The organism is Nostoc sp. MS1 (assembly GCF_019976755.1).
Lineage (GTDB): Bacteria > Cyanobacteriota > Cyanobacteriia > Cyanobacteriales > Nostocaceae > Trichormus.
Map to the genome: position 1 here is coordinate 1384114 of NZ_AP023441.1, position 230686 is coordinate 1614799.

At 40.4% G+C, this 230686-nt stretch carries 185 protein-coding genes, 1 tRNA gene and 3 pseudogenes (2 of these 189 running past the window's edge); 90 read left to right on the plus strand and 99 right to left on the minus strand.

Features of this window, described 5'->3' with window-relative positions:
• The 3 genes from NSMS1_RS06090 to NSMS1_RS06100 all read left to right on the plus strand — a co-directional run.
• On the plus strand, positions 1–1764 hold the 3' portion of the coding sequence (locus NSMS1_RS06090; protein ID WP_224091917.1) for an NACHT domain-containing protein. It extends 567 nt beyond the left edge of the window; 1764 of the gene's 2331 nt are visible here — the last part of the coding sequence; its start codon lies beyond the left edge, outside the window; its stop codon occupies positions 1762–1764.
• A gap of 212 nt (positions 1765–1976) precedes the next feature.
• Positions 1977–2420, plus strand: a complete 444-nt coding sequence (locus tag NSMS1_RS06095; RefSeq protein WP_224091918.1) for an arsenate reductase ArsC — start codon at positions 1977–1979, stop codon at positions 2418–2420.
• Positions 2421–2431: 11 nt separating this feature from the next.
• On the plus strand, positions 2432–4207 hold the full coding sequence (locus NSMS1_RS06100; protein WP_224091919.1) for a PAS domain S-box protein: 1776 nt from the start codon (positions 2432–2434) through the stop codon (positions 4205–4207).
• Between the two features lie 2 nt (positions 4208–4209).
• Here the strand turns inward: NSMS1_RS06100 and NSMS1_RS06105 are convergent, their stop codons facing one another.
• A complete protein-coding gene (locus NSMS1_RS06105) occupies positions 4210–5982 on the minus strand; it encodes an ABC transporter ATP-binding protein (RefSeq protein WP_224091920.1) in 1773 nt (590 codons plus the stop codon).
• 76 nt (positions 5983–6058) lie between these two features.
• The gene (locus tag NSMS1_RS06110) at positions 6059–7849 is read right to left on the minus strand and encodes an ABC transporter ATP-binding protein (protein ID WP_224091921.1); all 1791 of its coding nucleotides are present in this window, start codon (positions 7847–7849) and stop codon (positions 6059–6061) included.
• A gap of 296 nt (positions 7850–8145) precedes the next feature.
• Between NSMS1_RS06110 and NSMS1_RS06115 the strand changes: the two genes are divergently transcribed.
• Complete coding sequence (locus tag NSMS1_RS06115; RefSeq protein WP_224091922.1) at positions 8146–8658, plus strand: DUF3122 domain-containing protein; 513 nt, start codon at positions 8146–8148, stop codon at positions 8656–8658.
• Positions 8659–8730: 72 nt separating this feature from the next.
• Here the strand turns inward: NSMS1_RS06115 and NSMS1_RS06120 are convergent, their stop codons facing one another.
• Complete coding sequence (locus NSMS1_RS06120) at positions 8731–9534, minus strand: Uma2 family endonuclease (protein ID WP_224091924.1); 804 nt, start codon at positions 9532–9534, stop codon at positions 8731–8733.
• A gap of 88 nt (positions 9535–9622) precedes the next feature.
• Here NSMS1_RS06120 and NSMS1_RS06125 point away from each other — a divergent pair, with 88 nt between their 5' ends.
• Positions 9623–10162: an HMA2 domain-containing protein gene (locus NSMS1_RS06125; protein WP_224091925.1), complete on the plus strand. Its 540-nt coding sequence runs from the start codon at positions 9623–9625 to the stop codon at positions 10160–10162.
• A 292-nt stretch (positions 10163–10454) separates the two neighbouring features.
• On the opposite strand, the pseudogene NSMS1_RS06130 reads toward NSMS1_RS06125, so the two are convergent.
• The 5 genes and pseudogenes from NSMS1_RS06130 to NSMS1_RS06150 all read right to left on the minus strand — a co-directional run.
• Positions 10455–10748 (minus strand): annotated as a pseudogene (locus NSMS1_RS06130) (transposase); the annotation flags it as partial.
• A gap of 228 nt (positions 10749–10976) precedes the next feature.
• On the minus strand, positions 10977–12353 hold the full coding sequence (locus NSMS1_RS06135) for a dihydrolipoyl dehydrogenase family protein (protein WP_224091927.1): 1377 nt from the start codon (positions 12351–12353) through the stop codon (positions 10977–10979).
• Positions 12354–12648: 295 nt separating this feature from the next.
• Positions 12649–14106 carry a serine/threonine-protein kinase gene (locus tag NSMS1_RS06140; RefSeq protein ID WP_317986582.1) on the minus strand — a complete coding sequence of 486 codons (1458 nt, stop codon included), beginning with the start codon at positions 14104–14106 and terminating at the stop codon, positions 12649–12651.
• A 166-nt stretch (positions 14107–14272) separates the two neighbouring features.
• Positions 14273–16429, minus strand: a complete 2157-nt coding sequence (locus NSMS1_RS06145; RefSeq protein WP_224091929.1) for a polyribonucleotide nucleotidyltransferase — start codon at positions 16427–16429, stop codon at positions 14273–14275.
• A 133-nt stretch (positions 16430–16562) separates the two neighbouring features.
• The gene (locus NSMS1_RS06150) at positions 16563–17153 is read right to left on the minus strand and encodes a GNAT family N-acetyltransferase (RefSeq protein WP_224091930.1); all 591 of its coding nucleotides are present in this window, start codon (positions 17151–17153) and stop codon (positions 16563–16565) included.
• A gap of 213 nt (positions 17154–17366) precedes the next feature.
• On the opposite strand from NSMS1_RS06150, the gene NSMS1_RS06155 reads away from it, so the two are divergent.
• Positions 17367–20591: a DEAD/DEAH box helicase gene (locus NSMS1_RS06155; RefSeq protein WP_224091931.1), complete on the plus strand. Its 3225-nt coding sequence runs from the start codon at positions 17367–17369 to the stop codon at positions 20589–20591.
• Between the two features lie 70 nt (positions 20592–20661).
• Here the strand turns inward: NSMS1_RS06155 and NSMS1_RS06160 are convergent, their stop codons facing one another.
• On the minus strand, positions 20662–20835 hold the full coding sequence (locus NSMS1_RS06160) for a hypothetical protein (protein WP_224091932.1): 174 nt from the start codon (positions 20833–20835) through the stop codon (positions 20662–20664).
• Between the two features lie 130 nt (positions 20836–20965).
• Between NSMS1_RS06160 and NSMS1_RS06165 the strand changes: the two genes are divergently transcribed.
• Positions 20966–22510: an NAD(P)/FAD-dependent oxidoreductase gene (locus NSMS1_RS06165; RefSeq protein ID WP_224091933.1), complete on the plus strand. Its 1545-nt coding sequence runs from the start codon at positions 20966–20968 to the stop codon at positions 22508–22510.
• A gap of 182 nt (positions 22511–22692) precedes the next feature.
• On the opposite strand, the gene NSMS1_RS06170 is transcribed toward NSMS1_RS06165, so the two are convergent.
• From NSMS1_RS06170 to NSMS1_RS06195, 6 genes are all read right to left on the minus strand, one after another.
• Entirely contained in the window at positions 22693–23100 is a 408-nt protein-coding gene (locus tag NSMS1_RS06170) for a nuclear transport factor 2 family protein (RefSeq protein WP_224091934.1), read from the minus strand.
• Between the two features lie 137 nt (positions 23101–23237).
• Positions 23238–23657, minus strand: a complete 420-nt coding sequence (locus NSMS1_RS35440) for a GFA family protein (protein ID WP_411908668.1) — start codon at positions 23655–23657, stop codon at positions 23238–23240.
• Positions 23658–23924: 267 nt separating this feature from the next.
• Entirely contained in the window at positions 23925–24275 is a 351-nt protein-coding gene (locus tag NSMS1_RS06180; protein WP_224091935.1) for a Rieske (2Fe-2S) protein, read from the minus strand.
• Between the two features lie 191 nt (positions 24276–24466).
• Positions 24467–26857, minus strand: a complete 2391-nt coding sequence (locus NSMS1_RS06185) for a filamentous hemagglutinin N-terminal domain-containing protein (RefSeq protein WP_224091936.1) — start codon at positions 26855–26857, stop codon at positions 24467–24469.
• Between the two features lie 106 nt (positions 26858–26963).
• A complete protein-coding gene (locus tag NSMS1_RS06190) occupies positions 26964–29150 on the minus strand; it encodes a transglycosylase SLT domain-containing protein (RefSeq protein WP_224091937.1) in 2187 nt (728 codons plus the stop codon).
• Positions 29151–29351: 201 nt separating this feature from the next.
• Positions 29352–30977 (minus strand): helicase C-terminal domain-containing protein, encoded by a 1626-nt coding sequence (locus NSMS1_RS06195; RefSeq protein WP_224091938.1) that lies wholly within the window; start codon positions 30975–30977, stop codon positions 29352–29354.
• Positions 30978–31181: 204 nt separating this feature from the next.
• On the opposite strand from NSMS1_RS06195, the gene NSMS1_RS06200 reads away from it, so the two are divergent.
• Positions 31182–32144 (plus strand): M48 family metallopeptidase, encoded by a 963-nt coding sequence (locus NSMS1_RS06200; protein WP_224095137.1) that lies wholly within the window; start codon positions 31182–31184, stop codon positions 32142–32144.
• A gap of 25 nt (positions 32145–32169) precedes the next feature.
• On the opposite strand, the gene NSMS1_RS06205 is transcribed toward NSMS1_RS06200, so the two are convergent.
• Positions 32170–32469 (minus strand): hypothetical protein, encoded by a 300-nt coding sequence (locus NSMS1_RS06205; protein ID WP_224095138.1) that lies wholly within the window; start codon positions 32467–32469, stop codon positions 32170–32172.
• Positions 32470–32991: 522 nt separating this feature from the next.
• Here NSMS1_RS06205 and NSMS1_RS06210 point away from each other — a divergent pair.
• The 3 genes from NSMS1_RS06210 to vapC all read left to right on the plus strand — a co-directional run bounded on the left by NSMS1_RS06210 (position 32992) and on the right by vapC (position 34463).
• Entirely contained in the window at positions 32992–33669 is a 678-nt protein-coding gene (locus NSMS1_RS06210) for a sugar transferase (protein WP_224091939.1), read from the plus strand.
• Positions 33670–33834: 165 nt separating this feature from the next.
• Entirely contained in the window at positions 33835–34065 is a 231-nt protein-coding gene (locus NSMS1_RS06215) for a hypothetical protein (protein ID WP_224091940.1), read from the plus strand.
• Positions 34062–34463: a type II toxin-antitoxin system tRNA(fMet)-specific endonuclease VapC gene (gene vapC, locus NSMS1_RS06220; RefSeq protein ID WP_224091941.1), complete on the plus strand. Its 402-nt coding sequence runs from the start codon at positions 34062–34064 to the stop codon at positions 34461–34463. Before NSMS1_RS06215 ends, vapC begins: the two co-directional genes overlap by 4 nt.
• A gap of 110 nt (positions 34464–34573) precedes the next feature.
• On the opposite strand, the gene NSMS1_RS06225 is transcribed toward vapC, so the two are convergent.
• From NSMS1_RS06225 to NSMS1_RS06235, 3 genes are all read right to left on the minus strand, one after another.
• On the minus strand, positions 34574–35215 hold the full coding sequence (locus tag NSMS1_RS06225; RefSeq protein ID WP_224091942.1) for a HupE/UreJ family protein: 642 nt from the start codon (positions 35213–35215) through the stop codon (positions 34574–34576).
• 89 nt (positions 35216–35304) lie between these two features.
• Positions 35305–37056 (minus strand): ABC transporter ATP-binding protein, encoded by a 1752-nt coding sequence (locus NSMS1_RS06230; RefSeq protein ID WP_224091943.1) that lies wholly within the window; start codon positions 37054–37056, stop codon positions 35305–35307.
• Between the two features lie 195 nt (positions 37057–37251).
• Positions 37252–37920, minus strand: coding sequence for a hypothetical protein (locus NSMS1_RS06235; RefSeq protein ID WP_224091944.1), 669 nt, complete (start codon positions 37918–37920; stop codon positions 37252–37254).
• A 381-nt stretch (positions 37921–38301) separates the two neighbouring features.
• On the opposite strand from NSMS1_RS06235, the gene galE reads away from it, so the two are divergent.
• Complete coding sequence (gene galE / locus NSMS1_RS06240) at positions 38302–39300, plus strand: UDP-glucose 4-epimerase GalE (RefSeq protein WP_224091945.1); 999 nt, start codon at positions 38302–38304, stop codon at positions 39298–39300.
• A gap of 65 nt (positions 39301–39365) precedes the next feature.
• Here the strand turns inward: galE and NSMS1_RS06245 are convergent, their stop codons facing one another.
• The 3 genes from NSMS1_RS06245 to NSMS1_RS06255 all read right to left on the minus strand — a co-directional run bounded on the left by NSMS1_RS06245 (position 39366) and on the right by NSMS1_RS06255 (position 45281).
• A complete protein-coding gene (locus NSMS1_RS06245; RefSeq protein ID WP_224091946.1) occupies positions 39366–39815 on the minus strand; it encodes a hypothetical protein in 450 nt (149 codons plus the stop codon).
• Between the two features lie 81 nt (positions 39816–39896).
• A complete protein-coding gene (gene pgmB, locus NSMS1_RS06250) occupies positions 39897–42839 on the minus strand; it encodes a beta-phosphoglucomutase (protein WP_224091947.1) in 2943 nt (980 codons plus the stop codon).
• 27 nt (positions 42840–42866) lie between these two features.
• Positions 42867–45281 carry a sucrose synthase gene (locus NSMS1_RS06255; RefSeq protein ID WP_224091948.1) on the minus strand — a complete coding sequence of 805 codons (2415 nt, stop codon included), beginning with the start codon at positions 45279–45281 and terminating at the stop codon, positions 42867–42869.
• Positions 45282–45932: 651 nt separating this feature from the next.
• On the opposite strand from NSMS1_RS06255, the gene NSMS1_RS06260 reads away from it, so the two are divergent.
• Positions 45933–46385, plus strand: coding sequence for a hypothetical protein (locus tag NSMS1_RS06260; protein WP_224091949.1), 453 nt, complete (start codon positions 45933–45935; stop codon positions 46383–46385).
• 189 nt (positions 46386–46574) lie between these two features.
• On the opposite strand, the gene NSMS1_RS06265 is transcribed toward NSMS1_RS06260, so the two are convergent.
• Positions 46575–46997, minus strand: a complete 423-nt coding sequence (locus NSMS1_RS06265) for a DUF1036 domain-containing protein (RefSeq protein WP_224091950.1) — start codon at positions 46995–46997, stop codon at positions 46575–46577.
• A gap of 549 nt (positions 46998–47546) precedes the next feature.
• Here NSMS1_RS06265 and tgt point away from each other — a divergent pair.
• A complete protein-coding gene (tgt, locus tag NSMS1_RS06270; protein WP_224091951.1) occupies positions 47547–48689 on the plus strand; it encodes a tRNA guanosine(34) transglycosylase Tgt in 1143 nt (380 codons plus the stop codon).
• Positions 48690–48732: 43 nt separating this feature from the next.
• Here the strand turns inward: tgt and NSMS1_RS06275 are convergent, their stop codons facing one another.
• Entirely contained in the window at positions 48733–49197 is a 465-nt protein-coding gene (locus NSMS1_RS06275; RefSeq protein ID WP_224091952.1) for a response regulator, read from the minus strand.
• Between the two features lie 727 nt (positions 49198–49924).
• Complete coding sequence (locus NSMS1_RS06280; protein ID WP_224091953.1) at positions 49925–51364, minus strand: deoxyribodipyrimidine photo-lyase, 8-HDF type; 1440 nt, start codon at positions 51362–51364, stop codon at positions 49925–49927.
• 248 nt (positions 51365–51612) lie between these two features.
• Between NSMS1_RS06280 and NSMS1_RS06285 the strand changes: the two genes are divergently transcribed.
• Complete coding sequence (locus NSMS1_RS06285) at positions 51613–52170, plus strand: 1,2-dihydroxy-3-keto-5-methylthiopentene dioxygenase (protein WP_224091954.1); 558 nt, start codon at positions 51613–51615, stop codon at positions 52168–52170.
• A gap of 72 nt (positions 52171–52242) precedes the next feature.
• Here NSMS1_RS06285 and NSMS1_RS06290 read toward each other — a convergent pair whose 3' ends face one another.
• The 4 genes from NSMS1_RS06290 to NSMS1_RS06305 form a co-directional block, all read right to left on the minus strand.
• Positions 52243–53559, minus strand: a complete 1317-nt coding sequence (locus NSMS1_RS06290) for an ABC transporter substrate-binding protein (RefSeq protein WP_224091956.1) — start codon at positions 53557–53559, stop codon at positions 52243–52245.
• 165 nt (positions 53560–53724) lie between these two features.
• Positions 53725–55173: a class I SAM-dependent methyltransferase gene (locus tag NSMS1_RS06295; RefSeq protein WP_224091957.1), complete on the minus strand. Its 1449-nt coding sequence runs from the start codon at positions 55171–55173 to the stop codon at positions 53725–53727.
• 37 nt (positions 55174–55210) lie between these two features.
• Positions 55211–56182: a glycosyltransferase gene (locus NSMS1_RS06300; protein WP_224091958.1), complete on the minus strand. Its 972-nt coding sequence runs from the start codon at positions 56180–56182 to the stop codon at positions 55211–55213.
• 513 nt (positions 56183–56695) lie between these two features.
• The gene (locus tag NSMS1_RS06305) at positions 56696–57598 is read right to left on the minus strand and encodes an LD-carboxypeptidase (RefSeq protein WP_224091959.1); all 903 of its coding nucleotides are present in this window, start codon (positions 57596–57598) and stop codon (positions 56696–56698) included.
• 463 nt (positions 57599–58061) lie between these two features.
• Between NSMS1_RS06305 and NSMS1_RS06310 the strand changes: the two genes are divergently transcribed.
• Complete coding sequence (locus NSMS1_RS06310; RefSeq protein ID WP_224091960.1) at positions 58062–59153, plus strand: glycosyltransferase family 4 protein; 1092 nt, start codon at positions 58062–58064, stop codon at positions 59151–59153.
• A gap of 70 nt (positions 59154–59223) precedes the next feature.
• On the opposite strand, the gene NSMS1_RS06315 is transcribed toward NSMS1_RS06310, so the two are convergent.
• Positions 59224–60021: an ester cyclase gene (locus NSMS1_RS06315; RefSeq protein WP_224091961.1), complete on the minus strand. Its 798-nt coding sequence runs from the start codon at positions 60019–60021 to the stop codon at positions 59224–59226.
• A gap of 450 nt (positions 60022–60471) precedes the next feature.
• Here NSMS1_RS06315 and NSMS1_RS06320 point away from each other — a divergent pair, with 450 nt between their 5' ends.
• Complete coding sequence (locus NSMS1_RS06320; protein ID WP_224091962.1) at positions 60472–61029, plus strand: CAP domain-containing protein; 558 nt, start codon at positions 60472–60474, stop codon at positions 61027–61029.
• A gap of 25 nt (positions 61030–61054) precedes the next feature.
• Here NSMS1_RS06320 and hetF read toward each other — a convergent pair whose 3' ends face one another.
• The gene (hetF, locus tag NSMS1_RS06325) at positions 61055–63553 is read right to left on the minus strand and encodes a cell division protein HetF (protein WP_224095139.1); all 2499 of its coding nucleotides are present in this window, start codon (positions 63551–63553) and stop codon (positions 61055–61057) included.
• Between the two features lie 2660 nt (positions 63554–66213).
• Between hetF and NSMS1_RS06330 the strand changes: the two genes are divergently transcribed.
• Positions 66214–66474, plus strand: coding sequence for a hypothetical protein (locus tag NSMS1_RS06330; RefSeq protein ID WP_224091963.1), 261 nt, complete (start codon positions 66214–66216; stop codon positions 66472–66474).
• Between the two features lie 108 nt (positions 66475–66582).
• Here NSMS1_RS06330 and NSMS1_RS06335 read toward each other — a convergent pair whose 3' ends face one another.
• The 5 genes from NSMS1_RS06335 to NSMS1_RS06355 all read right to left on the minus strand — a co-directional run bounded on the left by NSMS1_RS06335 (position 66583) and on the right by NSMS1_RS06355 (position 72033).
• Positions 66583–67704, minus strand: a complete 1122-nt coding sequence (locus NSMS1_RS06335) for a geranylgeranyl reductase family protein (protein WP_224091965.1) — start codon at positions 67702–67704, stop codon at positions 66583–66585.
• Between the two features lie 86 nt (positions 67705–67790).
• Positions 67791–68339, minus strand: coding sequence for a ribosome recycling factor (gene frr / locus NSMS1_RS06340; protein WP_224091966.1), 549 nt, complete (start codon positions 68337–68339; stop codon positions 67791–67793).
• The gene (gene pyrH, locus NSMS1_RS06345) at positions 68326–69054 is read right to left on the minus strand and encodes a UMP kinase (RefSeq protein ID WP_224091967.1); all 729 of its coding nucleotides are present in this window, start codon (positions 69052–69054) and stop codon (positions 68326–68328) included. Before pyrH ends, frr begins: the two co-directional genes overlap by 14 nt.
• A gap of 70 nt (positions 69055–69124) precedes the next feature.
• A complete protein-coding gene (locus NSMS1_RS06350; protein WP_224091968.1) occupies positions 69125–69679 on the minus strand; it encodes a thioredoxin family protein in 555 nt (184 codons plus the stop codon).
• Between the two features lie 428 nt (positions 69680–70107).
• On the minus strand, positions 70108–72033 hold the full coding sequence (locus tag NSMS1_RS06355) for a S9 family peptidase (RefSeq protein ID WP_224091969.1): 1926 nt from the start codon (positions 72031–72033) through the stop codon (positions 70108–70110).
• A 77-nt stretch (positions 72034–72110) separates the two neighbouring features.
• Between NSMS1_RS06355 and NSMS1_RS06360 the strand changes: the two genes are divergently transcribed.
• The gene (locus NSMS1_RS06360) at positions 72111–72911 is read left to right on the plus strand and encodes a DJ-1/PfpI family protein (protein ID WP_224091970.1); all 801 of its coding nucleotides are present in this window, start codon (positions 72111–72113) and stop codon (positions 72909–72911) included.
• 35 nt (positions 72912–72946) lie between these two features.
• Here the strand turns inward: NSMS1_RS06360 and NSMS1_RS06365 are convergent, their stop codons facing one another.
• Together NSMS1_RS06365 and NSMS1_RS06370 are read right to left on the minus strand one after the other, a co-directional pair.
• A complete protein-coding gene (locus tag NSMS1_RS06365) occupies positions 72947–73360 on the minus strand; it encodes an HNH endonuclease (protein WP_224091971.1) in 414 nt (137 codons plus the stop codon).
• Positions 73361–73570 (minus strand): hypothetical protein, encoded by a 210-nt coding sequence (locus NSMS1_RS06370; protein WP_224091973.1) that lies wholly within the window; start codon positions 73568–73570, stop codon positions 73361–73363. It lies immediately after the preceding gene.
• 120 nt (positions 73571–73690) lie between these two features.
• On the opposite strand from NSMS1_RS06370, the gene NSMS1_RS06375 reads away from it, so the two are divergent.
• Positions 73691–74479, plus strand: coding sequence for a hypothetical protein (locus NSMS1_RS06375; RefSeq protein ID WP_224091975.1), 789 nt, complete (start codon positions 73691–73693; stop codon positions 74477–74479).
• Between the two features lie 178 nt (positions 74480–74657).
• Here the strand turns inward: NSMS1_RS06375 and NSMS1_RS06380 are convergent, their stop codons facing one another.
• Together NSMS1_RS06380 and NSMS1_RS06385 are read right to left on the minus strand one after the other, a co-directional pair.
• Positions 74658–76253, minus strand: a complete 1596-nt coding sequence (locus tag NSMS1_RS06380) for a nickel-dependent hydrogenase large subunit (protein ID WP_224095140.1) — start codon at positions 76251–76253, stop codon at positions 74658–74660.
• A 99-nt stretch (positions 76254–76352) separates the two neighbouring features.
• A complete protein-coding gene (locus tag NSMS1_RS06385; RefSeq protein WP_224091977.1) occupies positions 76353–77315 on the minus strand; it encodes a hydrogenase small subunit in 963 nt (320 codons plus the stop codon).
• A gap of 652 nt (positions 77316–77967) precedes the next feature.
• On the opposite strand from NSMS1_RS06385, the gene NSMS1_RS06390 reads away from it, so the two are divergent.
• From NSMS1_RS06390 to hypB, 13 genes are all read left to right on the plus strand, one after another.
• Positions 77968–78207 (plus strand): hypothetical protein, encoded by a 240-nt coding sequence (locus tag NSMS1_RS06390; protein WP_224091979.1) that lies wholly within the window; start codon positions 77968–77970, stop codon positions 78205–78207.
• A gap of 8 nt (positions 78208–78215) precedes the next feature.
• The gene (locus NSMS1_RS06395) at positions 78216–78440 is read left to right on the plus strand and encodes a hypothetical protein (protein WP_224091980.1); all 225 of its coding nucleotides are present in this window, start codon (positions 78216–78218) and stop codon (positions 78438–78440) included.
• A 260-nt stretch (positions 78441–78700) separates the two neighbouring features.
• The gene (locus NSMS1_RS06400) at positions 78701–79681 is read left to right on the plus strand and encodes a hypothetical protein (RefSeq protein WP_224091981.1); all 981 of its coding nucleotides are present in this window, start codon (positions 78701–78703) and stop codon (positions 79679–79681) included.
• A 377-nt stretch (positions 79682–80058) separates the two neighbouring features.
• Positions 80059–80535 carry a NifU family protein gene (locus NSMS1_RS06405; RefSeq protein ID WP_224091982.1) on the plus strand — a complete coding sequence of 159 codons (477 nt, stop codon included), beginning with the start codon at positions 80059–80061 and terminating at the stop codon, positions 80533–80535.
• Positions 80536–80658: 123 nt separating this feature from the next.
• Positions 80659–81207 (plus strand): hypothetical protein, encoded by a 549-nt coding sequence (locus tag NSMS1_RS06410; RefSeq protein WP_224091983.1) that lies wholly within the window; start codon positions 80659–80661, stop codon positions 81205–81207.
• 118 nt (positions 81208–81325) lie between these two features.
• A complete protein-coding gene (locus NSMS1_RS06415; protein ID WP_224091984.1) occupies positions 81326–82501 on the plus strand; it encodes a hypothetical protein in 1176 nt (391 codons plus the stop codon).
• Positions 82502–82553: 52 nt separating this feature from the next.
• Entirely contained in the window at positions 82554–84968 is a 2415-nt protein-coding gene (gene hypF / locus NSMS1_RS06420; RefSeq protein WP_224091985.1) for a carbamoyltransferase HypF, read from the plus strand.
• A 54-nt stretch (positions 84969–85022) separates the two neighbouring features.
• Positions 85023–85271 (plus strand): HypC/HybG/HupF family hydrogenase formation chaperone, encoded by a 249-nt coding sequence (locus NSMS1_RS06425; RefSeq protein ID WP_224091987.1) that lies wholly within the window; start codon positions 85023–85025, stop codon positions 85269–85271.
• Positions 85272–85374: 103 nt separating this feature from the next.
• Positions 85375–86526, plus strand: coding sequence for a hydrogenase formation protein HypD (hypD, locus tag NSMS1_RS06430; protein WP_224091989.1), 1152 nt, complete (start codon positions 85375–85377; stop codon positions 86524–86526).
• A gap of 52 nt (positions 86527–86578) precedes the next feature.
• Positions 86579–86794, plus strand: a complete 216-nt coding sequence (locus NSMS1_RS06435) for a tautomerase family protein (protein WP_011321271.1) — start codon at positions 86579–86581, stop codon at positions 86792–86794.
• Between the two features lie 113 nt (positions 86795–86907).
• Positions 86908–88011: a hydrogenase expression/formation protein HypE gene (gene hypE / locus NSMS1_RS06440; protein WP_224091991.1), complete on the plus strand. Its 1104-nt coding sequence runs from the start codon at positions 86908–86910 to the stop codon at positions 88009–88011.
• A gap of 18 nt (positions 88012–88029) precedes the next feature.
• A complete protein-coding gene (locus tag NSMS1_RS06445; RefSeq protein ID WP_224091993.1) occupies positions 88030–88371 on the plus strand; it encodes a hydrogenase maturation nickel metallochaperone HypA in 342 nt (113 codons plus the stop codon).
• Positions 88362–89210 (plus strand): hydrogenase nickel incorporation protein HypB, encoded by an 849-nt coding sequence (hypB, locus tag NSMS1_RS06450; RefSeq protein ID WP_224091995.1) that lies wholly within the window; start codon positions 88362–88364, stop codon positions 89208–89210. The genes NSMS1_RS06445 and hypB overlap by 10 nt, the downstream gene beginning before the upstream one ends.
• Before the next feature lie 116 nt (positions 89211–89326).
• Here the strand turns inward: hypB and pstB are convergent, their stop codons facing one another.
• The 4 genes from pstB to pstS form a co-directional block, all read right to left on the minus strand.
• Positions 89327–90133, minus strand: coding sequence for a phosphate ABC transporter ATP-binding protein PstB (gene pstB, locus NSMS1_RS06455; protein WP_224091997.1), 807 nt, complete (start codon positions 90131–90133; stop codon positions 89327–89329).
• A gap of 49 nt (positions 90134–90182) precedes the next feature.
• The gene (gene pstA, locus NSMS1_RS06460) at positions 90183–91073 is read right to left on the minus strand and encodes a phosphate ABC transporter permease PstA (protein WP_224091999.1); all 891 of its coding nucleotides are present in this window, start codon (positions 91071–91073) and stop codon (positions 90183–90185) included.
• A 20-nt stretch (positions 91074–91093) separates the two neighbouring features.
• Positions 91094–92044 carry a phosphate ABC transporter permease subunit PstC gene (pstC, locus tag NSMS1_RS06465; protein WP_224092002.1) on the minus strand — a complete coding sequence of 317 codons (951 nt, stop codon included), beginning with the start codon at positions 92042–92044 and terminating at the stop codon, positions 91094–91096.
• A 204-nt stretch (positions 92045–92248) separates the two neighbouring features.
• Positions 92249–93430 (minus strand): phosphate ABC transporter substrate-binding protein PstS, encoded by a 1182-nt coding sequence (gene pstS, locus NSMS1_RS06470; RefSeq protein WP_224092004.1) that lies wholly within the window; start codon positions 93428–93430, stop codon positions 92249–92251.
• 564 nt (positions 93431–93994) lie between these two features.
• Between pstS and NSMS1_RS06475 the strand changes: the two genes are divergently transcribed.
• The gene (locus NSMS1_RS06475; protein WP_224092005.1) at positions 93995–94585 is read left to right on the plus strand and encodes a biotin transporter BioY; all 591 of its coding nucleotides are present in this window, start codon (positions 93995–93997) and stop codon (positions 94583–94585) included.
• Between the two features lie 176 nt (positions 94586–94761).
• A complete protein-coding gene (gene lspA, locus NSMS1_RS06480) occupies positions 94762–95238 on the plus strand; it encodes a signal peptidase II (protein ID WP_224095141.1) in 477 nt (158 codons plus the stop codon).
• Between the two features lie 98 nt (positions 95239–95336).
• Here the strand turns inward: lspA and NSMS1_RS06485 are convergent, their stop codons facing one another.
• On the minus strand, positions 95337–96020 hold the full coding sequence (locus NSMS1_RS06485; RefSeq protein ID WP_224092006.1) for a hypothetical protein: 684 nt from the start codon (positions 96018–96020) through the stop codon (positions 95337–95339).
• A 575-nt stretch (positions 96021–96595) separates the two neighbouring features.
• On the opposite strand from NSMS1_RS06485, the gene NSMS1_RS06490 reads away from it, so the two are divergent.
• Positions 96596–98866: a transglycosylase domain-containing protein gene (locus NSMS1_RS06490; protein WP_224092007.1), complete on the plus strand. Its 2271-nt coding sequence runs from the start codon at positions 96596–96598 to the stop codon at positions 98864–98866.
• A gap of 61 nt (positions 98867–98927) precedes the next feature.
• On the opposite strand, the gene NSMS1_RS06495 is transcribed toward NSMS1_RS06490, so the two are convergent.
• Both NSMS1_RS06495 and NSMS1_RS06500 read right to left on the minus strand, forming a co-directional pair.
• Positions 98928–100394, minus strand: coding sequence for a DUF4335 domain-containing protein (locus NSMS1_RS06495; RefSeq protein ID WP_224092008.1), 1467 nt, complete (start codon positions 100392–100394; stop codon positions 98928–98930).
• Positions 100391–101017 (minus strand): DUF3038 domain-containing protein, encoded by a 627-nt coding sequence (locus NSMS1_RS06500; protein ID WP_224092009.1) that lies wholly within the window; start codon positions 101015–101017, stop codon positions 100391–100393. The genes NSMS1_RS06495 and NSMS1_RS06500 overlap by 4 nt, the downstream gene beginning before the upstream one ends.
• A 527-nt stretch (positions 101018–101544) precedes the next feature.
• Between NSMS1_RS06500 and NSMS1_RS06505 the strand changes: the two genes are divergently transcribed.
• The 8 genes from NSMS1_RS06505 to NSMS1_RS06540 all read left to right on the plus strand — a co-directional run bounded on the left by NSMS1_RS06505 (position 101545) and on the right by NSMS1_RS06540 (position 107034).
• The gene (locus NSMS1_RS06505; protein WP_224092010.1) at positions 101545–102063 is read left to right on the plus strand and encodes an adenine phosphoribosyltransferase; all 519 of its coding nucleotides are present in this window, start codon (positions 101545–101547) and stop codon (positions 102061–102063) included.
• A gap of 80 nt (positions 102064–102143) precedes the next feature.
• On the plus strand, positions 102144–103181 hold the full coding sequence (locus NSMS1_RS06510) for an ABC transporter permease (RefSeq protein ID WP_224092012.1): 1038 nt from the start codon (positions 102144–102146) through the stop codon (positions 103179–103181).
• A gap of 67 nt (positions 103182–103248) precedes the next feature.
• Positions 103249–103530 (plus strand): hypothetical protein, encoded by a 282-nt coding sequence (locus NSMS1_RS06515; protein ID WP_224092013.1) that lies wholly within the window; start codon positions 103249–103251, stop codon positions 103528–103530.
• Positions 103531–103621: 91 nt separating this feature from the next.
• Positions 103622–104263 carry a MotA/TolQ/ExbB proton channel family protein gene (locus NSMS1_RS06520; RefSeq protein WP_224092016.1) on the plus strand — a complete coding sequence of 214 codons (642 nt, stop codon included), beginning with the start codon at positions 103622–103624 and terminating at the stop codon, positions 104261–104263.
• A gap of 195 nt (positions 104264–104458) precedes the next feature.
• Positions 104459–104857 (plus strand): hypothetical protein, encoded by a 399-nt coding sequence (locus NSMS1_RS06525; protein WP_224092018.1) that lies wholly within the window; start codon positions 104459–104461, stop codon positions 104855–104857.
• Between the two features lie 94 nt (positions 104858–104951).
• On the plus strand, positions 104952–105158 hold the full coding sequence (locus tag NSMS1_RS06530; protein ID WP_224092020.1) for a glycogen debranching protein: 207 nt from the start codon (positions 104952–104954) through the stop codon (positions 105156–105158).
• Between the two features lie 255 nt (positions 105159–105413).
• On the plus strand, positions 105414–105995 hold the full coding sequence (locus NSMS1_RS06535; RefSeq protein ID WP_224092022.1) for a methylmalonic aciduria and homocystinuria type D protein: 582 nt from the start codon (positions 105414–105416) through the stop codon (positions 105993–105995).
• 31 nt (positions 105996–106026) lie between these two features.
• Positions 106027–107034 (plus strand): heme-dependent oxidative N-demethylase family protein, encoded by a 1008-nt coding sequence (locus tag NSMS1_RS06540; RefSeq protein WP_224092024.1) that lies wholly within the window; start codon positions 106027–106029, stop codon positions 107032–107034.
• A gap of 206 nt (positions 107035–107240) precedes the next feature.
• Here NSMS1_RS06540 and NSMS1_RS06545 read toward each other — a convergent pair whose 3' ends face one another.
• Positions 107241–108305, minus strand: a complete 1065-nt coding sequence (locus NSMS1_RS06545) for a potassium channel family protein (protein ID WP_317986583.1) — start codon at positions 108303–108305, stop codon at positions 107241–107243.
• A gap of 232 nt (positions 108306–108537) precedes the next feature.
• On the opposite strand from NSMS1_RS06545, the gene NSMS1_RS06550 reads away from it, so the two are divergent.
• Positions 108538–109821, plus strand: a complete 1284-nt coding sequence (locus tag NSMS1_RS06550) for an aspartate aminotransferase family protein (protein WP_224092026.1) — start codon at positions 108538–108540, stop codon at positions 109819–109821.
• Positions 109822–109927: 106 nt separating this feature from the next.
• Here the strand turns inward: NSMS1_RS06550 and NSMS1_RS06555 are convergent, their stop codons facing one another.
• Both NSMS1_RS06555 and tsaB read right to left on the minus strand, forming a co-directional pair.
• Entirely contained in the window at positions 109928–110635 is a 708-nt protein-coding gene (locus NSMS1_RS06555) for a Uma2 family endonuclease (RefSeq protein ID WP_224092028.1), read from the minus strand.
• Positions 110636–110675: 40 nt separating this feature from the next.
• Positions 110676–111329, minus strand: coding sequence for a tRNA (adenosine(37)-N6)-threonylcarbamoyltransferase complex dimerization subunit type 1 TsaB (tsaB, locus tag NSMS1_RS06560; RefSeq protein ID WP_224092030.1), 654 nt, complete (start codon positions 111327–111329; stop codon positions 110676–110678).
• Positions 111330–111740: 411 nt separating this feature from the next.
• Here tsaB and NSMS1_RS06565 point away from each other — a divergent pair, with 411 nt between their 5' ends.
• The 5 genes from NSMS1_RS06565 to NSMS1_RS06585 all read left to right on the plus strand — a co-directional run bounded on the left by NSMS1_RS06565 (position 111741) and on the right by NSMS1_RS06585 (position 124792).
• Positions 111741–117707, plus strand: a complete 5967-nt coding sequence (locus NSMS1_RS06565; protein ID WP_224092032.1) for a hybrid sensor histidine kinase/response regulator — start codon at positions 111741–111743, stop codon at positions 117705–117707.
• A gap of 15 nt (positions 117708–117722) precedes the next feature.
• Positions 117723–119696: a response regulator gene (locus NSMS1_RS06570; RefSeq protein ID WP_224092034.1), complete on the plus strand. Its 1974-nt coding sequence runs from the start codon at positions 117723–117725 to the stop codon at positions 119694–119696.
• A 199-nt stretch (positions 119697–119895) separates the two neighbouring features.
• Complete coding sequence (locus NSMS1_RS06575) at positions 119896–120960, plus strand: hypothetical protein (protein ID WP_224092036.1); 1065 nt, start codon at positions 119896–119898, stop codon at positions 120958–120960.
• Between the two features lie 145 nt (positions 120961–121105).
• Positions 121106–122608: an IS5 family transposase gene (locus tag NSMS1_RS06580; RefSeq protein WP_224085439.1), complete on the plus strand. Its 1503-nt coding sequence runs from the start codon at positions 121106–121108 to the stop codon at positions 122606–122608.
• 426 nt (positions 122609–123034) lie between these two features.
• Positions 123035–124792, plus strand: a complete 1758-nt coding sequence (locus NSMS1_RS06585; RefSeq protein WP_224092038.1) for a diguanylate cyclase — start codon at positions 123035–123037, stop codon at positions 124790–124792.
• 64 nt (positions 124793–124856) lie between these two features.
• Here the strand turns inward: NSMS1_RS06585 and NSMS1_RS06590 are convergent, their stop codons facing one another.
• The 3 genes from NSMS1_RS06590 to topA all read right to left on the minus strand — a co-directional run bounded on the left by NSMS1_RS06590 (position 124857) and on the right by topA (position 128474).
• Positions 124857–125399, minus strand: a complete 543-nt coding sequence (locus NSMS1_RS06590; RefSeq protein WP_224092039.1) for a TM2 domain-containing protein — start codon at positions 125397–125399, stop codon at positions 124857–124859.
• A 106-nt stretch (positions 125400–125505) separates the two neighbouring features.
• Positions 125506–126258 carry a phosphatase PAP2 family protein gene (locus NSMS1_RS06595; protein WP_224092041.1) on the minus strand — a complete coding sequence of 251 codons (753 nt, stop codon included), beginning with the start codon at positions 126256–126258 and terminating at the stop codon, positions 125506–125508.
• A 29-nt stretch (positions 126259–126287) separates the two neighbouring features.
• Positions 126288–128474, minus strand: a complete 2187-nt coding sequence (gene topA, locus NSMS1_RS06600; protein WP_224092043.1) for a type I DNA topoisomerase — start codon at positions 128472–128474, stop codon at positions 126288–126290.
• A gap of 478 nt (positions 128475–128952) precedes the next feature.
• On the opposite strand from topA, the gene NSMS1_RS06605 reads away from it, so the two are divergent.
• From NSMS1_RS06605 to NSMS1_RS06615, 3 genes are all read left to right on the plus strand, one after another.
• Complete coding sequence (locus NSMS1_RS06605) at positions 128953–129315, plus strand: hypothetical protein (protein ID WP_224092045.1); 363 nt, start codon at positions 128953–128955, stop codon at positions 129313–129315.
• A gap of 30 nt (positions 129316–129345) precedes the next feature.
• Complete coding sequence (locus NSMS1_RS06610) at positions 129346–129807, plus strand: cupin domain-containing protein (protein WP_224092047.1); 462 nt, start codon at positions 129346–129348, stop codon at positions 129805–129807.
• Positions 129808–130018: 211 nt separating this feature from the next.
• Positions 130019–130999, plus strand: coding sequence for an aldo/keto reductase (locus NSMS1_RS06615; protein WP_224092048.1), 981 nt, complete (start codon positions 130019–130021; stop codon positions 130997–130999).
• A 168-nt stretch (positions 131000–131167) separates the two neighbouring features.
• On the opposite strand, the gene NSMS1_RS06620 is transcribed toward NSMS1_RS06615, so the two are convergent.
• The 15 genes and pseudogenes from NSMS1_RS06620 to NSMS1_RS06690 form a co-directional block, all read right to left on the minus strand.
• Positions 131168–132868: a hypothetical protein gene (locus NSMS1_RS06620; protein ID WP_224092049.1), complete on the minus strand. Its 1701-nt coding sequence runs from the start codon at positions 132866–132868 to the stop codon at positions 131168–131170.
• 615 nt (positions 132869–133483) lie between these two features.
• Positions 133484–134926: an alpha-L-fucosidase gene (locus tag NSMS1_RS06625; protein ID WP_224092050.1), complete on the minus strand. Its 1443-nt coding sequence runs from the start codon at positions 134924–134926 to the stop codon at positions 133484–133486.
• A gap of 242 nt (positions 134927–135168) precedes the next feature.
• Positions 135169–136116 (minus strand): L-lactate dehydrogenase, encoded by a 948-nt coding sequence (locus NSMS1_RS06630; protein WP_224092051.1) that lies wholly within the window; start codon positions 136114–136116, stop codon positions 135169–135171.
• 74 nt (positions 136117–136190) lie between these two features.
• Positions 136191–136535: a hypothetical protein gene (locus NSMS1_RS06635; RefSeq protein ID WP_224095143.1), complete on the minus strand. Its 345-nt coding sequence runs from the start codon at positions 136533–136535 to the stop codon at positions 136191–136193.
• A 126-nt stretch (positions 136536–136661) separates the two neighbouring features.
• Positions 136662–137585, minus strand: a pseudogene (locus tag NSMS1_RS06640) (FAD-dependent oxidoreductase); the annotation flags it as partial.
• Between the two features lie 159 nt (positions 137586–137744).
• Entirely contained in the window at positions 137745–138122 is a 378-nt protein-coding gene (locus tag NSMS1_RS06645; RefSeq protein ID WP_224092052.1) for a hypothetical protein, read from the minus strand.
• Between the two features lie 168 nt (positions 138123–138290).
• The gene (locus NSMS1_RS06650) at positions 138291–138848 is read right to left on the minus strand and encodes a DUF1348 family protein (RefSeq protein WP_224092053.1); all 558 of its coding nucleotides are present in this window, start codon (positions 138846–138848) and stop codon (positions 138291–138293) included.
• 60 nt (positions 138849–138908) lie between these two features.
• Positions 138909–139109, minus strand: a complete 201-nt coding sequence (locus NSMS1_RS06655) for an alpha/beta hydrolase (RefSeq protein WP_224092054.1) — start codon at positions 139107–139109, stop codon at positions 138909–138911.
• Positions 139110–139112: 3 nt separating this feature from the next.
• Positions 139113–139790 (minus strand): gamma subclass chorismate mutase AroQ, encoded by a 678-nt coding sequence (gene aroQ / locus NSMS1_RS06660; RefSeq protein WP_224092056.1) that lies wholly within the window; start codon positions 139788–139790, stop codon positions 139113–139115.
• Positions 139791–139862: 72 nt separating this feature from the next.
• A complete protein-coding gene (locus NSMS1_RS06665) occupies positions 139863–140888 on the minus strand; it encodes a WD40 repeat domain-containing protein (protein ID WP_224092058.1) in 1026 nt (341 codons plus the stop codon).
• 77 nt (positions 140889–140965) lie between these two features.
• Entirely contained in the window at positions 140966–141532 is a 567-nt protein-coding gene (locus NSMS1_RS06670; RefSeq protein ID WP_224092060.1) for a ferric reductase-like transmembrane domain-containing protein, read from the minus strand.
• Between the two features lie 290 nt (positions 141533–141822).
• On the minus strand, positions 141823–142707 hold the full coding sequence (locus NSMS1_RS06675; protein ID WP_224092062.1) for an alpha/beta fold hydrolase: 885 nt from the start codon (positions 142705–142707) through the stop codon (positions 141823–141825).
• A 57-nt stretch (positions 142708–142764) separates the two neighbouring features.
• On the minus strand, positions 142765–143415 hold the full coding sequence (locus NSMS1_RS06680) for an MOSC domain-containing protein (protein ID WP_224092064.1): 651 nt from the start codon (positions 143413–143415) through the stop codon (positions 142765–142767).
• Between the two features lie 74 nt (positions 143416–143489).
• Positions 143490–143879 (minus strand): DUF302 domain-containing protein, encoded by a 390-nt coding sequence (locus NSMS1_RS06685; RefSeq protein WP_224092065.1) that lies wholly within the window; start codon positions 143877–143879, stop codon positions 143490–143492.
• 47 nt (positions 143880–143926) lie between these two features.
• Entirely contained in the window at positions 143927–144676 is a 750-nt protein-coding gene (locus NSMS1_RS06690; protein WP_224092067.1) for an SDR family oxidoreductase, read from the minus strand.
• Between the two features lie 129 nt (positions 144677–144805).
• Here NSMS1_RS06690 and NSMS1_RS06695 point away from each other — a divergent pair, with 129 nt between their 5' ends.
• Positions 144806–144955, plus strand: a complete 150-nt coding sequence (locus NSMS1_RS06695; RefSeq protein ID WP_224092069.1) for a hypothetical protein — start codon at positions 144806–144808, stop codon at positions 144953–144955.
• Between the two features lie 103 nt (positions 144956–145058).
• Here the strand turns inward: NSMS1_RS06695 and NSMS1_RS06700 are convergent, their stop codons facing one another.
• The 8 genes from NSMS1_RS06700 to NSMS1_RS06735 all read right to left on the minus strand — a co-directional run bounded on the left by NSMS1_RS06700 (position 145059) and on the right by NSMS1_RS06735 (position 157722).
• The gene (locus NSMS1_RS06700; protein ID WP_224092071.1) at positions 145059–145574 is read right to left on the minus strand and encodes an SgcJ/EcaC family oxidoreductase; all 516 of its coding nucleotides are present in this window, start codon (positions 145572–145574) and stop codon (positions 145059–145061) included.
• A 73-nt stretch (positions 145575–145647) separates the two neighbouring features.
• Positions 145648–146559 carry an SDR family NAD(P)-dependent oxidoreductase gene (locus NSMS1_RS06705; RefSeq protein WP_224092073.1) on the minus strand — a complete coding sequence of 304 codons (912 nt, stop codon included), beginning with the start codon at positions 146557–146559 and terminating at the stop codon, positions 145648–145650.
• Between the two features lie 49 nt (positions 146560–146608).
• Positions 146609–148186 (minus strand): GMC family oxidoreductase, encoded by a 1578-nt coding sequence (locus NSMS1_RS06710; protein ID WP_224092075.1) that lies wholly within the window; start codon positions 148184–148186, stop codon positions 146609–146611.
• Positions 148187–148401: 215 nt separating this feature from the next.
• On the minus strand, positions 148402–149295 hold the full coding sequence (locus NSMS1_RS06715) for an alpha/beta fold hydrolase (RefSeq protein ID WP_224092076.1): 894 nt from the start codon (positions 149293–149295) through the stop codon (positions 148402–148404).
• A 33-nt stretch (positions 149296–149328) separates the two neighbouring features.
• Positions 149329–149886: a DsbA family protein gene (locus NSMS1_RS06720; protein WP_224092077.1), complete on the minus strand. Its 558-nt coding sequence runs from the start codon at positions 149884–149886 to the stop codon at positions 149329–149331.
• A gap of 206 nt (positions 149887–150092) precedes the next feature.
• Positions 150093–150722, minus strand: a complete 630-nt coding sequence (locus tag NSMS1_RS06725) for a response regulator (protein ID WP_224092078.1) — start codon at positions 150720–150722, stop codon at positions 150093–150095.
• A 12-nt stretch (positions 150723–150734) separates the two neighbouring features.
• The gene (locus tag NSMS1_RS06730) at positions 150735–156794 is read right to left on the minus strand and encodes an AAA family ATPase (protein ID WP_317986584.1); all 6060 of its coding nucleotides are present in this window, start codon (positions 156792–156794) and stop codon (positions 150735–150737) included.
• A gap of 121 nt (positions 156795–156915) precedes the next feature.
• Positions 156916–157722, minus strand: coding sequence for an ion transporter (locus tag NSMS1_RS06735; protein WP_224092079.1), 807 nt, complete (start codon positions 157720–157722; stop codon positions 156916–156918).
• A 64-nt stretch (positions 157723–157786) separates the two neighbouring features.
• Here NSMS1_RS06735 and NSMS1_RS06740 point away from each other — a divergent pair, with 64 nt between their 5' ends.
• Positions 157787–158227: a nucleoside deaminase gene (locus NSMS1_RS06740; RefSeq protein WP_224092080.1), complete on the plus strand. Its 441-nt coding sequence runs from the start codon at positions 157787–157789 to the stop codon at positions 158225–158227.
• A gap of 16 nt (positions 158228–158243) precedes the next feature.
• On the plus strand, positions 158244–158561 hold the full coding sequence (locus NSMS1_RS06745) for a hypothetical protein (RefSeq protein ID WP_224092081.1): 318 nt from the start codon (positions 158244–158246) through the stop codon (positions 158559–158561).
• Here the strand turns inward: NSMS1_RS06745 and NSMS1_RS06750 are convergent, their stop codons facing one another.
• Positions 158562–159221, minus strand: a complete 660-nt coding sequence (locus NSMS1_RS06750) for a response regulator (protein WP_224092082.1) — start codon at positions 159219–159221, stop codon at positions 158562–158564.
• On the minus strand, positions 159218–160423 hold the full coding sequence (locus NSMS1_RS06755) for a sensor histidine kinase (protein ID WP_224092083.1): 1206 nt from the start codon (positions 160421–160423) through the stop codon (positions 159218–159220). The genes NSMS1_RS06750 and NSMS1_RS06755 overlap by 4 nt, the downstream gene beginning before the upstream one ends.
• Before the next feature lie 427 nt (positions 160424–160850).
• Between NSMS1_RS06755 and NSMS1_RS06760 the strand changes: the two genes are divergently transcribed.
• The 3 genes from NSMS1_RS06760 to NSMS1_RS06770 all read left to right on the plus strand — a co-directional run bounded on the left by NSMS1_RS06760 (position 160851) and on the right by NSMS1_RS06770 (position 162447).
• Positions 160851–161354, plus strand: coding sequence for a Spy/CpxP family protein refolding chaperone (locus NSMS1_RS06760; RefSeq protein WP_224092084.1), 504 nt, complete (start codon positions 160851–160853; stop codon positions 161352–161354).
• 239 nt (positions 161355–161593) lie between these two features.
• Complete coding sequence (gene sipA / locus NSMS1_RS06765; protein ID WP_224092086.1) at positions 161594–161842, plus strand: regulatory protein SipA; 249 nt, start codon at positions 161594–161596, stop codon at positions 161840–161842.
• 56 nt (positions 161843–161898) lie between these two features.
• Positions 161899–162447 carry a peroxiredoxin gene (locus NSMS1_RS06770; RefSeq protein WP_224095145.1) on the plus strand — a complete coding sequence of 183 codons (549 nt, stop codon included), beginning with the start codon at positions 161899–161901 and terminating at the stop codon, positions 162445–162447.
• Positions 162448–162543: 96 nt separating this feature from the next.
• Here the strand turns inward: NSMS1_RS06770 and NSMS1_RS06775 are convergent, their stop codons facing one another.
• Positions 162544–163761, minus strand: coding sequence for a glycosyltransferase family 4 protein (locus NSMS1_RS06775; RefSeq protein ID WP_224092088.1), 1218 nt, complete (start codon positions 163759–163761; stop codon positions 162544–162546).
• Between the two features lie 338 nt (positions 163762–164099).
• Between NSMS1_RS06775 and NSMS1_RS06780 the strand changes: the two genes are divergently transcribed.
• The 6 genes from NSMS1_RS06780 (at position 164100) to NSMS1_RS06805 (ending at position 173615) form a co-directional block, all read left to right on the plus strand.
• Positions 164100–165089, plus strand: a complete 990-nt coding sequence (locus NSMS1_RS06780) for a glycosyltransferase family 2 protein (RefSeq protein ID WP_224092090.1) — start codon at positions 164100–164102, stop codon at positions 165087–165089.
• Between the two features lie 273 nt (positions 165090–165362).
• On the plus strand, positions 165363–166331 hold the full coding sequence (locus tag NSMS1_RS06785) for a glycosyltransferase family A protein (RefSeq protein ID WP_224092091.1): 969 nt from the start codon (positions 165363–165365) through the stop codon (positions 166329–166331).
• A 551-nt stretch (positions 166332–166882) separates the two neighbouring features.
• Entirely contained in the window at positions 166883–167722 is an 840-nt protein-coding gene (locus tag NSMS1_RS06790) for a transcription factor RcaD (protein ID WP_224092092.1), read from the plus strand.
• A gap of 57 nt (positions 167723–167779) precedes the next feature.
• Positions 167780–169921: an ATP-binding protein gene (locus NSMS1_RS06795; RefSeq protein ID WP_224092093.1), complete on the plus strand. Its 2142-nt coding sequence runs from the start codon at positions 167780–167782 to the stop codon at positions 169919–169921.
• Positions 169922–169948: 27 nt separating this feature from the next.
• Positions 169949–172567, plus strand: coding sequence for a DNA translocase FtsK (locus NSMS1_RS06800; protein ID WP_224092094.1), 2619 nt, complete (start codon positions 169949–169951; stop codon positions 172565–172567).
• A gap of 163 nt (positions 172568–172730) precedes the next feature.
• The gene (locus NSMS1_RS06805) at positions 172731–173615 is read left to right on the plus strand and encodes a ParA family protein (RefSeq protein ID WP_224092095.1); all 885 of its coding nucleotides are present in this window, start codon (positions 172731–172733) and stop codon (positions 173613–173615) included.
• A 161-nt stretch (positions 173616–173776) separates the two neighbouring features.
• Here the strand turns inward: NSMS1_RS06805 and NSMS1_RS06810 are convergent, their stop codons facing one another.
• The 3 genes from NSMS1_RS06810 to ileS form a co-directional block, all read right to left on the minus strand.
• Complete coding sequence (locus tag NSMS1_RS06810; protein WP_224092096.1) at positions 173777–177367, minus strand: P-loop NTPase fold protein; 3591 nt, start codon at positions 177365–177367, stop codon at positions 173777–173779.
• Positions 177368–177790: 423 nt separating this feature from the next.
• Entirely contained in the window at positions 177791–178396 is a 606-nt protein-coding gene (locus NSMS1_RS06815; protein WP_224092097.1) for a Uma2 family endonuclease, read from the minus strand.
• Positions 178397–178472: 76 nt separating this feature from the next.
• Complete coding sequence (gene ileS, locus NSMS1_RS06820; protein WP_224092098.1) at positions 178473–181385, minus strand: isoleucine--tRNA ligase; 2913 nt, start codon at positions 181383–181385, stop codon at positions 178473–178475.
• Between the two features lie 139 nt (positions 181386–181524).
• On the opposite strand from ileS, the gene NSMS1_RS06825 reads away from it, so the two are divergent.
• On the plus strand, positions 181525–182652 hold the full coding sequence (locus NSMS1_RS06825) for a three-Cys-motif partner protein TcmP (RefSeq protein WP_224092100.1): 1128 nt from the start codon (positions 181525–181527) through the stop codon (positions 182650–182652).
• Here NSMS1_RS06825 and NSMS1_RS06830 read toward each other — a convergent pair.
• On the minus strand, positions 182642–183418 hold the full coding sequence (locus NSMS1_RS06830) for a DUF5131 family protein (protein ID WP_224092102.1): 777 nt from the start codon (positions 183416–183418) through the stop codon (positions 182642–182644). The genes NSMS1_RS06825 and NSMS1_RS06830 overlap by 11 nt on opposite strands.
• Positions 183419–183669: 251 nt before the next feature.
• Between NSMS1_RS06830 and NSMS1_RS06835 the strand changes: the two genes are divergently transcribed.
• Complete coding sequence (locus NSMS1_RS06835; RefSeq protein WP_224095146.1) at positions 183670–183840, plus strand: DUF4926 domain-containing protein; 171 nt, start codon at positions 183670–183672, stop codon at positions 183838–183840.
• Positions 183841–184030: 190 nt separating this feature from the next.
• A complete protein-coding gene (locus tag NSMS1_RS06840) occupies positions 184031–184411 on the plus strand; it encodes a calcium-binding protein (RefSeq protein ID WP_224092104.1) in 381 nt (126 codons plus the stop codon).
• Here NSMS1_RS06840 and NSMS1_RS06845 read toward each other — a convergent pair.
• Together NSMS1_RS06845 and NSMS1_RS06850 are read right to left on the minus strand one after the other, a co-directional pair.
• A complete protein-coding gene (locus tag NSMS1_RS06845; RefSeq protein WP_224092106.1) occupies positions 184408–184968 on the minus strand; it encodes a sugar O-acetyltransferase in 561 nt (186 codons plus the stop codon). The genes NSMS1_RS06840 and NSMS1_RS06845 overlap by 4 nt on opposite strands.
• Before the next feature lie 162 nt (positions 184969–185130).
• Positions 185131–186429 carry a diguanylate cyclase domain-containing protein gene (locus NSMS1_RS06850; protein ID WP_224092108.1) on the minus strand — a complete coding sequence of 433 codons (1299 nt, stop codon included), beginning with the start codon at positions 186427–186429 and terminating at the stop codon, positions 185131–185133.
• Between the two features lie 477 nt (positions 186430–186906).
• On the opposite strand from NSMS1_RS06850, the gene NSMS1_RS06855 reads away from it, so the two are divergent.
• The 4 genes from NSMS1_RS06855 (at position 186907) to NSMS1_RS06870 (ending at position 193929) form a co-directional block, all read left to right on the plus strand.
• Positions 186907–187638, plus strand: coding sequence for a peptidoglycan-binding protein (locus NSMS1_RS06855; RefSeq protein ID WP_224092109.1), 732 nt, complete (start codon positions 186907–186909; stop codon positions 187636–187638).
• A gap of 93 nt (positions 187639–187731) precedes the next feature.
• The gene (locus NSMS1_RS06860) at positions 187732–188739 is read left to right on the plus strand and encodes an NADP-dependent oxidoreductase (protein WP_224092110.1); all 1008 of its coding nucleotides are present in this window, start codon (positions 187732–187734) and stop codon (positions 188737–188739) included.
• Positions 188740–188933: 194 nt separating this feature from the next.
• Entirely contained in the window at positions 188934–190697 is a 1764-nt protein-coding gene (locus NSMS1_RS06865; RefSeq protein WP_224092111.1) for a ShlB/FhaC/HecB family hemolysin secretion/activation protein, read from the plus strand.
• A gap of 595 nt (positions 190698–191292) precedes the next feature.
• On the plus strand, positions 191293–193929 hold the full coding sequence (locus tag NSMS1_RS06870; RefSeq protein ID WP_224092112.1) for an EAL domain-containing protein: 2637 nt from the start codon (positions 191293–191295) through the stop codon (positions 193927–193929).
• Positions 193930–193994: 65 nt separating this feature from the next.
• Here NSMS1_RS06870 and argS read toward each other — a convergent pair whose 3' ends face one another.
• Entirely contained in the window at positions 193995–195761 is a 1767-nt protein-coding gene (argS, locus tag NSMS1_RS06875; RefSeq protein ID WP_224092113.1) for an arginine--tRNA ligase, read from the minus strand.
• Between the two features lie 110 nt (positions 195762–195871).
• Here argS and NSMS1_RS06880 point away from each other — a divergent pair.
• Positions 195872–195967: pseudogene (locus NSMS1_RS06880) on the plus strand (Uma2 family endonuclease); the annotation flags it as partial.
• Positions 195968–196254: 287 nt separating this feature from the next.
• Here NSMS1_RS06880 and NSMS1_RS06885 read toward each other — a convergent pair.
• The 5 genes from NSMS1_RS06885 to NSMS1_RS06905 all read right to left on the minus strand — a co-directional run bounded on the left by NSMS1_RS06885 (position 196255) and on the right by NSMS1_RS06905 (position 202266).
• Positions 196255–197748 (minus strand): carotenoid oxygenase family protein, encoded by a 1494-nt coding sequence (locus tag NSMS1_RS06885; protein WP_224092114.1) that lies wholly within the window; start codon positions 197746–197748, stop codon positions 196255–196257.
• A gap of 97 nt (positions 197749–197845) precedes the next feature.
• A complete protein-coding gene (locus tag NSMS1_RS06890) occupies positions 197846–199225 on the minus strand; it encodes a folate/biopterin family MFS transporter (protein WP_224092115.1) in 1380 nt (459 codons plus the stop codon).
• Positions 199226–199463: 238 nt separating this feature from the next.
• Entirely contained in the window at positions 199464–200612 is a 1149-nt protein-coding gene (locus NSMS1_RS06895; RefSeq protein WP_224092116.1) for a beta-ketoacyl-ACP synthase, read from the minus strand.
• An 88-nt stretch (positions 200613–200700) separates the two neighbouring features.
• The gene (locus NSMS1_RS06900; protein WP_224092117.1) at positions 200701–201492 is read right to left on the minus strand and encodes a peptidylprolyl isomerase; all 792 of its coding nucleotides are present in this window, start codon (positions 201490–201492) and stop codon (positions 200701–200703) included.
• A gap of 177 nt (positions 201493–201669) precedes the next feature.
• A complete protein-coding gene (locus tag NSMS1_RS06905) occupies positions 201670–202266 on the minus strand; it encodes a photosystem I assembly protein Ycf4 (protein WP_224095148.1) in 597 nt (198 codons plus the stop codon).
• Between the two features lie 541 nt (positions 202267–202807).
• Here NSMS1_RS06905 and psbD point away from each other — a divergent pair.
• Together psbD and psbC are read left to right on the plus strand one after the other, a co-directional pair.
• A complete protein-coding gene (gene psbD, locus NSMS1_RS06910; RefSeq protein ID WP_067765766.1) occupies positions 202808–203863 on the plus strand; it encodes a photosystem II D2 protein (photosystem q(a) protein) in 1056 nt (351 codons plus the stop codon).
• Positions 203847–205226: a photosystem II reaction center protein CP43 gene (psbC, locus tag NSMS1_RS06915; protein ID WP_067765769.1), complete on the plus strand. Its 1380-nt coding sequence runs from the start codon at positions 203847–203849 to the stop codon at positions 205224–205226. Before psbD ends, psbC begins: the two co-directional genes overlap by 17 nt.
• A gap of 252 nt (positions 205227–205478) precedes the next feature.
• Here the strand turns inward: psbC and NSMS1_RS06920 are convergent, their stop codons facing one another.
• The 3 genes from NSMS1_RS06920 to NSMS1_RS06930 all read right to left on the minus strand — a co-directional run bounded on the left by NSMS1_RS06920 (position 205479) and on the right by NSMS1_RS06930 (position 207898).
• A complete protein-coding gene (locus NSMS1_RS06920) occupies positions 205479–205946 on the minus strand; it encodes a tetratricopeptide repeat protein (protein ID WP_224092118.1) in 468 nt (155 codons plus the stop codon).
• Positions 205947–205950: 4 nt separating this feature from the next.
• Positions 205951–206907 carry a homogentisate phytyltransferase gene (locus tag NSMS1_RS06925; protein WP_224092119.1) on the minus strand — a complete coding sequence of 319 codons (957 nt, stop codon included), beginning with the start codon at positions 206905–206907 and terminating at the stop codon, positions 205951–205953.
• 148 nt (positions 206908–207055) lie between these two features.
• On the minus strand, positions 207056–207898 hold the full coding sequence (locus tag NSMS1_RS06930; protein ID WP_224092120.1) for a methyltransferase domain-containing protein: 843 nt from the start codon (positions 207896–207898) through the stop codon (positions 207056–207058).
• A 202-nt stretch (positions 207899–208100) separates the two neighbouring features.
• On the opposite strand from NSMS1_RS06930, the gene NSMS1_RS06935 reads away from it, so the two are divergent.
• Together NSMS1_RS06935 and NSMS1_RS06940 are read left to right on the plus strand one after the other, a co-directional pair.
• Positions 208101–209435, plus strand: coding sequence for a TrkH family potassium uptake protein (locus tag NSMS1_RS06935; protein ID WP_224092121.1), 1335 nt, complete (start codon positions 208101–208103; stop codon positions 209433–209435).
• 127 nt (positions 209436–209562) lie between these two features.
• Positions 209563–210258 (plus strand): potassium channel family protein, encoded by a 696-nt coding sequence (locus NSMS1_RS06940; protein ID WP_224092122.1) that lies wholly within the window; start codon positions 209563–209565, stop codon positions 210256–210258.
• 54 nt (positions 210259–210312) lie between these two features.
• Here NSMS1_RS06940 and NSMS1_RS06945 read toward each other — a convergent pair whose 3' ends face one another.
• Together NSMS1_RS06945 and queA are read right to left on the minus strand one after the other, a co-directional pair.
• Positions 210313–211494 carry a tetratricopeptide repeat protein gene (locus tag NSMS1_RS06945; RefSeq protein ID WP_224092124.1) on the minus strand — a complete coding sequence of 394 codons (1182 nt, stop codon included), beginning with the start codon at positions 211492–211494 and terminating at the stop codon, positions 210313–210315.
• Positions 211495–211687: 193 nt separating this feature from the next.
• A complete protein-coding gene (queA, locus tag NSMS1_RS06950) occupies positions 211688–212899 on the minus strand; it encodes a tRNA preQ1(34) S-adenosylmethionine ribosyltransferase-isomerase QueA (protein ID WP_224092126.1) in 1212 nt (403 codons plus the stop codon).
• Between the two features lie 222 nt (positions 212900–213121).
• On the opposite strand from queA, the gene NSMS1_RS06955 reads away from it, so the two are divergent.
• Positions 213122–213511 (plus strand): hypothetical protein, encoded by a 390-nt coding sequence (locus NSMS1_RS06955; RefSeq protein ID WP_224092128.1) that lies wholly within the window; start codon positions 213122–213124, stop codon positions 213509–213511.
• A gap of 201 nt (positions 213512–213712) precedes the next feature.
• Here the strand turns inward: NSMS1_RS06955 and NSMS1_RS06960 are convergent, their stop codons facing one another.
• Positions 213713–214162, minus strand: coding sequence for a YraN family protein (locus tag NSMS1_RS06960; RefSeq protein ID WP_224092130.1), 450 nt, complete (start codon positions 214160–214162; stop codon positions 213713–213715).
• Between the two features lie 647 nt (positions 214163–214809).
• Here NSMS1_RS06960 and NSMS1_RS06965 point away from each other — a divergent pair.
• The 7 genes from NSMS1_RS06965 (at position 214810) to NSMS1_RS06995 (ending at position 222169) form a co-directional block, all read left to right on the plus strand.
• Positions 214810–216081, plus strand: a complete 1272-nt coding sequence (locus NSMS1_RS06965) for a glycosyltransferase family 4 protein (RefSeq protein ID WP_224092132.1) — start codon at positions 214810–214812, stop codon at positions 216079–216081.
• A 230-nt stretch (positions 216082–216311) separates the two neighbouring features.
• Entirely contained in the window at positions 216312–217814 is a 1503-nt protein-coding gene (locus NSMS1_RS06970) for an IS5 family transposase (protein WP_224085439.1), read from the plus strand.
• 703 nt (positions 217815–218517) lie between these two features.
• A complete protein-coding gene (gene rsfS, locus NSMS1_RS06975; RefSeq protein ID WP_224092134.1) occupies positions 218518–218976 on the plus strand; it encodes a ribosome silencing factor in 459 nt (152 codons plus the stop codon).
• Positions 218973–219473: a CGLD27 family protein gene (locus NSMS1_RS06980; RefSeq protein ID WP_224092135.1), complete on the plus strand. Its 501-nt coding sequence runs from the start codon at positions 218973–218975 to the stop codon at positions 219471–219473. Before rsfS ends, NSMS1_RS06980 begins: the two co-directional genes overlap by 4 nt.
• A gap of 90 nt (positions 219474–219563) precedes the next feature.
• Positions 219564–220517 carry an asparaginase gene (locus NSMS1_RS06985; protein ID WP_224092137.1) on the plus strand — a complete coding sequence of 318 codons (954 nt, stop codon included), beginning with the start codon at positions 219564–219566 and terminating at the stop codon, positions 220515–220517.
• Between the two features lie 47 nt (positions 220518–220564).
• Positions 220565–220641 (plus strand) — tRNA-Met (locus tag NSMS1_RS06990).
• Between the two features lie 100 nt (positions 220642–220741).
• Positions 220742–222169: a DUF697 domain-containing protein gene (locus tag NSMS1_RS06995; RefSeq protein ID WP_224092140.1), complete on the plus strand. Its 1428-nt coding sequence runs from the start codon at positions 220742–220744 to the stop codon at positions 222167–222169.
• A 204-nt stretch (positions 222170–222373) separates the two neighbouring features.
• Here NSMS1_RS06995 and NSMS1_RS07000 read toward each other — a convergent pair whose 3' ends face one another.
• Positions 222374–222832 (minus strand): retroviral-like aspartic protease family protein, encoded by a 459-nt coding sequence (locus tag NSMS1_RS07000; RefSeq protein ID WP_224092141.1) that lies wholly within the window; start codon positions 222830–222832, stop codon positions 222374–222376.
• A 79-nt stretch (positions 222833–222911) separates the two neighbouring features.
• On the opposite strand from NSMS1_RS07000, the gene NSMS1_RS07005 reads away from it, so the two are divergent.
• The 5 genes from NSMS1_RS07005 (at position 222912) to NSMS1_RS07025 (ending at position 229049) form a co-directional block, all read left to right on the plus strand.
• Positions 222912–224075 carry a DNA cytosine methyltransferase gene (locus tag NSMS1_RS07005; RefSeq protein WP_224092142.1) on the plus strand — a complete coding sequence of 388 codons (1164 nt, stop codon included), beginning with the start codon at positions 222912–222914 and terminating at the stop codon, positions 224073–224075.
• Between the two features lie 158 nt (positions 224076–224233).
• On the plus strand, positions 224234–224914 hold the full coding sequence (gene deoC / locus NSMS1_RS07010; RefSeq protein ID WP_224092143.1) for a deoxyribose-phosphate aldolase: 681 nt from the start codon (positions 224234–224236) through the stop codon (positions 224912–224914).
• Positions 224915–225080: 166 nt separating this feature from the next.
• Positions 225081–225986 (plus strand): DNA repair protein RecO, encoded by a 906-nt coding sequence (gene recO / locus NSMS1_RS07015; protein ID WP_224092144.1) that lies wholly within the window; start codon positions 225081–225083, stop codon positions 225984–225986.
• On the plus strand, positions 225970–227598 hold the full coding sequence (locus NSMS1_RS07020; protein WP_411908669.1) for an MFS transporter: 1629 nt from the start codon (positions 225970–225972) through the stop codon (positions 227596–227598). The genes recO and NSMS1_RS07020 overlap by 17 nt, the downstream gene beginning before the upstream one ends.
• 302 nt (positions 227599–227900) lie before the next feature.
• Positions 227901–229049, plus strand: coding sequence for a glycosyltransferase family 4 protein (locus NSMS1_RS07025; protein ID WP_224092145.1), 1149 nt, complete (start codon positions 227901–227903; stop codon positions 229047–229049).
• Positions 229050–229171: 122 nt separating this feature from the next.
• Here the strand turns inward: NSMS1_RS07025 and NSMS1_RS07030 are convergent, their stop codons facing one another.
• A protein-coding gene (locus NSMS1_RS07030; protein ID WP_224092146.1) for a DUF262 domain-containing protein crosses the window boundary here: on the minus strand, positions 229172–230686 show its 3' portion. It continues 264 nt past the right edge of the window; the window shows 1515 of its 1779 coding nt (coding positions 265–1779); its start codon lies beyond the right edge, outside the window; it ends in the stop codon at positions 229172–229174.

The window sequence follows — 230686 nt, forward strand, 5'->3', positions numbered from 1 at the left end:
TTTTTACAGTATCTCGCAATTGAATGTAGCGATGACCTACGGTCGGTCGGAAACCATCGCAAATTTTTGGCTAATCAAGTACCAATTTTTATCAAATTAAAAGAATTTGCTGAGGATGCTCAAAGCGAGAATGAGTTAAGTTTATTAAAATACATCATTCAAGAGTGTCGTTATGAAGGAATTGAGAAAGAATCAACTTTAGCAATACTAACTGGAGGTAAGGCATTAATTTTAATAGATGGTTTAGATGAAGTCCCAACAGCTTTTTTTGATAAAATTATTAGAGAAATCCGTAAATTCGTCCAAATTTTTTATAAAAACAAATTTGTAATTACTTCTCGAACTTCTACATATAAATACAGATTTACAGGATTTACTGAAGTTGAAATTGCAGATTTTTACGAAGAACAAGTAGCAGCCTTCGTCCAAAAATGGTTTTTAGTAATTGGTGGAAAAAATAATATTGATAGTGTATCTTTCGGGAATTTATTTATTCAACAACTAAACTTACCAGAGAATCAAAGAATCTGTGAATTAGCTACCACACCACTTTTATTACATCTTTTGTGTATAGTATTTAGAAACAAGATGCAGTTTCCTGTTTCATTAGAAAAATTATATGAACAGTTATTGCATGTCTTATTAGCTAAATGGGATAAAATCAGGGGTATTAAGAGAGATATTTTTTTTAGTGATTTTACCTTAGTTGCAAAAAGACAGATACTTTCTCATATTGCTATTAATACTTTTCTGAAAAAACAATATTTTTTTGCTCAGGAGACAATTAAAGAATTAGTATGTGAATATTTGTTTATTCATGCGAAAGCAAATCAATCCGAGCAAGATGGAGCAGTATTTATTCAAGAAGTTGCTACACAAGATAGTTTTTTAGTAGAACGAGCGAGAAACATTTATTCTTTTTCTCATTTAGGATTTCAAGAATATTTGATAGCAAAATATATTATTGATGGTTATCAAGATAAGGCTTGGCGCTTGTTAATAGACAATATTAGTGATAAACGCTGGCATAAAATATTTTTGTTAACTGTGAGTATGTTGAAAAATCCTGATGAGTTATTAAGTTTAATGAAGCATAAAGTTGATGAGCTTGTAGCTAATGATCCAAAAATTCAAACTTATCTGATGTGGCTGTATCAAAAAAGCAATAAAGTTTGTCATACACAACAAGCAGCTCAGGTTCGTGCTTTCTATATGCTTTGTGACGATGCTATTGCTCACAGTCCTAACTACGCTCTAGACTGGGATTTTCTTACTAATTTAGCTGCTAATCAGGAAATTATTCTTGATCAGTTACTTTTAACTACTTTAACCTGCGCTATTGAACTAGAAATTTCTTTTGAGCAAAATATTAATAATACTCATGCTTTCAATCATATCCATGCGCTCAATATTAATTTTGATGAGGCTATCGATATAGTTAAAAATTCTGAGTTTGAAAAGGATTTACAAAAACTTAGAAAAAAACTACCTAGTACAGAAAGTAATTTTGAAAAATTACGCTCTTGGTGGCAAGATAATGGTAAAAATTGGAATAATCAATTAAAGATTAATCTTATTAAATACAGACATATTGGTCAAGATTGGCAATTTAATGAAAAACAAAGTGAATTAATTAAACAATATTTTACAGTCAATGAGGTTATTATAAATTGCCTAAAATATTGTGTAGATAGTAAATTAAAACAAAAGATAGAAAGTCAATTATTTCTACCAATTCAGCAAATTAACCAGCAGGCAGAATAGAATTTCTTATTTATAATATTTTACAAATTTATCAATATGCTAATTGAGAAGATAAATCTTTAAATAAAAATAAATAAAGCTATTTTTCAAGATTAAGATTAGGTTAATAAAGATCATGTGAAAACTGATTATAGTATTTTCCCTGAAGCTTGCTGATTTTTTCAGAGCTAGAGTTTTGATAAATATTATGTTTTTATCTAGAAACCTTCAGTATGGAAAAACCACTGCTTTTAATTCTTTGTACGGGTAATTCTTGCCGGAGTCAAATGGCAGAAGGGTTTTTAAAAGAGTTAGCTGATGACTTATTAACAGCACAGAGTGCAGGAATGAACCCAGCAGCACAAGTTCATCCTTTGGCTATTAAAGTTATGGAAGAAATCGGGATAGATATTTCTCAAAACTCTTGTAAGCACCTGAATCTATATTTAGATAAAAAAATTGATACTGTTATTACAGTATGTGATCATGCAGATCAGAGTTGTCCTTCCTTACCTTCCGCCGTCAAACGCCATCACTTCAGCTTTCCTGATCCAGCAGAAGCAACAGGAACTGAAGCAGAAAAGTTACAAATATTTCGACGGGTTCGTGATGATATTAGCAAGCTAATATTAGCATACATAGCTGGAAGACGCGATGCCCTTCAATACTCTAAATAGGAGTTATGGGTATGTTAGCCGACTCATCGAATTTGCCATTAACAATGTTTACAGCCTTGGCAGAACGTAAAGATTTATTAATGGCATTGACAGATAGAATGGGACGTATTGAGTGGGTTAATCAAGCCTTTGCTGAACGTACAGGTTTACCTTTTGATGAGCTAACAGGGCAAAAATTCTTTGCTGTACTTGGTTCTAACTCGCAGTTGAATGTTCAACAAACTTACATTCGTGAACAACTATTGAAGGGAGAAAGTTTTAAGTTTGAGCTTTCTTTTCAAACACATGATTTAAGAGAATGTTGGCTTTTAGTAGATGGACAGCCGATACAAGATGCAGAAGGATTAACCATCAAGTACGCTGTCATGTCTACTGATATTACGCTACGTAAGCTAACAGAAAAAGACTTAGAACAAACACGACAACGGCTCAAACGGTTAGTAGAAAGTGTCAAATTAGTACCTTGGGAAGCTATTGGTGCCACTCGCCAATTTACTTATGTAGGGCCACAAGCGGCTGAGTTATTTGGTTATGATTTAGCCAATTGGTATGAACCAAAATTTTGGTATTCGCACATTCATCCAGAAGATTTACCCCAAGTAATAACACATCATCAGACTGTTGCCGAGGAAGATGATTATATAGTTGAGTATCGGTTTCTCACTGCTGATGGTAGATGGGTATGGTTAAGAGATATTGTCAATGTTATGAAGTCTTCAGAGCATGATACGCAATTACTTGGTTTTTTGATAGATATTACTGAACGTAAACAAACAGAACTCTCTTTACAAGAAGTGCTACTTAGACTCGAACAAACAAATCAGCAATTAGAAGTTCGGGTAGAGCAACGTACTATTGCTTTAACTCAAGAAAAAGAAAAATTAGAACAAACTTTAGAGCAGTTACAAAAGGCGCAACTGCGATTAATCCAAAGCGAGAAAATGTCTAGTCTGGGTCAGCTTGTGGCTGGTGTGGCTCATGAAATTAATAATCCTGTGAACTTTATCTATGGTAATTTGATTCCGGCGAGGGAATATACTCAAGACTTATTACACTTGTTAGAATGCTATCAGCATCATTATCCAGATCCCCATCCGCAACTCAAAGCAGAAATTAAGGCGGTAGACCTAGATTTTATAGTGGAAGATTTGCCTAAGTTGTTAGCTTCCATGAATGTTGGTGCTGATAGAATTAGAGAAATTGTCTTGTCTTTGCGTAACTTCTCTCGTCTAGATGAAGCTGAATTTAAGGAAGTCGATATTCATGGGGGTATTGATAGCACTCTCATGATTTTACAAAGCCGCCTCAAATTTAAGCCTGATTGTCCAGAAATTCGAGTTATTAAAGAATATGGTCAATTACCACTGGTGGAATGCTACGCTGGTCAATTGAATCAAGTATTTATGAATATTATCGCCAATGCAATTGATGCTTTAGAAGAGTCAGTGGCAACAGAACGCCATTTAGTAATTCATGGTCAAGCAGCTAACAATGGACAACTGACGATTAGCTCTCCTACGATTCGCATTTCTACTGAATACACACAAGAGCAGCAAGTCCTGATTCGCATCGCCGATAATGGCCTTGGTATCCGTGAGGACATCAGAAAGCATCTTTTTGATCCTTTTTTCACTACTAAAGCTGTTGGTAAAGGAACTGGTTTAGGATTATCTATTAGTTATCAAATTGTGGTGGAAAAACATCAAGGTCAAATTGAATGTCATTCCCAACTAGGTAAAGGTACAGAATTTATCATTTCTCTTCCTGCTAAACAAAAACGAAGCTAGAATTATCCAACTTCCACTGTTGCTGCTGCACCCAGTTGGAGAGCGTAAAGGTTAGCATAAACACCTTGTTGCTCAATTAGTTGGGTATGAGTACCCTGTTCGACAATTTGACCTTGCTCCATAACTAAAACTTGATCAGCTTGGGTGACGGTGCTGAGGCGGTGGGCAATGACAAAGCTAGTACGACCTTGCAATAAACGAGCGATCGCATCTTGTACAAGTGCTTCTGTACGAGTGTCTATACTACTAGTTGCTTCATCTAGAATCAAGATGCGGGGATTGATTAACACGGCACGAGCAATACTAATTAATTGTTTCTGTCCTTGGCTGAGAGGCGCACCGCGTTCACCCAACTGAGTTGTATAACCCTGTGGTAGAGAAGTAATAAACTCATGGACATTCGCCATTTGTGCCGCAGTTTCAATCTCGGCTTGAGTGGCATAAGGCGCACCAAAAGCAATATTTTCAGCTACAGTACCACTAAACAAAATATTATCCTGTAAGACAATGCCAATTTGGCGGCGGAGACTAGCTTGAGTCACACTACGCACATCAATTCCATCAATTTTTACTGCCCCACCGGAGACATCATAAAAACGCAATATCAAGTTAATAATAGTCGTTTTGCCTGAGCCAGTATGCCCTACTAATGCCACCATCTGTCCTGGTTGAGCGTGTAAATTTACGCCTTTGAGAACAAGTTTTTCTGAGTTATAGCCAAACTTCACATCCTCAAATATCACCTCACCTTGGATAGAAGGCATTTGGGTAGCATCAGGCGCATCTTGGAGTTGGGCTGGTTCATCCAACAACAGAAAAATTCGCTCTAACCCAGCAAAAGCAGATTGAGCTTGGGTGTAAAACTGACTGAGAATTTGGATAGGACGAAAAAACTGCTGCACATAAAGTAAAAAAGATACCACCACACCTGCTGTAGCGCCTCCTGTGACGGCGAGATAGCCACCATAAGCTAGTACACCTGCTGTAGCTACAGTGTTGAGGAAATCAATTGATGGTAAAAACGCAGAAGTAATGGCTACTGCTTCAACGTTAGCATCACGATTAGCAGCGTTAAGCTGGTCAAATTCTGCAATATTAAGGTTGACTCGATTAAATGCCTGTGCTTCTCGCACACTACCAATATCTTCTTCTAATTTGGCAGAAAGTTCACCAATTGTTTTTCGTGTCACACGGAACTTACTCCTCGCCCACCGTGAAAATATGCTAGTAGTAAAAATCATCACTGGTATAACTAAGTTACTTAAGAGTCCCAGTTGTAAGTTAATGGAAAGCATAGCAATTACAATGCCCACCAAACTCAAAACACTACCTAATATTTGGGCAACAGTTTGTCCAAAAGCCTGATTTACAGTATTAACATCATTTAATAGCCGACTCATTAAATCGCCAGCTTCACTGCGATCAAAAAAGCTCAGTGGTAGACTCTGGATTTTTAGAAAGATATCTTGTCTCAGTTGAGCCAGCAACCGTTGCATAATCGAACCGACGCGAAGAATTTGACCGCGAGTTGCCGAGATCCCAATGCAGTAAATTAAACCTAGTAGCCCTAATAGCCAGAATAACCCCTGTAAATTCCCTTTTGCTATCAGATTATCAACTGACCAGCCAAGTAAAAATGGCCCGATCGCCTGAGTCGAAGCACCAATTACTACTAACATTAAGGCAATGGGAATTTCTTTGCGAAAGGCGCGAAAGTATTCTAGAAAACGCCGGATAGTTGAGGTTTGTTGAATTTTCTCTGGCGCAGATAGCATGTGATTTTATCTTGAGGAGTGGGAGGAGATGAGGGATATGTAGCTTGCTTCCCGCAGGGTAGGAGAATAACAACTGTCAACTGTTAACTGTCAACTGCCTTTTCTTCATCACTTGAGATTCTAAAATCGCCCCATAGAGCGGACTGGTTTGCATTAGTTCCTCATGAGTTCCTTGGGCTACCAATCTTCCTTTATCTATGAGTAAAATACGGTCAGCATTTTTAACAGTACTGATACGTTGGGCTACTACAAAAGTTACACAAGCTTTTTGGCGCATCATGTCATCTAATGCGGCTTGAATTTCAGCAGCCGTCTTTGCGTCTACGGCTGAGGTGCTGTCATCAAGAATCAAAATACTGTAATCGGTAAGTAAAGTCCGGGCGATCGCAATTCTTTGTTTTTGTCCCCCAGATAAACCAACGCCACGTTCACCGACAATTGTTTCGTAGCCATCAGGCAAACTAGCAATAAAGTCATGGATTTGGGCTGTTTTTGCTACCTCAATCACTTCATCTAGGGGTGCATTGGGTTTGGCGTAGGCGATATTCTCACGGATAGTTCCAGAGAATAATGTAGTTTCTTGAAAGACAATACCGATGTGTCTGCGTAAACTTTTGAGGGTAAAATCGCGCACATCTCGCCCATCAATCCGAATCGCTCCCTTTGTAACATCATAAAAGCGCGGAATCAGGTTCATAATTGTACTTTTGCCCGAACCTGTCATCCCTAAAACTGCTATTAGTTCTTTGGGCTTAGTTTCAAAAGATACATTTTTCAATGCTTCCGTAGTTGCGCCAGGATAACGAAAAGTGACATTCTCAAAGGTGATTCTACCGCCACAAGTATCAAAGGCGATCGCATTGGGACGTTCTTGAATATCAATTGTGGCATCTACTACTTCGTAAACTCGTGTCGCAGAAGCCGCAGCTTGAGCGATCGCAGGTGCAGCAAAGCCAATCAGCAAAATCGGCTGGAAAATCAATATTAGGTAGGAATTAAATGCTATTAATTCGCCAATGGAAAACTTATTCCCGACAACTTGCGCTCCTCCATAGGCAAACACCGCCAGCGTTACCAGATTACTCAATAAAAAGATAAACGGGAATGTATTACTGATGCTATGAATTGTCTTCATGTTAGCCGCAACTAATTCATTATTGAGGCTGGTGTAACGAGACTTCTCCACTGATTCCCGCACAAAGGCTTTAACTACCCTAATACCAAGCAAATTCTCTTGCAATACAGCATTGAGATTACTTAGTTTTTCTTGTACTTGCCGGAAAAGTTGATTATTACGCCTAACAAATCGCGTCATCAACCAAGCTGTGATCGGCACTGACGTTAAAGAAATCATAGCTAGTTGCCAATTCATTACCAGTAAAAGTATCGCAATAGCTACTAATGTCACGACTGCACCGATAACTTGAATCAAGTTAGTCCCGACAAAAGTACGAATCTGCTCAATATCACTGGTGACACGGGTGAGTAGTTGCGAAGTCTGTGATTGATCGTGATAACTAAAACTCAGATTTTGAATCTTACTAAAAATATTATTGCGTAAATCGTAAGCAACGCCTTGAGAAGCTGATTCAGCTAAATAACTTTGACTAAAGCTAAACACACCACGAGCGATCGCGGCAACTATCATCCATGCAGCACTATATATAACTATCTGTAAATCTTGTTTGACAATGCCCTGATCTATTGCCCAGCGAAATAATTGGGGAGTAATAGTATTTGCAACTGTCAACACTAATAAACTAATCAAAGCCCCCAGCGAAGCCCATCTGTAGTTTCTCAAACTCCCCAGTACACGCCAGATTGCTTGTAGTGACGCATTTTTCCGGGGTTCTGATGTTAAAACCACTGGAATTTCTCCCTGATGTGTCTTAAAAATTATCTCTACAAAGGAGTATGAAAGCTAAACGGGTAATAAACAATAGGCAATAAGTAGTAAGTATTAGCTAAAATCGCCCATTTTTGACGTATAAACAAGTATCTGCTGTATGTGTGACAGCTATGCGATATTATCCACATAATTAGGGAACAAGCGTTTTCAGCAATTACAGCAGATTTTGGGTAGATGAGGTACAAGCATAAAATCCAAAACCATGTAGAGACTTTACATGTAACGTCTCTAGTGCTATATGTTCTAATTAGTATATGAAACTCAACTTTTACAGATATTTGTGGCGTTGCGTCCTAGTTCTGCTGCTAGCGTTGAGCTTGAGCGGTTGGGATGTAAAATCAGCAATTGCCCTCCTACGCCAACATCACGATTCCCCAGGAATTTTGCGTTACCATTCACAAGTGTCAATCAAAGATGAATCTGGATATGCTTGGCAGGTGCTACTGTTCAAACAAAATTACAATTATCCAGTTCCAGATTTAAGGTTACGCTTAGTAGCTTTTCCGGGTGTAGTGGAAATTACTCACCCCCAACCGTTAGAAATCGAGGCAACCGAGGGAAAATTATTGTTGGCTTCAGATGCTTATGCCTTAACTGCACCTGCTGCTAATGTTGGTGAATATGAATTAAATGAGGTTTTAGCTAAACTACCAACAACTAATGCACTCAAACTATATGTACCAGTTAAAAGCCAAAAGCCATTGGTTCTGAATATACCCGAATCTGTAGTCACTGAATGGCAGTGGTTAGTAACAGAAATTAAATAACGATATTGAAATAGTTAAACTAAGCGATCGTAAATTTACCAGTTAAGCGATCGCTATATTATTGAGTTTACTTTAGGCGAGAGTGTCAGGGTCAACACCCAAAGCACGCAAACGTTCCCGCAACCGCGCATTCTCTAATTCTACGGCTTCCGCACGCTGGCGTTCAGCTTCCGCACGTTGACGTTCAGCTTCCGCACGTTGACGTTCAAATTCTACAGATTGACGTTCGAGTTCCGCACGTTCATCACCAGTTAACAGTAAATTACCTTGTTCATCCCACCACCGTAACCAAGGTATTTCTGCATCTAATATAAAGCGGCCTTGCCAGATCCCCAATTCCACACCCATAGGCTCAATTGGATAATGCCCCCTATTATTAGCAGCTAATTTTTGGTAACGACTACCAACTAATTGATAAACCTCAACAGATGCTTTTTTAACTTCATAAATACCATAGTAAGCAGGACGGATCACATTTTCATAAATCCAAAATTTTCCTTTGTAGGGAGTTTTATCTCGTTCCTCCTCTCCATTTCCCGACACAAATTCCAAAACAATCAATGGTGCGATTAATTCTTGCCAAAATACATAAGAACGGCGGAGTTCACCATTAAGAGTTGGCGGAACATTCGGTACATAAAACCAATCTGGTGCTTCTGCGCCTTTTTCTGGTGGGTCTGTTAACCGCCAGTAGATACCAGAATCTTGACCAATGCAATAATAGCCATCAGGATGAATTTCTTGTAATCGCGGCAAGATAGAATCAGTTAGTAAAATGCTTTGAGGATGTTCTTGAAAATTTTTCACAAATGTACCATCAGACTCTGGTAGCTGAGTGTGGTCTGGTAGAGTGAGATGCTGGGCTAGGATGACCATTGTGTTACCTCACCGAAATCATAAGAGCGCTGATAGTAATTATAGCGATCGCCCGTAATTCCCTTAAGCTGATCTTTGTGGCATATTTATGAAACAACCTGCTTTTTCTCAACTTCCCGATCCTATAGAACTACAAATAGTTAGTAATACACCTGGACGTTTACGATTAAAAGTCCCTAGCAAATTTCAGCAACATCAAGAAATTAACCAAATCGCTAATAATTTAGAATATATTTTTCCGCAAATTGAGAAAATAAAGACAAATTTAGATTCAGGTAGTATTACAATTTACTACAATGGTGGCAATAAAACCTTAAAAGATGCTTTAAGCAAATTACAAGCTTCAAGAATAAATCTTGTAGATGCCCCTGCCAAAAAAATACAACCTGTAACAATAACTAAGACAATATTGGGCTTGAATGAGCAAATCAAACAAGCTACAAAAGAAACAGTAGATGTGCGATCGCTTTTAACATTTAGTATTTTTGCATTTGTAATTAAACGTTTACTTCCTCAACTAGCTCGTTGGCAATCAACAATTTTATATTTATTGCTGTGGTATGCCGTGGAGAGTTTAGTGAAGATGAGCGACAATCAGCAACAGGCAGATAATATCAATAACAAGTAAAACTTATACTTGTAAAAGATTGTCTTGCATAAGTTCATGGGTTTGCTAATGCAATACACATATTCAATTAGCTGTGCTGTTAAAAATAAAATATTTAAGTATTCAAATATTTAAGTAGGGCTTGCTGAAAAAGTCATTTCAAAGGAAGAGAAAAATTGATTAAGTAGTCAGTCCAGAAAAAAGATAAGTTTTTGTTGTTTAAGGTTTAATGAAATATCAGTTTCGATAATAGAAGAAGTAAAAAAAGACTCAGTTTTGAAAAATAGGCAAAAAAATACACAAAAAAGCCGTAATAGCAGAGTAGAAAGATGTATTGCAGATACGGGTTCTCCCGAATTTGTTCTACTGTCTCTCTGTCACTTATTCCTAATTTTTCTTTAATTATTAATGCTCCCAACGCCATTCTAAATGTTTTGGCTGGCGCTCCCATTCTTGCTGAAAATATTTCTGCGTACTCTGCTTCAAATTTTGACCAAGGTATCATGTTCGCCATGATTACCCATCGGTTATCTGACGCTAGTTTTCCCCCAAAGGGTAGTTCAAAGTTTTCTGCTGCTTTTTCTTGCTTTTGCGCTCTTCGATACATTTTAACGCAACTTGCTACAAGGATTTTTACTTATCTTACCCTTTTTCTTTTCACCTTATTTTTCTTTCCTGACCCTGAAACTCTTCATTCTGCTATCTTTCGCCCTTATTCAGCCAGCCCTAAGTACTTAAAAACTTGAATACGCAAGAAATTAGGGAAGTCCAGAAAATAAATTATCCCAATTTTTAAACTCAACGCAACTGTTTCTTCCCCCTGCTCCCTGCCTTATTACATATTGGGACAGGTTGGCATATCATCTCCAACAAGTAGCCTTGCCAGACTGGGTAAAGCCTCACCGTAAGTTGGGTGAATGTGAACCGATTGTTCAAGTATCTGCCACGTTGCTTTAGCTTCCATCAGCGACAAAAAGACATGTACGAGTTCAGCCGTTTCGTACCCAACTAGTGTTGCTCCTAAAATTAAATTCGTGTGGGTGTCGATAACCATGCGATAGAAACCTAGATCATGCCCCCACTCAATGCTACGGGCGATGTGAGCCATCGGCAGGGTGACTTCGCGTGCAGCAATATCCTGTTTGTGAGCCTGTTCTAATGTCATCCCCACCCGGCCCACTTGCGGCTCTGTGTAAACGGCATAGCCTAAGACGCGATCGCTGCGTGTCCTCTGTTCGCCACATAGAATGGCTTTCAAGCGACGATAATCTTCCCAAGAAACATGAGTAAAAGCAGGTTGCTTGGCAACATCTGCGATCGCATAAATCCCAGGACAAGTAGTTTGGAACTGCTCGTCAATTTTAATAAACCCTTGTGCATCTAATTCAACGCTCGTCAGCGCAGAATTTAATGCACCAGTATTCGGTTTGCGCCCAGTTGCAATTAGCAATGCTTCTCCATCAAGGACTTTCCCATTGTTTAGGGTGAGGGTAAACACACCGTTAGAGTAAGCAACCTGCTGAACCGTCGCCTTGAAATGCAGTCCTATCCCATCTTGCTCAAAGGCATCAGCCAGCACAGCACTAACATCAGATTCTTCTTGAGCCAGCAAGCGATCGCCCCTGACAATTAATTCGGTCTGACTTCCTAAACGCGCCATTCCCTGCCCTAACTCCAGGGCAATATAGCCACCGCCGACCACGAGCAACCGGGGCGGAATTTGCTGCAAATCAAAGAAATTTCGGTTAGTTAGATAAGGAGTTCCAGCTAAACCAGGAATCTGTGGAATAGTAGAGGATGTTCCTGTGTTGATGACAATGATCGGAGCCTGCACAGTCACACCTCCTCCGCTCACAGTTCGCTCTCCAGTGAAAGCGGCTTCAGCGTAGACAATTCTCACCCCTGCACTCTCTAATCGCTGCTTAATACCTTGATTAAACTGGCTGCGAATACTACGCACACGCTCCATCACTGTAGAAAAATCGACTTCAAGGAGTGCGTGTATGCCTAGCTTTGCAGCTTGTCGAGTGCGACCTGCCGCATGAGCGGCAGCTAAAAAGGCTTTGGAAGGAGTACAGCCATAGTTGATGCAACTCCCGCCTAACGCATCGCGCTCAAATAGAACGACATTTCGACCTGCTTTGGCAAAGTCAACCGCAAGTGGAATACCGCCCTGACCGCTTCCAATCACAATTACATCTGCTGTTTCCATTATTACCTCTGTTGATATTTGGTACTTGGTCATTACAGTTTGTCAAGTAAGACTGGCTTTAAATCACCTGCTTTCTCGCCAATCACGAAGGTTGGTGCGTTCGTTTTGCCTGTCGTCAGCGTTGGCGGCATGGACGACCGACTTCGCAAAGGTAAGTAAGTCGGTGCAATAAAACCAAACCATGCAAAGAAAAGTAAATAAGGCTCAAACTCTTTCTCCCCCTGCCCCCTGCCTTATATCCCACTCTTTTAGTTAATCATTTCAGTAATAATTTATTAGCACATATATTGATTTTTTATGGAATTTCAAATGACTGAATCATTTTTTTCGCAACTTCTACAAAATCATCATAATTATCTGTTTTAGCTGTATAAGTAATTATGTAAGCTTTGCCATTTTTTAAAGTAAATAATTGTAAGTTCTTTAAACTATTTTTTCCATCTTTATTAAGGTAGATTAATTCTTGCCCTTGTTTATTTGCCACTACTTGTTCACTTGTATTGATCACCTTTGCCTCTACAAGATGATTATTGATATCCTTAATAGAGGTTTGAGTAAATTCCTGTAATGTTCCAGGAAAATCTTCAGTAGTAATAGTTAATTTTTCTTGAAAATCATCGGCATCATTCTGTTTAGGAGAAATGAATGTTACCAGTTCTCCTGTAATGCGATTATTTATATCTTGTCTATTCCAGCTTTGGGGATATTTGATCTTCAGCTTCTCACTGCTATTTTCATAGGTTAAGAATGTTTCTGTTTTTGAAGAGATAAATTTTGTGATAGGAGTTATAAATATAGAGAAAATCAAAATTATGCCTGCAATTACAGCTAAACTTAACTTGGGTAGATAATTATTGGGCGACGATGGCAATGTAGGAGAAGATGTTGAAGGCACAGTTAAAGGCTGTGCAGGTGTTATTTGAGTAGGTGTTAACGCCCGGAAAGATTGTAAAGCTTCTTCGGCTGACTGGAAGCGTTCACGAAAGTAATAACGCACCATTTTGTCTAAAATATCTGCTAGTTCTTGGCTTACCTGTGCTTGATTTCGCCAAATAATTTCACCTGTACTAGCATCTTTTGGTAATTGCTCTGGTTTGCTTCCCGTCAGAGCTTGAATACCAATTATTCCCACTGCATAAATATCGCTGGTAAAATTTGGTTGACCATTAGATTGTTCGCTAGGCATATAGCCCATTGTACCAATTACAACAGTTCTAGGTTTTTGCTCCTGGGAACTAACTATTTGAGTGCCAATTTGTTTGACTGAACCAAAGTCAATCAACACAATTTTGCCATCTTGCCTGCGTATGATATTTGATGGTTTGATATCACGATGAACTACACCATTTTGATGAACGAATATCAAAATTTCTAGAATATCTTGTAAAAGTTTCAAAACATAAGCTTCACTCAGCTTTTTACCTGGGACTAGTTCTTTGCTTAAGTCGTGACCTTCAATGTATTCTTGAACTAGATAAAATTCTTGATTGTCTTCAAAATGAGCTAAAAGACGAGGGATGTTGGCATGATTTCCTAATGTTTCGAGAATCTCTGCTTCTTTGTTAAACAAACGTCTAGCTTGTTCTAAAACATAGGGGTTATTAGATATTGGTTGCAACTGTTTAACAACACACTCAGGATTTCCTGGACGCTGCATATCTTCGGCTAAGAAAGTAACACCAAATCCCCCTGTGCCAATTTGTTTGAGAATTTGGTAGCGTCCACTCAGCTTTTGACCCACAATGGTGTTCATCTTACATCCTGCAAGGTCTAACTCATTGAACTAATGCGTTGATGTTATCTTGACATAAACCGTGACTTTCAATGTTGAGCTTATTCAATTTAGTGAAAAACTTTACGGCGATGCCTCGCAAAGTAGGCATCGCGGATTTTAGATAATATCTAAAATCCCAATCGATTTAACGATTCACCGCCGCAGCTTCCCGCGCCGCAGCTGCTTGGTCTGGGTGTATACCTAAGCGGGTGAGATTAATTCGTCCTTTATTGTCAATTTCGCGCACTTTGACAATAACTTCATCTCCAACCGCTACTTCATCCTCAACTTTACCAACACGATAATCAGCTAGTTGAGAAATGTGGATCATCCCTTCCTTCCCTGGAAGAAATTCCACAAAAGCACCGATGGGTATAATCCGCGTCACACGTCCCGCGTAAACGTCGCCTTCGTTCAGTTTGCGAGTCATGCCTTGAACAATATTCCTGGCTCTCTTCGCCTTGTTTTCATCAACCGCAGAAATGGTAACTGTGCCATCATCTTCGATGTCAATTTTCGCACCAGTTTCTTCAGTGATACCCTTAATTGTCTTACCACCAGGCCCAATGACTAAACCAATCATGTCTGGGTCAATCTTGATGGTCAACAAGCGAGGTGCATAGGGCGAGGTTTCGGTGCGTGGGGTGTCGATAGTTTGGAGCATTTTGTCCAAAATATGCAGCCTAGCAGACTTGGCTTGATTGATTGCTTGAGCTATCACCTCTATGGGCAAACCAGAGATTTTCATGTCCATTTGCAAAGCGGTAATACCTGCATCCGTTCCTGCAACTTTAAAGTCCATGTCACCCAAGAAGTCTTCAATGCCTTGAATGTCTGTTAAGACTCGGACTTCATCACCTTCTTTAATCAAACCCATCGCTGCACCACTCACGGGTTTAATAATTGGCACACCTGCATCCATTAAGGCCAAGGTGGAACCGCAAACTGAACCCATTGAGGTGGAACCGTTGGAAGAAAGCACTTCCGAAACGACACGAATCACATAAGGGAATTGCTCTTTGGGTGGCAGTACAGGTAAGATGGCTCTCTCTGCTAATGCACCGTGACCAACTTCTCGTCTACCAGGAGCGCGTAATGGCTTGGTTTCGCCAACGGAGAAGGGTGGGAAATTGTAGTGATGTAAGTAGCGTTTGGATTGGTCTGTTTGCAGGTCATCGTTGAGGTTTTGGGCATCGCCTGGAGTACCCAAGGTACAAGCGGATAAGACCTGAGTTAATCCCCGGTTAAATAAGCCGCTACCGTGGACGCGCTTGGGTAAAACGCCAACTTGGCAAGAGACTGGACGCACTTCATCGAGTTTACGACCATCCACGCGCACGTTATCTTCAACGATTTGACGGCGCATGAAGTATTTTGTAATGTCTTTAAAAGTATTGCTCAGGGCTTTGCCGTCTGCGGTGGCAGCTACCTTAATTGGGTCTTCGTCTGGGAGTTCGGCGATCGCTGTGGCAATATTATCTTTAACAACGTCCAACGCGGCATCGCGTTCGGGTTTGGTGAGTTCAAACTGAGCCAGAATTTTCTTAATTTCGTCGCTCGCGCGATCGCGGATATAATTTTCCAGAGTTTGGTCTACCTCTGGTCGTGCTTCCTGCACAATTTCCAGACCGAGTTCGGCTACTAAGTCTTGCTGCGCTTTGATTAAGTCGCGCACAGCTTCATAACCAAAATCAATTGCCTCAATAATATCTCGCTCTGGTAATTGATTTGCCCCAGCTTCCACCATGATTACACCATCAGGTGAACCTGCGACAATCAGATCCAATTCCCCAGCTTCGATTTCCGCATAGGTGGGGTTAATAATGAAGTCATCACCTACTAAACCAACCCTCACGGCTGCCATTGGCCCGTTAAAGGGGATTTGTGCTATTAAAGTGGCAATGGAAGCGCCTGTTACTGCTAATACGTCCGGTGGTACTTGTTCATCCATCGACATTGTAAAAGCGATGACTTGTAAGTCATCCCGCAACCATGAAGGAAACAAGGGACGCAGAGGACGATCTATCAAACGACTGGTGAGAATGGCTTTTTCTGGCGGACGACCTTCTCGGCGCATAATCCCACCAGGGATTCTTCCCGCCGCATACAATCTTTCTTCGTAATCTACTGTCAGGGGAAGAAAATCAATGCCTTCTCTGGCTTGCGATCGCGTAGCTGTCACTAGAACAGTTGTATCCCCCGATTCAATCAAAACCGACCCACCCGCTTGGGGTGCTAGTAGGCCTACTTTCAGTCGAATATCCCTTCCATCGAAGGATATTGACTTCTCAAATTCTGCCATTCAGCTTTTTTTCCTTCTATGCACGCTATTCTCTCTCTGTGGCAATCCTAACATTTATGCCCTGTAACTGGCTCCTGTTACACACAAACAGCAATATGAAATTAGTCATTGGTCATTAGTCCATAGTCCATAGTCAACAGTTGTTCTCCCTTGTCTTCTCCTCCTCATCTCCCACATCTTCCCCCACTTTCCTATACATCATCAGTGCCTTGACTACTTGCCCATCTTTTAACTTGGCGGCGTTGGGAATGCTGCCAATGATATCAAAACCTAAAGACTGCCATAGACTAATTGAAGGTATATTAGTTTCAAAGACCAAATTAAACATAACTGCTTCGTAGCCTAACTGGGCTGCTACCAAGAGCATGGATTCTCCCATGAATCTACCTATGCCCTGACCCCGCAATCCTGGTTGTACAATAAAACCAGCGTTGCAGATATGACTGCACCGCCCTGGAAAGTTCGGCTTGAGATAAAATGACCCTAATATGGTTTGTGGCTTGTGTATGCCATCCTCACCAGATACCCTAACAACAAAGGCTTCTTTACTCAACCAGTAAGCTGCAAATTCTGGCTGTGATAATTGTTGCTTTTGTGGATAAGTCTTACCTTCATCAATTACATAGTTTAAAAGTGTTCTCACATCTTCATATTCTTGAGGTTTTATATAATCTAGTTCTACAGTTGTCCCGTTTTTTAGCACTTTATATAGAGGAAAGTCCATTACTTATGTTATTTGATATATTTTAATGATTATCTAGATATATTTAGACAAGTATGTACTTAAGTCAATATAGTAGATACATAAAAAATAAAAGAATAAAATTTTTAGCCAATGTTTGATGAATATTAAAAGCTAAATATCATAGCGAAAAATTAAGCCAAAGGCAAAAACGACTGACAACTAAAAAAAGAGTAAAGTTTGAGTATTTAAGAAATGGCAATTTTACACGGTAGTTGGATAACAAAAGAGCAGGATAGTTGTTTATTTATTTGGGGAGAAACTTGGCGATCGCCACAGGTAGATGATGATTTAGAAACGGTAGCAGTTAATCCATTGGCTCTGTCGGCATCAGAGTTAAGTGAGTGGTTGCAGTCTCAACACGAGGCAATTTTTAACTTACTACCGCAACAAATAGAGAAGCGAACTTCAAAAACATCTAGTGCTGTCAAAAAAATAGATTTACCAATATCCTCACAAGTAATTGCTCTGCCAACGACAATTTCTCAACCTAAGAAGAAAGAAAAAATTGTTATTGCCCCTGTACATTCTGCTGCTTTAGAATCTGAGACTAATTCTGACACTTATCTACAACCTTGGCTTGTAGAAGGTTTTTGTCTTTCCTCTAGTGCGGCAATTAAATTTCTCACTTCTTTACCTTTAAATATTACTAGCCCAGAGAATGCTTTTTTAGGTGGAGATTTGCGTTTTTGGTCACAGATTGCCCGTTGGAGTTTAGATTTAATTTCTCGTTCTAAATTTCTGCCTATTATCCAGCGACAGCCAAATAATTCTGTAAATTCTAGATGGCAAGTCCTTTTAGATAGTGCTGCTGATGGAACTCGTTTAGAAAAGTTTGCGGCGAAGATGCCTGTGGTTTGTCGGACTTATCAGGGAGTAGGAAGTGGCAATATATATATAGATTTTCCTGTGCAGGCGCAGGAGTTGATATTGAATTTTCTCAATGGTGTGATTGATACGCAATTACGGGAGATGGTAGGAAATCAGCCTGTGCTAGAAACTCGGTTGATGGCTTCTCTAGCGCCTGCGGTGCGACAGTGGTTGCAAGCTTTAACTGGTACGTCTAATTCAGTTAGTGCGGATGCAGTTGGTTGGGAACGTTTAGAAGCGGCGTTCAAAGCTTGGACTATGCCGCTACAATATCAACTAGTTAGCAAAAATCAATTTCGGACTTGTTTTGAATTACGTTCTCCAGAACCAGGGGAAAACCAATGGACACTGGCATATTTCTTGCAAGCAGCCGATGATCCAGAATTTTTGGTAGATGCGGCGACGATTTGGCAACATCCTGTTGAACAACTAGTTTACCGCGCTCGCTCAATTGAACAACCCCAGGAAACATTTTTGCGGGGTTTGGGGTTAGCTTCTCGATTGTATCCGGCGATCGCACCTACTTTAGATACAGAATCACCCCAATTTTGCCACCTCAACCCCATGCAGTCCTATGAATTTATCAAGTCAGTTGCTTGGCGATTTGAGGATAGCGGTTTAGGGGTAATTTTACCGCCGAGTTTGGCGAACCGTGAAGGCTGGGCAAATCGCTTAGGTTTGAAAATTTCCGCCGAAACACCAAACAAAAAGCAAGGACGTTTGGGTTTGCAGAGTTTGCTGAACTTCCAATGGCAATTAGCGATCGGTGGTCAAACTATTTCTAAAGCAGAATTTGATAAACTGGTGGCATTAAAAAGCCCACTAGTAGAAATTAACGGTGAGTGGGTGGAGTTGCGTCCTCAAGATATCAAGACAGCCGAAGCCTTTTTTGCTGCCCGTAAAGACCAAATGGCTTTATCGTTAGAAGATGCTTTACGTCTTAGCACGGGTGATACTCAAGTCATAGAGAAATTACCAGTAGTCAGTTTTGAAGCCTCTGGCGCATTAGAAGAATTGATAGGGGCGCTGACAAATAATCAAGCCGTTGCACCATTACCCAAGCCGAAAGACTTTCAAGGACAGTTACGTCCTTATCAAGAAAGGGGTGCAGCTTGGTTGGCTTTCTTAGAACGTTGGGGCTTAGGCGCTTGTCTCGCCGACGACATGGGACTGGGTAAAACGATCCAGTTCATTGCTTTCCTGCTGCACCTCAAAGAACAGGATGTTCTAGAAAAACCCACTTTGCTAGTTTGTCCTACTTCTGTTTTAGGTAACTGGGAAAGGGAAGTCAAAAAATTTGCACCAACGCTTAAAGTTCTGCAATATCACGGTGATAAACGTCCCAAAGGTAAAACCTTTCAAGAAGCAGTTAAAAAATATGATTTAGTTATTACCAGTTACTCATTAGTGCATAGAGATGTTAAATCATTACAGGGTGTTTCTTGGCAGATAATTGTTTTAGATGAAGCCCAAAATGTGAAGAATGCTGAAGCCAAACAGTCACAGGCAGTAAGACAATTAGAGACAACATTTAGAATTGCTCTAACGGGTACGCCTGTAGAAAATAGATTACAAGAACTTTGGTCAATTCTAGACTTCCTCAATCCTGGTTATTTAGGTAATAAGCAATTCTTCCAAAGACGCTTCGCCATGCCAATAGAAAAGTATGGTGATGCAGCATCTTTAAATCAATTGCGTGCTTTGGTGCAACCATTTATTCTACGTCGTTTGAAAACAGATAGAGAAATTATTCAAGACTTGCCAGAGAAGCAAGAAATGACAGTATTTTGTGGTTTGAGCGCGGAACAAGCTGCACTTTATCAGCAAACAGTAGAAACATCCTTAGTAGAAATTGAATCAGCAGAAGGATTGCAACGTCGAGGGATGATTTTAGCTTTATTAATTAAACTCAAACAAATTTGTAATCATCCAGCACAATACTTAAAAGCAGCAACTTTGGAAAAATACAGTTCAGGCAAACTACAACGTTTACAAGAAATGTTGGAGGAGGTATTAGCAGAAGGTAATATTTATAGTGTCGCTGGTGGAGAACGCGTTTTAATTTTTACTCAATTTGCAGAGTGGGGTAAGTTACTCAAACCCCATTTAGAAAAACAATTTGGACGAGAAATATTCTTCTTATATGGTAGTACTAGTAAAAAACAACGTGAAGAAATGATTGACCGTTTTCAACACGACCCCCAAGGCCCACCGATTATGATTCTTTCTCTCAAAGCTGGTGGTGTAGGTTTAAATTTAACTAGGGCAAATCATGTATTTCACTTTGATAGATGGTGGAATCCAGCCGTAGAAAATCAAGCCACAGACCGCGTATTTCGGATTGGACAAACGCGGAATGTGCAGGTGCATAAGTTTGTTTGCAATGGCACTTTAGAAGAGAAAATTCACGACATGATTGAGAGTAAAAAACAATTAGCTGAACAAGTTGTTGGTGCGGGTGAGGATTGGTTAACTGAACTTGATACAGACCAACTGCGTAATTTACTGATACTCGATCGCAGTGCTGTAATTGATGAAGATACAGATTAATCTATCTCTGTGCCTCTATGGTTAAAAAATTATTACCACAGAGGCACAGAGACATAGAGAAATTTGAAATTTACAGGTTGGTTTTATTGACAAAAGCAACAATTGTTGATGTTGGATATATTTGGCTGATGGGTGCAGGCTTCATATCCCGGTAGTCTAATATTTGCACAATGATGAGATAGGCGATCGCTAAAAGAATCGAAATAGCCCCTGCAATAATTGCCACAAGTTTTTTACGTTCCATTACTACTTCCTGCCATCTAATTTATTGGTCTTTATCTATATTTACATTGTCACAGTCAATGTAAATATTGGTAAGTCAGGAAAATTATGCACATCTAATTCGCATTAATTACGAATTACAAATTATTACTATGTCTCTAACCGAAGAAATTCTCTCCCAATTACCAGGGGATGTTTTAGGAAATTTACGCCGTGCTGACGCTATCCTTAAATCTATTCGAGAAAACACTGCACCAACACCTGATGTAGTTAAAGAAAGTCAAGACAGTTTAGGTAATGTAGACAGCGATGTAATTATTTGCGGTGGGACATTAGGCATTTTAATCGGTTGCGCCTTAGCGGTACGAGGACTGCGGGTAGTGTTGCTAGAAAGGGGAATTTTGCAAGGTAGGGAACAGGAATGGAATATTTCTCGTAAAGAGTTAGAGGTGTTTGTAGAATTAAATATACTTACCCAGGAGGAACTGGAAAAAGCGATCGCTACCGAATACAATCCAGCCAGAGTTAAATTTAAGGATGGTGGAGAAGTTTGGGTAAAGGATGTCTTAAATATTGGGGTAGATCCAGTTTATTTACTTGCAACTTTAAAACAAAAATTTTTAGAAGCTGGTGGTCAATTATTTGAACATACACCTTTTTCTGAGGTAGTTGTTCATCCAGATGGGGTAATAGTTAATCACCAATTCACAGCCAAATTATTGATAGATGCAATGGGACATCTTTCCCCCATCACCAAACAAGCACGCCAAGGTAAAAAGCCGGATGCACTTTGCTTAGTGGTGGGAAGTTGCGCTCAAGGTTTTGCTGAAAACCATGCAGGCGACTTAATTTTATCCTTCACATCCTTGCAAAACCAATGTCAGTATTTTTGGGAAGCCTTCCCCGCCAGAGATGGGAGGACAACATATTTATTTACCTACATGGATGCTCATCCCCAAAGCTTAAGTTTAGAAGAATTATTTGCAGAATATTTACGCTTATTACCAGAATATCAAGGTGTAGAATTAGAACAGTTAAAATTTCAAAGAGCCTTATTTGGATTTTTTCCTAGCGATCGCCAAAGTCCACTAAAAACTCCCTGGAATCGCATTCTCCCAGTGGGAGATAGTAGCGGAAATCAATCACCCTTGAGTTTTGGCGGTTTTGGGGCAATGGTACGCCACCTCAAGCGTTTAACATTAGGTATACACGAAGCCCTACAAACAGAACAATTATCAGCTAAAGCATTAGCATTGCTGCAACCATATCAACCAAGCCTCAGCGTTACTTGGTTGTTTCAGAAAGCTATGAGTGTTAGTGTAAATCAAAACATTCCTTCAGAGCAAATTAATCAACTGCTTTCGGCTGTTTTTCAAGAAATGCAGCAACTAGGAACACCAGTTTTAAAAGCTTTTTTACAAGATATAGTCCAATTTTCTGCACTAACACAAACACTCTTCAAAACTGGCTTATCTCATCCGGCATTAGTAGCGAAAATAATTCCTCAAGTGGGTTTAATAAATCTCTTAGATTGGCTAGTGCATTACACTAACTTAGGCACTTATACTACCTTATTTGCACTTAGCCCCATGTTAGAAACGTGGACTAAAAATTTACCACCCACACAACAATACTATTGGCATCGCTTAGTAGACGCTTGGAAATTTGGTTCTGGTGCTGATTACACTGGGGAATAGGCACTAGCAAATAAGTTATACAAAATATTACCTCATTGTTGTCGTGGATTTGATTGCGAAAGGGATGCAGAGGCTGGTATTTTTTGTCTCTGCACGCCTCCCCCTCAAATGAATGAATAGTTTGTTTTCGTAAGATGCCGATAACCTACTTGTTAAAAGTCTTGATGAAATAAATTCTGGGTTTAGAACGGTTCAAAACAGTCATAGGTTCTTTGACAGATTATCTTGCCATCCTCAAATTCGATAAACTGTGCAAAATAAGCTTTCATCTTTCCTCCGGCAGGAGTTTGCCCGATTGGAACAGCAATTTCTGCTGTCCATATTGTTTCTAAAATTACTGTGTTACCAGCAACATAAGACTTTTGAATGTCATAATTCTGACTTATCAGAACTGATTTACCTCTTAGAGAAGCTTCCTTTAAATCGTTTAGATTTCTTATTGCTCCTTCAGGAAATAGGTGATTAGGGTATTCTATTTGCTTGACTGACTCAGAATAATAAATAGCAAGTTCATCCCCTGTTTTACCTTCTGCAATATCTTTGAGATAATTTTTCGTAATTTCTAGAATTTGATGATTTTCGGTAGTCATAGCTACTCGTATTCATAAACTACAAAGTTGTTTCAGTATGTCATCAACTTAACAATACTTGCTGTCCTAAATATCAATGGGTGATTTTTACTCACTACAGACATAGGCTAGAACACTTTGTTAGGCAGATTCTTGCTCTACCATGATTCTGGATACTCTGTATGAGTTGGAAGCCCTCCGCTAGCACAGCCCCACGCTGCTCTGGATGCCCAAAAGATATGATCCGTAGGAGTGATAGGCGGTGCTGTATCCAACGAGCCTGCTGGAATAACCATGATCTTGCCGTTGCGCGTTAGTCGTGGAACCGGACACCCGCAATGCCTGCAAAACCATTTGCCGAAGCTCTTTGCCGTGGGAAGGTCATAACGTGTGACGAGTTCCTCTCCGCAAAGCCATCGGAACTGGCTGGGTTCAACGGTTAGATTTGTGGCATGGCCTGTACCCGTGCCTTTGCGACACCGTGAGCAGTGGCAATGAACCATTTTTTGGAACGGCGGGTTCACTTCAAAGTTCACTGTTCCACAAAGGCAACTACCCCGAATGCTAGAGTTGTTCATCTATCTCCTTGTTCAACTTCCGCATACCCAACATGTGCCACTGAATAAGAACCTTTCGCTACCAACAACTCTCAGTGATGAACTCATCGGTAAACTTAAACAGATAAATGTCACCGAAGTCGCTCATCTTGATACCAGAAGATATTAAGGATGAGGTTTGAACCATTAATTGAGCAGTCATTTTACGTTGATAGCGTCTTTGGTTCTATTGTGCCTCAGTTAATTGTCATAGTTTATCCTCAATCCCTAATATTGAGTTATTTTGATTTACACTTCTACCCAGATACTCCCTTCTTCTATACGGGTAGGAAATACAGACAATCCCTTTTCTTTAGAAATCATCCCCATCACTTTGCCAATACCAGGAGGGAAGGGAGTCCAAGTAGTAGGATTACCTGTAGCCAAATCAAATGCACTCCGATGAAACGGACACACGATCGCTCCATCATTGGTGATTTTGCCTTTCTGTAAAGGTAATTTCAAGTGAGGACAAGAATTTTCGATGGCAAAAACTTTGTTGTTATGCTTGAGAAGCAGAATGTTACGTTGTTCCACCTTCACCACTTTACGCCCATTCTCTGGTAATTCATCTTGGGCAATAACTTTAATCCAGTTCATTTAGACCTCACTTCTTAATCGGCTGATAAAATACATCATCTTACAATTTTGTGAGCGTATGTGGAGAATTTGGGAGATGAGGGAGAGGGGGAAGATGGGGGAGACAAGGGAGAAACCCACCCCTAAACCCTCCCAGGAAGGGAACAGCAGCAGGAGAGAATAATTTTGGATTATGGGCTGTTGACTATGGACTAATGACAACTATAAGGCGTGGTGACAGGTACACTAGCAGTTAGAATAACTTCGCCGTGTGGATTTACTGCCCATGCTGTAGCTTCTACTATCTTATTTGGGGTTGGGGTAGATATGGCGTTGATGGTTGTATTTGGTATTGTCCCGACATTATTTATGGAAATCCAATCGGCGAAGACAGTATCAGGGTATATAACTTCATTTGGACTGTTTGGTAAACCACCTCGTCCGGTAATAGTAAAACTGTCGCGCCTACGTCCAGCCAGTCCTTGACAGACTTGAGCTACTCTAGTCTCTACAGGTTGGGTTGGTAAATTAGTTAATCTTTGGTTGGGTTGGACTTCTGGAGTCTTGATTTCGACTGTACCGTTTAGCCCAAACTCAGAACTGGCGGTGATGTCGTTGGTGAGGGAACTTTCTTTTTCTCGAAACTCTATACCAAAAATGCTAAAAGCATTGATGTTAACGTTGCCGCCTTTACCCTCAAAAGCATTAGCTTTGATATCATTATTTTCACCGGGAGCAGCAATAATAAAACCATTAGGAATATTAATATTTATATTGCCGCCATTACCACTACCGCCTGTAGTGCCTGCTGTTGTAGAGATAAAGCTATTATGGCGTAATAGTAATTGATGATCTATTTGTAAATTAATATCACCACCATTACCTGAGTTAGTTGTAGCCGTTATATTTGCGCCGCCATCAAGGTTAATTTCCTGAGCATTAATTTCTATTTTGCCAGCGTTTCCTGTTCCCAAAGCTCCTACTGTGAATAGACCGCGATCGCGCATTGTTAACTTGCCTGTGGTAACGATTATAGAACCTGCATTGCCACTGCCACGACTACGCACAAATAAACCACTAGGAAATTTGCCAATTGGTGAATTGCCACTTATTTCTATGAAATTGCTGGCTTTGATGGTTAAATTTCCCCCATTACCCTGACTATTTGGCTGAGTTCCGGCTGAGATGGCTGCTCCATCTTGAATCAATAAAACCGGAGTATCAATAGTTAAAGAACCAGCATTTCCTGTTCCATTGGTTTGAGAAAATATCCCACTAGGGCGTTCTAGATCATTTTTGGTATTGCCAATCAGTTGAATAAAATCTGATGCGGTTATATTTACTGTTCCACCAGCACCACTACCAGGAGCAGTTCCTCTAGTACTAGCCGTTACATTGCCCCCATCCGCAACAATTAATTTACCTGTGGCAATATTTATGTTTCCTCCAGCACCTTTGCCGAAAGTTAAGGCAAATAATCCACTAGGATTTCCAGGGATTTCTAAACCATTCGGTACTATCCCTATTACTTGTATCGAATCAGTTACCTTGACTGTAACGTTGCCTCCATTACCTGTAGCCTCAGCTTTACTAACAGATGCTGCGGCTTGGGAGCCATCTTTCAACGTTAACTGTTCTCCTTGGATAAAAATTCCCCGACTGTTTTGATTGCCTTCTGTGTCTGAGACTACTATTGATGCACGGTTTAATCCAATTTGTCTACCCTTAATCTCAATGTAACCACCACCCTCACCACTAACATCTACTCGTGCTTGATTGTTGAGGGAAATATTAGCAAGGGCGACATTACTAGGAAAACTTAAAATTTGATTGTCAATATTATTACCTTGCAAATTTAGTCCTACTGTACCTTCTTTTAGTATTCCTCCCAAGGCAATTTGACCGCTTTGGGCGTAGAGAGTTCTACGTCTGATATAGCTTTCATTAATACCATCTAGGGTAATATTGCCACCCACCAGAGCCAAGGTTTTACCCGTGGGAACTGCTAAAGTTCCTTGCACATTGATCTCGCCTCCAGTTCTGCCCAATTGCAGCCCTGTAGGTATACTCATGGTTAGTAATGGTTGGGTGGAAGTGGTGCTAAAAATAGTGCGATCGCTAAATTGAATCCCACTGGCTGTACTCGCCACAAAGGAACCACCTATATTCAGTGAAGCATTCGGCCCGAAAAAGATGCCATTGGGGTTAATGAGAAATAAATTGGCATTTGCACCCTGAGTCTCCAGTTTCCCGAAAATATCCGAGCGGTTGTTACCTGTAACTCTAACTAGGATGTTCTCAATACTACTATTGGGAGCTATAAACAGCGCCGAACGTCCTTCACTAACGTTAAATTCTTGGAAACTGTGGAATAGATTACTACCCCGAACTGCTCCTTTGGCGATCGCTTCGGTAGGATTATTGTTGTAGTTCTGAGTTACTTGCGACTGTTCACTACCTAAAGTTTGGTCAGGAATAATGACACTTTGGGCAAAGGCAGATTGTGCCATCAAAGAAGTGATACTTACGACTATAACACCAAAAGATGTTGGGGAAATTGCTAAGTTCAAGAGCGATGAACTACCTTTGCCGTTTTGAGTCATTGCAGTAGATGGGGGAGTAGAGTTAAAAGCTATGTTTAATCGTACTCAAAGAATAACGATAAAAACAAAGCATGAGACCTCTTGTAGCTCCTCTACACCCCCATTTCTATGGCAATTTTGGGTGTTCTGTAGAATACTTACCTACGATATTGGAAATCTCAGGGTTATATAACCTTAAATAATTCCAGTAGTTACCAAATACTTGACGCACGTAGTCTCTAGTTTCAGTAAAAGGGATGGTTTCAACAAACTCATCTGGGTCTTGCTTGGGTAGAGTTTGTAACCATGTGGCGACGTTACCGGGGCCAGCATTGTAACTGGCGATCGCTAACATGGAATTATTGCCATACTGTTCATGAGTATGGTCTAAATACCATGTTCCCAGCATGATGTTATCGTTAGGGTTTTCTAAATCTAAGGTTTTGCTATCGACTTTGATTTTGTCAGCTATCCATTTTCCTGTATCTGGCATCACCTGCATTAAGCCTGTAGCGCCAGCAACAGATTTAATTTTCGCTTCAAACCGCGATTCTTGCCGCATCAAGGCAGTTACTAACAGAGGATTAAGTTTTCTCTCAGATGACCATTTTTCAATCTCTTTGAGGTAAGGAAACGGGTAACGTGCTTGCCAGTAGGTAATTTGCTGACTCAATGCTTGATACTCAGCTTTTTCCTCTGGTGTTTCCCTATCTTCTAATTTGGAAATCAGGTTAATTCCTGAAAGATATTCTCCCCTAGCTAACCGCATCAGCCCTTCAGTGAATTGTTCGGCTACAGTTGGTTTTTGCTTGTTGAGATATTCTGCTTCCCATTGCAACCAAGCATCACGATCTTGTCCAAGTAAATACAATTCTTGAAAAGTTTTTGAGCCGGCTGGAGGTACAGGACGCTGGTAAGGAACTACTTCTGGGTTAAGTTGACGGACATTATCAAAATTTCCCACATTCAATCCTAACTGGTTAGCCGATCGCCAAGCATAGTAAGAGTAAGGAAACTGGCTAAGAACGTACTCATAAGCCTGTTTAGCTTCTTGTTCTTTTCCTAAAGCAGTTGCCCATTTACCCATCCAAAAACCTGCTCTGGGAGCCAAAATACTGCTAGGGTTGTTGATGACAATCGGTTGCGCCCACTTCCAAGCGTTAACATAATCTCTAGCTTTGGCTTTCTCTAATGCGACTTTCCAGCGATACTCTGCGGCTTCATTAGACTTAGGATACTTAGTGATGAGTTGTTGCCAAGTTTGTTGAGATGCTTTTTGATCATTGAGGGCTGAGAGAATCTCGGCTTGTTTTGCCAACGCCTGACTTGCTTGTTGTGGAAATTTAGCAATTACTTGGTTGAGATAGGGTATGGCATCTTTGCTGGTTCTGGCCATTTCCGCCAAGCGTAATAAGCCTGTACCCGTTTCTTCCGCAGTCGGAAATTGTTGTACTAACTGATTATAAGTGGAGATGGCTTGTTCTCTATTTTTACCGCCTACCTGTAACCCCCGTGCAGTCCGATAGAGATTACGCGCTGTTTTGGGCGCTTTGAGGTAAGCATTCGCCGCTTTGAGGAATTGATTGTTTTCCCAGTAGGCTGTCCCAATAATTTCCCAATCTTGAGGTTTGAGGTTGGGTTGTTGGACTAGCTGGTCTAACACACCTACTATCCCAGGCTGAGTATAGGCATGTTGCGCCAAGATTAATTGTAACTGCGGCTGATTAGGATTTTCTGACAAACGCTTCTGGATAATTTCCCATGTGAGGGGATGGGAGGGAAATTGCGCGATCGCTGTATCCTGTAGCTTGGGTTGGGCAATCAGATATATAGCTTTTACCGTCGCAGCTTCTTTGGGATATTCTTTTACTACCTTTCGTCTGAGGTCAGAAGCTTTGCCATCTTCACCCAGTAAATCCTCGGCTTGTGCTTGTTTCAGTAAGATATAAGGTGCAATAGCCGGATAATTTTTCTCTAAACCAGTAAGTAATTCTAGTGCCTTTTGACCTTGCTTGGTGTCAATATAATCACTAGCTAATAGATATCGCGCTCTTTCTTTGTCTGGCGATCGCCCATTTTGCGCAATTTCTTGTAGTTTAGCTGCTCGTTCTGCTGGGGATTGTGATATCAGGGGAAACACATCTGATTTAACTTTATTTTCCCCTAATAACTGTTCTGGCTGATCCTTTAAATTAAGCCACTGCCCAAAATACTGACCAATTTGCGGTGCTGACACCATCGCCCCTGCTGAAAAGGCAAACAGCGCCGCACCTGCAATTATGGGAATTTGCTTTTTTTGTAATTTCTTCAGCATGGATACTCGCCAAACAGCGCAGATGAATTTTTTTGCAACTCTAGCATTAGTTATTGTGAATGTAATCACCCCAATAGTCAGTTGTCAGTTGACAGTTGACAGTTGACAGTTGTTTTTTCTCCTCTGCTCCCCTGCTTTCCTTAACTTCCCCCACTTCCCCCTCTCCCTCATCTCCCCCCACTCCCCACTCCCACCCACGCGCTAGGCTGAATTTTCTTCCCCACTGGGCGCAAACACACTGGGATCGAGATAGTTGAGACGGGCGAGGGGGCTGAGAGAGTTGAGGATTTGGGAGCCGTAGCTGCGGTTAACTACACGGCTGTCGAGTAGGGCGACAATACCTTGATTTTCGCGTACAGGGGCGACTGCTCGTTGCAGTTCGTTCAAGGCGGTTGGGAGTAAGAATAGACGAAACCAGTCTTGATGCGATCGCTTATAGTGAGCTACTCTACCCGCTACCAGAGGGTCTTCTAAAGATGGTAAGGGTAAAGTGGCAATTACTAACAATTGCGGCGCGGGTAAGACGGCTTGGTGTTCTCGCCAAAACTCCCAGCCGCTCACTAAAATGCCATTGTCATCTAAACAAGTTTTCTCCACCTGCACCCGCGAACCAAACTCAGAAGCCAGAATTGCTCCTACTTGCGCCTTTAATGGCACATCTCCCACAAGTAAAACTGTTAGTCCTGGTGCTGTAGCACTCAGACAAACTAAAGTCCGCACCTTATGAATAAAGGCTGGTTGAAACTCTGGCGTATTAGGCAGAGGCAACTGGTAGGGTATGTATAGTTGAATCGCCTCTGATTGGCTATCGGAAGCAAATTTTAGGCAGGTTAAATCATCTAAGCCCAAACGCTGACGAAATAAGGGAGCCTCGGTTTCTGGCTCTAAAGCACTGCCAATTAAAACTACTGGCTGTCGTTGCCATATAGGGGCGAGAATTTCAGCTAATTCGATTGGTGCATAGTGCAGAGAAAATAAACCTTGGCGACGGGCGATAGTTGCCCAGAGGAGGGGTGGGGGAGATGTAGCTCTAGCTTCTCTTTCAGAGACGCTACCGCGCTCGCGCAGCGTATCCGCAGGATTCACCCGCAGGGTGGGGGAGGGAGTTTGATTGGTGGGTAGTTGCTGCCAGAATTTCTGCCAAACTTCTGGTACGCCTGATACTGATGCTAAAGTTGTTTGCAGTTGCTTTAAAATATCGATTTCTGATTCGGAAATTAAATAGCATTCATAGGGATTAGCGGGGTGCTTGTATAATTCGCTGGTGAGTTGAATCCTGGCTGCGCGAATTGCTTCGGCTTGTTGAGGACAAGCGAGAATAAGTTGCTCCCAATCTTGGGGTTGTATATTTTGAGTAAGCTGATGACGCGCCCAATCTTCTAAATCATCTACCCCATCAATAATTGTGGGTATGCCTGGGGGAAAACTCTCAGCAGATGTTAGCTGTCCTCGTAACCATGCTTGTGGGGAGGTGAGAAGTATTCCTTGGAACTCAGGACTAGGCCAAACGTCACCTGTTCTGATTGATTTGTTAACTTGTAACCATTGCTGTAAACGAGGAATTTCCACTCGCAGCAGTAGTTGTTGGACTGTTTGGGTAGCCACAATAATTACAGGGCCATGCCACATCAAAGCGGAGGCAACAAAGCTAGTGCGATACCGTCCTTGATAGCCACAAACAGCCCCCACTTGAATTAAGGCGCTACGTCCTAGACGCAAGGCGCGTGCTACCAACCGTGCCATCGTTAAATGATGGGGCCAGGAAGGGAAACCCGCCTGCGATCGCAAAAAGTTATGTAATGACAAATGAACTTCTGCCTCAATCACACGCTTTCCATCCCATACAAAATGACTTGAATTGCCAATAGCCCCATTTCTATTATGTTGTCAGAAGTTAATAGTCAACAGTCAACAGTCAACAGTCAATAATTACTTGCTCGTATTTTGACGAATTAAGAATTATAGATTTTTGACCTTAAACTATGGACTATTGACTATGGACTATTGACTAATTATCTATCACCCTCAATTATGCCAACTTACACAGGTATCTCCAGCGAAGCCTTTAGGCATCCCTTAGATCGTCAAGCCGAGCAAGCTTTACGGAATTTACCAGGATTTGATTTAGTTGCTCGTAAATTTGTGGAATTTGTGTACGAACGCCCTCAGTTAGTTTATCTAATGGGTAACACCATCCAAGTCGGGCCACGGCAATATTCCACTATTTACCAGATATTTCGAGAGTGTGTGCGGGATTTGGATATTTATCCAGAGCCTTCACTTTTTGTTACACAAAATCCCCAGGCAAATAGTTACGCATTAGGTCAAGAGAATGCTTACATAGTCATAGATACAGGGATACTAGACTTACTCAACGAATCCGAAATTCGGGCGGTGTTAGCCCATGAATTGGGGCATATTAAATGTGGTCATACTATTCTAATTCAAATGGCGATGTGGGCGATGAGTACTGCTTCGGCTTTGGGAGAATTAACCTTTGGCATTGGCAATTTTGTCTCTGGAGCCTTAATTTACGCTTTTTTTGAATGGCGGCGCAAGGCTGAGTTAACGGCAGACAGAGCCGCCTTGTTAGTAGTAGATGACCTCAATACGGTTCTATCATCCATGATGAAGGTTTCTGGCGGTAGCAACAAATACGCCCATGAATGCAGTTTGCCGGAATTTATCAAGCAGTCGGAAAATTACCAAGCCTTAGACCAAGATGGACTCAATCAAGTGTATAAATTCTTAATGTACAACGGCGCTCAAGGGACAATGTTAAGCCATCCTTTCCCGGTGGAAAGAGTGCAGTACATAAAACAGTGGTCAGTATCGGCAGAATATCAACAAATCCGCCAAGGTAATTATCAGCGATCGCCTGAAGCTGGTTCTGTAGATGTGCCAGCAGCTACGCCAGACTCCGAAGCCGAAAAACTACGCCGTCAAATTGAAGAATTACAACAAAAAATTAATCAAATGAAAAATGGGGAATAGGGTACAAATCTGGAGTTATGCAAATTTATTCGTCTACTCCTTCAATTAAGGAAGTAAGCCTATCTAAAGTTTGTGTTAACTGTGTGAGTTTTTGTAATGAAGCATTTTGAGTTTCAGCAAGGCTTTGTACTGCATCACACAAAGCAAAAATTTGGTATCCTTGTTGCTGTAATTGCTTGCCTTGCGCTTCAACTTGGTCGCTGATGTTTTCCACTCTTTCGGCAAGTCTTTCTATCGCTTCAGTGGTAGATAATACCGCCTCTCCAATTTGCTCAACAATAGATTCTAATCGACTAATTTTTCCTTCGACCCCAGATGCAATCATTCCTTGACCACCCTGATTATAAGAAAACATTGCAGAATCTCTTGATGTAAATAATCCCAGTAATTTAATTCAGGAAATTAAGCTTTATCTAAAAGATGTATTTATAACTATTGATGATTTTGTTGCTGATTACTTCTATCATTCGCTAGAGGCTTTTTGACAACTTCAATAATAGTTACGGTATTTTAGGTAATTTAATTCGCAATTTGTCATCTGCATCAAACTATAAAAAACTTATTTCTTTCTAGTCCTGAGCTTTAATTAGATGGTGTTGAGTGTTTTTATATCACCATTGTTAAATAGCTTTGTGGGCTGCATATTGTTGTTAGTTTCTCATCCCCCCCACGAAATATTTACTTCTCTTTATTTTAAGTTTATAAATCTTTATGATCCCCATTGTATTGATGAAGATTACGTAAATATACCGTAAAAAGCGAAGTTTTTTATGAAGATGAGTTTATATTTTGAGTGAAACTCAGTGTTTTTACCCTTGTTGTTCGGCAGTCGGCTAGAAGATGTACCATGTATCCAACAAAATTAGGCACAGTCTTGCAAGGTACAAGTTATCAGAATTGGGAGTTGGCACTTATGCCTCATCCTTCCGCACAATCCAAATTCAAACGCAGTTTGGATATTCTAGGTAGCTTGATAGGGTTGTTGATTTTAGCGATCGCTTTCGTACCAATTGCGATCGCCATTAAGCTTGATAGTCCAGGGCCAATTTTCTTCTCTCAAGAACGTTATGGTCTGCGGGGTCGTCCCTTCTACATTTGGAAGTTTCGCTCAATGGTGAATGATGCGGAGAAACTGAAAAACTTAGTAGATAACGAAGCAGACGGACTTATCTTTAAAAATAAAAATGATTTCCGTGTAACCAGAGTGGGTCGTTTCTTACGTAGTACCAGCTTAGATGAACTACCCCAGTTCTGGAACGTCTTTATGGGTGACATGAGTTTAGTCGGAACCCGTCCACCCACTGCTGATGAAGTAGCCAAATACAATCAACGCCACTGGCAACGTTTAAATGTTAAACCTGGTTTAACAGGTGAGTGGCAAGTTAACGGTCGTTCTCACGTAAAAGATTTTGAAAAAATAGTAGATTTAGATTTGCAATATCAAAAAAATTGGCATCCGTTATACGATTTGCAATTAATTTGTAAAACAATTTACGTTATTCTTGGCAGAGTCGGAGCATTTTAAGTCAGTAAGGGCGTATATCTTTATGCCTTAACTCTACATAATGTATAAGTAAAATAACAAAACCCCACCCTATTTTGGTAAACGCTGAAACAGGGTGGGTGTTGTTTTAGAGAGTAGCAATAACAAATTAAGTACAATCAAATTATCCTCTACCTCAGCACGGTCATGGTTGTCCCAGAACTCGAACAACAACTACTTCAGCTTTCACCAGACGATAAACTTTACATTATCCAACTTTTAGTACAAAGTCTGACTACACATAATAACAACACTCAGTCTGTGCAAACAAGCAAAATCCCAGAATATCCGCAGCCTCATTTCTACGGATGTATTCAAGATGAGTCATTCTTTCGCCATCCCCAAGGACAACAAGCAGAACGAGAACCAATCCAGTGAAATTCCTCCTTGATACTAATACCTGCATTATCTATATGCGGGGTAAAAATTTCGCTTTAAAACAAAAACTCGAATCCACTATTACTAAAGATATTGCTGTTTGCTCAATCGTCAAAGCTGAACTATTTTATGGTTCTATGAAAAGTATCAATCCACAACGGAATCTTATTTTACAACAACAATTTTTATCCCAATTTATATCCTTACCCTTTGACGATTTAGCCGCGACGACATTTGGCACGATTCGCGCGCAACTAGAAGCATTAGGTACTCCAATTGGAGCGTATGACTTACAAATTGCCGCGATTGCACTAACAAATAACTTAACCCTAATCACACATAACACTAGAGAATTTCAACGTATTAATAACTTGTTGATTGAAGACTGGGAGATATAGCGATCGCTAAAATCACAAATGCAGTCGCACAAACAAAAAATGCGATCTTTTTACCTAAAACGGGTAGTGAGCGATCGCAATTTATGATATTGGTTATGAAAAAATCAAGATTAAGTGGCTAAAAAGACGATACCGATACTAACTAGCACGAAGCCTAAAAGACGAGCAATTTGAGGTAAAGTGTGAAAGTTGAGCTTTCTGGCGCTAGTAGCGACTGTGTACTGAGTTAAAACCATGCCTAATATATAGGCAATTAGAGATATTGTATCAGTCCCAGTTATTGTTTGATTGATAACGTTGCCTTGAAAGAAACCAGCGATGCCTACGGCGGGCTGCGCCAACGCACCTAAAATAACCAGAACCAACCACATTGAGCGGTTGGGTGTCATTAACATAGCACCAAAACTGACGCTAAAAAGCGCGATGGCTATCTCTGCACTTGGTAAATTAAACTGTAATAAATGGCTAAATGAGCCTAAGACTGATGCTAATAAAAAAGTGTTAGTGATAATGCCAGCTTGTACAAAGCCAGCAGAGAAGAAACCAATACTTAAAATACTAACCAAACTATTCAGGTGAAGTATTGGGTCAGCAATTCCCCATAAAAAACCATCCCAGACATTAGAGATAGTATGCTGGAGCGATAATCCACTCCAAGAGCTAAACAGACTAATGAGTATAAGAGTTGCGATCGCTCCCAAATGACGATGCTGTAACTTCCCGACAGCAGCAGGCTTGGAAATAGTTAACATTATTATGCACCATGAGTTTTTGAGGTAATTTATACTTCCCTCGTAATTAGGCAAACTAACAGTGCAAGTAAATACCTAGTTGAAAAATATTAACGTAGTAATTCTTCTACTTGGTGCTGACTCCACAACTTTCTATAAAGACCTTCTTTTTGTACCAGTTCCAAGTGATTACCCATCTGTACAATTTTGCCCTTATCCATAACAAAAATTCGGTCAGCCGCAGCCGCAGCCGAAAGTTGATGCGTGATAAAGACTACTGTTTTACGTTCTGTACCACGAGAAAGATTATTGAGGATTTGGGTAGCTGTTTGATTATCTACACTAGAGAGGGCATCATCTAAAATTAAAACTGAGGCATTGACTAACATTGCTCTAGCTAATGCGCTACGCTGCCTTTGACCGCCAGAGAGGGTGATACCACGTTCACCAACGATTGTTTCATATTGTTGAGGAAAATTAATAATTTCTGGGTGAATTTGCGCCAATTTAGCCACATGCTCTACTTGTTCCTGTTGGCTTGCTGGCTCGCCGTAGCGGATATTATTTTTAATGGTGGTACTAAATAGAAAACTATCTTGAGGGACGTAGGCGATCGCATTACGTAGATCGGCTAAAGTTATCTTAGTAATATCCACCCCGTCTAAGAATAACTGTCCTGGCTCAATTTCCAATAATCTAGGTAAGGCATTAGCTAAAGTCGATTTACCAGAACCAATAGCACCGACAATAGCCACAGTTTCACCTGGGTTAATGGTAAAGTTCACCTTGTTCAAAGCTGGATTTTCAGCCCCAGGATAAGTATAAGTCAGATTTTTCGCTGTTAATTGACCTATTACGTCTGTTAAGGATAAATTGATAGTTTCATCAGTATCTTGAATCTTAGCTTCTACACTCAAAATAGATTCTAAACGGTCTATACTTACCTCACCACGTTGGTAAGTGGAAATCGTAAAGCCCAAAAGCGCCGTAGGGAAAACTAAACGTTCTATATATAATAAAAGTGCCAAGAAGTCGCCAACAGCCAAGGTTCCCGCCGCAATTCGTGATGTTCCCAACCAGATAACTATTAGTGAACTTAAACTAGCTAAACCCCCAATTAGAGGAAACAAAATATTCCGAGTTTTAGCCAGTTCCAAATTAGCTGTTAGTAACTGTTGATTCTGCACGCCGAAAGCACGACGCTCGTTTTCTTCTTGGGCATAAATTTTAATTAAAGCAATACCACTAATATCTTCTTGAATTAGTTCACTAATATGAGAAAGTTGTTCTTGTACTACCCCTTGTTGTTGTTTTAAACGATTACTAAATAAATTTACGAATACAAACATGAACGGATAAATAGCCAAAGATGCCAGTGTTAAATCCACACTAATGGTCAGCATGACTGGCAGAGTTAAAACATAGGCAAATAGAGTATTTGCTAAACTTAAGACTGCAAAACCTAACAACCTTCTGACATTATCTACATCGCTGGTAGCTCTACTAATTAAATCGCCAATGGTATTATTGGCAAAATAAGCAGGCTCTAGCGTCAGTAAATGTTCAAAAATACGTTGCTTCAGGTCAAATTCTACTTGTCTACCTACACCAAATAGCCAAATCCGCGAAGCCATGCGGATGAGTAGCATAGCCGAACTCAGCAGAATTATAATTATTACATAACGTAGTATTTGGTTCCAGCTAAAATTTCTCGAAAGTTCGTCAACACAAGACTTAATTAGCCAAGGAATATAAACACCCAGCCCATTGACAGACAACAAAGCGAGGATGCCTAATGCCGCCTCCCGCCAATGGGGAAGCATATAAGCAGCAAGTTTAGCAATTCGTCGAGTTTGTGCCATGAAAGTTGTCTGTAAGTGGGAATTGTAGGGAGTTTAAGGGGTATAGGGGTCGATGAAAGTATGAAAGATTAAAAACCTAAACTTGTGGAGTGGGGAGTGCTGAGTTCAAATTTGCCTCTGCACCTTTCTTTGCCCCTCTGCTTTTTCTAGCCTCTCATCCCTAACCCCTAGAGATTTTGGAGGATATTTTTATCCTTATGCTTGGCGACCACGCAAGAAAAAGTAAATCTGATTAAGATAATTTTCCCAAAATCTTGTTGTTTGTTGCAGAGTTTCCGCGCTGGGTACAAAGTCACTTAGAGTTAAACCTGTGCGATTTGGTACAGGGGGAGGAGGAGTCTGTAACAGATAGGAGGGAATTTCTGAATTTAAAGGGTTGAGAGCTACTGTTGTCTGCCCTAGTTCTGTTCTGTATAAGATATTATTCCCAACATCAGTTATATTACTGCTTGATTGCTGCAAAGCTACCAGCGTTTGTGATGGCACAGAAACAGATGTCGTGGCTAAGGTTCCTCCTAGCAATTTGTTGATGAATGGCATACTCGACAACAACAGAATTGTCAATGCCCAACCAGCAAGATATCCTCCTGGCTTGTCTATGCCACCACCTTTAATTCTTTGGGCAGCGAAAATCAGTAATAAAATTGATGCCCCTAAAGGTTTGAGGGGAAAGGATACTAAATCCCATAGCGATCGCACAGCTGGTTCATTCGGATTAATGAATGACAAAGCTAGGACGACCAAAACAATAACTAAAATTATTCGCCCAACAAAAGTACTGGAAGGATAAACTCTCTGAAACAGGGAATAGACAATAGTCCCAATCAGTAGCCACAGCAGTACCCGGCTTAACAGTAAAAACATATATTTACTCTCAAATCTCCTTTTGTAGTTAGCCTAGAGGTCTTGCGAAGTGGATTGATTTTAGCGTCAATACTCAAAGACTTACGCATAAAAACGAAAAATCCAGGATTTGGATGTAGGAATTTATTGTGGAAAACATTTGCACATGAACCTCCTTATGGGTTTACACCCCGCCAAAGCCAAGGGTTCCCTTGCATAAATCTTCTTGTAATTGCAGCATTTGACATAAAATATCTCAACCCTCACACCAAAGACCACTGTCGTAGTGATTTTAGTGCAATTTTTCCCCACTGCGTTCAATATTTATAATTTTCGAGATTAGTAATGTGGTACACCATTAAACTAAATTAATTGAGTAGTTGTCACTCAAAAGGAAAAACTATGTCGCCTGGAAAGCCCAGCATTTTAGTAACGGGGGGAGCAGGATATATTGGTTCGCACACCGTACTGGCTCTCAAGCAAGCAGGTTATGACGTGGTAATACTAGATAATTTAGTCTATGGACATCGTGATCTAGTAGAAAAGGTTTTGCAGGTAGAACTCGTAGTTGGTGATACAGGCGATCGCCCTTTGTTAGATGAGTTATTTAAGTCTCGCCATTTTGATGCAGTCATGCACTTTTCCGCTTATGCTTATGTAGGCGAATCCGTGAGTGACCCTGCTAAATACTACCGCAATAATGTTTTAGGCACACTAACACTATTAGAAGCGATGTTAGCGGCTTCAATTAAGAAATTTGTCTTTTCTTCCACTTGTGCCACCTATGGAGTGCCAGAGGTTGTTCCCATCCCTGAAAATCATCCCCAAAACCCCATTAATCCTTACGGTGCGACAAAATTAATGGTAGAGCGAATTTTATCTGATTTTGATGTAGCTTACGGTTTAAAATCAGTCCGTTTCCGTTATTTTAATGCGGCTGGAGCTAACCCTGAAGGTTTGTTAGGTGAAGATCATAACCCGGAAACTCATTTGATTCCCCTGGTTTTACTTACAGCCTTGGGCAAACGTAAATCTATTTCCATTTTTGGCACAGATTACCCTACACCCGATGGCACTTGTATTCGAGATTATATTCACGTTAACGACTTAGCTGATGCGCATATTTTGGGACTGGAATATTTATTAAAAGGTGGGGATAGCGAAGTTTTCAACTTAGGAAATGGTCAAGGCTTCTCAGTTAGGGAAGTAATCGCAGCTGCCGAACAAGTAACAGGATTACCCATAGCCGTGGAAGAAAGCGATCGCCGTCCCGGAGATCCCCCAAGTCTCATCGGTAGTGGAGAGAAAGCCAGAAAAATTCTCGGCTGGCAACCCCAATACCCAGCGATTAAAGATATCGTTACTCATGCTTGGCAGTGGCATCAGAAGCGGCATCAATAAATTGTGATATGGGGAATAGGCAGTGGAGATAAATTTATTCTTTACTATCTATTCCCTTATAATTTTTAATGGAAAGTTGTCAAACTTTCTGAGGAATGATGATTTCTAGATGGTGCTTTCATCCATTGAAAAGCGACCATATTTAATAACAAGCCGATGAGGAATAAAAATACCATTAATGTAATTTGATACCAAATTACTTGAGGCAACAGTAAATCCAAAACTAGATGTAAGAAATTTAAAACACTATAGATTATAGTTAGCCAAAAATGTCCTATTCTATAACGTTTACCCTCAGTGAATACACTGCCTATAATTGCCAGCATCGGCAGTACAAAAAAGCCCAACATCAGCCACATTATCCCTGCTATTTCGTTAATATTATTAGCTTTTTGAGATTCGATTACACTCAATCCGTGGAAGATTGGCATTAATCCTAATAAAGTATGAAATAGCGTTCCCAATAAGAAGACTATCCACAAAGCAGCAATTTTTATTTGATAACTTGTTGTCATATTATTTTAACCTTTTGCTATTAATAGATAGAGAAAATATCAAAAGTCAGTTTATAAACATTCATAATTACGAATTACAAATTACGAATTAGTATTAGCTACTTCTTGAAATTTAAAACGTAAATCTGCCCATCTCACGCCTGCAAGATTGGGAAGAACTATATCAGCTGCACCAACACGTTCAACCGGGCCAAGTCCTATAGCCCACATCCCGCCTGCTTTAGCAGCTTCGATACCTGCGGCTGCATCTTCGACAACTACGCATTGTTGTGGTTCTAGCCCTAACTGATGAGCAGCAAAGAGAAATAAATCCGGTGCTGGCTTGGGTTTTTGGACACTATATCCATCAGCGATCGCATCTACTTTATCAGCAATTCCCAACCGCTCAATTACTGTTTTGGCATTTTTACTGCCTGAACCTATTCCGATTTTAATTCCCGCTTGCCGTAGTTCATCTAAAAGAGCGATCGCACCCGGTAACAAATCCTTAGATGTAATATGTTCTATCAGTTCCACATAGTAGCGATTTTTACGCTCCATCATTTCTTCAATTTGTGCTTCTGAATAATGCCTATCCCCAATAATCAACATCAGAGAAGCACGACGAGATACACCTCGCAAAGCTTCGTTAGCCTTTCTGTTAAAAGGTATACCTTCCTCATCAGCTAATTTTTGCCACGCTTGATAATGGTATTCTGCTGTATCTGTTAATACCCCATCTAGATCGAAAATAAAGCCGCGAATGTTGGTTCGACTACGCTCACCAACCGGGAGTGCTGAATGATAAGTAAGAATCTTTTCCTTGTCCTCCTTGTCTCCCTTGTCTGCTCTAGCCAAATCAAATTGATACCACTCACCGCGCCAATGTAGCTGAAACTTTAGGCGTGTCCAAGTTGGGGGTAAGTGGGGGTTGGCGATGGGGCCTTGTTCGGTGAGTTGGATACCGCCAAAGCCAAAAATTACTGCTTGCCAAATCCCACCAGCACTTGCGCCGTGAATACCATCGTTGGCGTTACCGCGTTTATCTTCTAAATCAACCATGAGCGCCTGCATAAAGCGTTCGTAGGCGGTGGTTGATTTGCCTAAATCTGAGGCTAAAATGGCGTGAATTGCAGGGCCTAGTGAGGAACCATAGGTGATATCTGTGCGGGGTGCGTAATAGTCCCAATTTGTGGCTAAGACTTTTTCGTTGTAGGGAAACTCGGCCGATGGACGCATCAGGTACAGCAGCATTAAGACATCTGGTTGCTTGAGGACTTGGTACTGGTTAGCGCCTTCGATACCCAGGATGGTTTGCATGGAACGCTGGCGCGGTTCGTAGTCTTGTAAGTTGATGTCTTTGAGTTGGAAAAATCCCTCAAATTGTTCGATTAATCCCGTTTTGGAGTCGTAGAAAATGCAGACTTTTTTGATGATATCTTGCCAGTGTATTTCTAAATCAGAAGTCAGTTGCAATTGATTTTCTAACTCTGTAGCTCGTTGGGGGAAAGTACGACGCAACCAGTCATAAACTTTCAGCGCCTTTTCCAGATGCCATTGCACCATGCGGTTGGTGAAGGTATTGTTGTGGACAAACTCGTGGTATTCATCTGCACCAATTACGCCACGGATTTCATAGCGATCGCCACCTGCGTTATACTCAACTCGACTACTCCAAAAAATAGCCGAATCTAGGATAATTTCCGCCCCATAATCACGTATCCATTCATCATCCCCGGTAACTTGCCAGTATTGCCAGACAGCATAAGCAATATCTGCACTATTATGAATTTCGCGATCGCGACACCAAATACGCACATCTTCGCCATAATAATCATCAGGCAAAGCCCAACGCGGTGTCACTTCATCCCCAGTGTCCGCACTTTCCCAAGCGTACATCGCCCCCTTAAAACCGTAATGGCTGGCTTTACGTCGCGCCCCGTTGATGGTGTGATAACGGTAGGTGAGTAAGTTTTTGGCTATATTTGGTTGGGTAAAGGTGAAAAAGGGGAGGATAAAAATTTCCGTATCCCAAAAAATATGTCCTCGATAGCCAAACCCGGAAAGAGTTTTCGCGGGAATACTCACTTTATCATCATGGAATGGGGCTGCAATTAGCAGTTGAAACAGGTTATAGCGGACAGCAAAAGCGGCTGTAGGATCTCCTTCGATGTATATGTCGCTTTTTTGCCATACCTCATCCCAAGCTTGCTTATTAGCTGTGAGTAAGGTTGTGTAGTCGCTTAGTTGGGCGAGTTTTTCCTTAGCGGCTGTAACTGGTTGGTTTATCTCCCGTGATGTATATACCGTCACCAACTTTTCAACTGTAATGGTTTGTTGCGATTTAGCTAAAAAACCCGCGCTAATAGTGGGATATCCAGGAACGATACTTACTTGTAAAGCTGCTTCCGCACCAGATATGGTCATCTTAGCCGCCATCCCAATTTCAATTTGGGTTCCACGGGTACGACTTTGTAACCAAATACCTTGAGCAGTTTTACCTTGATCTAAACCTTCCCAATGATTAAAACCTTGATTTTCTGCATAACCGTTAATACTCGCTTGAATTTCGATTGTGCAATCACTATCATGTGGTGTTAACTGGCAACGCTGCCCTAAAATATGTGGGTCTGCTAAACTAGCGAAGCGTTCAAAATAGATATCGATAACGCTACCACTGGGACTACGCCAACGTAGGGAACGACTTAGCAAACCTTGACTAACATCAAGCTGACGTTTGTATTGTAATACTTCACCCTGATCCATACGGAAGCGATCGCCATTCACCACAATGATCAACGGCAACCAATCAGGACAATTAGCCAGTTCCGTATAAACTACAGGTACATCATCATACACCCCATGAATAAAAGTAGCTGGTAAACCAAGGGCGTGACCTTCCTCTAAGCTACCCCTCGTACCTAAATAACCATTACCAATAGTAAAGACAGTACTTCTAGAGTGCAACTGCTCAAGATTAAACTTGCTTTCAGTTAATATCCAATCTTGATAAATAAAATCACGAGAAGGACATTTTGTATTCATGATAGTTGACAGTTGACAGTTGACAAATTACCAATTCCCCATATGCTTTGCTAAAATTTGCTCTGCTCTGGGTTTATAAATTAGGTGAAATAGACTTTCCATGTACCTAACTCTGGCTTCGGTTTTTTCTGGAGAGACAAAATTCCAGAAGCTATATATTTTGGTTAGTGCTAGTAATTGACTCGTATGTAATTGCCAATTATATTTTTGATGAATGCGTTGACTCATCCATTGAGATACTTCTTGCCAATGTTCGGGGTGAGTATCACAATCTTGAAAGAATGCCAGAATTTTCTTAGCTGTACCTTCTAAGTCTGTAGGATTAATTTTAAATCCATTATCTCTATCCTCAAGAATTTCCAAAGCACCACCAAATTTAGTAGCAAAGGTGGGTAAACCGGAAATCATCGCTTCTAAAATACTGCGTCCAAAGGCTTCAAAAAGAGCAAAGTGGACATAAATCCCACGATAATCAGCTACTAAGCGATAAGCCTCGCCTACTTCTTGGTTAAGCAGTCTTAACCCTAGCCAGCGAATATGCCCATGCAGATGATAATGATTAATAATGTCGTAAAGCTTTTGAATTTCTTGGGCTTCTTCTGGGTTACTTGTCTTATCCAAATGTAACTTACTAGTAAGAAGAATTAAATTGCAGCGTTCCTGTAATTCCTGACTCTTCCCAAAGCATTCAACCAAGCCAGTGAGATTTTTAATTAAGGTAATAGGTGCAACAGCAAAAATCGGCGGTTTACGTGGCTGGTCTAAATGACCAAATATTTGTGAGTCTTGACGGTGAAATAGTAAATCTTGGACTTTGTTAGTTAAATTAGAGTCTCTGTTTGCTTGACTATAGGGAAAGAAAACTTGCTCATTTACCCCTGGCGGAACCATGTTAAATTTAGGATTAAATAAGTCAATCCCATCAACTACATGATAAAGATGGGGCATGGTGAAAAACTTATAAGACTCATACTGTCCTACGCTGTCGGGTGTACCGAAAATTTCTTGGTAGGTTGATGTGATAATAAAATCAGCCGCATTCATCGTAATTATATCGGCGGTAAATTGTACAGAAAAATGATATTTGTCTTCAAATTTTTCCCAATATAAATTACTAAATAAATGTTTCGGTTTTTCTAACGAATGGGCAATATTGCAGTGGGTAACTTTGAGACGACGGGCGAGAAGAAAAGCAACTAAATTCCCATCACTGTAGTTACCGATGATTAAATTAGGTTTGCCTTGGAACTGTGCTAGTAGTTGTTTTTCCGCATCTAAAGCAAAGGTTTCTAAGTAAGGCCAAATCTCAAACTTTGATATCCAATTATCAGTAATTTCTGGATTAAACTCTCCAAACGGAACTCGCAAAATCCAAGCATTATCTGTATCATTTAATTTTTCTAACCGCAGGTTACAATACGTACCTTCGCAGTTAGGAATGAGACGGGTAAGAATAATAATGTGGGGTTGAATACCTAAGACTTCCAGCCCCGCAAGTTTGATTTCTTGCTGTAGTTTATTTTCTAAACTCCGTGCTTGTTCTATAACGTAGATGACTTGACCCAAGGTTTCATCCCGGCCAATGACATCTTCCTGTGCTACCCAACCGTGGATGGACACCAGAACGACACGAAAGACGGCCGGGACACGGGCAACAAAAGCTTCTAAAATAGCAGGCTGGGGACTATCTATCAGCCTATCTAACAAATTGAGGGTTTCTAGAATGCGCCCGGCTGTATTACCCCATCCTGGTTCAAAGCCGAGTTTTTGTAAATCAATGTAAAATTTATCGTAAGGTTCTTCAGGGTGTAGCCCAGAAAGGAATTTAATTGCTTGATGAACTTGTTTGGCTAAATGGATACCTGAAAGAATAACATTCCCAATCATCAAGTTAATGCCATCATACTGTAACCCGTGTAATGCTAAATACAGCATATCGACCCAATACTGGGGGTTAGCCTGCATCTGGTTACATAAATAACGGTTGAGAAAAGCTAAACCCTGACCAACGTTTCTAGAGTCGCTGATACTAGGGGAAGCTTCGTAAAATGAACTGAGGTCAATTTCTAAAATATTAGGTTCGTAGGCATCGATTAGGCGATCGCTCTCATCTAGAAAAGCCTCTGGTGACATAAAATCAAACTGGGCAAAGTCTGCTGTTAGTCGCCAAACTTCTTGGTGGGCAATTTTCGGACGCACCACAAACCATGTGCTATCCTCTGCCAAAATCATTTCGTGGGTATATTGAATCAGTTTGCCAACAGAGGAAGAATAATAAAAATATGTAGGCTTTTGGGCTTGGTGACAGTATTGAGAAAAAGTTTGCAGAATTTCATTTCTCAGGAAGTAACGCTTACCTGAACTATTCAATGCAAATATTAACTGTTGTAAAGCCGCTTTTTCTTCACTGTTAGCCAAAATAGGGTGAAATAGTTCGTGCATGACCACTTCCCTAACTCTAGCTGGGTCATGACCTCATTTACTCTCCTCAACAACTGTGATTCTCAATCTCAATCATCAATGTAGAGGTACATTACCCGTGTTCACATTTGTATACTAGATATCTGTTAATGCTTCTGCCTTCTAGCTACAGGATGAGAGTCAGTTGACAGTTGACAGTTGACACTTATCGATTATCAGGTGATGTTGACTGCTGACTATTGACTGCTGACTATTGACTGCTGACTATTGACTGCTGACTATTGACTGTTGACTATTGACTGTTGACTATTGACTATTGACTGTTGACTATTGACTGTTGACTATTGACTATTGACTGTTGACTATTGACTATTAACTGTCCTCACGTATTTTAAATATTTAGATAACATTAGTCTCAATTAAGGCATAATCCAGCAGTTTTTGTTATGCTGGACTAGACAATTTAGAAATTTTGAGTGTTGATTATATCGCAACACTGCTTAATTTGGCAAGCTAAAATTTCGATACAGTTAGTCTTGTTATCTACCCAAAGATTAATTACGCGATCGCTCTCAAAAGTTGATATTTTTTAAATGTAGAGGGTCAACGAGCTGTGCAACCAATTGTTTGGCTATGTTGGATTACAATTTCGCTTAATTCCAATGTTTATTTATGAGTCATCATCTACCTGACATCAAAATCCCCGCTCCGTGTATTATTAACGCGGGCATCATTGTGAACAAACTCGACATGAAGCGTTTACTGGCTGACTTGGGTCGAGTTCGCTATATCTACACCCACGAAGGCAAGTTACAGAGCGAGGGTGAAGGAGATGTAATAGAAGTATTTGCTAACCCAAAAAGGTCTACCTTAGTAGCCAACAGTTCGCTTTACCTCAATGTTGCCAGCTTTGACTATCTGGAATTGAAACAGTCACCCCAAAAAGAAACCTTCTTTGATTTAATTCAAGAAGGTACTTGTTTACGGTTGATGCCTTTATCTACACCCATTCAAGAACGTCGAGAGCGAACTTGGAATGTAAGCGCGATCGAGGCTATGATGGAGGAAGTGCTTGCAGCCAGATGGGACGCAGAAATTGATGATGACTGTGGCGATGCGTTCTAATAACGAGCCACCCATAGCATTTTAAATTTTGCGGAAAGTTGCGTGGGCGGTTAGCCTCCGGCAAAGCTAAGGTCTAATGCCGACTTGTTCGCGCAGCGTCTCGCAGAGAGCAAAAGTTTCTAGACGGATTGAATTGCCTTTGAGATGTTAGGTTTTATCAATCCATCTTCATGATTTAGAAGCTTTACACTATCTTAGTCTGAGTGTGTAATCGTAGCTATTTGGGGATAAAATTTGGTAAAATGTTTTGGGAATCATTTCTGTAGAACATGTTCCATCAGCATTCTCGATTCGGAAAGGTGCTTGCTTAAGGCAGAATGTAGCTGTTTTCCTCCCTTCTAATTGCCAAGGCCGCCATTCATCGTCAGAAGCATAGACGTAAGCGGAAACATTTCTCATATCACCTTCAAGAATTTTTTCACACTCACCTGGATTAACGTGAGTCCAACCGCTTGCTACCCAATTACCTCCAGAATACCAAGCTTTAGCAACATAAGCTTTATCAGTTGAACGGCTACAAACAATTAAATCGGCTTTAGCTTGTGGTGCTACGCTCACAACCATTGGCAAAGATAGTAATCCAGAAATTAACAGGGAATTGAATACTTTCATTGTTTCTGTTGAAATACTTTTCGGGTTTTTATAAGCAAACAAGAGCAATTAATTACACAAAGTTTTAGATAAATATTAAGCAGCAAAAATCATACCCAAGGGATGCTACACTAACGTCCACAAGAGGAATGTAAATTTTATCAAAACAGAGGTTGCAGGCAACATCTGTAATCAGCAGTTATTTATTGTCTTTTGATGACAATTGAAAGCTGACATTGATAGTTAATTAATTGTTATTTGTTTACTTAACTCATAATTAGATTCACAGTAGTATTTATCGATTACGGAAACCTATTTAATTTTGATCACAGCAGGCGCTAACTTACCTTCAGCCATAGCTTGCACTCGTATAAAACAATTCAGTAGATATTTTATACCGATTTCAAACATCTTTACAACACATTCATTATCTGTATAGACATACATGTGTACGCCCATACCCAAATACCTCTAACATCCTTTTTCAAATAGGTATTATCCTTCCTTTCTTATTCCCGGTTCCCTACCGCCTATATAATTAATCTTGCTTTATCACCTATTACTTTTACCTTGAGTTCTATATTTTCTTTTCAATCTCTAGCTCGTTGTAGTCAAACAAAAGCTAGAGTCGGCGTATTTACTACCCCCCACGGAATTGTAGAAACTCCCCGCTTTATGCCGGTGGGGACGCTGGCGAATGTGAAAACTGTTACCCCAGCCCAGCTTAAGGAAACTGGGGCGCAGATGATTTTATCTAATACATATCACCTTCACCTGCAACCAGGGGAAGCCATTGTGGCTGGTGGTGGTGGACTGCATAAATTTATGGGCTGGAATGGGCCGATACTTACTGACTCAGGTGGGTTTCAGGTTTTCAGCTTGAGCGAGATGCGTAAAATTAGCGAGGAAGGTGTCACTTTCCGTTCCCCGCATGATGGACAAATTATTAAGTTAACGCCAGAACGCTCAATAGAGATTCAAAATACTTTAGGGGCTGATGTCATTATGGCGTTTGATGAGTGTCCCCCTTATCCAGCTACCCGCCAAGAAGTGGAAGCGGCGACAGATAGAACTTACCGTTGGTTAGAACGCTGTATTACCGCCCATCAACGCCAGGATCAGGCTTTGTTTGGCATTGTCCAAGGGGGGGTATATCTAGATTTACGGGCGAAAGCTGCCAATACCTTAAAGGAGTTTGATTTACCTGGTTATGCTATTGGTGGCGTGAGTGTGGGAGAACCACCGCAACTGATGGCGCAAATTGTCCAAGCCACCGCCCCATTATTACCCCCACACAAACCCCGTTACTTGATGGGTGTGGGAACTTACCGAGAGATGGTAATTGCGATCGCCTCTGGTATAGACTTATTTGATTGCGTCATTCCCACCCGTTGGGCTAGACACGGCACAGCAATGGTCAAGGGTGAACGTTGGAACTTAAAAAATGCTAAGTTCCGTGAAGATTTTACGCCAATGGATGAAACTTGTCCTTGTTATGCTTGCCAAAATTTCACTCGTGCTTACATATCTCATTTAGTGCGATCGCAAGAAATTCTAGCCTACACATTATTGAGCATTCATAATATTACTGAACTCATCCGTTTTACCCAGAAAATTCGTGAAGCAATATTAAGCGATCGCTTTCTAGAAGAATTTGGTCACTGGTTAAATTCACCAGAACATGGGGAGTTGGGAGTAAGCAGTGGGGAGTAGAGAGAGACTCACAAAGTGAAACACAGGCTCGAATGTCAACTGACTAATGACTATTAACCCCATTTTCTACTACAGGACTTTCTATAAGTTTGAGGATTTCTTCAGTAAGGAGATTGGGGTCTAATGGTTTATTAACGTAACCTTGAAAACCGGATTTTAAAGCCATGTTGTAATCTTCTTCTGAGCCTAGTGCAGTGAGAGCGATCGCCGGAATATGCTGATTTTCTGTAACTATATTATTTCTAATCTGATTTACTAATGTAAATCCATCCATATCCGGCATAGCAATGTCAAAAATTAATATATCAAACTTCAATGCCTTGACTATCTCCAGTGCTTCGGATGCTGATGTTGCTGTGGTTACTTGAATACCATAACTTTCTAAAACGCAAGTAGTTAAAAATAGACTATCGGCATTATCATCTACTACTAATATATGTAACCCTTCTAAAGAATTATATGAATATGTAGCGTTTTGTGGATGCAGTTGTTCCGAGTTATTTGACACGCTATAGTGGTCTCCTTAGTTGCCCAAATCAATTACGGAGGAAGTCATACTAAACAGTTAGTGGCCGCTAGCTGTTTAGTAAACATCTGTAAATTAAACTATCACAACTTGAAGCTTATATCATGTCTGTTTCAACACTTATAATCTTGCAACTATAGATAATTGGTAGGTTGTATAGCAGTAGCCGCAATTGTTAGGACATTTCTCTGTTCCCTGTTCCCCGTTCCCTATTCCCTTGAGAGCAAAATATGATGTCCTAACCAATATCTCCGTTGCTATAATAGTAAAATATGATTATCTATTACCAACCAAATTAGATAGTAAGCTATTAACAAACTTCTTTAAATTCTGTATAGATAAAAATACTTTAAGTAAAAAGACCGGATTTATAACCGGAGTATATAAATAAATATGATATGAACCTCTTTTAACCGCTCAGTTAACAAAATTTTGATGCTGGGTGTAATATAACCTGTATGAATAGAACTTCCTTTCTGCCTTTTTATATATAACTTTATCTATCAAAAGTCATAAATACCCTAGTACTAGTTAAATTAGCAAGCAGAAGGGTAAGCGAGAGGGAGAAGGGTAATATTTAGATGGAATATAGATTTTTCCTTTTTAAAGCCCTTACCTACGAGAAGCTACGCTTTAGCACTAGCATCTCATAGAGAAGTTGTAGGCTATTACGAATTGATACAACCCCTATTTTTTAAATAGCAAAAAACTAAATACTAGGAACTTTTTGCTGTTGATAAAGTTGTTTAAATTGCTGTTGCTGTTTTTTATGATCAACAATTGGGTCAGGATAATTAACAGCACGACGCTCTAAAGGTGTAATTTTTCCAGTTACTAAATATTCCGTATCTATTGACCTTAATTCAGGTAGCCAGCGCCGGATATACTCGGCATCAGGATCAAATTTTTGAGATTGGCTGGCAGGGTTAAAAATCCGCACAGGTTTAGGGTCCATACCGCTAGAAGCACTCCATTGCCAACCGCCATTGTTGGCAGATAAATCACCATCAATCAGCTTTTGCATAAAATATTTTTCGCCCAGTTGGGGATTAATTAATAAGTCTTTAGTTAAGAAACTGGCAACAATCATTCGACAACGGTTGTGCATCCAACCGCTTTCATTCATTTGGCGCATGGCTGCATCAACTATGGGATAACCTGTTTTGCCCTCACACCAAGCCTGAAAATGTTCTTCATTAGTTTCCCAAGGGAAACTTTTAAAAGCTTCACGGTAAGCCCCATCAGCTAATTCAGGAAAGTTATACATTGCGTGTTGATAAAATTCCCGCCATGCTATTTCTTGTTGCCATGTGCGAATATTAGCGCTAGTTTCTTCGCTGCGGCTATTTTCTAACGCTTCTAATGTGGCTTGCCAAACTGTGCGAATGCCAATTACACCAAATTTTAATGCTGCACTCAGTTGTGATGTACCGTCAACAGCCGGGAAATTACGCTGTTCTTGATATTCGGTGATGGCTTTGGCGGTAAATTCTGCTAACTTGGCTTGGGCGGCTGCTTCTCCTGGGGCAATTACTAAGTCTGCATCCCAAAAAAGTCCTAAATCTTTGGCGCTAGGTAAGGGTTTAACTCCAGCTTTTTGGGCAATTTCTTGTTCTGTATCTGTCAGTCCCTCAACGTTTTGTAGGGTTTCTAATGGTTTAGCTTTGGGTTTGCTACTCCAATTTTTCCAAAAGGGGCTATAGACAGTGTAGGGGGTGTTGCTACCTGAACGAATTTCGTCTGGCGAGTGGAGTATTTGATCCCAGTTATGGGTTAAGAATTGGATGCCTTTAGTTTTGAGACTATCAATAATAGTGCGATCGCGTATCTGCGAATATGGTTCTACATCCCAATTCCAAAAAACAGCTTTAGCATTTAGTGCCTGGGCTAAATTAGGGATAGCTTGCACTGGGTCATCGTGTAGTATTAATAATTGGCTCCCCGCTTCTCGATATCGCTCTTGCAATGCCTGCAAACTTCCAATCATATAAGTCACTCTAGCCGGAGCAACATTATCTCTTTCTAAAATATTCGGGTCTAAACAAAATACACCCACTACCTTAGAGCTTTGCCCTCTAGCCGCAGCCAGTCCGATATTATCAGCAATACGTAAATCGCGGCGATGCCAAAATAAAACTAAGTCAGACATTGGTAATTTTTTATAGTTCGCTTGTACTAGCTTAAACTCTAGTAGTAGCATTGAACATCATTCTGCTGGCAAATTTTTTAGAAGTGGAGAGTAGAGAGTGCTGAGTAGAAGAAAAAAATTCTCAATCGTCAACTGTCAACTGTCAATTTTCCAATAACCACAGTATGTCTATCGGAAAAAGTGGATTTTTGATTTAAGATGGGTTAAAGTTAAGTATACTCTTCTTAACAGTTATTTAGTTATTTGTCATGGCGACCTTGTTACTGGAAGACGGCACAATCGAAAGCAATTTAGATGAGATAGTCCGTGAACTTGCCCCGCTTGGTATTCACTTAAAGCACTATGATCCAGGTACAGCGCTATTATTCCCTCATCTGTTAACACAAGATGTCTTAACAGACAGCGAGAAGCGCCACATCGTAGATTTGCACAATAGTGTCTTTGAATTTATCCAGCAGGAAAACGGCTATCTTTGGTGTGATTTGCTGAATGTGCATCCAGGTTCGCCTAATATCCAAACTTTAATGGCTACCTACAGCCAGTATCATACTCACACTGCACCTGAACCATTGTACTTATTGGCAGGTGAGATGATTTTTGGCTTTGTCAAACCTGATGGTAGCCAAGTACAACTTTTAGTCCAGTCCCAAGATTATCTTCACATTCCAGCCGGAGTAGAACATTGGTGTAGCCTCACTGCATCTTTAACATTCAAAGCAGTACGCTATTTCACCGCAGCAGATGGCTGGGTTCCCAACTATACAGGTACTCAGTTGAATGATAGTAACCGGGAACTGGAGCGATGAAGAAGATGGGGGAGTAGGGGGAGATGAGGGAGGATAACTATGGACTATGGACTATGGACTATGGACTAATGACTAATTACCATCCCAAATTAGTTCTAGACGCTCCTGCGCTGCTTTGAGAGCTTTTTCGGGTGACTCACCTAACAATGTCGCTTCAATTGCTCGACCAAGGCTATCAGATAGGCGAGTATATCCAGCAATAATTGGTCGATAACCAGCACTAGGCATTTGTTCCATGAACACTTTTAATACTGGTTGCTTGCTCATAAATTGCTGATAAGCTTCACTCTCAAGAGATTTTCTATTAACTGGTAAAAAACCTGTTCCGATACTCCATTCTGTTTGGAATTGTTCACTCAAAACATACTCTAGAAATTTACGTGCAGCTTTTTCTCTAACAGGTGTGGTTTTCATCAAATACATAACTCCCGTAGCTGAGACTGAAGCCTGCTTAACCTTAGCGGGCATGGGAAATACATCATAGTCAACATTAGACTTCATAATATAAGTCCAAGGCCCTGTGATTTGCATCGCCACTCGACCTGAGACAAAAGCATCTTCTTCGTAACCCCTTTCTGGTGCAGAAAGAGTGGCTGAACCATCTTTCATCAAGTTTTTCCAGAACTGTAAAGCATCAATTGCCGCTTGATCCATTAAGTTTGGTCGATTATCTTTTACAATATCGCCTCCATTACTTAGTAGAAAAGGGAACCAACTAAAGACAGTCCATTCTTGCTTGCCTAAAGGTAGTAACATTCCATACTGTTCAGGTCTTTTATCACCATTGCGGTCAATAGTTAACTTTTTAGCTACTTCCCTTAATTCGTCCCAGGTTTTAGGTGTTTGTGTAATTCCCGCAGCTTGAAAAAGTTTTGGCCGGTAAAAAATACCCAAATTAGCAGTGTATAGCGGTATTGACCAGATATGATTATTTAAACGTAACTCCTCAAATAAATTAGGAAGTACTTCAGACTTCAAAGGTAATTTTTCTAGCCAATCATCTAACGGTTGAATCGCGCCTAACTCTGCAAACTGACCTGTATTTTGTGCATCGTAAGCCAAAATATCTGGCGGTACATTTCCGACAACTGCTGTCAGAATTTTTGGTAATTGTGGTTGACCTATAAAGATAGATTCCACCTGAATATCAGAATGCGTTTGGTTAAATTTATTGACTAATTTATTAAATACGTCTCGGTTGACAGGAGGATTAATTGATTGCCATAAGTTTAGATGAATTATTTTGTTATTTCTAGTGACTTCTTCCTGACAACCAGATAAAAATATTAAACATATACTCAGTAAAATTAGTAAAAGTGAAATCTGCCATGCAGATTTTCTTAAGTTGTAATAATTATGAATGTGAGATTGTAAAAAGGTAAAACTCATGAGTAGTAATTAACCAACTGCATCAACTTAAATCGAATTAATGTAAGTTACCAGTTATTCAATTAATAACTGGTAATGAGTAATAAGTTTTCATCTATTACCCATTACTCCTTACCAATCCCAAAGGCTATAGTGAAATAATTTGCAACTGAAGTTAAGTAATAGTTATCTAAGGCTACCCTTTTTAAACCACACCGCAGTGTAATCAATTTGATTTAAGATAAATTGCTCTCCTCTCAAACTTTCAAAATCATGTAAGGCTTTTCTACAACCATCCCAATAACCATAGTCATCAACTTGAACCCTAGCATTAGGAACAATATTATCATAGAGGTTATTGAAGATATCCATTGTTGATTTGTACCAATCTCCATCAGCATGGAGAAAGGCAATATTACCTATTTCTGCTTGATATTTCGGCAATGTCTCAGCAAATAAACCCTTAATAGGTTTAACAATATCTGTGACATTTAATATTTGAGAAATCAATTGAATATTTTCTGTGATTGGAGCTTTTAAAGTACCAACTCCAAACCCTGTATCATTTGCTGGTGTGCCATCATGTATGTCTACTTCTGTTGGTTCTGGCATTCCTTCAAAAGTATCAAAGGCATAAACTAGGCGAGGGCGGCGGCTGTATCGTTTAACTACTGCACCTAATAGTGCGGCTGATCCTCCTTTACAACTTCCACATTCAACAAAGTTACCAGGAATATCTTCTAAACAAACTTTCTTTGCTAAATTGTAGAGTGAAAACAAACGTGCTTCACCTAACAAAGTATAAGGTCTGATAATACTAACTAGTTCTTGAAATTCATTGAAGACATCAGTTGATAATTCACTTATGGTATAGTTTTGTAAATGTTCTGGTAAATGCCAATCAATTTTAGGGTCTGGCTGATGTTGTACTGGTTCAATATTTCCTCGCCAAGCAACTCCCATAATCTGCATTGTTTGATAAATCATTGTATTCCAACCCTGCTGTTTTAAATAATCTAAACCTTGGGTAACATCAGGGGAGTTTAAATCATGGAATAAAATTAAAGCATCTTTCTCAGCAAATTTTTCGCATATTTTAGCATCGTTTAATGGGCAGGGAGCATCATGAGAACCATCAATGAAGAATAATGCCCATTTACGTTGTAATTCTTCTGCTAATTCTTCCACTTTTTGCGGGCTATAACCACTAACTAAATTAACTGTTTCCAAAACCCCCGCATTTTGCAAAGAATTAGTGACGCTTGCATATATATCTTCTTGCGCCAACAAAGGATCAATCACATCTAAATCTACACCTGCCAAGGCTATATGGCAAGCAGACCAACCATACCAGCAACCAATCTCTAGTGCTTTTTTCCCTCTAAACTTTAAAGCAGTATTATAGAGAATATTTGCTTCATCTCGGCTGAGAAACCCTACATAAGTTTGTCTTTTGTCTACATACCAGTTATGGGGTATTTCCCGCCTGAGATAAGGCCAATCGGAAACGCTGGTATCCTCTATAATCATGTAAGGGAAGCATTTGTCAGGCTTAATTATCTCTAATCCAGGGGAGACATAATCTTTATTGGGTAATAGTTCCCTATTAATAAATTCTACCGTTTCTTTATTCATGGTTGATGCCCTGAGAAAGTTTAAATTTGATAACTAACTAGGAATAATAAAAACTAGTAAATTCGTCAATAACTTGAATATAGTTCTTAAGCAAACAACCATAATCAAAGTTAGTCTTAGTGTATTCTACAATTTCTTGACGATAGTATTGATTTTTTTCAATCATCTGTAAAATTGTTTCACTAATAATTTGTTGATTCTCTGGAGTGCTATTACTTAAAATGTTATCTGGCAGAACTTTGATAAATTCTTTGGTATGTAAGTTGGCACTAGCTGATTCAGAAATCACAACACATAAACCTGCGGCTAAGGCTTCAAGGACTACTAGAGGTGCGACTTCACCATCACTAATTAAAACTAAACAATTATACTCTGTCAGGTTGGCATAAACCTCTTGTAAGCTCCAGATGCCTAGATATTTTGTGGTAGTACCTTCATGGAAGTCAGGATCATCTAAGGGGCCTACAAAATCTAGAGGTACTTTTCCATCTATACTTTCTGCTAATAATCGTTGCTGTTTTCTTGGCTGAATCCAACCTAAACAAATGGCTTTATTATTTCCTGTTGCTTGAACACGAATTTTATTAGTATTCACGCCGTTAGGTTGAACCCGAAGAAATCCAGAGTATCCTTTTTTGATAAAAAAATCTTTTGTAGGATGAGAAATTGCAATTATACCGGGTGCATCTATATAAGATTTAAATGCTTCTTTAAAATCTGGTTCCCATTTGTTTTCTTTTAATAAATAACCATGATGGCTGGTAAAACAATATTTCTGTTTGAGTTTTTTATTAAATTCTTCAACAAAGTGATATGCGTGTAGATGCACAAAGTCATAATTACTGTTGTTTATATAATCTATACTTTTATCAACATCTTTTTCATTTAAAACATCTACTTCATAACCAAGCTTGTTTAAACAAAGTTGGTAATCATATATTAAAGTATAGATAGAATTCGATAGGGGTGGTTTAGGTGTATATCCCCAAGCAACAATCGCAATTTTCATAGTAGTAATTCTGAATTGAAAAATTTTCGCCCACAATAACACTAATTTATTTGTATGGCAATTTTTCTACGATTAGTATTAATTAAGTGCCAATATAGCAGCAGAAATTATTAGAAATGTTTGCAGTAAAAAGTATTAGAAAATCAGCAACTATAATGAACCATGATTTCTAGAAAAATTAAATGTAATTTGCTCTTTTTCTACTAGAATGAATGAATTACATATAGTACCAATCTTTTATTAATGAAAATCATTATTTGGAAATTTGATGATTTTGTAAAATGAGCAATGTCTACTACCTTTTTATTGAGAGGTGTAAGTTATTAGATAACAAATAAAAGAGTTTTTTAGGAACACTTCAGAGTATACCGTAAAAAGCTGGTTATATTGCATTAACCTATTCTTAAGGAGATTCTCTGAACGTGTAATATATTTTTATCTCTGAATAAGCAATTTTATAACATCAAGCGGTATTACAACTTATGTCAGGAATTATTAACAGCCTAGAAAAAATTATGATGTTTGCGTAAATGTTGTTAATGTACCCTGGTCTGCATCTAAAGTAACGACTACACCAACAGGTAAGGCTGCATTAGGATTATCATGACCAAAGGGTAAATTGGAAACAATGGGAATCCCTAAATCACTCAGGCGATCGCGCAAAACTTCTTCTACAGTAAAACTAGGGATATTGGCTGGTGCTTCGCATTTGGTAAAGCCACCCAAAGCAATACCTTTAACTTTTGTGAGTAAACCGCTCAACCGCCATTGTGTCAGCATTCTGTCGATGCGGTATGGAGCTTCTGTTACATCTTCTAGAGCTAAAATTACGCCATCCAAGTTAGGTAAAATTGGCGTACTTAAAAGATGAGTAGCCACCGTCAAATTACCTGCAAGTAAAATACCACTAGCTACACCACCACCCCAACCACAACCTTTGAGGGGTGCAAGCTGTCTTCCTTCCACCAAATCGAACAGACGCGCTATTGACCATTCTGGCTCGTCAGCCAAGGTAGTCAACACAGGGCCGTGAACGCCAGATATACCTGCGTTATAAAGACTCCACAACAAAGCTGTAATATCAGAAAAGCCAATCAACCATTTTGGCGTATTATTTGACCAATGCCAATTTTCTAAGATGCGGGTGCTACCAAAACCACCTCTAACGCAAAGAATACCGCGACACTCAGGGTCTTGCCAAGCCGAGGCTAACTGATGGCGGCGAATTTCATCTTTGTTAGCTAAGTATCCCCAACGCTGATCAATATCAGGACTAATTTCTACACGATAATCGCGCGATCGCCAAATTTCTACACTCTGCTGCAAAGCTGCAAATTCTCGTAAAGCACCGCTAGGCGCAATAACTCGCAGTAAATCTCCTCTTTTGAGCGGTTCAGGTAAGATTGCCGATTTCATCAATATGTTGTTGCAAAAGTCAAAATTTAGGATAGCCCATAGATAAGGTTTATACCAGCTTTTGATGGGAATAAGGTTGGGGAGATGAGGGAGCAGAGGAGAAAAAACAACTGACAACTGTTATAGGATATACTGCGAGGAGCTTTTTACCGAGCTTATACGAGCGATCGCCTACAGCATACGAAAAGCTATAGCAGAGTAGAGAATAAACGAACTTTTATGAGTACAATATCAGCCCCATCTTTCCTTAAACCTTATTTGGATGATTCATTTAATTTAAAACAACATCTACAAGGATTTCATTTCTAGATGCAGCTTTTAGAAGTTTTTCACCCCTACTTCATTACAGCTCGTTGTTATCGGAAATGGGTTTGAATATAGTCATTAGTCATTAGTCCATAGTCAAAAATTATTCTCTGCTCCTCTGCTATAATTTGGAATTTTGAATGGGGAGCATAGCAAAATGATTACAGACCAAAGCAACTTGCTTAAGTTGCTGATGTTATCTACGCCTGTGGGTGCAATTGGTTCGGGTGTTGGGGGAGGGGTTGAACTTACTCTTAACAATATTGCTCAGGAAATGGTGCGGCGTGGGCATCATGTGACAATTGTTGCTCCTCAAGGGTCGATAGTCAAAGGTATACCCGTTGTAGAAATTGCTGGTGAAGTGCAAACACCAGCTCAAACTCAAACCCGTAATGAACCGATTGTTTTGCCGAAAAACTCTGTGTTAGCCAATATGTGGGATTATGCTCGGCAAGTGCAGTCCGATTATGATGTAATTGTCAACTATGCCTATGATTGGCTGCCTCTATATTTAACGCCATTTTTTAGCACTGCGATCGCGCATTTAATCAGCATGGGTTCGTTGACTGATGCAATGGACTCGATAATTGAGCAAGTTGCTACTAATTTTCCTCAAACTATTGGTGTACATACCCTCTCTCAAGCACAGACATTTACCTTTGCAGATAAATGTCGTTGTCTGGCTAACGGTATGGACTTATCCATATATCAATTTTGCGCCCAACCAAGTGATTTTTTAGCTTGGGTGGGGAGAATAGCTCCAGAAAAAGCTTTAGAGGATGCAGTTGCAGCCGCGAAAATTACAGGTATTCATTTAAAAATTTTCGGTTTTAAGCAAAATGAACAATATTGGCAAGACATTTTGCAAAAATACCCTGATGCACCCATTATCTATCGGGGTTTCTTACCAACAGAACAACTACAACAAGAATTAGGCCAATGTCGGGCGTTGTTAGTTACGCCACGCTGGGTAGAAGCCTTTGGGAATGTGGCAATTGAAGCTTTAGCCTGCGGTGTACCCGTGATAGCTTATCGTCGTGGTGGGTTAACGGAAATTGTCAAAGATGGTGAAACAGGCTTTTTAGTAGAACCAGATAGTGTGGATGGGTTAGTTAATGCGATTAAACGCTTAGACGAAATTGATCGCTATGCTTGTCGCCAACAAGCCCAAACAGAATATTCTCAACAAGCAATGGGCGATCGCGTAGAGCAGTGGTTGAGGGATATATTGAGAAAGAAGGGGAGATGAGGAAGCAGAGGAGAAAAACTGTTGACTGTTGACTATGGACTATGGACTATGGACTGATGACAACAGTCCCTCACTTCACCACAGCAAAAGGACAACGACTAGCTTGTATATTTGCACTAGTAGGTTTTTCTTCGCGTCGCCAAAGTTTGCTAATGAAATTCCATAACTTGCGCCAAATAGAAGTGGATTTTTTTTGTTGGTTTTCCGGTGTTTTGGCTAATTTACCACCAGATGTCAGCTTTGCTAGGAAGTTGGTGTTGTCGTAATAGTGTTCCAAAGAAAGGATTTTTAAATCATCGGTGACACGAACAAAGCTAGTACCAATGACTTCTATAGTCTCGCCTGTAGGTGCGTAGTCTTTGTATGGGCCTGTAAATTGTCCCCAGTGTCGCCATTTAAAAACAATATTTGGTGGCCCAGAATAAACTTCTAGCACTTCCCACAAGAAACCATCGGGAAAGGCTGTATAAAATAGATTAGTTGAAGTGACAAAATTTTCCTCACTGGCTTTGTAATTTTTGGTATTCCCAATCATTAATTTATAAGTACCTGAGTTAATCAAGTCAGTGATGGTATAACGAGAACCACCGTTAGTACTCATGCGGAATTGATCGGGAACAACAGATAGCCACTGATTAGGATTTGTCTTGAAGTTGGCTTCAATATCAAAGGTGCGGACTAGGTTTTGTACCAGTGTTTCTAATGAATTGGCTGGGTGATTACGGGTACTTTCTTGAGCAAATTTTTCATTAGAATGGGTATAGTCTGGTTTTTCACCATAACGCCACTCTACATGAGTGCTGTATTTTAACACAGTATCTCTGTCTTGTACCCAAAGATGAAGTTTGCCGATGTCGATTTGGCTCATAAACCCCTCTGCGAAATTAAGGTAAAAAACAACAATTACGACAATTCCGCAGTTAACTCCCCTCATTTTTTGCAGTTAAATATACAGATTATCTAACGTTTACTTTATTTCAACCGTCTGTATTTACTGCTTTCATTATTATGCCAGTTAGCTAAATTAAGGTTGTTAATTTAGAAGCTATTAGCTGCTTTAGTCTGTTAAAAATTACCAAATTAGTTGATAAGTAGAAGGACTAAATTCAACTTAACTTGATAGCGCCGGGTTTCGACTGCGCTCAACCCTCTTCTAATAAGGTTAACGAGCATTGAGCGTAGTGGTCACTGAGCTTGTCGTTCGCGGAGCGTCTCGCAGAGAAGTGTCGAAATGCGTCTTCTAAATAATTGTGTCCACCTACTTAACTGATAAATAAATAAGAACATCAAAGTGAATCTACGTTACAACTCTCAAAATATGTTACGAAAAAAGATATGGATAATGTGGGGAGCTATCGCTCTATTATCCACTGGCTGCGAACAAATCATCGAATCTTTACCACCTCTGCCAGTAGTCGGATTACAATCAAATCAGCCACCAAGACCACAAATTCCTGCCGAATCTGCCACAACTGCCCAAATTGAAGCAGCCGTGCGTCAAGGTATCAACCAAGTTAGGCAAAAAAACGGGCTGCAACCCCTCAAAAATAACGTCCAGTTAGCGCAAGTAGCCCGGAATTACAGCCGACAAATGGCGGAAAAGAAATTTTTTAGTCATACTGGCGCAGATGGTAGCACCCTAGTAGATAGAGTTAGGGCTGGTGGCATTTATTATTGGGTAGTGGGTGAAAATCTCTATACCAGTACAAATATTCCTTATCCTGTACCATCAGCTATTGAAGGGTGGATGAACAGCCCAGGACACCGAGAAAATATTCTCCGTTCCGTATATGCAGAGACAGGTGTAGGCGTGTGGCGAGTAGGCAACACCTACTATATTACTCAGTTGTTCCTACGGCGATCGCCTCTTGGCTGACCTTAGATGGAGAATTGGCAAAGTTTCATTGGGACGGTCTACTCTTTTTGGGATTATATTGTAGGAGCGATCGCCAGTCTTTTAAAATTGGTTCTGTCCAGAGCCAATTTTTGCTTAATTCGTCTAGCTGATAATTTACCGGGTCTTTTTCTAGAACAGCTTGGCGTAATTTGATAACTTCATTCATATATTGTGCTTGTTTATCTGGGGGTAAATCACGAGCAGATTTATACATCCCCAAAGCCAACCCAGCATAGGCTGGTAATGCTTCAAGTGGCACATCTGATCTGGGGGGTATTTCTGCGGATAAAGTTGTACTTCCTTGTTTAAGTGCTAAATTTAATGCTTGGAACCAAGTGTCATTTGCTCGGTTAATATTACCTTCAGCGTAATAAGCAAATCCTAAAGCATTGGTATATTTGAATGAATTTGGGTTAGCTTTCACCGCAGTTTCCCAATATCGACGGGCATCATCAATACTGTATTGTTTATCTCCTGTTTGGATAGCCTGCCAAGCTAATCGTCCTTTGAGGAAGTTGACAGCAGCTTGCTTATTTTGGTCTGATGGTACTAAACTCAATGCAGCTTGGGCAGGTTTTAAAGCGTTGCGATTAAGTAATTCTTCTACAGCTGCTAACCCCCCTTTTAAATCGCCTTGATTGAATTTTGTAGTAGCTGTAGCTGTTACCATTCCTGTAGGCATTTGCCTTAAATCCATTGGTTGGGGAGGAGTTTCCACTACGGATGGTGCGGGAATTGGGGGTAAATCACGGACTAATGATATGCGGCGAGTTTGCCACCACCAAGTAAAAATCAGTATAGCGGCGATCGCACCTGCGCCAATTATCCCAGCAAATTGCCAACGCTTGCGCCGGACACGATCTCTGGCTGCCAACAGACGGAATTTTTCTAACTCTTGACTCAGGTTTTGGGCAGTTTGATGATTTGCTGGTGGGACGATACTTGCGTAATCTTCCCTTGGTGCAGGAGAAATCTGCCGTTCTAAATGACTATCTACTAAAGGTTGCCCCATTTCTGGAGGTAAATCAGGTTCTTCATCCCTGATACCTTGCTGATCTAGTTGACGAAATATATCCGAAACAAAAGCCGAATCCTCTGCATAAGTGGGATCATCGTACTCAATTTCATCGACGAGATCGCCCCAAGTTTCTTCACCCAACCAGTCCAACCCAGAGTCACGCGCCAACCCAGAGGAAATCATCTCTTCTATAGGCAAACCCATATCCGCATCGTCTAGTACACCAGAGTAAGCGGCTGTGGTATTAGCTGGCAGAGGTGAACTATATTCGTTTAATGAATCTACATTAGTAGCAGTGGCAATTTTGGCACTCAGGAAGCCATCAAACCCCGGCTGGAAATATAAGATTGGTAACGCCCAATATAGCTGATGGGAACCGTAAGCAGAAATTAATCCTTGACGTACCCGACTCACACATAAATCCACCGGGTATCCTTGACTCAAGTTACGGTAAAACAATTGTGTTAAAGTCAGCGCCACCTCATCAGGAATGCGTTCTGACATCGCCAACACACTTTGAATACCACGCTTGACTAAACTATCTGTAAGGTTGCGTTCACCTGAGTCGTTGTTATCTAAGGTAGCTGTGTATGCACCCCAACAGGAGTTAAACACTGCCATCTGAATATTATTATTCACCAACAAACCCGCTAAATCATCACCAGTGAGGGTTTCTGTTAAGCCAGTGCGACTACTTACTAAATAAATTTCCCCACCATTCGGCCCTAAGTTGCTGTGACCGGAGTAGTGTAAAACATGGTATCTGCCTTGTTCTAGGGCTTGGGTTAATTCTTCTCTACCTGGTTGGTTAAGTAAAGTCAGATCAATTTCTGGCAGATAATTACCGCCTTCGATGGTTCTGGGTAGTTGACGATGGAGTTCGGCTTGTAGCCTAATAGATTCTTGTTTGAGTAAATCCAAACTCGTCTTATCGGCAGGTGATGAGAGTACCATTAAAACTCTGACAACACCATCATCTGAAAGCTTGAGTCTATTTGTTGAAGGTAAACGGGAACCAGGAGAAATGCCACTTTGATAACGAGAGAAAGCAATGTAGGGGCCAGTTGCCAAAGGGCGATCGCCTGCGTGCATAACTTCCCAAGGCAAACGTGCTAACCTAATATCCTTCAGCCCTAGTCGTAAACGCAATACTTGTTGATGATTTTGGGCAATTCCTTGGGCAGTAATCCAGCTATCTCTGAGAGTGCCTTGAAACAGTGCATTATATAGTTGTTGACCCAGTGCTACTAAGTTAACCGAATTTCTAGCGATCGCACTTTCCCGCCCATTAGAGAGAAACATATCTCCCTGTAATACAGACTTTAATGGGTCATTCATTAAATGCCCAGCCGCCGCCAACCAGTCAGCCACAGGCCAAGTCACCAGTTCTTCCGCCAAAGGAACCCCAGGCGCGACTTTCTCAGTCCGCACCAAATAATCATCTTTTCCTACTGGGGTTACAGAAATGTGAAATTCCTGGGACACAACTTCTCCTGCTTGCCTCCTCAATCTATCTTGAAACGCCAAAGTTTCAATTCGATTTGCCACTCCCTCTGTTAGTTGAGATCCAACAAACCAAGAATGTTACATTACTCGGTTTTGCTGGTACATTTACAACTTTATCCGGATTAGCTGGCATCCGCCCAGAACATTTTGATGGTAGATGCACCTTGATCTTCAACTCCTCTAGTTGGATAGTACCGACTAGGGGTTTTTTCTATAACTAACACATACTGAGATTATTGTACTGTCTTGGGTAGGGAAAGTTCATCAATTCCTTATGGCTGACCTTTAGGGGTGTAGGGGTGTGAGGGAAGAATATAGACTCTACATCTTAGTTTTATATCCTTATACAAACTTAAAGCGTAAACTCTAATCCAGCAAATACCATCATAATTTAGACAAAATTATCCGGGACGGGTAGGAAATAGGTAGAACAATTAATTGGTAGATGCACCCTGATAACTAACTCCCCTAGCTGGCTGCCACCACTAGGGGCTTTTTTTGCCTAATTGAGAAATTCATCCTGAACAGGTAGGGAATAGATAGAACAATTAATTGGTAGATGCACCCTGATAACTAACTCCCCTTGTTGGCTTACACTGACTAGGGGCTTTTTTTTGCCTAATTTTTAGAAATTCATCCTGAACAGGTAGGGAATAGATAGAACAATTAATTGGTAGATGCACCCTGATAACTAACTCCCCTTGTTGGCTTACACTGACTAGGGGCTTTTTTTTGCCTAATTGAGAAATTCATCCTGAACAGGTAGGGAATAGATAGAACAATTAATTGGTAGATGCACCCTGATAACTAACTCCCCTTGTTGGCTTACACTGACTAGGGGCTTTTTTTTGCCTAATTGAGAAATTCATCCTGAACAGGTAGGGAATAGATAGAACAATTAATTGGTAGATGCACCCTGATAACTAACTCCCCTTGTTGGCTTACACTGACTAGGGGCTTTTTTTTGCCTAATTGAGAAATTCATCCTGAACAGGTAGGGAATAGATAGAACAATTAATTGGTAGATGCACCCTGATAACTAACTCCCCTTGTTGGCTTACACTGACTAGGGGCTTTTTTTTGCCTAATTGAGAAATTCATCCTGAACAGGTAGGGAATAGATAGAACAATTAATTGGTAGATGCACCCTGATAACTAACTCCCCTTGTTGGCTTACACTGACTAGGGGCTTTTTTTTGCCTAATTTTTAGAAATTCATCCTGAACAGGTAGGGAATAGATAGAACAATTAATTGGTAGATGCACCCTGATAACTAACTCCCCTTGTTGGCTTACACTAACTGGGGGCTTTTTTTTGCCTAATTGAGAAATTCATCCTGAACAGGTAGGGAATAGATAGAACAATTAATTGGTAGATGCACCCTGATAACTAACTCCCCTTGTTGGCTTACACTAACTGGGGGCTTTTTTTGCCTAATTTTAGAAATTTATCCGGGACAGGTAGGGAATAGGTAGAACAATTAATTGGTAGATGCACCCTGATAACTAACTCCCCTGGTTGGCTTACACTGACTAGGGGCTTTTTTTGTTTAGCAATCAGTAAATCCATTAATCCTCAGATTGCAGGAAATATACTGATTGCCTATGAATACACTAATTACTTTAATGAACTTACCCTAATAAATAACTCTCCCTAGTGGCTGCCACTTTAAGAGCTTTTTTTGTGGAAAAAGCAACTTCATTTGTGACATTTTCATCCGGAATATCCTGTTGAATTGTAGAACAGTTAATTGGTAGATGCACCCTGATAACTAACTCCCCTAGCTGGCTGCCACCACTAGGGGTTTTCTATTAGAATTGAAGCACAGACGACCTTTCAATGAATTTATCCGGAAGACTGTAACTAAAAATAGAACAATTAATTGGTAGATGCACCAGGATAACTAACTCCCTAGTTTGGTTAATACTAACCGATGATTGGTAGATGCACCAGGATAACTAACTCCCCTGTTGAATTTGGTAGAAGCCAGGGGCTTTTCGCTAGAAACCTTTGATCACAACCTGCCCTGTAAGATTGGTAGTTGCTTAGGGCTACATTCTAGCTCAAGATTGGAGTTTTATTCTAGCGCGGATGATGAACTATTGCTAGGAATGTCACCATCTTCTGACTAAAACTTCTTGAGTTCTAGGAATTATAACTTAACTTCTGCCATTTTCCAATTAATTCAGCAATCTGAAAAATCTTACCCTTCAGATGACTTATTTTGTACTGGCATTGCTTCAGAATTTGGTAGAAAATACCCTCTTTGAATGATGCGTCGGTATTCCTTACCATCAATCCTGTTGATTTCTATATGTTAGTTCAGCAGTAGTTATAATTTTTGTGCAGAGAGAGCATATCTAGACGCTCATGCCTCAATTATTTGCAAACTTTAATATAGGAGGTAGTTGTGGTTAGTAGGGTGGGCAATGCCAGCCCTTTCAAAGCGAACAAATGAACTAGTCTATTCAAAACTGAAACCCAGTCGCCGTATGGAATATGAGGTAGGACTTCAATGTAAGTAGCTCAGTGTTAAAAATTATCGCTATGGCAAGGCAGGAGGCAGAAGGCAGAGAGCAGTGCGGTCTTGGGCTTTGCCCAAGTGGAGCAACTGCGGAGAAGGGAAGAGGATTATAGCCTTGTTTACCTTTCTTAACTTAGCTTTGTTTTTCCCACCGACTTACTTAAAACGCGGATTATTTCGTACTGCAAACAATTGGTATATAAATGCTGATGCCAATGGTGCAGCAAATATACTTTCCAAAGTAGCGGCAACATTGGGGATTAACCTCAATGGAGTCAGTAGAGGCGCATTGACTACGCCATTACGAGTTCATCTGTGGACTCTTAAGAATCCCCCGACTTTTTGTTTAAATGAGCGTTCGCGTAGCGTGTCGTAAGACAAGCGAAATTTAAACAGTCGGGGAAGTGTCAAAAATCAGTTCATGGGGCGTATAGAGCCAGAGCCACAAACTTAATAGTCAGTACCACAGCACTATGAATAAATTTTAACCCCTAAAACCTGGAATTAAACGCTTGAGGGCGCGTCCAGCAACACTGCTGTAGGACATTTCACCACAGAGGATTTTCCCCATAACTTTGGGTGCAGTGGGACGCTTAACACCCACTTGATAACCAACGCTAGGAAAGCGATAAAATGCACCTGCTAATTTTTGCGCCCAAGCCATTTCCGCACCCCAAGTTTCATGGATGATTTTGGTATATTCTTCTAAAGCGTTGATATCACCACAAAGGGCTTTGTCAACTGCGGCTGCGGCGTGAACACCACTATAAATTGAGGGACGAATACCTTCTGCGGTCATGGGGTCAACTACACAAGCTGCTTCTCCCGCCAAGATAGCGTTTTGTGTATGTAACTTCTGATTACCATCCCATAAGGCGATAGGATGACCATATTGCTTACTGGTCTGGACATCTATATTAAATAATTTAGAGTATTCAACCAAAATTTTCTTAAAATCTTGGGGTTGTCCACCGATAAAGGTTCCTACACCAATTGAATAACCATTTTCTTTAGGAAAGTTCCAAATATAGCCGTTTTTGACTAAACCGAACTCGAAGTGAATTGTCGATTTATCTTCAACATCGGCGGGAACTTCTGCTTCTAATGCACCAGCTAAACGGCGTTTACGGTCTTTGAAGCCTAGCCATTTTGCCATCGGGCCTTTAGCACCATCAGCCGCGATTAAATAGCGTCCAGTAACGGGGCCATTTGCTGTGTTAACTTGCCAGCGATCGCTACTAAATTCAACTCCTGTTACTTCTGTATTATCTCGCAGTTCTGCGCCTTGCTTTTGCGCTTGCTGTACTAAAAAATGGTCAAAAACTTCCCGGCGCACCATCCACACTGGTTCTTTCGTACCAATTTCCGCCTCTACAGGGTCGCCTAAGTTCCAGGTAAAACGAAACGAGTCTACCTTCAGAGAAATTGCGGGGCTAAAGTCAAAGTCAAACCATTCGGCAACTATTGGTGACACTCCCCCACCACATGGTTTATATCTAGGTAAGGATTCTTTTTCTAAAATTAATACTGAATGCCCTTTTTTGGCCAAATGATATGCTGCTGCGCCACCCGCAGGCCCAGCACCGACAATAATAACGTCGTACATAATTCCCAATGTTGACTGTTGACTATGGACTGTTGACTGTTGATAAAAAGGCTGAAGAACCTAATGTCCTCCAGCCAGGAAATAAATTAGACTGTGGAGATGTCTTTTTCTTTTTCAGCCAATAATTCGTCAACTCTGGCGGTGTACTTATTGGTGAGTTTTTGCAGTTTGTCTTGTAGGTCTTTAGATTCGTCTTCGGAAACTTCGGCGTTTTTCTCTTGTTTGCGAATTGAGTCTATCGCGTCACGGCGGATGTTACGAATAGCAACACGACCTTCTTCTGCGTACTTAGCAGCAAGTTTGACTAGTTCTTTACGGCGATCGCTTGTTAAAGGTGGTATATTCAAGCGCACTGTAGAACCGTCGTTACTAGGTGTTAAACCCACATCTGATAGAGAAATAGCCTTTTCGATAATATTTAGACTGCCTTTATCGTATGGCTGAATCAGTATTGTGGTAGCATCCGGTGTGCTAATGTTTGCCAAGGATTTTAAGGGTGTAGGTGTACCATAGTATTCTACAGATACCTTATCTAGTAGACTGGCATTGGCTCGGCCAGTCCTAATTGTATTAAATGACCGTTGAGTAGCCTCAACAGTATGTTGCATTTTACTTTCAGCTTCAGCTAATTTCACAAGAACCTCCCACAAGGGTACCGATGGATTCTCCTAAAACAGCGCGGCGGATATTTCCTCGCGTTGTTAGGTCAAATACAAGAATAGGGATATTATTTTCTTTACAAAGGGCGATCGCCGTACTATCCATTACGCGCAAGTCTTGATTTAAGACATGGGCGTAGGTGAGACTGTTATAACGTTTGGCGTTAGGATAGATTTCGGGGTCTGCATCATACACCCCATCTACCTTAGTCGCTTTAAATATTACTTCTGCGTCTATTTCTGCTGCTCTTAATGCTGCTGTTGTATCTGTGGTAAAAAATGGATTACCGGAACCCGCACCAAAAATAACCACCCGTCCCTTTTCTAGATGACGGATGGCTCGACGGCGGATATATGGTTCAGCTAATTCCTGCATAGCGATCGCAGTTTGTACCCGCGTCTGGACTCCTATGCGTTCTAGTGAATCTTGTAGTGTCATGGCGTTCATGACCGTGGCGATCATACCAATATAATCGGCTGTGGCTCTATCCATCCCCGCCGAAGCGGCTTTAACGCCACGAAAAATGTTACCACCGCCAACGACGATGGCAATCTGAACGCCAGTGGCTATCACCTCTGCTATTTCTTGGGCTATTTCTTTGACCACTTCTGGATCAATACCATAACCCATGTTGCCCATTAAGGCTTCACCGCTCAGTTTGAGTAAAACCCGTCGGTAATTCGTTCCCATGAAGTTCCGCTTTATCAAAAAAGTTGCAAGTGCCTCCAATTTAAGATAGCAGTACAATGACTGTCTATGTCTATATACGCCAGATCAATGAAGTGCCTACTGGTTCCGTTTCAGGTACTGGTATTTTTTCGCCTTTTAACAGAGCAGCGATCGCATTTCGCAGATAGTCTTCACCTATAGATGATGGCTTGTGAGGATGATTGTCAATCTGCCCTCTATATCGCAATATACCATGAGTGTCGATCAAGAAGGCCATCGGTGTTGTTGTTGCGCCAAAAGTGCGGCTAACTTCTTGGGTAGAATCCCATAGGTAAGGGAAATTTAATTGGTGCTGCTGGGCAAAGGCTTTCATACTTGCTAGGCTTGTCCAACTTCCTTCGGTAATATCACTAGCATTGATGGCAATTAAAATCAAACCCTCTGCCGCAAATTCTGCCTGAATATTTTTAATTCTATCTAAATATAGATTTACATAAGGACAGTAATTACATAAAGAAATCACGCCAACTGCCCGAAAACTTTCCAAGTAACGGCTAAGATGGTGGACTTGATTGTCAATCCCTGGTAATTCAAAATCTGGTGCGTAGCCACCAACCGGAGTGTTACTTGTCTCTAGTAGAGTCATTTTCTTTAGCCAGCCTGCACGAGAAACAATAGTTTTAGGTGAAGTTCAGCCTCGCTGTTGAGGAGTGAATCACCTATTAGTAGATGCTGAATATACAGTAAATTTTATGTACGGTCTTTGCTCACGTAAATTGTAGAACTACTGAATTTCTGTATCCATTCATTAGGAGTTTGTAAAGTTATCATCTCGCTGCTAAAAAATCCAGATTTAATAAGTAGAAGGACTAAATTAAACCTAACTTGAGGTCGCCGGGTTTCGACTACGCTCGATTACCGCGTAGTCGAAACTCAACCCTCTTCTAATCAGGTAAACGAGCATTGAGCGCAGTCGAAATGCGTCTTCTAAGTAATTGTATCCACCTACTTATATGATGCTCAATAACAATGTGTTAACTGCCTTATGGATATTGCGCTGGATATTAAGAGAAATCAAGCATTTTCAATAATTATCGATTCAATAGTTTCTGACAGTTCAAAAGAGAAGATACGTGAATAAAAGTAGAGTTCGGCTTCTAGGGATTTTTTGATATTTTCTGCTTTACGGAAGCCATGCTGTTCACCCGCAAACGGAACATAAGCAACTGGCACACCTTTAACTAGTAATGCTTTATACATTGCTTCTGTTTGGTTGGGTGGAACTACTTGATCTTCTAGTCCTTGGAAAAAAATTACCGGACAGGCAAGATTCTCAACCCAATTGATGGGAGAGCGTTGTTGATAAAGCTGTCGCTGTTGTGGATAAGCACCAATTAAACCTTCTAAATACCGCGATTCAAATTTGTGTGTATCCCTTGCTAAAGCTTCTAAGTCACTGACTCCAAAGTAACTAGCACCAGCTTTGAAGGTATCACGGAAAGTCAAAGCACAAAGCGTTGTATATCCACCCGCACTACCACCAGAAATAGCCAAGCGATCGCCGTCAACTAATCCTTGTTCTACTAGATAACGTGCGCCAAAGACACAATCATCTACATCGACAATTCCCCACTGACCATCTAATCTTTGACGATACTCCCGTCCATAACCTGTACTACCACCATAATTGACATCTAAAACAGCTATACCCCGGCTAGTCCAGTATTGAATACTAAAGCTCAGACTACTAGAAGCTGCTGCGGTTGGGCCGCCGTGGCTTTTGACAATCAGAGGGGGTTTTTCCGTTTCTGGGGCAGTGTAATCACGGTTTTGGGGTGGATAAAATATGGCATAGGCGGTTTGACCGTTGGTGGTTGGGTACTCAATTGGTTGAGGAAGGGAAAGATAACCAGGGTCAATAGTTACATCACTAGAGCGCCGTAATACTTCTAGTTTTTCCGTAGATAAATCAAGTTGCACAATAGCCGTTGATTCAGTTGGAGAACTTGCTAAGAAAACTGCTCGTCCTGCGCTTGCTTTAATTCCGCTAATTTCTGTATATGGTGTTGGTAGTGGTTGCAACTGGTTTGTTGTTGTATCAAGACTAGCTAAGTACCAAATACCTTGTTGAGTATATGTGCAGATAATACGGTTAGCGGACTCGAAAGCATAAGTAGACATCCCCAAAAGCCATTGAGGACGACCAAATTCTGCTTCCATTTGTGTCAACGCTTGTATCTGTCCATCTTGCCAACGATATAGATTCCACCAACCAGTGCGGTCACTAATAAAGTACAGTGTGCCATCGCTAGACCACTCTGGTTGAAATATGGATTCATTTACACCACCAGCAATTTGTTGAGTATTACCTAAACTACCATCTGCGAGAAATTCCCCCACCCAAAGTTGAGTACCATCCCACGGCATATTAGGATGGTTCCAAGTCAGCCAAGCCAAGCGAGAACCGTCAGGACTCAACCGAGGTGAGGAGTAAAAGTCATTTCCAGAGGCTAAAGGTTTAATATCTCCTGCTAATCTCAAGCTCACCAGAGTATTGATAGGCTCACTGTTAGCAATGCTGTGATCCTCGGATACACATATAATTCGCTGGCGTTGACCGTCAAAAATTCCGTCTGCATAGCGCACAGCAACTATGGGTGTAATAGCTTGCGGTTCAGTATTAATATCTTGACGATAAAGGCGTTGGTCTGCAAAGTTGCTAAAGTAAGCAGTGCCATCAAAGATGAAATAAGAGCTACCACCATATTCATGAACACGGGTACGCACATTAAACCCAGCCGGAGTAACATCTTGAATTTGGTTATTTCCACTCCGACGCACTACAACTGTTCTGCCTTGCTCTGAAGGCCGTAACTCGCTCCAATAAGTGTCTTCACCATCAAGAGTAATTTGTCCCAACCCAATGGTACGTGCAGTAATTAAGTCTGTTGTGATGGGGGAACTCCAAGAACCGTAAGATGCTACCTGTGGTTTAATCACGCGCTATCAGCTTCCTAATATCAGTAACTAATGTCATTATCGAGCTTCTGATTACCAATTACCATTAAACTAGCTTGATGTTGAAGTCCTCAAGCCTACTTAGCCACTCTGGCAAAGTAAGCGGTAATACTGAGAAAATTATCTTATTTAACGTGCCAATTATGAGTAGTACAGAAATAACTCATTCCGTATCAATAGGAATTGTCCTGTTTCCTAGCGTGACACAACTAGACTTCACCGGGCCTTATGAAGTATTTACAAGGTTTCCCAAGACAAATTTATACTTGCTTTCAGAAACATTAGAACCGATTAAGAGCGATCGCGGTTTAACTTTTCTCCCAGATACAACTTTTGCCGAAGCGCCTAATTTAGATGTGTTGTGTGTCCCTGGCGGCCCAGGAATTAATGCCAAACTGGAAGACAAAAACTTTTTAGAGTTTCTCAAAACCCAAGGGGAACAAGCGCGTTACGTGACATCTGTATGTACTGGTTCTTTACTTTTGGCTGCGGCTGGTTTACTTACAGGCTATCGTGCTACTACTCATTGGCTATCGTTGAATTTATTAGAAATGTTGGGTGTAGAAGCAGTTAAACAAAGAATAGTGATTGATCGCAATCGGATTACAGGCGGAGGTGTAACCGCAGGGATTGATTTTGCATTGGCGATCGCCGCAGAATTATTTGGCGAAACTCTGGCACAGGAAATTCAGCTACAAATAGAATATAATCCCCAACCGCCATTTAATAGTGGTTCTCCTGATACTGCTTCTGCGGATGTACTGAAGCGCGTTCGAGCAGCTAGTCAAGGTTTTCAGGAAAGTAGACAACAGATTGTCCAACGAGTGATGAGTGGAAATTCAACAAGCGATCAGCTGTAGTAGTTTTTTTAACCAACTGCCACCATACTAGATTATTAGGAGGGTGGATGGCGACCTAAAAGTTCTTCTTCTGCTCGAATCGCTAGTATAATTGGACGATTCATCTTGAGCGCGTTAATAGTCGCTCGTCCTGTAGCTGTTAATCCAACAACTTGTACACCATCCCACTGAAAATGTTCTGTCCATACTTGTTGGCGAGGGTTGAAGATGGGTACTTTTTCGCCTGTTTCTGGGTCTTCGACGATTTGTCGAGCAGCCTTGTAAAGTGAACAGGATACACAAGCCAAAGCCAAGTTATTTTCTGTTGTTGTACCACCTGCTATTACAGGAGTAATGTGATCTATATGGAATGTTGCTGCTTGACCTGCTTGGGATAAACCGCAATACTCACAGCGATCAGATGCTCTTTGAATAACTAATCGACGTAAAGCAACTGGAATTGTTACCATTTATCCATGCTGCATGACACGCTGCGAACGCAAATGTAGTAAAGATAAAAATTCTGCTAACTCAATTAGCCCTTCGGCTTCCCTTCGTTCTGCTTGGGTAAGAGTTTCGCCTGTATCTTGACGATCAAGCAAAAATTGAAGACGTTCTTGGACGGCTTCGGGAAGTTTAAAATGAGTTAGATCAACTGGTATCTCGATAATTTCAGGCATACAAAATATGTCAATTAATATTGCAATTTCTAATATTATTATACGCTAGTCAATTAGCTGTATATTTAATTATATATGTCGAGGAAATATTACTTCCTTTAAAATTAATAACTTAAGACTATGCTCAGTAAAGAAAGGACTATTGAAAAGTTTAATCAGCAGATTGAAGCAATTCCTAAACTAAAGCAACAGAAATCTTTCTCTCCAGAGTTTACGAAGTGGCAAAGAGATACCCAAGTATTAATTGAGAAAATCTTTGGAGAAAGAACTCGCCATATTAAAGATTTTGATAAGATTAACTTCAGTGTAGTAGTAGCATCAAACCTAACACCACCTTCTGCATTTCAAGAAGCGTACCGTGATGGGCTAGATCAAGCTCAATCAATTCTTCAGTCATTTATAGATGAAGTTGTTGATTACTGGGATGATAGTGTTGCGGCTAATAGTAGAGATTGTTTATCAATTATTGAGCAGATATGTAATCGCTTCCACCGGGTCGTAAAACAATTACGTTCCCGACATGAGAATCGAGAAACGCTTGATGTAAAGGATGAATACGATGTGCAAGACCTTCTTCACTCATTATTGCTACTAGAATTTGATGATGTCAGACCAGAAGAATGGACACCAAATCGTGCTGGTAGTAATTCACGCATGGATTTCCTCTTAAAAAAAGAGCAAACAGTGATTGAAGTCAAAAAAGCTCGTAATCGTCTTGGAGCTAAAGAGGTAGGTGAGCAATTAATAATTGATATTGAACGTTACCGTACTCATCCTGATTGCAAAATATTAATTTGTTTTGTTTACGATCCAGAAGGGCAAATAGCCAATCCACGAGGGCTTGAAAATGATTTAAGTGGTAACAAAGACGGCCTTACTGTTAAAGTGATTATTTCACCTATATTTTAAGCAGTAACCAAGACAGAATTATATAATCATATCATTCTTATACGGATGACTAAGAAATCATACTAAATGAGCTAATGACTAAATAAAAACTAGCCATTAGCCATCCTACTCATAACAAACTCTCCGCGTACCTCTGCGCCAACCTCCGCGCCCCTCCGCGTTTAAATCTCCACCTCAACTACGCAGTGCGAAAACGCGCCAACTCCTCACCGGTCTTCGCATCGTGGGCGTGAACAGTACACACCAAACAAGAGTCAAACGATCGCGCGACGTGTCCCACTTCCACAGGATCAGTTGGATCTGCGATCGGTGTACCTACTAAAGCTTCCTCAATCGGGCCTTTAACCCCTTCACTATCACGGGGGCCGACATTCCAAGTCGTAGGTGCAATTACTTGATAGTTCTTAATCTTGCCATCTTCTACTTCCACCCAGTGACACAAAGAACCACGCGCAGCTTCTGTTGCACCCCAACCGCGTCCATCTTTCTCTTTGGGTTTAATATACCAGGGGTCGTTTAAGACGAACTCACGCAGACAGCGTTCAGCTTCGCGGTATAGTTTGACCTGTTCGTGAACCCGTGCTAATTGGCGCACATGAATGTTAGCGCCGCCGAAGTGCTTGAACACATCAAGGATAAAACCATCGTAATGCTGCCAAGATTCACCATGCTTACCACCAGCCACTAATTGTCTAGCTAAAGCACCAGCTTCTAAACGTCCAAAGTCTTGGTGTTTAACTGCACTAGACCAAGAATAGGCGTTATTAAAGTCTTTGGTGTTCTTTTGGATGGGGTTAGTAGTCCGGTCAAAGGGATGGATATCTGCTGTGCCTTCATCATACCAAGCATGAGTTGTATTCTCACGGGCAAAGGTATGATCCATCAAAGTGTGAGTGTCTGTGAAGCTGTCATACACACCACTTTTCATAATCATGGCTGCATTGCGGCTTTCAATTGTCGGCTTTTGGTATCTATCCTCATGGGGTAAATAGCCCCAAGTGACATATTTACCAACACCAGCACCATATCTATCCAAGCCGATATCTAGACCCATGCGCCAGTAAAAGCCCAAGTCTGATTCACGGTGTTTGATGTCTTCGTCTAACCACGCCATGAAGTCATCGTAAGTTTGAATTTCTTCGTAGCGTTCTAAAGAACAGCCCAACCATACAGGTTCTAACCAGTTGGTGCGGAAATATTCGAGAATTGCCCAAGCGCGGGTAATGTCGGTGAGGGTGGGGGCGCACATCACACCGCCAGGAACCATGTAGCTAGAATGAGGCCATTGACCACCTAATAGTGCGTAGATTTCTACAGGTTTTGCAGATATGGTTACACCGAGTTCGTAGGATTTACCTGTGAAGGCGGCGAAGCGGCGGACTGCATCATCATAGAAGCGACTGCTACGATATTTTTTGTTGGTTAAGTCAATGGCGAACAATCCATAAAAGTAGCGGGGGATGCTTTGGATTGTTTCGACAATTTGACCAAGATTTCTTGCCAAAATTGCGTTGCGGGGAACTTCCGTACCCCAGGCTGTATCTAACGCCCAGGATGCACAAGTCAGGTGAGAACCACCGCAGATACCGCAGATACGAGGCGTAACAATTAATCCGGCTTGGGGGTCTTTGCCGCGTAAGATTACTTCAAAGCCGCGAAATAGTTCGGCGTGTGTCCAAGCATTAACAACTTGTCCATCAGCAATTTCTACCCGAACGTCTAAATCACCCTCGACTCTGCCGACGGGCGAAATGTCTAATGTTTGTCTTCCCATAATTATTTGTCCATAGTCAATGGTCAACAGTCAACAGTCAACAGTCAACAGTCAACAGCCAAAAATCTGGACTATGAACTAATGACTAATGACTAATGACTAAACAGTAAAAAAGTCTTCTTCTGCCCAATCTGGTGCTGCATCTTTGGCGACCATTGTAAGAAGGGCGTAGTCTTTCTTCTTAACTCCTGGTGGTAGTTCTTTGGGAACTCCCATGACTGTTTGTGTTTTAAATACAGTTCCGGGTTTGAGGTCAAAGAAGGGAAACTCTGGTTCTGTGCAACCTAAGCAGGGCATCCCGGCGCGGGTTTTGGAAGAAACCTTATTCCAGAGGATGCGGTTACAAGAGGAATGAGTCATGGGGCCACGACAACCCAAGTCGTAGAATAAGCAGCCTTTACGTTGTCCAAATTCCGCCGTAGAGGCTTTGTAGGCGAAGTGGACGTTACGGGTACAACCTGTTTGGGTGAAGGTGTTGAAGAAGGTTTGCGGACGGTTGAGGTCGTCGAGGGCGATGTCGGCTATGCGTCCGGTAGCGATCGCAACTAATATCTGCGTAATCCAATCAGGGTGTGCTGGACAACCGGGAATATTAATCACTGGTAAGCCAGCTTTAGACCGATAGTCTTTACCTAAGAAGCCGCCTTCTTTACGCTTGAGGAATTGCAACCCTTCGGATTCGCTGGGGTTTGGTTCCATTGCGGGGATTCCGCCCCAGGTGGCGCAGTCGCCCACAGCGACGACGAAATTCGCTGCTTTGGCGAGGTCGGTTAACCAAGCTTTCATGGGGCGATCGGCAAATCGATTCCATTCGCCTGTGCCGTTGGGTGCATTTACGACACTACCTTCAAATACTAAAATATCTAAAGGTGTTTTGCCTAAGATGCAGTCCCAAAGTAAGGTTTGTAAGCGATCGCCTAGTTCCAATCCCAAAGAGGGATGCCACAGTACGTTAATGCCAAAATCAGCAATTAAATCACAGACTGTCGGCTCTTCGGCATTAAGAAAAGACATGGTGTTGCCCGAACAAGCTCCACCTTGCAGCCAGAGTACGTTAGTCATTGGCTATGTGTTTGATGATTGTTTATCAGGTATGACGCAGGTGTTTACGTTTGTGGAGTCGCACCTGTTTAAGGAGATTTACTTTCCACAATAAGGTTCTTTTTTACTCATTTTTATTTTATTAAATAAAAATTAATATTTGGTAGAAAATAAAATAAAAGTTATATTTAATTGTTTAGTTATTTTGTAAACAATTTCTATATAAAAATATGTTTATTTGATATCTCTCTATAAGTAAAAATACAGCATTTTTTCTAAAATCTTTTATTTCCAAGAATTTTAGCAATAATAATAGAAGTAACTGTTTAAAAGCAGGTTTTCACATATATATATTTGATGTAATGCTTATAAATTAATTGTGTGACATATTGATACAGAAAAATCAGCAGTTTGAGTATTCAATACATACACATATACTGAAGAATTTTGTAGACAAATTGTTATATATTAAGTTTATTAAAATAGTGCGGAGAAATTGGTAACTGAGTATTAAGTAAAAATCCCCACTATTAGGTATGGGAATTGTCATCAAGTTTGGTTTATCTATATCGCCGATCAAGAATAGGAAATTCTCATAACACTACATACAGGCGAATAGAAAATAATTTTTTTATGACAAATCACCCGTTACACATCACAAGGAACAGGGAAAATGGATGAATTTCTCAACAATATGGTATTTGGTGACATAACTTTAGTAACCGGATTATTGTGGTTACTGATAGCTACAGTTATATCGATGGTTGGTGGTGCTATTGGTGGCATGATTTTAGCTGGCAAAGATATCGGTTATTCTTTCTCAGCTATGTTAGGCGCTTTATTTGCACCCGCAGGTACAATTCCTGCCTTAATTTTAGGTTTTTTTGCCTTGAACTTTTTGAGTAGTTTTTAGGAGAAAATATGTTGGAATTAGGTTGGTACTCTGTTAAGTTATTTTTCAAAGGTAAGCTAATCCGCGATCCGTTACATTTCCTACAGCAAACCTTAATTGGTATTACTGTCGGTTTGTTAATATTTGTTCTGCTGGCACAGGCAGCAATCCCTTTGTGTATCCCAGTAACTTTGTCTAGTTTGGTAACAGGGTTAATGATGCCCTTTCTCCTCAAAGACTTCAAAATGAAGTGATTAAACCTCTGCGTTCCTCTGTGGTTGGAAATACTTATTTATAACCACGGAGGCACGGAGGCACAGAGGAACGAGAATATCAAGTAACTTGGAAATGGGCTAGTTATTTACATTTTTGGTTAAAATTGCCTCACTATCTGAAAAATCAGCGAGTTAAACTACTTCTAATTTAAGTTGATAGCGAAAAACAGCAGCTAAGTTATCTGACTGCATCTAAGTGTATCAACGTTTCATTAGTTCATAACAACTTATAACCTTAGATGACACCCAGCATTACAGATTCAACAGTCAAAGCTGCAATGGCAGCCATTGCATCGGAATCAGCAACAACTGAAGAAAAAATTCAGATGTTGATCGAATTGGCGCAAGGTTTGCAGAAAAAACCAAAAACTCCCGATGATTTGTGGAATGCTGTTGAGTTATATCAACAAGCAATTAAAATGTGCGGTACAGACTATTCTCTATGGAAAGCGCGATCGCAAGCTGGGATGGCTGGAGCGTTAAAATCAATTCCTGAAGCGGGTGCAGAATTGCTTTTACAAGCTAAGGCTGGTTATGAGGAGGCTTTGCCAATTCTCCAACAATTAGCTGTACCAGAAGAAATCGCCGAAGCACAGATGAATTTAGGACTGGTGTTACAGTCTCTCGTTGCTTTTAATGCGGCAAGGATAACCGATAGTATCGCAGCTTATCAGGAAGCGATGCGCGTATTTACGAGCGAGAAGTATCCTCAAGAATACGCGATTTTATCTAATAATATTGCGATCGCCTATCTTTCGATGTCGGGCGGTGCAGAACAGCAAAACCTCTATGAAGGCTTGGCTGTACAGACATTTGAATCAGCACTCAAGTATATTAATTTGATTGAACATCCCAGAGAATATGCAATGTTGCAAAACAACCTGGGTAACGCCTTGCAATATTTACAAAGTTCCCATCCTATCGAAAATAATTTACGAGCGATCGCTGCTTATAATGAAGCCTTAAAAGTGCGTAACTCTCAAGATACCCCTTTAGAGTATGCTAACACAATCGCCAACAAAGCAAACGCCTTATTTAATTTACCTGATAACCCGGAAAAGCCAGAATTAGGTAATTCTAGAAATCTTTTACAAGCCAGAGATTACTATCAACAAGCTTGGGAAATATTCAGCCAATATCAACAAACAGAACAGGCGGAAGCAGTAGCCCAGGCTTTGCAGGAAGTGGGGGCAGAAATTAGGGTGAGTATGAGTAATTAGTTTGAGAGGAAAATCTCGTGTCTGATTTGATGGCGAATTTAGTAGCGGGTGAGATTAATTTTACCACTGGGTTATTTTGGGTAAGTAGAAGGACTAAATTAAACTTAACTTGATAGCACCGGGTTTCGACTGCGCGGGAGTTGAATCTCGACTACGCTCGATTACCGCGTAGTCGAAACTCAACCCTCTTCTAATCAGGTTAACGAGCATTGAGCGTAGTCGAAATGCGTCTTATAAATAATTGTGTCCACCTACTTAAAGGATGAAGTGAAAAACTGTTGACGGTTAACTGTTGACCTTTACAGGTTCGATAGTTGCTTTCCGACGCAAGGCGACAGGAACGCAATATCTCACTGTTGACTATGGACTTTTGATTAATGACTAACCTAGAAGAATTAGTAACAGAAATTAGCCGCTATGAGGCTATTATCTCCGAATGGGATGAAACTCAGCGTGGTGTGGTGGTTGGGTTGAAAAGGGCTATTGAGGATTTACATAAGGAAGCTTTGACGCGATTAATTAAAAGTGTGAAGCAGGAGTCTTTACCAGCTTTACAAAATGCGGTAAAAGATGAAGTAGTGTATGGGGTTTTGCTTTATCACGAGTTGGTGAAACCTCCCAAGCCACCGCTTTTACAACGTGTGCAAGCAGCCCTTGATGAAGTGCGTCCGGGGTTGAAAAGTCATAATGGGGATGTGGAGTTAGTCGCAATTAAAGCACCGGATACTGTAGAGGTGCGGTTGATAGGTACTTGTAGTAGTTGTCCAGCTTCTAATTTGACGTTATCGCAAGGGGTGGAACAGGCGATTAAATCGGTGTGTCCAGAAATTATGACAGTAATTGCTGTGAAGTGATGAATGGCGATAGCGTAGTAAATTCAACTATAAATTATATTGTTTAAAATTCCGAAAAGCTGTCAATACCACTTGTAACCCAATAGTAACCTGATTATAGATTCATAACTAAGGGTACATAGCATGAGTGATAACAGCCAAAATACCAGTTTCTGGAGTAGTATGCCCGGTATTCTTACAGGAATAGCAGGCGTATTAACAGGAATATTAGCAATTGTTCAAGTTGTTAAGCCTTTATCGCCTTCTTCAGGAACATCACAGCCTAATCCAACTAATACAGTAGCCCAATCCAACCAAACTGTTACAGTTGACTCTACATCTGAGCAAGGTAATCCATTTAAAAATCCTGAAAATAAACCTATACAAGTAAGTTTTCATGCTGAAGGAAAATGGAGTTTGATTCCTAAAAATGTGACTGGAGATGATTTACCAAAAGGATATATTTCACCCGATGGTGACGGCAATTTTGCTGCTAATCCAAAGAAACTATGTCCAGGTTATCCATTAGGCGCTTTAATTGTGAAAACACAACAGGGTCAGTGTATTGTTGTAGGTGCAAATGGTAGTTTTGAATTAAGAACTGGTGAAATCATTTATTTTGCAGCTAATGATGTAAAGGGTCTTTATGAAGATAATGATGGTTCTGTTAATGTTGTTTTAAATTGGAAATAAATCTGTCAAAATCAATTGATAACTGCAACTACTTATACAGGCAAATGCACGCTAGTAATTTTAAATAATATCAGCGTGCATCTCATTATTTATAAAAAACTATTTTTAATATAATTTAATGTCGAACTTACCACCGGAAGTAACCATTTCTCAAATACCCTTATCACCTCAAGGCGCACAGGTAATTTTAGGTGATATTCTCAACCCTGAATTATTAGCAATTCCCCTAGCGCCAACTCCGACAACGATGTTTGGCCCGCGTGGTGCTTGTTTGGTATCCCAAACAGGGCCGTTATGGGTATCAGATACAGGACATCATCGGTTATTGGGTTGGCGGAAGTTACCCACGACAGATAGCCAAGCGGCGGACTGGGTAATTGGACAACCAGACTTTTATCATGAAGGACAAAATGCTAAAGGTATGCCAGGAAGGGCTACGGTTAGTGTACCAACGGGTATTTGTGTCTGTGATTCAGGTTTAGCTGTCGCGGATGCTTGGAATCATCGTGTTTTAATTTGGCATAAGTTGCCAGAGGATAGCAATGTTCCCGCAGATTTGGTGTTAGGACAAGCTAATTTTACTGATAACGAATCAAACCGAGGTAAACAATTACCAGATGCTAATACTATGCACTGGCCTTATGGGGTTTTCTATCATCAAGGCAAGTTATTTGTGGCTGATACTGGTAATAGAAGGCTATTAATTTGGCAGCAATTACCAACAGAAAACGGACAACCCGCCGATATAGTTTTGGGACAGCCGGATATGATTTCTCGTAATGAGAACGGCGGCGGTTCTCCCACGGCTGCGAGTATGCGCTGGTGTCATGATATTGCCATTTGGGATGATAATTTAGTTGTCACCGATGCGGGTAATAATCGGGTGATGATTTGGCAAGGGATACCCACAGAAAATAATGCGCCTTGTGCGGTGGTGTTGGGACAAAAAAGTTTTGATTTTGTGGAGATGAACCAAGGGGTTTATTTTCCTAGTGCGGGTAGTTTAAGTATGCCCTATGGGGTGGCGGTGGATGGAGATTGGTTATTGGTGGCGGATACTGCTAACTCCCGGTTGTTAGGATGGAGGAAGCGAGAGTCAATATTATTATTGCAGGGTGCGGTGGCGGATGCGATCGCTGGACAAAACACTTTCCAAAGTAAAAGCGAAAACCGCAACTTCGGGCAAGCAACACGCGATAGCTTAAATTGGTGTTACGGAGTCAAGATTTGTGGCAGCACGGCAGTAATATCTGACTCTGGAAATAACCGAATCTTGCTGTGGCAATTTCAATAAATACTGTCTTAATTACGTTAGCGAAGCGGGGCGTAGCCCATTACGAATTATTATGGCTGCTGAGGAAATCAGAGTTTGTGGTACTGTCCAAGGTGTAGGGTTTCGTCCTACTGTGTATCGTTTGGCCAAAGCCTGCGGTTTACGGGGGGATGTTTGTAATGATGGACAGGGTGTGTTAATTCGCGTCTCTGGTAGTGAAGCAGCTTTAACACAATTCGTTTCTAGATTACAGCAAGAATGTCCACCACTAGCGAAAATTAACGAACTCATCAGAACACCATACGAGGGTGAATTAAACTTTGATGATTTTGTGATTTCTCCTAGTGTAAATAGTACCGCCAGAACAGAAATTCCCCCAGATGCGGCTACTTGTCCCGAATGTCAGCGAGAAATATTTGACCCCTTTAGCCGCTTTTATCGTTATCCCTTTACTAACTGTACCCATTGCGGCCCCCGTTTAAGCATCATTCGCGCCATTCCCTATGACAGATGCAACACCAGTATGTCTGCATTTGTTATGTGTCCAGAATGTGAGAAGGAATACCACAATGTTGAAAACCGCCGCTTTCACGCCCAACCCGTAGCCTGTCACACCTGCGGCCCCAAAGCTTGGCTAGAACGCGCTGATGGTAAACCCGTAACCGCTTCCATGTTCTCAATGTTGGATGATGTGGATGCTGTTTGTACCTTGTTGCAGAAAGGTGAAATCGTCGCCATTAAAGGCATAGGCGGTATCCATCTGGCCTGTGATGCAACGCAAGAGACGGCTGTACAGAAATTGCGCCAGCGTAAAAAAAGATATGCTAAACCCTTCGCATTAATGGCGCGGGACATTGGCATTATTAAACAGTATTGTCTAGTTAATGATAGAGAAAAAGAACTATTAGCCAGTCCAGCCGCACCAATTGTTTTATTGGAGAAAAGGCAACTGAGGATTGATAACTGGGAAAATAAGCTAAATAATTCTCCCTCCACTCCCCACTCACCACTCCCCACTCCCCACCCCATCGTCCCATCTGTCGCCCCAGGAGAAAATACGTTGGGCTTCATGCTACCTTACACGCCGTTACATCATTTAATTCTCAAGCGAATGAACCGCCCAATTGTATTAACAAGTGGGAATCTTTCTGATGAACCGCAATGTATAGATAATGATGAGGCTAAGGAAAAGTTAGGGAAAATAGCTGATTATTTCTTACTACATAATCGGGAAATTGTTAACCGAGTCGATGATTCTATTGTGCGGGTGGTTGAAGATAAAATTCAAATCATTCGTCGCGCTAGGGGTTATGCACCTGCACCGATTAAATTACCGCCAGGATTTGATAATGTTTCCCAGATTTTAGCAATGGGTAGTGAGTTAAAAAATACCTTTTGTTTATTACGAGAAGGCGAAGCAATTATATCTCAACATGTGGGTGATTTAGAAAATGCTGCCGCATTTAATGCTTATCAAAATACACTCAATTTATACTTAAATCTATTTCAACATAAACCGCAAGCGATCGCCATTGATTTACACCCCGAATATTTATCAACTAAGCTCGGCAAAGAATTAGCAGCAGCTAACACAATCCCCCTGCATTCTATCCAACATCATCACGCCCATATTGCCGCTTGTATGGCAGAAAATAGCATACCCATAGATACAAATCCAGTTTTAGGTATTGCCTTTGACGGTTTAGGTTATGGTGCGGATGGTACAATTTGGGGTGGAGAATTTCTTTTAGCTGACTATCGTCAATTTCAACGCCTAGCTACATTTAAGACAGTGGCAATGATAGGCGGTGAACAGGCAATTTACCAACCTTGGCGCAATACCTACGCCCACTTATTAAATGCCAATCTTTGGGATAATTGTTGCCAAGAATACAGCGAGTTAGAGATTATCAAACTTTTACAGCAAAAGCCGATAAGTTTACTCAATCAACTTGTAGAAAAAGGTATTAATACCCCTCTAGCTTCTTCAGTAGGACGGCTGTTTGATGCTGTAGCTGCGGCTATTGGCATTTGTCCAGAACAATGCAGCTATGAAGGACAGGCGGCGATCGCACTAGAAGCCATAGCGGATGTCACTACATTAAATCATCCTAAAGAAATAGGAATATATCCCTTTCATTTTATCTTTTCGGATAATATTTATTGTATAGACCCCAGCCCCATGTGGCAATTATTGCTTGATGACTTAAAACAGCAAACTCCACAACAAGTTATAGCTGCTAAATTTCATCTAAGTTTAGCTAATGTCATCTTGGAGACAGTCAAAAAACTCCGTCAACAAAACTCATTTAATCAAGTCGTTCTGACAGGGGGAGTATTTCAAAATAAACTCTTATTACAACTAGTAACCGAGCAACTAAAAAAATTAGAAATTAATACCCTCACCCATAGCCAAATTCCCACAAACGACGGCGGAATCTCACTAGGACAATCAGTAATAACAGCCGCACAAATTTTAAATAATTAACTCTCTGTGTCTCTGTACCTCTGTGGTTCACACCTCTACAAAAGGTCTATAAAAATGTGTTTAGGAATCCCCGGACAAATAGTCGAAATCACCGACATCAACAATAAACTAGCCATAGTTGATGTCGGCGGAGTCAAACGCCAAGTAAACATCGCCTGCATCGTAGATGAACAACATCCCCCCGAAGCATGTTTAGGAGATTGGGTATTAGTTCACGTCGGCTTCGCCATGAATAGAATTAACGAACAAGAAGCAGCAGAAACCCTAAAACTATTAGAAGAAATTGCTTCAGTTATGAGTTAGTCATTAGTCATTAGTTATTCTCCCCTACCTCCCCCTACTTCCTCATCTCCCTCATCTCCCCCTACTCCCAACTCCCAACTCCCCACTCCCCACTCCCCAATTTATGAAATACGTCGATGAATTTCGGGAACCAGAAAAAGCAGAAGCCTTACGCCGGGAAATTGAAAAACTCAGCCAGCAAATAAATAAACATATAAAAATTATGGAAGTATGCGGTGGGCATACTCACTCTATTTTCAAATATGGTATTGAAGAAATATTACCAGCCAATGTCGAACTAATTCATGGCCCAGGTTGCCCAGTGTGCGTTATGCCAAAGGGTAGGTTAGATGATGCGATCGCAATTTCTCAAAACCCCAACGTCATCTTAGCAACCTTTGGCGACACCATGCGCGTTCCCGGTTCCAAAACCAGCTTGCTGCAAGCCAAAGCTACAGGCGCAGATATCCGCATGGTTTACTCCCCCCTAGATAGCCTGCAAATTGCCAAAAATAATCCAGATAAAGAAGTTGTATTTTTTGCTTTAGGCTTTGAAACCACAGCCCCCAGCACGGCCTTTACCATCCTTCAAGCTGCGGCGGAAAACATCACTAATTTTAGTATGTTTTGCAATCACGTTCTGGTAATTCCCGCCCTGCAAGCCTTATTAAATAACCCTAATTTACAACTAGATGGATTTGTCGGCCCTGGCCATGTGAGTATGGTAATTGGCACAGATCCTTATGAATTTATTGCCCAAAAATATCATAAACCTATAGTTGTTTCCGGCTTTGAACCATTAGATATTTTGCAATCTATTTGGATGCTGCTACAACAAATAGTAGAAAATCGCTGTGAAGTAGAAAATCAATATAATAGATTAGTCCAAAAATCTGGTAATCAAATAGCTCTAGAAGCCATGAACAAAGTGTTTGCAGTCCGCGACACATTTGCATGGCGGGGCTTAGATGAAATCCCCTATTCTGGCTTAAAAATTAGAGATGAATATGCTCAATTTGATGCCGAATTAAAATTTATCATTCCTAATCGTAAAGTTGCCGATCATAAAGCTTGTCAGTGTGGCGAAATACTCAAAGGAGTCCTCAAACCTTGGCAGTGTAAAGTATTTGGTACAGCTTGTACACCAGAAACACCAATAGGTACTTGTATGGTGTCATCAGAAGGAGCTTGTGCAGCATACTATAAATATGGCAGATTCTCGAAAACTTTGCAAAAACAAACAACCGAGAAGCCTAAAGTGACTATCTCTTCATAACCTCCACAAAAGCAGCGACACTCTACAAAACCACACTGCGAGGAAAATTAGTATGCCATTTGTCACCGTCAAAATTGCCAGAGGACATTCCATCGAAAAAAAACGGCATTTAGTAGAAGCAATTACTAACGCCTTAGTCACAGCTTTGGATACTAAACCAGAATGGATAACTGTTCATATTGATGAATTTGAACGCGAAAACTGGGCTGTAAATGGTATTTTACATTGTGATAGACATCGTGGCAGACACGACGAAACAGGTAGATAGAACTACGGTGTAAATAGTAAGATGCGTTACGTCATTGGTAAGGCATCTTACAAAGAATTAAAAATCAAGAAATTAATTACGAATTACGAATTACGAATTACGAATTATTAAAAATGGATTTCTCCACTGATAACATTCCCCAAAATTCTCTATTTCAAAAAATCGAACAAGCCCGCCGTCGCCAAGCTAAAGTTAAAGATACACATATCACACTGGCACATGGTAGTGGCGGTAAAGCCATGCGCGATTTAATTGATGATATCTTTGTTAGTAATTTTGATAATCCCATACTCTCCCAATTAGAAGACCAAGCCACTTTCAATTTATCTAGTCTTTTACAACAGGGAGATAGACTGGCTTTTACTACAGATTCTTATGTGGTAGATCCTCTATTTTTCCCTGGTAGTGATATAGGAGAATTAGCTATAAATGGCACAGTTAATGATTTAGCTGTCAGTGGTGCTAAACCTTTATATCTCACCTGTAGCGTAATTTTAGAAGAAGGACTGCCAACCCAAACCTTAAGACGTATCGCCACGAGCATGAAAGCAGCCGCACAAAAAGCTGGAGTGCAAATTGTCACAGGTGATACCAAAGTCGTCCATCGTGGCTGTGCAGATAAGCTTTTTATTAACACTGCTGGTATTGGTATTATCCCAGCCGGAATTAATATTTCTGCACACAATATTCAACCTGGAGATGCCATAATTGTTAATGGTGAACTGGGTAATCATGGGGCAGCAATTTTAATTGCTCGTGGGGAATTAGCCTTAGAAAGTAATATAGAAAGTGATTGTCAACCATTACATGATTTAGTAGCAACTATTCTCAATGTTTGCCCCCAAATTCATGCCATGAGAGATGCTACACGGGGCGGTTTAGCCACAGTCTTAAATGAATTTTCTAATAGTTCTAATGTAGGAATACGTATACACGAAGAATTTATTCCAGTGCGGGAAGAAGTTAAAGGAATTTGCGAAATTTTGGGTTTAGACCCATTATATTTAGCCAATGAAGGGAAATTAGTAATAGTAGTTAAGAGTGAACAAGCACAAACCGTCCTAGCCGCAATGAAATCTCATCCATTAGGACAAAATGCGTGTATTATTGGTGAGGTTATTGCTTCTCCTCCAGGGGTGGTATTGTTAAAAACTGCTTTCGGCACAGAACGGATTGTTGATATGCTAGTTGGCGACCAACTACCACGAATTTGTTAATTTTAAGTAGAGCGTTTCATGCACGAACTAGGAATTACCCAAAACATTGTCGCTATTGTTAATGAATATGCTCAAGGCTCAAAAGTACAGCGAGTTTTAGTAGAAATTGGCAAACTTTCCGCTATCATGCCAGATGCTATCCGATTTTGTTTTGATATTTGTAGTCAAGGTACAGCATTAGAAGGCGCAGTATTAGAAATTTTGGAAATTCCTGGTTTGGCTAAATGTCGTCAATGTGGTACAGAAATTGCTCTAGAAAAACCATTTGGCCTTTGTGGCTGTGGTAGTGTGCATTTAGATTTAATTACGGGTGAAGAACTCAAAATTAAGGAGATAGAGGTCGAAGAAGTATGTGTGTAAGCTGCGGTTGTTCTGATGATGCTGAAGGTACAGTTACTAATTTAGAAACAGGTGAAATGGAACACAACCATCATCATAGCCACACTTTACCAGATGGTACTGTTATCACTCATACACACACTCAATACCATCACCGTGAGCATGACCCTTCACAACTTCATGCTAAAATTCATGGCACAACTATATCTTTAGAACAAGAGATTTTAGGTAAAAATAATCTATTAGCAGCCCAAAATCGGGGATGGTTTAAAGGGCGAAATATTCTCGCTTTAAATTTAATGAGTTCCCCTGGTGCGGGTAAAACAACTCTCTTAACTCGTACTATCAATGACCTCAAGCAGCAATTACCTATAAGCGTCATTGAAGGCGACCAAGAAACAATTAATGATGCTAAAAGAATCAAGGAAACAGGCTGTAAAGTTGTGCAAATTAACACAGGTACAGGCTGTCATTTGGATGCTTCGATGATTGAAAGGGGTTTACAACAATTAAACCCGCCGATGAACTCAGTATTGATGATTGAAAATGTTGGTAATTTAGTTTGTCCTGCTTTGTTTGATTTAGGAGAACAGGCAAAAGTTGTAATTTTGTCAGTGACGGAAGGAGAGGATAAACCCATTAAGTATCCCCATATGTTCCGCGCTAGTGAAGTGATGATTCTTACGAAAATAGATTTATTGCCTTATGTGCAGTTCGATGTGCAGCGTTGTATAGAATATGCACAACAAGTAAATCCTAACATACAAATTTTTCAAGTTTCTGCAACCACAGGCGCAGGCTTAGATATTTGGTACAAATGGCTAACTGAGAAAGTAACTAATTCATTACAACCAGTTTAAAATTCAAAATATCCTACAGGTTCGCCCCGCATAGCTGATAACGACATTCTCATAAAAAAATAAAATTAGGTGTGCATAGCATACCTAATTCTCAGAATTAAGTTGAGGAAAAATGTTTAACCGAATCTGCCGCTAACGTAATCTCTAGTATCTTCTTGCTGGGGATTATTGAAAATTGATTCGGTAGCATCAAATTCTACCAAATAGCCGCTACGACCACCTCCATCTGTTGACTTAACGTTAAAAAAGGCTGTCATGTCAGATACCCGCGCTGCTTGCTGCATATTGTGGGTAACGATGACGATGGTGTATTGTTCTTTGAGTTCGTGGATGAGTTCTTCTACACGTAGGGTAGAGATGGGGTCTAACGCAGAGCAAGGTTCATCCATAAGTATAATCTCTGGTTGAACTGCGATCGCTCTAGCAATACATAAACGCTGTTGTTGTCCACCAGATAAAGATGAGCCACTTTGGCGCAGTTTATCCTTGACTTCATCCCACAATGCTGCTTTGCGTAAGCTACTTTCTACCAACTCATCCATATTACCTTTGTAGCCATTAATCTTGGCTCCATAGGTGATATTGTCATAAATTGATTTAGGAAATGGATTTGGTCTTTGAAACACCATTCCAATCCGGCGACGGACTTCTACTGGATCAATATCTTGAGCGTACAAGTTCTTGTCGTAGTATAAAATCTTACCTTCAGCCCGGAAAGATTCAATTAGGTCATTGAGGCGGTTATAACACCGCAACAAGGTACTTTTACCGCAACCAGAAGGGCCAATAAAGGCTGTGACCTTATTTTTGGGAATATCTAGCCAAATATTTTGTAAAGCCAGGAATTTACCGTAGTAAATGTTAAGATTTTCAGCTTTGAGAACTGTTTCTGTGCTATTGAGAGTGCTAGTATTTGTAGCCATAAATGGTCTAGTTTAAGTGTTAAGGATGGCAGACGACTTTGATTAAGTTTTAAGCTTTTTGACGAGTCGCCCAGCGAGCAATAATACTGGTGATGAGAACCATCAACACCAAAATTAAAGATGCAGCCCAAGCTAATGACTGCCAATTTTTAAACGGAGAAATGGCAAAGTTGTAAACCAGAACAGCCAGAGAAGCTGTCGGTTGGAATAGAGGATTACGCCAATCAATCCAAAATGATGAAAATAACGCAGTAAACAACAGAGGGGCAGTTTCGCCAGCCGCACGGGCAATTGACAATGTTGATCCTGTAACAATTGCCGGGAGGGCAGCTGGCAAGACAACTTGTGTTACTGTCTGGAAATTAGTGGCTCCTAATCCTACGGATGCTTGTCGTAAATCTTGTGAAACTAGTTGTAAAGCTTCATCTGTAGTTCTCACAATAATTGGCAACATTAAGATTGCCAATGCAAATCCTCCACCTAGAGCTGAATATGAACCTAAATTCAGCTTTACTAATGTGAGAACTACAACCCCATAAGCAAATACCCCAGCAATGATGGAGGGAACACCACTGAGAACATTAGTCGCAAATCTGATCCACCTAGATATTTTACCAGAACTAAATTCTGTTAGATAGATTGCTGCTATCACACCTAATGGAATACTAATTAATGCACCAATTCCTACCATTAGAATTGTACCTAATATAGCATTACCAAAACCACCTCCTTGTCTTAAAGGAGCGGGAGGTAGTTCAGTAAATATGCTCAAATTCAGGCTGCTAAAACCTTTGATAATTACATAAGATAACACTGCCAACAAGGGTAGAAGTGCTAAAGCTCCGCATAAAAACGCTATCCCTGTCATCGCCGTATTAAACAGCGTCCGTCCAGACATGGGAGCGCGACTTAAACTCCTTTCAGGAAAATCAGTATTCATAGATTCAACTCCCCACAAAGCTAAATTCGCTTGACTCGGATAACTATTAATTCAGCCAGAATATTTACAATTAAAGTCAGAATAAATAAAACTAAAGCCGCATACATCAATGCCGCAACTTGCAAACCACTCGCTTCCGAAAATTGGTTTGCCAGTAGAGAAGAAATGGTATTGGCTGGTGCTAACAGGGAGGCGCTGAGATTGTTGGAGTTACCAATCAACATGGTGACAGCCATCGTTTCGCCCATTGCTCTACCTAGTGCCAGCATCACAGCACTGACAATACCAGAAAATGCTGAGGGAATAAGCACTTGAAAAATTGTTTCCCAGCGCGTCGCTCCTAATCCTAATGATGCTTGGCGCAAACTTGGTGGCACAGAAATTAAAGCATCACGGGAGATAGCAGTAATAATAGGCAAAGTCATAATTGCCAAAATGACCCCCGCAGGTAACATTCCTGGGCCTGTGGGAGCGGTGCTAAAAATTGGCAACCAACCCAACGTGCTGTTGAGCCACCTGCCGAGATTACTTAAAATTGGTACTAATACAAAAATACCCCAGACTCCATAAACAACACTGGGAATAGCCGCCAGCAACTCTACTAAAAACACTAATACAGTACGTACCTTGACGGGTAGGAAGTCTTCACTCAATAATACAGCTGTTCCTACGCCGATAGGTACTGCTAGCAATAACCCGATAAATGAGCTAACAATAGTTCCGTAAACTGGGGCTAATACGCCATAATCATCATTAACTGGATTCCAGGTACGTTTAGTTAAAAAACCAGCCCCGAATTGCTGTATCGCTGGCCAAGCGGCAATAGTGACTTGTACCGCTATCCATAATAAAATGCCGGCGATCGCCAAAGCAAAAATCCGAGTCAGCCAAATAAAGCCTCGATCTATAGATTTTTCAGCTTCAGAACGACTTTTGATAGCTGATGGCAAATTTTGAGAGTTTGTAGCCATGAATACTGACTTTTAATATTAAATCAGAGGAATATGTGAGAAGCAAGCTAATCTATTACATTGTGGCTTCACTTTAATTTAAGTACCAGCCACATCAATCAAGAAAACGTTAATGCCTGTAAACCAAAAATCAATTACTGAGTAAAAATGTCCTATCTTATTAGGTAAAGATAGTCTTATAACTCAGTACCCAGCACATCTAAGTTACTTGCTAGCGCTGGTATTGCCAGCCACAGAAATTTTATACTCTGGGCTAATTTGATCGGCGGCAGCTGCCACTTTAGTTACGACACTCTGAGGTAAGGGTACATATCCTAATTCTGATGAGAGCTTTTGCCCTTCTGTCAAGCCATACTCAATTGCCGCTTCCACAGCTTTAGCTTTTGCTGGATCAGCATATTTTTTATAAGCCAGAAGCCAAGTATAGGTGACTATGGGATAAGAATCTGCACCTTCAGGATCAGCAATAAAAGCACGCAAGTTTGCGGGTAAGGGTACAGATGCCAAAGTTTTAGATGCTGATTCTTCTGAAGGTGTAACAAATTTTCCAGCTTTATTTTCCAGTTCGGCAAACTTAAGTCCGTTTTGTTTAGCGTAGCCGTATTCTACGTAACCGATAGCACCTTGAGTTTGTTGAATTTGTGCTGTTACACCTTCATTGCCTTTTGCACCAACACCCACAGGCCAGTTAACAGTTTTCCCCTCACCAACTTTGCTTTTCCAGGTTGGGCTGATAGCGCTGAGGTGTTTTGTAAATACGCCTGTAGTACCACTACCGTCTGAACGGTGTACAACTGTAATAGGTTGATTGGGAAGGTTAACACCTGGGTTGGCATCAGCAATTTTTTTATCGTTCCAGGTTTTAATATTTCCTAGTAAGATGTCCGCATAGACTGCTCTTGGTAGCTTCAATTCGGCAACATCAGGCAGATTGTAAGCCATGACAATGCTACCAGCCGTCATTGGTAGTAACAAAACACCTTTGTCTTGTGGTACTTTTTGAATTTCTTCATCCTTCATGGCCACATCACTGGCCCCAAAATCTACAGTACCTTTAATAAATTGTTCAACTCCAGCGCCGCTACCAACTGACTGATAGTTGACTTGTAGATTGGGGTACTTTTTGTTTAATTCTGTAAACCAACTTGAATATAGTGGTGCGGGGAAAGATGCACCAGCACCACTCAATGTTACATTACCACCCAAATCCAATTTTGATGGATTGGAAGCTGTAGCATTTTTAGCAGTGCCGGATGAGGTATCAGGATTTGTAGAAGTGTCTGAGCCTTGTTGACCGCCACAAGCAGCCAAACTCATTGCCAGTGTTAATACGGTAATTGTCACTGGAATGCGGTTACTTTTATTTCTCTTTAAATTGGAGAGCATCGCTGTCTGTTTTGGAAAATTTTTAGAGGGCTGTTTCTAAGCTACCTTCTATAGATAGGTGTCAAGGTTAAGAACAGGTTAAGAAAAAGGAAAAAATATATATTTTTTAGATATTATGCCAAAGTTCCTTCTATGATACTGAGAAATATTTTATACTTAATTTGTATAAAATTTTTATAAAGAATTATTTGGTAGCCGATGTAAATTAGATTCAAGCGTCATGTGCAGCAGCGATAAGTTGTCCTCGTTTTTAGCGATGGCGTTCCGCCCAGCGTAGCTGATCGCCCACTCCAAATAGCAGCCCTATTAATCAAATACAACAGAGGAATTACATAAATTGAGTATGAACTTGCTGTAGAAAAAGTCCGTCAAAAACGGAGACAGAATATTTATTCCGGTTAATTTATGAATTTTCAGTACTTAATTAGTAACCGTAACCTCAACTAATTACATAAGTAATCTAATAAACATGAGATGACCGACAAAAAAATCAGTACGAGTTTCACTTACATAATTAATGCCTATACTGGTTGCTGTTGCTTTCATATTTTTTGTGCCTAATAAATGATTGCCGCCTCGAATCAACTACTTTGGTCTATGATTGGCTTACTCCTAACAATAGGTGGTACGTTCTTAGAAGCCTATGGTATTACCTTACCTTGGAATTGGAGTCAGTACGGAATTAAAACTTTTTCTTTAGGTGTCAGCTATCAAGTTGGTGCAGTGCTTTTAGTAGGTTGTTTAGGGGGCAAAAATGCGGGTGCGCTCTCACAAATTGCCTATTTAGTTATGGGTTTGACTCTGCACCCAGTTTTTTCCGATGGTGGCGGTAATATAGGTTATGTGAGAGCATCACAGTTTGGTTATCTACTAGGCTTCATTCCTGGCGCTTGGATTTGTGGTTTGTTAGCCTTTAAAGCTAGACCGAAAATAGAAACTCTCACCTTTAGTTGTATCTGTGGCTTAATCAGCGTCCACCTATGCGGTATTACCTATCTACTAATTAGGTCTTTTTTTAATTGGCAAGGCACAGACAGCATATCCTTAATGCAATCCATACTCATATACTCTTGGTGGGCAATTCCCGGACAATTAGCTGTAGTATGTGCTGTGTCTGTAGTAGCATATGTGTTGCGACACTTAATGTTTTATTAGTCATTGGTCATTAGTCATTAGTCATTAGTCCATAGTCGAAATTCATTCTTTGACTGTGGACTGTTGACTGTTGACTGTGGACTGTTGACCCTTCGGGTTCGCCAGTTCCCTACGGCTGGAAACCCGCCTTCAGGACTGGACTCACTGTGGACTGTTGACTATTGACTAAACCTACCATGCGTTTCAAAAATCGCCTTTTCTGGATAGCTGCTTTTATTGCTTTTTTTGTAGACCAAGTGACCAAATACTGGATAGTGCAATCTTTCAGTTTGGGAGAGACATTACCACTGCTACCGGGTATCTTTCACTTTACCTATGTCACAAATACAGGTGCAGCTTTTAGTCTGTTTAGTGGCAAGGTAGAATGGCTACGCTGGCTGTCTTTAGGTGTGAGTTTACTATTAATCGGTGTGGGATTGTTTGGCCCAGTTCTACATCGTTGGGATCAACTGGGATACGGTTTGATCCTTGGTGGTGCTATGGGTAATGGTATTGATCGGTTTGCTTTAGGATATGTAGTCGATTTTCTAGATTTTCGCTTGATTAACTTTGCTGTTTTTAATATGGCAGACTCATTTATTAGTATTGGTATTGTTTGCCTACTAATTGCTTCCTTTCAAAAACCGCCTACTCCTAATATGCGGTCTAGATAAAGAAAAAGGCTGGGGAAGTTACCCTAGCCTTTTTCTCTTGTATGTTGTTGTTATAAGGCTTTTATCAGAGTTTTCTAATAAAAGCAACAGGTAAAACCCTAATTACCAGTGGTAGGAGTTTTTAAGACACCAGAATTAGGAGCTTTGGTAGGAGAATTGCTATTTGATTCTGGGGTTATGCTACCAGGATTATCTGATTTTGGTGTTGTGGTTGCTGGTGGTTCGGTAGGTACAGTAAGATTGCTGCTACCTGGTGCGGGTGTTGTGGTTGCTGGTGGTTCGGTAGGTGCAGTAAGATTGTTGCCACCTGGTGCGGGTGTTGTGGTTGCTGGTGGTTCGGTAGGTGCAGGGAGATTAGTATTTCCTGGCGCTGGTGTTGTTTCTGGAGTCGCTCCAGGTGCGGGTAGAGTATTTCCAGGTGCAGGGGTTGTGGTTTCTGGGTTATCGCTAGGTGCAGGGGTTGTACTACCTGCTGCGGGTGTTGTAGTTTCTGGAGTAACTGTTGTAGATGGGGTTGTGCTTTCAGTAGGCTGAGTTTCTACAGTGGTATTGCTAGAACCACCAGATGTATTGGCGCTATTGCCTGGGCAACGGGAATTAAGAGGGAAACGCTCACACAGAATTTTAAATCCTTCTGGTGATAGCTTGATTTCCGTTGGTGAACTGCTGGATGAGTCACTAGCTTGGGCAATTTGGGATTTACTAGATTGAGCAACAGCAATATTACTTGTAAGGGCTAAAGTCAAAGCTGTACCAATCAAAGTCAGAGATTTTCCCTTCATTCTGAACTTAACCTCAACGGAAACGGAACACTTCGCACCATTAAACCAAACAATTGAATTTTAGAAAATATTCATTTAGGAAGATGTTCGGCGTTATGCTCTGGTGAATAGCTATGCTGAAGCGGTAAAATTTAGATTGGTAATTTATAGTTGAGAGGTTCTTAAAATTACAAACATAAAAATGTTAAATATTGTGTTTTGCTCTTTAGCATTAGGTAAAACAGGCATTATCAATTAGCTATCAAATCTTTCCTGTGTATACATGAAGTAATCATATCAACCAAGTAAATGTACGGTCTAGATATAATGTTGAGATAATATTCAATCATTCACAATACCGTATAGCTAAATTACTTTTGCTTAAGAGTAAAATAGTGATGACAGACCAATGTTGAGATTGGTCTGTAGCTGCATCTGAAGCTCATAAAAAACTCTACCTGTAAAAAGGATAGAGTTTTATCAGTGGTCGGTGGTTACTAATTAGTGACAGATATATGTAAAGATGACTCACAACTGACCACGGACAAATAACAACTAACACGCACTCGCGTAATCAATTGTGATATGGATAGCCGATGAACTCCCCCCAACCTCCCCAAAAGCCACAAACGTTACTTGGTAAAGTGACTCAAGCAGTCAATACAATTCAAGCTAGGGTTGATTTTTCCAAGCTAGCGCTCAAACCTAATGCCAAAGTGCCGGAACTCTGGGTGCAGGATGCAGGGGCTGATAAAGCTGAGGTGTATCCGCTACTGGGCGATCGCTATGTTCTCGGTCGCAGTTCCAAATCCAGTGATATAGTTGTCCGTAACCCAGTAGTTAGCCAAATTCACCTTTCATTATCACGGGATTCTAGTCAGCGTACCGCAGTTTTCATTATCAAGGATGAAAACTCGACTAATGGTATCTACCGAGGTAAAAGGCGAGTTAACACCCTAGAACTACGTCACGGTGATATCCTCACCTTGGGGCCGCCAGAATTAGCAGCGTCTGTGCGCCTACAATATGTCGATCCACCACCTTGGTATGTAAAAACTGCCACTTGGGCAGGCTATGGTGTTGGTGGTGTCAGTGCTTTGTTAGCATTAGTTATCGGCGTAGAATGGCTAAAGTTTCCTGTTAGACCCTTACCTACAGCCAGTCGCGCTCCTGTAGTAGTTTATGCCCGTGATGGAAGTACACCCTTACGTGAGCCTCGGACAGTCTCTCACGTAGATATGAAGCGCTTAGATGATTTTGGCCCCTATTTAGCAAAGGCAGTAGTAGCATCTGAGGATAGTCGCTACAATTGGCACTTTGGGGTAGACCCTCTAGGTATATTAAGGGCTGTTTTAATTAATACTCGCAGTGGTGATGTCCAACAGGGAGCTAGTACCATCACCCAACAAGTCGCCCGGAGTTTGTTCCGTGAGTATGTGGGTAGACAGGACTCCTTGGGGCGGAAATTGCGCGAGGCGATCGTTTCTCTCAAACTAGAAGCCTTTTACAGCAAAGATGACATTTTGCTGATGTATCTAAACAGGGTATTTTTGGGTGCAGATACCTCTGGCTTTGAAGATGCGGCAAAATATTACTTTGATAAGCCAGCCAAGCAATTAACCTTGGCCGAAGCAGCCACTTTAGTAGGGATTTTACCTGCGCCTAATGCCTTTGATTTTTGTGGAAGCGGGCCGAATAAACTAGAAGCCGCCGACTACCGCAACCGTGTAATTAAGCGGATGTTGGAAATGGGGCAAATTACCCCAGAAGAAGCGAACCGAGCCAGAAGATCCACGGTGCAAGTAAGTCCCAAGGTTTGTGAACAACAAGCCAAGACAATTGCCCCTTATTTTTATAACTATGTTTTCCAAGAGTTGGAATCAATTTTAGGAGAAGGTTCGGCGAGAGAGGGGAATTACATCATTGAAACCCAGCTTGATCCAACCATGCAGACTCAAGCGGAAGCATCTTTGCGAAATTCAGTTAGCACGGCTGGTTCCAACTTTCGCTTTTCCCAAGGAGCAATGGTCACACTGGACACCAGAACAGGTGGTATTTTGGCAATGGTAGGCGGAACTGATTACAAAAGTAGTCAGTTTAATCGGGCGGTGCAAGCCCAAAGACAACCCGGTTCCACCTTTAAAATTTTTGCTTATACCCAGGCTATATTGCAGGGCATACCAGCATCTAAAACCTATTCTTGCGCCCCTTTGACATGGCAGGGGTTTACTTACAAACCTTGCCGTTCTGGCCCTGATGGGAGTTATGATATTGCCACAGGATTAGCTTTGTCGGAAAACCCTATCGCTTTGAGAGTAGCTAAAGAGATTGGGCTAGATAAAGTAGTATCGATGGCACAGCGTTTAGGGATAAAGTCTCAACTTGATCCAGTACCGGGTTTAGTTTTGGGTCAAAGTGTAGTTAATGTATTGGAAATGACAGGGGCTTTTGCGGCAATTGGTAATGATGGCTTGTGGAATCCTCCTCATGCTATTAGTCGGATTTTAGATAGTAGTGATTGTAGCGATCGCAATGATTTAAAAACCTGTCGTGTCATATATTCTTTTGATAACAACCGGGAAGCAAATAAAAGAGTTTTACCACAACCTGTAGCTGACGAAATGACTGATTTAATGCAGGGTGTAATTACTAGAGGTACAGGACGTAGTGCAGCCCTTGGCTTAGGGGAAGCTGGAAAAACTGGTACAACCAACAACAACGTTGACTTGTGGTTTATTGGTTTTATTCCCAACCGCAGGTTAGCTACTGGTATTTGGTTGGGAAACGACAACAATTCCCCCACCTCTGGTAGCAGCGCCCAAGCCGCGCAGTTGTGGGGAAATTATATGCGGAAAATTACTAGGTGAACAGTTGACAGTTGACAGTTGACAGGTTATTTGCCCTGTCCACTGTCCATTGTCCACTGATTTATTTATATCCCTGCCAAGGAGTTACTTCTAACTTACCACTGGGTTCAAATACTACCTGGAAGTGGGCTAGGGGTTCTTTGTTGTTGGGTGCGGCTGAGTTGGAACCGTAAACCGATTGAAACATTTGGGGTAAGGGTGTTTCCCGGAAATTGTCAAAGGCTACTTGATTTAGGGGTTCATAGTCAGCAATTGTACCGTCCTTATTGACGGCGACGCGGTACTTCAAATCTTTAGTAAAGGTGGGAGTACCAGCCCAATTTTGCCGGACTGTATCGTAAAGTTTTTGGTTTAAGGATTTGATGGTGTTAGTATCGGTAATTTTTGCACCAATTACTTCTGGTGTTCTCACATATCCGCGCCAAGGGCTAACTTCTAATACACCATTGTTATTAAAGACTACTTTAAATTGAGCGATGGGTTCATTACCACTGGGACGACGGCCAGCAATATTGTAAAGGAGGTTAGGCAGAGGTGTTGATTCAATGCCTTCGTTAGCTCCTTGATTAACTGCTTTGTAACCCACAATTGCGCCATCCGCCGCGACACCAACACGATAAATCAAATTCTGCTTGATTGCAGAACGATTATTCCACGCTGGCTCGATTTGGTTCCAAACTTGCCGATTTAAAGCTCTTAATTGGGAAGGATCGGTGATTTCTGGAACTTTATTTAACAGTGCTTCTAAATCTTGAACTGTCGGTTGGGTGGTGGCGGCTGGTGTGGCGGTGGGGCTAGCCTCTGCTATGGGTGCGGCTGTGGTGCTAGGGGTAGCCTCTGGTGTGGCTGCGGTTGCTGATGCAGGGCTAGGATTAGTTGTGGGAGTGGCGGAATTACTTTGCTGCTGTGGTTTTGGTTCTGGTACACGTATTTGTGGTGCAGGAATAAAGCTAAAGGCGATCGCCGCCACAGCTAAACTAGAAACACCAACAGTTGCTGGTACTGCTTGTTTGAGGATGGCTTGACTAGCACCACCATAACGTCTAGTAACCGGTTGTAATTCTAGTGATAACTCTGGTAAAGTTTGCGTATCAGCAAAAAACTGATCTACAGCTTCTACTAAATCAAACAACTGTACTGTATTTAAATCTACTTCTATTGGTTGATTATTATAGTTAGCGTTTGTATTAAATTCTTCTGGTGCATTCTCGGAATGTACAATTAATTTATGACGATTAGTGTCAATTTTTTGAATTTCTACTAATTCTGAATCTTGATTGTGTGCTTGGGGGTTCGGCACATTACTCAAAAACTCTTGAGCATAGCCACTAACTGCTCTCACTAAGCTTTCAAAAAATTCTCGTCCCCCAGCTAAGGGTTGATTATACCCAGATATATAACATTCGGCGTTGACTAAAATTGATAATTCAGGACGTAGTTCCTGAAAACCTACGCCTCTACTTGCATCACTTAATCCCTCTAAGAGTAACGTACAATTAGGTAGACTATACTTTCGTTGAATGTTCATTCCACTTCACCGTCAAATAGACTGATCCAAAATCGCTGCATTCCAGCAGTACCAGTACAAAATAGTAATTGTCCTAACAGATTTATTGCTAGTTCGTCCAATTTTTCATCAGAATTTAATGCTAATGCTCCAAAACGACGGGCATTCATTCTACTCTTAAAATGCGCTCTAAATCTTTCTAAATAATTAGATAGACGTAAATTCTGTTCTAAGGGAATTTGCTTATCATTGAGTTGTTGACAAATCATCAGCATTTGGCGAATCACCACCGTCAAACGCCGCGCAATGTAACAAGCAATGACGACTAAAGCCTTTGCTTCCATAATGGTTAAAGGGCGGCGCATATGGGCGCGGCGAATAGGGTTGGAGGAACGCATCCGCCACAAATTTACCCGATCTTTAACAATTCCCTTTAAGTCCAACTCTTCCGCAAACGCCAATATCGCTTCAGAACCACCCAGTTCTAATGCTTCAATTGCCAATAAAATTAAATCAATTTGCAACCTGGTTCTAGCGGGACATCCCTGTCCAGCGATCGCGGGATCTGGTAAAGTGTCCAAAATCATCGGCAATGATGGGGGTGTTGGACTATTAAACGGCGTTAAGCTAGCAGAAGCATTCATTACTCTAAAATACCTTGTGCAGTTCCAATAAACTAGTACCGCTTCGCGGAGTTAAAAATTTAAAACTTGTCTCCCCAAACCGGGAAAGATTCTGTGTCAAACAACCAGATTAAACGGGCGGCCGTAGCCGAGTTATTTGATATATACATTACTTAACTTGTTTTATGCAGAAATTGACTTATTAAGTATAGATGTGTTTTTAAAGCATAAATAATTTTACTCTCCTGGTTTACGAGTATAAATCCACCTATAAGCTTGATGTAGATTCTCCGTATCGTCAATGGATTAGGAGCAATGGATCAGGAGACAGTAGCCTTAATCCCAAGCGTATGACATTATAGTGTACATTTTTCAGGTGTAAGGGGCGGGGAACGGGAGATAGGGGAGATGGGGAAGTAGGGGAAGATGGGGGAGTAAGCATAGAACTATATACTTACTTTGTCTCCCTCATCTCCCTCATCTCCCTCATCTCCCTCATCTCCCTCATCTCCCTCATCTCCCTCATCCCTAATACCCAATCCCAACATATGGATCTAAAATCTCTCATTCGTGACATCCCTGATTTTCCTAAGCCTGGAATTTTATTTCGAGATATCACTACTCTACTGCGCGATCGCCAAGGATTGCGATATACTATTGACTTATTTGCTGAAAAATGCTTAGAAGCAAATTTCCAGATAGATTACGTGCTTGGTATGGAATCACGGGGGTTTATTTTCGGCACTCCCCTAGCTTATAAATTGAGTGCTGGTTTTATTCCTGTCCGTAAAAAAGGTAAGTTACCAGCAGCAGTACACTCGGTTGAATATGAACTAGAGTACGGCACTGACTGTTTAGAACTACATCAAGATGCTTTAAATCAAAACAGCAGAGTTTTAATTGTAGACGATTTAATTGCCACAGGTGGCACAGCCAGCGCCACAGCTAAGTTAGTACAGCAGATTGGCTGTGAATTAGTAGGATTTGGGTTTATTATCGAGCTACGGGATTTACAGGGGCGAAAACTTCTGCCTGATGTACCTATTATTTCCTTAGTGGAGTATTAGGTAATAGTCCAACGATGTTAACGGTTGACTGCTAACCGTTGACTGTTGACTAATGACCAATGACTAATGACTAAACAACTATGACATCTACAAAAATTAGCTGGGAAAATCGTTGGGATTGGCTGATTCGGCTTGTCACCAGCGAAACATTTATTTACATAGTTAAGAGAATATTACAAGCGCTGTTGACGTTGTTTTTAGCTTCGGCGCTGTCGTTCTTTATTATGAAATTGTCTCCTGGAGATTATATAGATACATTACGGCAAAATCCGAAAATTTCACCAGAACGGATAGAAGAACTAAAAAGACAGTTTGGTTTAGATAAATCTTGGGTGGAACAGTATTGGCTGTGGCTGTGGCGTATTCTCACCAAAGGAGATTTCGGTACAAGTTTCGTTTATCAACGCTCAGTATCATCCTTATTGTGGGAGAGAATACCTGCAACATTGATACTAGCGATCGCTTCTTTGATTATGACATGGGCGATCGCCATTCCTTTGGGTATAGTGGCGGCTGTCAAACAAAACCGAGCCACCGACCGAATTTTACAAGTGATTAGCTACACAGGACAAGGATTTCCCAGCTTTATCACTGTACTGATTCTACTCGTATTTGCGCAAGTCACCTCACCCTTATTTCCAGTAGGTGGAATGACCAGTATTGATCACGGCGATTTATCTTGGTTTGGGAAAATTATTGATGTCGGCTGGCACATGATTTTACCCACCATCGCTTTGAGTATCACCAGTTTTGCCGGCTTACAACGCATCACTCGCGGCGAATTACTAGACGTACTGCGACAAGATTACATCCAAACCGCACGCGCCAAAGGACTACCAGAGAATAAAGTTATTTACGTTCATGCGCTACGTAACGCCGTAAACCCTTTAATTACCCTTTTAGGTTTTGAATTAGCAGGCTTATTAGGTGGTGCATTTATCGCCGAACAATTCTTCAACTGGCCAGGTTTAGGCAGATTAACCTTACAAGCTGTAATTGCCAAAGACCAGTATTTAGTCATGGCCAGTCTAGTCATGAGTGCCGTTTTATTAAACGTTGGTAACTTACTAGCTGACCTATTACTCAAAGTAGTCGATCCACGTATCCGGTTAGAGTAATTAGTAATTAGTAATTAGTCATTAGTAATTAGTCATTAGTCCATAGCTATTTTCCCCCTTCCCCCTCATGCTCTCCGAAGTTCATTACCTAATACGCTCAAAAGCTGATGGTCGTTATTTGACGGCTCGTCCTAGTGAAGATGCTTCAGGTTATTTGCTGTTGTTTCGAGAAAATTTTGATGCGTTAAGCTATCTCAACACCCATGCAGGAGATTTGGCAAGCCGCTTTACTGTCGAATCTATTCCTGGTACACAGTTGGGAAGCTTGCTAAAACGCTGGGGTTTTACAGGTGTTGCAGTTGTTAGCGATCCTTTATTACCTAAAGTTGAGTTTTTACAGCACAGCTAGAGAATTTTAAACTGACTTTGGATGCACTGTTGACTATTAACTATGGACTGTGGACTAATGACTAATGACTAATGACCAATGACAATGACTAATGACTATTACTAATCTATTTACAGCCGGAGGCGTGGTTATATGGCCACTGCTGGCATTTTCTCTATTAGCGGTGGCTCTAATTATAGAACGTGTAATTTTTTGGGTAAAAGTTACAGGTAAGCAAAACCGTGTAGCCCAAGGAGTTATCAAACTTTATCGCTTAGATGATGTGGTTAGTGCTTTAGAGCTATTACGACGAAATGCAGATTTACCCATCGCGCGGATTTTTTTGGCTGCTTTGGAATTGGAGGAAGCAACACCAGAAGAATTTCGTTTAGCTTTAGAAACTGAGGCTCAAGCTGAAATACCTGTCCTCAAACGCTTCCAAAATATTTTTGATACTATCATCGGTCTATCACCCTTATTAGGTTTGTTAGGTACTGTTTTGGGGTTAATTACTTCTTTTGCCTCTTTAAATATTGGTGATGTAGGAGGTACTAAAACGGCCGGTGTGACTGCTGGTATTAGTGAAGCTTTGGTTTCTACCGCCACTGGCTTAATTGTTGCTATTTTTACTCTATTTTTTGCTAATAGTTTTCGAGGATTATACCAGCGTCAGATTGCCTGGATTCAGGAATATGGCGGACAGTTAGAATTACTCTACCGCCGTCGTTATGAGCGGAAGGGTAAACAGGGATAATATCAATTCAAAATTACCCTTTCGGTGCATTATGAGTCTAGCCACATAGAGCGCCGACATTTTTAAAACTTGAATGCTAGGAATAGTCAGATTTTCCCTTATAGCGATCGCATATCACCCCTGAAAATTTTTTGCTTCAGTGTGAAGTAGTCTCATAGATTTATGGAAAGATACTGAAAAATACTTAAACGCACTATGCCAGAAACATCACCAAGCAGCATTTGGATAGTCACCGACGACACACCAGAAATTTCCTTACCTGACGGGACAAAAGGCGGAGTGAATAATAAACGCGGTTGGCGGGAAGACGTACCCACGGATACCACCAGCAGAGGTGTAGGCGATGCAGTCAAAGTCAGCGCCGAAACATTAGAACAAAACATGACTAACTTTTTACAAGTGGTAGGACGCTTGTTTAGTCGTGCGGAAAAACAAGCAGATACAAACTCTGGCTTAAAGCTAGAAGAAATCGAACTATCAATAGAAATTAGTGGTGAAGGAGAAGTCAAATTAATTGGTAACGGTGCGAAAGCTGGCGGTAAAGGAGCGATTAAACTAACGTTTAAGCGACAAGAACTAAAGTCAGATGGCTAGGGTGAGTGATAGCACGGGTGGAGTGTATTTCATGTGCTTGGGAATTGCTATATTAGCTTTGTTAACGACTCAACCGTTTCTCTAAGGTTATTTTATGACTATTTGGGTAAATGAGCAGATTGATCCATCGGGAATGATTCATGCCTGCATTGCCTGTTGTAACGAGTCTCAGGCGAAAGATTGTCATGAGTCTTTTGAGAAAAACTTGACCGATAATCAAAAAGCATCTGGTTGGGTAGCACGTTTGCGCACAGTTGATTCTTGGGATGAAGTGCCTGTTAATGCTTTAAAACTCAATTAGTTAAAAGTATATGGCGAGTAAAGCCGACTGTGTAGATAATCCTTTAGTTATTATCATGTGTAAGTTTTAGTAGAGGGGTGGGCAATGCTCACCACTTCTAGGGTTAATATTGGATGAGGTTAATGAACGATAAAAATCAGATTAAAAATTAACAATTTATCGTTTTTTGCGGAAAGTTTTATAAGTTTTTGGAAGTATTAAGAGTTATCATCAATTTTAAAGAAGAAATTAAAAACTTGCGAACACCGAATAAATGTGGTGAACTATCCCAGAGTATATACTGTGGAACAAAGCTGTCCCATTAATTTGGTTGGCAAAAAGGGGCAAGCGGTTCAGATTTCCATTCATAAACCTAGTCCGTATATCTGTGCCAACCGCGAACGGATATTACCAGACTGGCAAAAAGAACCTTTGTTTTGGGTAGTGATTTTTTTACAAAAATCACAGTATCCTTTGGTAAAAAGTACGGCAGAAATTGAACGGGAGAAGGAAAATTTACGAGAAAAGTTTATGAGGTTTGGCTGCGATTTAGCTTTTAATTTACGCGATCGCGGTTATTTCGCAGACCTGATAGACCCCCGCACAGGCTACCCTCTGCTTTCTCGTCCTGGGGTAATTCCCCATAATGATACAGCCGTAGTCAAAGCTTTACTTAATTACCCAGTCTTAAAAAATAAGTGTTGTGTCATAGTTCATCCTACTTGGGGAACTGCTGTTTATCCCAGTATTTTTCTCTCCGCCGCACCACCCATGATTGTGGAATGGGAAGTTAAAAGCATTGCATCTATGCACGGCTGGCAAGAAGTTGAGGAAGGGTCAGTAATTAGTAGCCAGTAATATAAAAATAGTCACTTCTGCTAACTAGTTCATGGAAGTTCAGACAGTTGAAAACTATGATGGTGCTGCTATTTATTTTCCTCTGATGAATGGCAGGTATGAAGTTAAGCCAGGGATGCTACCTTTTGGTTCAAATTTGGGCAATGGTCAGGCTGATAAACATGTATTTCAAATTGATAATAATTTTCATTATTACAGGCAAGCCAAACTTTTAGCCCGTAGGGAAAGGTTAAGCAAGTATTACCAGACTTATAATTATACTCAGACTGTAGCAGGAGCGATCGCTCGTTTAATCATTGAGCGTCTTATAGCAGAACACCCCCAACATTTTGAGTGGGAACAAACAGCTAATACTGGGAAATTCCATAGTTATTTAACTCAAGAAACTTTATACCTCAATTCAGGTGGGGATTTGCAACAGGTTTTAACTCCCAAGAGTCCTGTATTCCCCGGTTATGCCTCAACTCTTGATGCTTTAGCTGCACAGATACAAGAAGATTTAAGTGTAATTTGTCGTCGCGCTGATGGTATTAATTGGCTGAGTGCAGTGCATTTGTGTTATCCCAACCATTGGTCAGCCGAGGAGAAAATAGGCAGAGATTTTGCGGCAATTCATGCACCTGTGGCTGGGATGGAAAAAATTAATCGCCGATCTGAGGCGATCGTTAATACAATGATTGCTAGAAAACCCACAGTGCGCTTTGCTTGGGGTTTAAGTACAGACACACGCCTTAACCATCATCCTGAACCCCCGCCTCATATATCGCCTAGTCAGTGGCAAGGTAGAAAGTTTGATTTGCAATCACCTAAACTTTATCTACGAATTGAACGTCAAGTTATTTGGGGTTTACCAGAATGGGAAACTGCACTATTTACCATTCGTACTTACTTTCGGGATTGTAGTTTAATTAAGCAAGACTCAGTTTTACGTTCTAAGCTGTATGCTGCTCTTGAATCTATGACAGCAGAGTCACTTGTATACAAAGGTTTGGCAGAGAGTCGGAATAATATTTTGCAGTGGCTAATCAGTAATTCGTAATTCGTAGTTCGTAATTTTGAAAATAAGTAGCTCAGTGTTAAAAATTATCGATTATGGCAAGGCAGGAGGCAGAGAGCAGTGCGGTCTTGGGCTTTGCCCAAGTGGAGCAACTGCGGAGAAGGGAAGAGGGTTATAGCTTTGTTTACCTTTCTTAACTTAGTTTTGTTTTTTCCCACCGACTTACTTATACCCTAGTTCCTCTGTGTTTAACTGTTCTTAGGTTTACGCAACTGCTGAGAACCGATGGGGCCGAGGAGTTGGTTGAGGTTTTGCAGTTGTTCGGCTGTTCCCATACAAATGAGGGTATCTCCTGGCATTAATACTGTGTCGCCTGTGGGGCCGCCGATAAGAGTACCATCAAGGCGGCGAATGGCGAGGACTAATGCACCAGTTTGCGATCGCAAACTCGCTCTTTGTAATGTTTGACCGACGAAAGGACAAAATGCGGGGTCAAGTAAAAATTCTTCCATGTACAGTTGACGATCTGCACCTGTGAGAATCCCGTCTACAAAGTCTAAAACCTGTGGTCTAAGGGCTGCTGCCGCCATACGTTTACCGCCAGTGATATAAGGGGAAATGACAGCATCAGCACCGCCACGTTGTAATTTTTGCAACGCTTCTTCTGTACTGGCTCTGGCGATCGCTCTAATTTTAGGATTCAGCGTTTTTGCTGATAAAACAGTGTATAAATTCTCAGCATCAGAAGGGAGGGCAGCAACTAAACAAATAGCCCGTTCAATGCCAACCTTCAGCAAGGTATCATCGAGAGTTGCGTCACCTTGAAAGACAACGTAACCTTCATTCTGCGCCCTTTCTACTGAGTCTGTTTCTGAATCAATCACAACAAATGGTACACCTTCTGCCCGAAATTCCTTAGCAATTTGACGACCAGTTCGACTAAATCCACAGATTATATAATGTTCTGATAAGGATGCCATTAATCGCCTCTGTTGCCTTAAGCGTATACCTTGTTGAAAGTAGCCCTGAATAACTGCTTCTGTAAATCTGTTGACAATGTAACTAATATTAACTACACCCAACAAAATTAGAGCAATAGTAAACAAACGTCCTCGACTACCAAGGGGGTGGGTTTCGCCATATCCCACAGTGGCTAAGGTGATAACGGTCATGTAAGCTGCATCTTCCCATGACCAACCTTCTATCAACCTGTACCACAAAGTACCGAGGATGAGTACGCCACAAAGTGCGATCGCCCCGCCCATTAACTCTTTTTGGATGCGTTCGTATTTTTGCTCAAAAGTTGAATACAAGGTTATCTTCCACCACTAAGTATAATCACAGCTTACGCAACAAGAGTCTCTGCTTTGGCAGGCTGTAAAGGTATAAGAACTTTGAACCCTCCAACCCTCATACCCCTAGATAACCCTAATAATGTTAAGCTCAAAAGGAAGTTGGAAACATAATCAATAAAAAGTTATTTTTAAGAAAGTCTAGGAAACTAGTAAGTAAGTATACAATTATTAATTTGCAGGAGGAGCATTAGTGAGCCTACCAACTCTACTTGAGCAAGTCACGAACTCCCCAGAGTCAGGTGCTGCCGCATCTAACCCTTTTAGTACAGATAGCTTTGACGCATCTGTAATGTCTACCTATGCCCGGTTTCCCCTAGCCCTAGAACGGGGTGCAGGCTGCCGTGTGTGGGATACTCAAGGCAGAGAGTACCTAGACTTTGTAGCGGGGATTGCCACTTGTACGTTAGGACACGCCCATCCAGCTATGGTAGAAGCGGTGAACCGCCAAATCCAAAAGCTGCACCATGTTTCTAATTTGTTTTATATTCCCGAACAGGGTGAATTAGCCCAATGGATTATTCAACATTCTTGTGCAGACCGCGTATTTTTCTGTAACTCTGGCGCGGAAGCCAACGAAGCAGCTATCAAACTAGCGCGTAAATATGCTCATACAGTTCTAGACATAGACAAGCCTATTATTTTAACAGCCAATGCTAGTTTCCACGGTCGGACATTGGCAACCATTACCGCAACTGGGCAAGCAAAATACCAAAAATATTTTGACCCCCTAGTACCCGGATTTCACTATGTAGATTACAACGATATTGGCGCGATAGAAACAGCCATCAGCGAGTTAGATGAGGGGGATTATCGCGTCGCTGCCATTCTTATCGAACCACTACAAGGGGAAGGTGGCGTTCGTCCTGGTGATGTGGAATACTTCCAAAAGCTGCGACAAATTTGTAATGAAACTGGTATTTTGTTGATTTTCGACGAAGTGCAAGTTGGCATGGGACGCAGTGGAAAGTTATGGGGTTATGAACATCTGGGTGTAGAACCAGATATTTTCACCAGCGCCAAGGGTTTGGGTGGTGGTATCCCCATCGGTGCAATGATGAGTAAGAAATTCTGTGATGTGTTCCAGCCAGGAGAACACGCCAGCACCTTTGGCGGAAATCCCTTTGCTTGTGGGGTGGCGTTGGCTGTGTGTCAAACCCTGGAGAAAGAGAATATTTTGGAGAATGTGCAACATAGAGGGGAACAGTTGAGAAGTGGGTTAAGAGCGATCGCCGCTAAATATCCTCATCATCTGACTGAAGTACGCGGCTGGGGTTTAATCAACGGTTTGGAATTAAAAGCAGATATCCAGTTAACTGCTGCTGAGGTGGTGAAAGCCGCTATTAGTGAAGGCTTATTGTTAGTGCCAGCCGGGCCGAAAGTTGTCCGCTTTGTGCCGCCGTTAATTGTGACAGAGGCAGAAGTAAATCTTGCCTTACAAACCCTAGAAAAAGCTTTAGCAACTGTGACAGCGTAAGTCATAGATTAATCATAACCGCCGATATACGCCGATATTTATCTGTGTGTATCGGCGGTTGGCTTTGTATAGCCGTCTGGGTGGATTAGCTTTTTCCCGTTTTCTTTCACTTGTTACCTGCTACAGATGAGATTTTTTCCACAAAACTCTGATGTTCTGCACTAGCTAAACCCTGCTGTAAGACTTCTAGAACCTTTGCTAAATTTCCCTCTATTAAAGCCGACTTATCTAACCATAAACCCGGAAATACTTGAGAACAGACTACACCATCAGCATTAGGTTCTATCTGCACATACTCCCCTTCGCGTAACTTGAACCAGTCAAATTGACCGTCATAAACTCGCCAGACTAAATACTCTTGTACTTGATTGCGACGGTAAACTTTTAATTTCTCATGCAAGTCAATTGACACACTACTCGCCGCAACTTCTACAATTAACTCAGGCGCACCTTCGATGTAATCATCATCGCTGACAGTAGTTTGTCCGCCATTAGCAATTCTCAAACACGCATCTGGTTGAGGTTCATTATCTGCATCTAGACGTACAGTAGCATTATCAGCAAGTTTAACTCCGGGTGTAGCAACTTTATAAACTCCTAACCAAATCATTACATCAGCATGGGGTTCACCATGACCTGTCACTCGTAAGGGAGATGCCATAAAAACAATTCCTTCAATCAGTTCTGCTTTTTTCACCTGTGGCATAGCATCGTAACGACGTTCAAATTCAGGGCGTGTGAGTTTATCGCCGTTTTCTAAAGGTGGAAGGGTTGATAGGAGAGTAATAGGCGCATTAAGTTTTATGGTTTTCATGGTCTTACCTCAGCAATTTCACCATTAATCACATTGTGAATTAAATATCTACAGGATGCTGCCCATAATAAGGTAAAGCCTCAGACCAATTGGGACGCTTTCCTTGTTGCCATTCTAAATAAGCAAGTTGCAAAACATTTGTCACCGTCGCCGCTAACCCAGATTTAGCTTCCACTAACTGATATTCACTCTGCCAGTTAGCTAGAGTTTCTTGCCATGCTTGGGGTGTAAATACAGCATCAGGCAACAAAGTTATTAATTCAGCACCATCAGCCGAAAGCTGGTAAATACCGCCAAATATCTGTCCTCTTTGGGCTGGCATTTCTACAGCAATAGCTTTTGTGTTTTGAGATTTACTTATTTCCTGCCAAGCCACAGCCGCCATTGTCGAAATCCCAAACACAGGAATATTTAACTGCTGTCCTAAAGTCCGGGCAATAACAACACCGATACGAGTCCCCGTGTAACCTCCAGGCCCTTTGGCAACTGCAATAAAAGCCAAGTCTGACCATGTTTGAGGGGCGACAAACTCCAGCAAATATTGATGTATGTAAGAAGATAAATCACGCCCTAAATTCCAAACTTGAGAACGAGTTTCACCAGCAAAATTACTTATTGATAAACCCAATTCTGGAGTAGTCGTGTGCAGCGATAAAGCGTATATTTGCGTTTTTCTTGCCAATTGCGTAGTCAAAGTTAATTAATTTTTATACAGGTTACACAATTTATTTATTCAACCACACAATAGCAAATTTGGCACTATCCAACCAATAATAAGACCAGATAATTACTTACGATATGCTTGCTTTGGTCGGTAATAGATAATTGTTCTCTCCCATCACCTATTACCTATTACCAATCCCCACTATATGATAAGTGTTTAAGCGGACATAATATCATACATTTCTCTGTGACTCTGTGACTTTGTGGTTAAGTAATCACTTCAAGATAATTGAATTTTAGTTACATAATTTTATTTTCAATTAAATACTTGGTTAAATCCCCAAATCTATGTAGACAATTGATAAGACTGCCAAAGTCAAACAGAGCTAAAATTATAACAATTGCTCAACAAAAAGCTTTATTTTATACCAGTGAGAGAAAAATGGGTATTACCATCTTCGGTTACACTCCTACTGAACTTCTTTATGAGGGGGTAAATACCTGTATCTATCGTGCTAACAAACAACTAGAGCAGATTTCAGTAATTATAAAAACGCTAAAAACCGATTATCCGAATATAGAAGAGATTGCTCAACTAATACATCAATATAAAATATTGCAAAATTTAGAAATAGAAGGAGTCATTAAACCGCTTGCATTGGAAAGCTATCAAAATGGATTAGCTGTAATTTTTGCTGATTTTGAAGGAGAGAGTTTAATAAAAATTATTAAAACTCAAAAATTAGATATCAAAAAAAGTTTGAGGATCGCTATTGAAATTTGCACGACACTAGAACAACTACATAAAAATCATATTATTCATACAGGGATTAATTCCCAAAATATTTTAGTAGATTTAAGTACGTATAAAGCCAAATTTATAGAGTTTAACCTTGCAAGTTATTTGGTAAAAGACAACTTTCATGTTGATAACCGGAATTTTTGGGAAGGTAATATCCCCTACATATCTCCAGAACAAACAGGGAGAATGAATCGAGCTATTGACTATCGTAGTGATTTTTATTCCTTGGGTGTGACATTTTATGAAATGTTTACAGGACAACTACCATTCATAACTACTGAGCCTTTAGAGTTAATTCATTGTCATATTGCTAAAACTTCATTATCACCCAAAGAAGTCAATTTAGAAATTTCTCAAGCCGTTTCTGATATTGTGATGAAGCTTTTAGCTAAAACACCTGAAGATAGGTATCAGAATGCTTTAGGAATTAAGGCAGATTTAGAAAAGTGTTTAGCAGAAATAGAATTGACCAATACTATACCTAATTTCTGTATTGGTGAAATGGATTTATGTAGTCAACTATTAATACCACAAAAATTATATGGTCGTGAGGCAGAAGTTAAAGCACTCAAGAATACCTTTGAACGGGTTAGCCTTGGGTCTGTAGAATTAACTTTAGTTAGTGGTTACTCAGGTATTGGCAAATCTTCTTTAGTGCATGAACTTCACAAATCTATAACTGCTAGGCATGGTTATTTTATTGCTGGTAAATTTGACCAATTTAAACGGAATATTCCTTGTACAACTTTTATTGAAGCTTTTCAAGAGTTAATTCAAAAATTATTAACAGAATCTACCGAAAATATAGCAAATTGGCGAGAGAAGATATTGACAGCAATCGGTGTAAATGGTCAAATTATTATTGATGTAATCCCCGAATTAGCACAAATTATTGGTAATCAACCGCCTGTTGCTCAGTTAGGCATAAATGAATCTCAAAACAGATTTCAAAGGATATTTCAACAATTTATTCATGTATTCTGTCAGCCAGAGCATCCCTTAATACTATTTCTAGATGATTTACAATGGGCAGATTTAGATTCTCTCAAGTTGATTCAAATATTATTAAATAACTCAAATAGCCAATATCTATTAGTTATAGGAGCATATCGAGATAATGAAGTGAGTGCTACTCATCCATTGATGTTGACTTTAGATGAGATGCAAAAATCTGGCGCGATCCCTAACCATATCATACTCCAACCTTTACAAATTGACCATGTTAATCAATTAATCAGTGATACTATCTACACCAGCAAAGATAATTCCCGACCCTTAGCAGATTTGTTATTTGCTAAAACTCAAGGTAATCCATTTTTCGTTACGCAATTAATTAAGTCACTTTACCAAGAAAATCTATTAACTTTTAATTTCGACCAAGCTTGCTGGCAATGGGATATTACAAAAATTCAAAATATCAACATTACTGACAATGTTGTGGATTTGATGATTAATCAAATTCAAAAGTTACCTATAACAACACAAAATGTTTTAAAGTTAGCTGCATGTATTGGTAATAAATTTAATTTAGATATTTTAAGTATTGTTAATCAGAAAAGTTTTTCAGAAACAGCAACAGAACTTTGGTTAGCTTTACAGGCTGGTTTAGTTTTTCCGCTAGATAGTTCTCATAACCTTCCTCTAGTTATTGATGAATCACATAACCAGAAATTTATTGCTTACCAATTTTTACATGACCGTGTACAACAAGCTGCATATGCACTAATTCCTAACTCGCAAAAGCAAAAGACACATTTTTTCATTGGTAAGCTACTACTAGAAAATACTCAATCTGAAGAACGCAACGAAAATATTTTTGCCTTAGTTAATCATCTAAATTATGGCGTAGATTTAATCACATCAGATTCGGAAAAGAACGAGCTAGCTGAACTAAATCTGATAGCTGGACAAAAAGCCAAAGCTGCAACAGCCTATGAGTCTGCTATGAAGTATCTCCAGGTAGGTTTGGCATTATTAACCGCTAATAGTTGGCAGCATCAGTACAATCTTACCTTGGCGTTATATGAGTCAGCCACAGAAACAGCCTATCTCAACGGCGATTTTGCACAGATGGATGAATGGGTTGATGTAGTTCTACAACAAGCAAAAACCCCTATCGACAAAATGAAAATTTATGAGGTGAAAATCCAAGCTTGTATGGCGCAAGTCAGACAACTTGAAGCTGTCAAGATAGGGTTAGAATCATTAGAACTACTGGAATTAAAGTTACCAAATTCACCTAGTGCATGGGATATTGAGCAGACTATCAACCAAACAGCAACAAACTTGGCAAAGAAAAATGTCGAAGATTTGGTTAATTTACCTTTGATGACTGAGGTGGATAAACTAGCAGCTATACGGATGTTAACTAGTTTGGGTTCTCCTACATATCAGTCTGCACCTGCATTGTTTCCATTGGTTGTGTGTGAGCAAGTAAATTTATCTATTGAATATGGTAATTCACCTTTCTCGGCTTATGGTTACGTTTGTTATGGTGTAATTTTAAACGGAATAGTTGAAGATATTGAGTTAGCCTACCAATTTGGCAAGTTGGCTTTAAGCTTAGTCGAACAGTTCAACGCCGTAGACATTAAAACTAATGTACTTTTTGTAGCTGGTTCTTGTACAGTACATGGAAAAGTCCACGTTAGCGAGACATTACCTATTCTCCAAGCTGGTTATTTAAGTGGCTTGGAAAACGGACATTTGGAATATGGTTGTTATGCGATCGCTCAACGTTGTCATCATTTATACTTCATGGGTCAGGAATTGCCAAAACTAGACCAAGAAATAGCAAAAGTTAATGAGGCCCTAGCTCAATTTAAGCAAGAAAACGCTTTAAGTTGGAATCAAATCTATCGTCAATCCATTCTCAATTTACTTCATCCTAGTGAAAATTATTGTCGTTTACTAGGTGAAGTTTATAACGAGGATGAATCTTTAGCAGGTTTACAAGCGGCTAATGCCAGAACTGTACTTTTTTATTTTTACCTCAATAAACTCATCCTTTGTTACTTGTTTGGCGAATACAATCAAGCTGGGGAAAATGCCACTCAAGGTGAACAATATTTAGATGGTGTCAAAGCGTTTCTAGTTGTACCAGTTTTTTACTTCTATGATTCATTAGCACAACTAGCAGTATATTCATCAGGATCAAACTCAAAGCCAGAACATTTGTTAAATCGGGTGAGTAAAAATCAAGAAAAAATGCGTAAATGGGCAGATAATGCCCCGATGAATTTTCAACATAAGTATGAATTGATAGCAGCAGAGAAATTCAGGATATTAGGAAATTATTGGCAAGCTATGGAAAGTTATGATATAGCTATAGCTGGTGCTAAAGAAAATGGATATATACAGGATGAAGCTTTAGCTAATGAATTAGCTGCTAGGTTTTACTTCCAGTGTGGAAAAGAAAAGATAGCCCAAACCTATATAACTGATGCTTATTACGGTTATATTCGTTGGGGGGCAAGAGCAAAAGTTAGAGACTTAGAATTAAAATATCCACAAATATTCTCGCGCATAGCCCAGAAACGAGCAACAATAGCACAAACTTCAGATAATCCGAAAACTTTTGACTTAGCTACAGTGATTAAAGCTTCACAAGCTCTTTCCGGTGAAATAGTTTTGGAAAAATTGTTAGCTAAATTAATGCAGATAGTTTTAGAAAATGCTGGTGCAGAAACCGGATTTTTGCTGTTAGAAAACGCAGGTAAATTATATATAGAAGCATCAGGCAGTTATAGACAACAGGAAATCACTATTAACCAGAAAATTTCGGTAGAATCATTGCAAAATTTACCGATGTCGATCATTAATTATGTGTACCGGACGCAAGAAAATATTCTGATCAACGATGCAACTCATGAGGGAGCCTTTACAACAGATATTTATATAATCAAGCATCAGCCAAAGTCTATTTTATGTACTCCTATAGTTAATCAAGGTAAATTAATTGGGATTCTTTATTTAGAGAATAATCTGACAAAAGGAGCTTTTACCACTGAGCGTGTAGAAATATTACAGCTTTTGTCATCCCAAGCAGCAATTTCTTTAGAAAATGCACGGTTGTATGATGATTTAGAAGAATATAACCGCACCCTAGAAGCCAAGGTGGAAGAACGAACTTTAGAGCTACAAGAAAATAACCTACAATTACAAATAGAAATTCAAGAACGCCAAAGAGCAGAAGAAATTGCTGAGGCTGCTAACCGTGCCAAAAGCGAGTTTTTAGCGAATATGAGTCATGAACTGCGGACTCCGCTTAATGGTATTTTAGGTTACACTCAGATATTCAAAAAAGATCAAACATTAACCGAGCAGCAAAAAAATGGTGTAGCGATTATCCACCAATGCGGGGAACATCTTTTAACACTAATTAATGATATTTTAGATATTTCTAAAATTGAAGCTCGAAAAATGGAGATTTACCCCCAAGAGTTTCATTTTTCCCAATTTTTAGAAGGCATCGTGCAGATGTGCCGTATCCGTGCCGAACAGAAAGGTGTAACGTTAGTCTATCGGCAACTTTCACCGTTACCGAAGATTATTCTGGCTGACGAAAAACGGTTACGCCAAGTGTTAATTAATTTACTTAGTAATGCAGTGAAATTTACTGAAAAAGGTTGCATTACTTTTAAGGTAGGCTATGTATTGACGGCAGAAAATATTCCGAAAATTAGATTTTCTATAGAAGATACAGGTATTGGCATTGCACCACAGCAATTAGAAGAAATATTTCTACCTTTTAAACAGGTGGGTGAAAATAGTCGGAAAACAGAAGGAACAGGCTTAGGTTTAGCAATTAGCCGTCAATTAGTAGAGATGATGGGTGGCGAAATCAAGGTTGAGAGTAAGTTAGGTCAAGGCAGCATTTTTTGGTTAGACTTAGATTTACCAGAGGTAGTATCACCTCATGAGTTTAAAAGTCCCGATGAAGCTAATATTGTCGGTTTTGTCGGTTCGCAACGCAAAATCTTGGTGGTAGATGATAAGTGGGAAAATCGCTCTGTTTTGGTAAATTTGCTGCAACCATTGGGTTTTGATGTCTTAGAAGCTACTGATGGTTTAGATGGGATGAACAAAGCTTGTCAATTCAAACCAGATTTGATTTTCATGGATTTAGTTATGAGTGTGATGGATGGCTTTGAAGCTACTCGTCGCCTGAGAATGTTACCTGAACTTAATAAAACAACAGTAATTGCTATTTCAGCTAGTGTTTTTGATGTTGAAAAACAGCAGAGCCTGGATGTTGGTTGTGATGATTTTCTACCTAAACCAATTCAAGTAAATGATCTTTTAGAAAAATTACAGTTTCATCTAGGATTGCAATGGATTTATCAAGATGGAAGAAACTATAAACAACAACCAGAAGGTGTCCATCTCAAGTACCCAACACAAAATATACAATTAATTGCTCCCTCAACAGATGACTTAGCTATCTTGCTTGATTTGGCGATGCGGGGAAACCTCAGAGGTATTACGCACGTAATTACCAAACTAGAGGAGTTAGATGAAAAGTTAGTGCCTTTTGCAAATCATTTACGTCAACTCGTAAAGGGTTTTAAAGGCAAGCAAATTGTAGAATTTTTGAAAAAATTTTAAAAAACTTTAAAAAATATGAATATGAATACATTAGATCAGGGTGTCATCTTGATTGTGGATGATAATCCGACAAATTTAGAATTGCTGTTTGATTTTTTGGCTAATGCTGGCTATACAGTGTTAGTTGCTGAGGATGGTGAGAGTGCGATCGCCAGAGCTGAATATGCACCACCAGACTTAATATTGTTAGATATTCTCATGCCAGGGATGAACGGCTTTGACACTTGCCAACATCTCAAAAACAATCCCCTCACACAAGATATTCCTGTCATCTTTATGACAGCCCTGACTGACACTGTAGATAAAGTTAAAGGCTTAAATTTAGGCGCTGTAGACTACATTACCAAACCCCTACAACATGAAGAAGTTTTAGCCCGTGTCAAACTTCATCTTAAATTATCTCATCTGACAAAAACTCTCAAAGAACAAAATCAGCTTCTAGAAGCGGAGATTTTGGAACGTCGGCGAGTAGAAGAAAAACTCCGTGAACAAGCTGCATTACTTGACATTACTACCGATGCCATTCTTGTGCGGGACTTAAACAACTGCATCCGTTTTTGGAACCACGGCGCGGAACATTTATATGGATGGCAGGCAAAGGAAATTATTGGTCAGGATGCCAATAAACTTTTATATAAACCACAAACCCTATCGCAACTGCAAGTAGTCAAGAAAAGTTTGGTGGAGTATGGTTACTGGCAAGGGGAATTACAACAAATTACCAAAGATGGTAAAGCCATTATTGTAGCTAGTCGCTGGAATTTAATGTGCGATCAGGATGGACAACCTAGATCAATTTTGACAGTCAATACCGATATTACAGCGAAAAAACAATTAGAAAGCCAATTTCTCCGCGCCCAACGACTGGAAAGTGTAGGAACTCTTGCTGGTGGTATTGCCCACGACTTGAATAATATCCTCACACCCATCCTCACAGCATCTCAACTACTACAACTCAAACTTCCCAACGTTGACGAACGCTCTCAGCAAATGTTTAAAACTATCGAATCTAATACCAAACGTGGGGCTGCTTTGGTTAAACAGGTATTACAATTTACCCGTGGTGTGGAAGGTAAACGAACGATTGTCCAAATTAGCCACTTATTTTCAGAAATTAAGCAAATTATTGAAGAAACATTTCCCAAATCAATTGAATGTGCAACCAACATTGAAACAGAACTTTGGACTGTTATTGGTGATGCCACAAACCTACATCAAGTGTTGATGAATCTTATAGTTAATGCCCGTGATGCTATGCCTAATGGGGGTAATTTGACTATTTCTGCCAAAAATTTATATATTAATGAACACTACGCACGGATGAATATTGATGCTCGTGTTGGCAATTATATAGTAATTTCCGTGAGTGATACGGGGATGGGCATAGAACCAGAAACACTTGAGCGAATCTTTGAACCATTCTTCACCACAAAAGACGTTGGTAAAGGTACAGGGTTAGGACTTTCCACGGTACAAGGCATTGTTAAAAGCCATAATGGTTTTGTGAATGTGTATAGCGAAGTTAGTAGAGGCACAGAGTTTAAAGTATTTATCCCGGCTGTAGAGGCAACGGCTACATCTTTTGCAGAAGACTTAGAACTACTCAAAGGTAACGGAGAGTTGGTTTTAGTCGTGGATGACGAAGCCAAAATTTTAGAAATGACGAGAATTTCTTTAGAGACTTATAACTATCAGGTGCTAACAGCCTCAGATGGAGTAGAGGCGATCGCACTCTACGCCCAGCATAAAGATAAAATTAGCGTAGTCCTCATGGATATGATGATGCCGTCAATGGACGGTATTAGTTCCATCCGCGCCCTACAAAAAATTAATTCTCAAGTCAAAATCATTGCTGTTAGCGGTTTAGTCACTAACCAAAAACTAGCCGCATCTGTAGTAGTGAAAAAATTTCTTGCCAAACCCTACACAACTAAAGAATTACTAGAAACTTTACACAGCGCACTTATACCTGTGGAGGTTAGTCATTAAGTAGGGGAACTTTAGATTTTATATTGGATGCTTCAATCTAAAATTTAAAATCCCAAATCCAAAATTGAAAGGGCAAGAGTTAAGAAAATTACTGTTACTGATATTTACTGCCCCAACAAGCTAAAATTCTCTTAATTTAAACAACGCCAAAACCCACAGTTAGAGCCTAGTTAAATTAGGGGAATTAGCAACATACCTTATGCACATAAGAATTATTGTCTTGGTATTCCTGTTTTTATTATCCTTAACTTCTATAGAAGTAGTAGCACAAACTAAGCATCAAAATACTCGTGACCCTTGGCTACAACCATTCACTTCTAACTCAATTTGGAATACACCAATTGGCTCAAAAGCTAAGTATGTTCCAGCGAACATAAAACCAGCCGCTTGGGTTGCACCTGATACTGAATACTTTTTTAGGTTAAAAGCTACAGATCCAAAACGACCACTTTACACTCCTGGTAGCTGGACTAAGAGATGTCAGGGAAAAAATACAGCTTATATTTCTTTACCTATACCTGATAATTTTATTATTCCAGACGCTACAGTTACACCACGTAATACTCCAAACAATGCTACTGCTTTTTTACTTCCCGATGGTAAAACGCTTGTGCAGGCTAATGCACTAGCACGATGTGTTAAAGGTGGGCCGATTTATGGTTGGAGATACTTTCCCGATGTATCTCTATATAGCGAAGGTAGAGGAGGCGCACATTTTGGCTCTGGATTATCTAGTATTGGTGGCTCTATTCGCAAAGGTGAATTGATTAATAAGAAACCAATTGCTCATGCTTTGAAGATTTTGTTGTGGAGCAAAAAATATCTTTATTACTCTCAAGATAGAAAAGGTTTTCGTTACCCAGCAGATCGCGCTGATTCTTATGCAGCTAATGAATATAAAGGTAATAATCCAGCGTTAACTCAAGGAAGCTTACTAGCTATTCCACCCCAAGTAAATCAAAAAAATCTTCGCTTAAAAACTGTTCCCGGAAAGAAGATATTTCAAGCCCTTCAAAATTATGGTGCTTATGTGGTTGATGATGCAGCTTGGGACGCTCATTATATTGGTATGGAATCTGGAGTTAGTGAAGAAGTTAAGCAAGCTTATGGCTTGAGTATCGCTACAAACAAAGGTGATTTTTTCGATGATGTCAATATATTGTTTAGTCAGCTACAAGTTGTAGATAATAATAGCCCTAGTAGTATTGGTGGTGGGAAACCAAGAAGACCTCTAGCACCACCGCTAACCCAGGATAAGAAGTAATGAATGTTGATGCTGTATCTTTTTAGGGCTGGCTGAATAAGGGCGAAAGATAGCAGAATGAAGAGTTTCAGGGTCAGGAAAGAAAAATAAGGTGAAAAGAAAAAGGGTAAGATAAGTAAAAATCCTTGTAGCAAGTTGCGTTAAAATGTATCGAAGAGCGCAAAAGCAAGAAAAAGCAGCAGAAAACTTTGAACTACCCTTTGGGGGAAAACTAGCGTCAGATAACCGATGGGTAATCATGGCGAACATGATACCTTGGTCAAAATTTGAAGCAGAGTACGCAGAAATATTTTCAGCAAGAATGGGAGCGCCAGCCAAAACATTTAGAATGGCGTTGGGAGCATTAATAATTAAAGAAAAATTAGGAATAAGTGACAGAGAGACAGTAGAACAAATTCGGGAGAACCCGTATCTGCAATACTTTATAGGAATGTCAGCATATAGTAATGAATCTGCATTTGACCCGTCAATGCTAGTTCATTTTAGAGAAAGGATAGATATAGAATTAGTCAATAAAATCAATCAAGAAATAGTCAGGAAGATGTTAGAAAATAAACAGGAGGTAGAAGTAAGAGCAAAAAAGCCAGAGGTCGAGGATTCAAAAAGTAAGCCAGCCAATAGAGGAAAATTAATATTAGATGCTAGTTGTGCGCCAGCAGACATAAGTTATCCGACAGATTTAGGATTATTAAATCAAGCCAGAAAGCAAACAGAAACAATCATAGATACATTATATAAGTCCTTATTAGTAAGAAATATCAACAAACCAAGAACCTACAGAAACAAAGCAAGAAAGGATTATTTAGCAGTAGCCAAGAAAAGAAAACCAACAGTTAAAGAAAGAAGGAAAGCTATCAGAAAGCAACTGCAATATATCAACAGAAATTTAACTCATATTCAGCAGCTAATAAATTTAGGTGCGTCACTATTAAAACTGAGCAACAGTCAATATAAGATGTTGCTAGTAGTAGCAGAAGTTTATCGTCAACAGTTATGGTTATATGAAAATCAAAAAATTAGTATACAAGACCGCATTGTCAGTTTAAACCAACCACACATTCGTCCGATTATCCGAGGTAAAGCCGGGAGAACAGTAGAGTTTGGGGCTAAGTTTTCAGCTAGTTACTATGATGGCTATGTATTTTTAGACCATATTAGTTGGGACAACTTTAACGAATCAGGAGACTTAAAATCACAAGTAGAAGCATACAAAAACTACACCGGATATTATCCTGAATCAGTTCATGTTGATAAGATTTATCGGACGAGGGAGAATCGAGCTTGGTGTCAAGAAAGGGGAATTAGAATTAGTGGCCCACCACTAGGTAGACCCCCCCAAAATGTCAGCCCTGAAAAGAAGAAACAAGCCGCTTATGACGAAAGGATTCGTAATTGTATTGAGGGCAAGTTTGGACAAGGTAAACGAAGATTTAGCCTTGGTAGAGTTATGGCTAAACTTCCTCATACTTCTTTCACCGCTATTGCCATAACTTTTTTAGTTATGAATCTTTCTACTCTGCTATTACGGCTTTTTTGTGTATTTTTTTGCCTATTTTTCAAAACTGAGTCTTTTTTTACTTCTTCTATTATCGAAACTGATATTTCATTAAACCTTAAACAACAAAAACTTATCTTTTTTCTGGACTGACTACTTAATCAATTTTTCTCTTCCTTTGAAATGACTTTTTCAGCAAGCCCTTTTTAGTTGCGTTGCGATCGCAGATAGTATTAACAGACTATAGCAACCGACGATTTTCTCGAATTTAAACTATAAATTTTATTATGTATGGTGTGTTAGGCGTAAGCAATAACCTACAACAAATTTCTTTAAAAAATGCGTATTACATTGATAATAATATATCACTCATCATATACATAAACAAAATTTTAATTTTATACCTATATCTATAGATAGATATGTTGTTATACCAAAGGAATATTTAAAAGATTATTTGGCTAATGCTATTTTATACAGATGCTTAACTATAGCCAAAATTTATAATCATAAATATAGAATAGTCGAATACTTAACAATGTATTTAAACACACCAGACTTGTTCTGATTAATTTACTAATGGAAATTATTTACTGGAATTACAGAATTGCTCATGGCATCACTGCATTTTCATACTTTGGTATTCCTATAGTAATAGCAATTTTATTTGCTAGAACTAAAGCAACTGTGCCTTCTAAATTTTGGTTAGCATTTTTCTTATCAGGCGCATTTATACTATTTTGTGGATTACATCACTTTTTAGCAATTTTTGAGCCTCATAATCCAGTTTCTTGGGTACACTTAAGCGTACTCAACATCATGGCGTTTATTTCTTTGTCTACCTTGTTGTGGTTAATACCTACTCTATATCAAATTATAGAGGTAATTAGCAAATTTCAAAAAAATGCTCTAGAACTGCAACGTAGCCAGCAGATGCAACAATTATTTTTAGATCAAGGCCCATTTGGCGCATATATCAAAGATGAACAATCTAGAGTGCTTTATTACAACCAAGAAATGCAGTCTAAATTTTTGGTAGGGCCTCTTGAATGGTTAGGAAAAACTGATCAAGAATTTTTGCCAGATCCAGAAGAGGGGCGGAAGGTGATGGAAAACGATCAAATCGTTTTGAAAGCTCTACGCCCATTGAAAATAATTGAAGAGGTAAAGATACCAAATAGTGAACAGCCATACTATTGGCTATCGTTTAAATTTCCGTTTAGCGACGACACCACAGGGGAGCGTCGCATCGGCGGAATTAGTATAGATATTACAGAATCTGTAGAAGCACAGCGACACATAGCAGATTTAAGTAAGCAACTAGAACAAAAAAACCTTACATTAGAAGCCAAAAATCAGCAAGTTACATGTCTGTTAGACATGGTTAATATGCTGTATGTTTGCGAGTATGAAGATGAAGTATATCAAGTGGTTAGTTTGACTTGTAATAAGCTTTTTCCTAGTATGAGTTTCTCTATAAATATTATTGCTAACTCCAAAAACTATGTAGAAATGAAAAGCTTTTGGGGAGCGGAAAAACAAAGTAAAGAAATATTTTCAAAATCTGATTGTTGGGCATTGCGGAGAGGGAAATTAAACTTATTATCACCTTCTAATCTAGGGTTGATATGTAACCATTTAGAACACCCTGTTAGTGGTTCACATTTATGTGTGCCATTGTTAGGACAAGCTGAAGTAGTTGGGTTTTTACACATCCATGCTCTTGAAGAAATAGGAGCAGAAGAACAAAAAATTGCTGAGATAATAGCTAGGTATTTAGCCTTTGCACTCAATAATTTGTTGATGAAACAACGTCTAACTTACGATAATTTGCGCGATAGTTTGACAGGACTATTCAATCCTAACTATCTGCAAACCATAACAGAGCAGAGGTTAGCCGAGGCGGAACGCCTGAGACATTCACTTGGTGTAGTTTTTCTTGATATTGATAACTTTAAATTTTATAACTCACGCTATGGACATTTAACTGCGAACATTGCTCTTAAAGCATTAGCAAAGCAACTTTTAAAATCTATTCGTTCCTTTGATATTGCTTGCAGATGGGGTGGAGACGAATTTGTGATTATTATGCCTAATGTAACGATGGAAACTCTCAATGAGCGAGTAGAACAACTCAGGATAGATATTTTTCAAATGCAGCTAAAAGATGGCGAGCAAATTCTTGAAAGTGTTACCGCTTCGTTTGGCATAGCTATATCTGAGCCTGGTATTACAGTTAAGGATTTGTTGGATCGAGCAAATCAAGCGATGCTTGAGGCAAAGCGAACTTTTAAGAATCATGTTGTTGTGTACAGGCAAGCAATTGATAATTCGTAGTAGCCTACGGCAAGGCTAAAAATAAAAGTTCCGAAAATATATTACAGACTCAAGCACTTAAAGGCTAGAGTAATCGGTAAACAACCGCTCCTGTAGTTTCGTGGTTGCAAACTTCCATTACCCCCTCAGCACAAAGGCTTTCAAGCAGAGAACGGACTTCCGGTACAGGCTTGCCTGTTTCAATTATCGCATCAGCAACAGAAATGCTACCACCTTTGCCTTGAGCAAGTTTTAAAATGGTTACTACATCATTTTGTGGAGTTGAGTTAAGTGGGGGAAAGACTGGCTGAGGTTGTAATAAACTAGCATCGCTAACTGTTACTTGTCCAGGTACAGAGCCGCTAACTTGCCCACCCAGGTTGACAACTATTGTCTGAGTATTTGTTTGAGTTTGATTACCTCCGCGCAATGCCAGATATTTCAAATTCTTTTCATCGACCATTGCCGGAATTAACGCCAAATCAACTAACTGTCCCAGCCCAAATAGTCCAAAGGTGAACAACCAGATCAACCCTGACAATGGCTTGCCACAATAGAAACGATGTACGCCAGCAAAACCAAGTAGACAAAAAAGCCACAGTAAATAGGCTGTTCCTTTAGAAGCCATCTTGAAATACCTGTTAGTAACCTTGTAATATTTATATCAATGTTTTTATTTTCTCTCCATATAAAGAAAAGTTTGGTAACAAAATATTATTAAACTTACTCACGGTTCACACCTGCGTTTCTTCGGGTAAGAGAGTTGTTTCTTCTTTCGTTTGGTCGCCTACTACGGTGGGTTTAGTTAAGTTTGGTTTGATAATTATACTCACACCAATTGCCCAAGCGATCGCCACCATCCACCCTGCGAGAATATCACTAGGGAAATGTACACCTAAGTAAAGGCGAGTCCAGCCAATTACTAAAACATATAAGCTACCAACACTCAAAACCAACCAGCGCCAAGAGGTAGCCCAAGTGAGGATTAACAACACAGTTATGAGTGTCATACTCGTCATAGCATGACCGCTAGGAAAGGCAAAATCAAATTCCGGCGCACTGGAAGGCCACAATTGAGGACGGACTCGGTGCATCAACATCTTAGCGCTACGGTTGATGATAGCGCTGCCTAAAGCTGTGGTGAGTAAATAAGCAAGCGATCGCCAGCGTTTTCTCTGCCATAATACAAAAGCGATCACACCAATCATAGGTGCTACAGTCCAAAATGAGCCAAATTTAGTTAAAACCACCGCCACAACATCTAGTGCGGGTTGTGCTGTAGAGTGAACTGCCAAAAGGACAGGTACATCCCAAGGGAAGCCAGCTTCGTACTGCCACAACTTCACCGCTAGTAACTCAAATATCTGCAATGGTAAATATACCCCAATAAATAGGAGTAAAAGCGATCGCCAACGGGCAATTAAGACATTTTGGATGAAGGAAATAGGCGACTGGCGTTGTTGACTAGTTTCTTTCAAATTGGTCATCTTACTTTAGATATTTAGCACTTAAATCATCAACCCTTCAATTCCCCAAACTTGGGACTCCACCAACCCTTAGCCGTACTGAAATAAGCCACATCTTTATGCTTTTTATCAGTGCGAGATTGGGAAGCAGAACAACGCAGCATAGTTTTGGTCTGTCCATCTTTTGTGTAAGTGTACTCTTCCAAAGGTTTTTTACATACTGGGCAAGAGTAGGCGCTTAATTTGGCGGGTGACTTCGCCGAGGAGGGTATAATTTTATCTTCCCCATTCTCGGCAATTTTGTCATCTTTCGTTCGGGGTGGTTGCCAAGTTTTACTAAATTCACTCCAAAAGAGGACAGTATTTTCACAACCACTGGTGCATTTGAGGAAATATTTTTTCTTGAGCTTACTGCTTGGAATCTTGCTGAGGAAGTTGTTGCAGTCAGGACAGCGAGTTCTGCTAGTGTCGTATTTACGTTCAGGAAAACTTTTCGCGGGGTTAGCGCAATTAACAACTAAAGTTTTCGCTTTTGCTAAAGCTGGCGCAAAATAACTCTGATTCCAAGTAGTTAAGTATTGCTGCCAAGGTTGTTTTCCATCGGCGATCGCATCTAGAGCATTTTCCATTTTGGCAGTAAATTCTGCCTCTAGTAAATCTGGTAAAGCTTTTTGTAAGAAAGTATCAACCTCTAACCCTAAATTTGTGGGGTGTAGGTTGTCTTTTGTTAATTCTACATAACCCCGTTTCTTGAGGGTGGCAATCGTTGGAGAATAGGTACTAGGACGACCAATACCTTTACGTTCCATGAGTTGGACTAATTTGGGTTCGCTGTAGCGTGGTGGGGGTTGGGTTTGTTTCTTCTCATGACCAGAATTTTCTAAGGTCAGCATTTGCCCTTGTTGTAAGGTGGGTAGTAGGGAATCTTTGCTGAGGTTAGGCCAGTAACGGGTATAACCGAGAAATTCAACTACTTGTCCTCGTGCTTGCCAAAGAATTTGCCCAGACTGAGTAATTACCAAAGTTTTCCGCAGTTGGGCTGGACGACATTGAGAAGCGATCGCCCGTTTCCAAATCATCACATACAAGTTAAACTCATCGTTTGGTAGTTCTATACGCAACTCAGCCGAAGGTTTAAATACATCCGTGGGACGAATGGCTTCATGTCCTTGCTGCGCTGTTTTACTGCTGCGATGTCTCGCAACTTGCGTGGGTACATTCTGCGGATCATTCTGTTCCAACCACTGACGCGCACTTTCACAAAACTCTGGACTCAACATTACTGAGTCCGTCCGCATATATGTAATCAACCCAGCCTCATACAACTTTTGGGCCAGTTGCATTGTCTTTTCTGGTGCAAACTTCAACTTAGAACCAGCCGCTTGTTGCAAAGTAGAAGTAATAAACGGTGGCGGTGGTTGACGGTTGACAATTTTCCCCTCGTACTGCACAACTTGGTGGGGATGAGTACGTGCTGCTTCTACTAAACGATTAGCTTCCGCTTCCGACAGCACCCTGGTAGACTCTGGGGCAGTGGTGTTATTTCCCCCTGCATCATCATGAACTTCTACTTCCTGTTCTGACGAGTCTGGACGACTGTTGACTGCACCCTTATAAAAAGCGCGGAAACCCTCAGCGTAATCAACCCAAACACTCCAGTAATCTTGAGGTACAAAGGTTTGGATTTCTCGTTCTCGTTGACAAATCAGGTGCAGTGTCGCACTTTGCACCCTGCCTACACTCTTCGCCCCATTATTCAACGCCCATACTAAAGGGCTACCCTTATAACCTACCAACTTATCTAAACAATCTCGACACAACCCCGCACCCACTAAATTGAGGTCTAGCTTCCGGGGATTAGCGATCGCACTGCGTACCGCCGAGGCTGTAATCTCTGTATAGACAACCCTTTTCGGTTCCCTCAACCCCAACACTTCCTTGAGATGCCAAGCAATAGTTTCTCCTTCCCTATCTGGGTCAGTAGCCAACACAACTTCACTCACCTGCTTGGCTGTAGTCTTTAATTGCTGGATAGTTTCTTTAGAACGTTGGTCACGCGCTATGTAGTTGCATTTGACCCTACCATCTTCCATGCTGAATCCCAAAGCATCCTCACCCTCATCACTGAGTTCTCGAATGTGTCCACAAGAAGCACGCACAATCCATTCTGAACCCAAAATTTGACTAAGCTTTTTAACTTTCCCTGGTGATTCAACCACTAGAAGGCGTTTCGGCATAAACGCACCAAACTTTTTTCAACACTTGGAGTCACGTAAATTATACTACTTTTTAGTATTTGTGTACTATACGAAATGTTTCACTTGAATGAGAGGTTATTTATAAAGTAAAAATAAAATTACTGTAGGGTGCGTTAGGCGCACATTTGGAAATGATGTTTCACGAAATGAATAACACAAGCGCCTAACGCACCGCTAAATAATACGGTGCGTTAGGCTAACGCCTTAACACACCCTACTTAAGATTTACTTTATAAATAGTCTCTGAAGAAGAGTAAGAGAGGTGAAAATAACCTTAAACTATGGACTATGGACTGTTGACTAATGACTAATGACTAATAACAAATAACCATAAACTAATAAAAAAGATTTCTTGATTCTTTCTGTAGAAAGTAGCTTAACCTCTGACAAAAGTTTACGATGTGACTACTGACGTAGAAGTCATGTGTAACGTAGAAGGGGATACAGGTGACGGGAAATGAAAAATAATCAACAAATTACCTACCCATTAGCTCAAATAAGTCATAACACAGACGAGTTAAGCATTCTTAGGAATCGCCGTGCTGTTAGACGTTTAAAAATGCAGCAGGATTTTGCTTCACGTTTGTTTACAACTATCACAATCTCCTCTATCGTTAGTAGCATTTTGTTTGGTATGGGTGCGATCGCCTGTTGGAGATATGAGGTAAATAGTCAACCAATTCCTACAGCCAATAACAGACAAGATTGGCAAACAAGAAAGCAAATATGTTTAGGTTGGATGCTCGTTTCATTCTCTAGTTTTCTTGCTAGTGCTTCTTTAGGTAAAAAGTCTCAGCAATTGCCAACAATGGACAATTGATAAATTGCAGACTTTGAGGAGGAATTGAGGATGACATTACCTACTAAAGAAATTATCCTCGCACCAGGGCAAGGTAATCACTTGCGAACTGGTAATAGTGAAATTATATTCAAAGCTGTTGGGGCTGATACACACGGTCACTTGGGTTTATTTGAAAACATCATACCACCAGGTGGAACGTCTCCTGTGCTGCATATTCATCGGCAAATGGAGGAACTATTTTATGTTGTTGAGGGGGAAGTAGAAATTCAGGTAGGAAATCAAAAAGTTCATGGTCAACCAGGGGCTTTTGTATTGGTTCCTCGTGGTACACCTCATACTTTTGCTAACACAGGAACAACTACTGCCAAATTATTAATTATGTTTTGTCCAGGCGGAGAACGGGAAAAGTATTTTGCAGGATTAGCCGAACTGCTCAAAGATGGACACACTCCAGACCGTGAGGCTTTGTTAGAGTTAATGCGACAATTTGACCAAGAGCCTGTTGATTAATTTTAGATTTTAGATTGCCGATTTTAGATTTTTTTAGTTTACAGCCAATATCTAAAATAATTAACTGTTGACTATGGACTAATGACAGCCCATACAAGTCAAATTTATTTATACCTAATTACTACTATTAATAGATGACTTATTCCTCAAGCAAGAGATAATGCAGAAGTGTTTCATTTCTGTCTATTATTCTTGGCTAGGAAATTTTTATATGAAAACTAGAAAGCTGGGTAAACAAGGGCTGGAAGTTTCAGAACTGGGACTTGGCTGCATGGGTATGTCTGAATTTTACAGTGGTCGAGATGAAGCGGAAGCGATCGCCACTATCCATCGCGCCTTGGAACTGGGGTTAAATTTTCTGGATACGGCTGATATGTATGGGCCTTTTACTAATGAAAAATTAGTAGGTAGAGCTATTAGCGATCGCCGAGATCAGGTGATATTAGCAACTAAGTTTGGCAATGTGCGTACCGAAGACGGCGGTTGGAAAGGCGTAAATGGTACACCAGAATATGTTCGTCAAGCTTGCGATGCTTCTCTGCAACGTTTGGGTGTAGATGTTATCGATTTGTACTATCAGCATCGTGTTGACCGCAATGTGCCAATTGAGGATACAGTGGGTGCGATGAAGGAGTTGGTAGAGCAAGGTAAGGTGCGTTATCTAGGTCTGTCAGAAGCTGCTCCAGCGACAATTCGTAGAGCGCAGGCTGTCCACCCAATTACTGCATTACAAACTGAGTATTCCCTATGGACTCGTGACCCAGAAGAGGAGATTCTACCCACTGTTAGAGAATTAGGCATAGGGTTTGTCCCTTACAGTCCCCTTGGTAGAGGATTTTTATCGGGAGCCATTACCCGTCCTGAAGACTTAGCCGCAGATGATTACCGCCGAAATAACCCACGTTTTCAGGGTGAGAATTTCTATAAGAATCTGCAATTAGTCGAAAAGGTCAAAGAAATTGCAGAAGAAAAGGGTGTGACACCTAGCCAGTTAGCTTTGGCTTGGCTACTAGCCCAAGGAGAGGACATTGTACCGATTCCTGGTACAAAGCGACGCACATATCTAGAAGATAATATTGCCGCAGCTGAGATTGTGTTAACTCCAGATGACCTCAATCGCATTGAAGCAGCCGCACCCAAAGGTATTACCGCAGGCGATCGCTATCCAGATATGAGTACCGTTAACCGTTAAGTTTTATCTATCTTGGGGCGATCGCTACCTAATACGGTTCGGTTAAAGGGGAAAGGCGAAGGGGAAAAGGGAAGAAAAAACCTTTAACCCTTACCCTTTAACCTTTTCCCTAAACCAATTATTAGTTCAAAATGCTTATCCGAACCGTATTGGATCGCTACCTTCTTCTCACCACTCCCATCGACCAATATCAGGAGCCGAGCCGGAGTAAGGAAGCCCTACATTAGTGCCTCTATTCACCACAAGACTGAGTGACGAAACTGGCTTGTAGTAGGAGTTCCAACGGTCGCCCGTACTTGTAAATCCTGGATTCCCTTGGATGTTTGTTGCATCAACCGCGAATCCAGTCTGCCAACTTGGCTTTGCCGAGTTTACATTTCTACGAAGATTATTAGTAAAGGCAATGTTTTTGCCTCCTTGTAAATCAGTTCCTTGGGAGTTCAAGAACACATTATTCTTGATTGATATCCCGTCGGCAGAGTTGAGTTGTAAGCTATTCCCCAAGTTATCAAATACGTTGTTGTGAATCTTGATGTTTGAAGCAGGATCGGGAATGAAGACAGCAGCACTATTCCCGAAGCCAAATTGAACTTTACGGGCAATATTGGCGAAGATATTGTTATGGAGGTTGATGTCGTGATTTTCGATACTTCCCCCCCAAGCTTTCCCACCCCAAACGGCGATACCGAAGCCTTTATCCTGAAAGTAGGAGTTGGATATCTCCACTCCACTCAAAGCAACTTCAATTGATTCCTTACCACTCATACCATCACGGTCTATAATTCGGACATTGCGGATATTGAGATTGTTGGGATGTGTAACTGTCGGCTGGTAATCGTTCATTTGTGCATGATTGACCATTGAGAACCACGTATTAGCCGTAACGTTGAAGATTTGGTTTCCATAGCTCAAATTCCAAAGTTCAATCGCAGCATCCTCTCCCCACTGAGAATCAATTTCTGGAACCTGGATATTGCTATCGTGGATTTTCACGTTACGCATATGTCCTACGTGCATGAACTTGATACCATATCCTTGATTCTCGCGGATAGTTATGTTGTAGATGTTTGCACCATCAAGTCCTCCAAGTCTAAGGTTCCCGGTAGATCCTCCCGATATTCCATCTGCGGCGGAGTTAACAAAGGTGCAATTATATATCGTTGTGTTCTTCATCCACATTCCTTCAGGAAGCGGCACGTACCACCACATATTGCCACGAGTAAAAACTGCACCGCTATGCTGAAAATTTTTGAAGGTGACATGATGCACAGTTACATTGTGACGATTTTCCACCCAAACACCAGCTTTGATGATTTTACTATTCCCGTCTAGGGTAAAGCCGCTTAAAGTCTGATTGCCGTTTGTCGCTTCAAGCATCTGTGAAGGAGAACCATACCGAGGACTAGAGCCGGAGTAGCTAGGCGAGACGAGTTGAATAGTGCTGCCATAATACAAAAGGCTCCAATCACTACTATTTGTATCGACTCCCGAAGCTGGAATTGCACCATTACTTGTGATAGTTACGCTTGATTCACCTGCTCCCTTAATATTCACTCCCGGCGGAAGTATTGTCGCTTCCGTTTCTGTATAGACACCTGCGTTCAGGTAAATTGTGTAATTTTGATTTGGTTGAACTCTTTTTGCTGCATACGCCAATGTCCTCCACGGGTTAACTAATGAACCATCGCCTCCGGTGTCACTTCCCGTTGGAGACACGTAAACATACAAACTCTCAGTAGCTTGGGTAATTGCAGTTTTAGCGATCGCCGGGGTCTTATGTATAGTTACCAACTGGGTTGTGACTACAACTACAAGAGTGAAAATGGCTAAAGCTGTGTAGAAAAGAAGGGAACGTATAGTCTTGATCATTAGTTCAAAAGAAGAAAGGAGGAGGACGTAAGGGAGTGGAAATATGCAAAAAGGACAGGCAAGACAATGTAAGGCTCTCAACCGTAAGAATTACTACGACTGGGAACCCTTTCCTGCCTGTGAAAGAGGACGTAATGATACTTAAAAATTTTTGTCTACTACCTATCGATAGATAAGACCTAAAAAATTTAGCATTCAATCATTCATTTGTGTGTTAAGATTTGTCGCTAAATTGACATGTTCTACTTTACTCACAGATGAAGATTGCTGTTTTATTGCTATTTTGTGACTACAGGGCAAGTATAATCAGAAAAAGAACTGAAAACATTAATAACTCTGATGCTTACGCCGTTTAGACAAGCAGTAAGCACAGTGGCATTCATTAATAGCTCATTGTCGCGTTGGTATCACTAATGCAGATATAATTCTTTCGGGTGTTGATTACACGATACCAACGTCTACACGGCAGAAAATAAATCAGTAGATGCGATCGCAATACTGATAAGTATGATATTCAATTGAAAAGTTTAGCTTCAGGAAACATCTTTTAGTAAAAAAGAACCTATAAGCCTTGTTTCTTTTTTGATCAAAGATGGTTCTAACTTCTGAATCAGATTATAGAGGTATACAGCTAATCTCTAATGTGTAAGCTGGTGATTTTTTGACTAAAGACTTGTGCGGTAGTGTTATGGATAAGTTCTGACTGTACTGCTGCCACTCCAGTTTACCTCCAACGCCTAGCATTGTAATATTTGCTTTTTTCGGCAAAATTATTCCTGGAATAGTAACTTTCCCAAACGTTGGCTCATCAAGCAATATCACATATAACTTTCCTTTATTAGTGGTGTAGCGCACTCGAATATGTTCTGGAGTTAAATCTTCTGCTCGTATCCAATAGCGTGAGCCAAAGATTGCTTTACCATTCACATCTAGCCATTTACCCAAGCCTTCTAATCTTTCAAGCTGTACTTCGGATATTGAACCATCAGCCTTTGGCCCAATGTTCAGCAATAAATTTCCATTTTTACTAACAATATCTACAAATAAGTCAACTAGTTCATCTACTGAAATCATGTTCAAATCAGTATCATTTTGGTTATAGCCGAATGAGTAACCTAAACCCCTTGTACTTTCCCATTTTTTTGGTTCTATTTGGGTGAGTTGGCTATACTCAGGTGTGGAAAAGTCAAAGTGTAACCCTAACTGACCACCCAAATCAAAACGGTCATTCACCACACCATCAGGTACGTGATTGTAAAAGTAGGCCATAATTTCATTCGCTTGCCCTATAGGGTAGCCAAGATCATTCCATAATATAGATGGCTGATAGCGGTCAATCAATTCGCGCCAATGAGCATTCGCATAATCTGCATAAGCTTTTTCCTGAATAATTGCTCCCACTAACGTATTGAAGTCTGTGATTGTTGTATCTTTGAAAGACCAATCAAGACCACCAGAGTAATACACACCCATCCGCATACCTTCTTTGCGAACAGCTTGTGTTAGTTCGCCTACAAGATCGCGTGTTGCTGCTCGCCCTGGCTGGTTTATAGTTTTACTAGGCCACAACAAAAAGCCATCATGATGCTTCGTTGTTAATACAACGTACCGCGCACCCACTTTAGAGAATAATTTTGCCCATTTTGAGGGGTTCCAATTTGTTATGGCTGCATTAAATCTGGGAATAAAGTCATCATAGGTAAAGCTTTCACCATAGGTCGTACGATGGTAGTTATAGGTTGGACTGCCCTCAATTTTCATGGAGTTGTAATACCATTCCGAATAAGGGTTGTTCTCAAACCAGTATTCCCAACCACGCTCTGCAACGACTTTGTTCAGTTCTCCAGTTAGTGGTGCATAGCCAGGTACAGAGTATACCCCCCAGTGAATGAAAATTCCGAGTTTTGCATCCTTAAACCAGTCTGGAACTTCATGCTTTGATAGGGATTCAGTTGTTGGTTCATAAGTTCTTTGTGCAAGAACAACAGAAGTGGACAAGTTCAAAAATACAGTTATCCATAATGTAGTAAACAGCGTACGTACTAAAAACTTAATCATTAAAATATTCCTTATTAACAACGTTCTCAAATTTTAGAACGAAAGTATATTTAGCTATTTTTAGTCACTATTTTTATCAACAAGCATTGAATATTAAGTTTCAGCCCCTCAAATAGTGAAACTAAAGTGATTTCCTGAGTAATCTCTACTGATATTTAACTCATGTATTGCCTTGTTCTATTTAATGGCAAAGGTATTGTTGAGGATACTGTATTTTCAACCATAGCCACACCCAATTGATTTTAATTATGCAAAAAATTATAGGCTTCATTGAGTTTGCTAGCTGATTCTTCTAATAAGCGTTGTTCATGAGCATTTCTTGATAACAGCAGTTGGCGCTCAATACCTGTTGAGCCAATGATACATGGAAGTCCAAAAACAACTTCACTGCCAACTCCATACTGAGAATCTGCTCTGGCCGATACTGGAAATATCTGCTTTTCATCTCGCAGGATGGTATCAACTAACTGACAAACTACTGTTGATATACCATAGCTTGTATTCCCTTTGCGTTCAAAAATGTTATGCCCTCGTTTACGAGTTAACTGTGCGTACTCTTGCTGAATTTGTTCTAGTGTTGCTCCTTGTGGTAGGGGAAATTCAGTTAACATAATCCCCCCAATAAATGCGCTAGACCAAACTACAAATTGACTGTCTCCATGCTCTCCAATCACATAAGCATGAATGTCTTGTTTTGCAACATTCAGTCGCTTTCCAAGTTGATATCTCAGTCTAGCAGTATCAAGAACGGTTCCCGAACCGAAAATTAGATTTTCTGGTCTGGTGGAAGTAGCGATCGCAATCCGCGTGAGTACATCCACTGGATTGCTAACGATAATTATGATTGAACTCGGTGCAACTCGATCCAATTCTTTAATTGTCGAACGCATAATCTCTGCATTGTCGCTCAATGTATCTAACCGGGTCTGTCCTTGTTTTGGCTGCACCCCAACAGTCACAACAATGATATCTGAATCAGCTATATCTTCATACTGATTTGATGGTAAAATCTCCATTTCTTTAAGTAGGGGAATGCTGTCTTCAATGTCCCATACTTGCCCTTCAGCTTTTGATAAGGTTCGGTCAAAAAGGACAACCCTTACACATCTACCAAGTAGGACTAAAGCATTTGCAACATTTGCACCTACATTACCTGCACCAATAATACCGACTTTAGATGTTTTACTCATGATGCTATATCTACTTTTTTAAAAGTGAAATGTCGTTTATTTGGTAAGTCCTTGGGTCTGCAATTACTGTCTCCTTAAAACTTGGAAAACAATATATTTAATCCTTCGGTCATCGTGGGATGAGTCAAAATACCATCGCGCAGAACGGTGTAAGGCATCTGAGCCTGCATCACCATCTGCACAGTTGAAATCACTTCACCTGCTTCATGACACAACAGAGAACATCCTAGAATATGACCTGTATCTGCATCCACGATCGCCTTTAAAAGTCCATCAGTTTGACCGAGTGTTCTCGCTCTGGGAACGGCTGACGCATCCACCTTCGCCACGCGGATCGCATATCCTTGTTGCTGTGCTTCAGTTTCAGTTAAACCCACATGAGCCAGTTCTGGATCGATGAACAAACAAGATGGAACCAATCGATCCCGTGTACTACGGTTGCCCCCATCAATTAAATTAGCTTTGACAATGCGATAATCATCGAGCGATATATGAGTGTATTGCGGGCCGCCGTTGATGTCGCCTAACGCCCAAATCCCCGGAATGTTCGTCTCTAAGTGATCGTTGACTTGAATAAATCCGCGTGTATCGGTCGCTACACCAGCAGCAGCTAAATTTCAGCTATCGGTATTGGGTGTACGACCAACAGCGACGAGCAAATGCGACCCTTGGATGGTGATTTCACGATCGCCAACTTGGATTTGCAGGATGGTTTCATTACCAGTGCGCTCAACCCTCAACACCTTCGCCTTCAGCAAAAATTCAATCCCATCTTGTTCCAGCAGTGTTTGCACGGCGATCGCTATATCTGGATCTTGCTGTGACAGGATTTGCTCACTTTGCCCAATAACCGTAACACCAGAGCCAAAGTGCCGAAACATCTGGGCAAACTCCAAGCCAATGTAGCCACTACCGAGAACGATCAAGTGTTCAGGCAGGTATTCTAGCTCCATAATCGACTCACTCGTTAAAAATCCAGCTTCTGTGAGTCCGGGGATGGATGGAATTAATGGTCGTGTACCAGTATTAATAAATAAACGATCGGCGGTAAGTAAGCGATTATTCCCAAGAGTCGTTGTTACTTCGATTGTTTTAGGAGCAACAAACCTTGCTTCACCAATAATTAAGTTGTGATCCAGAGCCGTTTCTAAATTGTGCAAGTTCATTTCACGCGCAGATTGCACAACTGATCTTTTTCGGTGGATTACCTTTGCTAGATCAACTATAGGTATATTAGTTTTAACACCATAAGCGGCACTGTTTCGCACTATGTTTGCCACATTCGCACTCGCCACCATAGTTTTAGTAGGAATGCAGGCAATATTAATGCACCCGCCACCAATCATATTTAAGCTGCGTTCAACCAGAGCGGTTTTACGTCCGTCAGCAACCAGCGCTGGTGCAAGTGTTTTACCCGCTTTGCCGCCGCCGATAATAAGATCGTCATAGTGTTGAATGTCCACTTCCATATCTTTTGAGTTTGTAAGTACGATGTTTATGAGATGTTATAAACTTCAAAAAAGATTAGCTTTGTGAGAAAGTTTTAACGATGATATATTTGGCGAGCGTAACTCAAGATGCTTCCCCTAACTAGATTTAAAAAAAGTGTATAACACCTGCTAGAAAATTCAACTTTTCGTACAAGCTTGCCGCATCAGGATACGGTTGTTTTTATACACCTCTAAAGTTCCAGACTGTGGGTCATCTAATGTGCCATCCCACACCCAATATTCATAATTTCTATTCCGAAACTTATACACTCGGACACCTTCTGTCGCTTGGCTAGTTCCTTTACCCAAACTTAAATTACCGTTACGACTGGTCGCGCGATAAAGCAGTTCACCATTCTTATATTTCTGCCAAATATTGATGTTGTAACCACCCTGGCATTTTGTACTCAAGACGATGCCAGCTGTAGAATCAGCAGAAGCTATTAAGGAACAATTAGTTAATACACTAATTGGCAGAGCAAGTAATAATGCGGATATTTTTAGTAGTATTTTCATTGTGTTCAAGAGTATTGAAAAACTAATTAGACGGTATTGGTGATATATCCAAAATTTATCAGTGCTGCGTTAAGTGCAAGTGCCATCCAATTCTCAAAGATTGAGGTCGGACAATCCGGGATGATCGTCAGGACGACGACCTAAGTAGCTCAGTGTTAAAAATTATCGCTATGGCAAGGCAGGAGGCAGGAGGCAGAAGGCAGGAGGGAAGAGGGTTATAGCCTTGTTTACCTTTCTTAACTTAGCTTTGTTTTTTCCCACCGACTTACTTAGTATCCAGTGGTATTTGCGTTCGCGTAGCGTCTCCTTTGGAGAATCGCTGTGGTGAATGGGCAGGTCGTTGATGCTAGCAACACGCCATCGCATAAATCCATGTTCGTCAAACTCCCAATTCTCATTACCGTAAGAGCGAAACCAATTACCGGAATCATCATGCCATTCGTAAGCAAACCGGACAGCAATGCGGTTGTCTTTAAAAGCCCAAAGCTCTTTGATCAGACGGTAGTCTAATTCTTTAAGCCATTTACGTGTTAAGAACTCGACGATCGCTTCACGACCAGATAGAAATTCTGAGCGGTTACGCCAATTGCTATCCGACGTGTAAGCGAGTGATACTAGTTCAGGGTTTCGTGTGTTCCAAGCATCTTCCGCAATTCGGACTTTTTGGATAGCGGATTCATTATCAAAAGGCGGCAGGGGTGGTCGAGAATTTTCAGAGTTGTTCATAGTATGTAAGCGTCTTTTCCCTTCCCTATAAAACCCTTCCCTATAAAAATCGATCGCATCCTATTGCAGATATTTCTTCAATTGTGCAGCAGCTTGAACAAATAGAGAACGGGTTTCTGGCAACTTTGCTAAACCATTCAGTAGTCCGAAGTCATGAATTATATCGTTGTACTGCACAGTTGTTACCTCGACCCCAGCTTCATCGAGCTTGCGTCCATAGGCTATGCCCTCGTCTGCATTTATATCGCTCTTTGAAACCACAATTCACGCCGGAGGCAAGCCTTTGAGTTGCTCAACCGTCGCCTGTAGGGGTGAAATTGCAATAGACTGCACTTGCTTGACAATACCATCTCCCTGAATAATCACCTGGGAACGTGACTTTATTAATTCTTGTATCTGCGGGCAATCTAGAAATTGAGTCAGTTCTGTTAAAGCAAAAAGAAATTCTGTGTTTAATTTATCTAAAGATGGTCGCAATATCTGGTTTAAGTCTGGCACGTGAGGAAAAGATTTAATTCCTTGCTTTTGCCAGGTTTGAAAATCAACTGCTTGGATAAGTTTTCCTGCTTCTATTTGTGCTTGAAAAAATGCTGCAACCATATCGGGATCTAGGCTATAGATTGTTGCTTGTTGCCTAGCCTTTAATAATAACTCTTGTTCACGCTTTCGATCCTCGATAGGAAGTTTATGATTCCATTTCCACCGGGCTACATCATGTGCCATTAGCAATCGCTGCTGGATCAATTTTAGTAATTTATCTACACGTAATTGTTGCTCTGTACTTGTGATACATTGAGGATTTTCTGATTGTAACAACCCAAAGTTCTTGGCAGTCAAATCTGATTTGAAGCTGCCAGCGACTACTCTACTACTGAAACAAAGCCCTAACAAAATTATCATGATAATTGATTGGACTGCACAAACTGTGCGAGAAGTGGTCATGTGTTTACTCTTTTAAATTCAAACCGTTCAATAGATTCAGAAATACTCGATCTTGTTTCTGAAAGTCTCTTATCAATTTTTAGGAAGAGACCAGAGTTTGATGGTTTTGTCGGCACTGCTGCTAGCTATCATGTCTCCATGCGGACTGAAAACTACTGACCGCACGCCTCGCTCATGCCCTATCAAATCCTCCAAGAGTTTGCCTTCAGGCAACCCCCATAACTTGATAGTGCTATCATTGCTACCACTAGCTAATCTCTTACTATCGGGACTGAAAGCCACTGACCACACAACGCCTGAATGTCCAATTAGGGAGTGCAACAATTGACCAGTGGGCATTTGCCAGAGTTTGATAGTCCTATCAGCACTGCCACTGGCTAAAGTCCGTCCATCAGGGCTAAAAGTTACTGAGCGCACGGCTTGTGAATGAGCATTCAGGGTTTTTAAAACAGCACCATCCATGAGCCGCCAAATTTTGAGTGTACCATCCTCATTGCCACTAGCTAAAGTCTGCCCATCTGGACTAAAAGCAACAGTTCTTACCCACTTTCCATCCGATAACTGATGAACTTGTACGCCAGTCTGTACGTTCCAGATGCGGATGGTTGTGTCAGCACTACCACTGGCTAACCACTTTCCGTTAGGGCTGATGGCAACGGCTTCTACATCATCTGTATGGCCATCTAGGGTACGAAGCAGTTGCCCCGTCTCTAAATTCCAGAGTTTAATCCGGTTATCCCAACTGCCACTAGCGAGTAGCTTGCTATCTGGACTGATGGCAAGGCTTACCACTGCATCACCGTGTCCTTGTAGAGTATATAGTAAGGTGTTACTAAGCAGATCCCAAATTTTAATTTTTTTATCGTAACTGCCACTGGCGAGGAAGCGTCCATCAGGGCTAATTGCGATCGCGTAAACCCAAGTTGAATTTCCTGGGACAGAACGTAAGGGTTGAATGGTTGCAACAGAGGTAGTAGCAACACTAGCGTTTCGGAAGGAAGACAATAGGCTAGCACAACTGCTACTACCAACCAAGATAGTTAGGGTGCTGATTGCCAATGCTGCTGAAGATTTCCTGGTAATTGGTTTCGATCTCATAACAGGACATTCCTTGTGCGAGTGGGAGAATAATCTGGCTTGCACCCACTGCGTAACGGTGTCGGAGACTAGCGGTACTATAGAGTAATTTTTTCTGTAATTTGAGATGAGAACGCTTTTCCTTTCGCTTTTTGTTGTTTATTCCGATGTTCAATCCAGCGTCGCATCAGAAATAAAAGGGTTGTCGTGACAATCCCTACTAGCCCAATCGGGGTTAAATAGCTCCAATGCTCTAACATTTTGTCCCAAACGTGCCAAGTGAGCAGGAACATAGCTAAGTAAGTCAGGGTATGTAATCGCTTCCAATTTTTTTTCAGTCTTTTGACACTCCAGTCATTAGAAGTAATTGCCAATAGGGTAAAAATTATGAAGGTAGATATACCTTGAATATAAATCCAATAGGTATTGGGATCTAAAAAATCAAGGTCTCTCTTTTTCACTAAAAGGAAAGCGTGAAGCAAAGCCAAGCAGAAAGCCAGAATACCGATAAGTCGTCGATATTTTAACAGCCATTTGGGAAGGTTCGTTTGTTTAGTTTGAGGAAAAATGATTCTGAGATTCGTGGGCATTAAGGTGAGAATATAAGCTCCTAAAGCTAGAAATCCCAGGCTGTTTTCTAACGGTGCTGTATCGATTGCTCCCATGACCAATCCTCCTTAATTTTTCAATAAAAACCCTTACAAAAGTAGGTATTTTTTATCTGGTCATTTTTTGACGATTCCAGCCGATCTTTACTACATCAGTCCTCTCTTGTTCATACTCTTTTTGTGGCGAAGGTATTGTTATTCAAATGTTTATATTTGAGCATTAGCCATGCTGGGATAATCTATCATTTCCACCGATCAAGTGATATCATGTTAGGCAAAATAGTTATAAATTAAATCTCACGCAAAGGCGCAAAGCCGCAAAGAAGTCAGCAAAGTTTTTATCGTAACTAATTAGACGAACCTGATATGAGAACAGATTGCAGTCGTGATGTGAGAAATTGCTCGATATAGTTTGCGATCGCATCCCCATCTTCTTCCAAGGCAAAATGTCCGGTATCGAGTAGATGGAAATCAACGTCTTTCAAGTCACGCTGGTAGGGATAAGCACCGTCAGCAGGAAAGATGTAGTCGTTCTTGCCCCAAACAATCAGGGTAGGGGGTTGATACTGGCGGAAATACTCTTGCCATTGGGGATAGAGTGGTGGATTAGTGCCATAGCTATATAGAAGTGCCAGTTGAATCTCACCGTTGCCAGGGCGATCTAGGAAATGTTGATCGATAGTCCAAGTATCGGGGCTGATTGCTTCTAGATTGCGAACACCATTGGTATATTGCCACTTGGTTGCTTCTAGAGTGACCAGATATTTGAGCTTTTCAGCATTCTCAGGCGATCGCTCTTGCCAGTATGCCTTAATTGGTTCCCAAAATTTACGTAGACCTTCCTCGTAAGCATTGCCATTTTGAACAATCAGAGATTGCACGCGCTCTGGATATTTAGCAGCAATCCGATAGCCAATTGGTGCGCCATAATCCATCACATAAAGGCTGTACTTTTTGAGGGCGATCGCGTCAATAAATTTCTCCACAATCTCAGCCAAGCGATCAAACGTGTAGTCAAATTCATTTACAGTTGGCATCGAACTGTTGCCATAACCCGGATAGTCAGGAGCAACGAGATGGAATTTATCAGCGAGGGCTGGTATGAGATTGCGGAACATATGAGAGGAAGTTGGAAAGCCGTGCAGTAACAAAATCGTCGGATGATCACGAGAACCAGCTTCACGGTAGAAAATATCTAACCCATCGATCGAAACTGTGCGATATGTAGTCATGGGATTACTTTTTGTAAGTTATAAAAGTGACATGATGGAGTTTTACGACAAGTCGATCTATCTCACATCCTGACGATGGATCTGCTCTTGAAAGTAGTCCCGCCAGCTTTCGGGTAACGCTTCAAGTTGAGCTGCACGATGCAGTAACTCTGGATTGTTTCGCTCACGAACATAAAGCTGAGTGATATCAGCAACAGTAATATTGTTGGTATCTCGACTGATCAACTCTAAAGTGTCTCCGACTCCAACTTCGCCCTCTTGCAAAACCCGAAAGTAAAATCCGGTGCGACGACTGGCGAGAAATCGTTTCACCATATCTGCTCGCCCAAAGCGAATCCCTAGTTTGTAGCAGGGTAAGCGCGGTTGAGTCACCATTAATTCCACACTGCCGATTTTGAAGCGATCGCCAATGTTAACTTCCTCTTCTTTAAATCCTGTAACTGTGAAATTTTCCCCAAAAATCCCAAATGTTAACTCTATGTCAGGCAATTCGCTTCGCCAGTAATCATAATGCTCAAAAGGATAGACATATACGGCTTTGTCAACTCCGCCATGAACGGTGAGATCCGCTTGGCGATCGCCATCTAAATTGAGTTCACGCACCATCACTCTCGAATTAACTGGCTCTTTGAAAATTCCAGTGCGGACGGGTTTTCCTTTCCAGGTTACTTCACGTGGAAGTCCTACATTGACAGAGATGAGTTTCATCTTTAGCTTCAAAGTTTTAGATTACATTCAATTACGGCAGCCAACATGGGATATCGAAAAAATGAATGAGTTGTTTATTGGAGTGCTTGATTGATTAAAGGTGTAATGATAGCGATGTTTTTGACCAACTTATCACAAAGAGAGAATCGCTGTTTTAAGTAATCAGGATCGTTGTAACTCAGCCACACCTTGCCGTCAGCCGCTTCATGAGCCAGTATTTTCAGGGGTAAATCCAGAGCGATCATCGGTTCTGCCACCATGAGCGGTGTTCCGGCTTCAGGGTTGCCAAATAGCAGTAACTGTGTTGGACGCAGGCTGAGTCCAACTTTTTTGGCTTCAGCTCGTTGATCGATGCGGGCAAAAATGGTGATGCCTTTTGCCTGAAGGATAGCTTCTAAGCGATCAATGGTTTCGGTTACTGAATATGGGCTTGGCTGACTGATGATGCCGTTATTTGCATTCATAGCACCGAACTCCTCAACGGTTTTGGTGTGGATATTTTTAGGACACTTCAAATCTGTGCCATACCGCCATCAACAAACAACTCAATGCCGTTCACAAAGCTGCTATCATCGGAAGCGAGAAAGACAACGGCTTTGGCAATCTCATCGGGTTTGCCGACTCGTCCCAGTGGGATGGTGCTGGCTTGGCTGTCCACAAATTCTTGCAACTGCTGGTCATTCAGCCCCAAATGATCGTAACCAGGAGTCGGAACCACACCAGGGCTAATGGCATTCACGCGGATCTTGCGTTCTTTGAGGTCGAGTATCCAATTGCGAGCAAATGATCTCACGGCGGCTTTGGTGGCGCTGTAAACACTGAAAGCTGGTGTACCTTTTATAGAAGTAATCGAAGCATTCAGGATAATAGAAGCGCCCTCTGGCAACAGTGGCAGTGCCTTTTGTACGGTGAATAGCAAACCTTTGACGTTGACGTTGAATGTTGTGTCAAAGTGTTCCTCAGTGATTGCTCCAAGTGGGGCAATTTGTCCACTGCCAGCATTAGCAAAGATGATATCAAGGTGTTCTTGCTCTTGCTTAATGGTGGCAAACAGGCGATCAAGGTCTGCCAGATTAGAAACATCACTTTGTACAGCCGTAACATTTTTACCAATGGCTTCTACAGCAGCATCCAGTTCAGCTTGGCGACGACCCGTAATGTAGACATAGGCACCTTCAGCAACAAACTGTTTGGCTGTGGCAAGACCGAGACCACTATTGCCACCCGTGACAAGGGCGATTTTCCCTTCCAGTTTTCTCATGATGCTAATCCTTTGATTGTTGGGTTTAAAGCGGTCAGTTACTAATGGAGAGTGGAGTCAGGAGGAAGAATAGTCAAACAATTTTAGATTTTGGATTGACGATTTTGGATTGACTGCACCCACAAGGGGATGCAGCTTGGAGATTTTGGATTGACGAAGCAGCGCGATTTGTTCTGCCACGCCACTTCTCTCAAGTCGGGAAACCCGCCCACGAGAGTGGCTCCACCAGGGGCAGGGCTTGAACCAAAAATAATCCAAAATCCAAAATTTAAAATCTAAAATCTAAAATTAGTACGGTCAAGTCCGTATTGGAGAGCTAGAGCGATCATTTTTTGTATCTTAACAAGCGTACCATTCCTTACATCTTTTTTGATTGATCTGCTTAATGAGGCTGCTTGAAACTTGAAATTAGGTCGGTCACTTGACGTTGAGCCTCTGCGCTCAGTGAGTCAAAGTCGTCTAAGAAGAATTGACGTTCTAGCGTTAACTTCCGGGTATTGAGCAACCCTTCGATCTGCCAACCTTCGTCGCCTTTCGTTACGACGTATAGCGGCAGCGAATCTCGTGACGGTGAAGCTTCAGTTTGTCCAGGCAATATTACCCTGATAACTACGAGCATGAGCGCGAGTTGCGAGTTCACAAAGCGAATAAAATCCACCTCACCCTCCAGGCGTGTTCCTTTGACAACTGTGTCGAACGCTTGTTGATGAAATGCCGCGATTTCTTTTCGGCCCTTGAGATGCGTACCCTCGAACGTGATGAAATCGGCAGTTTCGCTGAACGGAGCAGCGAAGCCTTCGCCGCTACCTCGATTCCAAGCATCAATCATCTGGCGATGGAAAGCACTGATTGCCGACTCGTCAGCAGTAGTGGTGGTTTGAGCTGTTTGTGGATTCATAGTTTTGAGTTTTCCTTTTAAGTAATAGACCAGTTTTCAAGCGGCATTGAGGGTGTTTACTGTTACTGCCAGGTCAAGCGAGCAGGAGCAACGATTCATTCCAGAGCCGATCGGCATTGTCTGGGTTCAGGGCGTAGGGGGCAACTCCGCTCATATAGCCGTTCCCGTTGGTGACGAGAGTGGCTTCATTGCAGTCCTCGAAATAGCGTCCGCCAACGCCCTTGAGTAGCGCAGAGGTTGCCAACAGAACGGAAGTTGCCGCACCCTGCGCTATTGTCTTCTGCCTCTCAGGTGGGGTTCTAAGACCGCCGGTATGACGCTGGAGGTTGGTGGCGATCGCTCCTGGCATCAGGGCATTAGCGGTAATACCATCTTTGAACCAGCGTGCAGTAGCACCCACAGCAAAGAGGATGCTTGCGGTCTTGGACTGTCCATACGCTAACCACGGATCATAAGGACGGAACATGAAGTGAATATCATCGAACACAATGGGCGACATCAGGTGTCCGCTAGAACTAACCACCACGATACGGGCAGCACCCTCGGCAGCGAGAGCGTCGTGTAGTCCGAGCGCTAGGGCAAAGTGTCCGAGATAGTTTGTGGCAAATTGCATCTCCCAGCCTTCGGGTGTGCGCTGTTCAGGCAGTGCCATTACCCCTGCATTATTAACGAGGATGTGCAGTGGCTCACGCCAGGCAGCAATGAACTTGGCAATTGAGTTGCGATCGCTTAAATCAAGCGGAGCAACATGAATATTCCGGTTCCCAGTAGTAGCCATAATGTCAGCCGCTACTTGCGCTCCAGCATCGGTATTACGCACAGCTAGTGTGACGATCGCTCCAGTTTGAGCCAGTGTCCGCGCCGTTTCTACGCCGATGCCCGATGCGGCTCCCGTAACGATCGCCCGCTTGCCAGAAAGATCAATTCCTTCTACGACCTCGGCGGCGGTGGAATGTCGTCCGAATGGTGTTGTAATCAGTGCCATTGTGTATTCCTTCACAGAGGTCGAGTGTTCTATTTGCCATCGCCCGTTTCTAAATAGGTGAATACGCCGGATTTTGGACGTTAGATTTGCTGAGAACCGTTCGTGCTGTGCGACCTGCTTTAATTAAATCTGCTGCCTTCTCACCAATCATGATGGTCGGTGCGTTCGTATTTCCCGTAGTGATCGTGGGCATGATGGAGGCATCAACAACTCGCAATCCCTCAACCCCATGTACCCGCAACTCAGGATCTACCACTGCCATTGAGTCAATGCCCATTTTGCAAGTGCCAACTGGATGCCATACAGTGCTGCAAGTATCCCGAATGTAAGCTTCGAGTGCTGCATCACTTTGAACCTCAGCACCCGGAGCAATTTCTTTGCCACGAAACTGATCAAAGGCACTGGTTTGAAACAATTGACGCATTAACTTAATTCCCTCGACCAGCTTCTGCACATCGGCTTGACTTTGTAGATAATTCATCCGAATGGTTGGTGGATCGTTGAGATTAGATGAACGCAAACTGACACTGCCAATATTTTGCAGATGGGTCAAAGCGACTGCACCCGTAAATCCAAATGCCTCTGGAGCATAGCCAGGGGGTAAGAGCTGAATGGAACCGAAGAGAAACTGTAAATCGGGTGCAACCGATGAATTCCACTTGCTATGCAAAAATAATCCAGCTTCCCCGATACCACTGGTGCTGGCAAAGTGTAAATCCTGAGTTGCTTGGTATACTACAGAAGAGAAAATGTGGTCTTGCAGGTTTTGCCCAACACCTGGCAGATCGACGACAACAGGAATCCCTAATGTTTGTAAGTGTGCTGCATCCCCAATGCCGGAAAGCATTAGCAGCTTGGGCGAATCGAACGCCCCCGCACTTAAAATCACTTCCCGCTCAACCCTGACTTGGTGCAGCATTCCCTCATGCAGATATTCCACCCCAACAGTGCGGGTTCCCTCAAACAACAATCGAGTGACTAATGCCCCAGTCGTTATGGTCAAATTGTGACGCTGGAGAATGGGCATAAGGAACGCAGCAGCAGCACTGTGCCGTTTACCCTCCTTGATAGTTTGCTGATAGAGTCCGGCTCCTTCCTGCTGCGTACCGTTGAAATCAGGATTGTAGTCAAATCCCATTGCCACAGATGCCTCTACAAATCGTTGAGAAGTTACAGTAGGCGCAATGAGGTCGGTAACGCTCAACTCCCCATCAACTCCGTGAAATTCTGATGCGCCTCGTTGCTGATGTTCCGATTTCTTGAAATAGGGCAAGACCCCCTGGTAATTCCAACCAGGATTTCCTAATTCCTGCCAGTGGTCATAATCGTGATGATTGCCCCGGACATACATCATGAAATTAATCGAACTACTGCCCCCCAAGACTTTGCCACGGGAACAAAACATTTTGCGATTATTCAAGAAGGGTTCTGGTTCAGAGAAATAGCTCCAGTCCACCTCTGAGCCTAGTAGATTGACGCACTCTGCTGGGATGAAAATCTCTGGTTTTGTATCTGGATTGCCTGCTTCGAGGAGTAACACAGTTGTCTCATTGTCTTCGGTTAGACGATTGGCAACCACACAACCTGCTGACCCTGCACCAATTACAATGTAGTCATAATTAGTCATAAAGTTCTCTTCCTCTGTTATCTACAATGGATAAATGGAGTCAAGAATGAACTGATTTAAAGAGCGCTGAAATACTGTTAGTTATTTGATTTACAACACCCGATCTGCTGAATTTAACTGCATATCAATGCTGTATCAAATGTTCTGCCAGAAACCAAACTTGCATCTCATTGGTTCGCAGGACTTAGCTCACAAACAAATCATTAAAATTGGGATTACTTCACAGCCGTGCTTGCTGCTTCAATCACCTTGGCAACCTCTTTTGGATGAGAGATAAAAGGAACATGACTAGAGTTAACTTCGGTTGTCTTGGCACGAATCCGTTTCGCCATAAATCGTTGAAGTTCAGGGTTGATGGCGCGATCGCTTTGAGTCACGAGAAACCAGGAAGGAATCGTTTTCCAGGCGATTTCATTCACTGATTGCTCAAACGCTGCGCTGGCGATCGGCTTTTGGGTTGCTGCCATCACTCGCGCCTCAGCCTTCGATACGTCTTGGGCAAAAAATTCGTGAAACTTCCCGCGATCTATATAGAGAAAGTTTTCAGCATCAGATACAATCGCCGTACTAATCGGAGGTGCTGCGTACTTTTTATTCAAATCACTTGTCTTTTCACCGACATCTGGTGCGAAAGCATTAACATAAACTAGAGCTTTCACCTGTGGATTGCCAGCTGCCGCACCTGTAATCACATTTCCACCATAGGAATGTCCGACCACAACAACGGAACCTTTTTGATTATTAATCACCCGCTTCGTCGTTGCTACATCATCAGCAAGCGATGTGAGCGGAATCTGCACAGCCGTCACCCTGTAGCCATCTTGCTCTAACAATGGAATTACATGTTGCCATGATGTACCGTCAGCATAAGCCCCATGAACGAGAACGATCGCAGGTTTAGAGTTGGACGCTTGAGGCGATTCCTTGGAGGTGGCTGGTGTTGGATGGATTGATATTCCAATGACAACACTTAATGCAAATAACCATAGCAACAATTTTTGAACTTTTTTCCATGTAAAAACCATCATGGCGATCGCCTCTGTATTCTTGCTAAATTGCTGAAATCTCTGGTTCTTGTCGTCTGTATAGAAGTTATGAAATACTCCCAACTGAAATACTTGTTGGGATAAGAATCAAAAACCTTAATCATTGGCCACAACAATGGCTGCCATTATCTGCTCAACAGTCCAGCGATCAAGATAGCGAACTCCATTAATAAACAAAGCTGGTGCGGCCTCCACTCCACTTCGCAGTCCACCTTCGATATCCGCATTAATGCGATCGACATACGTTCCTCTGGATAAATCTTGCAAAAATTGAGAAATATCAAGTCCTAAACGATTGGCATACTCTACTAGATAGCCATTCTCTAACTCTTGTTGATGAATGAACAATATCTCATGGATTTGCCAAAACTGCCCTTGAGCCGATGCGGCTTCCGCAGCTTGGGCTGCCCGTTGAGCATGTGGATGAATCTGTATCTGAGGAAAATGACGGAAGATAAAACCTAAATTGTTTTCTCCAAATGAAACCTTCAATTGCTGCTTGGCAACTTTAATCAATCGATAGACGTTGGCACTTTGAAAACATTCATAATCTCCATACATGACGAAGACTACAGCAGCATTCAGTACACCTTGAATATGATCTTGGGTTGAAGGCGGAACGAATAAAGAACGATTATCATGGTCGTAAGTCATGTTTTGGTTTGTATTAAGCAAACTTAAGCCTTACAACCCAACTGCGCTAACGTTGCTATGGATTCAATATAGACAATTGACCCTCTCTTGTCGTCCACTGTGGGTTGGCATTTTTGTACCATCGAGTGATGGATGAAGCCCTCCAGCTCGCAGTGGAAGGTTGTCTCCAACTAAAGTTGGAATTTGGATACTAACTTGAATACACCTTATAAATTGACAATCCCACGCTTAACAGCAGTAATCACGGCTTGCGTGCGATCGCTCACTCCCAGTTTGCTCAAAATGCGATTCACATGCGATTTGACGGTACTTTCACCAATAATCAAAGCAGTCCCAATTTGCTGATTACCCATTCCTTGGGCCATCAAACGCAGCACTTCCAACTCTCGTTCACTCAGTTCTGGATTGCTAATTCGCTGCAATAATTTTGCGCCCACTTCTGGCGGAATGTATTTTTGACCATTATAAATGGCGCGAATCGCATTCAAAAGCTCGCCAAGTTTAGAATCTTTGAGCAGATAGCCTTGAGCGCCCGCCTGTAAACCGCGATAGATATCTTCATCACCATCGTAGGTTGTGAGTACCGCGATCCGAGCCTGCTTAAATTCAGCACAAATCGCCATAATGGCTTCAACACCTCCCATTTTGGGCATTCGTAAATCCATTAGTGTGACATCAGGTTGGTATTCTCGAAACGTGGCGATCGCCTGCTGCCCATCTTCAGCTTGAGCGATCACTGTCATTTCTGGATCGCGGTTAATGATGGTTGCTAGACCCTTTCTGACTATGGCATGGTCGTCAACAATCAGCACCCGAATCGTAGTGGATTGGCTCATTGTAATTCTCACTCAAGGGTTGATAGTGACAATAATTTCTGTTCCTTGACCAGGTTGGCTTTGAATTGTTAGTTGTGCGTTAATGCGCTCTGCTCGTTCGCTCATTCCTAATAAGCCAAACCCACCACTTAAAGGAATGCTACCTACGCCAAAGCCCCCGCCATCGTCTTTAACTCGTAAGATACACTGTGTCTCGCTGTACACTAACTCAACCCGAATTTCGCTGGCAGAAGCGTATTTAATCGCATTGGTTAATGCTTCCTGCCCAATTCTGAGTAAGTTATTCTCCACTTCGGTTGGTAAGGAATAGGCTGTACCCTGAGTTTCGCAAATCAGAGCGGTGTCGGTCGTCGATCGCATTTGAGCCACAATACGATGCAAGGCACTCTCTAAATTACCTTCTTCTAGTAGCCGCGGCCGGAGTGCTGATACAGATCGTCTTGCCCCAGCTAGCCCAGCGCGTGCTAGTTCCTCAATCATGTCTAGATGTACTTGGGTTGCTTCTGGGTCGTCCGCCAACACTTGTGTTGCTGCTCTAACCTGAAGTAAAATACCAGTGAAAGATTGAGCTAGTGTATCATGAATTTCTCGCGCCATTCGGTTGCGTTCTTCCAGAATAGATGCTTGCTCGGCTCGTGTGCGTTCGCGCAGTGCAGCGTTTCGCTGTTCGGTAATGTCAAGAATCACACCCAACATCTGCACAGGCTGTCCAGCTTCGTTATAAATTCCTCGACCTCGACCTACCAACCAATGAATACTGCCATCTGGATGAATGACTCGATATTCAACTTCACAATCAGTGTGGGTTGCCAGAGATGTTGAAACAGCTTGCTCAACCCGATGAATGTCTTCTGGATGAACGCGATCTCGCCATGCTTGAGTTTTATTCTCAACTTTACCCGGTACTAACCCCAGCAATCGAGCGTGGTTATCGTTCCACTCTGTTGTATTCTCAATGATATTCCAGTTCCAACTACCGATGTGCGTGAAGTCCATTGTCAACCTGTGTTGCTCTTCACTTTGTCGCAAGGCATTCTCCACTCGTTGGCGCTCTTCAATCTCCTGCCAAAGGAGCAAAGTACGCTCAGTAATTTGCTGTTCTAACGTTTGGTTGTAGTCGGCGAGAAGTTTCTGGGCTTGTTTGCGCTCAGTGATATCTTGAAAGGCTACAATCGCATAAGCTACCTTGCCCTGTTCGTCAAAGATTGGCGTTCCCCATACCTCAATGGGAATGGTAGTGCTATTTTGACGAATTTCCATGTCATCAACGGTGGTGCGTTCGCCGCTCAATGCCCGGATAGCTGGCAGTTTTTCAGTGGGATAGATTCGATCCGTTCCCGTCACATAAAACTGATAAGCCTCTGAGATTTGCTCCGGCGGCACAGCAGGATCGATCCCTTTACCCATGAGTTGAATGCCCCGTTGATTGGCGTAATAAGGGCGACCCTCTGCATTGACGATGCCAATGCCTACCGGAACTGCTTCTAGAAATTGAGTCATCCTGCTTTCGCTTGCTCGAAGCTTTGCATAGAGTTTGGCATTTTCAATTGCGATCGCTGCTTGGGTAGAAAGTAGGCTGAGAATTTGCGATCGCTCCAGTGTAAATGCCCCAGTTGCCATCTGATTTTCTAGATACAATAAACCGATGAGTTTGCTTTGATTGAGCAGTGGTAAACACAAGACTGATTGAATCTGGTGGTGTTGAATATAGGGATCATTGATAAAATTACCTTCACGAGTAGCATCATTGAGAATAACCGACTCATGAGTCCGAATCACATAATGAATAATCGATTCAGGTAAACGATTGGCGATCAAAATCGATTGCAGTACTTGGGTTGTACAGGTCTGTGCGCCCTCAACCAGTTCACAGGTCGCTTCGATCGTCCATTCTCCTGCGTTTTCTAAAAGCAGACATCCGGTTTGCGCTCCAGCATTTTCAATGAGGATCTGCATTAAGTTGTGCAGCAGTTGTTCCAGTTCAATCTCACTGGAAATCGCTTGGGCTGCTTTCATTATTGTTGCTAAATCGAGAGCAACATGAGAGGTATTAGAGGTAGTTCCAGCCGTAGTGTGGATTGGTAGGGTCACACTTGTTGATTGAGGAAAAAACTGAGGATAATCAGCCTCTAAATTCCTGACCTTTGCGGTTGCGCCCCACCGTTCATAGCAGTAGTGAGCTTCCTTCATATATATCTGGGCAAATTTTTCCAAACCTCGCGCCAGATAATGTTTAGCAGCTAATTCGTAAGCTAACGCTTCTTCCTGAAGATATCCGTTTTCTCTGGCTCCTTGAATCGCTTGTTCATAAAACCCTTCTGCCTCAAGCAACTGACCTAAAACTCGGGCTTTTTCTGCCTCGACTAAATGATATTTATGCAGAAAATTCATCGGCGCATAATGCGCCCATTTGTGCATTTTTTCCTGGTTGCTGCTCACGTTCAGCAAAAATACTTTTTTTTCTGAATCAGGAACAGATGAATAAATTGCTAGTCGCACCAAAGAATCATAAAAGCAGAACAGTGGCATCGTTACTTGCCCTGGCGCACCTTTAAGATATCCCTCAGCCGCATTTGCACTTTCTAACGCTTGAGTAAACTGGCCAAATAGATAGCAGAGGATCAGCTTGTTGATATAGAAATATTGAAATCCCAGAGAATCATTATTTGCTAAATAGCGGTTCAATCCCTGTTGCTCATCGTAAGCAACGCCTTGTAAACAGCAGGGATTATTAACCTGCCCTTGTAAGTTAAGCACTGCCTGCCAAAAGATTTGATGGTAATTTAAGCAAGTTTCCTGCTTCAATTGGGCGATCGCATGGCTGTAATTCTCCATCTCCTGTTCTAATTGAGTCAGTTCTAATCCACTGAAATATAAATACTCACATTTTTGGTAAGCCGCTAAACCTGCAAATCCGAAATCTCCGGTTTCTACTCCGCTAGAGTAACTTTCCTGCAATAGAGATACAATCTCCCTAAAATGAGACTTGCCAAAGCTGATGCCTTCCGCAACAATTAGAAAGGTTTTGCTTTTAAGTTCTTTCGCATTCAGTCGTTTCACAAGGTTGAGGGCGAGTTGACCAAACTGATGAGCTTTCTCTACATCCTGAGTTGCTGCGGTGATCACGACTCCATAACAAGAATAGGCAACCGCAGAAGTGGGTGCATTGCCATATTGAATCGATAACTTGACTTGCTCGCACGCCATCAGCCAAAACAGTGCAGGTGCAGCTTGAAAGGCAGGAGAAGCGATATTTGAAATAATCCGCATAGCTGCCAATCTACTGGCATCTGTCATTAAAGGTAAATGCACTAAATCTGGAATATTCCTTCCTTGCAGAACTTTTGCTGTTTCTTTTAGTGCTTGTTGAATCTGCAATTCTGTGGGCGATTCTGGCAGGTTCAGCCCTAGTTTTGCCAACACTTGCAACCCGACTTTAATCGCGTCTAACTTGTGAGTTTGTGCTACATGGGTTTTGATTGTGACCTCATGAACTTTCACTTGATCTAAAATGGTTCTGGCTGCTTGCAGAACAATAGCAACCCATTGCTCCATCGCCTGAAAGTCACCTGAGAGATAGGCAGTTTCTGCTGCTTCTTCATGGAGAATCAAACTGAGGTCATACTGCTGTTGCCAGCTATCGGTTGCAAGTAACTCGATGCCTGCGATCGCATACTTCAAAGCTGCACTATAGGCAGTAGCCGCTTTGGCTTTTTGGGCTGCCATTAAGTTGAGTCTGGCAATGCTGTTTCGTTCCTGCCCAAAGACGAGAGCGATCGCTAAATTGAGATGATCGACAATTGCAAACAGCCGCTCTGATAACTCCTCTGGTAACGTTTTTTCCAGCAGATTGCGACCGATTTGCAGATGAACCACCTGTTTGTGCGATTCATCGATTAGGGCATAAGCAGCTTGTTGGACGCGATCGTGCAAGAACTTATACTCTTGAATTAATAAGTTTTCATCTAATTCAGATAGTGGTTGAATTAAGCCAAGTTGTATGGCTGCTAGTAAATCTTGAAAAACCGTTTCAGGTGCTTGATCGCAAACGATCGCTAACGTATCTAAATTAAATTCAGCACCGATACAAGCTGCTAACTGGAGAATTTGCTGTGTGTTTTCTGGTAATTTATTTAACTGGATTAGTAGCAACTCCACAACATTATCGGTAATATCCTGGGCTTGAATATCAGCTATGTTCCATTGCCAGCATAAGTGTTCAGCATCAAATGTCAGCAGATTTTCGCTGTACAGCATTCTCAAAAATTCATTGACAAAGAACGGATTGCCCTGGGTTTTACGTAAAACTAACTCAGCTAAGGGACGAACGATGTCTGCATTCCGATGCAGCGTCTCGGCAATTAACTGATTCAACGGCTCAAGCGTTAAAGGTGTTAGGGTAATTTCCTGAAGTACTACCCCTTGTTTTCGCAGTCTCTCTAGCATTAACGCTAATGGATGCGTTGGCTTGACTTCATTATCTCGATAAGCTCCAATCAAAAATAATGATTGGGCTTGCTCATCCAGCAGCATCAACTCAATTAAATTCAGCGTCGCTGAGTCTATCCATTGCAAATCATCTAAGAATATCACTAGGGGATGTTTTTTTGAGCAAAATATCCGCAAAAATTGCCCAAAAATCCGATGAAAGCGATTTTGAGCTTCTGTTGCACCAACTTCTGGTACAGGCGGCTGCTTGCCGATAATTAATTCAACTTCCGGGATGATATCAATGATGATTTGTCCGTTGTTTCCCAAAGCTGTAAGTAACAGCGATCGCCACTGTTGCACTTGTTCGTCTGGTTCACTGAGCAATTGCTGCACCAATTTTTGCAGAGCATCTGCGATCGCACTGTAGGGAATATTGCGCTGAAATTGATCGAATTTACCCCAGATAAAATAGCCACGCTTTTGAGTGATTGGTTTATAAATTTCTTGCACTAACGCTGATTTGCCAATGCCAGCATAGCCAGATACCAACATCATTTCAACTTGGAATTTTGGGTTGTCGGTTTGTTGGGTTTGTAAAGTTGTTTCTGAATGATTTGGTAAAGCAGCAACGGGATTATCTTCTGGACACGCTACGCGAGCAAACGCCGCCAGTAACATTGCAACTTCCTGATCCCGTCCATAAAGTTTTTGGGGAATTTGAAAGCGATCGCAAATGTCTTGAAGTGCCAGTTGAATACTAGAGATTTGACCAGTTTGTTCTAATTGTTCAGCACAGATTTCTAAATCTGCTTTGATGCCCCAGGCACTTTGATAGCGTTCTTCGGCGTTTTTCGCCATCAGTTTGAGAATGATATCTGAAACTGGTTTGGGAATCGTCGTATTTATTTCATGAGGCGCAATTGGATGTTTGGCAATATGACAATGGACTAGCTCCAGCACGTCTTTGGTGGGAAATGGTAGTTGTCCGGTGAGCAGTTCGTAAAATGTCACGCCCAACGAATAGAAATCAGTCCGGTAATCGAGCAAACGGTTCATCCGCCCTGTTTGCTCTGGAGACAGGTAGGCGAGGGTTCCTTCTAAAACATGAGGGTTTTTGAAAGTCGGATTCGTGCGATTAAATTGGGTGGCAATTCCAAAGTCAATAATTTTGATAACGCCAGTATCGAGATTGAGGACTATGTTTCCAGGGTTGATATCTTTATGAATGACATTGGCTGCATGGATTCTGCCTAGAATGTTGGTGAGGGCGATCGCAAAACCTAGAAAAGTCGATAAAGGCATCGGGCAGAAAATATCTGGATGCTTGTGTATGAATTGCTCTAAGGACTCTGCCCCAAAATCTTCTAATATAATTACCAGAGTACGTTGATAGTCTTGCTGGCTATATGCCTTCACCACTCCTTCCAGTGTGAGGGAACGGATAATTTTATATTCTTGTCTGTAACGGGTTAGTTCTTGAGGTGAGGGATAATCTTGCTTGAGTATTTTTGCCACGATCCCTACTCCATCGTTTCTGATGCCTCGATAAACTAGAGAATTAGAACTTTCGTATATCTTGTCTTGAATGGCAATACCAGCTAGAGCAATCATAGAGCAACTCTTGAGAGGATGATCTGGCATAACTCAAACTATACACCAATTACTTGGCTATAACCCCAGAAGTGCGATCGCTATCCTACTGAGATACCATATCAAAGCTGTTTCTAACTCCTGTAGTGCTTTGTGATCGTGTGGCTTGAGTTCAGTTACCGCCAGTCCTTTGGTATGGTTTGCTAGGTAATTTGTTTCCACAGCGTTTACAAAAATCCGCATCTTGATCATGAAATTGCAAACCACAACTTAAGCAAACTGTTTCTACCTGATTTGTGGTTTTTACTAAACGCCTAATTAAATCGCCAACTTGCCAAGGAATTAACCCTACACCAGTCAAAATCATCAACACAGTTAATAATCTACCTACTTCGGAAATAGGTGTTACATCACCAAATCCGACAGTTGTCATGGTGACTACTGAGAAATAAAAGGCATCTAAAAAAGTTTTATAAGCTTGTGTGTTTACAGGATGTTCTACTTGGTAAATTAACCCAGAATAAACGAAGATGATAGTAAATAAAGTAAACAGTATACGAATGAAAATTATTCCATCTTCCGAACTGATACTGCCGAAGAAAAATCTACTATCGATGAATCTGATTAGTCGTAATATTCTAAACCAACGTAATATCCGAATAAAACTAATATCTACCCAACCTATGAAAAATGGCAAAATCGCCATTAAGTCAATAATTGAATAAACGTTAAATATATATTGCAGTTTATTTTCAGCACTCCATAAACGGAGGGCATATTCTACCGCAAAAATTACTAATATAATTTTATCTATTACATCTAACTGCCAACGAATAGAATCAGGTATGTTGTATGTTTGAGCTACAAAAATACCTGATGATAATAAAACCAAGGCAGCGATTATTAGATTAATCGCTTTGCCTAACGGGGTTTCTAGGTCTGTTAAGTAAAATTCAGTTTTCTTTCTACTTAGTAACATATTTAGAGATAACTGGTTAAATATGGTATTTTTACTGTTTAGGTTGCTGAATTATCTAGTTAATATGAATCAAGAATATTTTATGAGCCTAGCATTAGCAGAGGCAAAAAAAGGAGATTCTCCATATGGTGCAGTAATTGTCAAAGATAATCAAGTCGTGGCGATCGCACACAATACTGTTGGTAGGGATAGTGATCCTTCTGCTCATGCAGAAATTAATGTTATTCGTCGTTTAACTAGTAAACTACAAAGCTTTTCTTTAAAAGGTTATACCATATACACTACTGGCGAACCTTGCCCCATGTGTGCAGCAGCTTGTGTGTGGAGTGGAATAGCCGAGATTGTCTATGGTGCTTCAATTGAAGATTTAATTGCAGCGAATCAAGCACAGATTGAAATATCTTGTGAAGAAATAATTGCTAAGTCTTTCCGAAATATCAAAGTGACTAAGGGTATTCTTAAACAGGAATGTTTGAGTTTATTTCAGAAACCTAATAATCCTTAAATTATCAAGGTGGCAAATGTCAAAAATCATAGGTTTAGATGGAATAACGGTAGAGGAATTAAATAAAGAATTAGCTAATGGTGCTAAGTTTGTTGTTTTCCCTTATTGTTTTTCTGTATTGATTTTAACATTTAGACGCAGTTCAGAAATTCATTTAATTAAAGCTAGACAAGGAACTTTCAAAAAGAGCTTAAAGTTTATTTTGATTTCCTTCTTTTTAGGATGGTGGGGAATACCTTGGGGAATTATTTACACAATTCAATCGATTTTTGTTAATTTCCAAGGTGGTAGAGATGTGACTGATCAAGTCATGTCTGCACTCAGGCAAACGTAATTACTCAGATTCATTGAAATAATCTAAATAGGTATTGGCAATAATAGCGGCTTGAGTGCGATCGCGCAAACTCAGCCGATTTAATATATTAGTCACGTGATTTTTGACTGTACCTTCAGAAATATATAGTTGTTGAGCAATTTCGCGGTTACTAGCACCTGTAGCAATTAGTTTTAAAACTTCTTTTTCTCTGGGGGTAAGTTCCGTTAAATTAGGCGGCGCAGGGGGTGTGTGGTTGGGTGTCGCCTGAAACTGGGTTAAGAGTTTTTTGACTATCCCCGGCCCTAGTTGAGTATAGCCCCTATGAACTGCGCGAATTGCCACGGCTAATTCTTCTGAGGGTGTATCTTTGAGTAAATAACCCATCGCCCCATGTTGTAAAGCAGTTTTGACATATTCATCATCATCAAAAGTTGTCAAAACTAAGACTTTAACTCTGGGAAAATTTTGTTGAATTAATTGTGTAGCTGCAACTCCATCCATAATTGGCATTCTGATATCCATCAAGACTACATCTGGATGAAATTGAGCGGTTAAATCAAGGGCGATTTTACCATTTTCTGCTTCGCCAATAATTTCTATATCTGGCTCTAGCTCTAATAATGCTTTTAATCCTTGACGGATGAGATTTTGATCATCTACCAACAAAACTTTAATCATGTCAATCTACTTGAAGGAATATCAACGGTAATTTGACAACCACCACCAATGCTACTATTGATTGCAAATTTACCTCCTAATGCTAAAGTGCGATCGCGCATACTCTGTAAGCCAAAACCTGTGGTATTTTGTTGGATATCAAACCCTCTTCCATTATCTTGAATTATCAACAACAAGCTACCTCTACTTAAAGAAATTTCTATATTAACTCTTGTAGCTCTGGCGTGTTTAGATACATTTGTTAACGATTCCTGGATAATTCGATAGATAGCTGTATTTACTTCCATCGATAATTGATTATTAACATTCAGCACACAAGTTAATACAATTCCGGTATGGTGTTGAAACTCTTGTGCCAGATTATCAATTGCTTCATCTAAAGTTTTTTCTTGCAAAGGATGAGAACGCATAGTAGAAACGGAATTGCGTACATCTTGCAAAGCCTTAGAGCCAAGTTCTTTTGCCTTAGTTAAAAAACTTTGTGCTTTATCGGGATTAGATGGCGCTAATTTTAACGCAGTTTCTAATTGTAAATTCAATGCAGTGAGAGAATGTCCTAATGAGTCGTGAATTTCTCGCGCAATGCGATTCCGTTCTTCTAAAGTTGCTTGATTTTCAATTCTTAGAGCATATTGACGCAATTTTTCATTCGCCACTGCCAATTCTTCTCGGCTTTGTCTTTCAGATAATAAGCTATTCATTAATAGTAAGACGAAAATTAAACTTAGACCGAATATTAATATCAGGCTCAAAGTGAAAAAACGAAACCGCTCTTGTGCTTGTATCGGTAAATTAGCGCGAGGTAATCTATTGATTAAGGTGGATAAAAATAAACTAAAAGAGAAAAAAGTAACAGCTAAACGCCCAGGCAAAGGAAAAATTAAACAACTACGAGTTACTAAAATAATGTAGAGGAAGGGGAACATTCTTGCTGCTCTACCTTCAAATAACCCAGTAATAAAAATCAAAAAGATTTCACAGGCTGTATAAATGACTTTATTTATTTTATTATGTGTAGGCAATCGCAAACCCATTAAGCCAAAAATTATTAGGCTCAATATCGTCAGTTCAGGAAATCTACTAGAAAATTTTGGTGAAGGATAGGGCAAGACAGATGTAACAATAGATATTGCTAGTAATACCCATTCTAAGTAGAGTAAAAAGGGGAAAGGATGATTGTTTAATTTAATGGCTCGACTCATATTTAATATTTAAAGATAGAATAATTTGTCAGTTGTCAGTGCTTGTTAGTTAGTTGTTTTTATAAAAGTTTAATACCTCATCCCCTAGTCACACAATTTTGGATTTTAGATTTTAAATTTTAGATTGAACCTCCGAATTTTAGATAGAAAGAGATTGAGCAAGGGTTATTAACCAATCAATCCCAATCCAAAATCGGCAATCCAAAATCTAAAATTCAGTGAGTGGCCAAAAAATATTTACCACTGACAACCGACCAAGCCTAGTTTTCTATGTTTACTTTAATTAGTAGAGAATCACCAGTTACTTGAATCAGGATGAAACCATGACTTTAGTCATGATTTTATTCATGACTTTCTCCTCATGTGGATAGTTGATCAAAATTCCTAAGATGATTACATTCCACAGGAAAACGAACCAAGGTAATCAATGCAACTCAAGCCGTTATCTCTGCTAGCTGGAGCGATCGCTCTTACTTTAACTACAACTCCCTTCGTTGTTCATGCACAAGCAAATTCTTCTGCTGCGCCAGTAATTGCACAAGGTGCGCGGAAAGGGCCTTGGGAAAGTTTGGGACTAACCGACGACCAGAAGGCCAAAATAAAACAAATTATGGATAACAGCCGCACTCAAATCGAATCAGTTTTTACCCCAGAACAAAAGGCTAAGTTAGAAGCAGCGCGTCAAGCGCGTCAGGCACAGCGTCAACAAGGCCAGCGTCCCCAAGCTGGTAAGCGCGGTAATGTTCTTGCTGACTTGAATTTGACTCAAGACCAAAAAAATAGAATCAAATCAATTCGTCAATCGTCAAAACAACAGATTGAGGCTGTTTTAACTACTGAACAGCGAGCAAAACTACAAGAACTAAAGGCTAGCCGTCGTCAGCGTTGGCAGCAAAGACAGAATAATCAAACTCCACCTCAAAATCAATAATCCAAGCTGTAATGATTTGGCAACCAGATTTGCTTTGACTTTTACTTTGGCTGACTTTAGCGATGGCGTTCCGCCCAGCGTAGCTGATCGCTCACAGTTAACAAGCTTCTTGCAGAAGATTGGAAAGGGGATTAGTTCCTCCCCTTACCTTTACTTACTTTCTCACACAACAGCATATTGAACGCCTGAAAATCCCGGTATCTTGGAGATACTGGGATTTTCGTTTCTTACTAATCTTTATGTCTGAAGAATTTATTGTCGGTAGTAAAGTCCGTGTTGTGGCATTACCGCCTTATATCAAAACAGCAGACCCTATGCCCATGTTACGCCCTCCTGATGTAATTCAATTAGGAGAGGAAGGGACTGTGCTTGATCGCCGTCCTGGCGGGTATTGGGGTGTACGCTTTGCTAGAGGTGCATTCCTCATCGATAGCCAATATATCGAAAGCGTAGATCAACCCCCAAAAAATAGTGATGCACACACATAACATCTCTTGTAGTTAAGAATGTAAACTTGTGTAAAGTTACTATTCTTACTTACATGATGATTTCCCGCCGCCATTTTTTACAAATCTTGCTTGTCAGCTGTTTTGCTGTCATCAGTTGGTTGAATTTTGCCCCTACAGCTTATGCACTTGGGGGCAAACTTCCTACTATCAATCAACCTGCACCAGACTTTACTCTGCCAACTAATACAGGCGATGGTAAGCTTTCTCTAGCTGATTTACGAGGTAAATGGGTAGTGCTTTATTTCTATCCCAAGGACTTTACCGCAGGTTGCACGATTGAAGCGCGTCGTTTTCAGCAAGATTTACCAAAGTATTTAGAAAAAAATGCACAAATTATCGGTGTCAGTGCTGATGATATCGATTCTCACGCTGAATTTTGTGATTCTGAGGGATTAAAATTTCCTTTGCTGGCTGATACTACTGGTGCAGTTAGTAAGGCTTACGGTTCTTGGATCGGTTTTGTATCTATGCGCCATAGTTTCCTGATCGATCCGCAAGGCATTCTCCGCGAAACTTTTGTCAAAGTAAATCCCTCTGTCCACAGTGCGGAAGTTTTAGCCAAACTGGAACAGTTGCAATCTTAGGGAAGGGAAAGATGGGGGAGATGAGGAAGTGGGGGAAGTAGGGGGAGTGGAGGAAGCAGGAAAGAATTTATATCTTCCTCATCCCCCTCATCCCCCTCATCCCTCCTTAGCACCTAAACAAACTTGCTCATAACGCTTACCTGCTATATCCCAGGTAAATTCAGCTTCTACAAGTTTTCTACCATTTTGGGATAATTGCGATCGCAGTTGGGGATTGTCGAATAGTTTACTAATAGCACTAATATATTCTGCTGGTTGATTGGCTCTTAGTGCTGTTAGCGGTGTATCAATAGCTAGTCCTTCTAAACCGCGATCGCTTCCTACTACTGGTACACCTGCCGCCAGTGCTTCTAAAGTTTTATTTTTAATGCCAAAACCTGTCCGCATAGGCACAACACAGACACTTGCTCTATGTAAATAATCTACCATAGAAGGGACACGCCCAGTAACAGTAATTCCTGGTTGATTTTGTAGTGCTAAAACTTCTGGTGTCGGACGAGAACCAACAATATCAAAAGTAGTATCAGGGTAAGATTTTTGCAGTTCTGGCAATACTTGATTAGCAAAATAGCAGACAGCATCAATATTTGCTAAATTATCCATTGCCCCGACAAAAACTATTTTATGCCCTTGTGGATCGGCTGTACGATAAGGAAAAATTACTAAATCTACACCATTAGGAATAATTGCAATATCAGTTTTTGGACAGAATTGTTGTAATTGCTTTTTATCTTCTTCTGTAGTAACTACAATTGTAGAAAACTTAGAGCAGTACTTTTGTTCATAGCGCCGCAAAAGCGGTAAGTTAATTTTATCTCTCCAGACATTATCCGAAACACCTGTTGTTAGTTGATTCAGGCAAGAACCATACACTGAACTATGAACATTAACTATAGTTTTGAGATGTTGCTGGAAATGGGGACGCACATAAATTTCATTTACGCTATGTTCACAAGTAATTACATCATATTTGTGCTCCTCTACAGCTTTGTCAATCCACTCCTGAATCTCGGTTGAGTAACGGTTAAGTACGCTTGGTGGTGTTCCTTGTTGTAAGAATTGACTAAATCGCTGGATTTTCTTAATTAATCCTACATTCGTACCAGTATCTAACGGACGGTCAAATACGACTAAATTATCTACACAATCCCTTAAGCCGGCAATTTCTGCGTCTGTAACATGGCGATCGCGTTGAGTTAGCACGGTAACGGAGTGATTCTTTTGCAGATGCTTGAGTAAATGAAATGTCCTAACTTGCGTTCCTCCCCCTGTAGGTGGGTAGGGAAAGGTGGCAGACAGCATTAATACATTCATAATTCTTTAAGTCACATGACGATAACTATACGATGACCTAATTGCAGAGCAGATGTCATCAGATTTTCCTCGGTTTTTGCCGAAAGATTTACTATAAACTCACAATAAACCCCTTGTTTTTACTGAGAAACATAGGGCAATATATATTTATCGTCAGTAATTTCGTCAGTGAACTAAAATTTAGCAAGATAAAATGAGTCAGTATTTGCACCCTTGTCAGGAATGCAGTATTTGACAAGTTACCTTCTGAAAACGCCTGAAAGTAAGCCTTAACCGAGATATCTCGGTTAAGCTACTGCTGGTTTATGTGTATTTTTTAGCATTTGAGATAAAAACTTATGGTTAAAGTTACTGTCTGTATCCCTACCTATAATCGCGCTCATCTGTTACCTTATGCAGTCAATAGCGTATTAGCTCAAACTTATACGGATTTTGAAATAATTATTTGTGATGATGGTTCTACTGATAATACTCCTCAAATTGTCAGTCAATGGCATGATCCCAGAATCCGTTATATCAGACAACCTGTAAACGGTGGTCGCAGCCGGAATATGCGTTCTGGTTTTGAGGCAGCTTGTGGAAGTTACTTCATCAAATTTGATGATGATGATGCCTTAACTCCCGAATTTTTAGAAAAAACGGTGGCTGTGTTAGATGCAGACTCTAGGGTGGATTTTGTTTGCACAAATCACTGGATTATTAATCAAAATAATGAAAGGGTTGAATCAGCAACCATTGAAAACTCTCGCAAGTGGGGTAAAGATAAACTCCAACGGGGTGTCATTCCTAATTTGATGCGAGAAACCTTTTTGCAGCAAAGTTTACAGGTAGGTTCAACCCTATTTCGTCGAGCTTGTTTACAAGAAGTTGATTACATGCGTCCACAAGCTGACGGCTGCGAGGATTTTGACTTACTAGTAAGATTAGCGATCGCAGGTAAACAAGGTTATTTTATTCCAGAGTTTCTCATGGAATATCGTTTTCATGGGGGACAAACAAGCTTGAAACAAAACCTACATTTTCTGTCAGCCAAAGTTTTTTGTATTAGCAGTTATAAATTCCCTGATGAGGAGTTAGAGAAACTCCGCTTGCGAAAATTAGCAGGTACGCAGCTAGCTTTAGGCTTAAGGCTGATTGAAAAAGGAGATGCTGTGGAGGGAAGAAGACTTTTGCAGCAATCAACTCAGGTATTAGGAAGAGAGCGCAAGCTTATGTTGGGGTTAATTTTATCTTACTTACCAATCAATCTGCGAAAATTCGCTTTAGAAGCTTTTCGCCAACTACGTCCTAAAGATTACACTGAGCAAGTGCGAGAAGCATCTGTTTAATTTTTGTTAATTCTCTAACTATTAATTACAGCAGTTTGCGAGTAAGTGAGGTATAAAAGATTAGATTTAAACTCACGTATCAAGAGTTTAAATCTACTATCTCTTTGCAGTTGCTACAACGGGTAGACAGCCGTGTGGGATGGTTCGTCTACTTGAGCGGACTGCTGTAGTATATCCTTGCAAAGCGCTACTCTCTGCCTCAAAACCTGAAGTTTTGTACTTCATGGAAAAGAAAACTGCTGTATTTATAGTAAATCACTCAAACAAAAACCTATGGATGACAAACCGTTTTTAACAATTGTTACTGCAACACGCGGTGATTTTTCTGAATATTGGTTAGAGCAGTTATTAAAAGTTAAAGGTAATGTGCAGTTTATTTTAGTTTATCCACCTGACGGAACCATTAAAAATATAGATGATTCTAGAGTCAGGAGTTTAAAAAGTCCATATAAAGGTGAAGTGATTCAAAGATTTACAGGATTGCTCAACGCCGAGAGTGATTATGTTCTAGCATTAGATGATGATGATTTTGCTCATCCTGATCTTGTAGATTTCACACAAAAGTATTTCCAACTATTTCCAGAAAGCTGGGTTTTAAGACTAAAAATACAAAATATACCTTATACTGATGAAGCTAGAATTAAACAAGAATGGGAACCAAATCCTGAGCCTGAAAAATTAGAAATATGTAAGAAAACACCTGAAAATCCTTTTCCTTTTCAAAAAGGTAATTATAAAGGTTTGTTAGAAGTTCCCATTGCCCCTTTAGATAAATCAATAGATATTAGACATATATTATTCCCTTGGCATCAAAGAAAAGATCAAAACGGCATTCATTTTGAAAACTTTAATAATAGAATCTGGCAAACTGCGCTAGTTAAGCCAGCATTGTATGAATTATCAAACACCATGAGAATTGCAGGTGCATTAACTTGGCTACCCGCATGGAGTCTAGATAGATTACTAGGTTTATTTGTGCAAGCAAAGTTTTATGAAAAAGATAAAATAATCGGTCATGCTCCACCAAAGCCAGAACAAATTAGATATGTAGTTATGGATGGTAGTTTAAAAGAGCCTAGACAGATTTTATTAGCAGACTTACTATTAGTTAAACGTTATCCCCAATATGGATATTTATGGAATCTGATATTTTGGCAGATTTACACTGTACCAAAGGTATTGGCTAAGTTGGTTAAATTCAAGTTAATCAAAGGGAAACAAACAACTGTTAGCCAAACTTGAATTTATTTGATTTGTGGCAAAGTAGGCGTAGGTTGGTTAATTGAGGCGTTTTGCAGTCTGTTAATAGCAAATATTGTACCAAGAGTCAAAGCTATAGATACGACTGCGATCGCTAATTGTATTTTCTATTCTCAATTGCTTGTGTATTTCCTTCTCAGCCTGGGCTGTTGTCCCTAATCGGTGATAATTATATTAAGATAGATTTAATTTATTTATATTATTTAATCATAAATATTTTGTGAGAGTCATAGTTATTAATCATAGAAAATAATATATTTAATCTATTACTTAGCTGTAAAAGGTATTAATAGTGGAATTTCAGAAAGAGTCTTGCTGTATAGTGAGAAATGTATGTGCTTGAAAAGAAGTGTTTAAGTTCATAATTTGCTTTTTTTAGCAAAAAACTGCGAGATTTATTTAGTGTGGCAGATTTGATCCCTCACTCTATTATAGCCATTGAAAAAAATCAGAGATACTATATAAAAATGTGTGTCATTTATTGCCATTTGAGTTAAAGTAGTTCTGGCGTAGATGCTCTATAAATTACCAGTATGGATACAAATGAATTAAAGTTCCTCCTAAAGTTATTGGGATTTCCCAATTACCGAACAGGACTAAGTGCCTTTAGTAGTTTTAAAGGTAAAGATAAAATTTGCCGAGAATTGGGCGATCGCGAACTGGTAGACTATTCGCGGGAAATTGCCACAGTCAAGATTTTACCTGCTGGTCAAGCCCTGCTGAAACTCCCATCAGGTGAGTTACCCATCACTGACAAAGAACTCAAGCTACTGGAGAAAATCAGTAAAGCTACTGGTAAAATCGCACCCAGCAAAATTACCTCGCTAAAAGCTGCTGAACGAGACGCGATATTAAAAACCCTCAATGAAAGAGGATTGATTGAAACTGAATTGCAACGTAAAAAAAATGGATCTGAGGTTTGGTTAACTGAAAGAGGAATCGAGTTGTTGCGAGATGACTACAACCCAGTAGGTAAAGCAAACATTAGCTTAGATTTGCTAAACAACTATCTCCGGTTTTTACGCAAGACTTTGCCGCTTAAGTCAGAACCAGTATCTCTTGTTTATACTCCTATTTTTGAATCATCAATTGAAACGATTATAAATATCAATGATGAAGAAATTTTACAAACTATTGAGAAATTAGACAAAGAACTGGGTACAGAAAATTATTTACCTATCTTCCATCTAAGAGAAAAATTACAACCACCACTTTCAAGAGATGAATTAGATCAGGCTTTGTATCGTTTGCAAAAGAATGATCTAATTGAACTGAGTACATTGTTAGATCCAACACCATATACACCAGAACAATTAAATACTGGCATTCCTCAAAATATAGGCGGTTCGTTGTTTTTTATCAGTGTTAATTAACGATTATAGTCATAATTTTCACTGAATTTCAGGTTGCTACCTTACCAAAATTTAGATATGACATCAATTAACGACATTATTAAAAAAGAGATTAATCCCTTTGACCTTGTAAACTTAAAATCGGGTAATTTTTGGAGTGAAAATCAAAGCTTTGAGTCTGTGGTTGAGTCAATTCATCAAGAAGCCATAAGTGAGATTGAAGGATTATTAGACTTAGTAGAAAAAGATCATCGTAGCCGTACTGTTTTACTTACAGGTGATTCCGGCTCTGGTAAAAGTTATTTACTTGCTAGACTCAAACTTAAGTTCAATTCTAGAGCTTTTTTTGCCTATATAAGTCCTTGGACTGACAACGATTATATTTGGCGGCATATTTTACGTTACACAGTTGATAGCTTAATTCAAGTACCAAATGGACAACAAGAATCTCAATTAGTATTGTGGCTGAAAAGTTTATCCACTTTTACTAAGCAGAGCCTAAAAAAGCGCATTTTTAATCATAGTTTGTGGGAATTATTACTTAGTGATCGCCAAACTTTTATTAAAGAACTTAAGAAAACGTATAAACAAGTAGGTATCTATAATCCTGACATATTTTTTGGCATACTACATGACCTTACTGAGCCAGAATTATATCCTTTAGCCTGCGAATGGTTACGAGGCGATGACTTAAGTGAAGATTCAAAGGCTGTATTAAAAGTTAAACACTGTATTGATAGTGAAGATGCGGCAAAGAATATTTTAGCCAACTTTGGTAAAATATCTACTGATAATCAACCAATAGTTTTATGCTTTGATCAAGTTGAAAGTCAAGCAAGTTGGGATTCAAATCCTCAACCCATTTTTAATATTAACACTACAATTCATAATGATAATCTCAGAAATTTTCTCATTATCATAAGTATAGTTCAGTCAGAGTGGAGACAAAAGGGTAGCCGAATTTTACAGTCTGATAAAGCTAGAATTGACAAGCAAGTAACACTAAAACCTATAAATTTAACTCAAGCAGAATCGCTTTGGATATATCATCTAAACTCCCTACATCAAAAAGCTAATGTCAATCCTGATTCACCCGTTTTTCCTTTAAATAAGGAATCCTTAGAAAAAAATTTTCCAGGTGGTAAAACCCTGCCGAGAAATACACTTATCTTAGGTCGTTATGAGTATCAAAAATATAAAATTTCCCTGTTAGAAAATGAAGAAATAATTTCACCACATTTTGTTAATAATCCATCCTCGAAACCAGAAATAATAGACACAGGAAAAGTTAATATACCTTTATTTAAAAAGCCTGATGGTACAATAATTATCTCTCCACCTCCTCCACCTCCAGATAATATTGAGCAAGTTCAGGCAGAATTTCATCTGCTGTGGCAGAAAGAATATAAGAAAAATCAGGAGAAATATAGCAAAATTTCATTGTTATCATCACCTGATTTAATAGGGATGTTACAACAAGCATTAATTGCTTTACAAATCCAGGGAATTAAGCTGAAACTATTAAGTGGAAAGTATGCTAGTTATTCTTTGAGTTATCAACAGCCTGTCAAGCAAGAAAGAGCAGGTATAGTATGGACTGAAGATGCAGGCATGGCAACCTTTTTTCATATCATGAATGCTTGCCAAAGAGTTATTCAACAGAATTTATGTCAAACTCTATATTTAATTAGAATCGGAGGAGTAGGAACATCAAAATTAGCTGGTAATCAAATATACCAAGAAATTTTTAATCATACCAACCATCATCACATAAGACCCAACCTGACTTCGGTTCACTACTTAGTAACATACCAAAATTTGGTAAATTCTGTACTGTCTCAAGAATTAGTATTGACGAGTAAACGTAGAGCAATTAACTTACAAGAATTACAATCTTTAATTTGGGAATCAAAAATTTTACACAAGTGTGATTTATTACAGGAGTTGGGAATTATTCCTAAAGAAAAAACTGAACCAGATAAGGGCAATAGAACAAGAAAAGATTTGCACTTAGTAAAAGATTTCTTGTTTAGTTTAGTGAAAACACAGAGCTTTATGGGTGTACCTACTTTAATTAAAAATGTGGTTGATCAGTTTCCTAATGTTCAAGAAAATGATGTCCAACTCTTAATTGAGCTTTTATGCCAAGAGAAGAAAGTGAAAGTTATCAACCCAAAGGGTAATTTTCAAGATAAATTAATTTGCTTGATTGCGTATTAGTCTTTGTTTCTGATCCAATTTTAGTCAATGCACTACCTCAAAGAAGCGCCAGAAATCATCGATGTCATATCCCAATTAGCAACAGCTAAGACACTTTGGTTAGATACAGAAATAGCTCATTGGTATACCTCGTCTCCTAAATTGTCGCTGATTCAGGTATTGGCTAAACCAATAGACACAACAGGCGCAACAGCTTATATTCTTGATGTACTGAATAAACCAGATTTGGCAAAATACTTTATCAACCAAATCATGGTTAATTCTCATATTACAAAAGTTTTTCATAATGCTAGTTTTGATATTAAATATTTAGGTGGACAAATAGCTAAAAATGTTATCTGTACTTTACAACTAGCCAGGAAAATTAGTCGCAAACATCTGCAAACTTCTAACTTAAAATTAAAAACTTTAGCAGTCGAACTATGTAATTTCTCTAACGTAGATATAGAAGAACAATCAAGCGACTGGGGAAAACGACCACTTAGCCAAAAGCAGTTACAATATGCGGCGATGGATACAGTTTATCTAGCAGCTGTGCATCGTCGTTTACTGGAAATATCTAGTCCTCATGCTGTCGATAATATTTTTCTACCAAATAATGATTTAAATCAGCCAACAAAAGAAATGGAAAATCCATCTTTAAGCGTGACTAAAGTAAGAATCGCTTTTGAATGTCCTCGATTATTTTATCTAAATCATCAATTTGGTGATAAGCCAATATTTCTACCACAAAATACCGCTATTGGTATTGGCAATCCATTTCATCAGTTAGCCGATAAATTTGTTAACTTAATTATTGTTGAGCCAGAATTTAAAAATTTATTTAAACCAGCAGTATCACAAATTAATATAGATGAGATTACTTCAGCAGTTCAACAAAAATTTTATCAACTAGAATTTTTTCCCTATTTACAAATAGCAATTCAAAAAGATGGAAACCAAGCGCAAGCACTCCTACAAATCTGGCAGGGGTTACAAGGGCTAATTAAACGCTTTACAGAATTGCTATTACTGAATCGAAAATACTGCTATGCAGACACAGTTATTAGTAATACTTTTTTGTTGACAGAACGCAGCATTGAGCATTATTTTACCTTACCTGATGGAACTCAGCAAAAGATTAGAGGTGAATTTGATTGTTTAGTGTTTAATTTTGAGTTAAATCGGCTGTGTGTAGTGGAGTTTAAAACCTATCAACCTGTAGACCCTTCCGCACAATTGGCGCAGGTTGCACTATACAGTTATATATTGCATCAAAAGAAAAAGGTTCCTGTCGATTCAGCCGTTTACTGTGTATTACCTGAGTTTAAAGAGTATCACTATTCCTGGGAAGACCTAGAAAATACAGTACATCAATTAATCCCTCACAAATTATTACAGATGCAGCAATGGTTGGCTTGGGAATCAGCAAATCCTAACCCACCACCGCGAACAACTCAGCCTCATCTATGTGAAATTTGTCCCCAGCAGCAAAAGTGTCAGACGTTTTTTGATGGTGTTATATCTGATCCCTCCCAACTCCCCTTAGAAAGGGAGGAATTGATTAATATTGATGCTTCTACAAACGATTTAAAGGACACATCTAAAGTAAATATTCAGCCATCACCCAATGCTGAAAAAATAGGGGAAGGTTTAATTAATACCTTGCAATCTTTTGGTGTTGGTGTTGACTATATGGGTGCGGCTGTTGGTCCGAGTTTTATCAGAGTGAAGCTAAAACCTAATTTGGGTGTGAAAGTAAATTCACTGCTGAGATTATCAAATGACTTGCAAGTGCAATTGGGGTTAGCAGACAAACCTTTAATTACTCCACAAGCTGGGTATGTCAGCATTGACTTACCGCGTCCAGATAGACAGGTTGCTAGTTTTAGAGATTACATTCAACCACAAAAGTTACCTGCAACAGCACCGATAAAAATCGCTATTGGGGTAAACCTAGAAGGAGAATTAATAGAGGCTAATTTATCTGATCCTAATACCTGTCACTTTTTAGTGGGTGGGACAACTGGTAGCGGTAAAAGCGAATTTTTGCGATCGCTCCTCCTCAGCTTACTATATCGTTATTCGCCGCAACATCTCAAAATCGCCCTAGTTGACCCCAAACGAGTTACTTTTCCAGAGTTTGAACGTATGGCTTGGTTATATTCACCAGTCGTTAAAGATAGCGATCGCGCTACTGAACTTATGGAAGAATTAGTTATAGAAATGGAATCCCGTTATCAGCAGTTTGAAAAAGCTAGCTGTGCTGATTTAACTGCCTATAATCAGCGTTCCCAAAAACCCTTACCACGCATTGCCTGTATCTTTGATGAATATGCGGACTTTATGGCAGAAAAGGAAGTTCGCAAAGCCTTAGAACAAAGTATCAAACGTTTAGGCGCAATGGCAAGGGCTGCGGGGATTCATTTAATTATTGCTACTCAACGCCCAGAAGCCGGTGTTGTAACTCCCATTATTCGTTCTAACCTACCAGGAAGAGTTGCGTTGCGAACTGCAAGCGAAGCCGACTCAAAAATTGTGCTAGGAGGAACTGAAACATCCGCCGCTTACCTACTAGGCAAAGGTGATTTACTCTACCAAATCGGCCCCCAACTGCATCGCTTACAAAGCTTATTTGCTAAAACTATTCAAATACCATCTATTTAATTTGATGTTGCTAACTTCCTTATGTGCGCTTCTGGATAATGCAAATTCATAAAGTCCGCGCACTGTTATAATTTTACAGCCTCAATCGAGACAATATTGCCATCAAAGATTTAATGGTAACGGGTGTAAGCTATCGGGAGCGCGTCATCAGAGGAAATCACAAATGGGATATGTAATTGCAACAGCAAATATGAAAGGTGGCGTAGGTAAGACTACTCTCACCGTTAACTTAGCCACCTGTTTGGCAAAAAATTATGGTAAACGGGTACTGGTGTTAGATTTAGATACACAAATCAGCGCCACCCTCAGCTTAATGTCGCCTTTAGACTTCGCCAAACGGCGTAAACAACGACTCACATTTAGATATTTAATTGACGATGTAATTAATCCAGACCCCAACGCCAAGCTGACAATCCAAGATATTATTCAACCTAACGTTTGTAATCTCCCAGGATTAAGTTTACTCCCAGGAGATATCGATTTATACGATGAGTTTATCGTCTCAGAAATGCTACATAAGCAAACAGTAGCTTTAGGCGAACAAAATTTTGAAAATGTCTGGAACCGCTTTGAAAGAGTCTTGATTAATAACATCTTAAAGCCAGTACGCGACGAATATGATTTTATTCTTTTAGATTGCGCTCCTGGTTATAATTTAATGACTCGTAGCGCCTTAGCAGCCAGCGATTTTTACCTCTTACCAGCCAAACCAGAACCTTTATCTGTGGTGGGTATTCAACTTTTAGAAAGACGCATTGGGCAGTTAAAAGAAAGTCACGAACAAGAAGCGAAGATAAATATTAAAATGTTGGGAATTGTGTTTAGTATGTGCAACACTAATCTACTTACTGGTAGATATTACAAACAAGTGATGCACCGAGTTGTGGAAGATTTTGGTGTGGAACAAATTTGTAAGGCACAAATTCCAGTTGATATCAACGTTGCTAAAGCGGTAGATAGTTTTATGCCGGCTGTGCTGAATGCACCCCAGTCAGCAGGTTCTAAAGCATTTTTGCAATTAACCCAGGAGTTGTTGCAGAAGTTGTAGTAAATCTTAAGTAGGGTGCGTTATGGCTTCAGCCTAACGCACCGTCTGATCTAGCGGTGCGTTAGGCGCTTTTATCATATTTTTCATGAGAACCTATAGCCAAAGTCTGCGCCTAACACACCCTACAAGAATTTTATTTTTACTTTATAAATAATCTCTTACTAAAAATTGATGTTTTTACCGTTGCCATTATATTGAGGATTGTAATAGTCATCGGGGTCATAGCCAACATCACCTACAAAGCAGAAAGAAGTCGCTAAATTAAAAGTTCTCTTTTCAAATATGAACTCTGTTAATGGTGGCATTTTGATAAAGTCATTTTTAAATCTCTGCCATTCTCTCTGTACGTATATATCAATAAAATAATTTTGTTTTTCTAATTCTTCAATAAAACTATCTTTTTCAAGAATTATTTCCTGTTGATTTTCTGTTTCAAATCGTAAATATATTTCTTCTAATAGTTTTCGCATTTGCACGGGATATCTGCCGGCTAAAGCGAGAAACGCTATTAAGGTTTGCTTGACTTTTTCTTCTGGTTCTTGTTCCCATGTTTGATCGTTGGGTGTTGGTGTCCAGATAATTTTGATGATTTTACAAATATTAATGAGGCGTTTAGCTGTTCTAGGGGTAAGGTCAACGTGTTGACAGCATTCTTTGATCATATCAAATTCTGCTTGAGTAAATTTTTCAACTAATAGTAATGCTTCACGCTGTTGCAATACTTGAGATTGTTCAGGTTGAAAGCTTTGTGTTTCGACTTCATCTTGAATATCATTTTGAATATTTTGCTGGTTTTGAACTTGATTGTCACTATTTAAGTCATAATTTATAGATTCTGGTCTTTCCCGCCTATTATTTTGTTCTGCATCTTCTTCTATTTTGATATCAATTAGCGACTTTAAATATCTTTCTAAAATTGCTTTATCAGCTATGGGTCGCATTTTATAAGGAATCTGGATAATCTTTTCTAAATAGTCAACGCCAGAAGGTGTCCCACCACGTTTTAAAACTCCTTTGTAACAGGTTTCTAAAGCACGGCTAATATAGCGGTCATCTATGGCTAAAATCACAACGAATATTTCTGTATTTAACAGTAATTGTATGGCTTCTAAAACCTGGACTACTGTGTTGGGTGGACAACGGTCTAAGTCATCTATGTAGAGAACTATTCTAGCTGGGCCTCTGGGAAAATATTGTTTAAGAATATTTAATTTATTCTGATTTCCAACTTTGTATGTTAAGTGGTCAGATAAATCTTGTAAATCATCTTGGATTTGGTGCATTATACCCAAGAGTTTTTGATAAGAATCTTCTTCTAAACGTTTGTTGATAAACTCTGATAATGAGGTATATTGAGCAGTTAAACCAGCACGTTGTTTTTGTAACTCTACTTGTGCTTGTAGTTTTTGGATTTCTTTCTCTTTATCAGCTAGTTCTTCTTGTTTTTGATCATAATCTGATTTATTTTTGAGTTGCTGTGCAATTTCTTCTTCTTTCTTCGCAACTAAATTTTGTTGCTCTTGCTCTATATTTGCTTGTGCCGATCGCAAAAAATTTGCTGCTTGTATTTGAAATTTTCTTATTCTTTTAAATACTGTTATTCCTTGATTTATTGCAGGGATTGTAAATAATGCTGTTATCCCAATCTTTACTGTTGATATGAAGTTTGATAGGATTGGTAAATTGGGTATTAAAAAATTAACTATACAAAAGTAGATTACAAATGGTACAGTTAGCCAAAAGATAAATATAATCCATATTTTTTTGTCTTTCTTAATAAATTCAACTAAACCTAATATTTTAGCTGGCTGTGCTTCTAAAAAGTGTTTTACCCTCTGCGCATTATTAATTATAGTATTTATCTGTTCATGTTGATCTTCAATTATCTCTTCGGCTTTATCTATGAGATTACTATTTGTGGATAATTCAGTTAAATTTAAAGATAATCGATTTTCTAAATCTTGCTTGCCTTTAAATCCATAGGAATGTAAAAACTCTTTGAAGATGGAGCTACCAAAATCATCTTTACTAAGTTCTTTTAATTGAGCCAGAAATAGGGTTACTATGGCTGTGGTTCTTCTTTTCTGATTAACTTCTTGCTCAATTTGCTCTTGATATTGTTGTAATTCTTGCTCAATCTGCTCTTTCGCTTTTTGTGCTGTTCGCAACTCCGTTTCTGTCTTTTCTAGTTTTTTTTGTTCTTCACTTCTCACTTCACTGAGAATGTTCCAGAGTTCATTTTCTGAGCTTTTATCTTGAAATTTAGTAAATACTTCTCCCAAGCCAGATTCTAAGATTTCTTTTCTATCACTCTCAACCATCTGATTGAGGACACGCCAAATCTCACCACCTTGGAGTAAATCTTTAAATTCTCCTAACTGCTTCTCTAAGGTTAACTGACGGTCAAGTTGATCAAAAATTGTTTGCATTAAACTTGCCCACAGGTCAGATTTAGCATAACTCCAGGCGTTAAATTCTATTTGGTAAACGTGACCCACAAAAGGGGAAAGATTAGGATTATTAGCATTAATATTCCATGCTTGTTCACTGGTGAGTGGTTGACAGCGAATTTTGTTAATTTGCTGTTTGATGAGGTGCATACCGAAAGATTTACCACTACCCCAACCACCAACAATAGCGACGGCTAAGGGAGGCTGGAGACTCCGCAACATTAAAACATCGGCTATGGCTCGGAGTTCTTTGCCTACATCCAGAGCGTCTTCGCCTGTGGGTTTGTCGTTGCGAAAGGCTTCGGCAATGCGATTAATATACAATTTCTGTGGTTGTAAATCCCAAACTCGCACTGTCTTGTCACGACTGCCACTGACAATCTTTGTGCCATCTGGACTAAAGGCGACTGAATAGACTGAAGATTGATGCCCTCGGAAGGGTGGAGCGATGAGTTGACCTTGCAGATTCCACAACCGCACTGTCTTGTCACGACTGCTACTGACAATCATTGTGCCATCTAGACTGAAGGCAACTGAATAGACCCCATTTTCATGTCCCTGGAATGGTTCACCGATGAGTTGACCTTGCAGATCCCACAGCCGAACTGTCTTGTCTAAACTGGCACTGATAATCTTTGTGCCATCTGGACTAAAGGCGACTGACCTGACCGCATCTTCATGTCCCAGGAAGGGCTGACCGATGGGTTGACCTTGCAGATCCCACAACCGCAGTGAGTTGTCTTTACTGCCACTGACAATCTTTGTACCATCTGGACTAAAGGCGACTGAATTGACCCAACCTTCATGTCCTTGGAAGGGTGGCGCGATGGGTTCACCTTGGAGATTCCACAACCGCACTGTGTAGTCATCACTGCCACTGACAATCATTGTGTCATCTGGACTAAAGGCAACTGAATTGACCCAACCTTTATGTCCCCAAAAAGGTTGGCCGATGGGTTCACCTTGGAGATCCCACAAGCATAGAGAGTTGTCTTTACTGCCACTGACAATCATTGTGCCATTTGAACTAAAGGCAACTGAAAAGACCTCAGACTCATGTCCAGTCCAGCTAACTAATTCGCTACCTATTGGCAAATCCCTGATTTCTATCGTGCCATCTTCTAAACCTACAGCGATGCCATGCCCATTGGGTGAGATGGCTACTGCTCTGACTGGACTATGAAAATTAAAGGTTGTAATTAGCGGTTTTTTTGCTTCTTCTACATCTGCGATCGCTTCTTCTATCTCATCAGTAAATTCTGGTGCTAGGAATACTACTTCTTGTTGTGGGTTTAGTTCCATACCAGTAATGCTACTAATGATGTCATGTTTGCTTGTTATCAGTTTTACTACTTTAATTTTTGGTTGTAAATAGTTTTACAAGTTTTTGACCTCACCCCCAGCCCCTCTACGACGCGGAGAGGGGAGCAGTTTTTTGGCAAAGGTTTAGTCTTGATATGGTGAGGTGAGGGCAATAATAATTGAACGCAGATGCACGCAGCGAAAAGTTCTGTAGGAGGGTTTCCCTCCGTAGGAAACTTTTTAAGACAGATGCACGCAGATAAATTTATACCTTAGCGGACTAGTAAACGCTATATACTTTACAAGTAATCTCTTAAATACAAATATTAACAGTCAAACTCTTATGGAATAAGAAGCTATTTATTTGCAGACATTAAAATCTTAGAACCAGGCTTCATCAAGTTTCTTTATAATATTATCAGCTTACCAAATTTGACTTAAATCTAAAACAAATCCTGGTAATACATCTTCACCACTTAATGTAGAAGGATTATCTAATTCTTTAACAGCTTGATTAGGACGATAAATAAATACTTTACGTTGTTTTCTATCCAGCAACCAACCTAATTCTGTACCATTAGATATATATTCTTCCATTTTTTCTTGTAATGTTTTCAAACTATCTGTTTCTGAACGTAATTCCACTACAAATTCAGGACAAATAGGAGCAAATTTCTTCCTTTGTTCTAAAGGTATTGCTTCCCATCTGGCTTTTTTTATCCAGGCTGCATCAGGAGAACGCACTGCACCGTTAGGTAAGGTAAAACCACCACTAGAACCAAAACCTACACCTGTAGCATCTTGCTTTGTCCAAATACCTAGCTGGACAATTAAATTAAAATTGCGTCCATCTGTTTCTGCGCCTGTAGGGGCCATAATCAATAAATCTCCAAGGTGATTACGTTCAATGCGAAAATCACCGTTTAATTGGCAGAAATCAAAAAACTGATCATCAGTCATCACTATGTTTGGTTGCATTTTCAGCACAATTGGCATGATTTCTGTCGCTACAGGTGATTGGATGTTCATAATCTTTGAAAAAATCAATTCATACATAAACGTAGAGACGTTGATAAAACGTCCCTACATTCATGTTAAACCTGTTTTAAAATTCCCCAGCTAAGGCAGGAACGCAACGTTCACAAAGTAGGGGATGTTCTGCTGATTCTCCCACATGGGTAGAGTAGTTCCAACAGCGATCGCATTTTTCCCCTTCTGCTCTTCCAACCAAAATGTGTTGTTGATCAGGAGGGAAATTTTCAAATGTCAGAAGTAGATCATCGGGCTTAATCAGTTCAACTTGAGAAGCTAAAAATAGATAACGTAATTCATCTACGCCATTACTTTGTTCTATTGAACCATCAAGTTTAGGATTAAGCGCCTCTAAGCTTCGACGAAATTCCTCATCAGGAACATAAAGCTGCACCTTAGCTTCTATGGAAGATCCAATTACCTTTTCACTTCTTTTATCCTCGAAAAACTTGTTAACTTCACTGCGAAGTTGTCGCAGTTTTACCCAAAACTCCGCCAACTCTGGGTTATCCCATTTCTCCTCTACCTTCACCCAACCAGCTTCAAACACTGATTTATACGGGGTTTTGTATGGGAGATATTGCCAAATATCCTCGGCAGTGTGACAGAGTACAGGTGCGATCGCTCGTGCTAAATTTTCTAAAGCAACCTGTATAACTGTTTGACAACTGCGGCGGCGGAAAGAATCTGGTGCGCTGATATATAATCTATCCTTGGCGATGTCCAAGTAGAAGTTAGATAAATCCACTACGCAAAAATTCTGCACAGTTTGGAAGAAGCGGAAGAATTGGAAACTCTCAAAAGCTTCTGTCACTTCCGCAAACACCTCACGGATGCGGTGCAGCATATATTTATCTAACTGCGGTAATTCCTCAAAGGGAACGGTATCTTTTTCTGGGTCGAAATCATGCAAACTACCTAGCAAGAACCGCGCCGTATTGCGAATCTTACCGCGAACATCATTTAACTGCTTGAGGATATTCGTACCAATGGGAACATCTTTGGAATAATCCACAGATGATACCCACAAACGCAGTATGTCGGCTCCATAGGGCGCAAAATTTACCGACTTACCATTAATTTTGATTGTACCTCCCTCAATGATCACATTGGGGTCGATAGAATTACCCTCAGATTTACTCATTTTGCGCCCTTGTTCATCAAGGGTAAATCCGTGAGTCAATACAGTTTTGTAAGGGGCGATACCATTTACTGCCACACTGGTGAGCAAACTCGACTGAAACCAGCCGCGATGTTGATCGGAACCTTCTAAATAAATATCAGCCGGGTAGCGTAACTCAGGACGTTGCTTCAGCACAGCCGCCCAAGAGGAACCAGAATCAAACCATACATCCATCGTGTCTGTACCTCTGCGGTAAGACCGACCATTATTTCTGTAAGATTCTGGTAATAATTCTTCTACAGACAATTCCCACCAAGCATCAGAACCCTTCTCGGCAATGATGGCTTGCACATAGTTGATGGTTTCCTCATTCAGCAGAGGTTCGCCAGTTCCCTCATCGTAGAATACCGGAATTGGCACACCCCAAGAACGCTGACGGGAGATACACCAATCAGAACGTTCTGCAACCATCGGTGTGATCCGGTTTTCACCTTGGGCTGGTATCCATTTTACAGATGCGATCGCCTTTAGCGCCTCTTCCCGAAAACCCTCCACCGAAGCAAACCACTGTTCAGTCGCCCGGAAAATCGTTGGTTTCTTCGTCCGCCAGTCATAAGGATACTTGTGGGCGTAAGCCTCCTCTTTTAACAGCGAACCCGCAGCCAAGAGCGCATCAATTACCGCCTGATTTCCCTCACCCAACACATTCAACCCAGCAAACTGTCCCGCCTCCTGGGTAAAATCGCCACTATCATCTACAGGCGCAAGGATAGGTAAACCATAACGCAGCCCTACAATGTAGTCTTCTTGACCATGACCAGGGGCGGTATGTACCAACCCAGTACCCGATTCTGTTGTGATATAATCGCCACCGACAACCACCGGACTTTCGCGGTTATATAGAGGATGACGGTAAGTAGTATGTTCCAACTCCTTACCCTTAAAAGTAGCCTTCACTGTCAACTGTGCCGAGATAGTAGTAGCCAAACGCTCCACCAAATCAGCCGCGACAATAAGATACTTAAACCCTGTTTCCGTTTCTGCGCCTTTGTGTGAGATTTCAACTACAGCGTAGTTAAGATCCCCATTCACCGCCACAGCCAAATTTCCCGGAATTGTCCAAGGCGTAGTAGTCCAGATAGCCACACCCAAATCAGGCAAATACTCACCCAACACAGGTTTCACCGCCTCAGCCAGACTAGTCACAGGGAAAGCTGCGTAGATACTGCGGGAAGTGTGACCTTCAGGATATTCCAATTCCGCCTCAGCCAAAGCTGTGCGCGAACTCGGACTCCAGTGGACAGGCTTCAACCCACGATAAATGTATCCTTTTAATACCATCTGCCCAAACACACCAATCTGCGCCGCCTCATATTCCGGCTTCAGCGTCAGATAGGGGTTATCCCAGTCGCCCCAAACACCGTAACGTTTAAAGTTTTTGCGTTGGTCGTCAACAGCAGCCAAAGCAAATTCCTTAGCCTTTTGTCGCAATTGCAGAGGTGTGAGATTTTGCCGTTCTGCTGACTTGAGATTCTGCAAAACCTTCAATTCAATTGGTAAGCCGTGACAGTCCCAACCAGGGACATAACGTACCTTACGGCCTTTCAATAATTGGTAACGATTAATAATATCTTTGAGAATCTTATTTAAGGCATGACCAATATGAAGTGAGCCGTTGGCGTAGGGAGGCCCATCGTGCAGTATAAATAATTCACCTGGATTATTTTGCGACAGGCGTTCAAAAATTTTATTGTCTTCCCAGAACTTTTGAATTTCGGGTTCCCGCTTGATGGCGTTCGCCCGCATATCAAAACTAGTCTTGGGTAGATTTACAGTATCTTTGTAGCTTCCAGTTTCTGTCACAGTTTCATGCCTAAGATTATGTATGCAGGTTCTATCAATTATAGAAGATGGGATGAAGCCTACAACTCTGGGATTTGAGTTCTAGACATTAACTAATCTCAAATTTACTATATTAATACGATACATATAGCAATTACGTATGAACAACCCTTCTTTCTTTGATGAACAAAAAGAACAATCCTTAATCAAAGCCCGAATTGTTGAAAAATATTTTTGGGCTTGGGCAAAGGTAATTATACCATCTGCTAAAAACGCGGGATGTCCAATTGCCTATATAGACCTTTTTGCTGGCCCTGGTAGATACAAAGATGGTTCAAAATCAACACCAATCAAAGTTTTAGAGACAGCAATTGCTGATCTAGATATGCGAAGTATGCTCAAAACATTATTTAATGATGCTAATTCTGAACATACTAATTCCTTACAACAAGCTATAGATGCAATTCCAGGAATTGAACAGTTAAAGTATAAGCCTGACGTAATGAATTTTGAAGTAGGAGATAATATTGTTCAGGCTTTTTCTCAACTCAACTTAGTTCCCACATTATTTTTCGTAGACCCCTGGGGATACAAAGGATTATCATTACAACTTATCAACTCAGTTGTAAAAAACTGGGGCTGTGATTGTATTTTCTTCTTCAATTATAATCGGATCAACATGGGTCTAAGTAATGCAGCAGTTGAAGAACATATAAATGCGTTATTTGGAGAAACAAGAGCAGATAAATTACGAGAAAAGCTGCAACCACTTAAAGCACAAGCAAGAGAGTTAACCATAATAGAAGCACTTTGCGAATCTCTGCAAGAAATGGGTGGAAAGTATGTTTTACCTTTTCGCTTTAAACATGAAAATGGCAACCGTACTAGCCATCACCTGATTTTTGTCAGTAAGCACTTCAAAGGCTATAAGATTATGAAGGAGATAATGGCAAAAGAAAGCTCCGAGCAAAATCAAGGTGTACCATCTTTTGAGTATAGTCCAGCGACTAATATGCAACCCTTGCTGTTTGAGCTTTACCGTCCTCTTGATGAATTAGAAGGAATGCTACTAGATACATTTGCTGGTCAAACAATAACGATGCAAGAGATTTATATGCAGCATAATGTTGGTAGACGTTACATTGATAAAAATTACAAAGCTGCTCTTAACAGTCTGGAAGCTAAGGGAAAAATTAAAGCCGAACCACCAGCTAACAAGAGACCAAAAAGGAAAGGAGAAATTACATTCGCAGATTCAGTTACAGTAACCTTTCCACTTAAGCCGTAAGTTCTAAATTTCCTCTTCTAAATGAGCGTTGTTGAGTAAATTTACTCCATAGATTTTGATGTTTCTGCCAAGCTGGAGGCATTTCATCCCATATTTGTCCATCTAATAATCTACCTCCAGCTTTAGAAGTTCTACCACCAATCTGCTTAAAGAAAAATGCTACTCTTGCTTGTTGGCATTGGTGACGAATATCTTCCGCCCATTCCATCTTTATGGGACGATGTTTTTGTCCAGATTCTCCACCAACAATGACCCAATCAATATTTGTTAAATCAAGATTTAATGAACCTAACAGTGGTTCACATGAAAGAAAACGTACCTTGGCAGGAACTCGACGAAGATAATCAACACGATGGATATAGTTTTGATTCTCAACAGACACACCCATCCAAATATTTTCATTAAATTCTAGATTAGGTGCTAACTCAATAAGTCTTTCAGGTCTTTTTGTTAATATTTGATATATGTGCCAAGGCGTAGCATGAATCACTTTAAAAACATTCTGAATAAAATCAAGAGGTACTTCTTCGTGAAACAGATCACTCATTGAGTTCACAAATATTCTACTGGGACTACGCCATTTTAAAGGTTCTGTTAACCTTTCTGGATGTAAAGTTAGCTTAAAACCATTCTTAAAATTATTAGGAAAACGTTTAGTAAGGGCTTCTGCATAGCAATTTAAACAACCTGGACTAACTTTATTACAACCAGTTGTAGGATTCCAAGTTTTATCCGTCCACTCAATACCTGTATGAGTACTAGACATAATTTTTTGACCTAAATGATTATTGAGTTTGCTTATTTTTGATTTTTATAATTCATTTGTACTATTATACAATAATATTGCTGACAAATCCACTATTGTAACCATTTCTAAAATGACAGGACATTATTCGGTTTCTTGTTTTAGTAAGGTAAATCAATGTTGAGTTTAACAGCTAATTATTTTTAATTACTCCAGCCAAACGATAAAACTGCAGTTCTAACTGAACAAGACTTATGATTAGAAAACAGAAAATGAGTATAAATGCACCTAAGTTGCTGGATATAGTAGCACTCACAGTTGACTTACCAGAGTATAATTTACTGCGTGGTCAAGTTGGTACAATCGTAGAAATATTGGCTGATGGTGCTGGGTTTGAACTAGAGTTTAGCGATCGCAACGGACAAACTTTTGAATTTCTGTAAAAGTTTTTTGGGGTAACGCTTTTGCTATAGTCGTAGTCACATAAATTTAGGACATTTTCCAAGCTTAAATACTTAAAATAGTAGGACTTTACCTCCTGCCTTCTGCTATAAATATTTAGTAGTGGCTTATCGACAGATATAACTCAACAAGTTACCATATCAAACTGTATATTGAGCAAGTCTGTGTGTTATGGCTAGTGTTGAACGCGACGAAACAAGAGAGCATCGGATCGAAACAGAGATTATTGCTGATGCTGAAGATAAAGAAGATAGAGCGATGGGGTGGTACTACTACCTTGACGATATGTTGGAATTTCCCTTTATGGGTAAATGGAAGAAGAAATCACGCAAAACTTCAACCATTGACGAAAAACCTGTGGAAGTACTAGGTATGGCTCCAGAGGATGATTGTTTGAGAGATATGTATGTGGAAGTTGCATATCTTGGGGGTAAGGAAGATGATATACATACTGCCAAGCTGTCGGAAATAGAGCCTATTGATGTGGATGAGGACACCCAAGAAGCGATCGCTGATTGGTTATATTGGTTAGGTAGAGGATACAAATTTTAAGATAAATACCGAATTACTCGGCAAGGATTCCCTACTGCTACAACATTAGCAGGTATATCTTGTACGACTACGCTCCCTGCACCGATAGTAGTGTTGTCCCCAATTGTTACTCCTGGACAAATAATTGCATTACCACCAATCCAGACATTATTACCTATTTTAATTGGGGCAGCTAATTCTTTTCCAGATAGACGAATTTCTGGATCTGTGGGATGGTAAGCAGTATAAATCTGCACATAAGGAGCGAATAAGACATTTTCACCAATTTCTACTTGATTACAATCTAAAATGACGCAACCATAGTTCATATATAAGTTATTACCAGCGTAGATATTACTACCATAGTCACAATGAAGCGGCGGTACTATAAAAATCGTTTCACCTATCTGGGCAAATAGCTCTTGTAGAATTTGCCTGCGTTGTTCTGGTTGTTCTTCGGTTGTGCTATTGTACATCCGTAACAAACGACTGGCTCGTTTACTCTCGGCTGCTAATTCTGGATCGCTTGATAGGTATAATTCACCCGCTAGCATTTTTTGTTTTTCGGTTTTTTCCATATTAATTGCCTCATGCGGAGGCGCGGAGAATACAAGTACTCACAATATCTCAAATAACTTGGTTTAAGGTTGATATTGAAGAAAATATAATTTCAATAAAGTTAGCGGAAATACCAGTATTGTAAATTTGATATATGAATCCGAACATATATTAAAAGTTAATTAATAATTAGTAGCCTTATTAAATACGCCGTAACGTGCTTTACCTTTTTGTTTAGCAAGGTACATCGCATGATCTGCATCTCTTAATAGGCTTTCTGGTTCATCGTCACTACCGTTATTTAAAGTAATACCAATGCTGGCTGTAGTAAATATTTGCTGTCCGTTCAAGTTCAGGGGTAATCCCAAGGTGTCTTGAATACGCTTGGCTACGTTGATAGCATCGTTAACGTCACGAATTTCTTCTAATAATACGGCAAATTCATCGCCACCAAATCGCCCTACAGTATCTCCACTACGTACACATGATTCTAACCTGTGAGCGATCGCTACTAAAAAATCATCTCCCATACCGTGACCGAAGCGATCGTTTATTCCCTTAAAACCATCTAAATCTAAAAACAACACCGCAAAACGATAATCACTGCGGCGTTTACTACGTTCAATTGCTTGTTTGAGCCGATCTAAAAGTAAAACTTTATTGGGTAAGCCAGTCAGTCCATCATAAAAAGCATTGTGTAGTAATTGTACTTCCCCTTGCTTACGTTGAGTCACGTCTTGAAAAACTAAGACTGCACCAGTAACATTACCGACACTATCACAAATCGGCGCAATATTATCTCCTATCGGTATTTCTCTGCCATCCCTAGAAATTAGCGTACAGTTCTCCGGCAGATTCACAATTTCCCCAGTTTGCATCGCTTGTGTAGCTAAGTTACCAATTACTTCGTCCATATCCTGATCAACAAGATTGACAACTTCTGCTAAATGCTTACCCAAAGCTTCATGTTGTATCCAACCAGTTAGCTTCTCAGCCATCTGGTTTATCATCTGAACACGCCCATCAGTAAAGGTAACAACTACTGCACAGCCCATGCTGTTAATAATCGCTGCCATTTTTTCTTTTTCTGTATGTAATTTTTTATTAAATTTATACTGACTAAAAGCCATTTCTACAGCTAAATGTAAATCTTTTTCTGCAAATGGCTTTAAAAGATAGTTATATGACTGATATTTTTGATTTTTATGCAGTTCTAAATAATCTGAATACTCAGTTAGATATAACACGGGTATATGGAAATCAGTCTGAATAGTATTTGCTAATTGTAAATCATTATTTCTTTGAGATATAGAAATATCAAATAATACTAAATTTGGGTGGATGTCTGCTACTTTTTTAATTGCTTCTTCAGGAGATTTTGTAATCTCTAGAACATTATAACCTAATGATTGTAAAGTATTTTTAATATTTAATGCCCGGACTATTTCATCCTCAACAACTAGGATTTTGGGGGAGACCATGTTAAATTGCCCATTTGCTAAGGTTAAGATGTTGTTGATAGCATCAACTTAATCTAAAAGTTATTAATTCTATGATAATCAATCTCTAATATATCAGTATAGCCATTCATCAAGATACTGATATAAGGTAACATTCATTAGTTAATAGAGGTTAGCATAAGTTTATTATCAAATGATGATTTTAGTCGAAATAAATTATTTTGTTTTGTATTTTATGTATCCAAATATTAGGCTTAATAAGCACATTGGTAGCTTAAAAAACACCTATTTTCTAATTAGATAAATATTCTAATTGCACAGTAGAGAAATATTATTGATCCCTCTTTTTCTTAGTAGTATAATTAACTACAGAGATACAGAGGCATAGAGGGAAAAAAACCTCTATATATAACTTTTTATTACAGAAGCTTTGCGTATAAAGACAGACAGGTTTGATTATTATTTGTATAAACTATTAATCAAACAACTAGGTTGAAGATGAGTCTTACTGAAACTCTGCAAAAAGGTGGAAAAGGTTCACAAGTGAGTGAATTGCAAGAATGCTTAATTAAACTTAAATTCGATCCAGGTCGAGTGGATGGTAACTTTGGTGACAAAACAGAAGTCGCTGTCAAACAATTTCAGCAAAAACAAGGTGTTACTCCTGATGGAGTTGTAGGATTAGAAACACGCACGGTTCTAAATAAGTTAATTCAACAACTAGCAGAACTTTATGGTGGCACTTCTGGCAAATTACCACTACCTGGGGTGAAGCTGATTAAGGAATTTGAAGGATGTAAGCTGACTGCTTACCCTGATCCTTTATCTAAAGGTAAACCTTACACCATTGGCTGGGGTTCCACCTGTAAAAAAGATGGTAGCGAATGGTCGTTAGGTGAGAAAATTACCGAAGCAGAAGCAGATGAACTATTAATTATTCAATTAGAACGTAACTATTTACCTTCTTTAGAAAAAATACCCGGCTGGCAAGATTTTAGCCCTTACCAACAGGGAGCTTTATTAAGTTTTGCTTATAACTTGGGTGCTAATTTTTACGGTTCTAAGGGTTTCGAGACTATTTCTAGAGTCTTGAAGAACCAAGAATGGGACAATATTGAATCCACACTAATTATGTACAGAAACCCTAGTAGTCCCGTTGAGGCTGGCTTGAAGCGTAGACGAGTAGCAGAAGGGAAGCTATTTCTTCAGCCAATGTTTAATAACGCTTAGTTATATTAGGTAGGGCATGGCTGATCGCCTGATGAAAAAATCAAAGACTTCATGTAACTTAAGCATCAGTTCTATATATTAAACAAAATTTCTATGGCTGATGCAAGCAACCAACAAATCCTACTCAAAAACCGCCCTGTTGGAGAACCAAAAGAGAGTGATTTTGCTCTGATAGAAACACCTATTCCCGAACCAGGGGAAGGTGAAGTTCTCAATCGTACTATTTATCTATCCCTTGACCCGTATATGCGTGGTCGTCTTAGTGCCAATGCTTCTTATGCAGCCTCAACGGAATTAAACTCAGTTATTGTTGGTGGAACAGTCAGCCAAGTAATTAAATCGCATCACCCAGACTTTCAACCAGGAGATTTTGTTCTTAGCAGTCATGGTTGGCAAACTTACGCTGTTGCTAAAGGTGAAACACTACGCAAACTCGACTCAACACAGGCTCCTCTATCCTACAATTTGGGTGTATTAGGTATGCCTGGTCTAACTGCCTATGCTGCTTTATTAGATATAGGACAACCTAAAGCTGGGGAAACTGTAGTAGTTTCTGCTGCTTCTGGTGCTGTTGGTACAGTAGCAGGTCAAATTGCTAAGATTAAGGGCGCAAGAGTTGTAGGAATTGTAGGCAGTGATGAAAAGCTTGATTATATCGTGAAAGAATTAGGCTTTGATGCAGGAATTAACCGCCGAACACAACCACTATCTTCAGCGTTGAAAGAAACTGCACCCGATGGTATAGATATTTATTTTGACAATACAGCCGGGGAAATTTTAGAAGCTGTTTTGCAGCAAATCAACTTGGGAGCGAGAATCCCCTTGGTGGGCTTGATTTCTCAATATAATTCTACTTCCCCACCTCCAGGGCCGAATTTGCTACCTTTATTGACTAAAAGAGCTTTAATTAAGGGTTTTTTAGTCAGTGACTACCAACACCGTTTTTCTGATTTTGCCCGTGATGTCAGTGGATGGTTGCAGTCAGGGCAAATGAAGTACAAAGAAGATATTGTTGTAGGTTTGGCAAATGCCCCTAAAGCTTTTATTGGCTTGTTGCGAGGCGATAATTTTGGTAAGTTAATTGTTGAGGTTGGTCATTAGTTATTGGTCATTGGTCATTGGTCATTGGTTTGCTTCCTCTGTAACCTGTTCCTATTTCAGAAATTTAATATTACTCTTACTAGATAAAATTTTGTTGGTAAGTGTGTAATGACCGTAAAAGATGAAGTAATATTCACTCCTAAAGCCGTAGCCGTACAAATCTCATTATTGTTGGCAAATAACACCTTATTAGCATGATTTATCGCCGCCCAAAGCTTGCAGTGTCTTGGTTGTCTTTGAGTATCTTTTTGGTACTCAACAGTATATATGTGCAACCTGTGAAGGCTCAAGCTGTAAATCAGCCGCAACAACTGCCGCAGCCACAAGATATCCAACCGCCTATACCCGCTCCTTTACCTTCTCCCCAGCCGCCACAGCAACTACCACCACCAGCAGAGTTACTTGAACCGCCTTCAGGGGATATCAACCCACAGCAACCAACACCAACCGATACACCTCAAACAATCACAGTACAAAGGTTTGAGGTCGTCGGCAGCACGGTGTTTAGTCAACAAGAGTTAGCCCAGGCTACAGCTGAGTTTACTCAACGACCGATTACTTTAGCAGAATTGTTTCAGGCGCGGTCTAAAATCACCGAACTATACGTTAGTAAGGGTTATATTACTTCTGGTGCTTATATCCCACCCCAAACTATTAAATCTGGTGTGATTAAAATTCAGGTGGTGGAAGGGAGGTTAGAGGATATTCAAATTAGCGGTAATCGGCGACTCAACTCTAATTATGTACGTAGTCGTTTAGCGATCGCCACTCAACCACCCCTCAACCGCGATAAGTTACTAGAAGCACTACAGCTACTACAACTCAACCCTTTAATTCAAAATCTCTCAGCCGAATTATCAGCAGGTTCTCGTCCAGGTACTAGCATACTACAGGTACAAATCGCCGAAGCGAAAACCCTCAATGTTCAGTTAGCGATCGATAATGGGCGATCGCCCGGAGTGGGTAGTTTTCGCCGTCGGATTCAACTCAGTGAAGCCAACTTGCTAGGTTTAGGCGATAGCCTCAGTGCAGCTTATAGCAATACTGATGGCAGTAATACTTTTGATACGAGCTACACTTTACCTCTTAATTCCCGTAATGGTACGCTGAGTTTTAACTTTGGCACTTCCTCCAGTCGTGTCATTGAACAACCTTTTAGCACTCTTGATATCGAGTCTTCTTCTCGTTACTACGAAATTACCTACCGTCAACCACTGATGCAATCTCCTACCCAGGAATTAGCGATTGGTTTAACTGCTTCTCGCCGAGAAAGTGAAATATCTTCCTCAGTGCTGGAAAGCTTTGGTGTACCTCTCAATGAACTTTCCCCTGGTGCTGATGAACAAGGGAGAACTCGCATATCTGCATTACGCTTTTTTCAAGAATGGACTACTCGTAACAGCCGAGAAGTTTTTGCAGTGCGATCGCAATTTAATCTAGGTATAGGTGCATTAAATGCCACTGTTAATGCCCAAGAACCTGATAGCCGCTTCTTTTCTTGGCAGGGACAAGCACAATGGGCGCGTCTTTTAGCTCCAGATACCTTGTTAATAGTAAAAGCCAATACACAAATCGCATCTACAAGGCTTTTATCTTTGGAGCAATTTGGTTTAGGTGGTTTAGATAGCGTTAGAGGATATCGACAAGATTATCTGTTAACAGATAATGGCGCTTTTGCTTCGGCTGAAGTACAAATCCCGATTCTGCGTTTACCCCAAAACAGTGGCCTATTGCAAGTCACCCCTTTTGTAGATTTGGGCGTAGCCTGGAATAATCAGCGAGCAGACCCCGACCCTAATACCTTGGCGGCCGTTGGTCTAGGTTTGCGCTGGTCAAGTGGCGATCGTTTTACGGCTCGGCTTGATTGGGGGATTCCTCTTATATCCGTAGATTCAGCAGCCAGAACATGGCAAGAAAATGGACTGTATTTTTCCCTAATTTATAATAATCCTTTTTAGTCTCTGAACGATTCTGCTGTAGCGTTTGTTATACCTTGATGGCGATGGCGATCGGTAATAGGTGAGTGACCATAACTATTACCCCATCCTTTTCCATAACTTTCCTAATTTAATACTATGTTCATTTAAACACTACATAATAACTGTGTTGTTAGTATTTGATAATTGGTTAGTAATGTTCTTAGATAAATACAAATGAGCTATTGCTTATTACCGCTTAATCACATTATATTGTATTATGTATAATAAGTTTACTGCGATTGAATTAAGTATCATTACGTAGAATGCAGAGGAGGTAAAAGCCTATTTTATTTAGTTATAGTCAATACTTAATATAAATATCCGCATATATATCATGTATGATATTAGGCAATTAAATTTATTCTAGATAATAAAGAAAATATAAACAGGAAAATGTAAAGCTTGAAACCTCTCTCCGTCTTGGAGAAAGCAATAAATAGCGATTATTATCAATCTATGGAACCTGGATTATTTAGGTAAGCATCCTTTTAAATTGACACTAACAGCTTTAATAAAAATATCAACAATATATTCCAATTCAATATTCAAATAAATGAGGATTTAAGAAATCATAATGCCAGGCAATGAGTGGGAAAAAATTCGCCACATTCTAGTTGTCCAAGACTTACAAGGACATCGCACTATACCACTGCAAGAGGCTACTTATTCTATTGGACGGCATAATAGTAATGCTATTGTTATTCATTGTCGCTCAGTATCAAGACAACACGCCATTCTATTGCGGGTAACTATTCCTGGAACTGACCAATGTAGCTTTCGCATTATCGATGGTAACTTTAAAGGACAAGGAAGTACTAATGGTTTAATTGTAAACGGCAATAGATGTTATTCTCATAATCTCCAGCACGGGGATGTGATTAGCTTTGGCAGCAATCAAGCTCAGGCTAAGTATTACGCTGTTTCCCACATTTCCGAAAAAGCTTTTTTTGCATCTGCACAAGCAGATGATTTATCTGGTTTTTTATCTGATAAATCCCAAGTTGCTAATCCTTTTCAAACCGTAATTGTTGATACTGAGTTTGAGGGTGCTAGTGAGAATGCCTTAGCACGTTTAGCATCGTTTCCAGAACTGATACCCAATCCAATTATTGAAACAGATGTAGAGGGAAAAGTCACCTATCTCAATCCGGCTGCTGCTCTTAAGTTCCCAGATTTACGGGAACTTGGCCCAGAGCATCCTCTGTTAAAAGGAATTTTGAATGTTACGGAAAATCCTAAAATTAATCCTTTTGTTCGGGAAGTGACTGTTGGCGGAGCAGTTTTTGAGCAATCAGTTCATCATTTATTAGAAAGTGATTTAATTAGAACTTATATTACTAGAGATATTACTGAACAAAAACAAGCAGAAATCGAACTACGTCAGCGCGATCGCCTATTACAAGCAGTAGCGGAAGCTACTAATTGCTTGGTTGTGGAAATGAATTATGAAACCGCTATTGGCAAAGCTCTAGCTGTGGTGGGTGAAGCGGCTAAGGCTGACCGTGCTTATTTATTTAAAAATCATGTTCACAATGGTAAAGGGGCAGCCGTCAGTTTGCAATTTGAATGGTATCGCTCTCATCTTTCGTCTGCTCACCTCCACTGGCAAAATCAATCCTATCAGTCTGTAGGATTAACACGTTGGTATAGTATTTTATACAGTGGTCATTCAATCAATGAACTGACGCGAGAATTACCCGATGCCGAACGCGAACTCCTGAGACGAGATGGTGTTCAATCGCTATTATTAGTCCCCCTGCATTTAGAAGGTAAATTTTGGGGGTTCTTGGGTTTAGCAGATTGCAGTCAAGAACGTTACTGGTCAAAACATGAAGAATCGACGCTGTTAACAATGGCAGCTAGTATCAGTGGTGCTTGGCAACGCCGACAAGTAGAAGAAAAAATTCGCTACCAAGCACTGCATGATTTACTGACGGGATTACCTAATCGCTTATTATTTAACGAATTACTTGCTAAAGCTATAGCCAATGCGTTGCGCCGTCAAGAGAGTTTAGCGGTGATGTTTCTTGACTTAGACCGCTTCAAAGTAATTAATGATACCCTTGGTCATAGTTTAGGCGATCGCTTATTACAACAGGTGGCGCGAAGATTGGGGGACTGTCTGCGCAGTGGAGACACTGTTTCTCGTTGGGGAGGTGATGAATTTACCATCCTTTTGCCACGAATTAAATATTTAGAAGAAGTCACTCAGGCAGCTTGCAGGATTTTAAAAGCTTTAGAAGATGTTTTCGATTTAGATGGTCATGAGCTTTACGTCAGCGCTAGTTTAGGCATCGCCTTGTTGGATGAACATAGTCCTGATGCGGAAGCTTTAATTAAACACGCCGATGCAGCTTTGTATCACGCTAAAGACGCAGGTAGAAATAACTATAAATACTACACTACTAGTTTAAGTGGCAAAACTCCTGAACTACTAATTTTAGAAAAAAGCCTGCGCCATGCTCTAGAAAACCAAGAATTAACAGTGTACTATCAGCCCCGCGTCAATATTTTCACAGGACAAATTACAGGGATGGAAGCATTGTTACGCTGGCAGCATCCCCAAATGGGGGTGGTAGCACCAAGTGTATTCATTCCCATTGCAGAAGAAACTGGACTAATCATACCTATTGGGGAATGGGCGTTACGAACAGCCTGTATGCAGACTCGTGCCTGGCAACAAGCTGGACTACCACCGTTAAAAATGGCTGTAAATCTGTCTCCTAAACAGTTCCGCCAACCCAATTTACTAGAAGTTGTCTCGCAAATTCTAACAGAGACAGGATTAGCACCTGAGTTTTTAGAGTTGGAAATTACAGAAACTACAGCAATTGAGGACTTAGAATTTACCAGGAGTGTGTTAGAAAAATTACAACTGATGGGTGTTGATATTGCTATTGATGACTTTGGTACTGGTCATTCTTCCCTATCGAGATTACAACTTTTACCGCTCCACACCTTGAAAATTGATGCGTCTTTCATCAAATCATTGACCACAGATGCCAGGGTCGCACACATTGTTAAGGCGATTGTAGCATTGGGCAGAAGTTTGGGTTTACAACTAACTGCTGAAGGGGTGGAAAAACAAGAAGAATTTGATTTTTTAAAGTCAATTAATTGTGAGAATGTCCAAGGTTTCTTTTTCTACAAACCTCTTTCTGCTGAAAAAGCTACGGAAATTCTTGAGGGGAAAGATAGAGATAATTCGTAATTCGTAATTCGTAATTTATAAGAAATATAGGTAGGGTGGGCATTGCCCACCAAAGAAAAGCAAAATCACATTCTCTCTAACACCTCAATACCCAATAACGACAAGCCTAGTTTTAAAGTTCTTGCTGTTAAATCGCACAGAACTAAACGGGATGTCCGCAGTGGTTCCTCCGCACTTAATACAGGAACACCTTGATTGCGATCGTAAAAAGCATTGAATTTTTTACTTAACTCATAGAGATATTCACACAAGCGGTTAGGAAGTAAATCTTCTTCTACAGTCCTAACAATTTCGCCTAGTTGTAGTAAGTATTTAGCTAAGGCAAATTCCGTTTCATGCTGTAATATGACTTTGGCATTATCTCCCAACTGAGCAAAGTCAATTTCCCCCTTACGGCTAATACCTTGAATCCGGGCATAAGCATACAACATATAAGGGGCAGTATTGCCTTTTAAATCCAACATTTTATCGTAACTAAAAATATAGTTACTTGTGCGGTTTTGGCTTAAGTCGGCGTATTTCACCGCACTAATACCAACTACCTGGGCAACTTTATCAATAAATTCTGTTGTTTCTTCCCGTTCTTCTTCTTTTAATCTAGCTTCTAAATCTGCATGAGCGCGAGAAATTGCTTCATCTAACAAATCCCGTAACCTAACAGTATCACCGGAACGGGTTTTAAATTTTTTCCCATCTTCCCCTAACACCAAACCGAAGGGAACGTGAACCAGTTCCACATCATCAGGAACCCAGCCTGCTTTACGTGCTACTTGAAAGAATTGGGCAAAATGATTTGCTTGTCCCGCATCGGTGACATAAATAATCCGTTTTGCTTCATCTTTTTGAATGCGGTAACGTAGTGCGGCTAAATCTGTTGTGGCGTAGTTATAACCGCCATCAGATTTCTTGACGATTAAGGGTAAAGGTTCGCCTTCTCTATTTTTGAAACCATCTAAAAAGACACATTTTGCCCCTTCACTTTCTACTAATAAACCAGACTTTTCTAAATCTTCTACCACTGTTGGTAGTAAGGGATTATAAAAAGATTCACCGCGTTCAGTTACTTGAATATCAAGCAAATTATAAATTACTTGAAATTCTTGCCGTGATTGTTCACATAATAACTTCCAAGCATGAAGCGTATCTTCTGCGCCTGCTTGTAATCTCACAACTTCTTGGCGTGCAGTTTCTTGGAAGGTTTCGTCTGCATCAAATCTTAGCTTGGCTTTGCGATAAAAACTGACTAAATCACCAATATCTAAAGCATTGGCTGTTGTCAGAGCTTGGGGGTAAACTTCTCTTAGGTAAGCAATTAACATGCCAAATTGCGTACCCCAGTCACCCACATGATTTAACCGCAATACATCATGTCCGCGAAATTCTAAGATCCGGGCAATGCAATCACCGATAATGGTAGAACGCAAGTGTCCGACGTGCATTTCCTTAGCAATATTCGGTCCGGAAAAATCGACAATTTCTCGTTGTGGGTGTTTAGCTGTAGGAACGCCTAAGCGTGAGTCTGCGTGAATAGCCTGGAGTTGTGCTTCTAAGTATGCTGTTTTCAGCTTCAGGTTAATAAAACCAGGGCCAGCAATTTCTGGAGTTTCGCAGATTTGGGAGACATCCAACTTCTCAACAATAGCAGAGGCGATCGCTCTCGGCGGCTGTCCTAACTTTTTACTCAACGATAAAGCAACGTTGGCTTGATAATCACCAAACTTAGGATTACTAGCAGGAACTAAAATCGGATCTACTGTGGCGTACTCATCACCAAAAGCAGCAACCATTGCCTGCTCAAGTTTTACTTTTAGTTGTTCTTGTGTAGCGTTCATATATAAATACTATCTGTCACAGGCGAAATGTGGCTGTTGAGTGTGGAATCAAGAAAGGCTTGATTATTCTAACTCTAAAATATAACCAGCTAATCTAACTGAAAACTGTCATGGTACAGTACAACCCCTTAAGCTGTCTTCCATCCTTGGTCAAACTTGCAGACTCCAGTGCTATCCCAGTGGATAACGAATTACAAAACCTGATTCTTAATAGATGTTATTTTAGCGATCGCCAAATGCAAAATCATCTCACAGCATCAACAGCAATATTGACTAGGCTAGTATTAGAACAAGGATAATTCAGCGTTTACTCAGGATAGACACGATGCACGAGTCAGTAATTTATTAAATGATGAAAGAGAAAGCGCGTGGAATAGCCCTCAACTTGTTAGCAGAGGGCATGTGAATTGAAGCTAACACCTACGGTGGGCTTGCGCCAACGCTCGAATTACTGGTTTAACAGTGGAAGTTGTGCAACAATGACAACAGAAATCTAGATAAATACTTCTGGGGTAAAGTTGCCGTGAAGACCGTAGGGTACATGATGCTTAAGATGTAGCCGCGCTACAGGGCCTTTATTAAAATCACTAGCATCTAAAATAAATACATCCGAACGATGATGAGCCGCATCATACACTAAAGCCAGTATCCAACCATCATCTTCCTTTTCTGCACCCGGACGAGGTACAAAAATAGGTTCACCCATAAAACCGCGTGGTGCTGCACTCCAAAGCTGTCTTTCCCCAGACTCTAAATCTATTTTCAGTAATGCTTGTAATGGTGCATTACCTGTAGCTGCATGAGCCGCACCTATATATAAGTATCGGTAAGAATGCCCCACATTAGCAGGGTGGATGGTAGGAAACTCGCAACAACGAGCCTCAATTAACTTACGTTCTACCGTCCCATCCTTGAGGTTAAGGTAAAAGCGCCAAAGTTGTCCAGGTGCGATCGCTTCAAAATCAACTTGACGAAAATCGCTTTCCGGCTTTACTTCTGGTAAAGAGTCGTAGCAAATCGAGTCTACAAAAATTTCCTCTCCCACTGCAAAAGCATTAATGTGATGGAAGATAAAACCCGATCGCACTTTTAATATTTTGACCTGTTCTTGTCCAGCTTGAGGAAAGCGAGGAATAACAATAATTTTTGTTGGCTGATTTTTCTGTACTTGAATACACTCACCAGCACCACGTAACCCTAAAGCAAAAGGTATGGGGTTAAAATTAACAGGGTTTTGAAATAGAATGCAGTAATTAGGCGTGATGGCAAAATCGTGGATAAAACAAAACCCTGGCACATGGTGAGCGTGTTTTCTCACAACCTCACCCGCCGGATTTAACTCAAAAATGGTGATTTTAGTGGATAATCCTGGCTTAATTGAAAAATTAACTAAGCAAGGTGCGCCATTATCTTGTTCACAACTAGGGTCAAATCGGGGATGAGCGCCAAAAGCTTCACCTGCTGATAAAACGCCATTAAAATATTCTCTACCCAAGGTTGCCAAAGTTTTAGGGTCAAGACGGTAAGGTTCGGAAGCCTCCCACAATGCCAAAAGTTTATTACCCCAATAAATGACATTTGTGTTAGCAATATTTTTCAATTTGAAATCAAAAATATTTGCTAACCAACCACCTGGTTTTTGAGTACCAAAAACTCCACGATGCAGAATTTTACCAGCGTTTTTTTCTGCTAAATATCCTTCTGTATGTACAAAACGGTTGCGATAATGAGCGCGACCATTCACAAAGGTGATGCGGCTAATCATACCATCGCCATCAAATGGATGATGAATACTTTGCCCGTTTATATCAAGTAATCCTGGCCCATTTCTAAATAATGTACCTTGCAATTCTGAAGGAATTTCTCCTTCTAAATCATCAATCCAATAATCAAATTCTTGCGTTAGAGATTGATATCCCCCTTGCCAGTCTTCACGAGTATATGACTTTTGTGAAGTGTCTTTTTCTTGAGTTTTGAAACTTTGCATATCTAAAAATGAGAGTATGAGATGAAAAAGCTTTCTCTCTGTGGAGAAGAATGAAGAATTTTTATTCAAACACAGAGGCTCAGAGACACAGAGTATATTATTCGGGTACTAAATTAGATACTTGGCTATTAGCAGAATCTGGCACTAATACCGAAGTTTCAGCTTCTGCTTCATCAGATGGCAACCAGTTGAGAAACGGCAATGGTAATAGTGTGCTGAGGTTAGTAATTAATACCAAAAGCCAAAGTGAATCAAAGTTAGTTTCTGTAATTCCCAGCCAGTGCATGATGATAGCGCCTACTTCGTAAGAAACCATGCCTGCTAAGTTGAAGACTGACATTAATAAGGCGAATAATGTAGCTTCTACACCAGGAGGGCAAAGCCTAGCTGATAATACCAACACTGGCATGTAGGCAATTTGTCCCATGACGGTGAGAACAAGGCTATCACCCAAACTAAACCAACGGTCATCTATCCCTAAAGCTCTGTTTGTGTGTGTTACCAACAGCAGCATTGTCATTCCCAGAACTGTGGAGATAACTGTACTCCAACCAAAAATTAGTCGAAAAGAAACGCTTTTTAAGAAACGTTGAAAAATCCAAACACCAATTAAAGAAGCAAGACTTGTCACTAAACGTACTCGCCCTAAAAATTCTGGTTCAAAATGGAGTTCGTTTGTGCTGAAGAAGAAAAAGGCTGAGTCAGCAGTAGGTGTGGCTTGCCAAATAAAAATAAATGCTGTTGGTAGCCAAATACTTTTTTGTGCGAATGCTTGGCGCAGTTGTTGTAATTGATGCTTGACACTGAGGAGATTGGTGTTGCTGTCATCTTTATTAACGGGAGACTCAGCAATCAACCAAGCTACTCCTGAGATAATGAGAGGGAATGAGGCGGTAATCCAAAATACTGTTCGGGTGGTGAAATGTTCAAGCAGCAACCCGCTAAAATACGCTGTGATCAAGCCACCAAAGGCAGAAGCACCCCAACATAATGCTTGTAGTGATCCAACATTTGCCTGAGATTCTGCTCTGGCGCGTTCCACAACTAGCGAGTCAACTATCACATCACTCACTGCGACGGACAGAGAACCAAGAGCGATCGCTAAAGCTGCCGCCCAGCTAGTATGAACTATTGTGGCCAAACTCACCCAAGATATCGCCCCCAGTATTCCTGATAGCACTAGGTAAGGTCGGCGACGATAGCCAAATATCGGTAAGCCATCTGAGATAAAGCCAAATAATGGTTTTATCATCCAAGGTAAGGCAACAACTCCTAATAATGCTGATACCTGTACAGGACTTAGCAATAATTCATCCTTAAGAAAAAAGCTGACGGCTAGCCGGGCTAACCCCAAAATTCCCTGGACAAAATAGACGCTAAGGATGGCAATTAATTCGGTAGTGGGTTCATTACCGAAAAAGATTTGCTTTGTTACTGAGTCTTTGACCTTGGACAAGCCAGAGGAGTCAATCAGCATTTGATGAATATTCTTTAAGTTTTATCTACTTTTCTATCATATCCATTTCTGAAAATATGGCATTGAGCTTATACCAATTCAAAATTCAAAATACCCTTCGGGAACGCCAAAGGCGAACAAAATTCAAAATTAAGAAAACTAGACGTAGCATAGGTTTAAGCGTTTGCATCTGTATTATATTTTTTGTGAATTGGTATTAAAAGAGAAATCAGCTAAATATTGTGGTAAATTCTCCTCTCTAACTACTCTTGCCCAAAGCAATAACAGCATTTTGCCCACCAAAGCCAAAGCTGAAACACAAAACCCGTTGAATTTGGCTATGCTGGGCTGTATTTACTATATTCAAATCAAATTCTGTTTTCTGTAACCCGACGCAAGGAGGTATTATTTTTTGCTCTAAAGCTAGAAGCGAAAAAGCTACCCCTAAAGCACCTGATGCGCCTAAAGTATGACCTGTACTGCCTTTAGTAGAGCTAATTGCTACTTTTGCAGGAAATAATTTTTGAATGACTTGGCTTTCTATTTGGTCATTTAACTGGGTAGCTGTACCGTGAGCGTGAATGTAATCAATGTCAACATATTTTAACTGACTACGTTTTAAACATTGCTGAATAGCTGCGATCGCACTCTTACCTTCAGGCTCTAATTGGTTACTATGATAAGCATCATTTGTCAACCCAAATCCCAAAATTTCGCCATAAATCTTTGCCTGACGCTGCTTTGCTAACTCTTTTGCTTCCAATACAAACACAGCCCCGCCTTCACCTAATACCAAACCTTCCCGATTCACATCAAAAGGGTAGGCTCCTGTTTTCGCCAATGCCCCCATTTGTTGAAACCCTGACAAAGTTAAAGGCGTAATTGGTGCTTCCGTAGCGCCAGCGATCGCTCGTTGATATTGCCCCGTTTGGATGAGAATTGCTGCTTGGGCGATCGCCCAAATTCCTGTAGCACAAGCTGCCATTGGTGAAATAATTGCCCCTGTTGCCCCAACTTGTCGTGCCGTAGCGATCGCATTCATGTGGGGTAGAGTATCTAACCAATCTGCTAATTTTTCTTCCTTGGCAGTTTCACCAGCATAAATTTCTCGTGCTAGTCTTTCCCATACTCCTTGATAACTGCGACTAGAACCTACAACTACTGCACAATCATTTAAAGGTGGTACTAAAAGAGCATCTTTGAGGGCTGCATCTACAACCACCTTAGTCAAACTCTGTAAATTACTCGGCTTTTCACCAATTAAGCCTAGAGGTAGAGGTGCTAACTCTGGAAATGGCTGATGCCACTTGATTCCAGACTTACCAGCAATTAAACTTTGCCAACTCTCCTCTAGGCTTGTACCCAAGGCTGAAACTAGCCCAATACCAGTTATGACAACTTCAATCATGTGCAATTTGGATTAGAGATGAGAAAACAAAGAAAAGGCAATTATTCCCTTTATTCCCAATTCCTGTAACCAATCCCTAATCTCATGCTTATTGCGCAGCTTTTAAATTTTCAGCACCTTGAGTAACCTTAGCCGAGTCGATGCGATCGCCTTGCTGAATTTTGTTCACTACGTCAAAGCCTTGAGTAACTTGACCAAATACAGCATAGTTACCGTCGAGGAAGCCTAAATCAGCTAAAGCAAAGTAAAACTGAGAAGAAGCAGAGTCTGGTTGTTGCGATCGCGCCATTGCTACCGCCCCTTGTTTATGTTGTAACTCAGGTGGTTTTGTTATACCAGCAGACTCGAATGTTTTGCTATAAATTGGGGTTGCTTCGCCTTTGGGTTTAATTTCCAAAGGAATACGGCGTTCAGTGTTGGTTTTTGGATCAACATAACCACCAGTTCCCCAAACTTGAGGAGAACTTTTAGGGTCTTTACTTTGAGGATCGCCGCCTTGGACTACGAAAGGTTGAGGCTGACGAACCACGCGATGAAAGACTGTACCGTCGTATACACCCTTTTGGACTAAATCAACGAAATTGCCAGCTGTGATTGGGGCATTTGTACCGTCTACTTCGACAGTAATAGGCGACCCTTTAACAGTAATTACCACAGTAGCTTTGCCTTCGAGGCGTGGTAAAGAGTTTGTCATTCCCGGAGTACTCTCACTAGTGGTTTCAGAAACAGATGTTGCTTCAGTAGTAGTCGAAGTGGTTGTTGCCACTGCTGTAGATGTTGGAGAAGCATTAGAACCCACCTCCTGAGCATTACAGCCTGCCAACATCAGGGAACCGATAAGCAAAAACGCAACCAAGAATTGTGAAAATTTTAACCGCATTGTCAATTACTGACTCAACCAGAGTATATTAGCCTCTTTTGGGGAGTGCTGTTAGCGGTAGCTGGGCGTTCAGCCCGTGCTGAAAGAGATGGGGGAGTGGGGGAAGTAGGGGGAGATGGGGAAGACTTTACTTGGTATCTCTCTCATCTTCCTCATCCCCCTCACCCCTCATCTTTCCTAAAGCCCTTCCAAAGGTACTCCCAAGAACCGCGCTAACTGTGCGCCTTGAGTTTCTAGGTCTGACAAAGGTAACGGTTGACCGACTCTAGTTAAAGGTATATCTCGGCGACCTTTCATTCGTAAGTAAAGGGCGCGGCGAGGGTTTAAACCTTCTTTAATATCTATCCTTACAGACTGTATATCTTGTATACGACTGTTAATTTCAATCTGGCGGTTTTTTCCAGGAAATCCCCAACGAAAAATTTTGATATAACCCGTTTCACGATTGAAATCGTTATAACCGCCGCCTACATCCCAAAGGATAACTAGCCACAGATACAAGGCTAAAAGCAAGCCAGCCGTGCCATATAATCCCATTACCAACCCTTGGGGTACAAATACCAGTTGAGTTGGATCGGTAACTATGAGTAAATTAACTTTTAGGTAACTAGATATACCCGCCAACAAAAAGCCAGTTGCCCCTAGTGTGACAATACTTGCCCACCAGTAGTTACTGAACCGACGAGAACCGAGAACTTTTTGATGGAGGATGCTAGAAGCTGAACTATCACCATTAGGTGAATCGCCTTTGTTAACTGTTGTTGATGCCGTCATGGAAATATCTTGGCTCGTGAGTTCTTCCCTTTTAGAGTCTGCCATTTGAACAGGATGTCTTGCAAGCTGGTCATTGGTTATTAGTCATTAGTCCATAGTCAACAGTCCCTAGTCAAAAAGCAGGAGGCAAGAGTTAACAATTCTATCCTCCTATCTCCTCCATCTCCTCACTCCCAATTTCAAGATTTCTGAGAAAAGTTGTGTCAAATTGTAAAATTTCTGATATTGATAGTAAATAATTAGGTTCATAAGAAATACTTGATTCACTTGTGTGAATTAAGCAAAACCTCACCGAATGTGATAAGTTAAGAAGCATTAAGATACCACAAGCTAGGTTACTAGATGATGGTACGTGTAAGGGCATAACCCTGAGAAATGCTGACTGTAATAGTTAGTAAGCTCTCAGGAACTCAGCAGTAAAAAAGCTACTGAGAATGTCAAAAAAAACGTTATTTCCTCGCGGTAGTAGCTCAAAGTCGGAAAAACCAACCAAAGCACTGCTTAACGACGTTGCAATTTTAGTAAAAGAGGATTTAGTTAAATGACCATCGCAGTAGGACGCGCCCCCAGTAGAGGGTGGTTTGACGTACTAGACGACTGGTTAAAGCGCGATCGCTTCGTATTCGTAGGTTGGTCAGGAATATTATTATTCCCCTGCGCCTTCCTCGCATTAGGCGGTTGGCTAACCGGCACAACCTTCGTCACCTCCTGGTACACCCACGGATTAGCATCCTCCTACCTAGAAGGAGCAAACTTCCTAACAGTGGCAGTATCCAGCCCCGCAGACAGCATGGGACATTCCCTGTTGTTGTTGTGGGGGCCAGAAGCCCAAGGTGACTTCACCCGTTGGTGTCAGCTAGGTGGTTTATGGACATTCGTAGCATTACACGGAGCCTTTGGCTTAATTGGCTTCATGCTACGTCAGTTTGAAATTGCGCGTCTAGTAGGTATCAGACCCTACAACGCCCTAGCATTCTCAGCACCCATCGCGGTATTCGTCAGCGTATTTTTGATGTACCCCTTGGGACAATCAAGCTGGTTCTTCGCACCCTCATTTGGTGTTGCTGCCATCTTCCGTTTCTTACTATTCCTCCAAGGCTTCCACAACTGGACACTCAACCCCTTCCACATGATGGGCGTAGCGGGTGTACTCGGTGGAGCGCTACTCTGTGCCATCCACGGTGCAACAGTAGAAAACACCCTATTTGAAGACGGCGAAGGGGCAAACACCTTCCGCGCCTTCAACCCCACCCAATCAGAAGAAACCTACTCAATGGTGACAGCTAACCGATTCTGGTCACAGATTTTCGGGATCGCTTTCTCCAACAAACGTTGGTTACACTTCTTCATGTTGTTCGTACCTGTAACAGGGTTATGGATGAGTGCTGTAGGTATTGTCGGTTTGGCATTGAACCTCCGGGCTTATGACTTCGTATCCCAAGAGTTACGTGCGGCAGAAGACCCAGAATTTGAAACCTTCTATACCAAGAACATTTTGCTGAACGAGGGTATCCGCGCTTGGATGGCTCCTCAAGACCAGCCTCACGAAAAATTTGTATTCCCCGAAGAGGTACTACCACGTGGTAACGCTCTCTAATACCTTAAGCGGCGGACGCGACCAAGAATCTTCCGGTTTTGCTTGGTGGTCTGGTAATGCTCGCTTAATTAACTTATCCGGTAAACTGCTGGGCGCTCACGTTGCTCACGCTGGCTTGATTGTATTCTGGGCTGGGGCTATGACCCTGTTTGAAGTGGCTCACTTCATTCCAGAAAAACCAATGTACGAGCAAGGTCTAATTCTCCTACCTCACCTCGCTACCCTTGGTTGGGGTGTAGGTGCTGGTGGTGAAGTTATCGACACCTTCCCCTACTTCGTAGTTGGCGTACTTCACTTAATCTCATCTGCTGTACTTGGCTTTGGTGGTATTTACCACGCCGTTCGCGGCCCAGAAACCTTAGAAGAATATTCTTCCTTCTTTGGTTATGACTGGAAAGACAAGAACAAAATGACCAACATCATCGGCTTCCACCTAATCATCCTGGGATGCGGTGCGTTGCTGTTGGTATTGAAAGCAATGTTCTTTGGTGGTGTCTATGACACCTGGGCTCCTGGTGGTGGTGATGTACGTGTAATTACCAACCCCACTTTGAACCCTGCTGTTATCTTCGGTTACTTGCTCAAAGCTCCCTTCGGTGGCGAAGGTTGGATTGTTAGCGTCAATAACATGGAAGATGTTATCGGCGGTCACATTTGGGTTGCTTTACTTTGTATCTCTGGCGGTATCTGGCACATCCTCACCAAGCCTTTCGGTTGGGCGCGTCGTGCGTTCATCTGGTCTGGTGAAGCTTACCTCTCCTACAGCTTAGGCGCTTTGTCCTTGATGGGCTTTATCGCTTCTTGTATGGTTTGGTACAACAACACCGTTTACCCCAGTGAATTTTTCGGTCCCACTGGCCCTGAAGCTTCTCAAGCTCAAGCTTTAACCTTCTTAATTCGTGACCAACGCTTAGGTGCTAACGTTGGTTCTGCTCAAGGCCCCACAGGTCTTGGTAAATACTTGATGCGCTCTCCTTCTGGTGAAATCATCTTCGGTGGTGAAACCATGCGCTTCTGGGACTTCCAAGGCCCTTGGTTAGAGCCTCTACGTGGTCCTAACGGTCTTGACCTAGATAAAATCAAGAACGATATTCAGCCTTGGCAAGCTCGTCGTGCTGCTGAATATATGACTCACGCTCCTCTGGGTTCTTTGAACTCTGTAGGTGGTGTGGCTACCGAAATTAACTCCTTTAACTACGTGTCTCCTCGTGCGTGGTTGGCTACTTCTCACTTTGTGTTAGGCTTCTTCTTCTTAATTGGTCACTTGTGGCACGCTGGACGCGCTCGCGCTGCGGCTGGTGGTTTCGAGAAGGGTATCGACCGTGAGACTGAACCAGTATTGTTCATGAATGATCTTGACTAAGTTTCAAGTTTTCTTTCATCACTGACAATCAAACGCTTTTTAGGCTCTTGTGTAACAGCAAGAGCCTTTTTTTATTTGTAATAAACTTGAGTTCGACTTCTACACAAACTGAACCTCTGAAGGCAGGTTCAGACTTTGCTTGATTTAACTCATACCAAATTAAAAAAGAATACGACAGATATATGGGTAAGGACGTACAGATGTACATACCTACAGACAATGAATGTGTTGCAAAGATTTTTTAAATCGATATTAATTCGATTTAGTTTCCATTTGCTCTAATAACCGAGCAATTTTTTTGGCTGTTTCTGGTTGACGCTGTTTTTGCAATAATTCTTGAGCTTGTTGCAAGTTAGTTTTAGCTTCTGCTTGTTTATCTTGCTCCATGAGAATAGTTGCTAATCGTAAATAACCTTGAGGGTTTTTGGGATTGCGGCTTATTACTTCTTGAAATAAATCAGTTGCTTCTGCAACTCTACCCTGTTCCCTTAAAGTATCCCCTAAAAATAAACGGACTACATCATTGGTAGAGTTGATAGCTATAACTCGTCGAAAAGCTGCTTCTGCACCTTGATAATCTTTTTGCTGATAAAGATTAATACCTTTTTGAAAGAAGTTAGATGTAATTAATGTTTTTACAGCAAAGTAAATTAGGAGGGTGATACTAATTAAGACTGCTGTAGTCGCCAGAATATCTGTTAATTGGAAATTGTTGAGCATGGTTTCAAGCTAAAAGACAAGCAATAGGAAACATTAAGTATTCTAAGAAAAATAGTTTCCAGATGAATTGATAGAATTGAGCGATCGCAGTTTTATCATGTGTGTCTACAGCTAAACTCTGCATCCACATCCAACATAGAACTATGAGATGAGAAATTACTAGGAATACCGAGTTAATCGCCCCTAAACGTAGCACCCCAATTATCACCATACCTAAATAACAAGCTGTTAGCACCCACAACGCTAAATTAAATACAGCTTGTGGGCCTAGTTGAATGGTGAAAGTGGTGATATTGTAGAGGCGATCGCCTTCCATATCAGGGATATCTTTAAAGATGGCGATCGCAAATGTAAATACCAATACAAATATAGTTAACACCCAAACAGATAAAGGAATTGACTGTTTGTTTTGCAGTAACCAACTAAAGTGTAAATACAACCCCAAATTAACAATAGTTCCTCTGACTGAAAAAATACACAAAGCAGCCCAGAAAGGAAACTGTTTTAATCTAATTGGTGGTAAAGAATAGGCTGTACCAATTGCCAAGCTAATAGCTACCATACCAAACAAATATGGCCCATTTAACCAAGCAAGTGATAAGGCAATAATTCCGGTAAAGATAACAATTATTTGCCCCTGTTTGCGGCTAAATTCACCTGAAGCTAAAGGCAAATGTGGCTTATTAATTTTATCAATTTCTATGTCCTCTAATTGATTTAACCCCACAATATAAACATTGCCACACAGACAAGCAAGCCACGCGCCTAAAACAGAATTTATCTGAGTAATGGCGAACCCTGTCGAACTAACAGCAACAGAAATTAAATACAAACCCAAAACACTAAGACTCGTGCCGATAATAGTGTGTGGACGAGAAAATTTCCAAAAGGCATAAAGCCATTGAAAAGATGCTGGTGATGGTTTGCGTTGCAACTGACTTTTTTGAGAACTTTGGCTCATGAGTAACTTATAAAATTCAAAATTCAAAACTTGTACTGAGCTTGTCGAAGTATTAAAATTAAGAGAGCGATATTTAGTCTAGATTCTCAATTTTGGCTTTCACAGAAATGAGAGAGGTAACGAGTATAATCGTACCTCTACCGTCTACTTACTTGTTTCCGCACAATAAACCGAACCTAATTAACCCACGCTCATAACCGCGACGCATCAAACCTAGCGATAGCGCTCCTTGGATAGTAGTCCAACCGGCACGTAATAACCCGATGATTGCTTGAGGAGTAAAAGCAGAATCAATAACTACATTCCAAAATGGGGCAACTGCCTGCGACCAGTCAGCAGTACGGATATTATTTAATGGTAGTTGCCGAGCTATGGCTTCATACTCAGGTAAGGAAATTACATAAGGCAAGCAATACACTTGGTAAATATCTTGCAGATGCTTTTGTTCATCTGCTGTTAGAGGCTTTTCATCTATAGGGCGATGACACCATGTCACCATAATTAACGTACCACCAGGTTTGAGGACTCGATAACATTCCTGCATAAACCCGGTTTTATCTGGCATATGTTCGCCGCTTTCCAGCGACCAAACCAAGTCAAAAGAATTATCCTCAAAAGGCATTGCTTGGGCATTGGCGACTAGGAATTTACTTCTAGTACCTAGACCAGCTTCCTTAGCTCTTTCCGTGGCTCTAGCAGCTTGTACTGGACTCAAAGTAATTCCTGTAGCTTGAGCATGAAACTTTTCGGCTAAATACAGAGAACTACCCCCAATACCGCAGCCAACATCTAGTATATTTTCTGCCTCTTTCACTCCTGCCCAATTGAGCAATTCTTCGATCAAATCAATCTGTGCTTGACGACGGTTTTTTTGTTCAGTTCCTTCTGCACCGTAATATCCGTGGTGCATATGTTCGCCCCAAATCTCCTCCCACAACCCTGAAGAAGCGTCGTAAAATTTCTTAATTCTTTGGTAAAGGTTTACACTCATGAGAAAAGCGTGTTAAGACAAACTTAGACTAAAAAATATATTCGTAGGCTACCATGTGTGTTTTTAATTAGATAAGAAAGTTTTAGCTTTTCTAGGGGAAGATTAACATTATGGCTCCATTTGGTAACAGTTTATAGTTAAGTCCCTATGAGCCAGAGGATTTGATGATTTTGACTGTCAAGTAGGGAATTTTGAATTACTTATGACTGTTTCGCGCACAATTTGTCTGGGCTTTCTAGCTGTCATAGCAGTGGGGACTGTTTTATTAATGATGCCTTTCTCCACAAGCAGTGGTACATGGAATGACTTAATTGTGGCTTTGTTTACCTCAACATCAGCCGTTTGTGTAACTGGATTATCTGTAGTTGATCCTGGTACTTATTTTTCCTTTTGGGGACAGCTTTTTATTGCCCTGTTAGCTCAAATTGGTGGGTTAGGTTATATGACAACCACCACATTTCTAATTTTATTGATTGGTCGTAGATTTGACTTACGTCAAAAAATAGCTATTCAGCAAGCTTTAGACCGCCCTGGAATGAGTGGTAGCGCCCAAGTTATCCGCTCAATTATTGCCACCACGTTAATTTTTGAAATTACTGGTGTATTTTTGCTATTGCCTGCATTTGTTCCTCAATATGGATGGAGCGAGGGATTATGGTTGGCAATTTTTCATAGTATTAATGCTTGGAATAATGCAGGCTTTAGCTTGTTTAAAGATAATTTGATAAGCTATCAATCTTCCTTTTTAGTTGTCTTTACAATTACAGGACTAATTATCTTTGGGGGAATTGGTTATCAAGTAATTTTAGAAGCTTATATTTGGTTGCGCGATCGCATTCGCCACAAAAAGGAAACTTTAATATTATCACTAGATTTTAAAGTAGCTACTAGTACAACAATAATACTATTAATACTTGGTACAATAACATTTTTTCTGATTGAAATTAGAAATCCTCAAACTTTTGGTTCATTAGGTTTAGTAGATCAGTTTTTAGTAGCTTGGTTTCAATCGGTAACTCCCCGAACTGCTGGTTTTAACACCATCGATATTGGCAAAATGACAACGGCTGGTTTATTTATCACAATTGCCCTCATGTTTATTGGTGCTAGTCCTGGCGGTACGGGAGGAGGCATGAAAACTACTACGCTAAGAGTTTTAACTAGCTGTACTAAAACGATTCTTCAAGGTAAAGAAGAAGTTTTATTGTATGAGCGTAAGATAGCAATTTCTCTTATATTAAAAGCTGTCGGTGTTTTAGTTGGTTCGATAACAACCGTCATTTTAGCTACAATTTTAATATCTCTCACAGACCCAAAACTGGATTTTATCCAAATTCTCTTTGAAGTTGTTTCCGCCTTCGCTACTGTAGGTCTTTCCACAGGCATTACAGCTAGTGTTTCTCCTGCTGCAAAACTAGTTTTAATTATCACCATGTATATAGGCAGAGTCGGAGTTTTATTACTCATGTCTGCTATATTAGGCGACCCGCGACCAACAAGAATCCACTATCCTGAAGAAAACTTACTTGTAGGCTAGTTTTGAGATGAGAGATAAGGAGAATAACTTTGGATCAATGACCAATGACTACTGATAAAATTTGAATTTAATGTAGTTTAAGAGCCTTTACTTTCAATACAAGTATTAATAATAAGGATTATTGACTGTGAATTTGTCATCGTTAGGGTTTTTTCGCAGTTTGCGCAAAGATAATAATCAATTTGCTGTCATTGGCTTGGGTCGTTTTGGTCGTTCTGTTTGTTCAACACTGCATAAATTAGGCTACCAAGTGTTAGCAACAGATATAGATGAAAGACGAGTATCCGCAGCTTTAACAGAAGAAATAGTTGGTCATGCGTTACAACTAGATTCAACTGAACCAGCAGCCCTTAAGGAAGCTGGTATGTTTGAATTTGATACAGTAATTGTGGCAATTGGTAACTATGTTCAAGAAAGCATAATTACTACTTTAAATGTCAAAGAAGCTGGTGTACCTCATGTAGTTGCTAAAGCTTCTAGTGAAGTTCACTACAAGCTATTAAAGCGAGTAGGTGCAGACCATGTAGTTTTTCCTGAATATGAAGCGGGTTGTGCGTTAGCACGTACACTGACAAAACCATCTATTCTTGATAGATTTGACCTCGACCCCGATAACAGTATCGTAGAATTAATCGTGCCAGATGAATTTCACGGCAAAACAATTGCAGAGTTACAACTACGCAACCGTTACGGTTTGAATTTATTAGCTGTAAGTCAGGATGGCAAGTTTCAAATTAACCCTAGCCCTGGTAAACGTTTAGAACGTGGTTCAGCAATGGTAGTTATAGGCTGTAATAAAGATATTAATCGTCTGCCTATTTAAAAAAATTAAGACGGGCATTTTGCCCGTCCCACAAAAAATATTTTCAATGACGAATTACGAATTGGGTTTACTATCAAGTTTATCCGGTGATGGGCTAGGAAATATTGATTGAGGTTGCGGTTGTTGATTTGAGACAGGTACTTCACCAAAATTAGCTGGTTGTTCTCTTGGCGCTGCTAATTGAGTTAGTTGTTCTATAAGGCTGTTTGTATTAGCCGTGGGTTTCTGTGCAGATGCTTGTCTTTGTTGCAGTTCTTGTTCTGCGATTTTCTGCCCTACTTGCTGCATTAACTGCTCACTTTTCGCCATTTGTTCTGTGTTACCTTGCTGACGATATTCTTCTTGAGCGCGTTTAAAGGCATTACTAGCTTTTTTCAAGTCGCCTTGATTATATAAAGTTACCCCCAAATTATAATAAGCTAAGGCATTTCTGGGGTCTTGGCGAACAGCTTGGGTATAAACTGCGATCGCTTCATCAGGTTTACCCTGCATAGCTATGAGGCTACCTAAATTATTGTAGGCTGCGGCATTTTTGGAGTCTAACTTCAAAACTTCTCTATAAGCCGCGATCGCCTCATCCATTTTACCCGCCTGTTGCAATGCGATCGCTAAATTATGATAAGCCTCAGTTTTAGTTGGATCTAGTTTAATGGCATCTTGATAAGTGGCGATCGCTTCCCCTAATAATCCCTTTTCATACAAGACCAAACCCAAATTATAGTACCCATTTACCCTTGTAGGTTCTATCACCACAGCTTGGCGATAAGCTCTAATTGCACCGTCTTTTTCGCCTCTTTGTTGCAATGCTAACCCCAAATTGTAATAAGTTTCGCCGAAGTTGGGGTTAAGTCTAATTGCTTCTTGATATTCCTGCACCGCCACATCTAAACGGTTTTGCATCAGGTATATATTTCCGAGATAATGCCTAGCCATTGCTATGTTAGGTTCTCGCTGCAACGCTTGGCGAAAAGCACTTTCTGCACCTTGCCAGTCAGTGCGGTTATAGCGGGTGACACCTTGTTGATAAAGACTAGCTGTTTCCAAATCTTGAGAAATAGGAACTTGTGCCAGCAACTTGCTTCCTGGTAAATTCACAATTGTCGGTGTAGCCAACACCAAAAAAGCCGATGCAGCACAGAGAAAACCCAAATGCGGCTTTTGCAAATCACAAGTGTAGTGGCTGGTGATTGACGACAAACCGCAAAACCACTGCTTAAGTTGATATTTTCTATACATAGTGGAATCTCTGTACTTATTGTTAAGATCCTTATAAGTCAGAGTACCCACTACAATATGAAAAGTTAAAAATTCAATATGAAGTTTTAGGAGAGTGGGGAGTGGGGAGTGGGGGGAGATAGGAGAGATAGGGGAGATGAGGGAGATGAGGGAGATGAGGAAGATGAGGGAGGTGAGGGAGAAAGAATAACTGTCAACTGTCAACTGTCAACTGACTAACTCCTTCCGGTAAAATCAACATCGCATCACCAAAAGAATAGAAACGATAACCAGAAGCGATCGCTTCTTGGTATATATTTAACAAACGTTCTCTACCAATCAGCGCACTCACTAGCATTAATAAGCTAGAGCGTGGTAGGTGAAAATTAGTAATCAAACCCTCTACAACTTGCCATTTGTAGCCAGGGTATATAAATAAATCAGTCTTACCGCAAAACGCCTGCAATTCACCAGAAACGGCTGCACCCTCTAAAGCACGGACTACTGTTGTACCGACAGCGATAATTCTTCCGCCAGCAGCTTTAGTTGCTTTGATTTGTTCAACCGTGGCTGCGGGTACTTCTATCCATTCTTCGTGCATTTGATGAGTCGCTACATCTTCCACTTCCACAGGGCGAAAGGTTCCCACACCCACATGGAGAGTAATAAAAGCTTGATTAATATTGCGATCGCGTAAATTTTCGAGTAACTCTGGAGTAAAGTGTAACCCAGCCGTAGGCGCAGCGATCGCTCCTGGTTGTTCAGCGTACACAGTTTGATACTGTTCATCCGCAGCTTGAGATGCAGTAATGTAAGGCGGTAGGGGTATTTCGCCAAATTGATCCAAAACTTGCACCAAAGATTGTCCCTCTGGTAAATCAAACTGTAATAAACGTCCTCCTGTAGCTTCGTCTGTTTCTAAGACAGTAGCAGTTAAAGACAAAGATAAAAGGGATGAAGAAGATTTTTCTATGTCATCTCCCCCCACTCTCCTATCCCCAGTCTCCAACCTTTCAAAATTAATCTGCGTACCTTTCTTAAAACGTTTTCCAGGCTTAACTAAAGCTAACCAACAGTTAAACTTACGCTCCTCCAGTAATAAAATCTCCACTTCTGCACCAGAGGTTTTGCGCCCAAATAATCTTGCAGGGATGACTTTTGTATTATTCATAATTAATAAATCACCAGGACGCAGAATATCTGGTAACTCACGAAAAATGTGATGTAGAGGTAGGGTTTCTTTACCTGTAGTTTGAGAGTTGACGACTAATAGCCGAGAACTATCTCTAGGAACTGCGGGATTTTGTGCAATTCTATCTGGGGGTAACTCATAGTCATACCCAGCGAGTGAGAAATCTAAATTTGTATCTTCGACTGCTGTCTTAGAGGTTTTTTCAAGGTTTAATTGTTCTAGCTCTTTTTTCATTGAAACTTCCAATGCTTAGAATAAGTTTGTTTGCGTTTTTTTGACAAAAGTAGTCAATTTTAGACTTAAATTATAAGATTGACATTAATAGGTAATACTTAAACAAATTGATCAAAGATGGGTAAAGTTCCCCATGCAAAGACGGGGGCATTTACCCTACCGGGATACGAATCAATTTAGGAAGATAGAAGTGTAAGATTGGTTTTGATCCCAAGCACCATCATGGAATATCTCTATTATCTGGCAAATGCCAGTCTAACTCTGAGGGTCGTTCAATACCTACACGCTAGGCCCCAGTTACCTGTTTCGTTCGTTACCGTGATTCATCAAATAGATGGTTGGGTCGTTAGGATCAAACTTAAAACACCTATCTCTGCCCAAGAAGATGGTGATTTTCGCGCTTTCCTCTACGAACTAGGCATCACTTATGAGCCACCTATGCGCGTGCAAATGGCACTGTGGAGTTTAGAATCTGGGCAGTGTCCTGTAGACGTTATGCGCCGCTATCAAGTAGCGATCGTTTCACATGGTAGCCCAGAAAGAGAAGAGATAGAAGCTTTCCGTCAACAGTTTGTTAGAGGGCTGGGCTACTGTCCAGAAACATTGGCGTAAAATCGATGAGATTGAATTGTGAATTGGTAATTGGTGATAAAAATATTTCCTTCACAACCAATTACCAATATTCTCAAAAATTATGATTTTGTATTATTATTGCGATCGCTATATATTCACTGCCATTTGATGAATATGAGCTAAATACCAATATGCAGTTCATATAATTAAGAAATACTAAATAAATTAGCCTGTCTGCTTCTATAGAGAGTCAAATGCTGCGATGATATATTCTTGTAATTGAAATCTATATTCTCCAATTAAAGAGGTAGCTACAGCTTCCTGAGTAACGGATAAATCACGGTGATTTTGAGAACTTATCTGACAAGAAACAATAGCCACATCAAAGCGACAAGCATAATCTGATTTTTCTGGGTGTTTAGCTAAAAACATCCTTGCTGTTTGCTCGATTTTTGCTTGCTTTTTGAATGTAATTGCGCCTCTTCCCCCATTATCCCAGCTTCCCGGACTGCGCGTTTTAACTTCGACAAATGCGAGTATGGGTTCTAAAATATTTTCAGAATGTTGAGCGATGATATCAATTTCACCCCAACGACAACTAAATCGACGCTGTAAGATTATCCAACCTGTAGATTGTAACCATTGAGATACAAAGTCTTCGCCTAAATTAGCAATATCTGGATGTGACATAAGTAAGTCGATGCAAGCAGTGATAACTCCTATCGATAGCTAGTTTTTAGACAATTTTAAAAAAACTTCACTTCATTTACAAAAAATAAATCTACCAATGGGTAGATGTCGTATTATAATAAATATACATCTGGTATAAACCACAATATATAAATAATTCTGAATTTACTCAATCTTTAAACTTAATTACGTAATCTCCAGAATATACAACAGTTTCAAATAAACAAGAAATCTTGCATCTTGGGTGAGATACAGATTTCGCTACATCCTAAATCTGTTTTTCTTACGGCATAACTCTTGTTTAATCAGATATAAAAATAGAATTATACTGACCACCTACTCTAATTTTACGTAATATTTGCAGATATAGGGCTTTTGCTATATCGAAACTTAATTAATGGCAATAGGGTTTATGTCTATACTTAATATTTAAAAGATACATAATATTGACTAAACCAAAAGCAGAGCAATTATTACATATTACTGATTAAAGCAGGGACAACGTTTACTTAATCTTTAAAGGAAAGCCAGTGACATAAAAAAAATATAAAGAGAAAATTAACGAATTGGATACTTTAAACCTGTAAGTAATCTAGATACTTGCCCTTGTTACCCATATCAGCCAGGGAACTTCTGACTAATTTGTTATGCGGATTTTAATTTACTCTTATAACTACTACCCAGAACCAATTGGTATAGCCCCGTTAATGACCGAATTAGCAGAGGGACTGGCCAAGCGAGGACACCAAGTGCGCGTTGTTACAGCTATGCCTAACTACCCTGAGAGGCAAATTTATGAAGCTTACCGTGGTAAATGGTATACTACAGAACACAAAAATGGTGTGACAATTCAACGTAGTTATGTATGGATTCGTCCACAACCGAAACTACTAGATAGAGTTTTACTGGATGCTAGTTTTGTCGTCACCAGCTTCTTCCCCGCTCTCTTTGGGTGGCGGCCTGACGTAATTTTATCGACTTCGCCATCACTTCCTGTATGCGTACCTGCATCTTTACTAGGGTGGTTACGTGATTGTCCTGTAGTTTTAAACCTCCAAGATATACTACCAGAAGCCGCTATTCATGTTGGTTTGCTGAAAAATAAATGGTTAATTAGAGTATTTTCGTTATTAGAGAAGTTTGCTTATCGTAGTGCTACCAAAATTAGCGTTATCGCCGATGGGTTTGTAGAAAATTTGCTTTCCAAAGGTGTATCATCGGAAAAAATAGAGCAGATACCCAATTGGGTTGATGTTAATTTTATTCGTCCATTGCCAAAAGAAGATAATAAATTTCGTGCAGTACATAATCTAAATGGGAAATTTGTAGTTCTCTATTCTGGGAATATTGCTCTTACCCAAGGATTAGAAACAGTTATTCAAGCGGCGGCAAAGTTACGTGATATGTCCGAGATTGCCTTTGTGATTGCTGGTGAAGCTAAAGGCTTAGAGAGACTGCAAAAATATTGTACAGACTGCGGTGCAGATAACGTTTTGTTACTACCTTTCCAACCTAGAGAACGTTTGCCAGAAATGTTAGCTGCTGCTGATGTTGGCTTGGTAGTACAGAAGAAAAATGTCATTTCTTTCAATATGCCATCAAAGATTCAAGTCTTATTGGCTAGTGGTAGAGCATTAATAGCATCTGTACCTGATAATGGTACAGCCGCCAAGGCAATTAAACAGAGTGGTGGTGGTGTTGTTGTTCCTCCAGAAGATCCTCAAGCTTTAGCAACAGCAATTTTGGATTTGTATAAACACCCTGAAAAAGCCAAAACTTTGGGTTATAACAGCCGGAAATATGCTATGGAACAATATGCTTTTGAACAAGCTTTAAATCAATATGAGAATTTATTTTATGCAGTCACAACAGAAAGTCAAACAATTGAATCTAAAGTAGTTTCTAAACAGGAAGTTTGATTTAGCAAAGTAAAAGTGAAAAATTAAAAGCGCAAAGTGTACCTGGAATTTTTTCCTCTAGGTACGCTTTGTTATAAGTTCAACAAATTATCTAAAACAAAACTTAAGTAGGGCTGGCTGAATAAGGGCGAAAGATAGCAGAATGAAGAGTTTCAGGGTCAGGAAAGAAAAATAAGGTGAAAAGAAAAAGGGTAAGATAAGTAAAAATCCTTGTAGCAAGTTGCGTTAAAATGTATCGAAGAGCGCAAAAGCAAGAAAAAGCAGCAGAAAACTTTGAACTACCCTTTGGGGGAAAACTAGCGTCAGATAACCGATGGGTAATCATGGCGAACATGATACCTTGGTCAAAATTTGAAGCAGAGTACGCAGAAATATTTTCAGCAAGAATGGGAGCGCCAGCCAAAACATTTAGAATGGCGTTGGGAGCATTAATAATTAAAGAAAAATTAGGAATAAGTGACAGAGAGACAGTAGAACAAATTCGGGAGAACCCGTATCTGCAATACTTTATAGGAATGTCAGCATATAGTAATGAATCTGCATTTGACCCGTCAATGCTAGTTCATTTTAGAGAAAGGATAGATATAGAATTAGTCAATAAAATCAATCAAGAAATAGTCAGGAAGATGTTAGAAAATAAACAGGAGGTAGAAGTAAGAGCAAAAAAGCCAGAGGTCGAGGATTCAAAAAGTAAGCCAGCCAATAGAGGAAAATTAATATTAGATGCTAGTTGTGCGCCAGCAGACATAAGTTATCCGACAGATTTAGGATTATTAAATCAAGCCAGAAAGCAAACAGAAACAATCATAGATACATTATATAAGTCCTTATTAGTAAGAAATATCAACAAACCAAGAACCTACAGAAACAAAGCAAGAAAGGATTATTTAGCAGTAGCCAAGAAAAGAAAACCAACAGTTAAAGAAAGAAGGAAAGCTATCAGAAAGCAACTGCAATATATCAACAGAAATTTAACTCATATTCAGCAGCTAATAAATTTAGGTGCGTCACTATTAAAACTGAGCAACAGTCAATATAAGATGTTGCTAGTAGTAGCAGAAGTTTATCGTCAACAGTTATGGTTATATGAAAATCAAAAAATTAGTATACAAGACCGCATTGTCAGTTTAAACCAACCACACATTCGTCCGATTATCCGAGGTAAAGCCGGGAGAACAGTAGAGTTTGGGGCTAAGTTTTCAGCTAGTTACTATGATGGCTATGTATTTTTAGACCATATTAGTTGGGACAACTTTAACGAATCAGGAGACTTAAAATCACAAGTAGAAGCATACAAAAACTACACCGGATATTATCCTGAATCAGTTCATGTTGATAAGATTTATCGGACGAGGGAGAATCGAGCTTGGTGTCAAGAAAGGGGAATTAGAATTAGTGGCCCACCACTAGGTAGACCCCCCCAAAATGTCAGCCCTGAAAAGAAGAAACAAGCCGCTTATGACGAAAGGATTCGTAATTGTATTGAGGGCAAGTTTGGACAAGGTAAACGAAGATTTAGCCTTGGTAGAGTTATGGCTAAACTTCCTCATACTTCTTTCACCGCTATTGCCATAACTTTTTTAGTTATGAATCTTTCTACTCTGCTATTACGGCTTTTTTGTGTATTTTTTTGCCTATTTTTCAAAACTGAGTCTTTTTTTACTTCTTCTATTATCGAAACTGATATTTCATTAAACCTTAAACAACAAAAACTTATCTTTTTTCTGGACTGACTACTTAATCAATTTTTCTCTTCCTTTGAAATGACTTTTTCAGCAAGCCCTAAGTATAGGTGTGTATACTAATTTACAGTTGGCAGGGGCATACATTTGTAGCTTCTACGTCAAGGAATGTGTTGCAAAGATTTTTTGAATCGGTATAACCCCAGTTTCCTACACCTTATTTGTATTAAGCTGAAAGTGAAACGGTATAAGGGTTTTGCAAGCCTACAATTTTGCTAAAACCCTTGAGTTTTCTTTCCCATGCGTTAGTCCTACAGAGTCACCATTATGGCAAATTACATAAAACCGTGACTTAAGAAGGTGCTTTTTGCTTGATTTATTGAGAAAAATAATCAAAAAAAATCTTGTCTATCCCACCTGAGACAGACGAACTAACCCTATCATGTTATATAATCATGAATAAGAAGAACTTATAAAATCAAAAAAAGATGACATTTATAACTTATTTGATTAATAAGGATAAAAAAAGAAATTAATGTATAAAATGCTGCCATTAAGGGAGCGATCGCTACAAAATTAACTTGAATCACTCCAAATAATATTGCGATACATAAGTCAATTTACCGAAGATTCTCATATATACCTGTTTTTTTGTTAGTATTCAAAAAAACCATTAGATAGATTTACTGTTCTATTGTCGTTTGTAAGTAATTCTCAAAAACCGTAACAAAAGGGATAAAGCACCTGAGGTTTAATGTCTGATTATTTCCAAGGAAATTTACCATTACAATCCGTCTCGGTAGCGAAGAGTGCTACCAGAAGTACAGAGGCTGCAACTGAGTCAAGCGGAAAACTAGCTCTAACTATTGCCGAAGCTGCATCAGATCGGAAAGCAGGCGATATTCTGGTGCTGAGGGTAGCAGATGTGTCGTACTTGGCAGATTACTTTGTGATGCTGACTGGCTACTCTAGGGTGCAAGTGAGAGCGATCGCCGATGCAATTGAAGATAAAGTAGAGACTGATTGCAAACGGCGGCCATTGCGGACAGAGGGCAAAGTCGAAGGTAGCTGGGTATTGCAAGACTACGGCGACGTAATTGTGCATATTATGATGCCGAAGGAGCGGGAGTTTTATAATTTAGAAGCGTTCTGGGTTCATGCAGAACGTATTCCCCTACCAAAATCTGATGAGGATGAGGGTAAGCCAACATGATCAAATCGTCGCTCTTCAATTGTCCGGTTCCTGTAGACCAACAACCACTCAATGAGTACGAAGAGTTAAAAACTGCTTGGTTATTTCGTGATTGCGCCTTAAATTGGCGGGAGTACACCACAAAACTAGCCTGGATTTGGGGTTTGTCTTGGCTAATAGCAGGACCAGTAGCAGCAGCCAGCTTTCCCCCAAATAAGCAATTGGTGCATTTCCTGTTGTGTGGTGCAGCCGGGGCAAGTGTCGGAGTAATACTCAGTCTCTTACGGTTATATTTAGGCTGGCTTTATGTACGCGATCGCCTCTACAGTATGACTGTATTCTATGAGGAATCAGGCTGGTACGATGGTCAAACCTGGATCAAACCACCAGAAATCCTCAACCGCGATCGCTTAATTGTCACCTACGAAATTAAACCGATCATCCAACGGTTACAATTTACATTCGTTGGCTTGGCGGGAATCTTCGTTATTGGTACTATAGTTTGGCATTTGTTTTAATACAGTCAACGGTCAATAGTCAACAGTCAATAAACTATGGACTATAGACTGTTGACTATTGACTAATAAAAAAAAGAGATAATTTAACCCATGACAATGGGAAAGCGAACTCAAGCCGCAGCACTGGAAGTCCGGTTGCTGCGTGAAGGTATCATCGAATCGAAGCATATAGTCCAAGCTGTTGTTTGTGACGACAGAGGACGGGTGCTGACTGTGGCCGGAAATGCGGAAACAGCTACATTTGTCCGTTCTGCGCTTAAACCCTTTCAAGCGTTAGCCGTCACTACTACAGGCACACTGGAACGCTATGATTTAAGCGATCGCGACCTAGCAATTATTACCAGTTCCCACAGAGGTACAATCGAACAAGTACGCCAAGCGTTTAACATCCTTTGGCGAGCTGACCTTGACCCTTCTGTACTCCAGTGTCCTATACCTCCAGGCAAACGCAGCCCTCTAGAATATAATTGCTCTGGTAAACACGCGGGGATGTTGGCTATTTGTCAACAACGCCATTGGCCTTTAAATAACTACCTGGAACGTAAGCATCCAGTACAGCAATTGATATTGGGGAAAATTGCCGAATTATTGCGAATGCCAGCTGAAGAATTTATCAGCGCTCATGATGATTGTGGCGTACCCACCTACTTGATGCAACTGGGACAAATAGCTTCTTTATACGCGCTTCTCGCCTCTAGCAATAACCTAGATATGGAACGCATAGTTCGAGCTATGACTCATCACCCGTCAATGGTAGCAGGGGATGGAGAATTTGACACGGAACTGATGCGCTTAACCCCTGGTGAATTGGTCAGCAAAGCTGGTGCAGAGGGTGTACAGTGCATCGGTAGGCTGGGCGAAGGTCTGGGATTAGCTATCAAAGTTATAGATGGGGCAAAACGGGCAAAATATGCCGTGGCGATTCACCTACTCAAACAAATGGGTTGGATTACTCCCAGCGTAGCGGAAAGCTTGTCAGAGAAGTTCATGAACCCAGGAAAATACACACGTTTAGAAGTTGTGGGTGAATTATCGTTTTTATAGTTGCCAAACTCAAAAGGTTGAGCTATACTAGAAAGGTAAAGAAACGACGCGGGATAGAGCAGCCTGGTAGCTCGTCGGGCTCATAACCCGAAGGTCAGTGGTTCAAATCCACTTCCCGCCACCAACTTATAAACAACATGCCCCTGCAATCCTTAAAGGTTGTGGGGTTTTGTTGTATTTTGATCTATTCTTAAGTTGGAATCTTCCAAAAAGCGCGGAGAATCATGGTTGTGAAGTTGCAGCGCCCCATATTAGTAGGAGGATTAGGTTTATCCTTTTCCTTGTGGATAGTACAAAGTTGGCATCATTCGCTAGTCCAGTTCGGTGAGTTGAGTTTATTAAGTGTTTTAGCGGTTGGTGGTGGGTTGTGGTTGTTAAAACGCAAGCTGCCAAAAGATAGTTCAGAGCAACCGGATGGTATTTTGGTTGATAGAGCTACAGCAGAAAGTGCGATCGCTAAAACTGAAGTTGTCATCAATCAACTAGCTCAAGAATCGCAAAATCACCAAGCTTTAGCTACATTACGAAATCAGCTTGAGCAATTATCGGTAGAGTTAGACAGACAAGAAATTAGAGTGGCTGTAACTGGTGGACAGTCAGTTGGTAAAAGCACTTTAATTGAGATACTGAAGTCGGAAAAACAGCAAGTAACATTCCAAGAAACAGCACCTCTGTTTAAAGAAGTGGGTAATCAGTCAGATATCGGTATCCTCACAGAAGCAGCGAAATCTGATGCTGCGCTGTTCTTAACTAACGGTGATTTAACTGATTCACAATTTCAAGCCTTACAGCAGCTAAAGAGATTAAATCTGCCAAAAGTCCTGATTTTCAACAAGCAAGACCAGTATTTACCAGATGAACGTGCTAGTATTTTGCAGTCTTTGAAACAGCGAGTTCCAGATCATGTAGTAGCTGTTGCGGCTGCGCCTGTCGCTATCAAAGTGCGGAAACACGAAGCTGATGGTACTGTACAAGAGTGGATGGAACAACCAGCACCAGACATTCAACAGTTGTCCCAGGAATTAAGTGAACTTTTGTTACAGGAGCAGCAATTGGTGTGGACAACCACTGCAAGACAGGCGGTTTTGCTGAAATGTGAAGCGAAAAATTACTTGAATGGTGTGAGACGCGATCGCGCTACCCCAATTATTGAACAATATCAATGGATAGCTGCGGCTGCTGCTTTTGCTAACCCAGTACCCGCATTAGATATTTTAGCTACTGCGGCTATTAATGCCCAAATGGTGATGGATTTGGGTAATATCTATCAACAGAAATTCTCCTGGGAACAAGCGCAAACTGTAGCCGCAACAATGGGAAGTTTGATGTTGAAATTGGGTTTAGTAGAACTTTCTACTCAAGCTATTGGTTCTGTTCTCAAAAGTAACGCTGTTACCTTTGTCGCTGGTGGTTTAGTACAGGGTGTAAGTGCGGCTTATCTGACTAGGGTAGCTGGGTTATGTCTAGTAGAGTATTTTGAGCAACAAGAAATCGCTTTAGATTCTGGTAATAATTTGAACTTGGACAAATTACGCCAAACCTTACAAAGAGTGTTCCAACAAAATCAACAAGTAGCATTGCTGCAAGGTTTTGTTAAGCAAGGTGTGAAGCGTTTGTTACCAGAAGCACAGCCGATGGAAGTTGTGGGATAATCTCACGCAAAGGCGCAAAGACGCTAAGAGAAAATCTGCGTTTTTGCGCTTTATAAATAAAATCAATTGCTTATGATTGTTTATAGTTTTATTTTTGTTTTAGTAATAAGATTTGCAGCAAAATTTATTAGATGGTCTAATTGATACACTTAAAATTTTATGTAAACGTAAATTAATTTTGTTTATAAATATTTAGCAAAACAACTATAAAATACTCAAGTAAGTTTGCTCAGAGTTCATTGGTAGTACTCGTAGCTTACGATTTTTGAGGTTTGGTTCTAAGCCTAGAATTTCCATTGGTGTAACACCCAAAAGCGCATAAGGTACTTCCGTAAGTTCCAAACAATCAAAAGTTCCTCGGCGTTCTTCAATACTTAATTCAACATCTCGGAAAATTCTCCCTTGTTGAACTCCAGCCGCAGTCTCTACTTTTGCCTCTCCACCTGGAGTTAAACCAAGTTGATTAATAATACTACTGGGTAAGCATAACAAGGTCGCACCCGTATCTACTAAGACATCATTTAGGATACAAGAACGAACTTCTTCAACAGGAATAAAGCCTCGCTGGGCTAAAAGTTGATCAATTCGATTCGTCAGGGTGATAGTTACTATAACTTGTCTCATTTGCTTAGTCTGAATATTTGGTATTACCAGCTTACCCATTTCGGCTAACCCTTGATAATCTCTTAATTGATATAGTAACTTAAAATAGTTTAATATTCTTTAATTGTTCATTTTATTAATGGGTGTCAAACCTCAAATTTTTTCATTCTTTGCAGGCGCAGGCTTTCTTGATTTGGGTTTTGAAATTAGCGGTTTTAATATTGTTTATGTGAATGAGATTTCCTCGCCTTTTTTGGCAGCATATCGCTATTCTAGGGAGATGCTGAATTTACCTTTACCAGAGTATGGATATCATCAAGGAGAAGCAGCAGATGTATCTCAGCTTGTGGAAGGTGTTCAGACAAAACGTTTATTAGAGTTGGTACAAGATTGTCGTAAGTCTAATCGTATTGTTGGTTTTATTGGCGGCCCTCCTTGTCCTGATTTTTCTATTGGCGGGAAGAATAGGGGTTATTTGGGTGAAAATGGTAAGCTTTCTTCAGCTTATATCGAATTAATTTGTCAAATCTTGCCTGATTTCTTTTTATTTGAAAATGTTAAGGGTTTGTGGCGGACTAAAAAGCATCGGCAGTTTTTTGAGACAATCAAATTACAGTTACAGCAATCAGGTTATATATTAACGGAAAAACTAATCAATGCTATCGAATATGGTGTACCACAAGATAGAGTGAGAATAATATTACTAGGGTTTAAACATAGCTTCCTTAGTGATATGGGTATTAAATTAAATGATGAATTAAGTTTTCCTTGGGATGAAAAAGTTTTATATCCTCAAGAAAAAGTATTTACTTATCCGTGGAGTCAATCTGAACCATTTAGAGAAAATTCTATACTCCCTTGTCCTGATGGTATTCCTCAAGAGTTAACTGTTGAATACTGGTTTACAAAAAATGATGTCCAAAATCATCTTAATTCTCAGCATTATTTTCAACCAAGAGGTGGTATGACAAAATTTGTCAGTATTGCTGAAGGAGATGATTCTAAAAAATCTTTTAAACGGCTACACAGATGGCGTTATTCTCCTACAGCTTGTTATGGCAATAATGAAGTACATTTGCATCCTTACAAAGCAAGGCGAATTTCTGTAGCGGAAGCACTAGCCATACAATCTTTACCCAAAAATTTTGTCCTGCCAGAGAATATGTTTCTGACGCATATGTTTAAAGCTATAGGTAATGGTGTGCCATATTTGGCATCAAAGGCATTGGCTGAGTCTATTTTGGCTTTTCTTAATACAGATGTAAAAAATACTTCTATTGCTGATGAAATAACCCTTGATTAGCGTTAAATATAATACTTTGCTTACTTGATTGTGCGGCAAAGAAAACCACTAAAAGCTCATCTTTTCCGTTAGGCTGCTGATAAATATGCTTTAATTTATATAAAGGGTATTAATTTTTATAAATAAAAGTTATATATCAATCACAAAGAAAAGGCACGATGGCAGCAGACTATCCAGATATTGATATTGCGCCATTTATCGATCATGCGCTATTAACGCCAACGGCTACTCCAGAGCAGGTTGAGCAATGGTGTGGACAAGCAGACAGATTTAATTTCGCGGCGGTTTGTGTGTATCCTGCTTATGTAAAGCAAGCGGCGGAACTCCTCCACGGCAAAAAAACCAAGGTTTGTACGGTAATAGGCTTCCCTACTGGTGCTACGACTCGGTTAGTCAAGTTGTATGAGGCTCAAGAGGCTGTGGAAAACGGAGCCACGGAGCTTGATGTAGTCATCAATTTAGGCTGGTTGAAGTCTGGTAATACGGAAGCGGTACATGAGGAAATTGCCGAGATTTGTGAGGAGACTGGGCAAACTGTCAAGGTAATTTTGGAAACAAATTTACTAACGGATGCGGAAAAAAGGCTTGCAGCCGAAATAGCTATGGAAGCAGGGGCTTCATTCCTCAAGACAGGTACGGGTTGGAATGGTGGTGTTACTGTGGAAGATGTACGTCTTTTGAAAGAGGTAACACGGGAAAGCGTAGGAATTAAGGCTGCTGGGGGGATTCGGACTCTGAATCAAGCTTTAGACTTAATAGTAGCGGGTGCTACGAGAATAGGCACGTCTCGCGGTATCGATTTGATCCGCCAGCGCGATAACCTAGATAAAGGCGAATAGTCAGTTGACAGTTAACAGTTAACAGTCAACAGTTGTCTTTACCTAATGACCCTCCGGGTATGCCTTCTCTACGAGAGGCTGCGCCAACGGCACGCCAAGGGCGAACGCCAGTCCTGTAGGCGGGTCTCCCGCCTACAGGACTGGACTCACCAATGACTAATGACTAATGAGTAAAACTTATAAGGCGACTGGTATTAATCTTAAAGCCCAAGCTCTGGGGGAATCGGATAGAATAGTGACGATTTTAACACAGGAATTTGGTTTGATTCGAGCGATCGCCCCAGGCTCACGTAAGCATAAATCCAGCCTTGGCGGTAGAAGTGGGATGTTTGTAGTCAACGAACTACTGATTGCTAGAGGGCGATCGCTTGATAAAATTACACAAGCCCAAACGTTAAAAACTTACCCTGGTTTGGCAAAAGATTTGGGTAAATTAGCTGCTAGTCAGTATCTAGCAGAAATAGTTCTGTCTCAAGCTTTGAGTGAACATCCACAACAAGAACTATACGAATTACTCAATGAACACCTGCATCGCTTGGAAGAGTTACCCACAGGTGAATCATCTGGTGTTCTTGCTTACCTAGCTCACGCAGTTTTCCATTTGTTAGCCTTAGATGGACTCGCACCACAAGTCCAAATTTGTTGCTTGACTCAAATTCCTTTAACGCCTGACTTGATAGATCCTAATTGGCGAGTCGGGTTTAGCATCGCGGCTGGCGGAATAGTTTCGCTACAAGCTTGGGAAAATTTACGCAAAGAACTTGTGAAGAAGCCGGAAAAATCGCAGAAGCCAGTTACTCATACTCCTGACTCTACAACCCCTGACTATCAAACAGTTGTGCATCGCCAAGAGTTACCCGCTATTATCGCTCGGTTAACTGCTCAAGAACTTACGATGCTCCAACAGTTGTCACAACCGGAGATAATGCAAATTAGTACCGTCAATAATGCAAACTGGTTATCTGTAGAGCAAGTTTTACGCCAGTATGCTCAGTATCATTTGGGTCGTCCTATCCGCTCTGCTACTTTGATTGATTCTTATTTTGCTGCTAACCATGATGCAACCGTCTGAATTGGATAGAAAAGTTCTGCCCTTATCACCCAACCACGCCAACAAACAGCATAGGGCATCAGACCCCACAGCACATAATCATTTAAGTGCTGTACCCCAGCCTGTACCCAGCCACAAACATAGTCCAGAGTCTTCACCAGACATTTCTACAAACGAGAAAGATTGGATATCGGAAAATCATAAAACTGATATACCACCTGAAAGTGACAAGCACTTACCCGAATTAGCCAAAGTTGAAGTTAATGGGAATGGACGAGTACCAGTAACCCCTACGCCAGAAGCAGTCCCACCAACAGATGACTCTGGTTCTGGTGGGGAAGACTCAGAAACTATGCAGCATCAGGGTTTTTTTGCTATATTCAAAAACCCTAACTTTTTGGCACTTTGGGGCGGTCAAGTGTTTTGCCAACTGGCAGACAAAGTATATTTAGTATTAATGATTGCCCTGATTAATACTCAGTTTCAAGCGAGTGATCAAAGTATTAGCGGTTGGGTATCGGCATTGATGATGTCTTTCACGATACCAGCAGTGTTGTTTGGTTCTTTAGCTGGTGTATTTGTTGATAGATGGTCAAAAAAAGCCGTGTTAGTAGCCACAAACGCTTGGCGCGGGATTTTGGTATTGGGCATACCTTTTCTGTTGTGGTTAACTCATGATTGGCAACCAGTAGGCGTTTTACCAGTAGGTTTTCTGATAATTTTGGCTGTGACTTTTTTAGTATCTACTCTCACTCAATTTTTTGCCCCAGCAGAACAAGCAGCAATTCCTCTGGTGGTGAAAGAACAAGATTTACTTTCGGCTAATTCCCTATACACAACCACGATGATGGCATCGGTGATAGTAGGGTTTGCTGTGGGAGAACCATTACTGGCTCTGGCGGATAATATTTGGGCGCAGTTAGGTGGTAATGATGGGTTTGGGAAGGAACTTTTGGTGGGTGGCAGTTATGCGATCGCTAGTATAATGTTGCTGTTATTAACGACTCACGAAAAAACCCACAGCCCAGAAACAGAATTTCCCCATGTCTTTGAAGATTTACGCGATGGGTTACGCTACCTCAAAGAAAATTACCGGGTTCGCAACGCCTTATTACAACTAACAATATTATTTTCTGTTATCGCCGCCTTAACTGTTCTCGCAGTCCGCATGGCAGAAATTATCCCTAACTTAAAAGCTTCTCAATTCGGTTTTTTACTGGCGGCTGGTGGTGTTGGTATTGCTATCGGCGCGACAATTTTAGGTCAGTTTGGGCAACGTTTTTCTTATACTCAATTAAGCCTTGTTGGTTGTTTGGGTATGACAGCCTCTTTAGTTGGGCTTTCTATCTTCACAACCCAGCTATGGTTAGTCCTGCTATTGGTAACGCTACAAGGTGTTTTTGGCTCCCTCATCGCCATACCCATGCAGACAACTATCCAGACGGAAACCCTGCCAGAAATGCGTGGTAAAGTATTTGGTCTGCAAAATAACGTTATTAATATTGCCTTGTCTCTACCCTTAGCGTTAGCGGGTGTGGCTGAAACCTTTGTGGGTTTAAAAGTGGTCTTTTTGGCATTAGCGGCGATCGTCTTTTCAGGTGGTATATTGACTTGGTATAACTCTCGTGATTAATAATCAAAATTTGAGGTAATTATAAATTTTGCTTTCATGCTAAACTGATTGCAGAAAATTTGATCACAAACTTGCTGGGGATTAGTTTGATATCAACCAAGCAGGGTTTTTTGTTGTAAAAATACTGTACAACTAAAAAACGAAATAAGCCTAAAAGAAATGTGGTTTAGCAAACCCAAAATTTGGCTTCTTACTGGTTGAGCAGAAATATATTCAGAATGTAGATAGCCAGCAAGTAAAGCAAGATAAGTAACCAAAGATTCAAAATAAATAAACCACGCTCTTCTGATAGCCGATAAAGAATGCGTATAGCCTGGATTGGAAAAAAATCACCCTTTTGTGGCAACGTCACTTACAGTAGAGAAGTTACCAACGCCTTATTAGATAGGGGACATCAAGTAAGCTTCCTCCATTTTGCTCAAGAAGAACCTGAACCTGACAATTGGCCGAACTTCCAAGAAGTTTCCTTACCCTTCATTTACAAGTCGCAGGTTTATACAATTCCTACTTTCAAAGCGACTAAGGTTTTAACTGAGTCATTAAGGGAAATCAAACCAGATGTCGTCCATGCTTCGCTAACTTTATCCCCATTAGACTTTTTTCTCCCAGAAATTTGTGACCAGTTAAATCTACCTCTGATTGCTACATTTCACACCCCATTTGCTGGCAAGGGTGCAAAACTAATATCAGGCACACAGCTTTTAGCCTATCAACTATACGCGCCTTTCTTAGATAACTATGATCGCGTGATTGTATTTTCCCAAATTCAGCGCGAACTATTGGCGAGTATGGGTGTACGCGAAAAGAAAATCGCAGTCATTCCTAATGGGGTAGATACCAGCAAATACTCTCCAGGTACTTCCAATGTCAAAGCAGAATTTAAAGCTGAACGCTTGTTTGTCTACCAAGGAAGAATAGCCCCAGAGAAAAATGTAGAATCTCTGTTAAGAGCTTGGAAACAAGCGAATATGGAGGCTGGTAGTAAATTATTAATTGTCGGTGATGGGCCATTGAGAGCCACCCTGGAACCTTTTTATAATTCTGAGTATGGCGTGATCTGGTTGGGATTTTTAGCTAGTGAAGAGCGTCGGATAGAGATTTTACGAGGTGGTGATGTATTTATTTTACCCTCCTTAGTTGAAGGTTTATCCCTATCGTTATTAGAGGCGATGGCTTGTGGAATCGCTTGTCTAGCAACTGATGTAGGCGCAGATGGGGAAGTTTTAGAGAAAGGTGCTGGGGTAGTAATGAATACTAAGACAGTGCGATCGCAGTTACGCACCCTTTTACCACTATTCCAAGACCATCCAGAGTTAACAACAGTGCTAGGGCAGAAAGCCAGAAATCGAGTTTTAGAACGTTATACTTTGAGTAAAAATATTACTCATTTGGAAGAATTGTATCAAGAAGTTCTTGCCCAGCAGCCAGTAAAACTAACTTGGGGAGCTTAGAGGTAAGACATATTAATTTTTAGTTAGTTTCTTGTGAATTTTAATCATTTAAAAAGCAGAGGTTAGCAATTTCTACTTTGCTACATTTCCAAATCATTAAAATAAACACTCTGTCTCATCACTTACACATCCCAAACTTTCTTAGCTAATTGAGCTAACATTTCCTGCCTACGCTCAATTGCTGCTGAGTTCCATTCCTCAAATGTGTTTAAATCTTTTACTGCACGGTCAATAGCTGTGTTTAAGCCAATATTTATTGGTTCTACTATTGACCTAGTAATCAAAAATTTCGATTTTTGATAAGCTTTTTTCTTCACCTCAAATGTTTTATTCTTTACAGAAGTATTGATAGGCTTCTCTATTAAAGTAAGGTTTCCTAAATATTTAACATATTTATCTATTTGGTCTTGTTTATCAAATGATGATTTAACTAACTCATAATTCTGAGGTAATATATGCTCTATTTCAACAGTTTTATTTATATAATTTCTTAAATAGGTGTGAGCTTCTGTTTCTCCATAGGCTAATTCATCAATATATTGCGTAAGTTTAGCTAAAATATACTGCAATACCTTTTTTCGTACAGCATCTTCATCAAGTTTTTTAAAAGCAATTAGAAATTTCTCTGATAGCTTTTGTTTTTCTACTTGAATTTCTTCAGATATAAACTGTTCAAGTGATTCTTGATTAATAATTTGCCTTAGTTTAGATGCCCATTTTACAAATAAAACTTCAAGTTTACTTGACCTAGCTTCTGTAATAATATAGATAAATAAAAAATTTTCAAGATGTTTACAAATTTCCGTAAACATTTCCTTTGAGAAATGTTGAGCAGCTAAAAGTAATACAAAATGCTGGCTAGTAGAAAGATAAGATATATTCAAGAGATAACGATTATTTTTACTAGAAATATCTTTTCCTTCTTTAAAATGTGCTAATGATTTGGCGGATTTTAATAAAGAATCCACAAATTCAAATGGCTTATTTTCATATTTAGATTTATTTTTATCTTCCTTAAACCATTCATAAATTTTATCTTCTCTGATACGCTCATAACCATAGTTAGACATAATAAAATAACGGAGGAACCTTATAGGATTTTCATTCGATTCATATAAAATTTTTAGCATCTCTTTCCATTTATTCTTAAGTTTTTCAAAATCTTTATCTTTAATAATTTTATTTTTAGTAATCTGGAGAAACATAAGGTTTTTAAGAAGATCCATAGAGTCAAGACCAACTCCACGGTTATTAATAGTTTCAAAAACGTTGAGTGCGTGCGACATACTCTTAGTTTCTACACGAACTACTCTTACATTTTTAATAAAACGTGCATAAAACTGTCTAACCTCTTGAATAGTGTTTTCATTTCCACTAAATTTCTCTTTAAGAAAATATAATGCAAATTGATAAGCATTCTTGAGACGTATTACAGAACTATTTTCAGAAACATCTATAAAATTTTGTTGCCTAGCAATTTTTTCTAAAACATTACGGCTTTCTTCATCATATTGAAGTTCTATTCTTTCCTTAAATTTTTCGCTACCATTTTCCTCCACGACATATGAAGTAATAAATCCTTTAAGTTTACCAACAGGTTCATCTGGATTCAGTTCTAGTAAATAATCTCTTACGGC

What these genes read in the sequence shown, in the direction of transcription:
- NSMS1_RS06530 (WP_224092020.1), top strand. Translation starts at nt 104,952, where the DNA reads ATGACTATTTGGGTAAATGAGCAGATTGATCCATCGGGAATGATTCAT.
- NSMS1_RS06485 (WP_224092006.1), bottom strand. Translation starts at nt 96,020, where the DNA reads ATGAAGGGAAAATCTCTGACTTTGATTGGTACAGCTTTGACTTTAGCC.
- NSMS1_RS06595 (WP_224092041.1), bottom strand. Translation starts at nt 126,258, where the DNA reads ATGACCAATTTGAAAGAAACTAGTCAACAACGCCAGTCGCCTATTTCC.
- NSMS1_RS06960 (WP_224092130.1), bottom strand. Translation starts at nt 214,162, where the DNA reads ATGTCACATCCAGATATTGCTAATTTAGGCGAAGACTTTGTATCTCAA.
- NSMS1_RS06665 (WP_224092058.1), bottom strand. Translation starts at nt 140,888, where the DNA reads ATGAGATCGAAACCAATTACCAGGAAATCTTCAGCAGCATTGGCAATC.
- NSMS1_RS06285 (WP_224091954.1), top strand. Translation starts at nt 51,613, where the DNA reads ATGGCGACCTTGTTACTGGAAGACGGCACAATCGAAAGCAATTTAGAT.
- NSMS1_RS06900 (WP_224092117.1), bottom strand. Translation starts at nt 201,492, where the DNA reads ATGCGGTTAAAATTTTCACAATTCTTGGTTGCGTTTTTGCTTATCGGT.
- NSMS1_RS06165 (WP_224091933.1), top strand. Translation starts at nt 20,966, where the DNA reads ATGTCTCTAACCGAAGAAATTCTCTCCCAATTACCAGGGGATGTTTTA.
- NSMS1_RS06965 (WP_224092132.1), top strand. Translation starts at nt 214,810, where the DNA reads ATGCGGATTTTAATTTACTCTTATAACTACTACCCAGAACCAATTGGT.
- NSMS1_RS06525 (WP_224092018.1), top strand. Translation starts at nt 104,459, where the DNA reads ATGCCAGAAACATCACCAAGCAGCATTTGGATAGTCACCGACGACACA.
- NSMS1_RS06230 (WP_224091943.1), bottom strand. Translation starts at nt 37,056, where the DNA reads ATGGCACAAACTCGACGAATTGCTAAACTTGCTGCTTATATGCTTCCC.
- NSMS1_RS06745 (WP_224092081.1), top strand. Translation starts at nt 158,244, where the DNA reads ATGTCAAAAATCATAGGTTTAGATGGAATAACGGTAGAGGAATTAAAT.
- NSMS1_RS06830 (WP_224092102.1), bottom strand. Translation starts at nt 183,418, where the DNA reads ATGTCTAGTACTCATACAGGTATTGAGTGGACGGATAAAACTTGGAAT.
- NSMS1_RS06145 (WP_224091929.1), bottom strand. Translation starts at nt 16,429, where the DNA reads ATGGCAGAATTTGAGAAGTCAATATCCTTCGATGGAAGGGATATTCGA.
- NSMS1_RS06555 (WP_224092028.1), bottom strand. Translation starts at nt 110,635, where the DNA reads ATGAAAACCATAAAACTTAATGCGCCTATTACTCTCCTATCAACCCTT.
- NSMS1_RS06400 (WP_224091981.1), top strand. Translation starts at nt 78,701, where the DNA reads ATGACACCCAGCATTACAGATTCAACAGTCAAAGCTGCAATGGCAGCC.
- NSMS1_RS06770 (WP_224095145.1), top strand. Translation starts at nt 161,899, where the DNA reads ATGATTTCCCGCCGCCATTTTTTACAAATCTTGCTTGTCAGCTGTTTT.
- NSMS1_RS06245 (WP_224091946.1), bottom strand. Translation starts at nt 39,815, where the DNA reads ATGACAACAAGTTATCAAATAAAAATTGCTGCTTTGTGGATAGTCTTC.
- NSMS1_RS06760 (WP_224092084.1), top strand. Translation starts at nt 160,851, where the DNA reads ATGCAACTCAAGCCGTTATCTCTGCTAGCTGGAGCGATCGCTCTTACT.
- NSMS1_RS06235 (WP_224091944.1), bottom strand. Translation starts at nt 37,920, where the DNA reads ATGTTTTTACTGTTAAGCCGGGTACTGCTGTGGCTACTGATTGGGACT.
- NSMS1_RS06700 (WP_224092071.1), bottom strand. Translation starts at nt 145,574, where the DNA reads ATGAATCCACAAACAGCTCAAACCACCACTACTGCTGACGAGTCGGCA.
- pyrH (WP_224091967.1), bottom strand. Translation starts at nt 69,054, where the DNA reads ATGGGAACGAATTACCGACGGGTTTTACTCAAACTGAGCGGTGAAGCC.
- NSMS1_RS06410 (WP_224091983.1), top strand. Translation starts at nt 80,659, where the DNA reads ATGAGTGATAACAGCCAAAATACCAGTTTCTGGAGTAGTATGCCCGGT.
- NSMS1_RS06375 (WP_224091975.1), top strand. Translation starts at nt 73,691, where the DNA reads ATGCTCAGTAAAGAAAGGACTATTGAAAAGTTTAATCAGCAGATTGAA.
- NSMS1_RS06265 (WP_224091950.1), bottom strand. Translation starts at nt 46,997, where the DNA reads ATGAAAGTATTCAATTCCCTGTTAATTTCTGGATTACTATCTTTGCCA.
- NSMS1_RS06580 (WP_224085439.1), top strand. Translation starts at nt 121,106, where the DNA reads ATGTATCGAAGAGCGCAAAAGCAAGAAAAAGCAGCAGAAAACTTTGAA.
- NSMS1_RS06415 (WP_224091984.1), top strand. Translation starts at nt 81,326, where the DNA reads ATGTCGAACTTACCACCGGAAGTAACCATTTCTCAAATACCCTTATCA.
- deoC (WP_224092143.1), top strand. Translation starts at nt 224,234, where the DNA reads ATGGCAGCAGACTATCCAGATATTGATATTGCGCCATTTATCGATCAT.
- NSMS1_RS06905 (WP_224095148.1), bottom strand. Translation starts at nt 202,266, where the DNA reads ATGACGGCATCAACAACAGTTAACAAAGGCGATTCACCTAATGGTGAT.
- NSMS1_RS06850 (WP_224092108.1), bottom strand. Translation starts at nt 186,429, where the DNA reads ATGGTCTCCCCCAAAATCCTAGTTGTTGAGGATGAAATAGTCCGGGCA.
- NSMS1_RS06360 (WP_224091970.1), top strand. Translation starts at nt 72,111, where the DNA reads ATGTTGAAGTCCTCAAGCCTACTTAGCCACTCTGGCAAAGTAAGCGGT.
- NSMS1_RS06170 (WP_224091934.1), bottom strand. Translation starts at nt 23,100, where the DNA reads ATGACTACCGAAAATCATCAAATTCTAGAAATTACGAAAAATTATCTC.
- NSMS1_RS06390 (WP_224091979.1), top strand. Translation starts at nt 77,968, where the DNA reads ATGGATGAATTTCTCAACAATATGGTATTTGGTGACATAACTTTAGTA.
- NSMS1_RS06295 (WP_224091957.1), bottom strand. Translation starts at nt 55,173, where the DNA reads ATGAATAAAGAAACGGTAGAATTTATTAATAGGGAACTATTACCCAAT.
- NSMS1_RS06385 (WP_224091977.1), bottom strand. Translation starts at nt 77,315, where the DNA reads ATGACTAACGTACTCTGGCTGCAAGGTGGAGCTTGTTCGGGCAACACC.
- NSMS1_RS06620 (WP_224092049.1), bottom strand. Translation starts at nt 132,868, where the DNA reads ATGATCAAGACTATACGTTCCCTTCTTTTCTACACAGCTTTAGCCATT.
- NSMS1_RS06225 (WP_224091942.1), bottom strand. Translation starts at nt 35,215, where the DNA reads ATGTTAACTATTTCCAAGCCTGCTGCTGTCGGGAAGTTACAGCATCGT.
- NSMS1_RS06255 (WP_224091948.1), bottom strand. Translation starts at nt 45,281, where the DNA reads ATGCACGAACTATTTCACCCTATTTTGGCTAACAGTGAAGAAAAAGCG.
- pstS (WP_224092004.1), bottom strand. Translation starts at nt 93,430, where the DNA reads ATGCTCTCCAATTTAAAGAGAAATAAAAGTAACCGCATTCCAGTGACA.
- sipA (WP_224092086.1), top strand. Translation starts at nt 161,594, where the DNA reads ATGTCTGAAGAATTTATTGTCGGTAGTAAAGTCCGTGTTGTGGCATTA.
- NSMS1_RS06815 (WP_224092097.1), bottom strand. Translation starts at nt 178,396, where the DNA reads ATGAACATCCAATCACCTGTAGCGACAGAAATCATGCCAATTGTGCTG.
- hypB (WP_224091995.1), top strand. Translation starts at nt 88,362, where the DNA reads ATGTGTGTAAGCTGCGGTTGTTCTGATGATGCTGAAGGTACAGTTACT.
- NSMS1_RS06120 (WP_224091924.1), bottom strand. Translation starts at nt 9,534, where the DNA reads ATGGTCATCCTAGCCCAGCATCTCACTCTACCAGACCACACTCAGCTA.
- NSMS1_RS06335 (WP_224091965.1), bottom strand. Translation starts at nt 67,704, where the DNA reads ATGTACGACGTTATTATTGTCGGTGCTGGGCCTGCGGGTGGCGCAGCA.
- NSMS1_RS06380 (WP_224095140.1), bottom strand. Translation starts at nt 76,253, where the DNA reads ATGGGAAGACAAACATTAGACATTTCGCCCGTCGGCAGAGTCGAGGGT.
- NSMS1_RS06540 (WP_224092024.1), top strand. Translation starts at nt 106,027, where the DNA reads ATGGAAGTTCAGACAGTTGAAAACTATGATGGTGCTGCTATTTATTTT.
- NSMS1_RS06115 (WP_224091922.1), top strand. Translation starts at nt 8,146, where the DNA reads ATGAAACTCAACTTTTACAGATATTTGTGGCGTTGCGTCCTAGTTCTG.
- NSMS1_RS06945 (WP_224092124.1), bottom strand. Translation starts at nt 211,494, where the DNA reads ATGTATAGAAAATATCAACTTAAGCAGTGGTTTTGCGGTTTGTCGTCA.
- hypE (WP_224091991.1), top strand. Translation starts at nt 86,908, where the DNA reads ATGGATTTCTCCACTGATAACATTCCCCAAAATTCTCTATTTCAAAAA.
- pgmB (WP_224091947.1), bottom strand. Translation starts at nt 42,839, where the DNA reads ATGAATACAAAATGTCCTTCTCGTGATTTTATTTATCAAGATTGGATA.
- NSMS1_RS06920 (WP_224092118.1), bottom strand. Translation starts at nt 205,946, where the DNA reads ATGCTCAACAATTTCCAATTAACAGATATTCTGGCGACTACAGCAGTC.
- NSMS1_RS06570 (WP_224092034.1), top strand. Translation starts at nt 117,723, where the DNA reads ATGAATATGAATACATTAGATCAGGGTGTCATCTTGATTGTGGATGAT.
- NSMS1_RS07000 (WP_224092141.1), bottom strand. Translation starts at nt 222,832, where the DNA reads ATGGGTAAGCTGGTAATACCAAATATTCAGACTAAGCAAATGAGACAA.
- NSMS1_RS06735 (WP_224092079.1), bottom strand. Translation starts at nt 157,722, where the DNA reads ATGTTACTAAGTAGAAAGAAAACTGAATTTTACTTAACAGACCTAGAA.
- NSMS1_RS06840 (WP_224092104.1), top strand. Translation starts at nt 184,031, where the DNA reads ATGGCTAGTGTTGAACGCGACGAAACAAGAGAGCATCGGATCGAAACA.
- NSMS1_RS06585 (WP_224092038.1), top strand. Translation starts at nt 123,035, where the DNA reads ATGGAAATTATTTACTGGAATTACAGAATTGCTCATGGCATCACTGCA.
- NSMS1_RS06190 (WP_224091937.1), bottom strand. Translation starts at nt 29,150, where the DNA reads ATGCTGAAGAAATTACAAAAAAAGCAAATTCCCATAATTGCAGGTGCG.
- NSMS1_RS06310 (WP_224091960.1), top strand. Translation starts at nt 58,062, where the DNA reads ATGATTACAGACCAAAGCAACTTGCTTAAGTTGCTGATGTTATCTACG.
- NSMS1_RS06280 (WP_224091953.1), bottom strand. Translation starts at nt 51,364, where the DNA reads ATGTCTGACTTAGTTTTATTTTGGCATCGCCGCGATTTACGTATTGCT.
- NSMS1_RS06680 (WP_224092064.1), bottom strand. Translation starts at nt 143,415, where the DNA reads ATGAAACTCATCTCTGTCAATGTAGGACTTCCACGTGAAGTAACCTGG.
- NSMS1_RS06890 (WP_224092115.1), bottom strand. Translation starts at nt 199,225, where the DNA reads ATGCTGATTGACTCCTCTGGCTTGTCCAAGGTCAAAGACTCAGTAACA.
- NSMS1_RS06515 (WP_224092013.1), top strand. Translation starts at nt 103,249, where the DNA reads ATGCTCTCCGAAGTTCATTACCTAATACGCTCAAAAGCTGATGGTCGT.
- NSMS1_RS06575 (WP_224092036.1), top strand. Translation starts at nt 119,896, where the DNA reads ATGCACATAAGAATTATTGTCTTGGTATTCCTGTTTTTATTATCCTTA.
- NSMS1_RS06105 (WP_224091920.1), bottom strand. Translation starts at nt 5,982, where the DNA reads ATGCTATCTGCGCCAGAGAAAATTCAACAAACCTCAACTATCCGGCGT.
- NSMS1_RS06970 (WP_224085439.1), top strand. Translation starts at nt 216,312, where the DNA reads ATGTATCGAAGAGCGCAAAAGCAAGAAAAAGCAGCAGAAAACTTTGAA.
- NSMS1_RS06860 (WP_224092110.1), top strand. Translation starts at nt 187,732, where the DNA reads ATGGCTGATGCAAGCAACCAACAAATCCTACTCAAAAACCGCCCTGTT.
- NSMS1_RS06685 (WP_224092065.1), bottom strand. Translation starts at nt 143,879, where the DNA reads ATGAATGCAAATAACGGCATCATCAGTCAGCCAAGCCCATATTCAGTA.
- NSMS1_RS06705 (WP_224092073.1), bottom strand. Translation starts at nt 146,559, where the DNA reads ATGGCACTGATTACAACACCATTCGGACGACATTCCACCGCCGCCGAG.
- NSMS1_RS06205 (WP_224095138.1), bottom strand. Translation starts at nt 32,469, where the DNA reads ATGATTGCATCTGGGGTCGAAGGAAAAATTAGTCGATTAGAATCTATT.
- NSMS1_RS06365 (WP_224091971.1), bottom strand. Translation starts at nt 73,360, where the DNA reads ATGGTAACAATTCCAGTTGCTTTACGTCGATTAGTTATTCAAAGAGCA.
- NSMS1_RS06565 (WP_224092032.1), top strand. Translation starts at nt 111,741, where the DNA reads ATGGGTATTACCATCTTCGGTTACACTCCTACTGAACTTCTTTATGAG.
- NSMS1_RS06985 (WP_224092137.1), top strand. Translation starts at nt 219,564, where the DNA reads ATGACAATGGGAAAGCGAACTCAAGCCGCAGCACTGGAAGTCCGGTTG.
- NSMS1_RS06795 (WP_224092093.1), top strand. Translation starts at nt 167,780, where the DNA reads ATGACATCAATTAACGACATTATTAAAAAAGAGATTAATCCCTTTGAC.
- NSMS1_RS06435 (WP_011321271.1), top strand. Translation starts at nt 86,579, where the DNA reads ATGCCATTTGTCACCGTCAAAATTGCCAGAGGACATTCCATCGAAAAA.
- pstA (WP_224091999.1), bottom strand. Translation starts at nt 91,073, where the DNA reads ATGAATACTGATTTTCCTGAAAGGAGTTTAAGTCGCGCTCCCATGTCT.
- NSMS1_RS06495 (WP_224092008.1), bottom strand. Translation starts at nt 100,394, where the DNA reads ATGAACATTCAACGAAAGTATAGTCTACCTAATTGTACGTTACTCTTA.
- NSMS1_RS06370 (WP_224091973.1), bottom strand. Translation starts at nt 73,570, where the DNA reads ATGCCTGAAATTATCGAGATACCAGTTGATCTAACTCATTTTAAACTT.
- NSMS1_RS06710 (WP_224092075.1), bottom strand. Translation starts at nt 148,186, where the DNA reads ATGACTAATTATGACTACATTGTAATTGGTGCAGGGTCAGCAGGTTGT.
- NSMS1_RS06200 (WP_224095137.1), top strand. Translation starts at nt 31,182, where the DNA reads ATGCCAACTTACACAGGTATCTCCAGCGAAGCCTTTAGGCATCCCTTA.
- rsfS (WP_224092134.1), top strand. Translation starts at nt 218,518, where the DNA reads ATGTCTGATTATTTCCAAGGAAATTTACCATTACAATCCGTCTCGGTA.
- NSMS1_RS06790 (WP_224092092.1), top strand. Translation starts at nt 166,883, where the DNA reads ATGGATACAAATGAATTAAAGTTCCTCCTAAAGTTATTGGGATTTCCC.
- NSMS1_RS06870 (WP_224092112.1), top strand. Translation starts at nt 191,293, where the DNA reads ATGCCAGGCAATGAGTGGGAAAAAATTCGCCACATTCTAGTTGTCCAA.
- NSMS1_RS06825 (WP_224092100.1), top strand. Translation starts at nt 181,525, where the DNA reads ATGAACAACCCTTCTTTCTTTGATGAACAAAAAGAACAATCCTTAATC.
- NSMS1_RS06645 (WP_224092052.1), bottom strand. Translation starts at nt 138,122, where the DNA reads ATGAAAATACTACTAAAAATATCCGCATTATTACTTGCTCTGCCAATT.
- NSMS1_RS06520 (WP_224092016.1), top strand. Translation starts at nt 103,622, where the DNA reads ATGACTATTACTAATCTATTTACAGCCGGAGGCGTGGTTATATGGCCA.
- NSMS1_RS06730 (WP_317986584.1), bottom strand. Translation starts at nt 156,794, where the DNA reads ATGCCAGATCATCCTCTCAAGAGTTGCTCTATGATTGCTCTAGCTGGT.
- NSMS1_RS06755 (WP_224092083.1), bottom strand. Translation starts at nt 160,423, where the DNA reads ATGAGTCGAGCCATTAAATTAAACAATCATCCTTTCCCCTTTTTACTC.
- NSMS1_RS06725 (WP_224092078.1), bottom strand. Translation starts at nt 150,722, where the DNA reads ATGAGCCAATCCACTACGATTCGGGTGCTGATTGTTGACGACCATGCC.
- pstB (WP_224091997.1), bottom strand. Translation starts at nt 90,133, where the DNA reads ATGGCTACAAATACTAGCACTCTCAATAGCACAGAAACAGTTCTCAAA.
- NSMS1_RS06955 (WP_224092128.1), top strand. Translation starts at nt 213,122, where the DNA reads ATGGAATATCTCTATTATCTGGCAAATGCCAGTCTAACTCTGAGGGTC.
- NSMS1_RS06185 (WP_224091936.1), bottom strand. Translation starts at nt 26,857, where the DNA reads ATGACTCAAAACGGCAAAGGTAGTTCATCGCTCTTGAACTTAGCAATT.
- NSMS1_RS06490 (WP_224092007.1), top strand. Translation starts at nt 96,596, where the DNA reads ATGAACTCCCCCCAACCTCCCCAAAAGCCACAAACGTTACTTGGTAAA.
- NSMS1_RS06215 (WP_224091940.1), top strand. Translation starts at nt 33,835, where the DNA reads ATGGTTGTCCCAGAACTCGAACAACAACTACTTCAGCTTTCACCAGAC.
- NSMS1_RS06895 (WP_224092116.1), bottom strand. Translation starts at nt 200,612, where the DNA reads ATGATTGAAGTTGTCATAACTGGTATTGGGCTAGTTTCAGCCTTGGGT.
- NSMS1_RS06925 (WP_224092119.1), bottom strand. Translation starts at nt 206,907, where the DNA reads ATGAGCCAAAGTTCTCAAAAAAGTCAGTTGCAACGCAAACCATCACCA.
- NSMS1_RS07025 (WP_224092145.1), top strand. Translation starts at nt 227,901, where the DNA reads ATGCGTATAGCCTGGATTGGAAAAAAATCACCCTTTTGTGGCAACGTC.
- NSMS1_RS06720 (WP_224092077.1), bottom strand. Translation starts at nt 149,886, where the DNA reads ATGACTTACGACCATGATAATCGTTCTTTATTCGTTCCGCCTTCAACC.
- NSMS1_RS06395 (WP_224091980.1), top strand. Translation starts at nt 78,216, where the DNA reads ATGTTGGAATTAGGTTGGTACTCTGTTAAGTTATTTTTCAAAGGTAAG.
- NSMS1_RS06320 (WP_224091962.1), top strand. Translation starts at nt 60,472, where the DNA reads ATGTTACGAAAAAAGATATGGATAATGTGGGGAGCTATCGCTCTATTA.
- NSMS1_RS06500 (WP_224092009.1), bottom strand. Translation starts at nt 101,017, where the DNA reads ATGAATGCTTCTGCTAGCTTAACGCCGTTTAATAGTCCAACACCCCCA.
- NSMS1_RS06930 (WP_224092120.1), bottom strand. Translation starts at nt 207,898, where the DNA reads ATGAGTGTAAACCTTTACCAAAGAATTAAGAAATTTTACGACGCTTCT.
- NSMS1_RS06810 (WP_224092096.1), bottom strand. Translation starts at nt 177,367, where the DNA reads ATGGAACTAAACCCACAACAAGAAGTAGTATTCCTAGCACCAGAATTT.
- NSMS1_RS06100 (WP_224091919.1), top strand. Translation starts at nt 2,432, where the DNA reads ATGTTAGCCGACTCATCGAATTTGCCATTAACAATGTTTACAGCCTTG.
- NSMS1_RS06750 (WP_224092082.1), bottom strand. Translation starts at nt 159,221, where the DNA reads ATGATTAAAGTTTTGTTGGTAGATGATCAAAATCTCATCCGTCAAGGA.
- NSMS1_RS06260 (WP_224091949.1), top strand. Translation starts at nt 45,933, where the DNA reads ATGAGTCATCATCTACCTGACATCAAAATCCCCGCTCCGTGTATTATT.
- NSMS1_RS06510 (WP_224092012.1), top strand. Translation starts at nt 102,144, where the DNA reads ATGACATCTACAAAAATTAGCTGGGAAAATCGTTGGGATTGGCTGATT.
- NSMS1_RS06350 (WP_224091968.1), bottom strand. Translation starts at nt 69,679, where the DNA reads ATGACTCTACTAGAGACAAGTAACACTCCGGTTGGTGGCTACGCACCA.
- NSMS1_RS06180 (WP_224091935.1), bottom strand. Translation starts at nt 24,275, where the DNA reads ATGAACTGGATTAAAGTTATTGCCCAAGATGAATTACCAGAGAATGGG.
- NSMS1_RS06650 (WP_224092053.1), bottom strand. Translation starts at nt 138,848, where the DNA reads ATGAACAACTCTGAAAATTCTCGACCACCCCTGCCGCCTTTTGATAAT.
- NSMS1_RS06885 (WP_224092114.1), bottom strand. Translation starts at nt 197,748, where the DNA reads ATGCAAAGTTTCAAAACTCAAGAAAAAGACACTTCACAAAAGTCATAT.
- NSMS1_RS06845 (WP_224092106.1), bottom strand. Translation starts at nt 184,968, where the DNA reads ATGGAAAAAACCGAAAAACAAAAAATGCTAGCGGGTGAATTATACCTA.
- NSMS1_RS06695 (WP_224092069.1), top strand. Translation starts at nt 144,806, where the DNA reads ATGCAGCTTGGAGATTTTGGATTGACGAAGCAGCGCGATTTGTTCTGC.
- NSMS1_RS06615 (WP_224092048.1), top strand. Translation starts at nt 130,019, where the DNA reads ATGAAAACTAGAAAGCTGGGTAAACAAGGGCTGGAAGTTTCAGAACTG.
- NSMS1_RS06980 (WP_224092135.1), top strand. Translation starts at nt 218,973, where the DNA reads ATGATCAAATCGTCGCTCTTCAATTGTCCGGTTCCTGTAGACCAACAA.
- NSMS1_RS06095 (WP_224091918.1), top strand. Translation starts at nt 1,977, where the DNA reads ATGGAAAAACCACTGCTTTTAATTCTTTGTACGGGTAATTCTTGCCGG.
- pstC (WP_224092002.1), bottom strand. Translation starts at nt 92,044, where the DNA reads ATGGCTACAAACTCTCAAAATTTGCCATCAGCTATCAAAAGTCGTTCT.
- NSMS1_RS06865 (WP_224092111.1), top strand. Translation starts at nt 188,934, where the DNA reads ATGATTTATCGCCGCCCAAAGCTTGCAGTGTCTTGGTTGTCTTTGAGT.
- NSMS1_RS06780 (WP_224092090.1), top strand. Translation starts at nt 164,100, where the DNA reads ATGGTTAAAGTTACTGTCTGTATCCCTACCTATAATCGCGCTCATCTG.
- NSMS1_RS06805 (WP_224092095.1), top strand. Translation starts at nt 172,731, where the DNA reads ATGGGATATGTAATTGCAACAGCAAATATGAAAGGTGGCGTAGGTAAG.
- NSMS1_RS06150 (WP_224091930.1), bottom strand. Translation starts at nt 17,153, where the DNA reads ATGGACTTTCCTCTATATAAAGTGCTAAAAAACGGGACAACTGTAGAA.
- galE (WP_224091945.1), top strand. Translation starts at nt 38,302, where the DNA reads ATGTCGCCTGGAAAGCCCAGCATTTTAGTAACGGGGGGAGCAGGATAT.
- NSMS1_RS06625 (WP_224092050.1), bottom strand. Translation starts at nt 134,926, where the DNA reads ATGATTAAGTTTTTAGTACGTACGCTGTTTACTACATTATGGATAACT.
- NSMS1_RS06605 (WP_224092045.1), top strand. Translation starts at nt 128,953, where the DNA reads ATGAAAAATAATCAACAAATTACCTACCCATTAGCTCAAATAAGTCAT.
- hypD (WP_224091989.1), top strand. Translation starts at nt 85,375, where the DNA reads ATGAAATACGTCGATGAATTTCGGGAACCAGAAAAAGCAGAAGCCTTA.
- NSMS1_RS06405 (WP_224091982.1), top strand. Translation starts at nt 80,059, where the DNA reads ATGACTAACCTAGAAGAATTAGTAACAGAAATTAGCCGCTATGAGGCT.
- NSMS1_RS06690 (WP_224092067.1), bottom strand. Translation starts at nt 144,676, where the DNA reads ATGAGAAAACTGGAAGGGAAAATCGCCCTTGTCACGGGTGGCAATAGT.
- NSMS1_RS06610 (WP_224092047.1), top strand. Translation starts at nt 129,346, where the DNA reads ATGACATTACCTACTAAAGAAATTATCCTCGCACCAGGGCAAGGTAAT.
- NSMS1_RS06305 (WP_224091959.1), bottom strand. Translation starts at nt 57,598, where the DNA reads ATGAAATCGGCAATCTTACCTGAACCGCTCAAAAGAGGAGATTTACTG.
- NSMS1_RS06135 (WP_224091927.1), bottom strand. Translation starts at nt 12,353, where the DNA reads ATGGAAACAGCAGATGTAATTGTGATTGGAAGCGGTCAGGGCGGTATT.
- recO (WP_224092144.1), top strand. Translation starts at nt 225,081, where the DNA reads ATGAGTAAAACTTATAAGGCGACTGGTATTAATCTTAAAGCCCAAGCT.
- NSMS1_RS06935 (WP_224092121.1), top strand. Translation starts at nt 208,101, where the DNA reads ATGACTGTTTCGCGCACAATTTGTCTGGGCTTTCTAGCTGTCATAGCA.
- NSMS1_RS06445 (WP_224091993.1), top strand. Translation starts at nt 88,030, where the DNA reads ATGCACGAACTAGGAATTACCCAAAACATTGTCGCTATTGTTAATGAA.
- NSMS1_RS06775 (WP_224092088.1), bottom strand. Translation starts at nt 163,761, where the DNA reads ATGAATGTATTAATGCTGTCTGCCACCTTTCCCTACCCACCTACAGGG.
- aroQ (WP_224092056.1), bottom strand. Translation starts at nt 139,790, where the DNA reads ATGACCACTTCTCGCACAGTTTGTGCAGTCCAATCAATTATCATGATA.
- NSMS1_RS06475 (WP_224092005.1), top strand. Translation starts at nt 93,995, where the DNA reads ATGATTGCCGCCTCGAATCAACTACTTTGGTCTATGATTGGCTTACTC.
- NSMS1_RS06160 (WP_224091932.1), bottom strand. Translation starts at nt 20,835, where the DNA reads ATGGAACGTAAAAAACTTGTGGCAATTATTGCAGGGGCTATTTCGATT.
- NSMS1_RS06800 (WP_224092094.1), top strand. Translation starts at nt 169,949, where the DNA reads ATGCACTACCTCAAAGAAGCGCCAGAAATCATCGATGTCATATCCCAA.
- NSMS1_RS06155 (WP_224091931.1), top strand. Translation starts at nt 17,367, where the DNA reads ATGGCAATTTTACACGGTAGTTGGATAACAAAAGAGCAGGATAGTTGT.
- NSMS1_RS06855 (WP_224092109.1), top strand. Translation starts at nt 186,907, where the DNA reads ATGAGTCTTACTGAAACTCTGCAAAAAGGTGGAAAAGGTTCACAAGTG.
- NSMS1_RS06785 (WP_224092091.1), top strand. Translation starts at nt 165,363, where the DNA reads ATGGATGACAAACCGTTTTTAACAATTGTTACTGCAACACGCGGTGAT.
- NSMS1_RS06630 (WP_224092051.1), bottom strand. Translation starts at nt 136,116, where the DNA reads ATGAGTAAAACATCTAAAGTCGGTATTATTGGTGCAGGTAATGTAGGT.
- psbD (WP_067765766.1), top strand. Translation starts at nt 202,808, where the DNA reads ATGACCATCGCAGTAGGACGCGCCCCCAGTAGAGGGTGGTTTGACGTA.
- NSMS1_RS06995 (WP_224092140.1), top strand. Translation starts at nt 220,742, where the DNA reads ATGGTTGTGAAGTTGCAGCGCCCCATATTAGTAGGAGGATTAGGTTTA.
- queA (WP_224092126.1), bottom strand. Translation starts at nt 212,899, where the DNA reads ATGAAAAAAGAGCTAGAACAATTAAACCTTGAAAAAACCTCTAAGACA.
- NSMS1_RS06740 (WP_224092080.1), top strand. Translation starts at nt 157,787, where the DNA reads ATGAATCAAGAATATTTTATGAGCCTAGCATTAGCAGAGGCAAAAAAA.
- NSMS1_RS06315 (WP_224091961.1), bottom strand. Translation starts at nt 60,021, where the DNA reads ATGAGCCAAATCGACATCGGCAAACTTCATCTTTGGGTACAAGACAGA.
- NSMS1_RS06590 (WP_224092039.1), bottom strand. Translation starts at nt 125,399, where the DNA reads ATGGCTTCTAAAGGAACAGCCTATTTACTGTGGCTTTTTTGTCTACTT.
- NSMS1_RS06505 (WP_224092010.1), top strand. Translation starts at nt 101,545, where the DNA reads ATGGATCTAAAATCTCTCATTCGTGACATCCCTGATTTTCCTAAGCCT.
- NSMS1_RS06210 (WP_224091939.1), top strand. Translation starts at nt 32,992, where the DNA reads ATGTATCCAACAAAATTAGGCACAGTCTTGCAAGGTACAAGTTATCAG.
- topA (WP_224092043.1), bottom strand. Translation starts at nt 128,474, where the DNA reads ATGCCGAAACGCCTTCTAGTGGTTGAATCACCAGGGAAAGTTAAAAAG.
- hypF (WP_224091985.1), top strand. Translation starts at nt 82,554, where the DNA reads ATGGCTGCTGAGGAAATCAGAGTTTGTGGTACTGTCCAAGGTGTAGGG.
- NSMS1_RS06425 (WP_224091987.1), top strand. Translation starts at nt 85,023, where the DNA reads ATGTGTTTAGGAATCCCCGGACAAATAGTCGAAATCACCGACATCAAC.
- NSMS1_RS35440 (WP_411908668.1), bottom strand. Translation starts at nt 23,657, where the DNA reads ATGAACAACTCTAGCATTCGGGGTAGTTGCCTTTGTGGAACAGTGAAC.
- NSMS1_RS06835 (WP_224095146.1), top strand. Translation starts at nt 183,670, where the DNA reads ATGAGTATAAATGCACCTAAGTTGCTGGATATAGTAGCACTCACAGTT.
- NSMS1_RS06670 (WP_224092060.1), bottom strand. Translation starts at nt 141,532, where the DNA reads ATGGGAGCAATCGATACAGCACCGTTAGAAAACAGCCTGGGATTTCTA.
- NSMS1_RS06675 (WP_224092062.1), bottom strand. Translation starts at nt 142,707, where the DNA reads ATGACTACATATCGCACAGTTTCGATCGATGGGTTAGATATTTTCTAC.
- NSMS1_RS06300 (WP_224091958.1), bottom strand. Translation starts at nt 56,182, where the DNA reads ATGAAAATTGCGATTGTTGCTTGGGGATATACACCTAAACCACCCCTA.
- NSMS1_RS06125 (WP_224091925.1), top strand. Translation starts at nt 9,623, where the DNA reads ATGAAACAACCTGCTTTTTCTCAACTTCCCGATCCTATAGAACTACAA.
- NSMS1_RS06290 (WP_224091956.1), bottom strand. Translation starts at nt 53,559, where the DNA reads ATGAGTTTTACCTTTTTACAATCTCACATTCATAATTATTACAACTTA.
- NSMS1_RS06140 (WP_317986582.1), bottom strand. Translation starts at nt 14,106, where the DNA reads ATGAACACCATTGTGGGTCAAAAGCTGAGTGGACGCTACCAAATTCTC.
- argS (WP_224092113.1), bottom strand. Translation starts at nt 195,761, where the DNA reads ATGAACGCTACACAAGAACAACTAAAAGTAAAACTTGAGCAGGCAATG.
- NSMS1_RS07020 (WP_411908669.1), top strand. Translation starts at nt 225,970, where the DNA reads ATGATGCAACCGTCTGAATTGGATAGAAAAGTTCTGCCCTTATCACCC.
- lspA (WP_224095141.1), top strand. Translation starts at nt 94,762, where the DNA reads ATGCGTTTCAAAAATCGCCTTTTCTGGATAGCTGCTTTTATTGCTTTT.
- NSMS1_RS07005 (WP_224092142.1), top strand. Translation starts at nt 222,912, where the DNA reads ATGGGTGTCAAACCTCAAATTTTTTCATTCTTTGCAGGCGCAGGCTTT.